Below are 221358 nucleotides of genomic sequence, written 5' to 3' on the forward strand. Positions count from 1 at the left end.
GCCTACTTCGCCTACTTCGCCCTGCGGAACAGCAGGCTGACGATGAACAGGATCGTCTTCGCGTCGAGCAGCTTCAGCGCCGCGCGTGCTTCTTCCGGCGTCACTTTCGCGACCATCGGCATGGCGCCGAAGATCTTGCCGCGAATGACCAGATTCTCCCCGTCACGCTCGATCCGGCGCACCGCCATCAGTTCCTTGTCCTGCGCGTCGAGGATACGCATCACGCCTGCTTTTTTCTGGGGCGCTTTCTTCTTCGCATCGGCCATCACACACGCTCCCCGCAGACTTTGTCGAATTCGATGTCGAGGTCGTCCATCATCTGGATAGCCGTCGCCCGGCCCGCGCCGAACACGCCGCCGCCCGGGTGCATGAACGGCCCGACGAGGTAGAGCCCGTCGATCTGCGGCACCCGGAACGAGCCCAAGTCCGGCGTCGGCCGGTGGCCCACCGACTGGTAGAAGAACGGCGCGCAGCCGTGGATATCGCCCTTCAGGAAGCTGGCCGGACTGTCCCGTTCATGATCGAGCGGGGACCGGATCAGGCGGCCGGTGATGTTGTCGTCATCCAGGTTCGCGTAGAACTTGCGGTACTGCGCCAGCGCCTTGTCGGCGATCTCTTCCTTGCGCTCATCCCACGAGGCCGGGCCGCCGGGCCAAAGGTCGTAGGGCGCGAAGTTTACGCCATAGAACACGCCCGCGCCTTCGGGGGCACGGCTGGGATCGAAGATGGTGTTGTCACCGCCCGCGATCAGCCGTTCGGACACTTCGCCGCGGCGCAGCTTGTCGTACTCCAGCAGCATGTCGCGCATGGTGTAGAAGTCCATCAGCTCGGTCATCATGGCATTGGTTTCATTGCCGACCTTGAGCCGCAGGCGGTCCTTCAGCGTCAGGTGCGTGAGGTTGATCGAAAAGGTGGACTGGGTGACCCGCTCGGCCCGCTCCAGCACCGGCTCGGGCGTTTCGGCCACGAACTTGCGTAGGACATGCGGGTGAATCGCACCGATCACGCCGTCCTTCGCCATAAAGGTCTCGCCGTCCGTCAGCTCCAACCCGGTGGCCTTTCCGCCCGAGACGATCACCCGCCGCACTTCGGCATTGCAACGCACTTCGCCGCCGAAATGCTCGATCGCGCGGACCAGAGAATGGGAAAGCTGGCCGGAGCCGCCCTTGGGCATCGAACACCCATAGGCGTGGATGATCCCGGGCATCAGGAAGGCGCCCATGCCGGTGCCCAGTTCATCGGGCATCTGCAGGTTCTCGGTGACCATGCGCACGATGTGGAGGCGCAGCAGGTCGCTTTCGAAATACTGGTTCACCACGTCCAGCGCGGAACGCTGCATGACGTCCAGCAGGAAGCGCCCTTCGTCCGACTGATCCATCATCGCCACGAAAGCGCCCATCGGGAACGGCGGCGCATAGAGGCCGGACATGAACATCGGCAGCGCCGCCATCGAGGCGCTGGCGAACTTGCGATAGGCCTCGGCATCGCGAGGTGAGAAGGCGGCGATTTCCTCGCAGGTGCGGTCCAGATCGCGCCAGGATCGCACCATCGTCCCGTCTTCCCAGATCGAGGCGTGGGGCAGTTCGGGATAGATGTATTCCAGCCCGAACTTTCCGAACAGGCCCAGCTCATCCTCGCGCAGCATCGGATTGCCCTGGATCATGATGTGCACGTTGGAATGCTCGTCATGCCAGAAGCCGGGCTGGATCAGCTCGCGCGTGGAAACGCCGCCGCCGTAGTGAGGCTTGCGTTCCAGCACGATCACCTTCTTGCCCGCCTTGGCCATGTAGGCGGCGGCGACGAGGCCGTTGTGCCCCCCGCCCATGACGACCACGTCGTACTGGCTCATCAATGTTCTCCCGAAAAGAAAGCCCGGAACTGCGCGATTCCGGGAACGTGGCTGGCGCAGCCGCCATCGGCGACGAGCACTTGGCCGGTGATATTGCGCGCCGCGTCGGAGGCGAGGAAGGCCACCGCCTCGGCAATGTCTTCCGGCGCGCCAAGTCGGTCGCGCAGGGTTTCGTCCTCCACCGCCTGGCGCAGCACCGGCGGGAAGGCTTCGCGCAAGGCCGGGGTCATGGTCATGCCGGGGGCGACAGCGTTGCAGCGCACGCCGTGCAGGCCGTGGCTGGCGGCGATGGCCCGGGTCATCTGGATCACCGCCGCCTTGGACGAGGAATAGGCCGCCTGAATCATGTGGCCCTGCAGCGCCAGGTTGCTGACGGTGTTGACGATGTTTCCGCGCGTCTCGCGCAAGCGCGGCAGGGCGGCGCGGCAGGCGATCATCGTGCCGCGCACGTTGACCGCGTAAGTCCGGTCCCACAGCGCGGTGGCCATGTGCTCCACATCGCCGTCGTTCCGGGCGATATCGGGGCCGAGCAGCGCCGCATTGTTGTGCAGCACGTCCAGCCGGCCGAAGTGGGCGAGGGTCTGGGCGATCATCGCCTCGATCGAGGCTTCCTGTTCCAGATCGAGGTGCAGGGCGATCGCATCGGGCAGCGTGGCCGCCAGTTGCTCGGCCGGGGCAAGGGCGATGTCCGCCACCACGATCCGGGCTCCGCGCGACGCCAGCAGCCGGGCCGTGGCCCCGCCGATTCCGCCGGCGCCGCCGGTGACGACCACGACTTTGCCGTCCATTCGCGTCGCGTCGTTCGCCGCATGTGCGACCATTGTTCTCTCCCGGAATTGACCTTGTTTGATCCCGGCATAAAGTGGCCGCAGATGGATGGAAGACGGCACTTTTTTGTGCCCATTGCGGGGTAGATCGTGGATCCGCTGGAACTGCCCGGGCTGCGCGCGCTGGGCGCGGAAATGGCCCGTTACGGCCATGAGCGAGAGGCGCCGGCGCGTGCCGTGATGGGCATGCTGGGCGACCGCTGGACCACGCTGATCCTGCTGGTGCTGGGTGAGGGTGAATTGCGCCACGCTGACCTGAAGCGCGTGATCGCCCAGCTATCGTCCGAGCAGGCGATCTCGCAGCGGGTGCTGACCCTGAAGCTGCGGGCGCTGGAGCGCGACGGCTTCGTGCTGCGCAGCGTCAGCGCGGATGTGCCGCCGAAAGTGGCCTATCGCCTGTCGGCGCTGGGCGAGGACCTGTTCGCGCGGGCGCGCGGAATGATCGACTGGATCAATGCGCGGTCGGACGCGATTCATGAGGCGCGGGAGCGCTATGATCGGGAGAATGGGGCGGATTGAGCCGCCCGGCCACACCGAACTCGCGGCCACACCGAACTCCGTCACACCAATCACTCCGTCGCCCCCGCGAAGGCGGGGGTCCCGCTTTCCTGTTTCCTCACGCGACGTCGCAAAGAAAAGCGGGATCCCCGCCTTCGCGGGGATGACGGGATTGGGTTGTGCGGATGTGGAGGGTTGAAGGACCGAAGGAGTCCGCCCTCCCCTCAGAGATTCTTGTTGTTCATCCGGAACGCGTATTCGATCCGCTCGCGCTCGTTATCCTCGCGCTGGCCTTCGCCGATCGGCACGACATTGCCCGCCGTCCCCGTGCGCCGGGCGACGGCGTCCAGCTTCTCCACCACCCAGCGCAGCCCGGCGTCGTTGGTGTTGGAGATGTGCCACTGGATCGCCTCGCGGATCGGCGGAAAGCTGAAGGGCATCTCGCGCATGACCAGCGGCAGGTCGCGCACGAAGATTTCGGCCATGCGGCGGTGGACGGTGGCGATGCGGTTGCCGTTCATCACCAGCCCGACGATCGAGAGGAAGCTGGGCGCCACCACTTCCACCCGGCGCTGCTGCTTTTGCCGGCGCATGAACCAGTCGTCGAACGCGGGCACCTGCGCCTTGCCGAAGCGCGCGGTGACGTGGCCGAGTTCGAAGTACAGCTCCCGCGTCATCGGCCCGGCCAGCGCCGGATTACCCTCCCAGCCGAGCACCACGTAGTCGTCCTCGAACAGGATCTGGCTGGGGTGATCGGTGGAGATGGCGTAGTCGATGGTCAGCAGCAGATCGATGTAGCCGCGCTCCAGCGCCTCGACCGGGGTTTCGTGCATCGGCTGGATTTCGAAGCGGATGCCCGGCGCCTCGCGCGCGATCTCGGAAATCGCATCGGCCAGCAGCACTTGCGTCGAATAGTCGGAGGCCATGATGCGGATCTGGCGTTCCGCCGTGGCGGGATCGAACGGCGGGGCGACGGTGATGGTCGCGCGGATCTGCTCCAGCACCGCACGCACCGGCTCGATCAGTTCCTCCGCCCGGGCGGTGAGGATCATGTTGCGCCCCTTCACCACCAGCAGTTCATCGCCGAAGTATTCGCGCAGGCGGCCCAGCGCGCTGGAAGTGGCCGATTGCGAAAGGCACAGCTTGTCGGCGGCGAGCGACACGCTGCGTTCCGTCAGCAGCGCGTCCAGCGCCACCAGCAGGTTGAGATCGAGCCGACCGAAGCGCATTGCCATCTCCCGCGCGCTCCTTACGAGAGGGTTCGCAGGGCGCTTGCGACAAGCATAGCAAGATCGCCGTCGTGCGCAAAACCCGCCTTTCCGGCGGCGGGCGTGGAAAGCGGCGGCTGGGCGGCAAAGGCCGCTTCCAGCGCGGCATCGGGTTCGTATGTCACCAGATCGGCGGAAACGCCGCACTGGCGCGCGATTTCCGCCGCAAGGTCGCCCATCGTCACCCGCAGCGCCGGCAAGGTCACCGCCCGCGTGGGTGGCAGCAGCGCGGTGTCGAGCGACAGGGCATGGATAAAGTTCCGCGCCACGCATTCCAGCGATTCCGCCCAGATCGTACCTTCGGCCGAGACCGGGCAGGTGAACGCCTCCCCCGCCTTCAGCGCGTGGAACAGGTTGGACATGAAGGCGGACTTCATGCCCGAAGGCCCCTTGGGCCGCGCAAGGATGCCGGGCAGCCGCACCGTCACCCCGTCGATCAGCCCGCGGTTGGAAAACATGGCCACGGCATGTTCCATCATCGCCTTGTGCCCGCCGTAGATCATCTTGGGCGAAAGCGGCGTCTGATCGTCGACATGCGCGGGCAGCGGATCGCCGTAGACCGCGATCGAGCTGGCATAGGCCACCCGCAGGCCGGGCGAGAGCGCGCTGGCTTCCAGCAGCAGATCGTACATCGCATCCAGGTTGATCCGGCGCGAGGCGACGGGATCGGCCTCCGCCGCACCGCCGGGCACCGTGGCGAGGTGGACGAGCGCATCGCAACCCTGCCCCAGCGCCTCCGCCCGGACGGCAGCATCGCCCAGATCGCCTTCCACCGCCCGCGCGCCGGCAGGAATGCCGCCGGCATGGCTGTCGATCCCGACCACGTCATGCCCGGCTTCCAGCAGGCCACGGACGAGTTGCCGGCCGACGAATCCGCCGGCGCCGGTGACGAGCACTTTCACATCGATCTCCTTAATAGCGGTCTGCGTAGGCCTTGCGCACGTCCTCGGAATATCCGTCGACGCGGTAGGGCAGCATCTGGGCGTTCCAGCCGTCCCACAGGCCTTTCAGTTCGGCCAGCTTGGCGGGTTCGGCGGCGGCGCGTTCGGCCCGTTCGTGCTCATCCTCGGCCAGGTTGTAGAGATGCTCCTTCCCGCCGATCTTCACGTATTTCCAGTCGCCCTGACGGACCGCGGCCTGCTCGTTCGCCTTGAAACGCCAGAACAGCGTGCGCGGCACCGATGCAGCCTTGCCGGTCAGTTGGGCCGAGAGATCGGCGCCATCGAACTTGCCCGCCTTGGCGACGTTGCCGCCCACCATGGTCAGGAACGTCGGCAGGAAATCCATCGAAGCCATGACCTGATCGGACAGCGTGCCCGGCGCGATATGGCCCGGCCAGCGCATCAGGATCGGCACGCGGATGCCGCCTTCCAGCACTTCGCCTTTGTGGCCGATGAAAGGCCATGTCTCTGAAAACCGTTCGCCGCCGTTGTCGCTGGTGAAGACGACGATGGTATTGTCCGCCTTGCCGGTGCGTTCCAGCGCGGCGAGGACCTTGGCGACGTTCTGGTCCATCGCCTCCACCATTTCCTTGTACTTGGCGAGGTTGCCGCCTTCGTAGTGGAAGGAGTTGGGCAGAGTCTTGGCTGCCGCCGCATCCTCACGCCCTTCCCAGGGCCAGTGCGGGGCGTTGAAGTGGAGCGAGAGGAAGAAGGGCTTGTCGCCAGCACTCTCGATGGTCCTGACCGCCTCGTCCCCGAACAGGTCGGTGAGATAGCCCTCGCGTTGTTCGGGCGCGTTGTTCTGGGCCAGGCCGATGCCAACGTCCTTGCCGCCCATCACCATGTGATGCCGGAAATAGTCCGCCGCGCCTTCGACCACGCCGAGGAACTCGTCGTAGCCGTGCTGCAGCGGGCCGTGTTCGGGCGGCTCGCCCAGATGCCACTTGCCGATCAGCTTGGTGTGATAGCCCTGATCGCGCAGGACGGAGGCGATGGTCGGCCGGTTCAGCGGCACGCCGATGTGCGGCGGCGCGCCGGGGCCCAGCGGTTCCTCGATCCCGATGGCGAAGCGCTGGGCATAGCACCCGGTCAGCAGCGCCGTGCGCGTGGGCGAACAGATCGGCGTGCTGGCATAGCCCTGCGTCAGCCGGATGCCGTCGCGGCCCAGACTGTCGATGGCGGGCGTGCGGATCGCATGCGATCCGGTGGCGGAAAGGTCCGCATAGCCGAGATCGTCGGCCATGATGTAGACGATGTTTGGCCGGGCTGGAGGGGGAGCCGGGCGGGCAAGCGCCCTGCCCGGCCCCGAAAGCGCGACGAGTGCGGTCGTCGCGCCCAGCCACCCCAGCACTCTGCGACGGTCTGTCGACACCCCCATGTCTTCAGAATTCCGCCGAGAGACGCAAGCCATAGGTACGCGGCGCGGTATAACGCGCCACCGCGAAGCCGATCGGCGACGATTGCGGCGTCGCTACGCGGCGCTTGTTCTCGATGTTCTGGATATAGGCGCCCAGCGAGAGGCCGCCGTCGGACAGGCGCACCGCCAGATTGGCGTCGGTCAGCCAGTACGAACGGATCTTCTCGAAATCGAGATACTCGAACGCGCCGTACTGCGAGGACCGCCACGAGGTGTTGACGCCGCCCACCAGTTCGTACTTGTCGCTGAGCGGGACGATCTGCTCCACGCCCAGGTTCACCGTCCACTTCGGCGAATAGAGCAGCGGCCGGCCCGAACAGTCGAACGCCAGGATCGGCGTGGTGCCGTCGCTCAGGTAGCTGCCGGTGGGGCTGGATGGGCAGTTGATGTTGTTGCGCGGCGATGCGGTGGTGAGTGTCAGTTCCTTGTACTCGGTATCCAGGTACTGGACTTTGGCCGACAGCGTGGTGTTGTGCATCGGCTTGGCCATGAAATCGACGTCGAAGCCCTTGATGTCGGCCCGGCCCGCATTGTCGATCGTGTTGATCAGCACCGAATCGGGAGAGACGGTGAAGTAGTTGATCTGCTGGTCCTTGTACTTCCAGTAGAACGCCTCGACGTTGAGCTGGATCTTGTTGTTCCAGAAGCGGTTCTTCGATCCGATGGTGTAGGCGGTGATGAATTCCGGCTTGTAGCTGGGATTGCCTTCCGAAAGCTGGAAGCCACCGGCGCGGTAGCCGCTTTCGACCGAGGCATAGAGCAGCGAATCCGGCGCCACGTCGTATTCGGCGCCCGCCTTCCACGTCACGCGGCTGTAACTGCCCGAGGCGACCACCGGGTAATAGGTCTTCTGGATGATCCCCGCGCCGCTGAGCAGCGGATAGAACTGCTGGTTCGCCTCGTCCGTGCTGCCCGGCGCGATGTAGCCGTTGGCGATCAGCCAGTTCACCGTGTCGCCGGTGGTGGTGAAGTTGGGGTAGTTGGGCAGGTTGCCCGGCGTCGCGCAGCCCTGCGCGAACGAGGCCGGCGGCGTCACCGGCGGCAGGCCGCCGCAGTACGTGATGAAGTTGTTGATGATGCCGTCGATCGACTTGTGGTCGTGCGTGTAGCGCAGGCCGCCGATCAGGCGGAATTCGTCGGTGATGTGCGCGGTGAGCTGGCCGAAGCCGGCGTAGGATTCGGTCTTGTGGCTATAGCGCTGGATCGGCAGCACGAATTCCTGGTTGTATTCGCCGACGTTCCGGATCTTCTCGTTGAAGTAGAAGCCGCCCACCACGTAATCGAACATGCTGACCTTGCCCGCCAGGCGCGCTTCCAGGCTGGCCTGGCGGTCCTGCTCGTCATTGTAGGCGGTGTTGAAGGCGGGGCCGTAGAAGAACGTGGTGAAGTCGGATTTGCGATAGGCGGGCAGCACGGTCAGCGTGCCGATGCCGGTATCCAGCGTGACTTCGGCGTTCACGCCCCAATAGGTGGCGTCGATCATCTGCTGCTCGTTCATCGCCGTCAGGAAGCCGAAGCCCGGCGCGCCCAGCTGGGTCTGGCGATAGGCGTTGGCGGCGGCGGTGTTGAAGCCTTCCGACGAATCGAGGCCCGAAGCCGCGAAAGTGAAGCCGTTCGGACCCGGCGTGAAGGCACCGATGTAGCTGGAGCCCGCGCCCACGCCGCCGACATGGGTATAGTCGCCGCCGACGCGCACGCTCAGCTTGTCGGTCGGTTCGAACAGCAATTGGGCGCGCAATCCGCTGCGGTTGAGATCGTCGCTGCCGTCGCGGTTGTAGCCATCGTGATACTGGTGCGTACCGGCCACGCGCAGCGCGGCATTCTCACCGATTGCCAGGTTGGCGAAGCCTTCGACGCTGACGGCATCGTAATTGCCGACCGAAAGCGTGAAGCCGCCCTTGTTGCGGCCCAGTTCGGGGCGGTTGGGAATGATGTTGACCGCGCCGCCGGTGGCGTTGCGGCCATAGAGGATGCCCTGCGGCCCCTTCAGCACTTCGACGCGGGCCAGATCGTAGAACGCGGCGCCGAAGGCACCGGCCGCGCGGCCCAGGACGACGCCGTCGTAGCTCGGCGTGACCGCGGGGTCGTTATAGCTGTTGTTGGTGATGTTGCCGACACCGCGCAGGAAGATGGAGGTGTTGGAACCGCCGCCGTTGGTAACGGTCAGCGCCGGCACCAGCTTGTTCAGCGCATCGGCCTGGGTGACACCGCGCTGGATCAGGTTGTCTCCACCCACCGCGTCGATGGCGATGCCCGCGCTCTGCAGCGTTTCCGAACGGCGCTGGGCGGTAACGATAATGTCGCCGATGCCGTTGTTGTCGGCGGCGGCGTTGGTGGAGGTGGCCTGCGGGGCCTGCGAATTGTCTTGCGCGAACGCCGGTACGGCACTGGCCCCCGCCAGTACCACGGCAGAAATGCAGACGGATTCCAGAAGCCTGTTGCGCACGATGTTCCTCCCAAATGTGCTGTGTTCTTGTCTTTGGGCTACTCAAGCCGGTGCCCTGCGTCACACCGATTGTATCGATAGGCACGCATCCACAGTTCGGATTTGTCTGCCGCCGCCGCCTCGCTAGTCCTCATCACATGACACGGGAGAGCATCAGCAGCATCGCCACGGCACTTGTCGTGGGCGGAGGGATTGGCGGCATGGCGACGGCCATCAGCCTTGCGGAGCGCGGCGTCAGGGTGGACCTGATCGACCTCGATCCGGAATGGCGGGTCTACGGCGCCGGCATAACCATCACCGGGCCGACCTTGCGCGCCTATCGGCGGCTCGGCCTATTGGACGAAATCAAGCAGGCGGGCGCGATCACCAACAAGACCCGCCTCTATCGCTATGACGGCACGCTGATGCATGTGCTGGACGAACCGGTGATCGAGGAAGGCCTGCCGGCCACCGGCGGCATCATGCGCCCGGTGCTGCACAAGATCATGCAGACGCGGGTGAAGGCGCTGGATATTCCGGTGCGCCTGGGCCTGACGGTTACCGCGCTTGATGGCGATCAGGATGGCGTGGACGTCACCTTCTCCGACGGTTCGACCGGCCGCTACGATCTGGTGATCGGCGCCGACAGCGTCAATTCCAGCGTGCGCGAAATCGCCTTCGCGCACATGGGCCCCACCCAGCCGACCGGGCAGGGCTGCTGGCGCATCTCCATCCGCAAGCCGCCGGGACTTACCGAAAGCGAATTCTTCCTGGGCCATGACAACCCTTGCGGCATCACCGCGTGCAGCCCGGACAGCGTCTACATGTGGATGCTGACCCCGCACGTGGAGCGCGAGAGCTTCATGGACGAGGAGGAGCTGTTCACCACGCTGAAGGAATTGCTGGCCCCGTTCGGCGGCAATGCCGGCTGGATCCGCGACACCATGACGCGCGAGGACTGGATCAACTACCGCCCGCTGTCCGCCGCGCTGCAGCCGCGCCCGTGGTCGAACGGGCGGGTGGTGCTGCTGGGCGACGCGGTTCATGCGACGACGCCGCACCTTGCCTCCGGTGCCGGGATGGCGGTGGAAAGCGCGATCGTGCTGGCGGAGGAACTGGCCCGGGCCGATACGGTGAGTGAAGGTCTGGCCGCTTATGAGGAGCGCCGCTTCGACCGCTGCCGCGACGTCATCGAAAGCAGTATCGGCATCGGCCGCCTGCAAATGGAGCATCGCCCGCCGCAGGAACATGCCGCGCTGCTGGAAGGCGCGCTGGCCCGCCTGAACGAGCCGTTCTGACGAAAGCGGGGATGACGCCGGAAGCCGGCCGTCATCCCCCTATCGATCAGGCGCCATGAATCAGGCGCCATGAATCAGGCGCCATGAATCAGGCTGGCGTCGCCTCCAGTGCCGCCATCGCCAGTTCCAGCGAACGCACTTGCGCATCAGGATCGAAAATCGCGCCTGAGACGATCAGCTCGTCCGCCTGCGTGCGTTGCTGGAACGCCAGAATCTCGTCCCGCACCCGCGCCGGCGTGCCGATGGCGCTGACCGAGCGGACTTCCTCCAGCATCGCCCGCGCCGCGCCCGGCAGCGAATCGCGATAGTCGCGGATCGGCGGCGGCAGGCGGCCGGGCGTGCCGGTGCGCAGGGCAACGAAGCTCTGATCGATCGACGAGCCCAGATAGCGCGCTTCCTCGTCGGTATCGGCGGCCACCACGTTGATCGCCGCCATGAAGTACGGCTTGTCGAGGAACTTGCCGGGCTGGAACCGATCGCGATAGATCTGCGCCGCCTGATTCAGCATGGCCGGCGCGAAGTGTGAGGCGAAGGCATAGGGCATACCCAGCGTCGCGGCGAGGTGCGCGCCGAACAGGCTGGAACCCAGCACCCACATCTCGACTTCCGCGCCCTCCGCCTGCGGCGCGGAAACCCCGCCCACCGCGTGCCCGGCAAAGCGCGCCTGCAGTTCCACCACGTCCTGCGGGAAATGCTCCGCCGCGCCGACGATGTCCTTGCGCAGGGCATTGGCCAGCCGCCCGTCGGCGCCCGCCGCGCGGCCAAGGCCAAGATCGACGCGGCCGGGGAACAGCGCCGCCAGCGTGCCGAACTGCTCGGCGATCACGTAAGGGTTGTGGTTGGGCAGCATGATGCCGCCCGCGCCGATGCGGATGGTGGACGTCGCCGCGCCGACGTGGGCCAACACGACCGAAGTGGCCCCGCCCGCGATCCCGTCCATGCCGTGGTGTTCGGCCACCCAGAAGCGCTTGTAACCGGCCTTTTCGGCGGCCTGCGCGGTGCGGGCGGTGATCGCCAGCGCTTCGGCAACGGTGCCGCCCTGACGGACGGGGACGAGATCGAGAACGGAGAGTGGGAACATCATTTGGCCTTTGTGGGGGGAGCCTTGGATTCGGAGCCGAGCTGGGCGATGTAGCCCTTGGCCGTGGCGGCCTGCGGCGTGTCCGGACTGGTGGCCAGAACCGAGTTCCAGCTGCGCCGCGCCGCCTCGTCACGGCCCGAAAGCACGGCGATCACGCCCGCTTCCAGCCCGACGTCGGGATCCTGCGGCGCCAGTTCGGCAGCCTTTTCGATCTGTGCCTGCGCCTCGATCAACTTGTTCTGGCGGCGCGAGAGCGTGGCCGAAAGCAGCCAAGCCTGCGGATTGGTGGCATCGGCGTTGCGTGCCTCGGCCAGCGCGTTGGCCGCCTCGTCCGGCTGGCCCAGCGACACAAGCGCCCGCGCGCGGTCCAGCGCGATCGAGGCCTGCAGCGCGGTATCTTCCGCCTGCTTGGCATCGGCGCTGGCCGGGCCGAGGATCGACAGCGCCTCGCCCGGCTTGCCGCCGGCCAGCGCGGCATTGCCGGCCATCGCGCCCAGACGGGCACGGCTGGGATGATCCTCACCATCGGCGGCATCGCGCGCCTGCAGGAAGGCGGTGCGCGCCTCGTCCCAACGGTCAAGCTCCGACAGCGCGACGCCCAGGCACAGCCCGGCGCGCACGCGGGTGCGGCCCTGTGCCTCAACCATCGCCTGGCGGGCGATGTCGGCCGAGTGTTCGGGATCGGATTCGACCGCCAGCATGCACCCAGTGTTCGATTGCGGAATGGCCGGCCCGGCCGCTTCCGCCGCCTGCTCGGCCCGGCGCTTGCGCTCCTCGTCCGCCTTCTTCTCGACGATTTCGCGCGGCAGGGCAGAGGCATAGGGACTGGCGATGCCGGCCGCATCGACATTGGCTTGCATCAGCATCAGGGAAAGCAGGACGGGCATCGGGGAAGGGTCTCCGGGTCAGGCCGCCGGTGCGCGGGAGAGGACCAGTTCGGCCACGCTGCGCAACAGCTGGTGGACGTCGGACTCGCGCGAAAGGCGGTGATCGCCGTCCTTGATCAGAGTCACCTGCACCTCGGATGAACGCAGCTTTTCCGCCAGCCGCACCGAGATTTCCCAGGGCACATCATCGTCACGCTGGCCGTGCAGCAGGCGCACCGGGCCGTCGAACGCGATTTGCTTTTCCAGCATGAGGTTGGCCTGCCCATCCGCCCAGAAACCGGGGTGCGTGGGGGTAGGCTCGGGGCCGTAGGGATTGTCTTCCCAGATCGTTTCGCCATCGGCCAGGACGTTCTTGTCCATCTGGGCGATGCCCCATTCGGTGAAGTCCGGCGCGGCGGCCACGCCGACCATGCCCTTCACCCGATCTCCCAGCGTGTCCGCCACCAGCAGCATCAGCCAGCCGCCCATCGACGATCCGACCAGCACCACGTCGCGCAGGTTCGCCGCTTCCACCAGCGCCACCACTTCGTCGCGCCAGCGGCTGAGCGTGCCGTCCGCGAACTGGCCGGAGCTTTCGCCGCAGCCCGAATAGTCCAGCAACATGCAGGCCCGGCCGCTGGCCGCCGCCATGTCGAACAGTGCGGTGGCCTTGCTGCCCGCCATGTCGGACATGTAGCCGGGCAGGAAGACGATGGTGGGCCCCATTCCGGGCGTGAAGCGGTGGGCGATCTGGCGCCCGTCGGGCATTGCGTGGAAACGGATTTCGGTCATGCCCGCGATTGTGGGGGCGCCGCCCGGGCACGGCAAGGGGTGGGGGTGGAAAGATGGGCGAATGTGGGTCCGCGGATCACGTTGCCGAACGCGCTTCGGGCATCATTCTCGCCATGGATCGGCCCCACAGCACCTCGTCGCCCCCACCAACGGTTGCCCCTCATGCGATTAACCGCGTAAGGCAATCTTAAACCGCCAGCCTCAGGATCCCGTCGCACTATGTCCGCGCAGATTCTCGATTTTCCAACCCGGCCCAGCCGGCTGGCCTTGCGGCTGGAATGGTTCGCCACCGAACGGTCGGTGCTGCTGGCCATCTGGGCGCTCTATTTCGCGCTGCGCGTGGCCGTGCTGTTGATCGAGGTGGCGCCCACCGCCGATGCCGAATGGCACTACTTGCGCGCAGCCAGCCTTGCCGCGGGCAAGGGCCATCTGGACGGCGCGGATGCGGGTGCAGGTGCGGCATTCTGGTCGCCGGGCTGGCCGGCCGCACTGGGCTTCGCCTTCGCGCAGTTCGGCACCTCACCCGTCACGCTGGGGATCTTCAACCTGATCTCCGCGCTGCTGGTCGGCCTGCTGACGCTGGTGCTGGGCCGCCGGCTGTTCGGCAGCGAGGGCGCCGCGCGGCTGGGGCTGCTGCTGCTGGCGATCTATCCCAATGCCATCGGCTATGTGCCGCTGGCATTGGCCGAAGTGTTCTACACCCTGCTGCTGATGGCCGGCTGCTGGGCAGTGGTGGCGCGCGAGAATCGCTGGCAGCTGGTGGGCGCCGGGCTGATCTTCGGCTTCGCGACGCTGGTGAAGGCGCAGACGCTGGCCCTGCTGCCGCTGCTGTTCGCGATCGACTGGCTGCGGATGAAGCCGATGGGCAAACGCCTGCCGAAGCTGCTGGTCGATGGGCTGCTGGTCATGGCGGTGGCCATGCTGGTGGCGTTGCCGTGGGCGGTGCGCAACCGGGCGGAACTGGGGCATTGGGTCGCCGTCTCCACCAACGACGCCCATTCGCCCGAGGCTCCCGTGGTGACGACACCGATTGCCGCCACCCCGGACAGGGCCCTCCCCCTCACCCCCGCGAAGGTCATGCCGTTGTGGCTATCCGATGGCGAGGCGGAGCAGGCCTATCGGGCGGGCGCGCCCGGCTATGCGCGCTTCGAAAGCCTCTACCGCGCGGTGCGCTGGGGGAATCAGGTCTACTACGGGCTGTTGATGGCGGGCTTTGCACTGGCCTTCGCGGTCATGACCGCGCGGCGGCTGCATGACCGGATTCGTTGGGCAGGCTGGTGGCTGTTGCCTTACGCCGTGGCGCTCTATCCGACGATCATCTGTCTGGCGTTCCCCGGCCAGTCCCGCTTCCACTATCCGGTCATGCCGTTCGTCTGCATGGCCGCCGGCTGGGTGCTGGTGGCGGCGCTGGAACGGTTGGCATGGCGCCGACGCCGCGTGACGATTCACTAAATCTGGATCCCTGAAGCTAAAACAGGGCCGGCGCGATCACCCGGATGAGGATGGTGCCGGCAGGGCGTCCTCCCTCGGCAACCCCACGGCGTCCGCCACCGCTGGCATGCAGCGCCGCCAGCACGATCGCCAGGACCACCGCAACCGCCAAACCCACCTTCGCCCGCATCGCCCTCAATCCTTCTGGAAAATGCCCTCGATCGCCAGACCGAAAACCTCCGCAATGCGGAAGGCCAGCGGCAGGGAGGGATCGTAGCGGCCCGTTTCGATCGCATTGACGCTCTGACGGCTGACCTCCAGCCGTTCGGCGAGGTCCTGCTGGCTCCAGCCGCGCTCGGCACGCAGGACCTTGAGGCGGTTCTTCATCGCTTCCCCGCACTCATCCGGAACTGACCGATCCCCATGCCGATGGCCCAGACCGGCACCACCGCCCATCCGGGCACGTGCGGTACCAGCCGAAACGTCTCCAGAAAACCCCAGAGCGAGCCCAGCGCCAGCACCGCGCCAAGCCCGTAGAGCGAGGCGATCGCCGCCCGCTGCCGCAGATACTCGTCGGTCTCCTCGTGAAGATAGCGCGCGGTGGCCCAGATCATGCCGAAGATCGGCACCACCACCGCCAGCGCGAGGGCCACGGTCACCACCGTTCCAGGGTGGAACTGCTGCCAGCACCAGATGCCCAGCCCCAGCGCCACCACATAGCCAGCGGAACTGACGCCCATGCGCGTGTTGAAGCGCCGCACCGCCGGGCTGCCGCAGCCGCTCTCTCGAGCAAGGCGATTGGCGGAGCGCATCATTGGCACAATCATCGCCGGCCCCGCCACCAGCATCAGCGCCAGACTGCCGGAAGCGCCGATCACGCCGGCGATCTGCAGCCCGGCGATGACCGCCATGACCGCGAAGAAGGCCAGCCCCCAGAAAACCGGGCTTGCGGTGATGCCACGGCGCCCCGTGAGGTTTCCGGATGCGTTCATCGTCATTCCCCCCGATTGCGCAGGCGCTGGATCGTGCCGCAGGTGCTTTGCGCCACCACCCAGACCACCGCGATCCAGTAATTGGCGATCGGCTGCATACCGCCCAGTTCGCTGAGAAAGCCCCATACCACCGCGCAGCACATCGCCACCGTGGTTGCCACCAGGATCTGCCGCACCACCATCATGCGCACATATTCGTCGCCCTCTTCGGTCAGATAGCGCGCGAAATTGGCGAAGATCGCGATCAGCGGCAGTGCCGGCACCAGCGCAAGCAGCGCCACCCAGGGCTGCTGCAGCGGATAGATGTCCGCATGAGCGTGCAGCCAGACGATCGGCGGCAGCACCAGCGCATAGACGCCCAGCGCGATCAGCGAGCGGCGATTGTGGACGCGCTGGGCGGGCGTGAAACCGGCCGAATGCTTCGATGCAGGCCTTGTCATGGAACGACTCCGTTCGACTCGCCATCCGCGTGATGACAAGCATGCTTTACTTCCCTCGCGTGACGATGACAAGTTTACTTTACAAAAAGACGCGCTCGCTTTCCAAACTTGCGGCGCCGATGCGGGGTGACATTTGCCCCCGGGATCGCTACATCGGCGGGCGATGACGCAACTGCGCACCGTCCTGGCCACTGGCGCCACTACTACCACCCGGCGCTCCCGGGGGCGGTTGGTCGCGGCCTGAACAGGCAGCCACCGTCGCCCGGGGTTCGGGCGAGCGGCGTCACTCTTCCGAATCGAGCGAATTTCTAAGGCGCAAAAGCTTCACCCGCGCGCGTGGGTGTGCCATTGGGGCCGAAATCCCGCTGGTCCAGAACCCGCGACGCTGGAAACCGGAAAGACAAGTTCGATGTCCGAGATGTTCAAGATCAGCCTGCCCGACGGTTCGGTCCGCGAAATGCCCGAAGGCTCCACGCCCGCCGACGTCGCCGCCGCCATCGGCCCCGGCCTTGCCAAGGCCGCGCTCGCCGCGAAGATCGATGGCGAGCTGGTGGACCTCAGCCGCCCCTTCACCGGCGACGCCAACCTTGCCCTCGTCACCAGCCGGGACGAGGAAGAGGCGCTGGACCTGGCCCGGCACGACTATGCGCACGTGCTGGCCGAAGCGGTGCAGGCGCTGTTCCCCGGCACGCAGATCACCTTCGGCCCATCCACGGGCGACGGTTTCTACTACGACTTCGCGCCCAATCCCGAGCGTGGGCCGTTCACCGATGAAGACCTGCCGGCGATCGAGGCGGAGATGCGCAAGATCATCGCCGCCGACAAGCCGCTGCGTCGTGAGGTCTGGGATCGTGAACAGCTGATCAGCCGCTGGAAGCAGCAGGGTGAGAACTTCAAGGCCGAATGGGCCGCCGAGCTTCCGGGCGACGAGCCGCTGACCGTCTACTGGTCGGGCGAGGACTGGCTGGACATGTGCCGCGGCCCTCACCTGCCCTCCACCGGCAAGCTGGACCCTGCGGCCTTCAAGCTGACGCGCGTTTCGGGCGCCTATTGGCGCGGCGATCAGAAGAACGCGATGCTTTCCCGCATCTACGGCACCGGCTGGCTGAACAAGAAGCAGCTTGCCGCCCACCTGACGCGCCTTGAAGAGGCCGCCAAGCGCGACCACCGCAAGCTGGGCAACGAGATGGACCTGTTCCACCTCCAGGCCGAAGCGCACGGTTCGGTGTTCTGGCACCCCAAGGGCTACGTGATCTATCGCGCCCTTGAAGACTACATGCGCCGCGCGATCAGCCAGGCGGACTGCAAGGAAGTGAAGACGCCGCAGGTCATGGACGCGCGGCAGTGGGAAGCCTCGGGCCACTGGGGCAAGTACCGCGAGAACATGTTCGTCATCCCCGACGAGGTGCCCAACACCGAGGACGACGGCCCGATCATCTCGGACGAGGCCCAGTGGATGGCCTTGAAGCCGATGAACTGCCCGGCGCACGTGCTGATCTTCAAGCAGGGCATCAAGTCCTACCGCGATCTGCCACTGCGCATCGTCGAGAATGGCTGCTGCCACCGCAACGAGCCGCACGGCGCGCTGCACGGCCTGATGCGCGTGCGCCAGTTCACGCAGGACGATGGCCACATCTTCTGCCGCGAAGACCAGATCGTCGGCGAAGTGCAGGCGTTCTGCGAGATGGCCGATCGCGTCTACAAGGACTTCGGCTTCACTTATTCGATCAAGCTGGCCCTGCGCCCGGACAACCGCATCGGCACCGAAGAGCAGTGGGACAAGGCCGAGGCCGAACTGCGCGACGCCGTCGTGCGCGCCGGCCTTGCCACCGAGGAATACGGCTGGGAAGAACTGCCGGGCGAAGGCGCGTTCTATGCGCCCAAGCTGGAATGGCACCTGACCGACGCGATCGGCCGTACCTGGCAGGTGGGCACGATCCAGTCCGACCGCATGCTGCCCGAACGCCTCGACGCCCATTACATTGGCGAGGATGGCGAGAAGCACCGCCCGGTCATGCTGCACCGCGCGATCTTCGGTTCGTACGAGCGCTTCATCGGCATCCTGATCGAGCACTTCGCCGGCAAGCTGCCGGTCTGGCTCGCCCCGGTCCAGGCCGTGGTCACCACGATCGTCTCCGACGCCGACAGCTATGCGCAGGAAGTGTCGCAAAAGCTGAAGGCCGCCGGCGTGCGCGTCGAAACCGACCTGCGCAACGAGAAGATCAACTACAAGGTGCGCGACCACTCGCTGAAGAAGGTTCCGCATCTGGTGGTGGTCGGCAAGCGTGAGGCCGAGGAAGGCACCGTTGCCATCCGCACGCTGGGTGCCGAGCACCAGAAGGTCATGACGCTCGACGAAGCGATCGCCATGCTCAAGGCCGAATCCACCGCGCCGGATCTGCGCTGATGGTCAGACCGCGATGATCAGACCTGGTTCTGCCGACGACGCCCCGCGCGCCTTTGCCATCTGGCGCGCGGCGGTGGACGCCACTCACGGCTTCCTGTCGGCGGAGCACAAGGCCGAAATCGCGGATCAGGTCGAAGCCATGCTTCCGGCCGTCCCGCTGTGGATCGCCGAGGATGCGGACGGCATCGCGCAGGGCTTCATGGTCTTCGTCGACGGATCCATCGAAGCCCTGTTCGTCGATCCAGCGGTCCATGGGCGGGGTTTCGGCTCCGCGCTGGTCGCCCATGCGCTGGCGCTGGAGCCGCAGGCCCGCGTCGATGCCAACGAACAGGCGGACAACGCCCTGCCCTTCTACGAAGCGCGTGGTTTCCTGCGCACCGGCCGGTCCGAACGCGACGCCGACGGCCGCGCCTATCCCATCATTCACTTGCGTCATCCCGGAAAGACATCAGCATGATCAAGCGCGAGCTTATCGACACCGCGTGGATCCCTGACGGGGAGAAGCTTGAGCTTTACAAGCACGATCAGGATTACATGATCGTGCTGGGCCACAACGAGCTGATGTCCACGCGCAAGTGGGGCAGCGAGGAAGCCCTCGCCACCATGGCCTATGAGCGCATCAAGGGCATCACCAAGCGCCCCCACTTCCTGATCGGCGGCTACGGCATGGGCTTCACCCTGCGCGCCGCGCTGCGCACGCTGCCCGAGGATTCGAAGATCACGGTCGTCGAACTGGTGCCCGAGATCATCGAATGGGCGCGCGGGCCGATGGCCGAACTGGCGCAGGGCTGCCTCGACAATCCGCGCGTCGATCTGGTGATGGGCGACGTGGCGCACGTGATCGACGGATCGCGCGCCGCCTACGACGCGATCCTGCTCGACGTCGACAACGGCCCGGATGGGCTGGTGCGCGAGGATAACAACCAGATCTATTCGAAAACCGGCCTGCGCGCGGCGCGCAATGCGCTGACGCCGGACGGCGTGCTGGCGGTCTGGTCCGCCGGTGCCGATCCCGCCTTCACCCGCCGGCTGGAGCGCGCGGGATTCAAGGTGGACGAAGTGAAGGTCTCCTCCCGCAGCAATGGCAAGGGGCCCAAGCACGTGATCTGGTTCGCCACGCCGGAGTGAACGGCCGTACCGCTTCCGGAGCGCGGTCGACCCGCCGCGCCCGGCATCGGCGCACAACATCCGCCATCCAAAAGCTCGTCGCCCCCGCGAAGGCGGGGGCCCCGCTTCCTTCGCGCACCGCCTAAAGAACAAGCGGGATCCCCGCCTTCGCGGGGATGACGGAGGTGTTTGCCTAGGCCGATCCGGGATGAACTGTCCGCATCGTCAGCGCGGCAGGCTGCGATCCCTGCGCGCCTCAATCCGCCGTGCCTTGGCCCGTCCGGCCGCGGCCACCAGAACGCTGGTGCTCAGCAGAATGCCCGAGACGAGTACGCCCACGGCCACCAGCCCCGCCGGGCTGAAATCGGTGCGGGCATCCAGTTCCACCCACTGGCCCAGCCGCACACTGGCGCGGGCCGTCTGGCGATCCTTGGAAAGACGTTTGGACAGACTCATGGGGGGAGGCTCCTTACCGTTAATGCCGCCCCTGAGGCCTAGCCTTCCTGTGTCGGCCGATCCAGCGCCAGACGATCCAGCCACGCCTGCGCCTGCTTGGGTTCGCCCACCGCATGCGACTGCACCGGGCCGCGCGCGGCAAGGAATTCGGCGTGGAGTTCGAACGGCTCCATATCGAGCTGATCGCGCAAGTCGTCGATCGCATCGGCGAGTTCGGTAAGGCCATCGACCATGGGCGCGGCCTTGGCGCGGGCCTGCTTGTCCTTGTTGTGGCCGAACAGGCCCCACTGCCCCGCCGCCGTCACCCGCAGCGCCTCGATCAACGCGGCGCGGTATTCGCTTTCGAGTTCGGTGCGGCGCGTGTCCATGCGCTCAAGACGGTCTATTTTGGCCATGGACTGCTCCTGGAACGGCCGTGGCCGGCAGTCAATGAATCACCACAGAATACCGTGGCTGTCCGGCACGATCGGCGGCGGTGCTTCCTCACCGATCGACTGGAGCAGATCGATCTCGATGGTGCGGCACATGGCGTTCAGCGGCAGGTCGTGGACGGTGTTGGCGAAGGGATCGACCAGATCGTCGCCGATGGCCAGCACCGCCAGGAACATGATCCCCGCCAGCGTCGACCCCAGCGGCGTGGCCACGCCCAGCGTCTCCACCAGCCCGATCGGCAGCAGGATGCAGAACATGTGCGTGAACACGGTGGGGAAGAAGCGGTACTGATAGGGCAGCGGCGTGTTCTTCAGCCGCTCCATGCCGCCCTGCGCATTGGCGATGTCCACCAGCACGGCTTCCATCTGCGTCTGCTGGATGGTGTCGATCCAGCCCTTGCGTCGCGCTTCGTCGATGCGGCGGCCGGTGTCGTCGAGGATGCCGTTGGCGATGTTCACCCGTTCCAGCGATTCATCCGCATCTCCGCGCGAAAGCATGCGGCGCACTTCCGCGTCGGGCTTGATGCGGCGCAGCTGGCAGCGCAGCGCGTTGACGTAGGCGATCTGGCGCAGCACCACGCGGCGCTTCAGCTCGGTCGCTTCCGGATCGGGCATGAAGTTGCGCGCGGCACGGGCGATGTTGCGGCTGGCATTGATCATCAACCCCCACAGCCCGCGCCCTTCCCACCAGCGCTGGTAGGCAGAGTTGCTGCGAAAGCCGAGGAACAGCGCCAATGCCGAACCGAACAGCGTCACCGGCAGGTTGGGCGCGTGGAACGGCAGCATGAAGTACGTCACCGTGACGATGACGTCCCACACGAACAGCACGGTAATCGGCTTCCAGATCTCTCGCAGGATCTGGACGGGATGCAGCGAAGGGGCAACGATCATCGCTTGGCGGTTTCCTCCACGATGGCCGCCTTACCATCGGTCCGGACGGTGGCGGCTTTGGACAGCGCGACCGAGGTTCCCGAAACCGGCCGCAGGGTGAACCATTCGGCCCTGTCGACGGCAACGAGGAAGCCCAGCACGCCCAGGCCGAACAGCAATAACAGAAAATTCCCGACGAGCGATTGGCGAAGACGGGCCCGCTCGGCATCGTTCATGGGTTGCATGGCGTATCTCCAGATCAAAATCGCATGAGCGCCTAACCTGGGAGACGATGATTTCGTTTGCATCGATCCATCGTGACATAGTTTTGCTGCATCGCAGCAGACACGATGTGCAGTGCAACAGAAACGATAAGACGCAAACGCGTGCGCCAAAACGTTTTGAAACGGAATGGAAAATCGATGGACTTGTGTGCCTGCGGCACACTTCCGTCCCCTCAGAAGGGCAGCGGAGCCTTGGCGAGGATCAGCGCCACTGCGCAACCGCACACGATGGTGACGCGCAGGATCTCTACCTGAACGGCGGTGCGGGCAACGGGCGTGAGTGCGATGATGCGGGCCATGACGGCGATCATGCGCCCACCCGGTTGCCAATCGGTTAAAGCGGTTCGGGGCCGATCCACTCCTCCACCCGCCCCGACCTCCTACGACAGGATTCCGCGGGAGGTCGGGTGGACGAGTGGGCCGATGCCGAACGATCCGAAACACAGTTTCGGATCACATGCTCAACGCGCGGGCATCTGCTGGCTGGAGCAGTGGAACGAACCGCCACCCGCCAGCACGGCATCGGCCATGACGCCGACGGTATCCCGATCGGGGAACAGTTCGGCGATGGCGGCAATGCCGTCCGCGTCGTGCTGCGTGCCGTAGATCGGCACCACCACCAGCTTCGAAGTGATCGCGAAGTTCATGTAGCTGGCCGGCTCGATCCGGCCGTCGGATTCCACGCGCCCCGGCGAGGGCACTTCGCGCACGGTCACGCCCATCGCCTCGGCCCGGGCCTTGGCATCGGCGTAGATCGCGGCATTGGGATCGTTCGGTCCGGTCGCGCGCGGCAGGGCCAGCACGTTCGGCGCCACGAAGCGGGCAAGGTTGTCCACGTGACCATCGGTGTGGTCGTTGATCAGGCCATCGCCCAGCCACAGCACGCGGTCGTAACCCAGATCGCGCTTCAGGCGCATTTCCAGATCGCCGCGCGTCAGGTGCGGGTTGCGATTGGGATTGAGCAGGCACTGTTCGGTGGTGGCGACCAGCCCGGTGCCATCGCCATCCAGCGCGCCGCCTTCCAGAATCCAGTCCGAAGTCTCGACATCCAGCCCGGCATCGCGCGCCAGTTCCGCGCCGATCTCCTGATCACCGTCCATCAGGTACTTGCCGCCCCAGCCGTTGAAGCCGAAGCGCATCGCCTTCAGCGCGCCAGACCCGCCATCGGCGCAGACCAGCGGCCCGGTGTCGCGCAGCCAGACGTCGCCATAGCGGCGCACTTCCAGCTTTACCTTGGAGGAGACGAGCGAGGCCGCACGCGCACGGTTGGCCTCGTCCCGCACGATCAGGCGCACTTCCTGCCCCGATTCGGCCACGGCCGAGGCGAACTCGGCCATCTGCACCTGCGCGGCCTCCAGAAAGCCCGGCCATTCCACCGGGTCATGCGGGAAGCCGATCCAGATCCAGTCCTGCGGATGCCATTCGGGGGGAAGGGCGAAAGTCACTTGTGGCAGCCTCCTTGCGCCGCCGCGCAAGCCTTGTCGCGGATCGCGCGGAATTCGTCGGTTTCATGCCAGTTCGGCCAGAAGTCCGAATCGGCAAGCGTGCGGCCGAGCCGATAGTAGAGCCCCGCGGTCTGGGCAATGCCGTCCCAGTTCCAGCTTTCCGAGTACTCGTCCTTGGGGCCGTGATAGCGGTTGGAGTTATAGTCCTCGCTGGCCGCGTCGCCCGCTGCTTTGCCGCCCTCTACCCAGTCGGTGCTGGCGGCCAGATCGAACATCGGCACGCCGCGCTTGGCCATCGAGAAGTGGTCGGAACGGTAGTAATAGCCGCGCTCGGTATGCTCCTCCGGCACTTCGGTCAGCCCCTCGTCCGCCAGCTCGTCGCGGAAGATCGAGGTGAGGTCGGACTTGTCGCCGCCGGTCATCGCGTAGGAGCGGGTGCGGCTGCCCGGCAGCAGCGCATCCATGTTGACGCCGCCGACCGTGTGATCGAGCGGGTAGATCGGGTTAGCGGCGTAGAATTCGGAGCCGAGCAGGCCCGATTCCTCCAGAGTCACCGCCACGAAGACCTGGCTGCGCGCGGCGGGGCCGGCCTTGCTGTTGGCTTCGGCAATGGCGGCCAGCGCGGCGACGCCGGTGGCGTTGTCCACCGCGCCATTGCAGATGCCGTCGCCGGTCTTATCCGGCGTGCAGTGGCCCAGGTGATCCCAGTGCGCCGAATAGAGCACGTATTCATCCGGGCGCACCTTGCCCGGCAGCACGCCGACGACATTGTGCGAGGTGGAGCGACGGATCGCGTTGTCGAAGCCCAAGTTGACCTTCAGGCCCAGCGGCACCGGCTTGAAACCCTTGTTCTTGGCCGCGGCGGACAGCGCGGCAAGGTCCTTGCCCGAAGCCTTCAGGATCGCTTCGGCGACCGACTTCTGGATCCAGCCGTTGGCGGCGGTCTGGTCCATGTCGTCGTTCGGCGTCGCCACGCGGTACTGCGCGCCCGTCCAGCTGGAATTGACGACGTTCCAGCCATAGGCGGCGGGGAAGGTGTCATGCACGATCAGCGCGGCGGTCGCGCCCTGGCGCGCGGCTTCCTCGAACTTGTAGGTCCAACGGCCGTAATAGGTCATGCGGCGGCCCTTGAATGGGCCTTCTTCGGTGGCGGCGTCATAATCGGCGTCGTTGACCAGGATGACCGCCGTCTTCCCGTGCATGTCGATCCCGGCATAGTCGTTCCAGCCCAGTTCCGGCGCGTTGATGCCGTAACCGACGAAGACCAGTTCGCTGTCTTTCACCTGAGTCTTGGGCGTGACGCGGTAGCTGGCGGCCACATAGTCGTCCCCAAACTTGAACGAGAGCGGGGTCTTGCTGCCCGTCACCGTCAGCGCGGAATGATTGCTGCCGGTGATCTCCACCGTCGGCACGTCCTGCAGCCACTGGCCCTTGTTGCCCGGCTGGAGTCCGGCCTTCTTGAACGCGGCGATGATGGTGTCGAGCACCTTGGGCTCGGCACTGGTGCTGGGCGCGCGGCCTTCGAAATCGTCGGAAGACAGCGTCTTCACCAGCGTCTTCATGTTGTCGATCGAAAGCTGCGGCGCCGGCTGCGCGGTCATCGGCGGCGGCGGCAGCGCGGTGCCCTTGGGCAGCTTGGGCGCGGCAATGGTTGCGGTGCCGACGCACAGGGCCAGCACGGGCGCGGCGGTGGCAAGCAGGGAAGCAATGCGTTTCATCTTATGGGCGATCCTGGCTGTCAGGCCCTGATTGCTGCGGGCCCGTTGTACTTTCGGATGACCCGCCTCGTGCCAGAGCGGGCCGGAACGCACAAGGCGGCGCGGTGCGAACGGGGCGGGCGGGTGAGCACTCCCTTCCCCTAAGGCCACCTCGTCATCCCCGCGAAGGCGGGGATCCCGCTTTTCTTCCAACGCCCACGCCGTGGCGCAAGGAAGCGGGGCCCCCGCCTGCGCGGGGGCGACGAAGGGTTTTGATGAAGCGGAAGCTCCACGAACAAGTTCACATGCCTGCCCTTCTCCCCCGCCTGTTCAGGGACGACGGAATGTTTTGATAAAGCCTCCCCACCCGCAACAATCATTCCGCCGCACCCTTGCCCTCCCGCCCCCGCTTGGGCAGGAACGCCCGCATGGATGCCCAAAAGCCAGCCGACTGGACCGGCGCGATCGAACGCGCGCGCGCCCATGCTCCCCATCTCGCCTCGCTGCTGGACCGGCATGCCGACCTTGCCGACCTGCTCGCCCAAGGCAGGGGTGAGGACGCGCTGACGTTCGCCCGCAATGCCGGCGTAGGAATCGAGGATGTCGGCATCGCCCTCCGGCGCGAGAAGCAGGCCATGGCACTGGCGCTCGCCATCGGCGATCTGGCCGGCGCCTTCCCGCTGCTGCGCGTCACCGGCGAACTGTCCTCCCTGGCCGACCGCGCGCTGGACGCCGCCATCGCCGAGGGCATCCGCCGCCGCGTGCCCGATGCCGAGCCGGCCGGCTTCCTGGCCCTCGCGCTCGGCAAGCATGGCGCCTGCGAACTCAACTACAGTTCGGACATCGATCCGATCCTGCTGTTCGACCCCGAACTGCTCCCCCGGCGTGAGCGGGACGAACCCGGCGAGGCCGCGCAGCGCGTGGCCCGCGCGGTGGTGGAAACGCTGGGCAAGGTTACCGACCACGGCTACGTCTTCCGCATCGACTTGCGCCTGCGCCCGGCTTCCGAAGTCAGCCCGCTGGCGATCTCCATCAACGGCGCGCTGACTCACTATGAATCGTCCGCCCTGGCGTGGGAACGCGCCGCCTTCATCCGCGCCCGCGCCTGTTCGGGCGACGTGGCGGCGGGCGAAAGCTTCCTGGCCGCGATCCGCTCCTTCGTCTGGCGCAAGAGCCTGGACTTCGGCGCCATTGCCGAGATCGGCCGCCTCACCGCCCAGATCCGCGCCAATACGCGCGGCAGCGCCACCGTCGGGCCCGGTTTCGACCTGAAGAAAGGGCGCGGTGGCATTCGCGAGGTGGAGTTCTATGCCCAGACCCACCAGCTGATCCACGGCGGCCGCAACCCGGCGCTGCGCCTGCGCGGCACCCGCGCCACGCTGGACGCCCTGGCCGATGCCGGGCTGGTCCCGGCCGAGGACGCACGCCTGCTGGGTGAAAGCTACGATCGCCTGCGCACGATCGAACACCGCCTGCAGATGATGCAGGACCAGCAGACCCATGCCCTGCCGATGCGCCCCGAAGCGTTGGAAGCCGTGGCTCAGCTGGACGGGCTGCCCGATGGCGAAACCCTGCTGGAAGAGTTGCGCGCGATCACCGATGCCGTGGGCGAACGCTACGACGCGCTGGTGATGGCCAACACGCCGCTCGGCCCCACCACCCAGGTCGCCATGCCCGCGCAGGACGATTTGCGCGACGAACTGGCCGGCCTTGGCATTGCCGAGGCCGAAGCCATGGCGCACCGCGTCGAAGGCTGGCTTTCCGGCGGGATGCGGGCGCTGCGTTCGGATGCGGCGCGCGCCGCTTTCGCCGGGGTGCGCGCCGATCTGTTCGCCGCGCTGGCCGCTGCCCCGGAACCGGAACGCGCCTTCGCCCGCTTCGAGAAACTGCTGAACAACCTGCCTTCCGCCATCAATCTGTTCCGCCTGTTGGAGGCGCGCCCCGCGCTGCTGGAACGGCTGGCGCGCATCCTCAGCCTCGCGCCCACTCTGGCCGATGCCTTGGCCCGGCGGGCCGATCTGCTGGATCCGCTGATCGATGCCAGCGCCTTCGACCTGCCCGGATCGGTGGACGAACTCGTCGCCGAATTCACCCAATTCGAACCGGATGCCGACTACGAGCAGAAGCTGGGCACCGTCCGCCGCAAGGTGGGCGATCGCCGCTTTGCGCTGGGCGTGCAACTGATCGAAGGCGCCAACGATCCGCTCGACATCGGCCACGCCCTCGCCCGCATCGCCGAAGCTGCGCTGGTGGTGCTGACCGACGCCGCGCTGGAGGAATTCCGCGCGGTTCACGGCGTGGTGCCGGGCAGCGAACTGGTGGTGCTCGGCCTTGGCCGGATGGGCGGCGGCGTGCTCACCCATGCCTCCGACCTCGACCTGATCCACCTGTTCACCGGCGATTTCGCGGGCGAATCGGATGGGCGGCGGCCGCTGGGGGCGACGCTCTATTACAACCGAGTCTCGCAGCGGGTGACCGCCGCGCTCTCGGTGCCGACCGCCGAAGGCGCACTCTACGAAGTCGATACCCGCCTGCGTCCCTCAGGCGAACAGGGCCCACCCGCCGCCAGCCTGGACAGTTTCGCGCGCTATCAGCAGGAGCAGGCCTGGACCTGGGAGCACATGGCGCTGTGCCGCGCGCGCGCGCTCTACGGATCGGCCAAGGCGCGCGAGGAACTGTGCGAAGTGATCCGCAGCGTGCTCGCCGCCCCGCGCGATACCGACAAGCTGCGCGCGGACGTGCTGGAAATGCGTGCCAAGATGGCCGGGCACAAACCCGCCAAGGGCCCGCTGGACGTCAAGCTGATGCGCGGCGGGCTGGTGGACCTGGAATTCCTGGTCCACTTCACCCAGCTGCGCTCCGGCCTCGGCCTCGATCCCGATCTGGGTGCGGCGCTGCAACTGCTGGTGGCGGACGGACTGCTGCCGGCCACGCTGGTGGAGGCGCATGACGTCATGACGCGCCTGCTGGTGGCGGGCCGTCTGTTCGCGCCGGATACACAGGTTCCCGGCAAACCCTCCTGCATGGCGCTGGAACGCGCCTGCGGCTATGGCGCGTGGCAAGACCTTGAATCCGCCCTCGCCCGGGCCCGCGCGCATGTCGCCGCGAGCTGGAGTGAGACTTTCGGCGAAACACTGGAGACGAACCGATGACCACCCGCCCTGCCGCTGGCGACCAGTTCCCCGATATCGCGATGGAAACGCCCGAGGGCGGCAGCGTGAAGGCTTCGGACTTTGCGGGCCGGAAGCTGGTCGTGTTCTTCTATCCCAAGGACAACACCCCCGGCTGCACGACCGAGAATATCGACTTCTCGGGCCTGAAGAGTGAATTCGACGCGGCCGGCGTCGCCCTGCTGGGCGTCAGCAAGGATTCGGCGAAGAAGCACCAGAACTTCATCGCCAAGCACGACCTCAAGGCCCCGCTCGCCAGCGATGCGGAAGAGAACGGCCTTTCGGACGCGCTGGGCATCTGGACCGAAAAGCAGAACTACGGCCGCACTTACATGGGCATGGTCCGCACCACCTACCTGATCGGCCCCGACGGCAAGATTGCCCGCGTGTGGGACAAGGTGAAGGTCAAGGATCACGCCGCGCAGGTGCTGGAGGCTGCAAAAGCACTCTGACCATGCAAGCCCCGATACCCAGTGTTGCCGCCGCCATTCGCGAGGTGCTGCTCGAATCCGATCCGCGCGCCAAGGCGATGGCCACCCGCAAGGTGGCGCGCGACTGGCGGCTGGGCCGGCTTGCCTATGCCTTCGATGTCGCAATGCCCGACGAGCCGGGCCGCCCTGCCGCGCCCGAACTGCTGCCGCCCAACCGCATGCCCAAGCGCGGCAAGGGCGGGTCCGAGCGTGGGCGGCAGGCGCTGTGGCATGCCATCGCCCACATCGAATTCGTGGCCATCGACCTGGCGCTGGACATGGCGGGGCGATTCGGGGCGGAGATGAACCGGCAGTTCGTCAGCGATTTCCTGTGGGTCGCGGCGGATGAGGCGATGCACTTCGCGCTGATCAACCGGCATATGCGCAAGCTGGGTTGCCATTACGGCGCGCTTCCGGCCCACAGTGGTTTGTGGGATGCCGCGCATGAAACCCGGCACGATGTGGCTGCGCGCCTTGCGGTGGTGCCGATGGTGCTGGAAGCGCGCGGGCTGGACGTGACGCCGGCGATGCTGGAGCGGGTGCGAAGCACGGGTGACGAGGCCGGTGCGCGCATCCTCGAACGAATCCTTGACGATGAAATCCGTCACGTCCGTTTCGGCTCAACGCATTTCGCCGCATGCGCCGAAGCGATGAACGGTGAACCGTCTGAGCTTTGGAAAACCCTGGTTTCCCGCCATTTTCGCGGGGCCGTTAAGCCACCGTTCAACGACTCGGCGCGCCTCGCTGCCGGTTTATCGCGGGATTTCTACCTTGGGGTTGTCTGTTAGGAACTGATCGGCATAACTCCACCTCGCGAGACGGCGGGGGGTTCCGACCATCTCACATAACTAGGGTTAACGGTGTGCCGCCTGGCGCGCCGGTCGCTAATGACAAGCGTCGAATCTCTCGGGATTCCGGCGGATAACAAGGTATTGCGAGTGGTCGTAACGAAACTCATTGCCAAGTTCCGCACGGTGTCGGCTACGGTCGCAGTCGCGGGTCTTTCGCTGGCAGCCCACCCCGCCATGGCCAACAGCGCCGCAGCCGCCGCCGACATCTCGGCCCCGCTGCGCAGCGCCCAGGCCGCCAACCAGTCGGCCAGCGGTGGCGAGGACGAACAGTTCCGCACCCTGTTCAGCTCCTGGCAGAATTTCGAGGAAACCGGCCTTGCCGCGGCCAAGGCGAAGCCCGCCATCCCCGGCACCGCCCGTCTTTCCGGCGTCAACATCCCTTCGCGCACCCCGCTGGAAGGCCTGAAGCTGACCAGCAGCTTCGGTATGCGCGAACACCCGATCTTCGGCGGCCGCCGCGCCCACAAGGGCATCGACCTGGCCGCCCCCGTCGGCACCCCGATCTATGCCACTGCTGACGGCGTCGTCGGCAAGGCTTCGTGGTTTGGCGGTTACGGCCTGTTCGTCGAACTCGAACATGGCGGCGATCTCGAAACCCGTTACGGCCACATGTCGCGCCTGAACGTTGCCGAGGGCCAGATGGTCCACAAGGGCGACGTGATCGGTTACGTCGGCACTACCGGCAATTCGACCGGCCCGCACCTCCACTACGAAGTCCGCGTCGATGGCGAGGCCGTGAACCCGATCCCCTACATGCAGGGCGATCGCATGGCTGCTGCCGACAAGGACGCCATCGGCGGCTGATAGAGTTTCAAACCGGTCAGGAACCGCGAAAAGACGGTCCGGCCTTGATGGTTTGGAGAGGAGGGAAGAGGCGGCTTCAGGGCCGCCTTTTCTTGTATGGAGCAACCGCATCCGATCGCGGCTTCGCACTTCGCCCCGCTGCCCGGGATTTTGGCCAGCATTTTGGCCAGCATTTTGCTTTGCCGCGTTTTCCGGGTCATCAGGTGATTCCGCCTGATTGCAAAACGCTCTACGCTGGCGGCATGACGTCGCCCTATCATCCGCCGGTCAAGCGCTCGGTCGAAATCGCCGGCCACAAGACATCGATCAGCCTTGAGCCGGTGTTCTGGGACATGCTGCGCGCCGCCGCCAGCGAAGCCGGCGTGCCGGTCAACGCCCTGGTCGCCCGAATCGATGCGGAACGGCTGGAGGCGGACGTACCGCCCGGACTTGCCGGCGCCGTTCGCGTGTGGCTGGCGACCGCCTGGCTGGCAACCGCGCGAAAGGCTTGAGCGCCATTCTTTTTCCCGGCTTGCCAGTGCCGCAAGCGCCGCTAGGCTGGGGCAAACGATCCTGAATATCCGCGCTTCAGGCCCGGTTCAGCGCGAGAGGTTCCAACAGCCGTCATGTCCTTCGCGCGTTTCGCCGCCCTGGTCCTGAGCATCCTCGCCCTCTTCGGCTGGTCTGCCACCCCCGCTGCCGCCCAATCGATCCTGCGCGATGCGGAGACCGAGGCCCTGCTGAAGGACATGGCGCGCCCGCTGATCGTCGCCGCCGGACTCGACCCTTCGCATGTCGATATCGTTCTGGTGAACGATTCTTCGGTCAATGCCTTCGTCGCCGGTGGGCAGGCGGTCTACGTCAATTCGGGCCTGATCAATGAAGCCGATACCGCCGCGCAGGTGCAGGGCGTGATCGCGCACGAACTGGGCCACGTCACCGGCGGCCACGCCGTGCTGAACCAGGGCGCGCAGAGCGCCACCAACATTTCGATTCTTTCGCTGCTGCTTGGCGCGGCCGCCGCCGCAGCGGGCGGCGGCGAGGCGGCGATGGGCGTGATCATGGCCGGCCAGCAGGCCGCCATGGGCAAGTTCCTGGCCTATACCCGCACGCAGGAAGCCTCTGCCGACGCTGCCGGCGCGCAGTATCTGTCGGCCGCCGGGATCAGCGGCCGCGGTTCGCTGGAATTCTTCCAGAAGCTGCAGAACCTGGAATTCCGCTACGGCTATCGCCCGCAGGACGGCGACCAGTTCTATTCCACCCACCCGCTGACCGGCGATCGCATCCAGACCTTGCAGGATACCTATGAAAAGGATCCGGCCTGGCTGAAGCCCGACGATCCCAAGATCCAGGCCCGCTACGTGCGGATGAAGGCCAAGCTGTTCGGCTATCTGGCCGAGCCGCGCGACGTGTTCCGCGTCTATCCGCAGACGGACAATTCGGTGCCCGCGCACTATGCCCGTGCCTATGCCTGGCATCGCCAGTCGGAAATGGACCGCGCCACGGCAGAGGCCGACGCGCTGTTGATGACCGATCCCGACGATCCCTATTTCCTGGAACTGAAGGGACAGATCCTGCTCGAATCGGGCCAGCCCAACGAAGCGCTCGTCCCCTTGCGCAAGGCCACCGAGCTTACCGGATACCAGCCGCTGATCGCCACGCTGTTCGGCCACGCGCTGATCGCGACCGAAGACCCGCAGCACTTCAAGGAAGCCGAGACGGTGCTGAAGAACGCCGCCGCGCGCGACCGGGAGAATCCGTTCACCTGGTATCAGTTGGGCACGATCTACGCCGCCAACGGCGACATGCCCCGCGCACGGCTTGCCAGTGCCGAGCAGCAGTCGCTGTCCGGCCAGATGGACGCCGCGCTGATGAATGCGCAGGCGGCCGAGGCCGGGTTGAAACAGGGCACGCCCGACTGGCTGCGCGCGCAGGACATCGAGATGGAAGCGCGCGCCACACTGGAACGGAACAAGAAGCGCCGCTAGAGCCGGCATCTGACAAGACTTACGGGAATGACGACAACGATGGGAATTGGAACGAAGATCGCGGCAACCGTGGCAGGCATCGCACTGGTGGGGGCGGGCGCCTGGTTCGGTGGGCCAGTGATCGCCGGCCGCGTGATTCACGACTATCTCGTCACCAATCCCGAAGTGCTGACCGAGGCGATGGACGCCCTGCAGCGCAAGCAGTCCAAGGCGCAACTGGCCGGCGTGAAGCAGAGCGTGGAAACGCCCTTCCCCGGCGCCGTGCTGGGCAATCCCAACGGATCGGTCACCTTGGTCGAATTCACCGACTATGCCTGCGGCTACTGCCGCCGCAGCCTGCCCGACGTGGCGCAACTGCTGGCCAAGAACCCGAACTTGCGCATCGTCGTGCGCGAACTGCCGATCATCAGCCCGCACAGCCCGGACGCCGCGCGCATGGCGCTGGCCGCTGCCGAACAGGGCAAGTACGCGCAGTTCCACGATGCCATGTTCGCCGCCGGGCAGGTCGATCCCGAAGCGATCGAGGCGGCCGGCAAGCAGGCCGGGCTGGACATGGATCGCGCCCGCAAGGTGGCCGCCAGCCAGGTGGTGGCGCAGGAACTGTCGCGCAATCTCGATGTGGCGGGCAGGCTCGGCTTCAGTGGAACGCCCAGCTGGATCGCCGGCGATCGCCTGATTTCGGGCGCCGTGGGCTTCGACCAGCTTTCGCAGGCGGTCTCCGAAGCCAGCGGCGGCTGATCGGATACGGGACCGCCGGTGCCGCAATCCAAGACCTTGCCGCCGATCGGAAAATCCGATGCTTCCGCGCCGAAGCCGGGCGACCGGGGGCCCGGATTTGCCGCTTCCGGCGATTTTCGTCTAGATAGCCCCATGCGCGTTCTGCCGATCCAACCGATCCCCTTCTTCGCCGACAAGGACAAGGCCTTCTGGCGCCTGCAGTTCGCGGGCTGGGGCGGTGCGATGCTGCTGCGCACGATGTCGGCCCTCGCCAACGACCAGCCGCTGTCGAACCTGGTGCTGGTGCTGATCGCCACGATCACCGGCTTCTCGATCTCGCTGGTGCTTTCGGTGGTCTACCGGCTGCTGATCACCAAGCGCCCGATCGTCACCTGGGGCATGACCGCGCTGATCCTGCCGATCGCAGTGGCCCTGCATGCCTTCATCGATGCCTGGGTGATCTCGCTTTACCGCGCGGACAGCGATACCAGCTTTACCCAGCTGTTCATCGGCGTGTTCTATTACGACGCCACGCTGCTGGGCGCATGGTCGGCGCTCTATTACGCGATCAACTTCTACCTGCAGGTGGAAGAACAGAACGACCAGATGATCCGGCTGGAGAACCAGGCGACGCAGGCGCAACTGGCCATGCTGCGCTATCAGCTGAACCCGCATTTCCTGTTCAACACGCTGAACTCGATCTCCACGCTGGTGCTGCTGAAGCAGACCGAACCGGCCAATGCGATGCTCAGCCGCCTGTCCTCGTTCCTGCGCTACACCTTGATCAACAAGCCTTCCGCGCGCGTGACGGTGGCGACCGAGGTGGATACGCTGAAGCTCTACCTCGACATCGAACTGATGCGATTCGAGGAACGGCTGCGCACCACGTTCGCCATCGATCCGGCCACCGAAACCTGCCTGCTGCCCTCGCTGCTGCTGCAGCCGCTGGTCGAAAACTCCATCAAATACGCCGTCACCCCGCAAGAAACGGGGGCCGAGATCACCGTTGCCACGCAACTCGTCGGGCCGATGCTTCGCATCACCGTCTCGGACACCGGACCGGGGTTGCAAACTCCGACTACCGACAACAGGTTGTCGGGCATGACCTATGATGGAGGGGAGCCGGTATCCACCGGCGTCGGCCTTTCGAACATCCGCGACCGCCTCAGCCAGGCCTACGGCGAGCATCACCGCTTCGAAACGGTGGAGCCTGTCGAGGGCGGCTTTGCCGTGCTGATCGAGCTTCCCGCGGAGCGCCAACCCTCCCCCGAGGACATGGAAGAACTACAGCGGCAGCCCGTTCTTGCCGGGCGATGAAACAATTTTGGCCCCCGCGCGTTTGCGGGGCCGGAGACAATTGACACATGACCATTCGCACCATCCTCGTCGATGACGAGAAACTCGCGATCCAGGGCCTTCAGATTCGCCTGGAGAAGTACCCGGACGTCGAAATCATCGACACCTGCTCGAACGGGCGCGAAGCGATCCGCAAGATCAAGACCGAGAAGCCGGATCTCGTCTTCCTCGACATCCAGATGCCCGGGTTCGACGGCTTCTCGGTGGTGAAGGGCGTGATGGAGATCGAACCGCCGCTGTTCGTCTTCGTCACCGCCTATCAGGAACACGCCGTGCGCGCGTTCGAGGCCAATGCCGTGAACTACCTGATGAAGCCGGTGGACGAGGCGAAGCTGGACGATACCCTGGCCCGCGTGCGCCAGCGCATCGCCGAAAAGCGCTCTGCGGACGAGGCGGAAAAGCTCAAGACCGTGCTGGCCGAAGTCGCGCCCGACGCGGTGGACGCGATGCCGGAAGAGACCGATCCCAACGCGGACCGCTACGAAAAGCTCATCAACATCAAGGATCGCGGCCAGATCTTCCGGATCGACGTCGATTCGATCGAGCATATCGAGGCTGCCGGCGATTACATGTGCATCCGCACCGCCGACAATTCGCTGATCCTGCGCGAAACGATGAAGGATCTGGAGCGCCGGCTTGACCCGCGCGTGTTCCAGCGCGTGCACCGCTCCACCATCGTCAACCTCAACCAGGTGCGCCAGGTGAAGCCGCATACCAACGGCGAATGCTTCCTGGTGCTCGATTCGGGCGCGCAAGTGAAGGTCAGCCGTTCGTACCGCGACGTGATCGCGCGCTTCGTGCACTGACGCTTCGCACAGACACGATTTCTTACAAACGACTTCGAGGCCCTCGCTCTGGCGGGGGCCTCGCTGCTTTCTACGACTTTGGCCAGGAAAAGCAGGATCCCCTGCCTACGCGGGAATGACGAAGTAGAATAGGCGCGGCCCGGGATATCCATCGGCGTGCGATGCGCCGCTCAATCCTTCGAACCGACCGAGAACCGCGCGGCCCTGTCCGCCAACCGCTCCACCGCCGCGCCGTGAATCGCGCGCGATGTGCACAACACCCCGAACGCACGGGGATCGTGCTTGTTGTAATTGAGCGGCTTGCCGAAGGCGTCGGTCACTTCCGCCCCTGCCTCGCGCGCGATCAAGCCGGCAGCGGCAATGTCCCACTCGTAACCCCAGCGCAGGGTGGCGACGATGTCCGCCTCATCGGCGCCGACCATCGCCATGCGCAGCGCGATCGAATTGGGCTGGTCGACCAGAACAAGATCCGCGTCTTCCTCCGCCAGCTTTTTCGCCGGAACGCGCGCACCGGACAGCGCCTCGCGGTGGCTGGCGTTGAGCGGCGTGCCGTTGCGCCAGGCGCCCTTGCCTGCCTCCGCATGCCAGAACTCGCCGCCCGCCGCGCGCGCCCGTGCCGGGGCATAGAGATAGCCCAACAGCGGCCGCCGGGTGTTCACCAGCGCGACCGAGATCGCCCAGCCCGGCCGTCCGGCGATGAAATCGCGCGTCCCGTCGATCGGATCGACCAGCCAGACCAGCTCATGCGCGGTGCGATGGTGCGAATCGGCGGTTTCCTCGGAAAGCCAGCCGGCGGAAGGCAGCAGCGCGGAAAGTTCGCGGCGCAGGAATTCGTCCACCGCCAGGTCCAGCGTGCAGACCGGGCTGCCCGGCACTTTTTCCCAATGATCAAGGACATGGCCATCCCCCGGCCACCCGGCCAGGGCGATACGTCCTGCCTCGCGGACGATAGCTTCAAGTCTGTCGCGGTCGATCATGAGCAAGCCCGGGGCTTCGATGCGGATGGTTGGTAGGGGCATCGTGCGGGAATGCACGTGCCGCGTGCGCGTCCTTGCGCGAGGGAACGGGACTTTTCAAGCGCGCAGGGATGTGCTTATGCGGCCCGGATCAAGTTCGGGGCCCCCCGTGCTTTTGGACGAGCCTTTCCACGGACACTCCAGCAGAAAGCGATTTCAGCGATGAACATTCACGAATACCAGGCGAAGGAACTGCTTGCGAAGTTCGGCGTCGGCATCCCCGCCGGCATTCCCGCCCTCACCGTCGAGGAAGCGGTTGCCGCCGCGAAGCAGCTCCCCGGGCCGCTCTACGTCGTGAAGGCCCAGATCCACGCCGGTGGCCGTGGCAAGGGCAAGTTCAAGGAACTCCCGGCCGACGCCAAGGGCGGCGTGCGCCTTGCCAAGTCGGTTGAGGAAGTCGAAGCTTTCGCCAAGGAAATGCTCGGCAACACCCTCGTCACCGTGCAGACCGGTGAAGCCGGCAAGCAGGTGAACCGCCTCTACGTGACCGACGGCGTCGACATCGCCGAGGAATACTACCTGTCGATGGTCGTCGACCGCGCCACCAGCCGCGTCGCCATGATCGTGTCGACCGAAGGCGGCATGGACATCGAGGATGTTGCCCACAACACCCCCGAGAAGATCACCACCGTCACCATCGACACTGCCGCGGGCTTCCAGCCGCACCACGGCCGCGCCGTTGCCTACGCCCTGAAGCTCTCGGGCGAACTCAACAAGCAGGCGCAGAAGATCGCCAAGCAGCTGTACGAAGCCTTCGTCGCGCTTGATTGCGACATGCTCGAAATCAACCCGCTCGTCGAAACCAAAGACGGCAACCTGCTCGTCCTCGACACCAAGATGAGCTTCGATTCGAACGCGCTCTACCGTCACCCCGACGTGCAGGCCCTGCGCGACGAGACCGAAGAAGATCCGGCAGAAGTCGAAGCCTCGAAGTACGACCTGGCCTACATCAAGCTCGATGGCGACATCGGCTGCATGGTCAACGGCGCCGGCCTGGCCATGGCGACGATGGACATCATCAAGCTGAACGGTTCGTTCCCGGCCAACTTCCTTGACGTTGGCGGCGGCGCCACCAAGGAAAAGGTGACCGCGGCGTTCAAGATCATTCTGCGCGATCCGAACGTGAAGGGCATCCTGGTCAACATCTTCGGCGGCATCATGAAGTGCGACGTCATCGCCGACGGCATCGTCGCCGCCGCGAAGGAAGTGAACCTCTCGGTTCCCCTCGTCGTTCGTCTCGAAGGCACCAACGTCCAGCAGGGCAAGGACATCCTGGCCAACTCCGGCCTGCCGATCGTCCCCGCCAACGACCTGGGCGATGCCGCCAAGAAGATCGTGGCCGAGGTCAAGAACGTCGCCGCCTGATAGGGGGCCGTCTCTTGGATCCTACACGATCCCGTAACGGATAATGCAGCGGCGGGGGCTTTCGGGCTCCCGCCGTTTGCGTATCAAGTTCGCATGAAGCCGGCCTTTCCGGCGTCATAGTAATTCTGGCCCGCCGGTTTCTGCCGGGGCGATGCGCATTTCGGCGGATTTGGGATATGGCACTCGCTGTGATCCCACCGCGGGCTCATCTCGCCGCCAGCGGGGCTTGACGTATACGTCAATTGCCTATTAGGCGGGCCTTGAGTGGATTTAATCGAGCGGCTAAACACGCCGCGCCTGAAACTGAGAGGACCCGATCAGATGAAGATCCTCGTGCCCGTAAAGCGGGTGATCGACTATAACGTAAAGCCGCGCGTGAAGGCGGATGGCACGGGTGTTGACCTGGCCAACGTCAAGATGAGCATGAACCCGTTCGACGAGATCGCGGTGGAAGAAGCCATCCGCATCAAGGAAGCGGGCAAGGCTGAAGAGATCGTCGCCGTCTCGGTCGGCCCGGCCAAGGCGCAGGATACGCTGCGCACCGCACTCGCGATGGGCGCCGACCGTGCGATCCTGATCGAAACCGATGCCGAGGTTGAGCCGCTGGCCGTCGCCAAGATCCTCAAGGCGATCGTCGCCGAAGAGAATCCGGGCCTCGTGATCCTGGGCAAGCAGGCGATCGACGACGATTCGAACCAGACCGGCCAGATGCTCGCTGCCCTCACCGGCCGCCCCCAGGGCACCTTCGCCAGCAAGGTCGAGATCGACGGTGACCACGTTGCCGTGACCCGCGAAGTCGATGGCGGTCTGGAGACCGTGAAGCTGGCGCTGCCCGCAATCGTCACCACCGACCTGCGCCTCAACGAGCCGCGCTACGCTTCGCTGCCGAACATCATGAAGGCGAAGAAGAAGCCGCTCGATGTGAAGACCGCCGCCGATTACGGCGTCGACATCGCCCCGCGTCTCAAGACCCTGAAGGTCTCGGAGCCGCCGGTTCGTGTCGCAGGCGTCAAGGTTGCCGACGTCGATGCGCTTGTCGCCAAGCTCAAGGAACTGGGAGTAGCCTGATGAAGACGCTCGTTTGGGTCGAACACGACAACGCGTCGGTCAAGGACGCAACGCTCCACACCGTCACCGCCGCCGCCAAGCTGGGTGAAGTTCACCTGCTGGTCGCCGGATCGGGTTGCCGCGCCGCTGCCGAAGCCGCCGCGAAGATCGCCGGCGTCGCCAAGGTCCACGTGGCCGACAACGCCGCCTACGCACATGCGCTGGCCGAAAACGTCGCGCCGCTGATCGTGGACCTCATGGGCCACCACGACGCGTTCCTGGCGCCCGCCACCACCACGGGCAAGAACGTCGCCCCGCGCGTCGCCGCGCTGCTCGACGTGATGCAGCTGTCGGACATCCTCTCGGTCGAAGGCGAGAAGACCTTCACCCGTCCGATCTACGCCGGCAACGCCATCGCCACCGTCGAATCGAGCGATGCCAAGCTGGTGATCACCGTGCGCGGCACCGCCTTCGAGAAGGCTGCTGCCGAGGGCGGTTCGGCTGCCATCGAAGACGTTACCGGTGCCGGTGACGCGGGCCTCTCCAGCTTCGTGGGTGCCGAACTCGCGAAGTCGGAACGTCCGGAACTGACCAGCGCCAAGGTGATCGTCTCGGGCGGTCGCGCGCTGAAGGACTCGGAAACCTTCGAACAGGTGATCATGCCGCTCGCCGACAAGCTCGGCGCTGCCGTCGGCGCCTCGCGCGCCGCGGTCGATGCGGGCTATGTGCCGAACGACTACCAGGTCGGCCAGACCGGCAAGATCGTGGCTCCCGAAGTCTACATCGCGGTCGGCATCTCGGGCGCGATCCAGCACCTTGCGGGCATGAAGGATTCCAAGACCATCATCGCCATCAACAAGGACGAAGACGCCCCGATCTTCCAGGTCGCCGACGTCGGCCTGGTGGCAGACCTGTTCACCGCCGTGCCGGAACTCACCGGCAAGCTCTGAACGGCGTTAAACAGTTGAAATAAGGGAACCCCGGTCGGAAACGGCCGGGGTTTTCGTTTGTCATGGCGGCGTTATAGGCCATCCGCGGACATCAGGCGCTTCGACGATGATCTGTGTCGAGCGTGGAGTAGCACGCCTGGGGGTGCGCCTGGGGCGCCAAAAGGGGGAACTTCGTGAGGAATATCGCGTTCACTGCGATCACATTGTCATGCTTGGGCGCCCAGGTAGCGACAGCTGCCGAACTCAAGCTGGAACTGCGCCCGGTCACGCCGTGGACCGTCGATTGGGCGGACAACAGCTGTTCGCTGGCCCGCGGCTTCGGGAACAGCGAATCGCCTTTCATCATGCGGTTCGAGAAGTTTGCACCGGGCGATTCCTATCAGCTCGTGCTGATCGGCAAGGAACTGCGCGGCAGCGTCCACGGTACCGGCCTGGAGCTTGCCTATGGCGACCGGCAACCGGAATCGATCGACGATTACGCCCGACACGGCGAATATGGCAAAGGCATCCCCGCGCTGTTCGTCACGTCCAGCCTCGCCGGTCGAGAGGCGGGAGGCGATGAGGCGCCGAAAGTCACTGCGGAAACCGAGAGAAAGATCGGCAAGATCACGGTATTCTGGGGCGTGCGCAAGCTTACCCTGAACACCGGCCCTCTAGACCAGCCCTTCGCCGCGCTGCGCAAGTGTACCGATGATATGGTGCAAAAGTGGGGATTGGATCCGGCAGAGCAGGCCGCGCTTTCTCGCAAGGCCAAGCCGTCGACGGCGACCGTCAGCTATCTGCAGAACCGATATCCGCAGGATCTGGCGTTCATGGGCAAACAGGGCCTGATCAATATGCGCGTGCTGGTGGATGCCGAAGGCCGGCCGAATGACTGCGCCATCCAGCGCTCCTACAGCAGCCCCAAGTTCGAGCAGATCGCCTGCAAGGTCTTCATCGAACATGCCGCCTTCACACCCGCGCTGGATGCGCAGGGTCGCCCAGTGGCATCATACTTCGTCACGACAATTCACTGGGTGCTCTAGCTGGCGCGGCATCTCCCCTGCCCACCACATGCACGTGGGTTGGTGACCCAGCCTGCCACGGCGCGCTGTTGCCTCGGGTGCAATCAGACGGGCATTCAGCGCCCGCTGGCGGGCAGCCGCTCGAAAAGGTTGATCGCGCTGCCGCGGCCGTCCTCTGGCTCATGGCGGCCATAGCGCACGAAGCCCAATGCATTGGCCACACGTTCCGACGCCGCGTTGCCTTCATCGATCATGCAGGCCACGCGGCGCGGGCCGTGGGTCTCGTCGAACCAGGCGAGCACGGTGCGCATCACCTCTTGCGCCAGCCCCTGCCCCCAGCAATCCTGGCGGACGATCCAGCCGCCCTCGGGCGTATCGTCCATGCCCTTGCCGAAGCCGCGCCAGCTATGGAACACGCCGCAGTTGGCCAGCAGATCGGTTTCGCCCGGCCGGCGGACGTAGAGCGTGCCGTAACCGTACAGCGACCAGCTGCCGGCGTTGCGCCCAAGCCGGTTGAACTGTTCCATCGGGTCTGCCGAGGCGGCGCCCAGGAAGCGGCGCGTATCCTCGTCCGCGATCAGGCGGCACAGGCCTTCCAGATCGTCCGCGGCGGGCTTCCAGAGTTCGAAGCGTTCGGTCTTGAGGAAAGGGCCTTCGATCACAGCAACTGGTCCACGCCGTGGATGCAAAGGCCGAACAACCCGCCGACCAGGGTGCCGTTGATGCGGATGAACTGCAGGTCACGCCCCACCGCGCCTTCGATGCGATCGGTCACGGTGCGGGCATCCCAGCGTTTCACGGTTTCCGACACCAGCCGCACGATCTCTCCCCCATAACGCGATGCCACGCCGACAAGCGTGCGGCGGGCGAAGCGATTGACCATGTACTGCAACCGGCGATCTTCGCCAAGTGACTGGCCCAGCTGGGAAAGGCTTTCCCCCAAGGCCCCGGAAAGCGCCTTGTCGGGATTGCGCACGGCCTTCAGCAGCCCGGCACGGGTGCGTTCCCACATGCCGTCTATCCAGGCGCCCATGGCCGGATTGGCAAGGAGGTCGGCCTTGATCCGCTCCACCCGCGCCTGAGTTTCAGGGCTGTGCCGCAGATCCTGCGCCAGCTTGGCCAGCGCCTCGTCCACCTTGGTGCGCAAAGGGTGATCGGGCTGGACGATCACTTCGGCCAACAGGCGATAGGCCCCATCGAGCACGCCGTTTGCCAGACGCTCGTCCAGCCCCGTCCAGCGCATGATCGTGTTGGCCCGCTGGTGGATCATCTCGCGGATCATCGGCTCGTTCGCTTCGATCGCCTCTCCCACCTTGCGCAGCACGCTTTCCAGCAATGGCCGGTGCCGCCCTTCGGCAATCGCGTTTTCCAGCATCTGACCCAGCAGCGGGGCAGCGTCGATCTTCTCGATCTGGCGGCGCAGGCCGGCCTTGACCATGCCGCCCATCTCTTCGGGATCGAGCGATTCAAGGATGTCGCCCACCAGTTGCGCGGCGCCGGCGCGAATGCGCGATTGTTCCTCGCGCCGGGGATCGGCAAGGAACCCACCAAGACTGGCGGCGATGTTGAAGCCGTTGAGCCGCCGAGCGACGACTTGCGGCGTCAGGAAATTGTCCCTCAGGAACAGCGCCATCGAATCGGCGATGCGATCCTTGTTTTCCGGGATGATCGCAGTGTGCGGGATCGGCAGGCCCAGCGGGTGGCGGAATAGCGCGGTTACCGCGAACCAGTCCGCCAGTCCGCCGACCATCGCCGCCTCGGTAAAGGAAATGGCATAGCCCAGCGGCAGGCTCCATTCGGGATGAAGCACCAGCAGACGCTTCAGCACGACGAAGGCTGCCGCCATGAACAGCAGCAGCCCCGTCGCGAACAGGCGCATCTGCCGCGCCTTGTCCGCCTTGAGCCCAACGGGCCTTAGCACACCTTGCCTTACCACCTGGATGTTACGCATGGGTGGCGGCAAGGTTCCTTACGCACCTTATTCCGCCGCGATCGGCTGCGGCAGCGCTTCCGGCCCGTGCTCATGCACAAGTCCCGCGTCATGGGCATGGTGCGGCTCATAAGTAAGCAGCTTGCGGCGCAGCCAGGGGCCAAGGCGCTTTTCGAAGCCATCGGCAAGGCTGAAGGCCGCCGGCACGATCACCAGCGTCAGCATCGTCGACAGCAGCAGGCCACCAATCACGGTGATGCCCATCGGCGCGCGCCACGCGGCGTCACCCGAGAGTGACAGCGCCGTCGGCACCATGCCTGCGGTCATCGCAACCGTGGTCATGACGATCGGCTGCGCGCGCTTGTGCCCGGCGTCCATGATCGCGGTCAGCTTGTCGACGCCCTTCTCCATCTCCTCGATCGCGAAGTCGATCAGCAGGATGGAGTTCTTGGCGACGATGCCCAGCAACATCAGGATGCCGATATAGACCGGCATCGAGACCGGCTGGCCGACGACCACCAGCGCCAGCAGGCCGCCCAAGGGCGCCAGCAGCAGCGAGGCCATGTTGACCAGCGGCGAGACGAAGCGGCGATAGAGCAGCACCAGCACCGCGAAGACCAGGAAGATGCCGCTGATAACGGCGACGATGAAGCTGCTCACCATCTCCGCCTGCCACTTGTCCTCACCCACGGCCTCGTTCGAGACGCCGGTGGGCAGGTTCTTCATGATCGGCAGCTGCTGGATCTGCTCCATGATCGGGCCCTTGATCTGGTTGGCGCCAAGGTCGGCGCCTACGAAGATGCGGCGCGACTGGTTGTAGCGCTGGATCTGCGTGGGGCCGGCGCCGAAACGGATTTCGGCGACGCGCTTCAGGGGCACCGAACCACCGCTGGCGGTGGTGACGGGCAGGTTCTCGATCGTGGAAAAATCGCGACGCGAGGTGCGGGCAAGGATCACGCGGATCGGCACCTGACGGTCCGACAGCGAGAACTTGGCCGCGTTCTGGTCGATCTCTCCCAGCGTGGCGATGCGGATCGTCTGGCTGAGCGCCTGCGTGGTGACGCCAAGCTGGGCAGCCAGGTCGACGCGCGGAACGATGACCAGTTCGGGCCGCTGGAGATCGGCCGCGATGCGCGGGGCGACGACGCCGGGAATCGTGCGCATCTGGTCCGCCAGCGTCTGCGCGGTCCTCTTCAGCAATTCGGAATCGCTGCCGGAGAGCATGACCGAAATGTCGCGTCCGCTGCCGGTGCCGCCCGACTGGGTGGCGAAAGTCACGCGCGCATCGGGAATATCCTGAAGCTGCGGGGCCAGCCGGCGTTCGAACTCGATACTGGTGGTCGTCCGCTCCTTCGCGGGCTTGAGCGCGAGGTAGAGCGAACCCTTGCCCTCTCGCGAGGCGACGAGAACGCGTTCCACTTCGGGCTGGCTTTCGATCAGCCTCGCCACCTTGCCCGCCACCTGCTCGGTCTGCTCGATCGTGGTGCCCGGCACCATTTCGATATTGACCTGGCTGGTGTCGTTATTGGTGTTGGGCTGGAACTGCGCCGGCAGGCCTGCCAGCAGCGCGAACGTGACGACCAGCGCATAGATACCCGCGCAGAACGCGAAGAAGCGGTGATCATGCATGCGCGCGATGATTCGGTCGGTGAAATAGCGATACCAGACGCCGAAGCTGCCAACGGCATAGGCGACGGTGCGCAGGAGCCAGCCGAGCAGGAACACGGCAACGGGAACTCCAAGCGGAGCCACGACCGCGGCCAGCACCAGCGCGGCCTTGTCCAGCCCGACCTTCTCGAAGCCCATCTTGGCACCCATGAAGATCGCGATCGCCAAGCCGATTCCCGCAGCGAACAGAAGCGCGAGAGCAATGGCAGCGAACGGATAGTACCACCAATGTCCCCGCGCCTTGACCAGCGCCGCCTTGCGGCGATGCGCCTCGGTGCTGTCGAGCGTCCAGGCGAGGACCTTCATGTAGAGGTCCATGGCCTTGCCGCCGCCGTGTTCCGCATGGCCGTGGGCCTTGAGGAAATAGGCCGCGACCATCGGCGTGATGAGACGTGCAACCGCAAGGCTCATCAGCACTGCCGCCACGACGGTAAGGCCGAACGCCTTGAAGAACTGCCCCGGAATGCCCGGCATCATGCCCACCGGCAGGAACACCGCAACGATCGAGAACGTGGTGGCGACGACCGCCAGGCCGATCTCGTCCGCAGCGTCGATCGACGCCTGATAGGCCGATTTGCCCATGCGCATGTGGCGCACGATATTCTCGATCTCGACGATGGCGTCATCGACCAGCACACCCGCCACAAGGCTGAGCGCCAGCAGCGAGAGGAAGTTGAGCGTGAAGCCCAGCAGGTCCATGAACCAGAAGGTCGGGATCGCCGAAAGCGGGATCGCGATCGCGGAGATCAGCGTCGCGCGCCAGTCGCGCAGGAACAGGTAGACGATGACGATGGCCAGCACCGCACCTTCGACCAGCGCCTCCATCGAGCTGGTGTACTGGCCCTTGGTGTAGTCCACGTCCGAGAACAGGCGCGTGATGTGGACATGCGGGTTGTCCTTGCGGATCTTGTCCAGCGCCTTCATCGCCGCGTCGTAGACGGCCACGTCCGACGCGCCGAGCGCGCGCTGGAAACCGAAGGTCACCACTTCGCGGCCATGCAGCTTGGCGATGCGCGTCCGTTCGGAAAAGCCGTCATAGACATGCGCGATGTCGGACAGCTTGACCTGCCGGCCGCCGCCCAGATTGATGCGCGTCTGCGAAAGATCGTAGGCGGTCTCGGCATTGCCCAGCACGCGGACCGACTGGCGCGAACCTGCGATTTCCGCTTGGCCGCCCGCCGCATCGGTATTGACCTGGCGCAGCACGTTGTTGACGGCGCTGGCGCTGACGCCCAGCGCGATCATGCGTTCCGGATCGACGACCACGCGGATTTCGCGATCGACGCCGCCGTTGCGTTCGACCGAGGCCATGCCCTCGATCGCCAGAAGCTGCTTGGAAATCGTATCGTCGACGAACCAGCTGAGCTGTTCGATCGTCATGTCATCGGCGCTAACCGCGAAGTAGCCGAGCGAATCGCCGCCCGCCTCCACCTTGATCACCTGCGGTTCCAGAATGCCGTCGGGCAGATCGCTGCGGATCTGGTCGACCGCGTTCTTCACCTGGTTGGTCGCAACGTCCGGATTGGTGCCGATGGTGAACAGCACGAAGGTCGACGAATTGCCTTCGGATGCGGTGGACTGGATTTCCTCCACACCGGGCACCGAACGCGCGGCGGCCTCGACCTTCTGGGTAATCTGCGTCTCGATCTCGGTCGGCGCCGCACCTGGCTGCGAGACCGAGATATGGACGCCCGGAAATTCGATATCCGGCATGTTGTTCACGTCCATGCGCATGAACGAGACCACGCCGGCGACCATCACGCCGATGAAGAAGACAATTGGAATGATCGGATTGCGGATCGACCAGGCCGAGATGTTGCGAAGGCTCATCGGGCGTCCCGTCAGTCGGCCTTGGCGGCGTTGACAAGCCGGGGCTTGACCGCGTCACCATCGTTGAGGAAGCCGCCGGCGCGCAGCACGATCTTCTCGTTACCCTGCAGGCCCGACTTCACGACGATGCCCTGCGCGGTGACAAGGCCGGTCTGCACCGCGCGGCGATGGACCTTGTTCTTGCCGTCGACGACATAGACGAATGCGCCCTTGTCATCGTTCTGGATCGCCGATTCCGGCAGGACCGGGGCATCGACCACGCCGCTGCCGATCGTCGTGCTGGCAAAGCCACCCGGACGCAATGCCGGGTTGTAGGCCAGCAGGATGCGCGCCACGCCCTGGCGGTTGGTGGCATCGATCATCGGCGAAACCTGCCAGACGTGGCCGATGAAGGTCTGGTTCGAACCGACCGGCACCACCTTGGCTTCCGCGCCGACGCCGACGCGGGCGAGATCGTCCTCGCTCAACTGGGCGAGCAGTTCCATCTCGCCGTCCTTGGCCAGGCGGAACAGCACGGAGCTGCCGCCGCCGACGACCTGACCCATCTCGACATTGCGCTGGAGCACCAGGCCAGAGGCCGGGGCAAGGATGTTCAGCCGCGCGGCCTGTGCCTGAAGTTGGCCAAGCTGCGCGCGCGCCACTTTGACTTGCGCCACGGCGGCATCGCGCGTGGCGGTCAGGCGATCGATATCCGCCGCGGAGATGAATCCGCGATCGACCAGCTTGAGCGCGCGGTCCAGATTGGCCTGCGCCAACCGGGCATCCGCCTGCGCGACGGAGATCTGCGCGGACTGGCTGGCCTGCTGCTGGTTCTGCACCGAACGATCGACCACAGCCAGGACCTGGCCCTGCGACACCCAGTCGCCCGGTTCGACCATGACGGCGCGCACCTGCCCGCCCTCACCCACCGAACCCACCGGCATGTCGCGGCGCGCGGCCAGCGAACCGGTGGCGGAGATTTCACCCTGCACCGATGTGCGGCCAGGCACCACCACGGTCACCGCCGGGGTCTGGACATCGGCATCCTTGGCCTTGTCGTCCGCACCGCCACGATGAACGAGGAACCAGATAACCACCACCACGATGGCGGCAGCGGCAATCATCCATAGCCACCTGAGCGACTTGCGTTCCTGATCGACGTCACCCTCCAGCGGGCTGCCGGACATGGTCACGTGATCGTTCTCCCTGGCGTCAATTCTGCTGTCGTAATTCATCTTCACCGCAAATCCTGCGATCGCCCCCTGGTCATGACCCTGCCAGCCCCCATGGCCGCACCGGTTCATGCCGCCAGTTGCAGCGCGCGCACAAAGCAACACGCCGCCCTACGGCGGTAAAAAACACGCGGATCGACATATACCTGCGGTAGATCGGTGGCAATCTACTGTCGGCCTGCAGCAATCTTTGATCGACCAGCGTCGAGCGCGGTGTTGCCGCGCCGCCGGACAGATGAATTTATTGAAACCCGGGAATAAAACGCAAAACGGCGGCGAACCCGGGGGTCGCCGCCGTCTGACGGGCTCTTGCAAGCCCGGTTAAATTCCCGATCAGTACTTCTGCTGACGCTCGTAAAGATCGCGGTAGTGCTGGATGCGGGTCACCCGCAGGCCCTGCATACCCGAACGATCCACGGCGCGCTGCCATGATGCGAATTCCTCAAGCGTCAGCTTGTAGCGTTCGCACACTTCGTCGATCGACAGCAGTCCACCATTCACGGCAGCCACGACTTCGGCCTTGCGGCGCACCACCCAACGCGTGGTCGACGGTGGCGGCAGGCTGTCCAGCGTCAAGGGCTCGCCAAGTGGCCCGATTACCTGCGCGGGACGAATCTTCTGGTTTTCGATCATCATCACCCTCGTGCGCCGGTGTTGCGTCCGCCGGCGACGGAAGCGAAATTGACTGTCGTAGACTTGCGAATGATTAAATCGTTTGGGTTAACACTTCGTGCCTCCCCGTCATACGCGTGAAGCACATCGGCCGCAGGGCCAGCGAAACTGCCACGTCGATGCAGGCGCACAGGTGGTGAATTCTCCGCAAGAGTTACACCTAGGTCATGCGCGGCAAAGAATCGCGAGCGCAAGGCAAACCAGTCGATCGGTGCGAACTCCGGGATGAACTCCTCGCCGTCGCGACCTGACGCATGCCCCGCTTTGCAGGTTTCATGTTCAAAAGCGATGTTCATGCCCCGTCTTTACGACAGGGTTGGTCAAAGGACGGTAAAGGCCGCGTTTACCTGTCCTTCACCTTGATTAACCGTCGTGAGGATTCTCGATGGGAGAAACCGGGGGGCATTTTGAATGCGGCACCGGCCCACTCCCCCATCCGCCCCCATCAGGATGCACTCGCGGGAGAGTGGGCCGGTGCCGCCAAAATTCGCCGTCAGCGAATTTTCAGACGGAGTCCAAGGATTCCAATGCCCGCGAACCCGATCTACGAGGAAGCTAGGATTTTTGCGCCTTTCCCTGTATGGGCGCGCGCATGACCGCCCTTTCCGACCTTTCCGGACTGGTGGCCGGCCTCGACCCCGCCGCCCTGTTCCAGCTCCCCGCGCCCGTTAATGCCCGGCGCATCGTCGTCGCCATGTCCGGCGGCGTCGACAGTTCCGTCGTCGCCGCGCTGGCCGCCGCGACGGGTGCCGAGACCATCGGCGTCACGCTCCAGCTCTATGATTATGGTGCCGCCACCGGCCGCAAGGGCGCGTGCTGCGCCGGCGACGATATTCGCGACGCGCGCGCCGTGGCCGACAGCCTGGGCATCGCCCATTACGTCTTCGATCACGAGAGCCAGTTCCGCGAGGAAGTGGTGGACCGCTTTGCCGACGACTACATGGCCGGGCGCACGCCGATCCCATGCATCCGCTGCAACATGGGGCCGAAGTTCACCGACCTGCTGACGATGGCCCGTGATCTGGGCGCGGACTGCCTGGCCACCGGCCACTACGTGCGCCGCGTCATGGGTCCGGCCGGCGTGGAACTGCACCGCGCCACCGATCCGGCGCGCGACCAGAGCTATTTTCTTTACGGGACCACCGAAGCCCAGCTCGATTTCCTGCGCTTCCCGCTGGGGGGCCTGCCCAAGACCGAGACGCGCCGCCTGGCCGAAGCCGCCGGCCTGCGCAATGCCGCCAAGCCGGATAGCCAGGACATCTGCTTCGTGCCCGATGGCGACTATGCCAAGGTCGTCACCAAGGTTCGCCCCGAAGGCAATGCGCCGGGCCCGATCGTCCACGCGCTGACGGGCGAGGAACTGGGCACCCATCGCGGCATCATCCACTACACCGTCGGCCAGCGCCGCGGGATCGAGATCGGCGGCCAGCCCGAACCGCTCTATGTCACGCGGATCGAGGCGGAAGGCCGCCGCGTCATGGTCGGCCCGCGCCGCCTGCTGGGCGTTTCCGCCGCGCGCGTGATCGAGACCAACCGCATCGGCCCGCTGCCCGCCGGTCCGCTGACGGCCAAGGTCCGCTCGCTGGCGAAGCCGGTGCCGATCGTGCTGGACGGGCCGTTCGGCGAAGGCGCCGCAACCACGATCCGCTTTGCCGAGCCCGAATACGGCGTCGCGCCGGGTCAGGCGGCGGTGATCTACGCGGGCGACCGCGTGGTCGGTGGCGGCTGGATCGACGGGACTACGCCGGCGATCGAGGGCGACGCGTAGAGGCGTTCTGCCGAGGTAGATCTATCAAAATCCGTCATCCCGCGCAGGCGGGGATGACGGATTTTGTGAATAGAGAGGTTGAAGGAGGGTTGATCTCTCCGACCGGCTTCAGACGCCCAGCTTGCCCCGCACGTCGCGGCCGTCTTTCCAGCCTTCCAGGCGCTTCAGCAGATCGGCGTCGTTTTCCGGAAGCGTGATTTCCAGGCTGATCAGCAGATCGCCGCGCGTGGCGTCCTTGCGGGTCATGCCACGGCCCTTCAGCCGCATGACCTTGCCCGAACTGGCACCGGCGGGAATCGACAGCATCACCGCGCCCGAGGGCGTCGGCGTTTTCACCTTGGTGCCGTGCAGCGCCTCGTCCAGCGTCACTGGCAGATCGAGGCGAAGATCGTCCCCGTCGCGACGGAAGAAGGCATGGGGCTGGATCTGGATGGTGATGATGGCATCGCCGGAACCGCCCGGCCCCTGTTCGCCCTTGCCGGAAAGGCGCATCTGGGTGCCGTCTTCCAGCCCGGTGGGCAGCTTGAGGTCGATCGTCTTGCCGTCCGACAGGGTGATACGCTGCGGGTTGAGTTCCGCCGCATCCAGCAACGGCACCGAAAGCCGATAGGAAACGTTGGCGCCGCGCGCCGCTGCCCGCGAATGACCGCCGCCGCCGCCCATTCCGCCCATGCCACCCATCCCGCCGAAGCCGCCGGTACGCTGGCCGGCACCGCCGAAGATGCCGCCGAACAGATCTTCCAGGTCGATTCCGTCATTGCCGCCGAAACCGCCAGAGAAGCCGCGCTGGCCGGCGCCGCCAAAGCCACCGCCGAAACCGCCCGCTCCGCCGCCGCCGCCGCCGTGGCCGAAACCGCCGAAACCCATCGGGTTGCCTTCGGCGTCGATTTCACCGCGGTCGAACTTGGCCCGCTTGTCCTTGTCGGAAAGCAGGTCGTAAGCGGCGGTCACTTCGGAAAACCGGTCCGCCGCCTTCGGATTGTCCTTGTTCGTATCGGGGTGAAGTTCCTTCGCCAGCTTGCGATAGGCGGATTTGATATCCTTCTCGCTTGCCGTGCGCGATACGCCAAGGGTGGAATAGGGGTCTGCTGCCATGTGCTCCTAGCTAGGATCGTGCGCGCCGCTCGGCAAGCGGTGCTTTCCACCTTCCCCCGACATGGGTATGGGCCATCCATGCTCTTCCCCGCAAAGGGGATTTGCCGAATATCAAGGCATGTCCCGCCGCAAGCCGGTATCGAGGGGGCATGAAGCATGGCTGCCGGGGCGATTTTCGCGGCGGGAGCGTGTAAACGGTGCTGCCGCCGATCCCTCAGGCGAAGGCACGATTTTTCAGGATATGAGCATGGAAGCTGAACAGGCCCGCGAAGTCATTCCCCACGGCGATCCCTTCGCGCTGTTCCAGACCTGGTACGACGAGGCGCGTGAGAGCGAGCCCAACGATTCGAACGCCATGGCGCTGGCCACGGCGACGGCGGACGGCGTGCCTTCGGTGCGCATGGTGCTGCTGAAGGACTATGGGCCGGACGGCTTCGTGTTCTACACCAATGGCCACAGTCGCAAGGGGCGCGAGATCGCGGAAAACCGCCATGTCGCGCTGCTGTTCCACTGGAAGAGCCTGCGCCGCCAGATCCGCATCGAGGGCGTGCTTTCGCCCGTCACCGATGCCGAGGCCGACGCCTATTTCCATTCACGCGCCCGCGATTCGCAGTTGGGCGCGGTCGCATCCGACCAGTCCGCCCCGCTCGACAGCCGCGAGACCTTCCTGGCGCGCTACGAAGAGGTGAAGGACCGTTTCGAGGGCGGAGAGGTCGAACGGCCGAAGCACTGGACCGGATATCGCGTCGTCCCGTCCGCCATCGAATTCTGGCAGGACCGGCCCTATCGCCTGCATGAACGCCGCCGCTTCGTGCGCGACGAAACCATGACGGGCGGTTGGACCAGCTCGCTGCTTTACCCGTGACGGTTCCGGCATGAGCGACCACGCCTTCCTCACCCGCAGCGCCGCCGTGGCCAGCATCGGCACTGCCGTATTCCTGCTGGTGCTGAAGGGCTGGGCGGCCTGGACCACCGGCTCCACCGCCATGCTGGGCAGCCTGGCCGATACCGCGCTGGACCTTGTGGCCAGCCTGGCCACGCTGCTGGGCGTGTGGATCGCGGCGCAGCCGGCGGACGACAAGCACCGGTTCGGCCACGGCAAGGCAGAGGCGATCGCCGCGCTGTTCCAGATCGTGCTGATCTCGATCTCCGCGATCGGCATCGCCAGCCGCGCGATCGAACAGTTCTTCACTGCCAGCCGCGTGCAGGGGGCAGAAGGCGGCATCGTCGTCTCGGCCATCGCCATCGTGGTCACTCTCGCGCTGGTCGGATGGCAGCGCCACGTGATCCGCCGCACCGGCAGCCTGGCGATTCACACCGACAGCGTTCACTACCAGTCGGACCTGCTGCTGAACGTCGCGGTGATCGTTGCGCTGGCGCTGGAACTCTATGCCGGCTTCAAGGGGGCGGATGCGCTGTTCGGCTTGCTGATCGCGGGCTGGTTGGCGTGGGGCGCCTGGGGTGCTTCGCAAGCCGTGCTGGACCAGTTGATGGACCACGAATGGCCCGCCGAAAAGAAGCAGCGATTCCTGGAAGTGCTGGCCCAGAACCCGGACATCACCGGTGTCCACGATCTGCGCACGCGCACCTCGGGCAACAAGGATTTCGTGCAGTTCCACGTCTGGGTCGATGCCAGGATGACGGTGCGCGAAGCGCACAAGGTGATGGATGCGATCGAGGATCGGCTTCACGCCGTGTTCCCGGATCTGGAAATCCTGATCCATCCCGATCCGGAAGGGCTGGTCGACGAGGTGGGCCCGGCCGGCAAGGATATCCTACCGCCGATTCGCGTCACGCTGGACTGATTCAGACCCCGCCGGGGAACAGCGCCAGCAGCTTGCCGATCCGGTCGTGCAAAGCGCCTTCCTGCGCGTGGCTGCTTTCGCCCAGGCGCACCACGGTCAGCAACTGATCGGGCGACCCGATCACGTACTGCCCCTGTTCGCCTAGGCAGGCGAAGGCATTGGTCGGCGCCTGCCCGGGGAACAGGATCGCCTGGTCGCTCGCCTTCGCGCGGTTGAGCCAGACGCCGGCGCCATAGGCGGCATTGCGGGGGGAGGGGGCCAGCATGAACTGCACCCAGCGGCGCGGCAGCACTTGCGCGCCGCCAACCGTGCCGGTGTGCCGCAGGAATTCGCCCAGCAGCGCCCAGTCGCGCGCCGAAGCGTGGACCATGGCCGATCCGATCATCGTCCCCTTGCCATCATAGCCGACAAGCGTGGACGTCATCCCCAGCGGCAGCAGCACGCGGTTCTTCAGGTATTCGCCCACCGCCATGCGGCGGCGATCCGGGCTCATGTCGGGCGAAAGCACGCGGGCGGCAAGGTCGGCCAGAATCACCGGCGTCGCCGCGCTGTTCTCGAACACCGCGCCGGCCGGGGCCTCCAGCGGCTGCGCTTCGGCATAGGCGGCCATGTCGTCGCGGCCATCCAGGAACAGCATCCGCATCCGGTCGGACTGGCCCGAAACCCCGTCCGCCGGCACGCCGCCGGCTTCGGAATGGCGCAGGCCCGATCGCATCTGGAGCAGCTGGCGCAGCGTGATCTCGCCGCGCGGGTCGCCCGGGCGCTGCCATTCGGGAACCGGCGCCGATTCGTCCAGCCGCAGCCGTCCGTCGCTGACCAGCTGGCCGATCATCAATGCGGTGACGCACTGACCCATGCCCCAGCCCTGCAAGCGGGTTTCGGGCTTGATGCCCTCTCCATAGCGCTCGGCAATGATCGAGCCGCGCTTCATGACCACCAATGCCTCGGTACGGCCCACTTCGGCGTCTTCGAACAGCCCGTCGATCGCCCGGCCGAAAGCATCGTGCGCGGCGCCGCCATTGTCCTTGATCGCCGCCTGCGCCTCCGCGCTGGGCGGCGGCGGACCGTCCGGTGCGGACTTTCCACAGGCCCACAAGGGTAGCACCAGGGCTGGCACCGCAAGGAGGGCAAGGATATGGGGAGGGCGGCGCACCGGCATGACGCGGGTGTGATGTGCGAGGCGCGAACGGATGGCAACAGCGGGTACCGAAAGGATGGGGGACAGCAGGCCGAGAGACCGGCAGCCGACTCCCTGGGTGCGAAACATCGCCTTGCTGGCCGCCCTTGGCATGGCGATCGCGCTGGCTTTCGCCTGGCCGGGCTTGCGCCAGCAGGCGCTGATCGGCACCTCCTATGCCGCGCAGTCGGGCTGCACCTGCCGGTTCGTCTCCGGCCGGGACATGGGATCGTGCAAGGCCGACCTCAAGGTGGCGGACCTTGGCCGCACCACCGGCCTGCTCATGCTTTCGGAGGATGCGCAAACCCGCACCGTGAATGCCAGCGTGCCATTGCTCGCCAGCCAGACCGCAACCTTCTCGCCAGACCGTGGCTGCCAGCTGGAACCTTGGCCGCGTTAACGCTGCGCACACTTCCAACAGCCGCGCATTTGCTCTAGTGCGCAGCGCATATGACCGAACAGCGCGATTATAGAGCGACCGTCTTCCTGCCGAAGACCGATTTCCCCATGAAGGCCGGGCTCCCCCAGAAGGAGCCGGGTATTCTTGCGCGCTGGCAGGATGAGGACATTTACGCCAAGACGCGCGAAGCCCGCGCCGGTCGCGAAAAGTTCGTGCTGCATGACGGCCCGCCCTACGCGAATGGCGACATGCACATCGGCCACGCGCTGAACCACATCCTGAAGGACATGGTCGTCCGCACCCAGACCCTGCTGGGCAAGAACGCACCTTACGTTCCCGGCTGGGACTGCCACGGCCTGCCCATCGAGTGGAAGGTCGAGGAAGAGTACCGCAAGAAGAAGAAGAACAAGGACGAGGTTCCCGCCGAGGAATTCCGCGCCGAATGCCGCGCCTATGCCCAGAACTGGGTGAACGTGCAGCGCGAGCAGTTGAAGCGCCTTGGCGTCAACGGCGACTGGGACAAGCCCTACCTGACGATGGACTTCCAGGCGGAAGCCACCATCGTCACCGAACTGCTGAAGTTCGCGGAACACGACATGCTCTATCGCGGCGCCAAGCCGGTGATGTGGAGCCCGGTCGAAAAGACCGCGCTGGCCGAGGCCGAGGTCGAGTACGAGGACATCGTCTCGACCCAGATCGACGTGGCTTTCGAGATCACCGAATCCGCGATCCCGGAACTCGTCGGCGCCTATGCGGTGATCTGGACGACCACGCCTTGGACGATCCCGACCAATCAGGCGCTCGCTTATGGGCCTGAGATCGAATATTTTGCATTCCGCGACAAGACGTCGGGCAAAACCCTCTTGGTCGCGCATGTCCTCGAACTTGAGGACGCAATTTTTCAACGCTTACTCGTTGAACGAGCCCCGGACGGCGTGGAAGTTGTGTGGTCCGGCAAGGGCTCCGAACTCGCCGGCACCCTCGCCCGCCACCCGATGCACGCGCTCGGCGGCTTCTTCGCCGAGCCGCGTCCGCTGCTCGCGGGCGATTTCGTCACCACCGAGAGCGGCACCGGCCTCGTCCACATGGCGCCTGACCATGGCGAGGACGACTTCCTGCTCTGCAAGGCCAACGGCATCGGCCCCAAGTTCGTGGTCGAAGCCGATGGCAAGTATCGTGAGGACTGGGGCTGGCTCGGTGGTCAGGGTTCGGTCATCAACCCGAAGTTCAACGCGCCGGACGGCCCGATCTGCTCGGACCTTCGTGAAGCGGGCGCGCTGCTGGCGGCTTCGGCGGACTACAAGCACTCCTACCCACATTCGTGGCGTTCCAAGGCCAAGGTAATCTTCCGCTGCACGCCGCAGTGGTTCGTGCCGATGGACAAGGTTCTCGGCCACCTGCCCTCCAAGACCCGCGCCGAGCGCCGCTGGGAAGGCGAAGGCGGCGCCATCGATCCGCAGGACGAGACCGCCGAAGCCTCGCCCACCCTGCGCGAAGCCGCGCTGGACGCCATCGCCGAAACGCGCTTCGTCCCCGAAAAGGGCCGCAACCGCATCGGCGCCATGGTCGAAGGCCGCCCGGACTGGGTGCTTTCGCGCCAACGCGCCTGGGGCGTGCCGATCACGCTGTTCGTCGATCGCAAAAGCGGCGAATACCTCGTCGATGCCGAAGTGAACGCCCGCATCATCCACGCCATCCGCGAGATCGGCGTCGATGCCTGGTCGGACGCCCGCGCGCAGGAATACCTCGGCACCAAGTACAGCGCCGATGACTACGAGCGCGTCGTCGACATTCTCGATGTCTGGTTCGATTCCGGCTCCACCCACGCCTTCGTGCTCGAATCCGGCCGCTGGCCCGAACTGGTGCCGGCAGAGGATCACACCGGCCCCACCGCCGACCTTTACCTAGAAGGCAGCGACCAGCATCGCGGCTGGTTCCAGTCCTCGCTGCTCGAGAGCTGCGCCACGCGCGGCCATGCGCCCTACAAGGCAGTGCTGACCCACGGCTTCACGATGGATGCCAAGGGCTTCAAGATGTCCAAATCGCTGGGCAACACCATCAGCCCGATCAAGGTGATGGAAACCAACGGCGCTGACATCATCCGCCTCTGGGCGCTTTCGGTCGACTATACCGAGGATCACCGCATCGGTGACGAGATCCTGAAGGGCGTGGCCGACCAGTACCGCAAGCTGCGCAATACCCTGCGCTACCTGCTGGGCGCGCTGGACGGGTTCTCGGACGAAGAGAAGCTGCCGGTTGACGAGATGCCCGAGCTGGAACGCTACGTGCTCTCGCTGCTGGGCGGCGTGGACGCCACGCTACGCAAGGCGGTCGCGGACTTCGACTTCAACACTTACGTCCGCACCCTGCTGGATTTCTGCAACGAAGACCTCTCGGCCTTCTTCTTCGATATCCGCAAGGACTGCCTCTACTGCGACAGCCCTGCCGATCCGAAGCGCCGCGCCTATCGCACCGTGCTGGACACGCTGTTCCACGCGCTGGTGCGCTATGCCGCGCCGGTCACCGTCTTCACCGCCGAGGAAGTCTGGCAGAGCCGCTTCCCCGGCAGCCAGAGCGTGCACCTGCTCGAATGGCCGGAAGTCCCCACCGTGGAAGCTGACGCCGCCCGTTGGGCAGAGCTTCGCGCGCTGCGTGTGAAGGTGACCGAAGCGATCGAGCCGCTGCGCCGCGAAAAGATCGTCGGCTCCAGCCTCGCCGCCGAAGTCACGGTTCCCGCCTCCGCGCCTGCCAGTGCCTCCGAAGCAGATCTGGCGGAACTGTTCATTACCGCGAAAGTCGCGCGTGGGCAGGGAGACGACGTGACTGTCACCCCGTCCACCGACCACAAGTGCGGCCGTTGCTGGCGCCACCTTCCGGAAGTTTCGGAAGACGGCGCGCTGTGCGACCGCTGCGACGATGTCGTGGGTGAACTGGAGCAGCCGGCATGAACGGCGCCGTGAATCCCTGGCGCAACCGCCTGATCGGCCTGCTGATCGCGGCTGCGGTCTTCGTGGTGGACCAGGCGGTGAAGCTGTGGATGGTCGCCAATCTCAAGACCCTGCCCACCGTGGAGCGGGTGATCGAGATCCTGCCGATCTTCAATTTCCGCTGGACGGAAAACTACGGCGTTTCGCTGGGCCTGTTCACGGCGGGCTCGCCCGAAGGTCGCTGGGCGCTGGTCGCCATGACCGGCGCCATCGCGATTTTCGTGCTGGTCTGGCTGCTGCGCGAACGCAAGCTGCCGGAAATCGCCGCGCTTTCGCTGGTTCTCGGCGGCGCGCTGGGCAATATCCGCGATCGTGCGGGCAACGGCTATGTCATCGATTATGCCGACCTGCACTTCGGCGAATTCCGCCCCTTCCTCGTTTTCAACATCGCCGATGCCGCCATCACCATCGGCGTCCTGATTATCCTTGCCCGTTCACTGCTTTCGCGCGACAAGCCCGACACGAACGGCGGACACGACACGGCTGATGCCGCCCCGGAGATTTGAGTTGATGCCCATGAAGAAGACCGGAGCCCTGATCCTCGTCGCCGCCGGTGCGGCGCTCGTCTCCGGCTGCGGAAGCACTGGCCTGTTCAATCACGCCCGTCCCGACGAATTCGCCGTCCAGCGCCAGACGCCGCTGGTGGTGCCGCCCGACTTCGCGCTCACCCCGCCGAAGCAGGGCCAGCCGCGCCCCAGCGACGATTCGGTGCAGCAGCAGACGCTGGACGCGCTATTCGGTGGCCCGCAGGCCCGCAGCGACATCGAGAAGTCGACGCTGAACCTGGCCGGTCCCGCCGATCCGGCGATCCGCTCGACGGTCGGCGATCCCGGCACCTACACGGTCGCCAAGGGTCAGGTGACCCGCGCTATCCTCGCCGCGCCCGAAGGCGACGGCCAGAGCGCACAGACCGCCATCGGCGGCTGAAGCCTCTCACACCCAGATACGAAAAGAGCCGGGGCGGGATGACCGCTTCCGGCTCTTTTCGTTTGGAGCGAGGCTGACACCCAAGCGTGGCGTGTTAAACTCCGTCGCCCGCGCGAAGGCGGGGGCCCCGCTGTTCTTTGCGGCCCGGCGCACTCTCTCAAAGAAGGAAGCGGGATCCCCGCCTGCGCGGGGATGACGAGGTGTTGTATTGTTGGGGAGGCTCCCGTGATCTCAGGCAGCAGGGAGCCGCTCAACCCTCGCCCGAAACCCCATCGTCGCTCGCATCGTCCTCGATCCGCGAAACGAGCAGCTTGTCGATCTTCAGGCCATCCATGTCGACCACTTCGAATCGCCAGCCCTGATCGGCAAAGTATTCGCCTTCGCGCGGCACCTTCTTCAGCACCGCCAGCACGTAACCGGCAACGGTGGCGAATTCGCGATCGTCGTTGAGCGTCAGGCCCAGCTTGTCCGCCAGCGCATCCGCCGGCATCGAACCCGAAACCAGCAACGAGCCATCCTCGCGCTCGGTCACGTAAGGCGCATCGCCTTCGTCCTGATGGCTGACGAAATTGCCCGCCAGCGCCGCCAGCATGTCCGACGTGGTGACGATGCCTTCCAGGTGGCCATATTCGTCATGCACCACCGCCATCGGCACTTCGGCCTGCTGCAGCTTGCGCAACGCATCCATGGCATCAAGCTGGTCGGGAATGACCTCCGCCTTCTTCATCAGCGCGGCGATCTCCACCGGACGCCCGGCGACGAATGCAGCCAGCACTTCGCGCAGCTTCAGGATGCCCAGCACGGTATCGGGAGAGCTTTCGCGTGCCACCGGCAGCAGCGAGTGGGGCGAAGCCTCGATCTTGGCCCGCAGCGTTTCCACATCGGCGTCGATGTCGATCCAGTCGATCTGGTTGCGCGGGGTCATCAGTTCCCGCACCGGCCGATCCGCCAGGCGCATCACGCCCGCCATGATCGCGCGCTCTTCCTCCTCGATCACGCCCGAACGCGTGGCCTCGGCGAAGATCATCTGCAGTTCCTCTGCGGTGATCTGCTCCTCGCCGCCACGGCGCACGCCGATCAGGCGCAGGATCAGGCCCGAGGACCGGTCCAGCACCCAGACGATCGGCGCCATCGCCTTCGACAGCCAGACCATCGGCTGCGCCATGACCAGCGCCACCAATTCGGCAGCGCGCAGCGCCAGTTGCTTGGGCACCAGTTCGCCCACCACCAGGCTGGCGTAAGTCGTCACGATGATCACCAGCGTGAACGCGCTCTCATGCGAGAAGCGGGCCGAGACGCCCCAGGCTTCCAGTCGTTCCGAAACCGGCTGTTCAAGGCTTGCGCCCGAATAGGCACCCGCGATGATTCCGATCAGGGTAATGCCGATCTGCACGGTGGAGAGGAACTTGCCGGGGTCTGCCGCCAGGTCCAGCGCGGTCTGCGCCGCCTTGCTGCCCTTGTCGGCAGAGATCTTCAGCCGTGCAGCACGCGCTGACACGATGGCCAGCTCGGACATGGAGAACAGGCCATTGATCAGGATCAGGCCGGCGATGATGAGGAGGTCGGTCCAGGGAAAGGGCGTCACAATGAACCCGCGCTAGCAGAATTAGCGGCGCCTGCGAAGCGGATGTTGCGAATGCAGCATTCGATCACACTTGCGAAACATTGGCGCGCCCTATCCGCCCGGGTTACTCCAAGTCCCTGAATGGAGGGGAACACCTGAGCTTTGCGTTCGTTCCTCCCGCAGCGTCCATATGCTATTCATGGTCACGACTGCACACAGTCGCCGGTAGTAATTCGCAGAGGAAGGGCAAACTCATGATGAAATCACGCCTGCTGGTATCCGTAGCCGCCGCCGTTTCGCTGGTCGCGGTTTCGGGATGCGTCACCGATCCCAACACCGGCCAGAAGAAGGCTTCCCGCACGGCCATCGGTGCTGCCGGCGGCGCCGGTCTTGGCTATCTGCTGGGCAGCGTGATCGGCGGCAGCACCGCGCGTATCGTCGGTGCCGGGATCGGCGGCGTGGCTGGCACCGTGGTCGGCAGCCAGATGGACAAGCAGATTCGCGAATTGAAGGAAACCACCGCCGGTTCGGGTATCGACGTCACTCAGGAAGGCGACGGCATCCTGGTCAACCTGCCGGATGTGACTTTCGCCTTCAATTCCACCGAGATCAGCCCCTCGTTCCAGCAGTCGCTGAACAAGGTGGCCGATTCGATGAAGCAATATCCCAACAGCCTGATCGATGTGTACGGCCACACCGATTCGGTCGGCTCCGACGCCTTCAACCTCGACCTGTCGAAGCGCCGCGCGGATTCGGTGGCCCGTTACCTGATGATGCAGGGCGTATCCTCGGCCCGCATCCAGACGCAGGGCATGGGCAAGAACTACCCGGTGGCCGACAATGGGACCGAAGAAGGCCGCGCCAAGAACCGCCGCGTGGAAATCAAGATCACCCCGGTCACTACCGAGCAGGTTCAGGCCGCGCACTGATCGCGCCGATATGCGAACAGGAAGGGGCCGGCGGTGCGTCCGGCCCCTTTTTCGTGCTGAAAAGGAGTTCACGACCATGCGAATCGCGATCCTGTGCATGCCGGTCATGCTGGCAGCCTGCGCTTCCACCACGCCACCGCCCCCGGCGGCGACCCCCTCGGTCGGGATGGCCAATCCGGCCTCGAAATACTGCGTCGAACAGGGCGGCCGCAGCGAGATCCGCCGCGAACCGCAGGGCGAGACCGGTTACTGCCACTTGCCCGACGGTCGCGTGGTCGAGGAATGGCAATTCTATCGCGCGGCGCATCCCGCCAGCGATTGAGCGGGCGGAGCAACCTCGACAATCCGCTTCGAACGCGCGAAAGACCCGGGTCATGAGCACATTCGCGATCCCCGGTTTCGACCTTTCCGCCTTTGTCGATGCAACCCTGGCCGAAGACCTCGGCGTGGGCCTTCCCGGGGGCGGGCGTGACGTCACCTCCGAAAGCGTGATCGACGCCGATGCGCGGTTTTCCGGCGTAATGGATTCCCGCGACGCGATCACCGTCGCCGGCCTGCCGATCGCCGCCGCCTTCTTCCGCACGCTCGACCCTGCCATGGAAATAGAGATTCTGGTGCAGGAGGGCGCCCGCGTCGACCCCGGCGCCAAGCTGATGCGCCTCACCGGCAATGCTCGCGCCATGCTGACGGGCGAGCGTTCGGCGCTGAACACCGTGCAGCACTTGTCCGGCATCGCGACGATGACGCGCGATTACGTCGACGCCATGGACGGTCACGCCACCCTGCTGGACACGCGCAAGACCATTCCCGGCCTGCGTCACCTGGAAAAGTACGCCACCCGCATGGGCGGCGCGCAGAACCACCGCATGGGCCTGTGGGACGCAGCGATGATCAAGGACAACCACGTCCTCGTCGCCGGCGGTGTCGGCCCGGCCGTCGCCCGTGCGAAGGCCGCAGGCGTCGCCCAGATCATCTGCGAAGTCGATCACCTCGACCAGATCGAACCGGCCATCGCGGCGGGCGCGCATCACCTGCTGCTCGACAACATGGGGCCGGACAGGCTGCGCGAGGCCGTGGCCCTCGTCGCCGGGCGCGTGCCGACCGAGGCTTCGGGCGGTGTGAACCTCTCCACCATCGGCGCGATCGCGGCTTCGGGCGTGACCTACGTTTCGGTCGGCCGCCTGACCCAAAGCGCGCCGGCGGCGGATATCGGGCTGGATTTCACGCCACTTTGACAGGGAAACGGGATTCAGTTCCCGGGTTAGCCGCCCGCCTGCCCCTCCGAATCCCAACCTCAGTTCCCCGTCATCCCCGCGAAGGCGGGGATCCCGCTTGTTCTTGAGACCTGGAAACAGAAAGCGGGGCCCCCGTCTTCACGGGGGCGACGGAGTGCAGGCTGCGAGGTTTCCCTGTCGCCGCGCCTACCGTCGCTCCCGGAAGAAGCTGCGCAGCATCTCGGCCGCTTCGCTCTCCCCGATTCCCGAATAGACCTCAGGACGGTGCAGGCACTGGTCGTGCTCGAACACGCGGGCGCCGTGCTCCACCGCGCCGCCCTTGGGATCCCCCGCCCCGTAATAGAGCCGCGCGATGCGGGCGTGGGAGATGGCGCCCGCGCACATCGCGCATGGTTCCAGCGTCACCCAAAGCTCGCAGCCTTCGAGTCGCTCGTTGCCCAGAATCAGCGCCGCAGCGCGAATCGCTTCGATCTCGGCATGGCTGGTGGGGTCGTGACGTTCTCGCGGGCCATTGCGGCCAGTGGCGATGACGGCACCGTCCTTCACCACCACCGCGCCGATGGGCACTTCGCCCGACTCGGCGGCTTCCCGCGCTTGCGCGAGGGCGAGTTGCATGTATGGGGGGAGCGGCCATCGGGTCATTCCCAAGCGCTAGCGGCTGAAAAAGCTGTGTGCAACTTGACCATCGCGGGGGGAATCGCTAAGGGCGCGCCTTCCCGTATTAACGGCAACAGATTTTTTCGAGCGAGAGTTAGACATGTCCCGCATCTGCGAACTGACCGGCAAGGGCCGCCAGGTCGGCTGCAACGTCAGCCACGCCAACAACAAGACCAAGCGCGTCTTCCTTCCCAACCTGCAGAACGTTACGCTTCTGTCGGACGGCCTGGAGCGTAGCTTCAAGTTCCGCGTTTCGACCCACGGTCTGCGTTCGGTTGAACACAACGGTGGCCTCGACAACTGGCTGCTGAAGTCCTCGGACACGGCACTCTCCACGCGCGCGCTCAAGGTGAAGCGCGAGCTGAAGAAGAAGCTGGCCGCCTGATTTTCGCACGCTTCCTTCGGGAAGCGTGATCTTTCAGGACATGCGACAAGGGCGTGCGGGCATATGCCTTGCGCGCCTTTTCGCATGTCTATGGTCCGCAGATTGTTACGGCAAAGGCCGGAACCGACCAGCCGCGACCTGAAATTCAGGCCCGAATCTCAGGCCCGAATCTCAGGGAAGTTCGCGGGGATCGACGCTCATCTTCCACAGCAGCGTGCGCTGGAGCGGGGAATAGTTGTCGTCCGATATCAGCCAGACCGTCAGCCGCCCATCTTCGCGCGGGACGATGGCCAGGCCTTCGAAGTTGTCGATCGGCAGGTCGGAAGACAGCCGCGCCACTTCGCTAACGCGCCAGGGCTGGCCGGGCCGAATCGTCGCCGGGTCGCCGATCGCGATGCGTCCGGCGAAACGCTGGGGCATCGGCCAGATCAGGCGGCGCATCAGAATCAGCAGCCGGCCGTCGGGCATTTGCGCCATGTCGGTGGGGCTGAACCCGGCAGGGCCATCGAAGACGAAACGCTGGCCATCGGGATTCTCGGTAGGGTCGCCGGCGAAGGTAACCGCCGGATGGAGATGATCGCTCCAGCCCGCGAAGCCTTCGCGCAACAGCACGAATCGACCATCGGCCAGCCGCGTCATCGCCTCGGGCCCGGTGTTCACCCCCCAATCGCGCATCGATTCGGGCTGCACGCGGCGTTCCACGTGAAACGCCGGGTTCAGCCGGAAGATCGCGTTCTTCCCCTCCAGCCCCAGCCAGATCGTGCCGCTGCCGTCTTCGGTCGCCGATTCGACGTCTCGGTCTTCCTTCGCATCACCATCGGATAGCGGCAGCCTGCCAAGCTTGCTGTGCGCCTGCGATTCGCCGGGTGCCCGGAAGCGGAGGAAATTGCCCGAATCGCTGAGGGCCAGCATCTCGCCACCCGGGCGCATCAGCAGCGCGGAGAAGCTGCCGAAGCGGTGGGTACGGCTGCGCAGATGCCAGGCCTGTTCAAGATGGAAAGCGCCCAGTTGGGCCGTCAGCCGGTCGGCCGAGGGCAGGGGCAGCGTTTCGAACGTGAGTTCCAGCCGCTTCAGCTTGGGCGGCGGGGTCGAGCGCGCCCAGGTCAGCGGCAACAGCGCCAGCACGGCGAGGAGGGCGATGGTGCGGCGCACAAGCAGCGGGATAGGCCATCTTGCGCGCGCCGCAAGCCGCTTGAAGCGGTTTATCCCGAAAGAGTCCGCTTGGGGGTCAGTTCATCGGCCCGGTGAACAGGATCGGGTCCAATCGGGCATCGTTCCACTTGATCGACCAGTGCAGGTGCGGGCCGGTCGCGCGCCCGGTCATGCCGATGCGGCCGATCACCTGGCCCTGCTTCACGTGATCGCCTTCCTTCACCAGCAATTGCGAACAGTGCAGGAACGCGCTGTTCAGGCCCATGCCGTGATCGATCATCAGCAGGTTCCCTTCCAGCGAGAAGGGCTTTTCCGCTGCCAGAATCACCACCCCATCGGCCGGCGCCACGAACGGCGTGCCGCTGGTGCCGGTAGCGATGTCCAGACCCGAATGATAGGCCGCCGGCTCGCCCTGATAGACGCGCTGCGATCCGAACCGGCCGGAGATGCGCCCCTTGGCCGGCCACACGAAGTGCTGGCGCCAGCCCTGTGCATCGGTCTGGAGGTTACGGGCGGCATTGATCCGGTCCAGTTCCGGCTGGCGAATCTTCATGAATTCCGCCGTCGGCCCACCCGGCTTGCGCGGAATATTGATGTTCTCGATCTGCCACGCGCGCGGTGCGATGGCGACCGTCTGGGAAACCTTGCGGCCATCGGCCAGCGTGGCGATCAGCGTCTCGCCCGGCTTGGCATCGCGATCGAAGGCGGCGAACCAGGCACCGTCCGCCGCGATCTTCACCGGCTCTCCATCAAGGGTCAGCGCGCGGGTGCCTTGCGGGACCTTGCCGCGAATCCAGCCGCCCTGCGTCACTTCGCCAGCATAGGTAATGCCGGAAGGGCTGGCGGTGACCGTCGTTGCAGCGGGGGATGCGCCCACCAGAACAACCAAGCCGGCAACCGCAAGCGCGCCGCCGGCGATGAGCGAAACTTTCAGGCGAGTCATGCCTTCCCGAGCAGGCGCCGGGTGGCGATCTCTGCGGAGGCGTAGGGCTCCTGAAGCTCCACGCTCCAGTACCGCAGTTCCTCCAGCGGAATCTTCTCGCCCGAAACGGCGCAGAGCACGAAATGGCCGCCACTAAGGACGCGGAATCCATTCGGGCCATATTGAAGCTTGGCGGGACGATCGGCGGAAGACATCAGCATGGGCAAATCCTAGCAGGTCGCGCTGGTCAAAACAAATCACCCTGCCGTGGTTCTTCAGACTTTGCTGCTTCGGCCTTGGGGCGCACCGGGCGCTTGGGGGCCGCAAGCTCAACCGGGGCCGAAGCCGTAACCGGCGGGGTCGGATCAATAGAACCCGCGCTGCCTGAACCGGGGGTGACCGCACCGGTCGCCACCTGCAGCGCGCCATCTCGGAAACGCAGCAGCAGGGCCGCTTCCTGCGCCGCCGTATCGCACGTGGTCAGCGTGCGCCCATCCAGCGCGGTGACGCGGGCAAAGCCGCGCTCCAGCGGCTTGTCGGGATTCAGCTGCGGCAGCACGCGCGCGGTCGGCGCCAAAGCATCCCGCGCCATCGCCCAGCGGCGCTGGAGCAGGCGCGGATGCAGGCCGGCGCGCTCCACCCGTTCGCCGGACACCTGCACGCGGTGGCGCAGCAGCGGCAGCGAAAGCTTTCCGGCAACGCGATTCAATTGCTCGCGCTTGGCCCCGGCTTCATCACGCAAACCGCGCCGCAGCCGTTCGGACAGTTCGTCCAGCTTCTGCGCCTTGGCGGCGAGAATCGCCTCCGGCTTGGGCAGGCGCTGCACGCGCGCTTCCAGCCGTTCACGCCCCAGCGTGACCGGGCGCAGCGCGCAGCGGCGCTTGCGATAGGCGAGTTCGTCCAGCGTCGCGGCCAGTTCCGCACGCACCGGCACGGCCATCTCGGCGGCAGCAGTCGGCGTCGGCGCGCGGCGGTCGGCGGCATAGTCGCAGAGCGTGGTGTCGGTCTCATGCCCCACGGCAGAGATCACCGGAATCGACGATTCGGCCACGGCGCGGACGACAATTTCCTCGTTGAACGACCACAAGTCCTCGATCGAACCACCGCCACGCGCCACGATCACCAGATCCGGCCGCGGCACTGGGCCGCCGGGCTGGATGGCCGAAAAGCCGCGCACGGCATTGGCGACCTGCTGGGCAGCCCCTTCGCCCTGCACCAGCACCGGCCAGACCAGCACGCGGCTGGGAAAGCGGTCCGCCAGCCGGTGCAGAATGTCGCGAATCACCGCGCCGGTGGGTGACGTCACGACGCCGATCACCTGCGGCAGGAAGGGCAGGGCTCGCTTGCGCTCCGCCGCGAACAGGCCCTCTGCGTCCAGACGCGCGCGCAGCTTTTCCAGCAGCGCCAGCAGGGCGCCTTCGCCGGCGATCTCCATCGTTTCGATGACGATCTGGTATTTGGAACGTCCGGGATAGGTCGTCAGCTTGCCGGTGACGATCACTTCCACGCCGTCTTCCGGGCGGAACGCCAGCCGCTGGGCGCCGCCGCGCCACATCACGCCGTCGATCACCGCCTTGTCATCCTTCAGCGCGCAATAGAGGTGGCCGGATGCCGCCCGCTTCACGCCGGAAAGCTCACCCCGCAGGCGCACGAAGCCGAAGCGATCCTCCACCGTGCGCTTCAGCAGATTCGAAATCTCGCTGATCGAGAGCGGCGCGGCGTTGTCCCCGGGCGCTTGCTTCGCTACCAGCCCACCGGAACGACCATCATCGAATTCGTCGTCATCGAAAGGCACGGGCAATGAATATCCTTCTTCTGGGCTCTGGCGGCCGCGAACATGCGCTGGCCTGGAAGCTGGCGCAATCCCCGCTTTGCGAGACCCTTTGGGCTGCCCCCGGTAATCCCGGCATCGCCGAAGTGGCAAGCTGCATCGACCTGGATGTCACCGATCATGCGGCGGTCATCGCCTTCTGCGAGGCGAACGTGATCGGCCTGATCGTGATCGGGCCCGAGGCGCCGCTGGTCGACGGCCTGGGCGATTCGCTGCGCGCAGAGGGCTTTTCCGTGTTCGGGCCCAACCAGAAGCCGGCCCAGCTGGAAGGTTCCAAGGGCTTCACCAAGGACCTGTGCGAGCGCGCGGGCATTCCCACCGCCGGCTACGAGCGCGTCTCCACCGAGGCGACCGCCATGGCCGCGCTGGCCAGGTTCGGCGCACCGGTGGTCATCAAGGCGGACGGTCTTGCCGCCGGCAAGGGCGTGACCGTGGCGATGACCATGGACGAGGCCGAGGAAGCCGTGCGTGAAATCTTCTCGGGCCGCTTCGGCGAAGCGGGCGCGGAAGCGGTGATCGAGGAATTCATGGAGGGTGAGGAAGCCAGCTTCTTCGCGCTGACCGACGGTTCCACCATCGTCCCCTTCGCCACCGCGCAGGACCACAAGCGCGTGGGCGACGGCGACACCGGCCCCAACACCGGCGGCATGGGCGCCTACAGCCCCGCACCGGTGCTGACGCCTGCCCTCGAGGCCGAAGTGATCGAACGGATCATCGCGCCCACCGTGCGCACGCTGGAGAACGAGGGCATTCCCTATTCGGGCGTGCTGTTCCTGGGCGTGATGCTCACCGCGCAGGGGCCGAAGCTGATCGAATACAACTGCCGCTTCGGTGATCCGGAGTGCCAAGTGATGATGATGCGCCTTGAATCGGACTTGGTCGAACTGCTCCATGCCTGTGCCGACAATCGCCTTGCCGCGATCCAGCCGCCGAAGTTCAGCGACGATACCGCGCTGACCGTGGTGATGGCAGCAGACGGCTATCCAGGCACGCCCGCCAAGGGCGGCGCGATCACCGGGATCGACAAGGCCGATGCGCTGGGCGCCAAGGTCTTCCACGCCGGCACAACGCTGAAGGACGGCGCGCTCGTTTCCAGCGGCGGCCGCGTGCTCAACGTGACCGCGCGCGGCGCTTCGGTGACGGAAGCGCAGGCGAAGACTTATGCCGCTGTTGACGCCATCGACTTCCCCACCGGGTTCTGCCGCCGCGACATCGGCTGGCGCGAAGTTGCGCGCGAGAAGGCTGCGGGCGAGTAAGCGCATGGCCAGCCGGGTCGATACCGCTCTCAAGCTTTCGCTGGCCGTCGCCGCGCTGATCGCGGGATCGGGCATTGGCTGGTACTACGGCGTGGTCCTGCCCCGGCAGGCCGCGCGCGAAGAAGCCCGCCAAGCCGTGGAACGCGATGCCGAACAGTCGCGCCAGAAGGCGGCCGAGCGGGCTGAGGCCGAAGCGAAGAAGCGGCAGGAATCGGCCCAGCTGGAATATCAGGACTGCCTGAATTTCGCCGAACTCTCCTACAAGGAGCGCTGGACCGCGAGCTGCCACGCACAGCACGATGCCGACGTCGCCGCGTTCGAGGATTGTGCCGACGATCTCTTCGCCACCGAGGAAGGTTGCCGCGCCAAGCACCCGATCCGGCCCGAGCGGGATTGCGCCCTGCCTGCGCAGACCGCACAGAGCTATTCGGACGCGCGTGAGCAGCGCAAGAACGAGTGTCTTGCGCGTTTGCAGTCGGCACAAGGGGGCGGGATGTCGGTGCCGCAGCAGCCGATTCAGCAGCAGCAGATGCAGCCGACAGCTCCCCTACCGCAGCCAACCTATCAATGATGAGCGTATCTGCGTGCGATCAGCCTGATTGCACGTATCGACCTCTCCACACCTGATCCCGTCATCCCCGCGAAGGCGGGGATCCCGCTTATCTTTGAGTATGCCGCAAGGAAGCGGGGCCCCCGCCTTCGCGGGGGCGACGAAGTGCGGTTTGAAAAGGTTTGGAGGGAAACTGCCGTTAGCGGTGACTACCGCACTGCTAGCCTTACCGATGAAATCTCCATCACCGGAACTTCCCATGGATGGATTGCCATGATCCGCTCCAATGCGGCCGCGAAGGCCGGGTCTTCCGGCGGGCAGGGGGCATGGACCGAGACGATCACCGTCGGCGAAAGCGTCATGCATCCCGCTTCCCCCAGAGTCGGTTGCGCATCGGGGCCAGGCTGGAAACCTTCCCAACCGGGGCTCAATTCGAAAACCCCTTTGTAGAGCCCGAAATCCCCCAGCGGGTTATCCTCGCGAATGACGGCGAGAATTGGCGCCAGCACTGGATCGCGCTCGGCCGCCGCGCCAATGCCATTCAGCATCGCCACCAAAGTCTCGGCCGCAACCGGCACGTGAATCCGCACCAGAGTCGCATCGCGCGTGTTCATGCCGCTTCGGTTTCCATCAGCAGGCGCACCACCATGGCCAGCCGCTTGGCATCCTCCCGCGCCAGGTGTTCCTTGGGCAGCAGGGTCTTGGCCTGTTCCAGCGCCGCGACGACTTGCGGGCGTGTGTAGCCGCGCGACATCATCCATTCGCCCAGATAGCGGATCGGGAAGGGCAGCGATGCGTGCAGGCCCTGGCAGAGGACTTCCAGCCAGTATTCGTCCAGCTCGGCATCGGAATAGACCGCGCAACCGCCAACGAATTCGGTCATTTCGGCAAGGACTTGTGCAGCAGGCAGGCCATCGCATTCCAGCATGGCGCGGCTGATGCCGTGCAGCGCTTCGGCCTCTTCCGACCAGTCCCAGTGTTTCCACGCCTCCAGCGGGCGGATCATCCAGGCCCGGCTTTCGCCGTCGGTGCGGGCGATGGCCACTTCGATGGGATAGGACTGGCCATGCTCAGGCAGGCAGCTTGCCTCGAAGTCGATCAGAGCCGGTATCGTGTGCGCCATGCGGCCTCGCGGGAGAGGGGGGACGAAATCCCAGCCTCTCCCGGAGAATGCGCCGCGTCAAGAACGCGGGCGATGTCGTGACGTCAGCCGACGACTTCGGCGGTCAGCGCCTTGAGGTCCGCCTCGGGGCGAGCGCCGTAGTGCGAGATCACTTCGCAGGCGCAGATTGCGCCCATCTTCAGGCACTGTTCCAGGCTCTTGCCGCGCACGTGGCCGAACAGGAAGCCGGCGGCGAACAGATCGCCCGCGCCGGTGGTGTCCACCACGCGGTCGATCGGCTCCGCACCGATTTCCACGCGCTGGCCTTCCGACAGCGCAACGGCGCCAGCGGAACCGCGGGTGACGACCAGTACCGGGATCTTCGGCGCGAGTTCGGCAACGCCCTTTTCGAAATCGTCATGGCCGACGAGGGCCGCCATCTCGTGCTCGTTGCAGAACAGCACGTCGATCATGCCGTTGTCGATCAGGTCGCGGAAGTCCGCGCCATGGCGGTCGATCACGAAGCATTCCGAAGGGGTGAAGGCGATCTTGCGGCCGGCGGCGCGGGCCGCCTCGATCGCCTTGCGCATCGCGGCGCGCGGTTCCTCGGGATCCCAGAGGTAGCCTTCGAGGTAGAGCACGGCGGCGCTGGCAATCGCGCTTTCGTCCAGCGCTTCGGCCGGCAGGTGCTGCGATGCGCCGAGGAAGGTGTTCATCGTGCGCTGGCCGTCCGGCGTCACGAAGATCAGGCAGCGCGCGGTGGGCACGCCGGTGCGGGCAGGCACGTCGAAATCGATGCCGCCGGCGCGGATGTCATGGGTGAAGACTTCGCCCAGCTGGTCATCGGCCACCTGGCCGATGAACGCGCACTTGGCGCCCAGCGCGGCCAGGCCGGCCAGCGTGTTAGCGGCTGAACCGCCGGAGATTTCGCGCGCTGGGCCCATCGCTTCATAGAGGCTCGTGGCCTGATCCGCGTCGATCAGCATCATGCCGCCGCGCGACAGGCCAAGCTCGTCGATCAGCGCATCCTGGCAGTTGGCAATAACGTCGATGATGGCATTGCCGATGGCAATCACATCGAGAGTAGGCGGCACGGTGGGCTGGGCCATGCGGTCGTGTTCCTTGATGATCTGAAAATGTATGGGAGTTGATATCGCGCCTAGCGTGCAGCCGGCCGCTTCGCAAGCGCCACGGCGGTTGACAGGGCGAACCGTGCGGGCGATGCCCGGCGCAATCATGATCCAGACGCGTCCGACCCCGACCACCCTTCGTCTCGTTTCCGTCCGCCGCCTGAAAGGCCCGCTTGCGGCCTCGGCGCTGGCGCTGCTGCTGGCGGCGTGCGGTGGCGGCGGCGGCACCGTCAGCAGCACGCCGACGCCCAGCCGGGCGCCGCACCGGCCGGGCAAGCTTTCCGACGTCCGCCAACCCAGCCACGTCGCGCGCGCACCCACGCTTCAGGCGATCCCGGGTGTTGCCGGCGTGATCGGCGCGGACCGCACGCAACTGGTGCGCGCCTTCGGCGAACCGCGCCTGGACGTGTGGGAAGGCGATGCGCGCAAGCTGCAGTTCACCGGCACTGCCTGCCTCCTGGACGTCTATCTTTACCCCACCACCGGATCGAAGGAGCCGGTGGCGACCTACGTCGATGCCCGTCGCGCTTCGGACGGACAGGATGTTGACCGCGCCGCCTGCATCGCGGCATTGCGCAAGCCCTGATCGAAGCCTGAGCGAGCGCGCCTCCCCACGGGCGCGCAACTTTCGACGAAGGTCGATTCCGGTCCGATTTGCGAACTGGCGCAAAAGGCAATTTTCGCGCTATCCCGGCAGACCATGTCGGATGTCGCCACTCAGCCGCGCGTGCCTGCGCGGGTCGTTCTGCTTTCGCTAGCCGCCCTGTGGGCCTGCTATTTCCTGGTTGCCACCTTGCGCGGCGCGGTGATGGGGTATGACTTCATCTGGCCGATCTTCTCGCGCCGGCTGACGATCTGTATCCTGTCCATGCTGGTGATGGCCGCCGTCTGGCCGCTGCTGCAGATGCTGGAGCGCAAGTCCGGCGGCGTGCGGCTGACGATCGTGTTGATCGGCGCCTTGCCGCTGGCCCTGCTGCTCAGCGTGATCAACGAGACCGTGTTCTCCGACATGGAGATGACCCAGGCCTACGGCAACGAGGACGAGGCGGAAGCGGTCAAATCGGGCAAAGTGAAGATCACCCGTGACGAGGCGGGGAACATCATGGTGGACCTGCCCACCGCCGTCACCCAGCCACCGCCGCCGCCCGCGCCGCCTCCACCCGGAACGCCTTCCGACGATGCTTCGGCGCCGTCGGCACCCGCCCCCACCGTCACCAGCGACAACAGCGCCCATTCGATCACCATCCACACCAACAAGGCGCTGGGCGAGCAATATGCGCGCTGGACCTCGGTGGTGGACTATGCCTTCACCCGCTACTTCCTGGTGCTGGCCTGGGCGGCGCTCTACTTCGCGCTGGCCAAGGCGGAGGAAGCGCGCGCGGCCGAACGGCGCGAAGGCGAATACCGCCGTGCCGCGGCTGCCGCCGAACTGCGTTCGCTGCGCTATCAGGTCAATCCGCACTTCCTGTTCAATACGCTCAACTCGCTTTCGGCGCTGGTGATGACGGGCAAGCAGGACGATGCCGAAACGATGATTCAAACGCTGTCGACTTTCTATCGACGTACACTCTCCGGAGATCCCACAAGTGACCTGAAGCTTGTCGATGAGATCGAACTTCAGAAACTCTATTTCGAGATCGAGGCGGTTCGTTTCCCAAATCGCCTGATGACGACGATTGATATTGACGATGCCGTTTCCGATGCGATGGTGCCCGGCATGATCCTGCAGCCCCTCGTCGAGAATTCGGTGAAGTACGCCGTGGCCGCCACCCAGCGGCCCGTGACGATCGCCATCCGCGCGCACGCGGTGGGCGACAAGCTGGAAATTTCCGTCAGCGACGACGGCCCCGGCGGCAAGGTCAAGGGCGTGCAGGGCTTCGGCATCGGCCTGGGCAATGTGCGCGACCGGCTGCGGGCCCGCTATGGCTCGGCGGCGGAAATCACCTTCGGCCGGCGCGAGGAGGGCGGTTTCGCCACGGTCCTGCGCCTTCCCCTGAACTTTGGGTCCCACCAAGGGCCATCGGCCGCGGGGCCGCTGGAGTTTTCTCGTGCCTGAACTCGTGCAGACTTTGGAAACCGCGCCTTTGCGCGCACTGATCGTCGACGACGAACCGTTGGCGGTGGAGCGTATGCAGGTGATCTGCGCCCGGATCGCATCGATCTCGGTAATCGGCACCGCCAGCGACGGTGAGGCGGCCCTGCGCCTGATCGAGGCACTGACGCCCGATCTCGTGCTGCTGGACCTGACGATGCCCGAAACCGACGGCCTGACCGTCGCCCGCCGCCTGGGCGGCCTGCCCGAAGCGCCGGCGGTGATCTTCGTCACCGCACACGACGAATTCGCCGTGGAGGCGTTCGACCTGGACGCGGTGGACTATGTTCTGAAGCCCGTGGCACCGGAACGGCTGGAACGGGCGATCTCGCGCGTCGGCGCCCGGCGCGGCGAACGCACCCTGCCGTCCGGCAAGTGGCTGGAGGAATTCTGGGTGCCGCACCGTTCCGAACTGGTGCGCGTGCCGGCCGCCGATGTGGAGCGGATCGATGCGGAGCGGGACTATGTCCGGCTGCACGTGCGCGGGGCCAGCTATCTGTTGCTGCAGACCATCACCAGCCTGGAACAGCGCCTGGATCCGGAGAACTTCATCCGCATCCATCGCAGTTGCATCCTGCGCCGCGATCACGTGGCGGGCCTGCGGCATGAAGGGCTGGGCGTCTGGTCGGTGGAAACCGCCGATGGCGAAGCACTGCGGATCGGGCGGACGTATCTGCCGTCGGTCAAAAAAATGGCGGGCCGCTAGGGGACCCGCCAGTCTTTCTTCCGATTATTTTTTAGGGACCTCTTGGGCGCTACCGAGAGCACGGGGCGCTCAGTTGGTGGCAACGCGGGAGCGGGCATTGGCGCTGTCGACGGCGGCGGCGACATGGGCGCTGAACTGGGCCCGGGCCTTGTCGTAGCATGCGACCGCGTCGGAGTTGCGCAGACGCGAACCGGTATTGACGTCGTTGTAACCGCAGACTTCGCGGGCGGCGGCATCAAGCCGGTGGTCGAGCTTCTTCTGGCCTTCGGCGCTGGTCAGGTCGAGATCGGCGTAAGTGACCGTGACGTCCTTGGCATTGGCGGGCGCGGCTACCGAGAAGCTCAGGCCGGTGAAAACGAGGGCGGCAGCAGCGGCTGCAATCGAAGTGGTCTTGATCATCGTACTTCCTCCTTGATGGGCCGGCGGCGGGGGGTCCTGCATCGGCCCGGTGAGTTTCTTGTGCACTGCACCCGGAAGCGATTCACGCGGACCTCGACCGCAGCGCCCCCCATGTCGACGAAAGGGCAGGCGGACGGACGAACGACATTCCGGTTCGACGAATGACTTGCTGGTTTGCGACCACCGACGAATCACCCAAGACTTTGATTCGGCACGCACTGGCAAGAACCGGCCCGGCCATGTACAATCGATCCCGGCTATGGGACTTGTCTTCGTCTTCTTCCTTGGCGTCCTTAACTTTGCAGCGCACAAGGCAGTGCTCGAATCCGGGCACCCGATGCTTGGAAGCGTGCCCTGGCTGGTGCAGCCGCTGGGTGGTCGCCTCAGCCTGATCGTGGAATTCGCCATGCTGGTGGGCGCGATGATCATGGCAGCCGCGGGATCGACCGGCTGGGCCTTGATCTACGCCTGTTATTCGGGGCTCAACGCCCTGGCCGCCTGGCTGATCTTCTCGGGCCGGGCATGATCGGCCGGCGCAGGGAACCGCCGCCCGGATCGCCAGTTCTGGGGGCATGACTGGTAATCTCTCCTCCCGCCGCAGCTGGCTTGTCTGCAACGCGGCCAGCGGCAGCAACGACGATGCCGCCGTCGCCGAAGTGCTTTCCGCGCTGACTGAGGTCGGCTTCAAGCCCGACCGGACGATCCGCTTTCCCGATGAACCTGCCCCCGATCCTGAAACGCTGACGGTGTCCGGCATCGGCCTGCTGGTCGTGTTCGGCGGCGACGGCACGATTCATTCGGTGATCGAAAACGTCAGCGGATGGGACGGGCCGGTGCTGGTGCTGCCCGGCGGCACCATGAACATGCTGGCCAAGCGGATGCACGGCGATATTCCCGCGCCTGAGGTGATTGCCCGGCTTGCGCCCGATCGGCTGCGAACCACGCGGCCGGAAGTGATCGCCACGCGCCACGGCATCGCGCTGACCGGCATTCTGGCCGGCCCCGGCACGATCTGGAACGAAGTGCGCGAGGCGATGCGCGCCGCCAACGTGCTGGAATTCGTCACATCCGCCAAGGAAGCCATCGCCTGGTCCATGAACGGTCCGAAAGTCACCTGTGCCGAGGTCGACTGCGGGCGCGAGGACGGCTATGCCGCCATCACCGTGACCCCGAACGCAACCGGTCTTGAAGCGAGAGGCTATTATGCTGAAACGCTGGGCGATTTCGCCGGACAGGGCATTGCCCTGCTCAATCGCGATTTCCGCGATGGACCGCACGATCGGCTGGGCGAACATGCCCGCTTGCGGCTGGTCTGCCCGGAAGGTGAGCCGATGGGCCTGCTGATCGATGGCGAGCCCTTCGAAGGGGGCACCGAAGAACTTTTCCATCCCGCGACCCTGGAGGTCGATCTGGTGACCACGATTGATGAATCCTGAGGCTTCCGCCAATTCCCGCCCACTGCGGCTGTTCCACCTGAGCGATGTGCATTTCGGGCTGGAAGACCCGAAGGCGATCGCCTGGGCCAAGGACTGCATCGCCCGCGAAAAGCCCGATGCCGTCGCCATCACCGGCGACCTGACGATGCGCGCGCGCCATCCCGAATTCGACGCCGCCTGTGCGTGGATCAAGGGGTTGAACGTGCCCGTCACGGTCGAGGTGGGCAACCACGACATTCCCTATTTCAACCTCTACCAGCGGTTTTTCGATCCCTATCGCCGGTTCAAGGCGATCGAACGCCAGGTGGAAGCGCAGCTGGATCTGCCGGGTCTGGCCATCGTGCCGCTGCGCACCACCACCCGCGCGCAGTGGCAGCGGTTTCCCTGGTCGAACGGCTGGGTGACCGATCATGCGCTGCGCGAGACTCTCGCCGCGATCGATGCCCTGCCGCAGGGGACGCGCGTACTGATAGCCGCACACCACCCGCTGATCGAGCGCCGCGCGCGCGACAACAAGCTGCTGACCATCAACGGCACGCGGACGATGGAGATTCTGGCCGGCCGCAAGGTGATGGCCGTACTGTCCGGCCACATTCACGATGCTTTCGACCTGACGAGCGAGACTCCGGCCGGCCCACTGCGGATGATCGGCGCCGGCACGCTGTCGAAGCGGATCCGATCCACCCCGCCCAGCTTCAACGAGATCACCATCACCGGCGATCAGATTCGCGTGGTCGCGCGCAATCTGGAACATGTGCCGACCGCCGCGATGCAGATCGACGAAGTGCCCGAAAACGCCCTGCCGCCGCGCGAACCGGGAGAGCCCGTGGCCCCGGTCGGCGCGGTACCGCCGGTCGATCCACCGGTGCATTGAACACCTGCGCGGAAGCGCACCTGAACGGCACCTAACCATACATGAAAGGGCCGCAGCATCCGGTGGAGATGCTGCGGCCCTTTTCGTATCGACCGTCGCAGGCGGGGGGATTTTCGCGACGGCCTTTCCCTGAACCTTGCGGGCGTCTCGGCCCCTTACTGGTAGTCGTGGTCGATCTTGCCCAGCCCGTTGATCTCCTGAGTCAGGTGGGCGGGCTTGCGGACCAGCTTGACCGAGCCGATGCCGTCGATGCTGACCGAGACGTCGCCGGTGGCGCCGATCGTCACGCTGCCCACGCCTTCGACGTTCACCTTGGCATCCTGCGCTTCCAGCTTGCCGAGGTTGAGGTTGCTGGCGCCTTCGGTGTGCACGTCCAGCTTGCGGACCTTGCCCGATGCGTCGAGGTTGATCGCGCCATCGGCCTTCAGCAACAGGCTGTCCTGGTCGAGGCCGGTCAGCGTCACGTCGCCCGGCGCGTCGAAGTCGAAGCTTTCGATCTGCGGCGCGGTGATGTTCACCTTCAGCCCCTTGTGCATCTTGAGGTCGCCGTCGACGCTGAGGCGGCCATTCTGCCAGGTCAGCCGGTCGATCACCTGCTGCGGGCCGGTGACCACCATCTCGGACTTGTCGCCCCTGGTGAAGACCAGCTGGACCGGGATGTCCATCGCCAGGCGGGTGCCGGGTTCGATGGCGAAGCTGCGGGTCTTGTCCGGACCTTGCGCCTGATCGTCATCGTCGAAGGAGAAGTTCCAGCCGTCGTGCGCTTCCACGTCCTTGCGGAATTGGTCGCCGCCGATCACCCAGGCGGCCCCGATAGCGACGATCGAGAGGATCACGCCGCTGGCGAATACGATGAGCAGTTTCCTGAACATCACTTGGTTCCTTTCTTTCGTGCTTCAGTCTTCGGGGTGGATGGCGGGTTCGATCACGCGATAGTGCAGGCGACCGAACCACATGAGGGCATTGATGATCCAGATGCTCACCAACGTCAGCAGCGCACCGATCGCGACCGAGGCGCTCATCAGTCCAAGCCCGCCCAGGATCGCAACCAGCCAGCCGCCGGGGAAGCCGCTGAACGGCCCGGCGATCATCACGAAGCCGCCCACGAAGAACATCACGATGGTGGCGACGAACAGGCCGAACATCACGCCCAGAACCGGCAGCACGATCGGCAGCAGGATCAGGATGTCGATGGTGGCCAGACCCATGAAGGCCAGGATCGCGCCCCATGCGGAAGAGGGCGACCGGCCGCTCTCCCAGTTCTTGAAGCCGGCTTCGAAGCGCAGTTCGCGCGCCAGCCTTGCGGGGTTTCCAAGGGCCGCGGCCACTTCCTCCTCGCTGCGGCCTTCGGCGGCACCGGCATCGAAGTGCTCTTCGTAGTCGGCGACGATTTCGGCGATCACGTCCTGCGGCACGCCGGAAAGGCCTGCCTTCAGCCGCCGGATGAATTCGTTACGCTTCATGGCTCGGCTCCCCTTCTTCCTGCGGCGCCGCAGCGGGCGCGCCAGCCTCTACCTCTGCCTCCACGTGGCCCTGGATCAGGCCATCGACGGCAGCGGTGAAGCCGCGCCATTCGGCGACCTGTTCGGCCAGCCGCGAGCGGCCGGTTTCGGTAATGCGGTAATACTTGCGCGGCGGACCGGAGGGCGATTCCTCAAGGTAGGTGACTACCAGGCCATCGCTCTGCATCCGGCGCATCAGCGGGTAGATCGTGCCTTCGCCCATATCGACCGCGTCGGCCATGCGGCTGGCGATCTCGTAAGCGTAGCTGTCACCCCGCGAAAGCAGCGCCAGAACGCAAAGCCCCAGCACCCCTTTCTTCAATTGGATTTCGATTTCGGACATCGAATCACCTCCTGCGGATGAGAACTGTATATAACCAGCTACTGTGTGACGCAAGATACCTTGCATGAGAAAATACATGCCATGGCAAGATACCTTGTTATGGCGAGGTATCCGGCATCGAACGATGCCGCCGAATTGGCAGAAATTCCGCCAGTTCCCGCGATTTGCGCCGATTGGAGGAAACCATGCGGCGGGCCGGGAATTGTCGTGGGTGGCAAAGGAGAAACACTTTGACACTTTCCCCCCCCCCATTTCGGCGCCCGCCGTCGCCGCCCCTGGTTCACCGGCATTGCCCTGCTGGTGATCGGCGCGGTCTTCGCGGTGGGCGGCGCAAGGCTCGCGCTGCTCGCCGGCTCGCTCTACTACCTCGTTGCCGGACTGGCGCTGATCGCCACCGGCGTGCTGGCCTTGCGACGAAGGCCGGAGGCGCTGTGGCTCTATGCCGCGGTGCTGACCGGCACGGTGATCTGGGCGATCTACGAAGTGGGATTCACCGGTTGGGGGCTGGAACCCCGGCTGGTGGCGCCCACGGTGCTGGGGCTCTGGCTGCTGCTGCCCTGGGTGCGGCGCGGAATCGTTCCGGAGGAAGACCGCCGCCCGCTGGCGCGCCGCGCCGCGCTGGGCCCGGCGCTGGCCTGCGCGCTTTCGATCGTGGTCCTCGTCATCGGCTTTGCCCGTCCGGTGGGCGTTTCCGGCGATGCCGGCAAACGCGTCTTCGCCGGGCAGGTGGACGGTTCGGTCCCGGCCGAGGACTGGTGGTATTACGGCCGCACCGCCAAGGGCGATCGCTTCTCCCCGCTCGCCCAGATCAACACCGGCAATGTCCAGAACCTGAAGGTGGCGTGGACGGCCGAGACCGGCGATCACATGCGCCCGGGCGAGGATGTGGGCGGCACCGATGCCGGCCATGAATTCAACTTCGAAGTCACCCCGATCAAGGTGGGGGATACGCTCTACGTCTGCACCGGCCATTCCTGGGTGGAGGCGCTGGACGCGCGCACCGGCAAGGTGAAGTGGAAGTTCGATCCCAAGGCCAACACCGATGCCGACGTCTACCTCGCCTGTCGCGGTGTCGCCTATTACAAGGCGCCCGAGGGCAAGAGCAGCGTCTGCCCCACCCGCATCCTTGCCCCCGTACTGGACGCCCGGATCATGGCGCTCAATGCCGAGACGGGTAAGCCTTGCGAGGATTTCGGCGATCATGGCTTCATCAGCCTGGCCAAGTATCTTGGCCATGTGCCCGCCGGATTCCACTTCGTGACTTCCCCCCCGCTGGTGATTCACGATCGCATGATCCTGGGCGGCTGGGTCTACGACAATCAGGCCCGCAACGAGCCTTCGGGCGCCGTTCGCGCCTTCGATCCGGTGACCGGCCAGATCATCTGGGCCTGGGACGTCGGCCATCCAGATCAGGTGGTCCATCCCGACGACAAGACCGAACTGACGCGCGGCACCCCCAATGCGTGGGGCGTCTATACCGCCGATCCGGACCTCAACATGGTCTACCTGCCGCTGGGCAACGCCACGCCGGACTATTTCGGTGGCGGGCGCCGTCCGTTCGACGATGCCTATTCCAGCTCGGTGGTCGCGCTGGACATCACCACCGGGCAGCCGCGCTGGCACTTCCAGACCGTGCATCATGACGTGTGGGACATGGACCTGCCCGTTGGCCCATCGATGGTGGACCTGCCGGTGAACGGCAAGCTGGTGCCCGCCCTCGTCCAGTCCACCAAGCGCGGCGAGTTCTTCGTGCTGGACCGGCGGACCGGCCAGCCGATCGTCAAGACGATCGAGAAGGCAGTGCCGCAGGACGGGGTTCCGGGTGAAACGCTGGCGAAGACCCAGCCCTATCCGGTGGGCATGCCCTCGCTGACGCCGGCCGATCTGGTGGAAAACCACCTCTGGGGCGCAACCCCGATCGACCAGATGATGTGCCGCATCGAATTCCGCAAGGCGCATTACGAAGGGCAGTTCACGCCGCCGCAGCTGAAGCCGACGATCGTCTATCCCGCTTTCGACGGCGTGATCGACTGGCACGGCGCCACCATCGACCCGCAGCGCAAGCTGTTGATCGCCAATTCGAACTACATCCCCTTCATGATCACCATGAAGCCGCGTGGACCCTACGAGAAGTCGGGCGCGGTGCCGCCGTGGAACGGTTCGGGTAACGAACCGAAGATCGGCCCGGGACTCGCGCCGCAATATGGCACGCCCTATGTCGGCATGGTCCATCCGTGGCTCAACGCGCTGGGCGTGCCGTGCAACCCGCCGCCATGGGGCACGCTGACCGCCATCGATCTGGTGACGCACAAGATCGTCTGGCAGCGCCCGATCGGCGACACCCGCGCCACCGGGCTGGGCGGCACCCATACGAACCTGCCGCTGCCGACCGGCATCTTCAACATCGGCGGCAACATGATGACGGCCGGCGGGCTCGACTTCATCGGCGCCACGGCGGACCAGATGTTCCGCGCGGTGGATGTGCGCACGGGCAAGACGCTGTGGCAGGTCGGCCTGCCGGCCGGCGGCAATGCCACGCCGATGAGCTATGCGGTGGACGGCAGGCAATACGTGCTGATCGCCGCCGGCGGCCATGGCGGGCTGGGCACCAAGACGGGCGACTATCTGGTCGCCTATGCCCTGCCGCAAGGCTGAGCGGACTTCGGAAATGGGAAGGGGCGTCGCTTTAGGGCGGCGCCCTTTTTCATGCCACCGGGTTCTTGGCTGCGGGGCCTTCGACAGGCTCAGGCTGAGCGGGTGGGAAGGGCGGTGCTGGATGCCATGGGTGGAACGATCTCAGATCCCCACCACCTCAGATATCGACCACCTCAAATCCCCACGCCCGCTCATCCTGAGCTTGTCGAAGGATGGGAGGCCCAGCACTTCGCCAACGCCACGCAACAAAAAAGGGCCGCGGTTTCCCGCGACCCCTTTTCGTAAAGCGGCAAGCTCTCGGTAGCGATTAACGCTTCGAGAACTGGAAGCTACGACGTGCCTTGGCACGGCCGTACTTCTTACGCTCGACGACGCGCGGGTCGCGGGTAAGGAAGCCGGCAGCCTTGACGGCAGCGCGCAGGGCGGGCTCGTACTTCGACAGAGCCTGGGCGATGCCGTGCTTCACAGCACCGGCCTGGCCCGAGAGACCGCCGCCCTTGACGGTGGCGATCACGTCGTACTGGCCGTCGCGACCAGCAACCTGGAAGGTCTGGTTGATGACGAGGCGCAGGGTCGGACGTGCGAAGTACACTTCCTGGTCGCGACCGTTGATGATCACCTTGCCGGTGCCGGGCTTGACCCACACGCGGGCCACGGCGTCCTTACGACGGCCGGTGGCATAGGCGCGGCCCTGGGCGTCGATTTCCTGGGCGCGGAGCGGCGCGTTGGAAACGACGGGAGCGATCGTCTCAGCCGAATCGACAACGGCGACTTCGCCGAGGTCCTTCAGGTCGGACAGGCTCTGAACGGTATCGGTATCAGACATTACGCGCCAACCTTGTTCTTGCGGTTCATGGAAGCGACGTCGAGCGCTTCGGGCTGGGTGCCACCGTGCGGGTGCTCGGTGCCGGCGTAGAGGTGCAGGGCACGCATCTGGTCGCGGCCGAGCGGGCCACGGGGGATCATGCGCTCAACAGCCTTTTCAAGCACGCGCTCGGGGAAACGACCGGCGAGAACCTTGTCCGCGGTCACTTCCTTGATGCCGCCGGCATAGCCGGTGTGCTTGTAGTAGGTCTGCTGCTTCAGCTTGTTGCCGGTGAACTTCACCTTCTCGGCGTTGATCACGACGACGTGGTCGCCGCAATCGACGTGCGGGGTGAAGCTCGGCTTGTGCTTGCCGCGCAGGAGGTCTGCGATGACGACCGCGAGACGGCCAACCACCAGACCCTCGGCATCGATCAGATGCCACTTCTTTTCCACCTCGGCCGGCTTGATCGACCGGGTGACCTTCGTAAGCGCCTTCATGGCTGGTCTATCCCTAATGTTCAGGTCGCGCAGGGCAGGGAATCGCTTTCGGCGAATCTCCGGCTACGCGGGAAGGCGGCCAAATCGTCGAAAAGGGCGTGCAAGTCAAGCAGACCGCGGCATTCCAGAGAGGTAAAATAATACCGTCGTGAGTTTGGGTACAATGGCGGGGCTACCAAAACGAGGATCCGCCTCTCCACTTCGTCGCCCCCGCGAAGGCGGGGGCCCCGCTTGTTCTTCGTCGCGAGGTTGCAGAAGGAAGCGGGATCCCCGCCTTCGCGGGGATGACGGGAAGGGATGGCATGGTGTTGCCTATATAGAGCCCGTCCCCGTCCCAATGCCGGCCAGCCATGCCAGCGTGCCCGGCGCGCCGGTATCGCAGCGCCAGCCCAGCACGGCCGGCTCATCATAAGGATGCAGTTCGGCCAGCCGGGCGACCGCGGCATCGAGCAGGGCGGCGTTGGTCTTCACCAGCAGGCCCAGTTCCTGCGCACTGTCCTTCTGGCCGTTCCAGACGAACACGGAAGTCATGCCCGGCATCAGGTTACCGCAGGCGGCCAAGCCCTCGTCCAGCAGCGCGTTGATTGCCGCCAGCGCGCTGTCCTGATCGGGAAACGGGCTCCAGATCAGTGCGGCGACGGAGGCGGCCGCTTCGCTCACATTCCCAGCCCCACCTGATCGCGGCGGCCGAGGCCGTGAGCGCCCCAGGCGGTCGCCGCCACCAGCAGCGCACCGCAAAGCTGGTGGGCCACCGCCAGCCACAGCGCCACGCCGGACCAGACGGTGCAGATGCCGAGGATCACCTGAATCCCGAAGGCGCAGTGGATCGCGATGGAGATCTTGCGCAGACGCATCGCCTTCAACCGGCGCGCCATGACGATCAGCACTGCGACGACCGCCCAGGCCCACCAGCGATGGACGAAATGGGTCAGGTAGGGATCGTTGACCAGCGCATGGAGCGCGCCGCCGGCCCACTCGACGCCATCGGGGAAGAACGTGCCCTGCATCAGCGGCCAGGCGTCCAGACTGAACCAGCCGGCACCGGCGACATAGCCCGCGCGCAGGCCCGCCACCATCGCGCCCATGAACAGCTGGAAGAACAGCATCGCCAGCGCCAGCGCCCCGAACCGCGTCAGCCGCGCCCGCGCCTGCCCGCGCGCCAGTTCGCGCAGATCGAGCGCAGTCCAGACCAGCCCGCCCAAAGTCGTCAGCGCCACCAGCAGGTGCGCGGCGAGGCGGAAGTGGCTCACCCGGTCGGCCGCTTCGGCGGTGAGGCCGGAGGAGACCATCCACCAGCCGACCACGCCCTGCAGTCCGCCCAGCGCCAGCAGCGCCAGCAGGCGCGGCTTGTAGCCCAGCGGGATCGTGCGCTTGAACCAGAACCACGCCAGCGGCAGCGCGAAGGCCAGCCCGATCAGGCGGGCGAGCAGGCGGTGGACCCATTCCCAGAAGTAGATGAACTTGTACTGCCCCAGCGTCATGCCCGCCGGGCCGTTCACGTCGATATATTGCGGGATCTGCTTGTAATGGTCGAACTCCGCCTGCCACTGCGCCTGCGTCAGCGGGGGAAGGGCGCCGGTGATCGGCTTCCACTCGGTGATCGACAGGCCGGATTCGGTCAGGCGGGTGATTCCACCCACCGCCACGATCATCACCACCAGCGCGGCCACGAAGAAGAGCCAGCGCACCATGGGAACGATATCGTCGGAAGTTCCGAGCAGCGGGCGACCGTCAGCATTTCTCATGGCCCATGTCCCTGCGATCTTGCGACGAATTGCGCAAGAGGCACGTCGTCTGGACGAAAGATTGTGAAGACCGGCTCTTGCATGATGATACAACATCACATAGATGATGCCCCATGCGGAGCACCCTGACAGCGATTCGAAACCGGATGGACCGGGCAGGCATCGTCCTGAGCGGCCTGTGCGCCGTGCATTGCGTCCTGGGTGTGGTGCTGGTCGGCTTCCTGGGCCTGGGCGGCGACTTCCTGGGTGGCAAGGTGCTGCTCTCTCCCGAGATTCACCGCGTCGGCCTGATGCTGGCAGTGATCGTCGGGGTGATCTCGCTGGGCTTCGGCGTTGCCCGCCATGGCCGCGTCGCGCCGCTGGTCATCGGCGGCCTGGGCCTTGCGCTGATGGCTACCGCCATTCTGGTGGGCCATGGAACGGCCGAGTCGGTGCTGACCATCATCGGCGTCTCCTTCGTCGCCTTCGCCCACATCCGGAACATGCGCCACACGCATTGAGAGTCGCCAATCGGCACTTTCCAAATCCGTTCCCGGCGCTATCTGCGGCGCATGGCTGCAGACATCTCCCTCACCGTCAACGGCGAGCCGCGCCGCATCGCGTCCGGCTCCAGCATTGCCGACCTTGTCGCCGATATCGGGCTGGACCCCAAGAAGGTCGCGGTCGAACACAATGGCGAGATCGCCCCGCGTTCGACGCTGGGCGATGTCCTGTTGTCGGACGGCGACGTGCTGGAGATCGTCCACTTCGTCGGCGGCGGCTGACACCCGGCATCTCTTTCCGAAACTCCTGACTCCCGCTCGCCCGAAAGGACGCGAACCTTGACCGATACTGCTTCCGCTTCGAACGACACCTGGACTGTCGCCGGCCGCACTTTCACCTCACGCCTGATCGTGGGCACCGGCAAGTACAAGGATTTCGAACAGAACGCGGCGGCGGTTGCGGCTTCGGGCGCGGAAATCGTCACCGTGGCGGTGCGCCGCGTCAATGTGTCGGACCCCAAGGCGCCGATGCTGACGGACTTCATCGATCCGAAGAAGATCACCTACCTGCCCAACACCGCCGGCTGCTTCACCGCCGACGACGCGATCCGCACGCTGCGCCTGGCGCGCGAGGCGGGCGGCTGGGATCTGGTGAAGCTGGAAGTGCTGGGCGAGGCGCGCACGCTCTATCCCGACATGCGCGAGACGCTGAAGGCCACCGAGATCCTGGCCAAGGAAGGCTTCCTGCCGATGGTCTACTGCGTGGACGATCCGATCGCCGCCAAGCAGCTTGAGGAATGCGGCGCCGTGGCGGTAATGCCGCTGGGCGCCCCGATCGGTTCGGGGCTGGGCATCCAGAACAAGGTGACCGTGCGCCTGATCGTCGAAGGCGCCAAGGTGCCGGTGCTGGTCGACGCCGGCGTCGGCACTGCCTCCGAAGCGGCGGTGGCGATGGAGCTGGGCTGCGACGGCGTGCTGATGAATACCGCCATCGCCGAGGCGAAAGATCCGATTCGCATGGCCCGCGCGATGAAGCTGGCGGTGATGGCCGGACGCGACGCATATCTTGCCGGACGCATGGGCCAAAGGCGCTATGCGGACCCTTCAAGCCCGCTTGCCGGCCTGATCTGATGGTTAACGAATTCGTTTCGAAATGCTTCCGCTAACGGCCGTAAGCAAACGATTGCGCGGTTAAGCGCATGGAAAGCTGAAAGGCGTGAAAATGATTCTCGTGGGAAGGGGATGACCTTCCCCGTCACGGGAGTCATGAGCATGACCTACACCGGCGCCGCCACAGTCACGATCAGCGAGCTGCGGGAATTCGCCAGCTTCACCGGGTGCGAACAGCGCTACATCCGGCGCAGTCTGGACGTGGGGCTGGGCCGGCAGGATGCCTTCAAGCTGTGGGGCCGCAACGCCACCGAGCTGGCCTCCATCCGCAAGCAATATGCCGCCTATGACGAGATCAAGGCGCTGCGCGCGATACGCCCCGACGAAACGGATTTCGATGATGTGGCGGCCTTCATGGGCAAGCTGTTGCGGATGGCCGCTTTCGACCTTTCGCAGGAGCGCATCTCGTCCTTCCCGGCGTTCAGGTTCCTCTACGAGCGGCTGCTGGGCGGCTGGGTGCGTCCGTGGCTGCCCGCCGCGTTCTGCGGCGCATCGGCATTGCCGCAGATCCACCCCGATCGCCGCAAGCTGCTGCTTCATTCGATCAGCGAAGCCGCCGCCACCGCGCCCGGCTGGTCCAACCGCGAGCCCAGCTTCTTTCCCGAATGGATCGAGAAGGAAGCCGCTTGATTTCGAATTCCTCCCAGAAGCCCGCCGGGTCGCAATAGACGTCACCAAGAAAAGAATACCTGGTTTCCTTTGCTGGGGGGCGCGCCGGATGGAAACATCCGGCGCGTTTCGTTTTCACGGATGGGGAAGAGCGCCGGTGCCGCGAAATCCGTCTGCAGCCGATTTCCAAAACGCCCCCTACAGCTTCACAAACCGGAAACGCCATCCAACTGGCCGCGAAGGCAATTTCGCCTATACTGCCGGACCATGAGCGAACCCGCCCCCCGCACCGCCAGGGCCCCCGCCCGTTTTCCCACCTTTGGCCTGGCGCCATGGTCGCTGGCGGTGCCGCTGATCGCACTGGCGGCGGTGGCGCTGGGCAAGCCTTCCAGCATCGCGATCGCCGTGCTGGTGGCGGTGGCGATGGGCGGGGCGGTGATGGCCGCGGTCTATCACGCCGAAGTGATCGCCCACCGCGTGGGGGAACCGTTCGGCACGCTGATCCTGGCGTTCGCGGTGACGGTGATCGAAACCTCGCTGATCGTCTCGATCATGTTGAGCGAGGGCCACGGTGCACAGTCGCTAGCGCGCGATACCGTGATCGCGGCGGTGATGATCACCATCAACGGCATCGTCGGCGTCTGCCTGCTGCTCGGCGGCGGGCGGCATCACGAGCAGGGCTATACCCAGTCCGGCGTCAATCACGGCCTGGCGATTCTCGCCACCCTCTCGGTGCTGACGCTGGTCATGCCCAACTACACGACCAGCAGCGTCGGTCCGTTCTACAACGACAACCAGCTGATCTTCATCGCCTTCGACGCACTGATGCTCTACGGTGTTTTCGTTGTCGCCCAGACCATCTGGCACCGCGACCACTTCCTCTATCCCGAAGAGAACGAGGGCGCCCACGATAGCGTGCCCGATGCCAAGGCGGCGGCTGCAGGAGCGATGCTGCCGCTGACGCTGATCGCAGTGGTGCTGCTGGCCAAGGCGCTTTCGCCCTCCATCGAAGCAGGCGTGGCTGCAATGGGCGCGCCGCCCGCGCTGGTAGGCATCATCATCGCCGCGCTGGTGCTGGCGCCGGAGAGCCTTGCCGCGCTCTCCGCCGCGCGCGCCAACCGGGTGCAGACGAGCCTCAACCTTGCCATCGGCTCGGCGCTCGCCACGATCGGGCTCACGATTCCGGCGGTGGCCATCGCCTCGATGTCGATGGGGCTCGACCTCGAACTGGGCCTGTCCGCCAAGTCGACCGTGCTGCTGGGCCTGACCCTGCTGGTGGCGACGATGACATTGAGCACCGGGCGCACCACGCTGGTGCAGGGCATGGTGCATCTGGTGATCTTCGCGACCTATCTGTTCACGACGCTGGTGCCGTGAGGGAGAGCAGCCACTTCAACCGGTAAGCGACCAACCTATCGCCAAAACACCTCGTCGCCCCCGCGAAGGCGGAGGCGCCCCGCTGGCCTTGCGTCATGCGCCAAAGGAAGCGGGATTCCCGCCTTCGCGGGGATGACGAAGTTTGGTGTCGTGGATGTTGTGTCGCGCTCGTCCAACAGGACTCCACACTCAGTTCCGGTACAGCGCGTCCAGCCGATCGACGTAGCGTTCCTTCAGCTTGTGCCGACGGATCTTCAGGCTGGGGGTCATCTCCTCGTTCTCGATCGAGAACGGCTCGTCGGCGAAGGCGTACTGGCGCACCTTTTCGATCACGGAGAGGTCCGCGTTGACGCGATCGATCGCGCCGCGGATTTCCGCCCGGAAGACGGGCAGGCGCTGCAGCGCCTTGAAATCGAACTTCTCGTCGTTCGCCTTGGCCCATTCCAGCGCCCAGTCGGCATCGGGCACGATCAGGCCGACGATGTAGGGGCGGCGATCGCCATAGACCATGGCCTGCGCGATCTCCGGCTGGAGCGTCAGCATCGATTCCACCTTCTGCGGTGAGACATTGTCGCCCTTGTCGTTGACGATCATGTCCTTCTTGCGGTCGGTGATCTGGATGCGGCCCTGCGCATCGATATGGCCGATGTCGCCGGTATGCAGCCAGGGGCCCGATCCGGAATCGACCAGCACCGCACGGCTGGCGGCATCGTTCTGCCAATAGCCCTGCATGACCAGTTCGCCGCGCACCAGAATCTCGCCATCGTCGGCAATCCGCAGGTCCACTCCGCGCAGCGGCGGGCCAACGGTGGCGTGGTTGATGCCGGCAGCGGGGCGGTTGCAGCTGATGATCGGCCCCGCCTCGGTCTGGCCATAGCCCTGCAGCAGGGTCAGCCCCATCGAATCGAAGAATACCCCGATCTCGGGATTGAGCGGCGCACCGCCGGAAACCAGCGCCTTGATCCGGCCGCCGAACTTCGCGCGCACCTTGGGGCGCAGCGTGTGTTCCAGCAGCAGATTCATCGCCTTGTCGCCGAACCGCCAGCGGCCGCGCTGGCGGCGTTCGCCAAGGCCGGTCGCCATGTCCATCAGCCGCGAGGCGACGGCGCCCTGCTTCTCGATCTGCTTCATGATGCGCGTGCGCAGCACTTCGAACAGGCGCGGCACCACGACCATGATGGTCGGCCGCACTTCCTCGATATTGGCGGCCAGCTTGTCCAGGCCCTCGGAATAGTAGATTTGCCCCCCCACGCCGATCGGCAGGAACTGGCCGCCGGTATGCTCGTACGCGTGGCTGAGCGGCAGGAACGAGAGGAACGTCTCGCTCTGGTCCAGGCCGAAATCGTCCATCACGATCTGCGCCGCGCCGGCCACGTTGGTCAGCAACATGCCGTGGTGCTGGCGCACCCCGCGCGGGGCGCCGCCGGTGCCGCTGGTATAGATGATGCAGGCCAGGTCTTCACGGGTGAAGTTGACGAGCCGGGCTTCCACCTCTGCCCGCGCGAGGACCGGATCGCCTTCGAACAGGCCGTCCCAGTCGTGCAGCTCGAACGATCCGCCCTGCAGCGGCGGCATCCGCTCCATGCCGATCACGTGGCGGCACAGGTCGGTCTGGACGATCGCCGGCAGCAGCGTCTTGCCCAGCTTGGCCGAGGAGACGATGGCGGCATTCGCGCCCGAATTTTCCAGGATGTGGATGTGATCGCGCGTGGTGTTGGTGGTGTAGGTGGGCACCGTCACGCAGCCGGCGGCCATGATCGCCAGATCGGCGATGCACCATTCGGGGCGGTTTTCGGAGACGATCAGCACCCGGTCGCCATCGTGCAGGCCCATGCGACGCAGGGCGGAGGCCATCAGGCAGACCCGCCGCGCCACTTCGGCCCAGGTGATCGGCCGCCAGGCGCCATCGCGCTTGGCCCAGAGCATCGGGGTTTCGCCGAGGGCATCGGCACGCTTCAGGAACAGCGAAACGAAGTTCGTGCTGTTGTCGAAGTCAACAAGATCCATGTTGACCGGGGTCCTCTCAATGAAATGTCGGAATTTGTCGTTTGGTCAACGTCTAGGCGCGCGCGGCGGTTGCGACAAGCGCGGCCAGTGACCAGATCGGGCAGGGAAAAACCGCGAATGCGGCTTTATTCTGTACCCACGGCATCGGCGATGGTGGCAAAACCATCGCGCTTCATCAGCGATTCAAGGCCCTTGCAGATAGCCTTGGCAATGCCCGGGCCTTCATAGACCATCGCGCTGTAGACCTGCACCAGGCTGGCCCCGGCGCGAATGCGCGCCCAGGCGTCTTCCGCCTTGGCGATGCCCCCCACGCCGACGAGCGGAATCGCCCCGCCGGTGGCACTGCGGAAATCGCGCAGGCGCTGCAGTGCCAGATCCTTCAGCGGCGCGCCCGAAAGCCCGCCGGTCTCCCCACCGTGGCGCGAGGCAAGCGCCGGGCGGGAGATCGTGGTGTTGGAAACGATCAGCGCGCCCAGCCGCCGGTCGATGGCGATGCGGGCGATGGCATCGATATCGGCCGGCTCCAGATCGGGCGCGACCTTCAGGAACACCGGCGGACGGCGCCCCCCGCCGCCAACATCGTCGCCGCAAGCCTCGTCCCGCGCGGCGATCACCGCGTCCAGCAGGCCGGTCAGCGCCGATTCGTCCTGCAGGGCGCGCAGGCCGGGGGTGTTGGGGCTGGAGATATTGACCGCCAGGTACGTCGCCAGCGGCGCCATCATCCGCGCCATCGTGGCATAATCGGCCACGCGGTCGGTCGAATCCTTGTTCGCACCGATATTGATGCCCAGCACGCCCGGGCGATCACGCCGCGCCGACAGGCACGCAAACGCGACTTCCGCGCCCTTGTTGTTGAATCCCATGCGGTTGATCACCGCGCGATCCTCCACCAGCCGGAACAGGCGCGGCTTGGGATTGCCGGACTGGGGCAGGGGGGTGATCGAGCCCACTTCCGCAAAGCCGAAGCCCAGCCCCAGCAGCGCATCGGGCACTTCGCCATCCTTGTCGAAGCCCGCGGCCATGCCCACCGGATTGGGGAAGGCGATTCCCGCCACTTGCGTGGCAAGGCTGGCCGGAAACACCGGCGCGCGGGTGGAACCGGCCAGCTTGAGACCAGTGAGGGCAAGGCCGTGCGCCGATTCGGCGTCGAGTCGGAACAGGGCGGGGCGGAGTAACGAATAAATCACACCCGCGCGCATAAACGGGTACGGCGCGTCGCTCAAATGCTTCTTTGCCCGCCCGGAATGGCGGGCCGGATCGCCATGAAGCGACGGAATCGCCGCCTCGCGTGCGATCTGCGACACGCCGTGTCGCAATTATACAATAAATCGCCCGGCCCCTTCCCTACACGGGATTTGCGACCCGAAGGGCTCGTAGCGGGATGCGCACGAGTTCTTTATTACCTTAAGGGCGGTTCCCAGTTCGCTGGGGGCCGCCTTTTTTTGGTTTATTTCGGGTTATTTTTCCCCGGATGTGGAGAGGGTTGCAACAGCGTTAACCGTTGCACGCCGCAAATCCTGTTGAAACTCCATTGAAACCGCAGCCTTCCTGCACTAGGTGGCAAATCGGAAGAAATTGATCCACTTTAGCTGCGGGTCCCGAAAGCCTCTACCGATGCGTCTATCGAGCATGGCGGATTATGCCGTCGTCATCATGTCTGCTGCCGCCCGGCACTGCGGCGGATGCCCGCTCGTCGCGGGTGATTCGAAGCATGGGCGAGTCTCGGCGGCGCAGCTGGCCGAGGAAACCCGGCTTCCCGCGCCCACCGTGCAGAAGCTGGTGAGCAAGCTGACCGCCGCCGGCCTGCTGCGTTCATCGCGCGGCGTGGGCGGCGGGCTGAAGCTGGCCCGTTCGCCGGACACGATTTCGGTTGCGGATATCGTCGAGGCAGTCGAAGGGCCCATCGCGCTCACCGCCTGCCTAGAAAAGGGCAAGTCTCCGGACAAACCCGAATGCCAGATCGAGGGGGGCTGCCAGGTGCGCCCGCACTGGCCGCAGGTGAACGCGGCGCTGCGTGGCGCTCTGGCGCAAGTGGCCCTGACCCAGCTCGTCGAGGAAGTTTGAATGACTGAAGAAACCGCTCCGGCACTGAGCTCGGCCTTGGGCCAGGACGATGCGCCCGAACTGCGCGATCAGGCCGCGCGCGATGCCGCCGCCCGCGTGGCGGAGTACGAGCACGGCTGGGTTGCCGATATCGAGCAGGAATACGGGCCCAAGGGCCTGTCCGAAGACACCGTGCGCTTCATCTCGGCCAAGAAGGACGAGCCGGAATGGATGCTGGAATGGCGCCTGAAGGCCTATCGCCGCTGGCTGGACATGCCGATGCCGGACTGGGCGAAGCTGAACGTGCCGCCGATCGACTATCAGGAAGCCTACTATTGGGCCGCGCCCAAGAAGAAGCCTTCGCTGTCCAGCCTGGACGAAGTCGATCCCGAAATCCTGAAGGTCTACGAAAAGCTGGGCATTCCGCTGGAGGAGCAGAAAGTGCTCGCCGGCGTCGAAGGCGCGCGCAAGGTGGCCGTGGACGCGGTGTTCGATTCGGTTTCCGTCGCCACCACCTTCCGCAAGGAGCTGGAGCAGGCGGGCGTGATCTTCCGCTCGATCTCCGAAGCGATCCGCGAATATCCGGAACTGGTGAAGAAGTGGCTGGGCAAGGTCGTGCCCGTGCAGGACAACTACTTCGCGGCGCTGAACTGCGCGGTCTTTTCCGACGGCACCTTCGTCTACATTCCCGAAGGCGTGCGCTGCCCGATGGAGCTGAGCACCTATTTCCGCATCAATGCGGAGAATACCGGCCAGTTCGAGCGCACCCTGATCATCGCGGAAAAGGGCAGCTACGTCTCGTACCTGGAAGGCTGCACCGCGCCGATGCGCGATGAAAACCAGCTTCACGCCGCCGTGGTCGAACTCGTCGCGCTGGAAGATGCCGAGATCAAGTACTCCACCGTGCAGAACTGGTACCCCGGCGACGCCAACGGCAAGGGCGGCATCTACAACTTCGTGACCAAGCGCGGGTTGTGCCAGGGCGCCCGCTCCAAGATCTCGTGGACGCAGGTGGAAACCGGCTCCGCCATCACCTGGAAGTACCCCAGCTGCGTCCTCAACGGCGAGGATTCGGTGGGCGAGTTCTACTCGGTGGCCGTCACCAACAATTTCCAGCAGGCCGATACCGGCACCAAGATGATCCACAACGGCAAGGGCAGCCGTTCGACGATCATCTCCAAGGGCATCTCGGCCGGCAAGAGCAACAACACCTATCGCGGCCTTGTCCGCGTGGCCGCCAATGCCGAAGGCGTGCGCAACTTCACCCAGTGCGATTCGCTGCTGCTGGGCAAGGAATGCGGCGCCCATACCGTGCCCTATATCGAGGTGCGAAATCCCAGCGCCCAGATCGAGCACGAGGCGACCACCAGCAAGATCAGCGACGACCAGCTGTTCTACGCCATGCAACGCGGGCTCGACACCGAGCAGGCGGTGGCGCTGATCGTCAACGGTTTCGCCAAGGAAGTGCTTCAGCAGCTGCCGATGGAGTTCGCCGTGGAGGCGCAGAAGCTGCTGGGCATCAGCCTTGAAGGAAGTGTGGGCTGACGATGACCCGCTTCCCCATTTGCAAGACATTCAAAGGAATCCCCGCATGACCGCCGCCCGTAAGACCCTCGGCATCAGCAAGGACGCCGCGCCGAAGGCCGACGCCAAGGCCAGCTTCAACGTCACCGGCGCCCGCCTGGAAACGCTGAAAGAGCGCGCCAAGGAAATGCGCCGCAATCCCAGCGATGCGCAGAAGGCGCTCTGGGCGGAAATCTCCGGTTCGAAGCTGGGCGGCGTGAAGTTCACCCGCCAGTCGGTGGTCGGATCGACCATCGTGGACTTCGCCTGCCCTTCGCGCTGGATCGTCGTGCAGCTCAGCCCCGAGGATTCCAACCCGGACGTGAACGAGCTGCAGGACCGCAAGCTGATCGAAGTGGGCATTCGCGTGCTGCGCTTCTCCGAAGACGAAGTGCTCGATCGCATCGACAGCGTCGTGCGCGAGATCACCACCGAACTCAACGTGCCTTTCGACAAGCGCTCCGCGCGCCGGAAGGCCGGTGCCACTGCCGCGCCTCGCTTCGATGAGGGCGCCGAAGGATGACCATGCTCAAGATCGATAACCTTCAGGCCAATGTTGCCGACAAGCCCATCCTCAAGGGTCTCTCGCTGACGATCAATCCGGGCGAGATTCACGCGATCATGGGTCCCAACGGCGCCGGCAAGTCGACGCTGGGCTACACCCTCGGCGGTCGTCCCGGTTATGAAGTGACCGGCGGCTCGGTCGATTTCAACGGTCAGGACCTGCTGGAACTGGAACCGCACGAGCGCGCCGCCGCCGGCCTGTTCCTGGGCTTCCAGTACCCGGTCGAGATTCCCGGCGTCTCCTTCGTGCAGTTCCTGCGCGAAGCGGCCAATGCCCAGCGCAAGGGCCGGGGCGAGGAACCGCTGTCGGGCGGCGAATTCCTGAAGCTGGCGCGCGAGAAGGCGGGCCTGCTGCGCATGGACATGGACATGCTGAAGCGCCCCGTGAACGTCGGCTTTTCGGGCGGTGAGAAGAAGCGCGCCGAGATGGTGCAGATGGGCATCCTCGATCCCAAGCTGGCGATCCTGGACGAGACCGACTCCGGCCTCGACATCGATGCGCTGCGCATATGCGGCGAAGGGATCAATTCGATCATGCGCGCGCCGGACAAGGCGGTGCTGCTGATCACCCACTACCAGCGCCTGCTGGACTATGTGAAGCCGGACTTCGTGCACGTTCTGGCCGCCGGCCGGATCGTCAAGTCGGGCGGCCCCGAACTCGCGCTCCAGCTGGAGGAAGAGGGCTACGAGGCCGTCGTCGCATGACCATGGTCTACCTTCTCTGGCACGAGGACGATGCCGAGACCAAGGACGGCGAACTGGTCGGCGTCTATGGATCCGAGGCGGAAGCCGCTTCGGCCATCGCCCGGTCTGCCAAGCATCCGCAGGGATTCTCGGTCGATGCCCATTCGCTGAACGGTGAGCGCTGGCTGGCCGGCGTGCCCGGCGCCTTCCTGGGGAGAGCGGCCAATGACTGACACTCTTCTCCTGCCCACCCGCAAGGATGAGGACTTCCGCTATTCCGATCTCGACGCGCTGGCGGGCCTCTGGCCGGTCGCCCGCGAAGAGATCGTTGTCGCCGCCGATGCCGAGGAAACGCTGCAGATCGTCGAGGATGGCGCCTCTGCAGTCGCTCGCCATCTGGTGATCACGCTGGGCGCGCGCGCGAAGTTCGACTTGCGCGTGCTGTCTTCCGGCCCGGTCTATGGCCGCGTGGCGGTGGATGTGCGGCTGGGCGAGGGCGCCGACTTCACGCTGGGCGCGGCACAGCTGGCCACCGGCAGCGAGACTCTGGAAGTGGTCACCAAGGTGGTCCATGCCGAGAAGAACGCCACCTCCAGCCAGATCGTGCGCACGGTGCTGGCCGGCCATTCGGTCGGCTCCTACCTCGGCTGCATCGGCGTCGAGCGCGGGGCGGACGGTACCGATGCCGAACAGTCGGTCCGCGCCATGCTGCTGGACCGTACGGCCACCGCCAATGCCCGGCCGGAGCTGGAAATCTACGCCGATGACGTCAAGGCGGCACATGGCTGCGCGGTGGGCGAACTGGACGCCCACGGCCTGTTCTACCTGATGAGCCGCGGCCTCACTCCGCCCGAAGCCAAGCGTCTGATGCTGCAGGCCTTCGTTGCCGAAGCCTTCACCGGCGCACCGGGCGAAGACGCGCTGAACGAGGCTGCGATTGCCCGTCTGGAGGCGATCCTGTGAGTACCGATACACTCGTCCTCAAGGATCAGTTCCCCGGTCTGGCCGGGAACTGGCACTACCTCGACACCGGCGCGACCGCGCAGAAGCCGCAGGCAGTGATCGACGCCACCGTCAATGCACTCGGCCGCGACTATGCGACCGTGCATCGCGGCGTCTATGCCCGCTCTGCCGAGATGACGCTGGCGTTCGAGGCGGCACGCCGCAAGGTCGCCGCGTTCCTGGGCGGGCATGAGGATGAGATCGTCTTCACCCGTGGCGCGACCGAGGCGATCAACCTCGTCGCGCAGACCTGGGGCGTGCAGAACCTCAAGGCGGGCGACCGCATCCTGCTCTCGACGCTGGAGCATCACTCCAACATCGTGCCGTGGCAGTTGCTGCGTGACCGCACCGGCGTCGAAATCGACGTCTGCCCGCTGACCGAGGACGGTCAAATCGATCTGGAAGCGGCCGAGCGCATCCTCACCCCCGCGCACAAGCTGGTGGCGCTGGCGCATGTTTCCAACGTGCTGGGCTCAGTGCTCCACGTGGAACATGCCGCGAAGCTGGCCCATGCGGTGGGCGCGAAGCTGCTGATCGACGGTTGCCAGGCGGCGCCGCGCATCGCCCTCGATGTGACGGCGATGCAATGCGATTTTTACGTCTTCTCCGCACACAAGCTCTACGGCCCCACCGGGATCGGCGCGCTCTGGGCGAAGAAGGCACTGCTCGATGCCATGCCCCCGTGGCAGGGCGGCGGGTCGATGATCGACCGCGTCACCTTCGAGAAAACCACGTACGCCCCGGCGCCACAGCGTTTCGAGGCAGGCACGCCGATGATCGTCGAGGCCCTGGGCCTTGGCGCCGCGATCGACTGGCTGACTGCGCAGGGTCTCGACCGCGCAGAGCGCCACGAACGCGATCTGGCCGCCCGGCTGCGCGCCGAACTGGGCAAGCGCAACGACATTACCCTGTTCGGCCCGGCAGATTCGGTCGGAATCGTTTCTTTCGCGATGGATGGGGTGCATCCGCACGACCTCGGCACCATATTGGATGAAGAGGGCGTCGCGATCCGTGCCGGCCACCACTGTGCGCAGCCGCTGATGGACCACCTTGGCGTTCCCGCCACGGCCCGCGCCAGCTTCGGCCTCTACAGCGATGACAGCGATATCGAGGCGCTCATGAAGGGTATCGAGCGCACCCGGAGAATTTTTGGATGAGTGACCAGAAGCCCAGTTTCACTGTCGAGGAAGTCGATTCGGTAACGCCTGCGCCCCGTGCGCGCGTCGAGGACGTGCCCGTTCCCCCGGTTGAGCGCAAGCGTGACTACCTTGACGGATTCCTCGCCGAAAAGCCGCAAGGTATCGACCCCGGCCAGCCCGGCGGATCGATCTACGACGGCGTGATCGACGCATTGAAGGAAATCTTCGACCCCGAGATTCCCGTCAACATCTACGACCTTGGCCTGATCTACGGCGTCGAAGTCTCGCCCGAGGCTTCGGTCGCGGTAACGATGACGCTGACCACGCCGCATTGCCCGGTGGCGGAATCGATGCCCGGTGAAGTGGAGATGCGCGTCTCGGCCGTGCCGGGCGTGCGCGATGCCGAGGTCAACCTCGTCTGGGATCCGCCATGGGACATGGCCAAGATGTCCGACGAGGCGAAGCTCGAACTGGGCATGCTCTGATGGCGACGCTTGCCTCTACCATTACGGTGCGCCTGGCCGACTATGCCGACGCGGCCGATGCCGCGCGCGTGGTCGCGTTGCTCGACAGCTATGCGCGCGATCCGATGGGTGGGGGCAAGGCGCTTTCCGATGATGTGCGCGAACGCCTGGTGCCCGGCCTTGCCGCGCATCAAGGCGCGTTCTCGCTGCTGGCCTTTGATGGCGACGAAGCCCTCGGCCTGGCAAACTGCATCACCGGATTCTCGACTTTCGCGGCGCGTCCGCTGGTGAACATCCACGACATGGCCGTGCTGCCTGAGGCACGTGGGCGCGGCGTGGGCCGGGCGCTGATGCTGGCGGTAGAGGCGGAGGCCCGCACGCGCGGCGCCTGCAAGATCACGCTCGAAGTGCTGAGCGGCAATGCGACGGCCAAGGGCCTCTACGCCGCGCTCGGCTACGGCGATTACGCGCTGGACCCGCAGGCGGGCACCGCGCTGTTCTGGGAAAAGAAGCTATGACCACTACCACTGAAGCCAAGCCTGCACGCCAGCGTCCGGCCGCGGTGCTCCTCACCGCCAATGCCGAAGCGCGCATCGCCAAGCTGATGGGCGAAGCGCCCGAAGGCACGATCGGCGTGCGCCTCTCCACCCCGCGTCGGGGCTGCTCGGGCCTTGCCTATTCGGTGGACTACGTCAGCGAGGAAAAGGCTTTCGACGAGAAGATCGAGACTCCCGGCGGTCTGTTCTACATCGACGGCGCCTCTGTGCTCTATCTGATCGGCAGCACCATGGATTGGGTGGAAGACGATTTCACCGCCGGATTCGTGTTCGCCAACCCGAATGCCAAGGGTTCGTGCGGCTGTGGCGAAAGCTTTACGGTTTAAGTTCCCTGTCCTCCCCGGAACGGGGAGGGGGACCGCCCGAAGGGTGGTGGAGGGGGGTCTCAGCGCCACGCAACCTCGCGTTAGGCCGCGTATCCCCTCCGTCAGTCGCTTCGCGACTGCCACCTCCCCGGTACGGGGAGGACAATTTCCCTCTTAGGCAAAACAAAGGGGCCGATCCCGCCTTGGGATCGGCCCCTTCGTCATTTCCAATCCCGCGAAAGGATCACGCCGGCAGCAAATGCTCCTTGGCGATCTTTTCCTTCCACACCAGCGGGGCAAGCTGGTGGACGTTCTTGCCCTCGGAATCGACCGCCACGGTCACCGGCATGTCCTTGACGGTGAATTCGTAGATCGCTTCCATGCCCAGATCCGCAAAGCCGACGACCTTGGCTTCCTTGATCGCGCGGGCGACGAGGTAAGCGGCGCCGCCGACGGCCATCAGGTAGGCCGACTTGTGCTTGGCGATGGACTCGGTGGCGGCGGGGCCGCGTTCCGATTTGCCGATGCTGGCCAGCAGGCCAAGGTCGAGCATGGTGTCGGAGAACTTGTCCATGCGGGTCGCGGTGGTCGGGCCGGCCGGGCCAACGACTTCCTCGCGCACCGGATCGACCGGGCCGACGTAGTAGATCACGCGGCCCTTGAAATCGACCGGCAGTTCCTCACCCTTGGCCAGCATGTCGGCAATGCGCTTGTGCGCGGCATCGCGGCCGGTGAGCATCTTGCCGTTCAGCAGCAGGCGATCGCCCTGCTTCCAGCTCTGCACGATTTCGGGGGTAAGGGTGTCGAGATCGACGCGGATGGCGCCGGCATCGGGCGCCCATTCCACCTTCGGCCATTCGTCGAGATTCGGCGTTTCCAGGAAGCTGGGGCCCGAACCGTCCAGCGTGAAGTGCGCGTGGCGGGTGGCGGCGCAGTTGGGGATCATGGCGACGGGCTTGCCGGCGGCGTGGCACGGCCAGTCCATGATCTTCACGTCCAGGATGGTGGCAAGGCCGCCAAGGCCCTGCGCGCCGATGCCGAGGGCGTTCACCTTGTCGAAGATCTCGATGCGCAGCGCCTCGATATCGTTCTGCGGGCCGCGCTGCTTCAGCTGGGCCATGTCGATCGGCTCCATCAGGCTCTGCTTGGCAAGCTTGACGCAGTGCTCGGCCGTGCCGCCGATGCCGATGCCCAACATGCCCGGCGGGCACCAGCCGGCGCCCATCTGGGGCAGCATCTCGATCACCCAGTCGACGATGGAATCGCTGGGATTCATCATCTTGAACTTCGACTTGTTTTCCGAGCCGCCGCCCTTGGCCGCAACGTCGACCGAGACCTTGGAGCCCGGAACCATGCTGACCGAAAGCACCGAAGGCGTGTTGTCCTTGGTGTTGCGACGGGTGAAGGCGGGATCGGCCAGAACCGAAGCGCGCAGCTTGTTCTCGGCATTGTTGTAGGCGCGGCGCACGCCTTCATCGACCACTTCCTGCAGCGACTTCTCGGATTCGAGGCGGCAGTTCTGGCCCCATTCGATGAAGACGTTGACGATGCCGGTGTCCTGGCAGATCGGGCGATGCCCTTCCGCGCACATGCGGCTGTTGGTCAGAATCTGGGCGATGGCATCCTTGGCGGCGGGGCCTTGCTCCGCCTCATAGGCGTCGCCCAGCGCGCGGATATAGTCCATCGGGTGGAAGTAGCTGATGTACTGGAGGGCGTCGGCAACACTCTCGATGAGGTCGTCTTCGCGGATCGTCACCATTTCGGCCATGGAAAGAGCGCTCCCGGTTTCCTGTCGGTTCACGTGATTTTTGCAGGCCCCTTAGACCGAGTTTGGATTTTGCGCAAAAGCGCATTTTCGGCGCAATTGCCGTCAAAAATCGCAAGTGCTCTTTGCAAGTGCCTGTGCCATCGTCCAAACGTCGCGATAGATCGACCAAGGTATTGCAAATGGCTTGGCCTCATTCGCGGCTTGGCCTAGTAAGGCCGCCATCAAGTCCGTCTTTGCGGGGGCTGGAGGCGCGCGTCGCCCCATTCATGCCCGCAACAGCATGAGGAATGGGACCCAAATGACCTTGACCGAGGATCGGTCCGCTGCCGCGGTTGCCCGCCAAGCCATGATCGTCAGCCAGCTGCGCACCAGCGGCGTCAACGAGCCGTGGGTGCTCGAAGCCATGGCCGGCGTCGCGCGTGAGGATTTCGTGCCCGCCGGTATGCGCGATGCCGCCTATATCGACCGCGCGATCGCGCTGGACAACGGCCGTCAGCTCGCCGCTCCGCTGTTCTACGGCCGCCTGCTGGCAGAAGCTGCCCCGACCAGGGACGACAAGGTCCTGCTGGTGGGTGAGGCCAACGGCTATCTCGCCACGCTGCTGCGGCCGCTGGTCGGCTCGCTCGACGTGGTCGATCCGGCTGCCGCCAAGGACGTTGCCAACGGTGGGCACACGCTGCTCGTCATCGACGGCGCGATCGAGGAACTGCCCGCCGCGCTGACCGCGACGCTGGCCGAAGGTGGCCGCGTGGTCACCGGCCTTGTCGTGCGCAACGTTCCGCGTCTGGCCACCGGCCGCAAGACCGCCGGCACGCTGGCGCTGCTGCCGCTGGCCGAAATGGGGATTCCGGTTCTGCCGGAGCTTGCTGCTCCCAAACGCTGGAGCTTCTGAGCATGGCCCGGTTCGCGCTGCGTGCCGGGCTACTCACGGGGGGATGTCTGATTTTTGCGACGGCCAGCGCTCCGGCACTGGCCGACACCCTCCGCGACGCGCTTGTCCTGGCTTATCAGACCAACCCCACGCTTGAGGCGGCGCGTGCCCAGCAGCGCGCCACCGACGAGGGCGTTCCCATCGCCCGGTCCTCCGGCCTGCCCAATCTGGCGGCCAGCAGTTCCATTACCAAGTATGTGGACGCCGGCGTCAACCGGGACGTCCAGCCCACCAAGATTCTCTCGGCCGGTGTCGATCTGGGCGTGCCGATCTATTCGGGCGGTGCGGTGCGCAACAGCGTGGCCGCCGCCAAGATCCGCGTCGAGGCGGGGCAAGCCTCGCTGCGCGGTTCGGAAAGCTCGCTGTTCTCGCAAGTGGTCGGCGCCTACATGGACGTGATCCGGGCAGAGGCGATCGTCGGGCTCAATCGCAAGAACGTGGACGTGCTGAAGGTCAACCTTCAGGCCACCAGCGACCGTTTCCAGATCGGCGAACTGACCCGCACCGACGTGGCCCAGTCGCAGTCGCGCCTGGCAGTGGCTACCGGCGATCTGCGCAGCGCGGAGGCGAACCTTGCCGCCGCACGCGAAACCTATATCCGCTTCGTCGGCAAGGCGCCCGAAAGCCTGGAAACGCCGCCGCCGCTGCCGAACCTTCCGGCCAACCCGGAAGAGGCGACCACCGTCGCGCTCGATGCCAATCCCGATGTGCTGGCGGCGCGCCAGCGCAGCAAGGCCTCGGAAAAGGACATCGACGTGGCCGGCGCCGGCCGCCTGCCGCGCGTCAGCCTGTTCTCGAACGGCGGTTATACCGATTACCTCGGCTCCGCAGATCGGCAGATCACCGGCTACGAACACAACCACACGGTGACCGCAGGGGCCTCGATCTCGATCCCGCTGTTCCAGGGCGGCCTGCCCGCCGCGCAGCGCCGGCAGGCGCAGGCAACCGCCTCCGCCACGCTGGAACAGGAAATCGCCACCGAACGCAGCGTGATCGCGCAAGTGCGTTCGGCCTATACCGCCTGGGTCGCCTCCAACGACCTGATCGTGTCTTCCAAGACCGCGGTCGATGCCGCCTCGCTCAGCCTTGAGGGCGTGCGCGCGGAAAACTCGGTGGGCAACCGCACGATTCTGGATATCCTGAACGCCGAGCAGGAACTGCTGAACGCGCAAGTCGATCTGGTGACGGCGCAGCGCAACGCCTATGTCGCCGGCTTCACCCTGCTGGCCGCGATGGGCCGTGCCGAAGCGCGCGACCTCAATCTGGACGGCGGCGTGCTCTACGATCCGCAGGTCAATTACGACCGCGTGAAGGGCAAGATCTTCGACTGGGACAGCGATCCGGATCCTGTGGCGAAATCGACCCGCACCGTTGACACGCCGGTGCAGGATGGCGAAATTCGCGGGGAGTAACCATCTCTTAACCGTGATTCGGAGAAAGATGGAGGGCGCGCGTCACTACCGGATTCCTCTATAGGATTCGGGGACGGATTATGGGGCAGTTGCAATGCGGCAGAACGGCGAACCTTCGGTCGAGGAGATCCTCCAGTCGATCAAGCAGGTTATCGCGCGTGACAACCGCGCGGCTGCCCGCTCCGAACGCCAGCGCCGCGCCGGAGAACCCGTGCATGAGCCGGTGCGCACCTCGGTGTTCGAGGACGACGTGCTGGAACTGCCCGAAGCCGCCGAACTGGACGACGATATTGCCCTGATCGGGGACGAGCCGGCCCTGCTGGATGATGGCGCCCGCGATTCGATGCGCGAATCGCTGGCCGCGCTTGCCATGCTGTCCGAACCGGGCGTGCCGCCGCAGATCGTCCGCTCGGGCGAAACCTCGCTGGAAGGGCTGACCCGCGAACTGCTGCGCCCGGCACTGGCCGAATGGCTGGACAAGAACCTGCCGCCGATGGTGGAACGCCTTGTCGCGGCCGAGATTGCCCGCATCGTCGGCAAGAAGATCTGAACGGCCCGCCAAATCCGGAATTCGCGCCGGAGTTCCTACTGGACCTCTGACGCCCGGCTTCCTAACTCTGGGCCATGCCAAGACCCGATCCCGCGCTGCTCGATCCCGCGCGTTACCCATTTTCCTGTGACATCGAACCGCGTTTCAGCGACCTCGATCTCAACCACCACATCAACAACGTCGCCATCGCCGGCATGTTGGAAGATGCGCGCGTGCGCTTCTACCGCGCCGCCAGCGCGCCGGACGAGTTTCGCGGCCTGGCGACGATGGTGGCCAGCATCTCGATCGAATATCTGGGCGAGACGCACTACCCCGATACCCTGACTCTACACGGCGCCGTCGAGCATCTCGGCCGCAGCAGCCAGCAACTGGTGCAAGTGGTGACGCAGAACGGCCAGCCGGTGGTGTTCGCGCGCACGGTGATCGTCATGGTCGGCCCAGAAGGCCCCGCGGTACTGCCGGAAAGCTATCGCGCCCGCGCTGCCCAATGGACACTGCGCGCATGACCGCATCCGCCCGCGAGATCGAACAAGCGGCCGAAGCGCTCGCCAAGGCGGGCGGCGATGCCATCCAGCGCCACATCTTCATCTGCGCGGAACCGCAGAAGGGCGAATGCTGCTCTCCCGAAAAGGGCGCGGCGGCATGGAAATACCTGAAGAAGCGGCTGAAGCAGTTGGGGCTGGATGGCCCCAAGCGCGAAAATGGCGGCGGTGTTGCCCGCAGCAAGGCCGATTGCCTGCGCATCTGCTTCGCCGGGCCGGTGGCGGTCGTCTGGCCGGACGGCGTCTGGTATCATTCCTGCACCGAGGACGTGCTGGAAAAGATCATCCAGCAGCATCTGATCGGCGGCCAGCCGGTGGAGGAGTTCCGCCTCCGCCCGAAAGCGGACTGAACCCTACTTTCGCTTTCGCTCATCCTCGGCAGGCCAATCGCCTTCGAACGGATCGACGATCGATTCGTCGTGCCCGGTGCCGCTGGACAGGAAGGCCAGCCCCATCAGGGCGGAAGTCAGCAACATCGTGAAGCCGACTCCCAGGGCGGTGGCGATGTAGAAATGGATCGAAACCATCCCGTTCGACCGATAGAGCAGGATGATCGAGGCCAGCACGAGGCCCACCGTCACCGTCATCATATAGGCCATGATCCGGCGATAGCGCGCCCAGGCATGGGCGGCCTTTTCCGGATCTTCGAGGGGTGAACGCGGGAACATGCGCCCCATTTGGGCCTTTGCGGCCCGCCCCGCAAGCGAATCCCGAAAGCCGCCTATCCGGATGCGATCGAGTGGCGAGGGCGGCCGCGCTATGGTATTCTCTCCTTCCAAGCCAAACGGGAAAACGCCGGGCAGAGGGGCCGAAGAGGGGAGAGAGCGACGATGACGATTGCGCGCATTATCGAGGGCCGTGGCCCCGTTCAGACCTGCCAGATCGATACCGCCGTGGGCGACGCGGCCGGGATTCTGGCCGAGCGCCGGATCGGTGCCCTGCCGATCATGGATGGCGACGAACTGGTCGGCATCTTTTCCGAACGCGATGTGATCTACCGCCTGCATGAGCACGGGCCGGAGATGCTGCGAAAATCGGTGGGCGATGTGATGACGTCCCCCGCGGTGACGGTGGAGCCTTCCACCCCGGTGCTCAGCGCGCTGGCGCTGATGACCCGCCGCCGCATCCGCCATCTGCCGGTGGTGGAACAAGGCCGGATGGTCGGCTTCGTGTCGATCGGCGATCTGGTGAAGTACCGCATCGACAAGGTGGAATCCGAAGCCGCCGCGATGCGCGACTATATCCAGATGGCGTGACGCTGGGCGGGATCGGCGGCCGGAATCGATAGGCGGATCGATAGGCGGATCGGTGGGCTGGGTGACATCCGGCCGCACCGATACGCCTGACGGCAGTCTCGCCACCTTGCCGCAAGGGGCGGCGAAGCCTACATCGCATCCATGGACCAAACCGTTACACTCAGCCCCTCGGCCGCGGCGCGCGTCGCCGCGATTGCCGACAAGCAGGGCAAGCCCGCGATCCTTCGCCTATCGGTGGAAGGCGGCGGCTGCTCGGGCTTTCAGTACAAGTTCGGCCTGGCCGACGCCCCTGAATCCGACGATGCCGTGGCCGAGACCGACGGCGTTCGCCTGGTGGTCGATTCGGTCAGCCTCGATCTCGTCAGCGGCTGCGTGGTCGATTACGTCGAATCGCTGGGAGGCGCCGCCTTCCGGGTCGAAAATCCCAATGCCGCTGCCGGCTGCGGGTGCGGATCCAGCTTCTCCGTATGAAAAAGATCGCCACGTTCAACATCAACGGGGTCAAGGCACGCCTGCCCCGCCTGCTCGAATGGCTGGAGGAAACCCGCCCAGCGGTCGCCTGCCTGCAGGAGATCAAGAGCCAAGATGAAGGCTTCCCGATCGAGGAATTCGAGAAGATCGGATACCAGGGCATCTGGCACGGCCAGAAGGGCTTCAACGGCGTGGCCATCCTGGCCGATGGCGTGAAGCCGGTGGAGATCCAGCGCGGGCTGGAGGGTGAGCCGGAGGACGAGCATTCGCGCTATCTCGAAGCCGATGTCTTCGGAATGCGCGTGGTCTGCATCTACCTGCCCAACGGCAATCCGGTGCCCGGCCCCAAGTTCGATTACAAGCTGCGCTGGATGAACCGTCTGCGCCAGCGCATGGCCGCGATCCGGGCCGAGGAAGTGCCGGCGATCGTCACGGGCGACTACAACGTGATTCCCACCGACCAGGATGTCTGGTCACCGTCCGCAATGGCCGCCGATGCGCTGATGCAGCCGGAATCGCGCGATGCCTATTTCCGCCTGCTGGGCGATGGCTGGACCGACGCGATCGCCACACACAACCCGCGCGGCGGCGTGTGGACCTTCTGGGACTATCAGGCCGGCGCCTGGCAGCGCGATCATGGCTTCCGCATCGACCATGCGCTGCTTTCACCCGAACTGGCAGACCGGCTGGAGACGTGCGGCGTCGACAAGGCCTATCGCGGGCGCGAGAAGGCCAGCGACCATACCCCGGTCTGGGTGCAACTGCGCGACTGACCGCCGGAATCAAGGTGGCACAAAAAGAACGGGGTCCGGAGCCTATCGCTCCGGACCCCGTTCTTTTTTGTCGAAGCAGACGCGGGCAGCCGGCCCGATCCCATCCTCAACGATAGAAGATGTGATCGTCGACCTGGGCGATCTTGGTCAGGCGCCACTTGGGCGACACGCGCTTGGCGTGGAAGTAGAGGGCATCCTGCGCCGCGCTCTTCCAGGTTTCCTCCACCGCGATACGGGCGATGGCAAGCGCTTCATGCCAATCGGCCGAGGCTTCGCGGATACTGGGCATGTGCTTGCCCTGCACGAACGAGAACTGGCCCGGCTGGTAGACCACACCGCAATAGCTGGCGGGGAAGCGGCCGGATTCGGAACGATTGATGATCACGCGGCCAACGGCAAGCTGGCCTTCCTGCGTTTCGCCGCGGGCTTCGAAATAGATCGCACCGGCAAGGCAGCGCATCTCGCGGTCAACCGAGCCGCCGCTGGGCTGCATGGCAACCAGCTCGGCAAGGGAATCGGCGTCCTGCGGATCGCGTTGCGTGGCATCGTCAGCCTGATTGTCCGTCGCATCGTCCCCATCGGTGGGGAGGGACTGGACGACCGGCGTGGAAACGAATGCCGTCGCGTTGTTCATGTTTGCCGAAACCAGAACCGGCTGGTTAGCGGCGGCGCCCGAACCCTGCGCGCTGAAAAGGGCGGTCATAACCGTTGCAGCAAGCGCGACCACGCTTGCCCACTGCATTTTGCTTCGCATTTATTCTTGTTCAAAGGCGGTGAACCGGTCCGACGCAGATGGGAACGTACGCCCATGAAGGACGTTACATTCACACGATCTGCCGACGATCCCCCGTCTGCGTGCTAGCCGGACATGCCTTATTGCTGCCCGACCGCCTGCGCGTGTGTGAAGGGGCCATTAACTTGCAGGGCGTGCAAGTCAACCGCGTTTATGCCCCAATGCCGATGAGCCGTTCGGGTCTTGCGGTGTCCAGTTCGATCACCCACAAATCCGGGTCCTGCCCGGCGCGTCTCTGCACGTACTCGGAAAAGGCACGCGAATCGGCCATTTCCTCGCGCTTGGAACAAGTCCAGGCGCGGGTTCCGTCCATCTGCGGCATACGTTCGTAAGCCCGGCCATCGCGCCCGTTTTCGAGCAGGACGACAAGGATCGTGCCGGCGTCGCGTTCACCTTTTTGTATAACCATCCCAAACCCGCCCGCAGCTTCGGCGGCGCGGATCAGGGCGCTGACCTCCAGATGCGCGGGCAGGCGCGCGTCCATCTCAAGCGGTTCCGGCGTAGCCGGGCAGGCCGGACAGGGCGATGCGCGATCGCATGAAGGTGCCGGTGCCGCGGCCCACTTCATCGCCATCTTCGTCCACCAACCGCGATTCCGCCACCAGCACGCGGCGACGGCCGCTGACCCAGCGGCCTTCGGCAACGATGGTCCCGCCCTTGATCGGCTTGCTGAGCAGCAGGTTGAACGAGGTGGTCAGCAGGAAGCGATCGGTGACGAGGGTGTTGGCCGCGTAGAAGGCGGCGTCGTCCAGCATCTTGAAATAGATCGTGCCATGCGCCGCGCCGGCGGCGTGGAAGCAGGCGGGATCGACGTCGAACGTGATCCGCGCCAGCCCCTCGCCCGGGATTTCCAGGCGCGAGGCGAACAGCCCGTTGATCGGTGCGGAAGCGTAGAGACTTTCGAGCGCGCGCCAGTGCAGGGCGGCGCCGCTGGTATCGGCGCCACCGGCACCGGGTGCGTCAGGCTGCATCGCGATCGATGACGTTGCTGAGCAGGCTGTAGAGCGCCTCGACGCCGGGAGCGTCGATCAGGGCCTCATGCATGCGTTCCTCGCGCATCATGCGCGAGATCGCCGCCAGGGCGTGGAGATGGGTGGCGCCGGCGCCTTCGGGCGAGAGCAGGCCGAACACGATATCGATCGGCTGGCCATCGGCAGCGTCGAATTCGACCGGCGAATCGAGCCGGATGAAGGCGGCGACGGGCCTCGAAAGGCCGGAAAGGCGGGCATGGGGAATCGCGATGCGTCGGCCGAATCCCGTGCTGCCCAGCGCTTCCCGGTCGAGCACGCGCGCAAGCACGACGTCCCGGTCGAGCCCGTAGACTTCGGAGAATATACCGGCCAGGCGTTCCAGAATGGATGCCTTGGTATCCGCGCTGGCTGTCGTGACAGCATCCGGCAGAAGATTGAAAAGACTGCTCATTTCGTTTTCTGGTTCTGGTCTCAGATCGGTTGCCAATGCCTAAACGCTCGCAACCCCCGGTAGGTCCGGGGGCTGCTTACTCTCCTCCGATCAGAAGTGCAGGCGCCGCAAGACGCTGCTGTCGGCGTCAGTGCGGTTCGACCCAGCCAATCGAACCGTCGCCGCGGCGGTAAACCATATTATGCCGGCCAGTGCCAGCATTTTTGAACAGAAGCGCAGCGGTATTGCGCAAGTCCAGCATCATCACGGCGTCCGAAACTGTGGCTTCGGGAACGTCCACGCGGGTCTCGGCAATGACGACGGGCGCATCGGCGTCCAGTTCCTCATCCGCCTCCGCCTGCGGCTCTTCGAAGATGATGTAGGCGGCTTCCTCGACAGCGGCGGCATGGGCGGTCTGTTCGTGCCGATCCTTCAGCCGTCGCTTGTATCGCCGCAACTGCTTGTCGATCTTCTCCGACGCCTGGTCGAGCGCGAGATGCGCGTCCTGCGCCATCCCGGTGGCCTTGAGCACGAGGTTCTGCATCACGTGCATGATGATATCGCAGCGGAAAGCCCCAGCCGGCGCGCGTCCGAACGTGACATGTGACGACAACGCGCGGTTGAAGTACTTGTCTATGATCGTCGTCAGTCGCTCGCTGGCGTGAACCTGCAGGGCCTCACCGGTTTCGACCTGGTGACCGGAGACGCGGATGTCCATGAGCGAATACTCCTCTGCTATTGTATCAGTCACCCCAGAGCGGGGTATCGACCGACTTCAGAAACTCGGCATGAATGACGAGTTCCTCCTCGGTAGCCGCGTGGGGACGCGGCTGGCGGAACGGTCGGTCCTTGCGGGCAAGGACTTTGGTTTCCACCACGATCTCGGTTGCTTCGGCCATCAGTTCGAGACCGATCTGGCGGCCGCCGCGCAGTTCCACGTAGACCTGCGCCAGCAATTCGGCGTCTAGAAGCGCGCCGTGCTTGGTACGATGACTTCGATCAATTCCGTAACGCGTGCAAAGCGCATCGAGCGAAAGCTTGGCGCCCGGATGGCGCACTTTCGCCAGCGCCACGGTATCGACCATGCGCGACTTGTCGACCACGGCCAGACCCAGCAGGCCCAGTTCGTGATTGATGAAGTTAAAGTCGAACCCGGCATTGTGCGCGACCATCGGGCTGTCCTCGATGAAATCGAGGAAATCCTGCGCGCCGGCGGCGAACAGCGGCTTGTCGGCCAGGAAGGCGTCGGACAGGCCGTGCACGGCTTCCGCCTCTGCGGGCATCGTGCGTTCGGGGTTGAAATAGGCGTGATAGCTGCGGCCGGTGAGCACCCGGTTGACCATTTCGATGCAGCCGATTTCGACCAGTCGGTCCCCGGTCTTAGGGTCGAATCCCGTGGTTTCGGTATCGAATATGATCTCTCGCATCTAGACTCATATCTGCCTGCCGAAGCGGGTTCGCAAGGCCCCGGCGCGGATTATTCCTGCTGGCCCAACGCAGCCACGATGCGCTCCACCTCTTCCCGGGTCTCTGCGAGCGACGTTCCGGTATCGATCACGAAGTCCGCCCGGCGCCGCTTTTCCGCGTCCGGAACCTGAAGCGCCAGAATCTGTTCGAATTTTTCCGTGGTCATCCCGGGTCTCGCCAGCACCCGCTGGCGCTGCACCTCCGCCGGGGCGGAGACCACGGCCACTCCGTAGAGACCTTCGTGTCCCCCTTTTTCGTAGAGCAGGGGAATATCGAAGACGACCAGCGGCGCATCGGCATTATCGCGTAGAAAAGCGCGCCGCATGGCGCCGACCGCCGGGTGGACGATCGATTCGAGTCGGCCCAGCGCCTCGCGATTCCCGAAAACCGCCGCGCCCAGTTTCGCCCGGTCGACGCCGTTCGCTCCGGTGGTGCCGGGGAAAGCCGCCTCGATCGCGCCCAGCAGCGCACCGCCCGGACCTTGCAGTTCATGGACGGCGGCATCGGCATCGAACACCGGCACGCCCAGATCGCGCAGCATCGCTGCCACGGTGGACTTGCCCATGCCGATCGAGCCGGTAAGGCCCAGGATTTTCGGGCCGATGCCAGCGCCGTTCATGCCTCCAGCCGCGCGCGCAGTTCGGCGTCGTCCGCCGCGGCGCGCGGGGGCTCTGCATCGAAGAAGCGGCGGAACGCATGGTCGGCCTGGCCGATCAGCATTGCGAGCCCGTCCACCGTCTCGAACCCGGCGGCGCGGGCCGCTTGCAGGAATGCGGTGTCACGCGGGCTGGTGACGATGTCATAGACCACGCTCTTCGGCGGGGCGTGGCTGAAATCGAACGCCAGCGCGTCCTGCCCGGTCATGCCCAGCGGGCTGGCGTTGACGATCACGTCGAAGCACTGCTCGCGATCGTCGAAAGCGAAATCGGTCGGCGCTTCGAAGTGGCCGAGATGAATCGCATGGTGATCGTTCTGCGCGGTCAGCTCGCCCAGCATCGCCTGGGCCTTGGCGGGATCGCGGCCTGCGAGCACGATTACGAAGCCCCGTTCGGCCAGCGCCGCAACGATCGCCCGCGCGGCACCGCCGGTGCCCAGCACACGCGCCATGCGGAACAGGTGAGTCTCGGCCAGCCGCGATTCCAACGGTTCCAGGAAACCCGGTGCATCGGTGTTGTAGCCGGTCAGCGTGCCATCCGCTTCGCGCACAACGGTGTTCACCGCGCCGATCTTCTCCGCCAGCGGGTCCAGCCGATCGAGCAGTGGCAGGATCGCCAGCTTGTGCGGCATCGTCACGTTGCAACCGCGCCAATCCGGATCGGCGCGCCGCATGGCGAGATAGTCGGCCAGCCCTTCTACGGTGACCTGATGGCGATCATACCGGCCCTCGATCCCCAGCTTCTCCAGCCAGAACCCGTGAATCACCGGCGACTTGGACTGGGCGATGGGGTCGCCGATCACTTCAGCGTAAGGCACCGAGGCGCAAGCCTGACTCATTGTTCGATCTCTCCCAGACGGCGCAGCGCCGCCTGCACTTTCAGCAGCGGCATGCCGAGGATGGTGAAATAGTCGCCTTCGATCACGTCGAAAAGCTGCACGCCGCGCGCCTCGATCCGGAATACGCCGACGCAGCCGGCCACTTCGGGCCATTCGGCATCGAGGTAGTGATCGATGAAGGCGTCCGACATGGTGATCACGTGCAGTGACGCCACGGCGTCTTCGGCCCAGACGATCTCGCCATCGCGCGCCAGCGCCGCGGCGCTGTGAAGATTCATCACTTTGCCCGAGAAGAAGCGCAGATGCTCGGCGGCGGCTTCCCGGCTTCCCGGCTTGTCGAACCGGCGGCCGCCGCATTCGACCAGCGAGTCACTGCCCAACACCAGTTCACCGGGCGTTTCGGCCGAAACCGCTAGAGCCTTGGCCTTGGCCAGTTCCAGCGCGATCGCGGCCGGTGCGGCGCCGGCAAGCCCGGCCTCGATCGCACGCTCGTCGACATGCGCGGGCTGGGCACGGAACGGAATCGCGGCGGCTTCGAGCATGGCGCGGCGCGACGCGCTTTGGGATGCGAGTACGATCATCGGAAATTCCTGAGATTCAAACGGGCCCGCCGATATCCGGGTCCTGCGGACCGGCGGCCTTGCGCTCGTTGTAGAGATTGATGATGGCGGCAGCGGTTTCCTCGATCGAGCGGCGCGTCACGTCGATCACCGGCCAGGAATTGTCCGCGAACATGCGGCGTGCATATTTCAGCTCGTTTTCGACCCTTTCGGTCTTCACATAGTCGGTATCGGGCGACTGGCTGAGCGACAGCAGGCGGTTCCGGCGGATCTGGATCAGCCGGTCCGGCGCGGTGGTCAGGCCCACGACCATCGGCCGCTTCAACCCGAACAGGATCAAGGGCGGCGGGCTTTCCACGACGATCGGGATATTCGCCACCTTGTAACCGCGATTGGCGAGATAGATCGAAGTCGGTGTCTTGCTGGTGCGCGACACGCCCGCCAGCACGATATCGGCCTCTTCCCAATCCTCCCAGGCGATGCCGTCGTCATGGGCGATGGTGAACTGAATCGCGTCGACGCGCGCGAAGTAGGCATCGTCCAGCCGATGCTGGCGGCCGGGACGGCCCTTGGCTTCCTGCCCCAGCAGTGCTTCCAGCGCGTCGGTCACCCCATCCAGCACCGCGATCGCCGGCAGGCCCAGCTGCTGGCAGCGTTCTTCCAATCGCCCGCGCGTTTCCTCGTTCACCAGAGTGAAGAACACGAGGCCGGGATTGGCGGCGATCTCACCCATGATCCGGTCGAGATGCTGTTGCGAACGCACCATTGGCCAGAAGTGGCGCAGAACGTCGGAATCGTCGAACTGGGCCAGCGCAGCCTTGGCGATCATCTCCAGCGTTTCGCCGGTTGAATCGGAGAGAAGATGCAGGTGAAATCGCGCCATATCGGCCTTTTCCGGGGTTTTCAGGGGGTTCCACAGGGGTGCTGTGGATATGTCCCGGCATAAACCACGGGATGGATACGGTGACAACTCGGCAGGCCGTTTTCCTCCCCGTTGAACCGATTCAATCGGATGAGTCTTAAACAAGATTCAAATCCCGCCCACACCCTGTGGGTAACCGGGATAAAGAGTCTTTGACTCAGACTCTTCGGAGAGTCGCAGCTGACTCTTGAACCTGTTCAGCCCGGGATAAATCGGGCAGGGTTCAATCGTCCCCGATATCCACAGGGCCAACAGACTCTATCATCCTTTTAAGAATCTTATTTTTTTGGACTGGACCTGAATCTCGATGCCTGGCCTTCTTTTCGACACCCTGCGCAAAACGAACCCGAGCAAGCGCCCGATCTGGCTCATGCGCCAGGCGGGACGGTACCTTCCCGAATATCGCGCCTTGCGCGCCGAAAAGGGCGGATTCCTTGCGTTGGTCTACGATACCGACGCCGCGGCCGAGATTACGATTCAGCCGATCCGTCGTTTCGGATTCGACGGTGCAATCCTGTTTTCCGATATCCTGATCGTGCCTTACGCGATGGGGCAGGACTTGCAGTTCCTGGCCGGGGAAGGCCCGAAACTGACTCCGCGCCTGGTCGACAGCGCGCTGAGCGGACTCACCGCCGTGCCCGAACGGCTGACTCCGATCTACGAGACGGTGCGCAAGGTTCGTGCTGCCCTTGATGCGGACAAGACCATGCTCGGCTTCGCAGGAAGCCCCTGGACGGTCGCCACGTACATGTGCGCGGGCGAGGGCAGCCGGGACCAGCATGAGACTCGCGCCATGGCCTATCGCGACCCTGCGGCGTTTCAGGAGATCATTCAGGCTATCGTGGGGGTGACTGTCGAATATCTCAGTGGCCAGATTCAGGCCGGGGCTGAGGCCGTGCAGTTGTTCGATTCATGGGCGGGATCGCTTTCGCCAGCCCAGTTCGAGCAATGGGTGATCGCGCCCAATGCCGCCATCGTCGACGCGGTGAAGGCGCGCCATCCGGAGACTCCGATCATCGGCTTCCCCAAGGGATCGGGCGAAAAATTGCCCGCTTATGCCCGCGAGACCGGGGTGGACGCGGTCGGAATCGATGAAACGATAGACCCCATCTGGGCCGCGCGCGAATTGCCGCAGGGCCTGCCGGTGCAAGGGAATCTCGATCCGCTGCTACTGCTTTCGGGCGGTGCGGAGCTGGAATCGGGGGCGCGGCGCGTGCTCGATGCCTTTGCCGATCGGCCGCACGTATTCAACCTGGGCCACGGAATCGGCCAGTTCACCCCGATCGAGCATGTCGAGGCCCTGCTGCGCATCGTCCAGGGCTGGTCGCGGTAAACCCGTCCTCCCCGATACGGGGAGGGGGACCGCCCGAAGGGTGGTGGAGGGGACTCGCGGTTTACGCAAAGGCGGCATGAGGACGCCAATCCCCTCCGTCAGACGCTTCGCGTCTGCCACCTCCTCGTACCGGGGAGGACAAAATGTCCCTTGGAATCACCTTGAACCGGGCGGACCAAGCGTGCAGGAGGGCCTCTCCGCTTCACCGAGACTCCGTGCGCCGATGCAGGAAACGCTTTCCATGCTCTATCTCTGGCTCAAGGCCGGACATGTCATTTTCGTGATCTTCTGGATGGCCGGCCTGTTCATGCTGCCGCGCTATTTCGTCTATCATCAGGAAGCGGAACCCGGCTCGGCGGAAGCGGCGCGCTGGATCGATCGCGAGGCGAAGCTGCGCAAGATCATCCTGACGCCTTCGCTGATCATGGTGTGGATCTTCGGAATCGCCACGGCCTTCTCGATCGACGCCTGGAGCCAGGGCTGGCTGCACGCCAAGCTGTTGTTCGTGCTGGGTCTTTCCGGATACCACGGCTGGCTGGTGGGCTATGCGAAGAAGCTGGCCAAGGGCGAACGCACGCTGACCGGCAAGCAGCTTCGCCTGCTGAACGAGATTCCCGGGCTTGCCGCCGCGGTCATCGTCGTGCTGGTGGTCGTCAAGCCGTTCTGATCGCGAGTCGTCGGCTTCAGCCGTCACAAAGTATCGTTTGGGCGCAGGCCGCGTCCGGCTTGTGGATCGCGCGTTGACCGAACGCGGCGGAATCCCTATCTGAGCCTTGTCCCGGCACAGGGCGGCGAGCCCATTTCTCCTGCCCGGATCCGCTTTCCCCAAGCCCATCCGATCCGCCGGCCGACTCCCAAGAAATTTCCATTCGGAAACCAGAAAAGATGCATCTCAAGGAACTTAAAAAGAAATCGTCGGCCGATCTGGTCGAAATGGCGGAGGAACTCGGCGTAGAAGGCGCATCGACGCTCCGCCGACAGGACCTGATGTTCGCCATTCTCAAGGAAGTGGCCGAAGACGGTGAGGAAATCATCGGACAGGGCACGATCGAAGTGCTGCCGGACGGCTTCGGCTTCCTGCGCAGCCCCGAGGCGAACTACCTGGCCGGTCCGGACGACATCTACGTTTCGCCCAACCAGGTCCGCAAATGGGGCCTGCGCACGGGTGACACCGTGGAAGGCGAAATCCGCGCGCCCAAGGACGGCGAGCGCTACTTCGCCATCACCAAGCTCATCAGCGTCAACTTCGACGATCCGGACGTGGTGCGCCACCGCGTCAACTTCGACAACCTGACGCCGCTCTATCCCGATCAGCGCCTGAAGCTCGACAGCCTGGACCCCACGGTCAAGGACAAGTCGGCCCGCGTGATCGACCTGATCTCGCCGCAGGGCAAGGGCCAGCGCGCCCTGATCGTGGCGCCGCCGCGCACAGGTAAGACCGTGCTGCTGCAGAACATGGCCAAGGCCATCACCGACAACCATCCGGAAGTCTTCCTTCTCGTGCTGCTCGTCGACGAGCGTCCGGAAGAAGTCACCGACATGCAGCGTTCGGTGAAGGGCGAGGTCATCTCCTCCACCTTCGACGAACCCGCCCAGCGCCACGTTCAGGTCGCGGAAATGGTGATCGAGAAGGCGAAGCGCCTGGTCGAGCACAAGCGCGACGTGGTCATCCTGCTGGACTCGATCACCCGCCTTGGCCGCGCCTACAACACCGTGGTGCCCAGCTCGGGCAAGGTGTTGACCGGCGGCGTCGACGCGAACGCCCTGCAGCGCCCCAAGCGCTTCTTCGGCGCCGCGCGTAACATCGAGGAGGGCGGTTCGCTCTCCATCATCGCCACGGCCCTGATCGACACCGGCAGCCGCATGGACGAAGTCATCTTCGAAGAGTTCAAGGGCACCGGTAACTCGGAAATCGTCCTGGATCGCAAGGTGGCAGACAAGCGCATCTTCCCGGCACTGGACGTCGGCAAGTCCGGCACCCGCAAGGAAGAACTGCTGGTTCCGAAGGACCAGCTCACCAAGATGTGGGTGCTGCGCCGCATCCTCATGCAGATGGGCACCGTCGACGCGATGGAATTCCTGCTCGACAAGATGAAGGACTCCAAGACCAACGAGGACTTCTTCGCTACGATGAACCAGTAAGAGGGGCTCGGGGGCTTGAGCATTCTCGATACGCTTGTTGCCACCTCTTCCATGGGTGGCCCGGCGGAAATCTGGCAGCACATCGTCAACGATTTCTCGAACCTGGGGACGCCGGCAGCGATGTCGGCGTTCCTCCAGGTCCTGATGATCGACGTGGTGCTGGCGGGCGACAACGCCATCGTCGTCGGTGCACTGGCCGCGGGGCTGCCGGCGGACCAGCGCAAGAAGGTCATCGCCATCGGTGTGATCGCGGCGCTGGTGCTGCGCATCGCCTTCGCCTTGGTGGTGACCTGGCTGCTGGGCCTTGTCGGCCTGATCTTCGCGGGTGGCCTGCTGCTGCTGTGGGTGGCGTGGAAGATGTACCGCGAGATTCGGGGCGGTGACCACTTGGGTTCCCCGGAGATCGAGGGGGACGACCATTCGGGCGTCCGTCCGGCCAAGAGCTTCGCCGGCGCGGCGCTCTCGGTGGCGGTGGCGGACATCTCGATGTCGATCGACAATGTCCTCGGCGTCGCCGGTGCGGCACGCGACCATCCGGGGATTCTGATCGTCGGACTGATCTTCGCGGTGGCGCTGATGGGCGTGGCGGCAAACTTCATCGCCCGCTACATCGAACGCTATCGCTGGATCGCCTGGATCGGGCTTGCCGTGATCCTCTATGTGGCCGCAAAGATGATCTACGAAGGCTGGACCGACCCGCAGCTGGGTATCATCACCCTGATGTGATTGGGCGGTGCGTGAAACAGAAAAAGGGCCCGGAGGCTTCGGCTTCCGGGCCCTTTTTCTGTTGTGAGGAACTAGATTCGCACACTGTGCTTGCTGTTATATTCGTCGTCGCCCCTGCGAAGGCGGGGCCCCGGCTTTCTTCGCGCCCCGATAGCAAGAACAAGCGGGATCCCCGCCTTCGCGGGGATGACGGGTTAGTGCAGGTGATGGGGCACGGAAAACTGGCCGTAAACGGGTCTTACGGCACCAGGACCGTGGAACCGGTGGTCGCCCTCGATTCCAGCGCTCGATGCGCTTCAGTGGCGTCCTGAAGGGCGAATGTCTGGCCGATCGTGGGTTTGAGCACGCCATGGGCGATCCGGTCGAACAGCTTCTTCGCGCTGATCGCCAGTTCTTCCGGTGTGGCGACATAATCCGCCAGAGTCGGACGGGTGAGATAGAGCGAGCCGGCCCGCATCAGATCGAGCGGGGGCAGCGCAGGCACCGGGCCGGAGGCATTGCCATAGGTCACCATCAGCCCACGCCGACGCAGCGAGGCCAGCGAGGCGGACCATGAATTGGCGCCGACCCCGTCGTAGACGACATGGCACATCGCGCCCCCGGTGATTTCCCGAATCTTCTTCGGCAAGTCACTGAAATCGCAATAGAGCGAATGCTCGCCGGGAACTCGCGCGGCCTTCTCGGCCGATCCGGAATGGGCGATCACCGTCACCCCCTTGTCGAGCAGCCAGGGCACCAGCAGCGAGCCGACTCCGCCGGCTGCCGAATGGACCAGCGCGACATGACCGGCAGTAGCCGGGAAGGTGTCCTCTGCCAGATAGCAAGCGGTCAGGCCCTTCAGCATGACGGCGGCGGCGATTTCGGGCGCGATGCCATCGGGGATGCGCATGGCCTTGTCCGCCTTGAGCAAGCGATGCGTGGCATAGGCCCCGCCGGCGCTGGTGGTGCCGACGCGCTCTCCCACCACGAAATCGGATACGCCATCGCCCAGCGCGACGATCCGGCCGACGCTTTCGGAGCCGAGGCTGATCGGCAGCGGATCGGGATAGAGGCCCTTGCGATAGTAAGTGTCGATGAAGTTGAGGCCGACAGCCTCGGTCTCGATCACCATTTCGCCGGGACCGGGGACGGGGACGGTGAAGTCTTCCCGCTCGATCACTTCGGGGCCGCCGTGGCGGCGGGCGATCATCCGATATCCGGTGGTCATGGCATCAGGTCCTTCAGAACACGCGGCGGAAGGTATCCGCCCGCGCAACCTTCCACGCGCGCACATAGGGCGTGGAGTCGGGATCGGCGAGCAGTTCGCCGGGTTTCAGGAAACGATAGACTTCGTCCAGCGGGCCGGCCTTGGCGCTGTCTATCCGCTGGTACATGTCGTGCTGGTTGAGATCCCAGGGACTGTCATAACCCATGGAGACGACGATCTCGCGCAGGGCCTTCAGCGTTTCCTTCTGGAAGCGGGCAACGCGTTCGGCCTTGTCTTCCACCACCAGGCCGCGCTGGCGCCAGAACGACTGGGTGGCCACGCCGGTCGGGCATTCGCCGGTGTGGCACTTCATCGATTGCACGCAACCGAGCGAGAACATGAAGGCGCGCGCGGCATTGCACCAGTCGGCCCCCAGTGCGAAAGCGCGCGCCATGCCGGCACCCGAATGAACCTTGCCCGATGCGCCGATGCGTACCCGATCCTTCAGGTTCGCGCCGACCAGAGCATTGCGGACCAGCATCAGCCCTTCGCGCAGCGGCATGCCGACATTGTCGGTCAATTCCTGCGGCGCCGCGCCGGTGCCACCCTCGGCGCCATCGACGACGATGAAGTCTGGGGTGATTCCGGTTTCGATCATGGCCTTCACGATGGCCATGACCTCATGCGGCTGGCCGACGCAGAGCTTCATGCCGGCCGGCTTCCCGCCCGACAGTTCGCGCAGTTGGACGATCCATTCGAGCAGTTCGATCGGCGTGGAGAAGGCCGAATGCGCGGCGGGGGAGAGGCAGTCCTTGCCCGCTTCCACCTTGCGCGTTTCGGCAATCTCCTTCGTCACCTTGGGGCCGGGCAGAACGCCACCGTGGCCGGGCTTGGCGCCCTGGCTCAGCTTGATCTCCACCATCTTGACCTGATCGCTCTGCGCTTGTTCGGCAAAGAGGTCGGGGTCGAAGGTGCCGTCCTGATGGCGGCAGCCGAAATAGCCGCTGCCCAGTTCCCAGATCAGGTCGCCGCCATAAGTGCGGTGGTAGGGGCTGATCGATCCTTCGCCGGTATCATGCGCGAAGCCGCCCATCGCCGCGCCCTTGTTCAGCGCCTCGATCGCGTTGGCGGACAGCGAGCCGAAGCTCATGGCGGAGATATTGAGCAAGGCGCTTTCGTAAGGCTTGCTGCATTCGCGGCCACCGATCTTCACGCGCCAGTCTTTCGGCGCCTTCTCGTTCGGGGCGATCGAGTGGCCCAGCCATTCGTACTCGTCCGAATAGACGTCCAGTTCGGTACCCATCGGATGGGAATCGATCTCGCCCTTGGCGCGGGCATAGACCAGGCTGCGCTCCTCCACCGTGAAGGGCCGACCTTCGCGATCGCCCTCGACGATATAGGCGCGCAGGTAAGGGCGCAGGTCTTCGAACAACCAGCGGACGCGCGCGATGAGGGGGTAGTTGCGTCTCAGCGCGTGGCGGCCCTGCACGAAGTCCCAGAGGGTCAGCAGCAGGACCGGCACCATGAGCCACAAGGCCCAGCGCCACGAGGGGGTGAACCAGCAGGCAGCCGTCAGAGCGACGACTGCCAGCGGCACGGCGTAGCGCGGGGCTATGGTCATCGGAACTTAGCCGATGTGCTCCGCGAAGAACGCCTGGGTTCGACCATCGGCCAGTTCGGCGCCGGCTTCGTCGCGACGTTCGCCGATCTCTGCCGCGAAACCGTGGTCCAGCCCCTCGTAGTCCCAGAGGGTGACGCGCGGGTGATCGTCCAGCCCTTCGTGAATCGCCTTCTGCGCGGCAGCGTCGACGAAGTGGTCGGCGGTGGGAATGTGCAGCATTAGCGGACGGGCGATCGCGTGCTTCTCGTTGAGCATCTGGTCGATCATCACGCCGTAGTAACCGACCGAAGCATCGATGTCGGTGCGCGCGGCCACCATGTAGGCAATGCGCCCGCCCATGCAGAATCCGACGAGGCCAACCTTGGCTACGCCTTGCTCGCGGCGGATCCAGTGAATCACCGCCTCAAGATCGCGCATGCCCAGATCGAAGTCGTGCGCCATCATGTGGCCGACGGCTTCCTTGAATTCCGCCTCGACATAGGGGCTCAGTTCGATGCCCGGCTTCTGGCGCCAGAAGGTGTCGGGCGCGACGGCAAGGTAACCGCGCGCCGCCCAGCTATCTGCCTTCTGGCGGATGCCGGCATCGACGCCGAAGATTTCCTGCTGGACGATGATCGCGCCGCGCGGGGTGCCTTCCGGGCGGGCGACATAAGCGGGAATCGTGCCATCGTGATCGAGCGTGGGGATTTCGGTGTTGGTGTTCGTCGTCATGGGGGACTCTCCTGCAGGCCGTTTGGCCGAGTTAGGCACGGGTGATGGACTTTGCCAACGCCCTGTGTCAGCTATGATGCAGAAATTCCAAGAGGGAGGCCGTCATGAAGGTCAATGTCGAGGTCGAATGCTCGCCCGAAGAGGCCCGACGCTTCCTGGGTCTGCCCGATGTGACCAAGGCCAACGAAGTCTACGTCGATGCGCTCAGCAAGGCGATGCAGGGCGTGGGCAGCGTGGACCAGCTTCAGGAACTGACCAAGCAGGTCGCGCCGATGGGCGAATTCGGGCTGAAGCTGTTCCAGCAGCTGATGGAAAGCGGTGCGGCCATGGCGCTGAGCGGCGTGCTCAATCCGCAGGGCGGCAAGCCCAAGAAGGACAACTGAGCCTTCACGCGCTGATCCGGTCAGGCTAGGCGAGGGGCCATGTCTGATCCGATCTCTTCTGGCCCGATATCTTCCGATACGATCTTCGCCCTGTCCAGCGGGGCGCCCCCGGCAGCCATCGCCATCGTTCGCGTGAGTGGACCGCAGGCGCGCGATGCGCTCGTCGCGCTGACCGGCTCGCTGCCCGCGCCGCGTCACGCCCGCTATCGGGTTCTGCGCGATGGCGCCGGTGCAGTGCTCGATCAGGCGCTGGTCCTGTGGTTCCCGGGACCGGCGACGGCGACGGGAGAGGATCTGGCTGAGTTCCATCTCCATGGCGGACGTGCGGTGGTGGCTGCGGTCGAGACCGAATTGGCCCGACTGCCAAAGTTGCGCCGCGCAACTCCGGGCGAATTCACCCGCCGCGCCTTCGCCAATGGCCAGATCGATCTGGCCGAGGCCGAGGGGCTGGCGGACCTGCTTTCGGCCGAGACTGAATTGCAGCGTCGTTCTGCCCTGGCCATGGCGGGCGGGGCCTTTTCGCGTCAGGTGGAGCAGTGGCGCGATCGGGTGCTGGCGGCCTCGGCCTCGGTTGAGGCGGTCCTGGACTTCGGTGATGAAGATGACGTGGCGGACCTTCCGACCGACTTTCATCTGCGCCTGTCCGAGTTGCGCGAGGGGCTTGGTGAATGGCTTTCGCGGCCTCGCGCCGAAGCGCTGCGCGAAGGCTATCGCGTGGTCTTGGCCGGTCCGCCCAACGCCGGGAAAAGCACGCTGTTCAATGCACTGGTCGAGGATGAGGCGGCGATCACGTCGCCGCTCGCCGGGACAACCCGCGATGTGTTGACGCGCGCGGTCGCCATTGGCGGGGTGCCGTTCCTGTTCGGTGACACTGCCGGGCTGCGCGATGAGACTGGCGACGTGATCGAGGCGATCGGCATCGCCCGTGCCCGCGACGCGCTCGATCGGGCGGACCTTGTACTCTGGCTGGGGCCGGAAGGAGAGGGGCCGGATGGGGCCTGGGAGATCGCACCCCAAGCCGATGTGTTCCACGTGGAACAGAAGGATGACCCTCGCCATCGGGTGTCGGCAGTGACGGGCGAGGGGGTGGACGCGCTCCGCCGCGATCTTGTGGAGACCGCGCGCGATACCATGCCGCGCCCGGGCGAGGCGGCTCTCAATGCGCGTCAACATGCGCTCGTTGCGGAGGCCGAACGGGCCATCGCCGCCGCCGGTCGAGAGCGAGATCCCTTGCTCGTTGCCGAGGCCTTGCGACTGGCACGGGTGGCCTTCGACGCGCTGATAGGAAGGGCCACGACCGAGGACATGCTCGACGCGCTGTTCGGGCGGTTCTGTATCGGCAAGTGACTTGTGCGGGAAAGGGTGTTCCACGTGGAACACACCTTTGACGCGATTCACAGTTTCGAGTAAGCGCGGCGAATGCATTCCTTCGACGTGATCGTGATCGGCGGCGGCCATGCCGGCTGCGAGGCGGCTTCCGTTGCCGCCCGCATGGGCGCGCGGGTCGCGCTTGTCAGCTTCGACCTTGATGCCGTGGGCGCCATGAGCTGCAATCCCGCCATCGGCGGATTGGGCAAGGGGCACCTCGTGCGAGAGGTGGATGCCTTTGACGGCCTCATTGCCCGTGCGGCCGATGCTGCGGCGATTCACTATCGCATGCTCAACCGATCGAAGGGCAGCGCCGTACAGGGCCCGCGCGTCCAGGCGGACCGCAAGCTGTTCAAGGCGGCGATTCACCGGCTGCTGAAAGAGCAGGGCGACCTGACTCTGGTGGCGGGTGAAGCCTCGGCACTGGTCATCGATCAGGGCAGGGTGGTCGGCCTGGATCTGGCCGATGGCACCCGTCTCGATGGGCAAGCCGTCGTGCTCTGCACCGGAACATTCCTTGGCGGTACGCTGTTCCGTGGCGAAGAGCGCATGGTCGGCGGCCGTATCGGCGAAAGCTCTGCCCAGAAGCTCGCCGCGCAATTGCGTGAGGCCAATCTGCCGATGGCACGCCTCAAGACCGGCACGCCGCCGCGTCTGGATGGTCGCACCATCGACTGGGCGCGCCTGCGCGAGCAGCCGACCGACAACGAACCCTGGACGATATCGGCGATGGGCCAGCGTCGTCAGGTGCCGCAAGTGTTCTGCGCGATCACGCGCACCAACCCGCGCACGCACGATGTGATTCGCGAGAACCTCCACCGCTCGCCGCTGTTTACCGGCGCCATCGGTGCGCAAGGGCCGCGCTATTGCCCGTCGATCGAGGACAAGATTCACCGCTTCGCCGATCGCGATGGGCACCAGATCTTCCTTGAGCCGGAAGGACTCAACAATCCCCTGGTCTATCCCAACGGGGTGAGCACCTCGCTGCCGGCTGACGTTCAGCTGGCGATGCTACGGACGATGGAAGGTCTGGAGCGGGTAGAGATGGCCGTGCCGGGCTATGCCGTCGAATACGACCACATCGATCCGCGTGCCTTGCGGACGAGTCTGGAACTGCGGGATATCGCGGGCCTCTATTGTGCCGGGCAGATCAACGGCACCACCGGTTACGAAGAAGCCGCGGCGCAGGGGCTGGTCGCGGGTATGCATGCGGCGGCGGCCGTGCTGGGTCGGGAGCCTGCGGCACTCGACCGGGCCAACAGCTACATGGCGGTGATGATTGACGACCTTACGCTGCACGGCGTGAGCGAGCCCTATCGCATGCTGACCGCGCGTGCCGAATACCGTCTGCGCCTGAGGGCCAACAATGCCTCCACCCGACTCACGCCGCTCGCGCTGGAAGTGGGTGCGGTGGGTGCGGCGCGGCGCGAATGGTTCGCGCGGCGTCTGGAAGCACGTGCCGAGCTTGAGGCCGCGTTCGATGTGCCGGTGGCTTCGGTCGAAATGGCACAAGCCGGATTGCCGGTTCGCGCCGATGCCGGTCGCCTGCCGATCCGCGAATGGTTGCGTTTCGGGGGTGTGGACCTTGCCGGCCTCTCGCCCTGGATCGCCAGCGCGCATCTGGCCGATGCCGATCTGGCCGAGGAACTGGCCGAGGATGCCGCCTACGCGCCCTATCTTGATCGGCAGGAGCGGGAGCTGCGCGAGCTGCGCGCCAGCGAGGCGCTGCCTTTGCCCGAAGATTTCCCTTATGCCGAAACGCCCGGCCTCTCGCGTGAGATGGTCGAGCGACTGACCAAGGCCCGGCCAGAGACTCTGGCGGCGGCGGGTCGCATTCCCGGCATCACCCCTGCGGCGCTGGCGGCGCTGCTTGTCCATGCCCGCAAGGAAGCAGCGTGATTTCCACTGAAGACGAAGCGCGCGACTGGCTGCGCGCTCTGCCCGAGTGCGACCAGGCTGCCGAGGAGCGGCTGGAGATTCTGGTCCGCATGTTGGCGGAGGAGAACACCCGGCAGAATCTGGTTTCGGCGGCCAGCCTGGACCAGGTCTGGTTGCGCCACATCGTCGATAGCGCCCAATTGCTGCCCCATGTTCCACGTGGAACATCCTCACCATGGATCGACCTTGGCACCGGCGCGGGCTTCCCCGGTCTGGTGATCGCGGCGCTTCGACCCGAGTGCGAAGTGTTGATGGTCGAATCGCGCGCGCGCCGAATCGAATGGCTTGACCGCGCGCGCATGGCGATGGGGCTGGACCAGGCGCGGGTGCTTGGGCAGCGTCTGGAGCTGGTAGAAACACGTGAGGCGCGGGTGATTTCCGCACGCGCTTTTGCGCCGCTGGAAAAACTCCTCACCTTATCCTCGCGTTTTTCCACAAGCGACACGGTCTGGCTGTTGCCCAAAGGGCGGTCTGCACAGCAAGAATTGGATGACCTTCGCAAGTGGCGGCATGTGTTCCACGTGGAACAGTCCCTAACGGATCCGCAAGCGGGCATCATTGTCGGCACGCTGGCCGGCGGGAAGGGTAAGACCAAGTGATCCGTATCGCGATTGCCAACCAGAAGGGCGGTGTCGGAAAGACCACGACCGCGATCAATATCGCGACCGCGCTTGCCGCCACCGGCTGGAAAACGCTGCTGATCGACCTGGACCCGCAGGGCAATGCATCGACCGGGATCGGTGTGGCCGCCACCGAGCGCGACAGTTCGTCCTACGACGTGCTGGTCGATCGCGTACCGGTGGTCGATTGCGTGATGCCAACGCGGATTCCCGGCCTCGATCTGCTGCCGGCCACTGTCGACCTGTCCGGTGCCGAAGTCGAGCTGGTCAGCGTCGACGATCGCGCTCATCGTCTGCGCAGCGCGTTGCGGGGCGATTTCGGTTATGATGTCTGCCTGATCGATTGCCCGCCTTCGCTGGGCCTGCTGACGCTGAACGCGTTGACCGCTGCCGACACCCTGCTGGTGCCGTTGCAGTGCGAATTCTTCGCGCTGGAAGGGTTGAGCCAGCTGCTTCAGACGGTGGAGCGGGTGCAGCAGCGCTTCAACCCGGATCTGGGCATCATCGGCATCGCACTGACCATGTTCGATCGCCGCAACCGCCTGACCGATCAGGTTTCCGAAGACGTTCGATCGTGCCTGGGCCAGCTGGTCTTCGAAACCACCATTCCGCGCAACGTGCGCCTTTCCGAAGCGCCCAGCCATGGCGTGCCGGCGCTGATCTACGATCACGCCTGTGCCGGTAGCCGTGCCTACATGGCATTGGCGCGCGAACTTATCACCCGACTGCCCGAGAAGAGGAAAGCGGCATGAACGACGATTCGATTGTCCGCATCAGCGTACCCCAGCCTGAGAAGCCCGCTGCCGCCAAGCAGAAGCCCAAGGGCCTCGGCCGTGGATTGGGCGCATTGCTGGGTGAGACCCGCCGCGAGGAACCGCTGCCGGCCGGTGGCGAGGGCAATGTCACCCCGCTGCGTGGCGGTGGCGGCTTGGCCGTGCTGGCCATCTCCGACATCACGCCGCACCCGGATCAGCCGCGCCGCATCTTCGATGAGGAAGCGCTGGAGGAACTGGCTGCCTCGATCGCGCATCGTGGGGTGATCCAGCCCATCATCGTTCGCCCGATGAGCAGTGGCGGCTATCAGCTGGTGGCTGGCGAACGCCGCTGGCGTGCGGCGCAGAAGGCGCAGCTGCATGAAATTCCGGCGCTGGTGCGCGACCTTACCGAGCGTGAGGTCATGGCGCTGGCGTTGATCGAGAACCTCCAGCGCGAAGATCTCAACCCGATCGAAGAGGCCCGCGCCTACAATCGTCTCGCCGAGTTCGAGGGCATGACCCAGGCCGAGATCGCCCGCATGGTCGACAAGAGCCGCAGCCATATCGCCAACTTCCAGCGCCTGCTGGCGCTGCCCGATGGCGTGATCGCGAAGGTGGAGAACGGCAGCCTGTCGATGGGCCACGCCCGTGCGCTGATCGGTTGCGACGACGCCGAGGAAATCGCAGAAGCCGCCATCGGCAAGCAGATGTCGGTTCGCGATGTCGAGAAGCTGGTGCGCAAGAAGCTGCGCGGCGATGTCGTTCCACGCCGCGCCCGTGCCGCGCGCAGCACGTCGGACGATGCCGATATCGCGGCGGTGCAGAATCACCTTGAAGAGTTTCTGGGGATGCCGGTGAAGATCAGCGCCGATGCCGATCCGAAGTCGGGCACGGTGACGATCCGCTACGCCACGCTGGATCAGCTCGATCTGGTCTGCCAGCGGCTTACCGGCGGCGCGATTTAACGGATTCTGCCGTCACCGCGACGGGGTTCGGTTTCATCAACTCTTCGTCATCCCCGCGCATGCGGGGATCCCGCTTCCTTGTAGGCCGGACGAGGGCTTGAAAGAAGGAAGCGGGGCCCCCGCGTTCGCGACGGGCTTAATTGCGGGGATGCCTGCCTCCCCGCATGGCATTTCAATCCCGATGGACGGGCGTCAGATCGATCTGGCGACGGCGGTGGCGAAGCGCTCGATTCCCGCGGCGTCCTCATCGTCGAAACGGCCGGGCAGGGGGCTGTCGAGGTCGATCACCGCGATCACCTTACCATCGCGCAGCACCGGCACCACCAGTTCCGAACGGCTCGCCGCGTCGCACGCGATGTGACCGGGGAAGGCGTGGACGTCGGGCACGACCTGAGTCTCGCCGCTTTGCGCGGCCGTGCCGCAGACGCCCTGGCCGAAGGGGATGCGGATGCAGGCCGGCTTGCCGATGAAGGGGCCAAGCACCAGTTCGCCTTCGATGGTGCGATAGAAGCCGGACCAGTTGAGCTCGGGCAGATACTGCCACAGCAGCGCCGCCAGGTTGGACATGTTGGCGACCGGATCGGGCTCGCCGGCGATCAGTGCCTGCGCCGCCTCGACAAGCTCACCATAGAGTTCGGGCTTGGGCGTATCGCCCTTGGGTGCGAAGTCGTACATGCCAAAGCCGTTACTCCAAGTCGCTGTTGCCGCCTAGCCGCCTCGGGCTTATCCATTGCGCCATGCGCTCGATACTCATCAAAGTCGCCGTCGTCCTGCTGCTGATCATCCTGGCCATTGTCGGGGTGATTGCCTGGGCGCAGTATTCCAACACGTCCGACCTGCCGCTCGATGCGACGACGGGCAAGGACCCCAAGCTGGTCGAAGCCGATCCGCAGACCATTCCCAGCGTGAAGCTGGTGAAGACGGTGGGCTGGGCCCCGGGCGAGGCGCCCACGGCGGCGCAGGGCTTTGCCGTCAATCGCTTCGCCGAAAGGCTGGATCACCCGCGCACGATGCTGACGCTGCCCAATGGCGACGTGCTGGTGGCGGAAACCAATGCCCCGGCCGGCAACAAGCCCAGCGGCGTCACCGGCATGGTGATGGGCTGGATGTTCAGCCGCGTCGGCGCCGATGTGCCTTCGCCGAACAAGATCGTGCTGCTGCGCGATGCCGACGGTGACGGCAAGGCCGAAGTTCGCTCGGACTTCCGTAGCGAAGACATGCATTCGCCTTCGGGCATGGCCTATCGTGACGGCAAGCTCTACATCGCCAATCATGACGCGGTGCTGGAATTCGCGTTCCAGCCCGGTGAGACCAAGCTGCAGGGCAAGCCGCTGCGCAAGATGATGGACCTGCCCGCGGGCGGGAATCACTGGATGCGCAACCTGCTGATGAGCGACGACGGCCAGCACCTCTATGTTGCGGTCGGTTCCTCGTCGAATATCGCCGACAACGGCATGGAGGCCGAAGCCGGCCGCGCGGCGATCTGGGAAATCGACGTTGCCACCGCGCGCCACCGCCAGTTCGCGGCGGGCATGCGCAACCCGAATGGCATGGGCTGGAATCCCTCCACCGGCGAACTTTGGGCGACCGTGCAGGAGCGTGACATGCTGGGCCCGGACCTGGTGCCGGACTACCTGACCAACGTGCCCGTAGGCGCCCAGTATGGCTGGCCGTGGATCTACTGGAAGACGACCTTCGACGATCGCGTCCAGTGGCCCATGGAAACGTACATGCTGGAATATACCCGCAAGCCCGAATACGCGATGGGTGCCCATGCCTCGGTGCTGGGCATGGTGTTCGCGCATGGTGGAATCGTCATGGGTGACAAGTTCGCCAATGGTGCCTTCGTCGCGCGTCACGGCTCGTGGAACCGCCGCCCGGCGGTGGGCTACGACGTCGTATTCGTGCCCTTCGACGAGCATGGCAATCCGAAGAATGTGAAGCCGGTGCCGGTGCTCTCGGGCTTCCTCAAGGATGCCTCGCACACCCGTGGCCGTCCGACCTGGCTGGCGTTCGACAAGACCGGCAGCCTGCTGGTCAGCGACGATACGAGCGGGATGATCTGGCGCGTCAACGCGCCGGGCGCGAAGCCGGCGGCGGAGATCAAGCCGGTGGTGGCAGAGCACATGAAGCCGCTGACGGAGCTGAAGGATCCCACGGCCCCTACCGCAGATACCGTTGCGGGCTTCAAGAAGGGTCCGGACACACTGCTGCCCTGACGGCGGCATCACGCAGAACGAAAACGGGGGGCGAAAGCCCCCCGTTTCACTTTCAGAGCACTTTGCCGGCGCGTCCCGCCAGTTCGGTGACATATTGCCAGGCCACCCGGCCCGAGCGGGCGCCACGGCGGCGCGACCATTCCAGCGCGTCGCTTTCCTCGAACTCCAGCCCGTACTGCTCGGCATAGCCGTGGATGATCGTCAGATACGAAGGCTGGTCGCAGTTGTGATAGCCGATCGAGAGGCCGAAGCGGTCGGCCAGGGCCAGACGATCGTCGATCACGTCGCGCGGGTTGATGGGATCGTCCTGCTCGCTCATGGTGCGGCCGACGATGGCGCGGCGGTTGGACGTCACCGCCAGACGCACATTGGCAGGGCGCGCCTCCACGCCGCCTTCCAGCCAGGATCGCAGCAGGCGGGGGCCAGTGCCATCGCCTTCCTCGAAGCCCAGATCGTCGATGTAGACCAGGAACTGGCGATCTACCTTGCCCAGCAGCGTGAACAGCGCAGTGACGCCGTGGAGTGCCTCCTGCGCCACCTGAACCAGCGCGATGCGACCCGGATGCAGGTCCTGCGCAGCGCGGATCGAGGCACGGATCACGGCGGACTTGCCCATGCCGCGCGATCCCCACAGCAGCATGTCATGCGCCGCATGGCCGGCGGCCAGGCGCTCGACATTGGTGACCACGCGTTCCTTCTGCGTGTCGATGCCGCGCAGCATGTCGAGCTTGGGCGCCTCCAGCGTGGCTACCGCGCGCGCTTCCGTCCCGGTCCAGACATAGGCCGGGTGCGCCAGCCAATCGACTTGCGCGGCGGGGGGAGGGGCCAGTCGTTCGAGGGCGGAAGCGATACGGGTAAGGACTTCGATCTTTTCGGTCACGCGGTCAGTTCCTCGCTGGTGAGGTCGTAGAGCAGGGCGGCGCCTTTGCCGGCCTGCGTGAGGGCGCCCATGGCTTCGGGCACGATGTGGTCGGCAAAATAGCGCGCCACCACCGCCTTGCGCTTGGCAAAGGCCTGAGGGACGTCGAGAGAGGGCAGGGCAGAGACTTGCCGCTCAAGCTGCCATCCGGCGACCGCGACGGCGCAGGCATCGAGGAAAGGCACGCTGGCGGCCAGTCGGTCATCGAGCGATCCGGCCAGGAAGCGTTCTCCCATGGCCTTGCAGCCCAGCGCGAGGTCGCGCAGCGCCGGGGAGCCGGCCCCGGCGATCTCGTCCATCAGCGCGAAGAGCACGCCGCCCTGTTCCAGACCCAGCTTGCGAGTCACGAGGTCGGCGGCCTGAATGCCGTTGGTGCCTTCGTAGATCGGGGCGATGCGCGCGTCGCGATAATGCTGCGCGGCGCCGGTCTCCTCGATGAAGCCCATGCCGCCGTGGACCTGAATGCCCAGGCTGGCCACTTCCACGCCGCTGTCGGTGCACCAGGCCTTCACCAGCGGCACCAGCAGTTCGGCGCGCTGCTGCGCTTCGGCATTGCCGATGTGGCCACGGTCGAGCTGGCCGGTGGCGTAGTAGAGCAGGGCGCGGCCGCCCTCGGTCAGCGCACGCATGCGCAGCAGGGTGCGGCGCACGTCGGGATGCTCAACGATGGCGACGGGGCTCTTGTCGGGCGATCCCGCGCGGGCGGACTGCACACGGTCGTTGGCGTAGGCCATGGCCTGCTGCATCGCCCGCTCGGCGATCTGGACGCCCTGCGCGCCGACATTGATGCGGGCATTGTTCATCATCGTGAACATGCAGCGCAGGCCTTCATTCTCCGCGCCGACGAGTTCGCCGATACATTCGCCATTGTCGCCATAGCTCATCACGCAAGTGGGCGAAGCGTGGATGCCCAGCTTGTGTTCGAGGCTGACGACCTTCAGATCGTTGTGCGCGCCGAGCGAGCCATCTGGTTCCACGTGGAACTTCGGGACGAGGAACAGCGAGATCCCGCGCGATCCGGCCGGTGCCCCCGGCGTGCGGGCGAGGACGAGGTGGACGATGTTCTCCGCCAGATCGTGCTCACCCCAGGTGATGAAGATCTTCTGCCCGGCGACGCGGTACTTGCCGGCGTGCGGGCCCTCGGCGATCGGCGTCGCGGTGCTGCGCAGCGCGCCGACATCGGATCCGGCCTGCGGCTCGGTCAGGTTCATCGTGCCTGACCATTCGCCGCTGACGATCTTGGCGAGGTACATTGCCTGCTGCGCCGCGCTGCCATGATAAATCAGCGCCTCGATCGCGCCCACCGTCAGCATCGGCAGCAGGGAGAAGGCCATGTTGGCGGTGCCCATGCATTCCAGCACGGCAACTGCCAGCGATTGCGGCAGGCCCTGTCCGCCAAACGCCTCCGGCGCGGAAATCGAATTCCACCCGGCCTCGACGAAATCGGCATAGGCCTGCGCAAAACCATCGGGCAGCACGACCTTGCCGTCGATCAGGCGCGCGCCTTCGCTATCCCCCTTTCGGTTGAGCGGCGCCCATTCGCCGGCGGCGAACTGCCCGGCGCCCTCGACCACAGCTTCCACCACATCGGGGCTGGCTGCAGCGAAGCGCTCAGTCTGCGCAAGCGCGTCCAGCCCGGCGTTCACGCGCAGGGCCAGGACCTGGTCGATGCTGGGGGGATTGAAAGTCATTTTCGCGGTTTTCCTTGGCTTTCCTCGCGGTGCGCTATAGCGGCAGGGCATGGAGCGCACCAGTCGACCCGAACGCCTTGCTGCCGATTCCGCCGGCCTTGCCCGCGCTGCTGAGCTGCTGCGCGAAAACGGCCTCGTCGCGATTCCGACCGAGACGGTCTATGGTCTTTCGGCAAGGGCGGACCGGGACGAATCCGTCGCCGCGATCTACCGCGCCAAAGGACGGCCCAGCTTCAATCCGCTGATCGTGCACGTTGCCGATCTGGAATCGGGCCGCCGCATTGCCCACTTTGACGATCGCGCGCTGGCGCTGGCCGAGGCATTCTGGCCGGGCGCGCTGACGATGGTGCTTCCCTTGGCCGACGGGGCCGATATCGCGCCGGCCGTCACCGCCGGGCTGCCGACGGTGGCGTTACGCTGCCCGGCGCATCCGGTGATGCGCGAGGTGATCGCGCGTGCAGGCTTGCCGCTGGCCGCGCCTTCCGCGAATCGCAGCGGCGGCGTCAGCCCGACCACGGCGGAGCATGTCGTGGCTTCGCTGGGCGATGGGATCGACGCCGTGGTCGATGGCGGTGCCTGCGAAGCCGGTCTGGAATCGACGATCGTGGCGCTGCGACAGGACGGCCGCTGGCAGGTGCTGCGACCCGGCCCGATTCCCGAGGCGGCGATTCGCGCCGTCCTTGGCACGGATGCCGATGCTGTGACGTCGCAAGCGATCGAGGCGCCAGGCCAGTTGGCCAGCCACTATGCGCCCGGAAAGCCGGTGCGTCTGAATGCGGCAGAGGCGGAGGCGGACGAGTTCCACATCGGTTTCGGCACGGTTGCAGGCCATGCATCGCTGTCGTCGTCCGGAGACTTGGCGGAGGCCGCCTCGCGACTCTACGCCTTGCTTCATGAGAGTGCGGCGGCGCAATTCCCCCGTGTTGCGGTGGCGCCGGTTCCGGATGAAGGCATTGGCGCGGCGATCAACGATCGCCTGCGGCGTGCTGCAGCGTAGGGATCGGAAAAGTTACGCCGGGCCCAGATTCTGGATATCGGCGTAATCGTCCCGCGCCTTGGTGCAGGCATCGCGATCGCCGCGATCGCATTCCTTGAGGTGGCGCTGATACTGGCGCTGCAACTTGCCCAGCTTCTCATCGTGTTCGCGCATCTTCCGGCCGCGCTTCTCGTCGGCTTCGGACTGGCTGGTGGTGGCCATGTCCACTGCCGAGCTGGCAACGCGCACGGGTGCGGTCACCACCTTGCCAACGGTGCTGATGCAGCCGCCCAGTGCAAGAAAGCCAAGCGGCAGGGCAATGTGAAGGGCGGAGCGAAGGGCGGGGCGGATCATGGCGATGCCGAAACTGTCACGCCGCATCTGTCGAAACAATGAATGGAGATCAACGGGCTGGGGATAGGCAAAAGGAAAGGGCCGCACCCTTGCGGGAGCGGCCCTTTGCCTTTCGCGAAAGCGTGGCCGATCAGACGGCTTCGGCGCTTTCGTAGTACTTCGGCGCATATTCGTTGAGGATCGCGAGGATCTTCTTGAGGGCGCCTTGTTCGTCGGTCTTTTCCATCGCCGCCAGCTCGCGGGCGAGGCGCGACGAAGCGGCCTCGAAGATCTGGCGTTCGGAATAGCTCTGTTCGGGCTGGTCATCGGCCCGGAATAGATCGCGCGTCACTTCGGCGATCGACACGAGGTCGCCCGAATTGATCTTCGCTTCGTATTCCTGGGCACGGCGCGACCACATGGTGCGCTTGACCTTGGGCTTACCCTTGAGCGTGTCGAGTGCTTCGCGCAGAGTCTTGTCCGAAGACAGTTTGCGCATCCCGATGGCTTCCACTTTGTTCATCGGAACGCGCAAAGTCATGCGTTCCTTCTCAAAACGGAGCACGTAGAGTTCGAGCTGCATCCCGGCAATTTCCTGCTTCTGGAGCTCGATTACACGGCCCACGCCGTGCTTGGGATAAACGACGTAATCTCCAACATCGAAGGCATCGGCCTTGGTTGCCATTTATCGTCCTTTCACCTGCAGGTTCGTTGCCTTACCTACGGCATGGGAGAAACCCGGGAGGTGCGACAATGGAGACAAACGCCTCCGCCGCCCGGTCAGATAACTCTCCCAACCGTCTGCTTTCGAACCCTGCCTCGCAATGAAAATGCCTGCCAAAACGGGCGGGGAGCCCGGGCAGTCGCGGGATTATATAGCACCGATGTGATAAAATTACCAGAGGCGTGCGTATAATTAACGGGTACCACGCGCGACGATCGCGGCGCGGCGCCCGTTTGCACTCCAAGTCCCTCAGCCTAGGGGGAAACCGCTTCCCCCTTCGGCGCCTTCAAAAAAGGCTCAGTCGCCTTCGCCGGGCTCGGGCGAGAAATATTTTTCGAACTTGCCTTCTTCGCCGCGCATCTCGTCGGCGTCGGCAGGCGCGTCCTTCTTGGTGGTGAGGTTCGGCCATTCGGCGGAGTACTTGGCGTTGAGTTCCAGCCACTGCTCAAGACCGCTTTCGGTGTCGGGCAGAATCGCTTCCGCCGGGCACTCGGGCTCGCAGACGCCGCAGTCGATGCACTCGCTGGGATTGATCACCAGCATGTTCTCGCCTTCGTAGAAGCAGTCCACCGGACAGACTTCGACGCAATCCATGTACTTGCACCGGATGCAATTGTCGGTGACGACATAGGTCATGGCTGCGTATTCCTCTTAGACGGCGTCATTGCGGTTGGCCGCTGCTATGGGATCAGCGGGGGCGGCGTCAAGCACTCTATAGCATGCCTGCGCCTCCGGGGCCGGTCCCCTGCGGGTTGGAAGGGAAAGGATTTCTATCACCCTTGCACCCTCCGCTGTGGGCAGAGTCAGGATGTCCCCTGGCGATACTTTCTGGTGCGCGCGCTCCACACGCCGGCCGTTGAGGCGCATATGCCCGGATTCAGCCACCGATTGGGCGACCGGGCGCGTCTTGGAGAGGCGCAGAAACCAGAGCAGCTTGTCCACTCTCATTCCCTGCATCCCCCCATCGCCATCAGCGTCCCCTGTCGGCGCCGATCAGCTCGCCCAGTGCGGCGAAGGCGCCGTCCGTACGAACCGGCTGCGGACGCGCCTCTTCCACCTGGCGGCGGGGCGGGCGCCAGCGCCAGCGTACCGGGGCGGGCGGGCCATGCGCTTCTTCGGCAAGCGGGCGTGGCATCACCGGCTGGAAGCCGGCAAGGCGCAGCAGCCGGGCGTAGCTGGAGGTGGTCAGCCCCATCGACACGGCGCGGGCGGGATCGAGCGCGAAATCGCGTGAGGCGGGGCCGGTGCCGCGCGCCTCGTGCGCCTCGCGCAGCAGTTTTTCGGCCATGTCCAGCCGGATCAGTTGCTTGCCCAGATTGCGATAGCCGGGCGCGCGGTGGCGCTTGCCGGCGTCCATCGCCGGCGGCATCGCCGGATCGGGCTCACCGCCCTGCGCCTGCCTGCCGGCGATCTTCGCCAGCTGGCGCCATAGCGCGATCGGGCCGGGGCGCAGCATTCCCGGCACGAAGAGATCGAGCGCGCCCACGCGCACGCCGAGGCGGGCGAGCATGGTGCGGCGATTCTTGTCCAGCCGGTCCACGGCGGTGTCTTCGCGCGCGGACATGCCGCCGCGATCGACCAGCGTGATCAGCAGGGCGCGCAAGTCCGGCCCGGCATCCTCGGAGCGGCTGGCCTCGTCCAGCTTGCCCAACGGCGCCAGCGGTTCCAGCGCGGCGATCAGCCAGGCCTCCAGCGCGGCGACCAGCGCCTTGCGCGACGGGGCGGGAATGGCATCGAGCACGCGATCGGGCACCAGCACCGGCGAAAGCAGCGAGCGACCGGCGGAGAGCGTGGCGATCTTCTCGCCCTCCCATTTCAGGTCGCCGGCTTCCAGCGTGATGGCGGCGGTGCCTTCGTGAATCGCGGCCGCCAGCGCATCGGCGCGCTTTTGCAGCAGCGCGGGCAGGTGGCGTTCGGCGGCGGCCAGCAGCAGCTTGCGATCGGTCAGGCGGGCGCCGGGATCGACCTGAAAGCCGAAGCCGCGCAGCGAGCCGATGTGCTCGCCCTCCACCAGCACTTCCTCGTCTTCGAGACGGACCGAGAGCAGTCCGGCGTCGGGGCCGAGTTTCTTCATGAGCACGGCAGTCCTGCGGTTGATGAAACGTTCGGTAAGCTTGCCATGAAGCGCATCGGAAAGCCGCGCCTCTACCGCCCGGGCACGCGCCGCCATTTCGTCGCGGGCGAGCACCCAGTCGGGGCGCTGGGCGATATAGGCCCATGAACGGATTGCGGCAATCCGCCCTTGCAGCGTGTCGATATCGCCGCCGGTGCGGTCCAGCTGGGCGATCTGCTGTGCCATGTAATCGGCACCGAGTTCGCCATTGCGCAAGTCCTGCCACAGCCGCGCGACGAAGCGGGCGTGTGTTTCCGAACCCTGCTGGCGGAAATCGGGGAGGCGGCAGACGTCCCAGAACCGGGCGACCTGGGCAAGGCCGCGCACGGTGCCGCCCACGTCGGGATCGTCGGCCAGGCGCTTCAGCACGGCCAGATCGATGGCTTCGGGGGCGGGGGCCAGTTCGGGCCGTTCGGGCGGGGCTTCCAGATCGGCGATCAGCGTGGCCAGATCGTCGAAGCGCGGTTCGGGCTCGCGCCAGAACAGCTTGGTCAGCGGCGGGAAACGATGTTCCTCGATCGCGTAGACTTCTTCCGGTTCGAATTCGGAATCGTGCCCACCCGACCCGGTGAGGGTGCCGAATGTGCCGTCGGTCTGGTGGCGGCCGGCGCGTCCGGCGATCTGTGCCATTTCCGCCGTGGTCAGGCGGCGATGGCGGCGACCGTCGTATTTCGAGAGCCCGGCGAAGGCGACATGCTGGACGTCGAGATTGAGGCCCATGCCGATGGCGTCGGTGGCGACGAGATAGTCGACCTCTCCCGACTGGTAGAGTTCCACCTGGGCATTGCGCGTCTGCGGGCTGAGCGCGCCCATGACCACGGCGGCACCGCCACGGAAACGGCGCAGCATTTCGGCGATCGCGTAGACCTGCTCGGTAGAGAAGGCGACGATCGCACTGCGCGGCGGAATCCGGCTCAGCTTCTTGGCACCAACGTGGGAGAGCGTGGAAAAGCGCGGGCGCGAGATCACTTCGACCCCGGGCACCAGCGCTTTCACCAGCGGTTCGATGGTGGAGGAGCCGAGGATCATCGTCTCTTCCCGGCCGCGCGCGTGGAGCAGGCGGTCGGTGAAGACATGGCCGCGTTCGCGATCGGCGGCCAGTTGCGCCTCGTCGATGGCGACGAAGGCCAGGCTGCGGTCGGTAACCGGCATCGCCTCCGCCGTGCAGAGCAGGTAGCGGGCGTTCTTCGGCTCGATCCGTTCCTCACCCGTGATCAGCGCGACGCTGGCTTCGCCCTTGATCTTGCAGACGCGGTCATAGACCTCGCGCGCCAGCAGGCGGAGCGGAAAGCCGATGGCGCCGCTGGAATGGGCGCAGAGCCGCTCTATGGCGAGGTGGGTCTTGCCGGTGTTCGTCGGGCCGAGCACCGCCTTTACCCCACTGGGAGCGTCGTTTCGCGACGAGGCATGCGGCTTGTGAAACATTACGCCCTAGATTTGGCATCCCACCCGGACGCCCGCAAGACTCGGCTCGCCGAAAAACGGGTCAGAAATCCACAGCGTTAGGCAGCAATTAACCTTAAGCGGGCAGGACATGTGCCCGAGGGCCCGTGTGTGGGCCGCTGGAATGCCCTTGATTCTGCCGCGATCGGAACCGTTCCGGTCGTTGGTGGCGTAGGGCAAGGCGCATGGCTGCGGCCGCGTAAAAGGGACGGGCATCTGTTCAAGGCACTTGAACACGGCGGGGAGATCGCGGCGGGCGAGGGGGGCGGACACGCCGCCGCGCTTTCGCACGCGCAAGTCGTTCCCGAGCCGGCAGCGCCGGAATCGGTCGTTCCGCAAAAGCCGCGCCTGCAGGATCGGATCGCGGGCTGGAAGCGCGATGTCGAGCATTGGTGCGATCGCGTGGAGATCGCGCCGGACCTTGCCTGCGATATCGGCAGCCGCCGTTGGCTGCGCGGCATGGCGACTCTGCTGGGGCTTTCCGTGGCGGCCTGCGCGTTCTGGCCCGATTTCGCGATGGTGGAGGCGGCCACGACGCCGCTGGTCACCCGTGAGCGCGACGAATTCCGCAGCCAGACGATTGCTCCACTGGGGCTGGGGGCCGATGCCGGCCGCCACATGGGTGCCAGCCCGCTGGTTCGGCCGCTGGGCAGCGTGCCCGAACGGCCGAGCGTGGAACTGGTGGCGACGCTGGGGCAGGGCGACAGCTTTGCCCGAATGCTGGAACGCGTCGGCGTCGGGGATGACGATGCCACGCGCATCGGCGCGCTGGTCGGTCAGGCGGTTCCGCTTGACCAGATCGAACCGGGAACCCAGTTCGACGTGACGCTAGGCGGCCGCCCGGTGCCGGGGGCGCCGCGCGCGCTTACCGCCATGAACTTCCGTGCGCGTTTCGACATGGACCTGTCGATCCAGCGTGGCGGCGCCGGACTCTCGCTGGTGCGCCACCCGATTCACGTCGACGAAACGCCGCTGCGCATTCGTGGCACGGTCGGCTCCAGCCTCTATCGATCGGCTCGCAACGCCGGCGCGCCGATCGCGGCGATTCAGGCCTATCTCCAGGCCATCGACAAGTACGTGAGTCTGGAAAGCGATATTCGCGCCAATGACGCGTTCGATATCGTGGTTGCCTACAAGCGATCCGCCAAGGGCGAGCGGCAGGTGGGCAACCTGCTCTATGCCGGCCTTGAGCATGAGGGCAAACCGCGCCTTCAACTGCTGCGCTGGGGTCAGGACGGGGACATGGTCGCCGCCGGTAGCCTTGCCGAATCGACCAGCACGGCCGCCGGGATGCCGGTGGCGGGGCACATGACTTCGCCCTACGGAATGCGCCGCCATCCGATCCTGGGATATGTGCGCATGCACGCCGGCATCGATTTCGGCGCGGCCTATGGCTCGCCGATCTATGCGGTGGCCGATGGCGTGGTCAGCTTTTCCGGCCGGCATGGCGGCCATGGTAACTATGTCCGGATCGAGCATGGCGGCGGGCTGGGCACCGGCTATGGCCACATGAGTCGCATTGCCGTTTCGGCCGGCACCCGTGTCCGCGCCGGGCAGGTGATCGGCTACGTCGGCTCCTCCGGCCTGTCGACCGGGCCGCATCTCCATTTCGAGGCCTATCGCGGCGGGCAGACGATCAACCCGGCGGGCCTGCGCTTTGTTTCGGCGCCGCGGATCGACGGCAAGGAAAAGAACGCCTTCGATGCACGGCTGAAGGCGCTACTGACCGTGCAACCGGGAGAGGCGCTGGGCTCGGTCGCGCCGGTCACCGCCACGCCGATGGGCGCGGAGCGCGAGATCGACCGACTGGAGCCGAAGACGCTCTGAATCCCGGCGACGCTTCGCCGGTGGGCGCACCGCGCAAGCGGTCTTGCTGCCTTGGACAGTCCGTCACATTGAATGCCCTGCGCTTTTCCGGCAATCACACCAGCCATGACCGGAGCATATCCCCACACCCGCCTGCGCCGCGCGCGCGCCACGGCCTGGAGCCGCGCCATGCACCGCGAAACGGTGCTCACCCCCGCCGACCTGATCTGGCCGGTCTTCGTGACCGAGGGAGAGGGCGTGGAGCAGCCGATATCCTCGCTGCCCGGCGTGTCGCGCTGGTCGGTGGACCTGCTGGTCGAACGCGCGCGTGAAGCGGCGGACCTTGGCATCCCGTGCCTGGCGCTGTTCCCCGATACCCAGCCCGAACGCCGCAGCGACAATGGCGCCGAAGCGCTCAATCCCGACAACCTGATGTGCCGCGCCTTGCGTGCCATCCGCGCCGAACTGGGTGACCGTATCGGCCTGCTGACCGACGTGGCGCTCGATCCCTATACCAGCCATGGCCAGGACGGGCTGGTCGATGAAAACGGCTATGTGCTGAATGACGAGACGGTGGAAGTGCTGGTCGGCCAGGCGCTGAATCAGGCGCGGGCCGGGGCGGACATCATCGCCCCGTCGGACATGATGGACGGCCGCATCGGCGCGATCCGCGATGCGCTGGAGGATGAGGGCTTCGTCAACGTCCAGATCATGAGCTACGCCGCCAAGTACGCGTTGGCCTTCTATGGCCCGTTCCGCGATGCGGTGAACACGCGCGGCCTGCTGAAGGGCGACAAGAAGACCTACCAGATGGACCCGGCCAATGCCGAGGAAGCGCTGCGCGAGGTGGAGATGGATCTGGCGGAGGGTGCGGACAGCGTAATGGTGAAGCCGGGCCTGCCCTATCTGGATATTGCGCGCCGGGTCAAGGAAACTTTCGAGGTTCCCGTCTTCGCCTATCAGGTCTCCGGCGAATACGCGATGATCGAGGCGGCGGTGGCGGCCGGCGCGGCGGATCGCGATGCGATGGTGCTGGAAACGCTTCTGGCCTTCAAGCGCGCGGGTTGTTCGGGCGTGCTGACCTATCACGCCGTGCATGCCGCACGCCTGCTGCAGAAGTGACGTCATGACGGATTTCAGGCTGGAAACCGATCGGCTGGTACTGCGCAACTGGCAGCCGGGCGATATCGCGCGCTTCGCGGCGGTGACCAACAATCCGGACGTCATGCGCTGGCTGGGCGGGGTGATGGACGCGGAGCGGCTGGCCCAGTCCGAAGCGCGCATGATCGGCTTTCACGAAAGCTACGGCCACACTTTCTGGATCGTTGAGCGCAAGGCTGATGGCGGCCATCTCTCGGGCGAGATGCTCGGCTTCTGTGGGCTCAAGAAGATCGACGCGCCGGGGGCCTCGTTCCCAGGCGAGTTCGAGATCGGCTGGCGTATGCGCACCGATGCCCATGGCAAGGGCTATGCCAAGGAAGCGGCGATCGCCTCGCTCGATGCCGGGTTCGATCGGTTCGGCGCGGAGGAGATTTTCGCGATCACCGTCATCGAGAACGAGCCGAGCTGGGGCCTGATGCGCCGGCTGGACATGCGGCGGCGAGAGGATCTGGATTACGACGATCCGCGCTTCGAACCACCGTTGCGGCACACGATCGCCTATTCGATCACCCGCGACGAATGGGCCGCGCAGCCGCGCTGAGGGCGCCGGCAGGGAGAGGGATATGAATCGCACCGACATCACCGTGGCCGCCTTCAAGGGCAAGGCGCCACGGATTCACTCCAGCGCCTTCATCGCGCCGGGCTGCCGGATCATCGGCGATGTGGAGATCGGGCCGGACGTCAGCATCTGGTACAACTGCGTGATCCGCGCCGATGTAAATCGGGTGGTGATCGGCGCGCGGACCAATGTGCAGGACGGCACGGTGATTCACTGCGACAGCCCCAAGCCCTCGCGCCCCGAAGGCTATCCGACGCTGATCGGAGAGGATGTGCTGATCGGGCATATGGCGATGGTGCACGGCTGCACGCTGGAGGATCGCGCCTTCGTCGGCCTTGGCGCGATCGTCATGGATGGCAGCTATATCGAATCGGACGGCATGCTGGCGGCCGGCGCGCAACTGACCGGCAAGCGCATCGGCGCGTGCCAGCTCTGGATGGGACGTCCCGCGAAGTATTTGCGCGATCTGGACGAGGCGACGATGGCCGGTAACCAAGCGGGCGTGCAGGCCTATGTCGAGCGTGGCCGCGAACATGCCGAGGCGCTGGGCTTGACGGGCTGATGGCCAAGCCGAAAGCCGCGCTGCCATCCGCAGATGAATTGCGGGCCTTGATCGATGCCGAACAGCGCCTCTCCGTGCGCGTCACTCCCGGTGCGAAAGTGGAGGCGATGGAGATCGTTGAAGGCCGGATTCTGGTGAAAGTTCGCGCCAAGCCTGAAGATGGCAAGGCGAACGAGGCGGTGCGGACGCTCTTGGCCGCAGCGCTGGAACTGGCACCATCGCGAGTGACATTGTTGCGCGGCGCAACTTCGCGCGAGAAGCAGTTTCAAGTCGATAAGTAAGTCCTCCCCGGTGCGCGGAGGGACCGCCCCCATCAGCGGCAGATACCCCTCCCCCTCAGGGACGCGTCATTCCCCGTGCCATGCGGGACAGCACCTCAGTCATGGCCTGCGCGATATGGGCCGGTTCCGGCGCGACATCGGCAATCGCGCGAGTCATCGCATCGGCCCATTGCGCGGCGGTCTGGCGGTCGATGGCAAAGTCCTTGTGCAGACTCATCATGCACTTTCCCGGATTCGCCTCGAACCAGTCGCGCGGGCCGCCGGCCCAGCCGGCGAGGAAGCGGGGCAGGCTCTTACGCATCGGTCCAAGGTCTTCGGCATGCATGGCGCGCAGCTCGGCATAGGCCGCGTCCTGCTCCATCAGATCGTAGAAGCGGTTGGCGATCGCCTCGAACACGGGGGCGCCGCCGATCAGGTCGTGCGGAGTCTGGGCGGTTTCGGTCGTCACGGGGCGAATCTCTCCGGCGCGCAAGGGGTCATGCTGAGGCGATAGCCCATCGGTTCCACGTGGAACTTGATGCGTATCAATCGCGGACCATCGCGCGCAAGGTTTCGATGCGATCGGCTTCGTGCGCGGGCTTGTCGGCGCGGATTCGGTGGATGCGCGGGAATCGCATGGCCAGCCCGGACTTGTGCCGCTTGCTCAAATGAACCGAATCGAAGGCCACTTCCAACACCAGCGACCTGTCGGTCTCGCGCACCGGGCCGAAGCGATTCACCGTGTGGTTGCGGACATGGCGATCCAGCCACTTCAGCTCTTCGTCAGTGAATCCGAAGTAGGCCTTGCCCACGGGCAGCAGTTCGGCGCCCGCATCGGGATCACCGTCCCAGCAGCCGAACGTGAAGTCCGAATAGAACGAGGATCGCTTGCCGCTGCCACGCTGGGCATACATCAGCACGCAATCGATCAGCAGCGGATCACGCTTCCACTTGTACCACAGCCCGGTCTTGCGCCCGGCGACATAGGGACTGTCGCGCCGTTTGAGCATCACGCCTTCGATCGCATCCTCGCGCGCCCTTTCGCGGATCGCGGTCAGTTCGGCGAAATCGGCGGCGGGAATCACGGCGCTGAGGTCGAAGTGGCCTGGATCGAGCCGCCCGATCAAGGCTTCCAGCCGGGCGCGGCGTTCGCTCCAGGGTAGCAGGCGCAAGTCCGCGCCTTCCAGGATCAGCACGTCGTAGAGCCGCACGAACGCCGGATAGTCGGCCAGCATCTTCTTCGAGACGGTCTTGCGGCCCAGCCGCTGTTGCAGCGCATTGAAGCTGGCCGCGCCGCCTTCCTCACGCCCCTGATGGGCGCCGCGCACCAGCAGTTCGCCATCCAGCACGGCATCGACGTGAAGCGCCTCCGCAATTTCGGGAAAGCTGCCCGAGATGTCGTCGCCGGATCGGGAATAGACGCGCGTTTCGCCCTGCACGCGTACCACTTGCACGCGAATCCCGTCCCACTTCCACTCGGCCGCGAACTCGCTGAGATCGAGTTCGACCGCTTCCAGCGGATGGGCGAGCATGAACGGGCGGAACAGCGGCAAGTGCTCGGAAGTGGGGGCCTCCGCCCCGTGCGCGGCCCAGTCGAACAGCGCGAGATAGGGCGGGGACTGGCCGTGCCAATGCTCCTCCACATCCTCGACGGCCACGTCGAAAGCCTGCCCGAAGGCGGTCTTGGCGAGGCGCGCGGAAATGCCGATACGCATGGCACCGGTCGCCAGCTTGAGCAGGGCATAGCGTTCCTCGGCATCGAGCAGGTCTAGCAGGCGCGGCAGTTCCACCATGACATTGGCGCGAGTCATGCGGGCCAGCGCGTCGACGGCTTCGGCCACGCTGGGCGGATTCTCGGCGATGTCCGGGCCGGGCCAGAGCAGGCTGGCGGTTTCTGCCGTATCGCCCACATAGTCGCGGCTAAGGGACCAGAGCACCGGATCGACCCGCTCGGTCATCAGGTTGCGGATCGTGGAGCTTTTGACTGCCGGGAAGTCGAGTCCGTCGGTCAGCGCGGAGAGTGCCCAGCCGCGATCGGGATCGGGCGTCTCGCGCAAGTAGTCTGCCAGCAGCTTCAGCTTCGCATTGCGGCTGCGGGTATAGACCAGCGCGTCGAGGAGGGCGGCGAAGCGTCTCATGAGTGGCTTGCTGAGCGAGGTTTCCCAACAAAACCCCGTCGTCCCCGCGAAGGCGGGGATCCCGCTTTTCTTTTTCTGGGGGAGGCAGAAGGAAGCGGGGCCCCCGCCTTCGCGGGGGCGACGGGATTTATGAGGCGTGGGCTGGGTAAGGAACGGACAGCCGCCATCTCAATCATCCTCGTCCTCGTAGCCAACCAGGGCCAGCGCGCGGGCTTTGCGCTGGTTCAACTCGCACCAGCGCAGCATCGCATCCTCGCGGCCATGGGTGATCCAGGTCTCGCCGGGATTCACGTCGGTGATGGTCTGGGTCAGCTCATCCCAGTCGGCGTGGTCGGAGATGATCAGCGGCAGTTCCACCATCCGCTGCCGCGCCCGCTGGCGCACGCGCATCCAGCCGGAGGCCATGGCGGTGATCGGATCGGGCAAGCGGCGGCTCCAGCGGTCGTTCAGCGCGGAGGGCGGAGCCACCACGATCCGGCCGGCAAGCTCTGGCGTCTTGACGTCACTCACCAGTCGCAAGTCACCCAGATCCACGCCAAAGCGTTCATAAAGCCGGCACATCGCCTCCATCGCGCCGTGGAGGTAGATCGGCTCCACATGCCCCGCGCGGCGCAGTTCGGCGATCACGCGCTGCGCCTTGCCAAGCGCATAGGCGCCGACCAGCACGCAGCGTTCGGGATTGGCGGACAGGGCGGAGAGCAGCTTGGCGATTTCGTGCTCCACGGGCGGATGGCGGAACACCGGCAAGGCGAAGGTCGCCTCGGTGACGAGCACGTCGCAGGGCACGACCTTGAAGGGCGGGCAGGTGGGATCCGGCCGACGCTTGAAATCGCCCGTCACCACCACGCGTTCGCCCGCATGTTCGAGAACGATCTGCGCCGATCCCAGCACGTGCCCGGCGGGGATGAAAGTGGCGGAGACGCTGCCGGGCAGCTGCACAGTCTCGCCATAGGCAACCGGCACCGCGCCGTCGCTGGTGGCGTAGCGCAGCTCCATGATCGCCAGCGTCTCGGGCGTGGCGATCGTCTCGCCATGGCCGCCGCGGGCATGGTCGGAATGGCCGTGAGTCACCAATGCGCGGGGAACAGGGCGCGAAGGATCGATCCAGCAGTCGGCGGGGACGACGTGGATCCCATGCGGTTCGGGTCTGATCCAGGCGAAATCGCGGGCCATGAAAAGAAAATGGGGCGGAAACCGCGCGGTTCCCACCCCATTTCTTCTTGAGTCGGTTCAGAACGGCTCAGTCGTCGGCATTGGTTTCCGGCTGCGTGCCGGGCTTCTTGGCCGACTTCTTCGCAGGCACTTTCTTCTTGGCCTTCACCACCTTCGGCGCGGCGGGCGTCAGTTCGAAGCTGAGCGCGTCCTCCTTGACCGAAACGTGGACCTCGCCGCCGTGCGCCAGTTTGCCGAACAGCAGTTCTTCCGCCAGCGGCTGCTTGACCTTCTCCTGGATGACGCGGGCCATCGGCCGCGCACCGTAAAGCTTGTCGTAACCGCGATGGCCCAGCCACTCGCGCGCGTCGGAGTCGAACTGGATGTGGACGTTCTGGTCCGCCAGCTGGAGTTCCAGCTGCAGGATGAACTTGTCCACCACCCGGCTGATCGTTTCCTTGGCCAGATAGGCGAAGGGCACGATGGCATCGAGACGGTTGCGGAATTCGGGGCTGAACATCTGCTTCACCGCTTCGTCGCCGGCATCCGCCTTGGACGTGTCACCGAAACCGATGCCCTGCTTGGCCATGTCCGACGCACCCGCGTTGGTGGTCATGATCAGGACCACGTTGCGGAAGTCCACGGTCTTGCCGTGGTGATCGGTCAGCTTGCCGTTGTCCATCACCTGCAGAAGGATGTTGAACAGATCGGGGTGCGCCTTTTCGATTTCGTCGAGAAGGAGCACGCAGTGCGGCTGCTGGTCCACCGCGTCGGTGAGCAAGCCGCCCTGGTCGAAGCCGACATAGCCCGGAGGGGCGCCGATCAGACGGCTGACCGAGTGACGCTCCATATATTCGGACATGTCGAAGCGTTGGATCGGGATGCCCATGATCTGGGCCAGCTGCTTGGCGACTTCGGTCTTGCCGACGCCGGTGGGGCCGGAGAACAGGAACGAGCCGATCGGCTTGTCCGGATCGCGCAGGCCCGCGCGGCTGAGCTTCATCGCGGTCGAGAGCACCTCGATCGCCTTGTCTTGGCCGAAGACCACGCGCTTCAGATCGCGTTCGAGATTCTCCAGCGCCTTCTTGTCGTCCGAACTGACCGACTTGGGCGGGATGCGCGCCATCGTCGCGATCACCTGCTCGATCTCGCGCGCAGTGATCGTCTTCTTGCGGCGGCTGGGGGGCACCAGCATCTGCATCGCGCCCACTTCGTCGATCACGTCGATCGCCTTGTCGGGCAGCTTGCGGTCATTGATGTAGCGTGCCGAAAGCTCGACCGCGGTCTTGATCGCGTCCGGCGTGTACTTGACCTTGTGGTGTTCCTCGAACGCGGTGCGCAGGCCACGCAGGATCTTGATCGTGTCTTCCACCGTGGGTTCGTTCACGTCGATCTTCTGGAACCGGCGCAGCAGGGCGCGGTCCTTCTCGAAGTGGTTGCGGAACTCCTTGTAGGTGGTCGAACCGATGCAGCGGATCGTGCCGCCCGACAGTGCGGGCTTCAGCAGGTTCGATGCATCCATCGCGCCGCCGCTGGTGGCACCGGCGCCGATCACCGTGTGGATCTCGTCGATGAACAGGATCGCGTGCGGCATCTTCTCCAGTTCGGAGACGACCTGCTTCAGGCGTTCCTCGAAATCGCCGCGATAGCGGGTGCCGGCCAGCAGGCTGCCCATGTCGAGCGAATAGATCACCGCTTCGGCCAGCACCTCAGGCACTTCGCCTTCGACGATCTTGCGGGCCAGGCCCTCGGCAATGGCGGTCTTGCCCACGCCGGGATCGCCCACGTAGAGCGGGTTGTTCTTCGAACGGCGGCAGAGGATCTGGATCGTGCGGTCCACTTCGGGGCCACGGCCGATCAGCGGGTCAACTTTGCCCAGCAGCGCCTTCTCGTTGAGATTGACGGTGAACTGGTCGAGCGCCGAATCCTTCTTGTTGGCGTTCTTGGTCTCGGCCTTCTCCTCGGGGGCGGGGGCCTGTTCCTCGCTGCCCTTGGGGCTGCGTTCGTCCACGCGTTTGCCGCCCTTGCCGATGCCGTGGCTGATGAAGCTGACGGCGTCCAGGCGGCTCATGTCCTGCTGCTGCAGGAAGTAGACGGCGTAGGAATCGCGTTCGGAAAACAGGGCGACCAGCACGTTGGCGCCGGTCACGGTGTCCTTGCCCGAGGACTGGACGTGCAGGATCGCGCGCTGGATGACGCGCTGGAAGCCGGCGGTGGGGGCGGGATCGCCCTTTTCCTCGGTCTTCAGCGACTGGTATTCCTGATCGAGATACTGGCGCACCACGTCACCGAGGTCGCCAAGATCCACGCCACATGCCTGCATCACCTGTGCCGCGTCCGGATCGTCGATCAGGGCGAGCAGCAGGTGCTCTAGCGTGGCGTACTCGTGGCTGCGCTCCGAAGCGTGCGAGAGCGCGGCATGTAAGGTCTTTTCTAGGCTTTGCGCGAAGCTGGGCATCTAGGAAACTTTCATGTGGGAGTGGGACTCTCCTTGAGGGGGAGCTTTGGAGGAAAACGGGTTTCGGGATTCATATAGGCACGTTCAGGACGGTTGCGAGGTGCGTGCCGCAAGATCGGGTGCAACCTCGCGCCGGTCATGACGTGGGCCCCGGGTTTCGGGGCTTGAACAGGGCATCTGCGGCCAGCATGTGGGCCTGCGAAGCGCGGCGATGCGCGCGGATGCGTTCGATTTCGGTTTCCAGAAGCGCGACGCGTGCGTCGAGTTCGTCCAGCGAATAGCGCTCCAGGCTTTCGCTGGCGAGAAGGCTGGCGGCTCCGAGTTCCACCTCGGGCGACCGCCGCCGCGGTCGATCATCATCGTCCATTGCATTGCAGCATCGGACGGTAGATGCGTGCTGTCAATGGCCTGAAATTATGTTCCCATCCATGGTGGGTCTGTGGCAACAGGATACGTATGTTAGTTAACTCAGTTAAGCGGATGACCGCGATCGGCTTTGAAGCGCCGGGCGGTCCCGATGTGCTCAAGCCCGTCACGCTGCCGATTCCGGAGCCGGGCCCGGGTGAAGTTCTGGTGAAAGTCGCTTTCGCCGGGGTTAACCGTCCCGATGTGGTGCAGCGGCAGGGCAAGTACCCGCCGCCGCCGGGCGCATCGCCGATTCCCGGGCTGGAAATTTCCGGCAAGGTCGCGGCGCTGGGGCAGGGGGTGACCGAATTCCTTCCCGGGCAGGCGATCTGCGCGCTGGTCAGCGGCGGCGGCTATGCCGAATACTGTCTGGCCAAGGCCGCGCACTGCTTGCCGGTGCCCGAAGGGTTGGGCTTGGACGAGGCGGCGGCACTGCCCGAAACGCTGTTCACCGTCTGGCACAACGTGTTCGAGCGTGGCTACGCGCGCGATGGCGAGACGATACTGGTCCATGGCGGCACCAGCGGCATCGGCACGATGGCGGCCATGCTGGGCCGGCATTTCGGATTGACCGTGATCGTCACTTGCGGCTCCCCCGAAAAATGCGCCCGGGCGCTGGAGATCGGGGCGGCCTACGCGATCGACTACAAGGCCAGCGATTTCGTGGAGGAAGTCGCCCGGATCACCGATGGCAAGGGTGTCGACATCGTGCTCGACATGGTGGGCGGCGATTACGTGGCGCGCAACCTCAAGTGCATGGCGCCCGATGGCCGCCACGTGACCATCGCCGTGCAGGGCGGCGCCAAGGCGGAGGTCAACATGGCGGTGGTCATGAGCCGGCGCTACACGCTCACCGGATCGACGCTGCGGCCGCGTTCGGACGCGTTCAAGGGGCTGCTGGCGCAGGAGATCCTCGCCAATGCCTGGCCCTTGGTCGAGGATGGCGAACTGCGGCCGGTCATGGATGCCCGGTTCCCCCTTGCCGAAGCCTCCGCAGCCCATGCGCGGATGGAAGCGGGCGACCATGTCGGCAAGATCGTGCTGGAGATCTGAAGCGGGATTTCGGTGACCGAATAGAGGTGCGAAAATGCGTGGCGGCGCATTTTCGTCGGCGGATCGTGTAAATCCCGAGTCGTCCCTTCGGATGGTTTTGCCAAGTCGTTTCAGATTCGCGCGCGATCGAATTGCGAAAATCGAGGCTTGTGCTTGCCGAATCCGCAAAGTTTCCCTAAATCGGGTCAGAACGGCCGCTCCGCAAAGGGGCGGCCATTATTGTTTCCGCCGGAGATAGAGACATGAGCCAGCCCACTCCGCTGATGCCGCACGCGACCGCCTCGTGGCTGGTCGACACTACCGCGCTGACGTTCGAGCAGATCGCAGAGTTCTGCGGTCTGCACATGCTCGAAGTGCAGGCGATGGCCGACGATCTGGCATCCAGCAAGTATACCGGACGCGATCCCGTGCGTTCGGGCGAACTGACCATGGAAGAGATCGAGAAGGGTCAGGCAAACCCGGAGTACAAGCTCCGCATGCACAAGATCCCGATCACCTCCAGCCGCACCAAGGGCCCGCGCTACACGCCGGTGTCGAAGCGTCAGGACAAGCCGGACGGCATCGCCTGGATCCTGCGCAACCACCCCGAGGTTTCGGACGCGCAGATCGGCAAGCTGATCGGCACCACGCGCAACACCATCGCGGCGATCCGCGACCGTTCGCACTGGAACATCGCCAACATCACGCCGAAGGATCCGGTTACCCTGGGTCTCTGCTCGCAGCGTGAGCTGGACTTCATCGTCTTCAAGGCCGCCAAGAAGGCCGGTATCGAGGACGACGGTCAGAACGACGAGCGTCTGGTCGACGATCGCGAAGCGCTGATCGAGGAACTGCGTGCCGAGCGTGAGGCCGCTTCGCGTGCCGCTTCGGAAGCCGCGCAGGAAGCCGAAGTCGCCGCCTGGCTCCAGGCCAAGCGCGCTGCCGAAGCCGCGGAAGAGCAGGGCGAGTAATCGCCCAACCTTCCCGGCTCAGGGATTGCAAAGCCCCGCGACGATTGGTTCGTCGCGGGGCTTTTTGTTTGTGTGCCGAGCACGGTTGCGCATGAGCGGCGGAGCGGCATCAAGACCTGCAGTTCATTGCAGCAAATCAAGTCCGTCGTCCCCGCGAAGGCGGAGACCCCGCGTCTTTTTTGTTGCTCACGCAGTGGTGCAAACGAGGACCTGCCCACAGGTCAGCCCCACGCGCGTTGTCACCGCTCCCGATGTCGGAAAGGCCCTCGACCATCGCCAATGTGCGATCGGGCCATAAAAAAGAGCAGGGGGCACGCGGCCCCCTGCTCGATTCATCATCAAACGCTGAAAATTACTCGGCCGGTTCCAGCGTGCTTTCATCGGTGAGCTGGGCGATCGCCGGCGGGGTGTGGCCACCGTTCGGATTCAGGCGGCCTTCAAGGCGGGCACCCTGTTCGATGGTGAGTGCGTCGTAGGATACGTCGCCCTCGATCCGCGCGGTGCGCAGGATCACCACCTCGCGGGCGGAGATCGTGCCGCGCACGGTGCCGGCGATACGCACGGATTCGGCACTGATGCCGCCGGCGATCTCGCTGGCGTCACCCTGGATCAGCGACTTGCAGGCGATGTCCCCGGTTACGCGGCCCTCGACGTGAAGGTCGACGGAGGCTTCGATGTTGCCGGTAACGGCAGTGTCTGCACCCAGCACCGAAAAGCTGCTGGCGCCGGTACGGGCGGTGGAGGTCGAAAAGGTCTTGGCCATGGCGTTATCGGGCTTCTTGCTGAACATTATGGGCGGCCTCGAGGAATGTGCGCGGGTTCATGGGCCGGTTGTTGATGCGCACCTCGAAATGGAGATGCGGGCCAGTCGACCGGCCGGTCGAGCCCATTGCGGCGATACGGGTTCCGCCGTCGACGAGTTGGCCGGGGCGGACGTTGAAGCCGGAAAGATGGCCGTAACGGGTCATCAAACCATTGCCGTGGCTGATCTCCACGCAGTTGCCGTAACCCTGGCGCTGGCCGACGAACGTGACGCGGCCCTTGGCGGCGGCATAGATCGGCGAGCCCATCGGGCCGGGGAAGTCGAGCCCGGCATGGAACGCGGCGCCACCGGTGAAGGGGTCGGCGCGATAACCGAAGCTGGACGAGACGTAGGCGACGTGCGCGGGCTTGACCTGCGGGATCGAGGCAAGCCCGTTTTCCAGTGCGTCCATGCGGGCCAGGCTCTGGCCCAGGCGCTGAAAGCGCGGATCGATCGAACCGTCGGCAGCGGTGGAAAGCTTTTCGAGCGGACCACCCTCGGCACCGCGACCGTTGGCCATGGCGTTGGGGTTGAGGCCCAGCTTGCGAATGGTGTCGGCGGTGGCGGCCGCGCGGCGATCGGCGTAGCGGGTCAGGCGTTCGACGAAGGCCAGCTGCTCGGCCTCGACGCCGGCCAGCTTGCCGGCTTCGGGGACGGCCAGGCTGACCTTCTTCACCGTCTCTGCGGATTCGGTGGAGCTGTCGCTCACCGTCTCGCCGGCCTGCTTGTCCTCGGGCAGTTCGCCGATGTGCGCTTCGACCATCGTTTCGATGAACTTCTGGCGGCGTGCCAGATCGTCGACGGTGCCGTTCAGATTGTTGCGATATTGCTGCACGCGGCTTTCGGCCGTGGCTACCTTGGCTTCGCGCAGGCGCAGCAGGACGTGTTCGCTGGTCGCGCTGAATTGCGACACGGCAACAGCGCCCATCGATACGCACCATGCACCCAGCAGCGCGGCGCAAGTGCCGGCAGCCACTTTCTGCATTCGCGACGAAATGCGGATGAAGCGGACTTGCCCCTGCGAGCGCATGATGAACTCGCGTTCAGGAAAGGCCGCCTGGAGACGCGATTTAAGCGTCCCGGCAGATATGAACTTCAAAACGACCCCGCTTGGAAATCTTATGTCCTAACCCCGGCGGCCGGGTAGCAGGGGAGGGGGGCAAAGGCGAATCGACTCGGCCCGGATGGTTGCAAAAACGGGATGAGTCGGACCTCGGTTGCGATGAACCGAGGGAACGGTTTCGTATTTGCGGTGAACCGTTTCCTCGAAATCGACTCGATTCGCCGCCGCAAGGCCTTGAATCATTGTGAAAGTCTGGCTGAATCCGGGCTTAACGTCATTCCCCAGGCTTGCGCAGCAGTTGCATTGCTTGCATCGAACACCGGCTTCGGGATCGTTTCGCCGCATCGGTGACAGCATCGCGCAACAATGCTAGGCGGCGCCTATGACCGAGCAGACTATTCTTGCCCCCGAGGCGGCTGTCGAGACACTCGAGGCGTTGGTGGCGCGCCTTGCGCAGGCGGGCCGTGCCGCGCAGCGCACACTCGCGAAGATGAGCGATGCGCAGAAGGCCGAGGCCCTGCGCGCCGCTGCTGCCGAACTGCGCAAGGCGGAGCCGGAAATTCTGGCGGCCAATGCAAAGGACATCGCCGCCGGCGAGGCCAAGGGGCTGAGCGGCGCGATGCTCGATCGCCTGCGGCTCGATTCCGCGCGGCTGGCCGGGATCGCCGATGCGGTGGAGCAGGTGGCGGGTCTGGCCGATCCGGTCGGAGAGGTCATTTCCACCAGCGAACGGCCCAATGGCCTGCAGCTTTCGCGCGTGCGCATTCCGATCGGTCTGATCGGCATCATTTACGAAAGCCGCCCCAATGTGACGGCCGACGCGGCCGCGCTTTGCCTGCGTTCGGGCAATGCCGCACTGCTGCGCGGCGGCAGCGAGGCACTGCATTCCAACCGTGCGATCATGGCGGCGATGGTCGCGGGTCTGACCCGGGCGGGCGTGCCCGCAGCGGCGATACAACTGATGCCGACGCAGGACCGCGCGGCGGTGGGCGCCATGCTGACGGCGGCGGGCCTGATCGACATGATCGTGCCGCGCGGCGGCAAGAGCCTTGTCGCCCGGGTTCAGGCCGATGCCCGGGTGCCGGTGCTCGCGCACCTTGATGGCATCTGCCACACCTATGTCCACGCCCAGGCGGATCCGGACATGGCGGTGCGCCTTGCCCTCAATGCCAAGATGCGCCGCACGGGGATCTGCGGTTCGATGGAGACATTGCTGCTCGATACGCAGTTTCCGGCGTCGGAAGCCGTGGTGAGCGCGTTGCTCGATGCCGGGTGCGAGGTACGTGGCGATGCCCGCGCCCAGGCGCTCGATCCGCGCATCCTGCCCGCCACCGCAGAGGATTGGGATACCGAATATCTCGACGCGGTGCTGTCGGTGGCAGTGGTCGACGGGCTCGATGCCGCGCTCGATCATATTGCGGCGCATTCCTCGCACCATACCGACGTGATCGTCAGCGAGGACGCGGTGGCGGTCGAACGGTTCCTGAGCGAAGTCGACAGCGCCATCGTCATGGTCAATGCCTCCAGCCAGTTTGCCGATGGCGGCGAATTCGGGCTGGGCGCGGAGATCGGCATCGCCACCGGGCGCCTGCACGCGCGCGGCCCGGTCGCGCTGGAGGGGCTGACCACGTACAAGTGGCTGGTGCGCGGAACCGGGCAGGCCCGCCCCTGACAAGCTCGCCCCTGACCAGATCATCCCTGACGAACCTGTCGATGCGATGCGCCAGCGGACGTACCGGGCCGGTCACCGGGCTGCTGGGCGGCAGCTTCAATCCGGCCCATGGCGGCCATCGGCGCATCACCCTGTTCGCGGCCGATGCACTGGCGCTGGACGAGGTGTGGTGGCTGGTGTCCCCCGGCAACCCGCTCAAGCCAAGAGCGGGCATGGCGCCACTGGCCGCGCGGGTGGAATCGGCGAAGCGACAGGCCCGGCGGGCGCGAATCCGGGTGACCGCGATCGAGCGTGAGCTGGGCACGCGCTACACCGTGGAGACGCTGCGCGCGCTGCTGCGGCGCTATCCGAAAAGACGCTTCGTATGGCTGATGGGGGCCGATAATCTGGCCCAATTCCACCGGTGGAAGGACTGGCGCGACATCGCGCGACTCATGCCGATTGCGGTAATTGCCCGTCCGGGGTATGATGGCGCCGCCTTCGCGAGCCCCGCGATGGCCTGGCTGGGGAGATTCCGGAGGTCCCAGTCCAGTCTTCGCAGTCCGGAAAGGTGGAGCGCACCTGCGCTGGTGACATTGCGATTCGACCCCGATGCGCGGTCGGCCACGGCGATCCGCCAGGCCGATCCGGAGTGGGCCCGGAAGTCGATGGATCGACTTTCGCGTGCAGACTCCATTCGAGATGGTGTCACGTACCACCGCATCCCCGGACATGCAGCGTGAGCGGGCAATCGCCTTTCTCTCGCACGTCCGCATATCAAAAAGTGAGATTGCAACTGGCAGGGTGTTCCACACCCGGCCTGACGCGATCGTGAGAAAGGAGCAGTAACCCTCTAGATGCCACAGGCACAGATACAGCCGGATCAAACCGGCGCCACACCCCCGGCCATGGTCGAGTCCGACGACCCGCAATTGGCCCTCGTCCTGCAAAGCCTCGACGACGATCAGGCGCAGGACATTGTCACCATCGACCTCGAAGGCAAATCGAGCATCGCCGAATACATGGTGATCGCGTCGGGCCGTTCGACCCGCCAGGTGGCGGCGATGGCACAGAAACTTGGCGAACGACTGAAACAGGGTGGTTTCGGCCACGCGCGTGTCGAAGGTCTGCCGGCGGCCGACTGGGTGCTGGTTGATGCCGGCGGCGTAGTCGTGCACCTCTTCCGCCCGGAAGTGCGCAGCTTCTACAACCTCGAGCGTATGTGGGGCTTCGACGGTCCCTCGGGCGCGGCCTGACGCTGCTCGATCGCTGATGGGATGACCCGGCCGCGACGGTGGCCGGGACTCTGAACCGGAAACGGCGCGCCTGCTCCGCGCCACCGGGGCCTGCGCCCCGGTTTCTGCGACTCTAGGGGCCCGCGCCCCGCTTTCTGTGACTCTTGGGGCCCGCGCCCCGGTTTCTGTAACTCTTGGGGCTTGCACCCCGGTCTCCACGACTCCGGGGCTTGCGCGCCCCGCGCCGGGGGGCGATGGAGAATGATGCTTCTCCACGTTATCGCCCGCGGCAAGATCGCCCGCTCGCCAGAGGCCGAGCTGCTCGATCGCTATGCCAAGCGCATCACCTGGCCATTCCGGCATACTGAACTGCCCGACGTCGGCGGCAAGGTGCCGCCGCCCAGCCAGACCCCGTTTCGCGAAGTGCTGCTGGACGAACGCGGCAAGCTGATGAGTTCGGAGGAATTCGCCGAATTGCTCGGCCGCTGGCGCGACGAGGGCGTACGCGAATGTCGTTTCCTGATCGGCGCGGCGGACGGGCACGGCGGTGAGGCGCGTGCGCGGGCCGATCACCTGCTCTGCTTTGGCCGCATGACCTGGCCGCACCTGATGGTGCGGGCGATGCTGGCCGAGCAGCTCTGGCGCGCCACTGCGATTCTGGCGGGGCATCCGTATCATCGATCGGGGTGAGGGCTAGCGCTGGTCTTGGAAGAATCCCGAGAGCATCGTGCGGGTCCGGCAGCAAACCAAGAGATTTCAAAACAAAACCTCATCGTCCCCGCGTAGGCGGGGACCCCGCTTTTCTGGATGGGCAGCGAGAAGGAGGCGGGGCCCCCCGCCTACGCGGGGGCGACGAAGGGATGTTGGATGCTTTGAGTTTTCGATGCCAATTGTGTGTACGATGCCGAAGACCGATTGACCTTTCGCCACATTCCGTCCCTTCGTTGCGCTCCCCTCTGGCCACGACCCCATCCGGCGCGCATAACGCCGCTTGATGCCAGCGATTTCCGGTCCCGGTCTTTGGGCGCTTGTCCTGTCCGCCGTCGTCATGACGGCGATCGTCGGGCTGCGCTATCTTGCCACCTCCGGCCTGTTCGCGTGGATCACCGCGCGGGTTCGGCCCGGACTCTACAAGGGGCTGGATCGGCAGATCCGTGCGGAGATCGGCTGGTCGCTGGCCTCCAGCGCGATCTATGGCATTCCTGCCGGCGTCGTCGCATGGGGCTGGCAGGCGCATCACTGGACGCGGATCTACACGAATCCATCGGCCTACCCGCTCTGGTGGATGCCGCTATCCCTGCTCCTCTACCTGTTCCTGCACGATACTTGGTTCTATTGGACCCACCGCTGGATGCATCGGCCCAGGGTGTTCCGGCTGATGCATGGCGTCCACCACGCCAGCCGCCCGCCAACCGCGTGGGCGGCGATGAGCTTTCATCCGCTGGAGGCGGTGACCGGGGCCGTGGTCGTTCCCGTGCTGGTCTTCGTGGTCCCGATTCACGTCGCCATGCTGGGGCTGGTGCTGACGATCATGACGGTGATGGGGATCGCCAACCATATGGGCTGGGAGATGTTTCCGCGCCGCCTTGTCGAATCGCGGTTGGGCCACTGGCTGATCACCGCCAGCCACCACCATCGCCATCACGAGTTCTATCGATGCAACTACGGCCTCTACTTCCGCTTCTGGGATCACCTGTGCGGCACCGATCGCGGCATCTCGCAGCCCTGACTGCCTGTGCGGTTCTGCTGTGTGGCGCCTCGGCGCCGCCGCCGCCATCCGGCGTGACCGCCACCGTCACCGGCCTGCGTTCGCAAAAGGGCAACGTGCTGGCTTGCCTGACTGCCAACCCCCGTGCCTTTCCCGATTGCAAGGACGATCCGCAGGCCCGCAAGCTGACGGTGCCGGCGGCCGGGCTCAGTCGGCTCGATTTCGGGGCAATGCCCGAAGGTCGGTATGCCATTTCCCTGATTCATGACGAGAACGGCAATGGCCGGCTGGATACCGCGCTGGCGATCCCGCGCGAGGGATTCGGCTTTTCGCGCGATGCACCAGTGCGTTTCGGGCCGCCAAGCTTCGACAAGGCGGCCTTCGTTGTGGGAGCGGACCCGGTTCGCCTGGAAATCCGGATGCGATATCTGCTCTAGCGCTGCCTCGACCCTTGCTGCGCCTGTTCGGCGCGCCTACCCCTGAAGGGGTGACCAAGCAGCACGATATCGTAGAGGAACTGGTCGAAGAGGCCGTCGAAGTCGCAACCGCCGGGCTGGTGCCGCCGCCCGCGACTGGGACGTTCTCCCCCTTCCGCTATCCGGTGTTTCGCGCGATCTGGATCGCCAACCTGTTCTCGAACCTCGGCTCGACGCTGCAGAGCGTGGGGGCGGCCTGGCTGATGACGGAACTGACACCGTCGCACCAACTGGTCGCGCTGGTGCAGGCCTCCGCCACCGTGCCGATTATGTTGCTGGGCGTGTTTGCCGGGGCGATTGCAGACAATTACGACCGGCGGCTGGTCATGCTTGTCTCGCAAGTGGCGATGCTGACCGTTTCTGCGGCGCTGGCCGTCATGGCTTATGCGGGGTGGTTGACGCCGTTCCTGCTGCTGGCCTTCACGCTGGGGGTGGGCACCGGAACCGCGCTCAATTCGCCGGCGTGGCAGGCTTCGGTGCGCCAGCAGGTCGATCCCGAGCAGTTGCCGCAGGCGATCGCGCTCAATTCGATCTCGTTCAACATCGCGCGGTCGATCGGGCCAGCGCTGGGCGGGCTGCTGATCTCGATCTGGAATCCGGCTTTCGCCTTTGCCATCAATGCGATCAGCTACATCGGCCTGATCGGCGTGCTGCTCTGGTGGAGACCGGAAGCGCGAACCATCAATGCGCGCCCGATCCTGCCGGCGGTCGGCGCGGGAATCGCCTTCTGCGCGCGATCCGTGCCCCTGCGGCGCATCCTGATTCGCGGCTTCGCGCTGGGTTTCTGCCTGGCGACGTTCCAGTCGCTGCTGCCCGGGTTGGTGCACGATTCGATTCACGGGGAAGAACTCGATTACGGAATCATGCTGGGCCTGTTCGGGATCGGATCGATTCTGGCGGCGCCGTTGATCGGCCCGATTCGCCGCCGACTGGGGCTGGAAGGCATTCTGATCCTGGGATCGTCGCTCTACATCGCGGCGCTGCTGATCGCGGCGGTCGGCCACAGCCTGCCCGCCGTCATGCCCGCCGCCTTCCTTGCGGGGGTGAGTTGGGTGCTGATTCTGACCACGATCAATACCGCCGTGCAGATGCGCTCGCCCGATGAAGTGCTGGGCCGATGCCTGTCGATCTATCAGGCGGTGACCTTCGGGGGCATGGCAATGGGCGCGTGGACCTGGGGTTCGGTGGCGGATTGGAAGGGCATTCCCTTCGCATTGCACGGCGGCGCGTTGGCGCTGTTCGTCTCGTTCGTGGTGCTGCGTTTCCTGGCACCGATGCCGCGACCGGGCGAGGGCGTGCTGCGGCCGCGCTAGGCGTCGTCGGCCTGACGAACTGCGTAGAGACCCGTAGCGCGGCAATTCCTGCCGGGCCTTAAACATTGATTCACCACGATGGCGCACAATCGGACTCACTGGAAATGGGGTATTCCGACGATGGATGCGTTGCGTGGCGAGTTCACCACCTCGGGCGGGCCGGACAGCGGCTATGATCCGGAGGAGGCAGGCAGCGGATACGAGCGCCGCTCTGCCATGGTCATGGGGGACGAGCGGCGCATGCAGGTGCGCGCCTACAACTTCTGGGCCAGCCTGCTGGGCGATCGCCAGTTCCCGCTGATCGCGGACCTTCGCCCCGATGATTATCCCGACTTCGGGCCCTACAGCGTGCTGCTCGATTTCTCGGACGGGCTGGACGATCCCAAGATCGCCTGGCTGGGTGCCGCGCTCGCCACCGAATGCGGAACGCAGGGGGAGATCGGCAGCCTGGGGCAAGTGCCCAGCCGTTCGCTGCTGTCGCGCATCACCGACCATTACATGCAGATTCTGGCCAACGAGGCACCGATCGGGTTCGAGGCCGAATTCGTCAACGTGCGGGGCGCGACCGTGCTCTATCGCGGCATCCTGCTGCCGTTTTCGCACGATGGATCGCGAATCGACTGGATCTACGGCGTGATCAACTGGAAGGAGCTGGCCGATCAGGCCAGTACCGATGCGCTGATGCGCCAGTTGGACGCGTCGTTGGATGCGACGCTGGACGATAGGCTGGAAGACGCGCTGGCCGTGCGCTCGCCTTTGCAGCGCGACTTGCCGCCCCTGGGCGGCTGGGCCGATGGCCCGGTGGAAACGCCGCTGGATCTGCCGATCGAGGATGCCCTCGCGCTCGACGCGTTCATGGCGCTTGAGCCCGATGCGGTGCGTTTCGACGAATCGGATATTCTCGAACTTACCGCCGACATGGAATTGGCCGATTGGCTGGCCTCTGCCCGTGAACTGGCGCAGGCGGCGATGGGGTGCGAGGATCGTTCGCGCCAGGCGCTCTATGCGGCGATCGGGCGCGCCTACGACTTCGTTCTGGCGGCGGCGGAGGCCCCGGCCGAACTAGCCGAGCTGTTGGAAGATGCCGGCCTGAAAGTGCAGGAGCGTGCACCGCTGGTGCCGCTGGTGAAGCTGGTTTTCGGAACCGAATACGACAAGACGCGGCTGACCGAGTTTGCCGGCGTCATAGCCCATGGCCAGCGGCTTCGCCTCGATCGTGGCGGCTTGACGTCGTTCCTTGCCGCGCAGCCCGGCGGCATCAAGGCCGTGGTGCGGGAGGAACGCCGCCTGAAGCGCGAGGAAAGCGAAGGTACCGCCAAAGCCGAAACCCGGCACGATCGCATCGTGCGCGGCTTGCGCGGTCTGGCGCCGAAGACTCTGGGCGATCTGGGCAAGGACAGCGAATTCACCCTGCTGGTCGCCCGGCGGGAAGAGGATGGCAGCGTGGTGCTGCTGGGCGCGGTCGACGACGACGAGACGCTGCTGGATCGCGCCGCCCGCCGATTGCTGGGCTGAAGCGGCCATGCGAAAGGGCGACAACCGCCGGGTTGCCGCCCCTGAAGTTTCGCCGTTTCCGGGTTCAGTAGGTTGCCGGGGGATCGCTCGCCGGGAAGCTTTCGTCGATCGCCTCATCGGTCTTCGACCAGCGCTTGGGCTTGGATTGCATGTTTTCCGGCCCCGCGTCGCGCACCGGCGGGCAAGCGGTGCCGTTGGTGGCGGTCAGCGGTTCTTCCTGATCGCGCGTCGCATATTTGTAGAGTGCGTAGCCGGCGGCACCGGCAACGGCCAACTTGATCAGTCCCATCGGTCCTGCTCCTCTTGGTGGCAGCTACCCCGCCCGGGTGGGCGGGGCGCAGTGTTCCACGTGAAGCAACGCAGGACGTCTGGCTCGGTTGCCTCAGTCGCCGCCGACGCGTTCGATCTGTGCGCCGACCAGAGCCAGCTTTTCCTCAAGCCGTTCGTACCCACGGTCGAGATGGTAAAGACGGTGGACCTGGGTTTCGCCTTCGGCCGCAAGGCCGGCGATCACCAGGCTCATCGACGCGCGCAGGTCGGTTGCCATGACTTCCGCCCCGGTCAGCTTGGGAACGCCGTGGACGATCGCGGTGCGGCCCTTGGTCTCGATATGCGCGCCCATGCGGTTGAGTTCGGGAACGTGCATGTAGCGGTTCTCGAAGATCGTCTCGGTCAGCACGCTGGACCCTTCGGCGCGGCAGAGCAGGGCCATCAGCTGGGCCTGCATGTCGGTCGCGAAGCCGGGGTAGGGCGCGGTGGAGAGGGTCACGGGCTTCAGCGGGCCATCGGCGGCGACGTGAAGGCCATCGGCAGTGGGCTCCACATGGACGCCGGCATCGCGCAGGGCCTGCACGGTAGCTTCCATATCTTCGATCTTGGCGCCCTTCAGCGTGACTTCGCCGCCGGTGATCGCCGCCGCACAGGCATAGGATCCCGCCTCGATACGGTCGGGCATGACCATGTAGGTGGCGCCGTGCAGGCGGGGCACGCCATGGATCGTCAGGTCCGAACTGCCGATACCCTCGATCTGCGCGCCCATGGCGACCAGCAGGTTGCAGAGGTCGACGATTTCCGGTTCGCGCGCGGCGTTGTGCAGCGTCGACGTGCCGGTGCAGAGCACGGCGGCCATCAGCGCATTCTCGGTCGCGCCGACCGAGACCACCGGGAACGAATAGCGGCCGCCGGAAAGGCCGCCGTCGGGCGCGATGGCGCGAACATAGCCGGCCGCCATCTCGATCTGCGCGCCCAAGGCTTCCAGCGCCTTCAGGTGCAGGTCGATCGGGCGGTTGCCGATGGCGCAGCCGCCGGGCAGCGAGACGGTCGCCTCGCCCATGCGGGCCAGCATCGGGCCCAGCACCAGGATCGAGGCGCGCATCTTGCGCACCAGATCATAGGGCGCCACCGAACTGGTGATGCGCGTGGCCTGCAGCGTCATCACGCGGCCGAAATCTTCCGGACGGCTGCCGGCGATCATCGTCGAGATGCCGAACTGGTTCATCAGATGCTGGAACCCGTCGATATCCGCCAGACGCGGCAGATTGCGCAGCGTCACCGGCTCTTCGGTGAGCATGGCGCAAGGCAGCAGCGTCAGCGCCGCATTCTTCGCGCCGGAAACGGGAATGGTGCCGGAAAGGCGCTTGCCGCCCTCGATAATGATCTTGTCCATTGCCCGCTCTTTAACGGGATTTGGCCGCGCAGCAAGCACGGCTCGGAGAAAGACGGATGGACTGTTGCGCTGCACCTGCGAAGCGGCTTTAACTGCCCTGTAACCAAATGGAGTCAGACCATTAACCATGTCTGCGCCTCAGTTTAAAAAACCCGTTCGCAAGGCCGTCTTCCCCGTTGCGGGACTCGGAACGCGCTTTCTTCCCGCCACTAAGGCGATTCCCAAGGAGCTATTGCCGGTCGTTGACCGCCCGCTGATTCAGTATGCGGTGGACGAGGCGCGCGAGGCGGGGATCGAGGAATTCGTCTTCGTGACCGGGCGCGGCAAGACTGCGATCGTCGAACATTTCGATACCGCCTACGAACTGGAAGCGACGATGTGCGCGCGCGGCAAGTCGCTCGACGCGCTGGAGCCCACGCGTATTCAGCCGGGCAATCTGGTGACCGTGCGCCAGCAGGTGCCGCTGGGCCTAGGCCATGCCGTCTGGTGCGCGCGCGCGGTGATCGGTGATGAGCCTTTCGCGATCTTCCTGCCCGATGAGCTGATGTATGGCTCGCCCGGCTGCATGGCGCAGATGGTCGAGGCCTACAACGAAGTGGGCGGCAACCTGGTCTCGGTGCTGGAAGTGCCGCGCGAGGAAGTGTCCAGCTATGGCGTGATCGCCCCGGGCGAGAGCAAGGGCGCGCTGACCGAGGTGAAGGGCCTGGTCGAAAAGCCCAAGGTGGAGGACGCGCCGTCCAACAAGATCGTTTCGGGCCGCTACATCCTGCAACCGGAAGTGATGGATCTGCTCGCCAACCAGGGCAAGGGTGCGGGCGGTGAGATTCAGCTGACCGATTCGATGGCCAAGCTGATTGGCATCCAGCCGTTCCACGCCGTCACTTTCGCCGGCCAGCGCTTCGACTGCGGTTCGAAAGTGGGCTTCGTGGAAGCGACGCTCGCCATCGCGCTCGATCGACCCGACATGGGCGACGAAGTGCGCAAGATTGCGGCCAAGCTGCTGGGCTGAAGCGAAAAGAGGCGTCCCGCTGCGGGGCGCCTCCGTCTACTGGCGGACCGGATCCGTCAGCCGTGCCATGATCGCGGCGACATAGGCCTGTGTTTCGCGGATGTTTGGAACCCCGCCGGCCCGAGTCACGCGGCCGGGTCCGGCGTTGTAGGCGGCCAGCGCCTTTTCGATATCGCCGCCGAACGCATCCAGCTGCATCCGCAGGTAACGCGCGCCACCTTCCAGATTGGCCATCGGATCGCCGGGATTCACGCCCATCTGCGCGGCGGTGCCCGGCATGAGCTGGGCAAGGCCGCGCGCGCCGACTGGCGAGACGGCGAGTTCGTTCCACCGGCTTTCCTGCCACACCACCGCTTCGAGCAGGGTGGGGCTGATGTCGTACTTGGCGGCCAGTTCGGCAACGCGGATGCGCCAGCGAGTGGGACCGGCTGCGTCCAGCGCGTCGGTGATCGACTGCGGTGCCAGTTGGTCCGCGCCCACGTCCGCAGGCGGCGTGGCGTCGGTTGCACTGTTGAGCGCTGCGGGATCGACGGTCTGATGGGCCGGTCCACCGGAAACCCAGCGATAGTCTCCATTACCGATTTCCAGCACGTCCGCCTGCGCGGCAGAGGGCAGGGCGAACAGCGCCAGCGCCGCAAGTGCGGGGACGGTAGCCCGATTCACGCGATTCGCTTCCCTCACCATGCTCGCCATTTACATCGAACCGGCAGCCGCGTCACGATCCCGACGCGGCTGCCGGTTGCGATCAGTCGATCCCCAGTGCGCTGCGAATCGCACCCCACGAAACCAGCTTGAAGTTCTGCGCATGGGGGGCGTTGTCGCCATCCTGAGCAACCATCAGGCCTTCGGGGTAAGCCGGGCCGAAATCGCCCAGCGCGATCTCGATACCGTCGGTCTCGCTGGTGCCGCCGATCGCGCCGCCGTTGATGCGGAAGCGTCCGGCCGGCTTGCCGCTGCCGAGATCGAACACCGCATAGGCGCTGTCGCCCTGGCTCGATGCGACCAGCCAGGCGCGGCCGCCGTCTGCGCGCGCGATGGCAAGGCCCTCCACATCGGCGACGAGGCCGTCCTGCTCGCCCACGCGGGCGAACGGTTCGGCAACCAGCTTGTCGCCGGCCAGCGGCACTTTCCAGATGCCGACGTCTTCCTCGGCCACGAACAGCACTTTGCCGGCATCGTCGACCACGCAGCCTTCCGACTGGGTGGCGAACTTCACGAGGCGCACATAGTCGGGCACGATTCGGCCGTCGCGTTCGACCAGTCGGCTTTCGGCCACCGATCCGTCTTTCAGCACGACATAGGCGCGGGCCAGTTCGCCCTGCGCCAAGGCGGCGCCCATGCAGAAGCCATAGGCCTCTGCCGGGGCATGGCCGGCGGGGAGGAACGTGTCCGCACCCAGCGCGGTCAGCTTGCCGGTGGTGCCGTCCAGCGTGAACAGCGCGATGCGCGGCTCTGCCCGGTCGGTCCGGTCGCTGGCGCCGACCAGAATCGCCGTCCCGCCCGCGCGGCGCACTTCGCGCAAGTCCGCGTTGTTGAGCGCGCCGGCCGCGGCGAAGTCACGCACCTTGCCGTCGAGGCCGTAGACGTAGAGCCCGGCCTTCTTGTCGGTGCCCAGCACCAGGCTGGCGGCCGGATTGGCGGCGTTGCGCCAGATCGCCGGATCGTCGGCGGCATCGGCGTTGGCGGTGCCGACCGGCGCGGTCTCGCCCGCAGCGGGGACGTCGATGGCGGGAAGGTGCACGGCAGGCGCCGTGGCGGTGGTGGCGCAGCCGCCCAGAAGCGTGGAGAGCAGCAGGGCCGGGAGCAAAGCTCCCGACCCCAGCTTCACGACATCGGCGACGTTCGTGAAAGCCGCCTTCATCAGAAGGTCATCCGCGCGCCGAACTTCACGGTCGAGCCGTATTCTTCGTACTGCAGCACGCGCTTGGCGCCGGCCAGGTTCTGATAGGCGAAGTACTTGGCGTTGTTGACGTTCACCCAGTCCGCAAAGAGGCGGATGTTGTCGGTCAGCTTGTACTTGGCCGAAAGGTCCAGCTGGAAGTGCTGGTTGACGGTGCGGTCGGTCTCGAACGAATCGCCCACTTCGTCGAGGTACTTGTCGCGGAAAGTGCCGGCAGCGCGCAGGCTGATCGGGCCCTTCTCGTACCCGAGCACGGCGTTGAAGGTGTTCCTCGAAGCGTTCGGCAGCGAGATGCGACGGGCGATCTGCACACCGCCATCGTCCGTGAATACCGAGCCGCGGGCATAAGTGTAGGTATAGTTCAGCTGGGTCAGCAGGCCGTCGAAAGGTGCGGGCAGCATCGAGAACACCTGGCTGAAGCTGACTTCCACGCCGGCGATTTCGGCCTTGTCGCCGTTCATCGGGATGGTGATCTCTTCATAGGCGATGCCGTTGTAGGTGCCGGCTTCCTTCGAGTTGAGCGAGTAGGTGTAGTCCTTGATCGACTTGTAGAACCCGCCGACCGAGAGGGCGCCGTTGTTCGAGAAGTAGTATTCCATGCCGGCGTCGAAGTTCCACGCCTGATAGGGCTTGAGCTGGGGGTTGCCGACTACCAGTTCGAGATCGTCGTTGATCGTGTTGCGCGGCGCCATCTGCGAAAGCTTGGGGCGCACCACGGTCTTGTACCCGGCCAGACGGGCGACCAGATTCTGCTGCGGGCTGTAGCGCAGGGTCAGGCTGGGCAGCCAGTTGGTGTAGTTGCGCTTGTAGCTCTGCGGATCGACCGTGAAAGTGTCGTCGCCGTTGTCGGTGACGAGGCTGCCGTTGAGGTCGTTATGGGTGTGCTCCATGCGCACGCCGCCGATCACGCGCAGGGTCGCGCTGTCCCAGCGGGCCAGGGCATAGCCGGCCACGATGTCTTCGCGCACCGAATAGTCGCTGATCGCCGAGTTGTAGCCGCTCTCGAAGTCGTTGACGACGAAATCGCCAGGGTTCGCCAGCAGGAAGTCCTTCGGGCCCGTCTTGCTGGAGACCGGACCCATGTCGACCAGGCGGTAGGTCTGCTTGCCCAGCACGTCGGCCAGCGTGTAATCGGCGCCGTCGGCCAGCTCGTAGTAGGTCATGTTGAAGTCGTAGGACTTCTTGCGCCAACGGGCCTTGCCACCGGCCTGAATGGTGAAGTCGCCCTTGTCGCCGGCAAAAGTGCGGGCAAGGTCGGCCTTGACCGCCCATTCCTCGTCCTGGCTGTTGGAGAGGGTGGTCAGTTCGGTCTTGTTGAACTCGTACTCAGAGGCGTCATTGAAGCTGTCGGCGCCTTCGGTGACCGAGTAGGTCGGGTAGTACTTGTTGGCGTAGTCCATATCGACCACGGTACCGCTCTTGAAGCGGGCACGGAAACGGGTCGGGTCGATCGAGAAGTCTTCCTTCTCGGTGGACTTGGCGTAGCTGGCCATCCAGTTGAACTTCCAGACGCCGGTGTCGGTGTCGCTGCCGATCGAGACGGAGCGGATACGCTGGCGTTCGAAGCGATCCTTCAGATCGCGCTCGACGGTGATGCGCTCGTCCGAACCGTCGAACGTCGCGCCACTGTCGGTGCTTTCGCTCGGCCCGTCGAAGTCGCCGAAGTCCAGCGTGGTGCGGCGGCGATATTCATGATCGTCGAACTGGGCCCAATTGCCGCGGATATAGGCCTTGGTCGTGTCCGAAACGCGCCAGTCGGCCGAAAGCGCGGCGTTGATGCGGGTGCGTTCCACGTCATAGTCGCGGTATTCCACCGATTCAGCCCAGGCGTTGCCGCTGTCGTCGACGTTCCAGCCGCCGGTCTCGACGTTGTCGGTCTCGAACTTGCGCTTGTAGTAGCTGACCGAGCCGGCGATGCCGAAGTTGTCGCCCAGCTTCTGGGTGAAGTCGAACGCGCCCTTGGGGGTGACCTTGCCCGAATAGTCGTTCCAGCTGCCCTCGGCGCTCAGCGAGTAGCGATTCTTCTTCGAATCGAAGGCACTGGTGGTGTTCACCTCGATCGAGGCGCCGATGAAATCGCCGTCCATGTCGGGGGTGAAGCTCTTCTTCACTTCGATCGACTGGATCGTGTCGGACGAGATAACGTCGAGCGCGACCGAGCGGACGTCCGATTCGGGGGCGGGCAGGCGGACGCCGTTGACCGAAGTGCCATTGAGTTCGGGGTCGAGGCCGCGGACGGAGACGTAACGTCCCTCGCCCTGGTCGTTGAGGATGTTCACGCCGGGCAGGCGGCGCAGCGATTCGGCGACGTTCTGGTCGGGGAACTGGCCGATAGCGTCGCGGGTGAGGACGGAGACCACGCCGTCAGCAGCCTTCTGGCGCGACAGGGCGCTGGTCATGTTCGCGGTCTGGCCGGTGACGAGAATGTCGCCGCCGCCGATCGCGGCAAGATCGAAATTGCCGGAGACGCGGCCGGTGGTCGGCACGGTGACCGATTGAGTGGTCACTTCGGCACCGACGTAGCGCGCTTCCAGCGTGTACGTGCCGGCGGGCACGTCACCGAAGATGTACTGGCCCGAACGATCGGTTTCGACGCTGCGGTCGAGTTCGACGATGCGCACGCTGGCCGACTGCAGAGCGCGGACGCCGGCGGCGTCATGAACGTTACCGGAAACTTCGCCGGCGTGGGCGATCGTGGCGAAAGAGGCAGAGGCGAGCAGCCCCGCGAGGAGGCGCATGGAGGACGTCATTTGAGGCAAACCCCTGTTGCTTCGAGGAATTGGGGCCGCCTCTAAGTACGTTCGATGACACTTTTGTGCTGTCGGAATGGCAGTTTTGTGACCCCGTTGCAGTGCAGCAAATTGGCCACAGTATACGGTAGACACAGGCCGAAACCCGCGGCGAATCGCCTGCGAGGCACCGATTCCGAAGTTCCAGGGGGAAGGGGAATGGTGCTGCTGGGGAGGATTGAACTCCCGACCTCGTCATTACCAATGACGCGCTCTACCACTGAGCTACAGCAGCGCCTGATCCGAAGGCCTTTCGGCCAGCGCTTCAGCGCTTGCCCACGGCGACCCGGGGCAGGGGCGCGCTAATGTCCGTGGCCGAAGCAATTGTCAAGCGGTGCTTGCGCATTCTTTTTCAGAAGGCCATTCCGCAGCGGACGGAACGGCCCCTGAAAGACCCATTTGCCATGACGCAGCCCCAGCAATCCCGCGAGGAACGGCTTGCCGCCAAGCTTCGTGAAAATCTTCGCCGTCGCAAGGCGCAGGCACGCGCCTTCGATGCCGCGACGCATGATGCGGAAGGCGCGGCAGACGAATCATGTCGGCTGGATGGTCCGATGGACGAAAAAGACACCGCGAACGGCATCGAAAACGAATCGGGCGCTCTTTCCAAATCGCCCCCGGAAAGCTAGGGGCTGCGCCCAGACATAGAGTCAGTCTGCCAAAAGGCGTTCCCCGCCGGAGCGCCGATGAGACCCGGGAGTAAGCCTTGCCTCGCCTGATCCTCGTCCGCCACGGCCAGAGCCAATGGAATCTTGAAAACCGTTTCACCGGCTGGTGGGATGTCGACCTGACCCCGCTGGGTGAGGAAGAGGCCCGCGCGGCTGGTACGCTTCTCAAGGAAAAGGGCATCGCGCCCGACGTTGCCTTCACCTCGCTGCAGACGCGCGCGATCCGCACGCTGCATCTGGCGCTGGAAGCCGCCGGCCTGCTGTGGATCCCCGAGACCAAGGACTGGCGCCTGAACGAGCGTCACTATGGCGGCCTGACCGGCCTGAACAAGGCGGAAACCGCCGCCAAGCACGGCGAGGATCAGGTGAAGATCTGGCGCCGCAGCTTCGACACGCCGCCGCCGGTGCTGGAAAAGGGCAGCGAGTTCGATCTGTCCGCCGATCCGCGTTATGCCGGGATCGACGTGCCGCAGACCGAAAGCCTGAAGGACACCATCGCGCGCGTGCTGCCCTACTATCAGGGTTCGATCGTACCGCACCTGAAGGCGGGCGCCGACGTGCTCGTCTCCGCGCACGGCAATTCGTTGCGTGCACTGGTGAAGCACCTGTCGCACATTTCTGACGACGAGATCACCGGCCTCGAAATCCCGACCGGCCAGCCGATCGTCTACGAACTGGGCGCCGATCTCGCGGTGCTCGACCGCTACTATCTCTCGGAGCGTTGAGATGACCGCGACTGTTCCGGTGGCGATCATCATGGGCAGCCAGTCCGACTGGCCGACCATGGGCAAGGCGGCCGAGATGCTGGACAAGCTGGGCGTGGCCTATGACGCGCGCATCGTCTCCGCCCACCGCACGCCGGAACGCATGGTGGACTTCGCTAAGGGCGCGGCGGACGAAGGCTTCAAGGTGGTGATCGCCGGCGCCGGCGGCGCCGCGCACCTGCCGGGCATGGTTGCCGCGCTCACGCACTTGCCGGTGCTGGGCGTGCCGGTGCAGTCCAAGGCGCTTTCGGGTCAGGACAGCCTGCTGTCGATCGTGCAGATGCCGGCGGGCATTCCGGTCGGCACGCTGGCCATCGGTGAGGCGGGGGCGGCCAATGCCGGCCTGCTCGCCGCCGCGATCCTGGCCACCACCGATGAGGCTCTGGCCGAACGGCTCAAGGCTTTCCGTGCCGCGCAGACCGAAAGCGTGGCAGTCCGTCCTTCCTGATATATCGAGTAACGGTGCAATGATTCCCCCCGGCGAAACCATCGGCATTCTTGGTGGCGGCCAGCTTGGCCGGATGATCGCGATGGCCGCCGCGCAGCTTGGCTACCGCTGCCACATCTATGCGCCGGAGGCCGATTCGATCGCCGCGGAAGTCAGCGCCGCCTTCACCTGCGCCGCCTGGGACGATGCCGCGGCGATGGCCAAGTTCGCCGCCGACTGCGCCGTTGTCACCTATGAGTTCGAGAACGTGCCCGTGGGCCCGTTGGCGGCGCTCGGCGATGTGCCGCTGCTCGCCCACGCCCGCGCGCTGGAAACCGCGCAGGATCGGCTGAACGAGAAGCGCTTCGTTACCGAGTTGGGCGGCAAGCCCGCACCGTTCTTCCCGGTCGACACGGCCGAGGATCTGGCGGCGGCGATTGCCGAGATCGGCACGCCCGGCATCCTCAAGACCCGGCGCGACGGTTACGACGGCAAGGGCCAGTGGCGCATCATGACGCCGCAGGATGCCGAGGGGCTGGACCTTCCGGCGCAGGCACTGATCTACGAAGGCTTCGTCACTTTCTTCGCAGAGTTCTCCGTGATCCTGTGCCGCGGGGCCGATGGCAACATTCGCTATTTCGATTCGGCTGAGAACGTGCATGAGAGCGGCATTCTTTCGCTCAGCACCGTGCCGGCGCCGGCGGCGATTCTGGAGCAGGTTCCCGCTGCGCGCGCACTGGCCGCGAAAGTGGCCGAGGCGCTCGACTACGTCGGCGTGCTGACGCTGGAATTCTTTGCGACCGAAAACGGCCCCGTGTTCAACGAAATGGCGCCGCGCGTGCACAATTCGGGGCACTGGACGATCGAGGGTGCGGTCACCTCTCAATTCGAGAATCACGTGCGCGCGATCTGCGGGCTGCCGTTGGGCGGCACCGGACTTGCGGCGGAATCGGTGGAAATGCGCAACCTGATCGGGGACGAGGCGCATGACTGGGCCACGATCCTTGCCGATCCGGCCAACCACCTGCACCTCTACGGCAAGGCCGCGGCGCGCCCCGGCCGCAAGATGGGGCACGTGACGCGCCTCTCCTTCGGGCAGGACTGACCGGCGACTTGGCGCAGGATATCTTCCTTATCTACGCCCGCGCCGAAAACGGCACGATCGGGCGTGACGGGGCTCTACCCTGGCGCCTGCCGGCCGACCTCAAGCGCTTCAAGGCGCTGACCATGGGCAAGCCCATGATCATGGGCCGCAAGACGTTCGACAGCTTCCCGGCCCCGCTGCCGGGCCGCCGCCATATCGTCCTCACCCGCGACGAAGCCTGGCAGGCCGAGGGCGCCGAAGTGGCCCACACGGTCGAGCAGGCGCTGGAGCTTGCCGGTGACGGTGAGATCGCGGTGATCGGCGGCGCGGAAATCTACGGCCTCTTCGGAGGCATTGCGAACCGCATCGAACTGACCGAGATTCACGGGGACTATGAAGGCGATACCTTCATGCCCCGCCCCGGCAGCGAATGGTATGAGACCGATCGCGAAGACCATGCGGTGGATGGCGAGCGCCCCGCCTATGCTTTCGTGACGCTCGTGCGCGACTTATAGGCCCGAACCGACATGATTCGCCTCGACAACCGTGAGCCCTTTCCCGAAGACATGCGCGGCGCCGTGCTGGCGCTGGGTAATTTCGACGGATTCCACCTCGGCCATCAGGCCGTCGTCGGCGAGGCGATCGACTGGGCGCGCGCCGAAGGGCGCAAGGCGATCGTCGCCACGTTCGATCCGCACCCGGTCCGCCACTTCCAGCCCGATGCGGAACCGTTTCGGCTGACCACGCTGGACCAGCGCCAGGAACTGTTCGCCGAAGCCGGCGCGGACGCCATGCTGGTGTTCCATTTCGATGGTGCGATGGCCGGGATGCATGCCGATCAGTGGATCGAGCGGATTCTGGCCGGGCAACTGGGCGTCGCCGGCGTCGTCACCGGCGATGATTTCACCTTCGGCAAGGCGCGCAGCGGCAACCCCTGCGTGCTGAAGGACGTGGGCGGCCGCTTCGGCATCGAATCGCGCGCGGTCGGCGCGGTGCTGGACGATGGCCTGCCGGTCAGTTCCAGCCGCATTCGCGAAGCGCTGCAGGCCGGCGATTGCCAGACTGCCGCCCGCCTGTTGACGCGGCCCTTCGCCATTCGCGGTCACGTCCAGCATGGCGACAAGCGTGGCCGCGTGATCGGCTTCCCCACCGCCAACCTCGACATGGCGAACTACCTGCGCCCGCGTTACGGTATCTATGCGGTGACCGGCCATCTGCCCGACGGCCGCACGCTGATGGGCGCAGCGAACATGGGCATCCGCCCGACGTTCGATCCGCCCAAAGAATTGCTGGAGCCGCACTTCTTCGATTTTTCCGGCGATCTCTATGACCAGGAGATCGAGGTGGCCTTCCACCACTATCTGCGCGGCGAAGCGAAGTTCGATTCGATCGATGCGCTGAAGGTACAGATGGCGCTCGACTGCGATCGCGCGCGGGAATTGCTCGCCAATCTGGTTTGAGGTTTCGCGACTGAGACCTGACGCAAATCCTTACCGGATTTGAACAAGTCGCCCGCACACCCTATGTCGGCCGGGTGCAAGTCGAACCGCCGAACCAGCCCCCGATGACGCCTGAGGCGCGCCGGCGGGCAGCCTTGCTCTGGCGCGAAGGGCGTGGGCCGCGAATCCCGCGTCCCAACCTGACCGCGCGACCGTTCGTGATCGCCCGCCGCGTGATCGAGGGAACCTGGGAAGACGGGTTCATCCACGCCGGCAATCTGGCCTACATGACGATCGTGGCGCTGTTCCCGTTCTGCATCGCGGTGGCCGCGATCTATTCGGCGGTGGGCGAGCAGGGGCAACTGGACCAGTCGATCGCGGCGCTGCTGCAGGCGCTGCCGCTGCGCGTGCGTGAGGCGCTGGCCCCGGTCGCGCACGATGCCGTACGTGCGCGACATGGCTGGCTGCTCTGGGCTGGTGGCATGTTGGGGGTGTGGACCGCGACCAGCCTGATCGAGACGATCCGCGATATCCTCTATCGGTCCTACGGCATCACCAAGAAGCGCGCGTTCTGGCGTAACCGGTTGGTATCGGGCGGGTTGATCTTCGGCGCGGTGCTGCTGATGTTGCTGTCGCTGTCCTCGCAAGTGTTCCTCTCGCTGATCGAGGACGTGCTGCTGGACCTGTTCCCGCGACTGGGCCGGTTCGATTACCAGCTCGCGATCTCGCGGCTGGTGACGGCGGGCACGCTGTTCGGCTCGCTTTATACGCTGTTTTACATGCTCACGCCGTCGCGATACCAAGGGAAGGGCTTCCCCAAATGGCCCGGGGCTGTATGGGTGACGACGTGGTGGCTTGCCACCGCATGGGCCCTGCCCAGAGTGTTGCGCAATTTCATCGCTTACGATCTCACTTACGGAAGCCTTGCCGGGGTGATGATCGCGCTTTTCTTTTTCTGGTTTGTCGGACTAGGGATGGTTGCGGGCGCGGAACTCAACGCGGCGCTCACCGTCAGTCCCGAGGAGCAGGAGATGCTCGCGGGGCAACAGGGCGGCAACGGCGGATTCCCGAAAGGGGCTGCCGAGAACAACGAAGCACAGGAAGAACACGAATGACCGGTCTGATGCAGGGTAAACGCGGCCTGATCATGGGCCTTGCCAATGACAAGTCCCTGGCCTGGGGCATCGCGAAGAAACTGCACGAACATGGCGCCGAACTGGCCTTCTCCTACCAGGGCGAAGCATTGGCCAAGCGCGTCAAGCCGCTGGCGGAAAGCCTGGGCAGCGATTTCCTCATCGATTGCGACGTTTCCGACATGGCGGCGCTGGACGCGGCCTTCGAAACGCTGAAGGCGCGCTGGGAAACCATCGACTTCGTCGTCCACGCCATCGGCTTCTCGGACAAGAACGAGCTGCGCGGCAAGTATGTCGACACTAGCCTCGAAAACTTCCTGATGACGATGAACATTTCGGCCTACAGCCTGGTCGCCGTGGCCAAGCGCGCGGAACCGATGATGCGCGAAGGCGGATCGATCCTGACGCTGACCTACTACGGCGCAGAGAAGGTGGTGCCGCACTACAATGTGATGGGCGTGGCCAAGGCGGCGCTCGAAACCTCGGTGAAGTACCTTGCCAACGATCTTGGGCCGCAGAACATCCGCGTGAACGCGATCTCGGCCGGCCCGATCAAGACGCTGGCCGCCAGCGGCATCGGCGATTTCCGCTACATCCTGAAGTGGAACGAGCTGAACTCGCCGCTGCGCCGCAACACCACGATCGAGGATGTGGGCGGTTCGGGCCTCTATTTCCTGTCAGACCTCTCCTCGGGCGTTACCGGCGAAGTCCATCACGTCGATTCGGGCTATCACCTTGTCGGCATGAAGCAGGAAGACGCGCCGGATATCGCGCTGAGCTGATCTGCGCTTTTCTGGCAGCCAACCCATGAAAAAGGGCCTGAGGATCGCTCCTCAGGCCCTTTTTCGTGTCTTTCGGGATTGGCGCCTTACTTCGGCTGCGGCAGCGGCGCGTCGGTCTTCCCGGCGGTGCCTTCGGCGGCGTCCGCGTCGGCGGCCTGCCGCTTCTGCTGTTCGAAGTAGGCCTGTTCCGCCTGCTCGACACGCTTCTGCTGCGCGGCGGCATCGGCGTCGATGGTGGAGAGGCGCTTTTCGCGCTCGGCCGCGATCAGTTCGCCGAAGCGCACTTCCGAACCGTTGGCGCGTTCCGAATAGGCGCGGTCGATCAGCTTCTGGGTGCAGCCCGATGCACCGCCGGGGCCGATGGGCGAACAGCTCATGTTGCCGAACGCGCCCACCGTCTCATAGGCCTGGACCTTGTTGGTCCATGCCTGGGACGTGGGGGAATCGATGCCGCGCAGCGGTTCGGGAATGCGGTAGCGTTCCGATTCGGCCTTGCGCGCGCAGACGGTGATCTCGTTGTCGCCGGACTTCGGGCAGGGATCGTCGCCGTAGATGATCAGCTGATTGACCTTTTCACCGCTGCTGTCGGCAGGCTGCGCCTGGGCCCCGTTCTGGGCCCCGTTGTCCTGGGCTGCGGCAGGCAGCGCGCCTCCCGCCAGCCCCAATCCGAACATGGCAATCGCGGCGGCAGTGGTCTTGAGGGGCGTCATCGGAATTGCTCCAGTCGATAAAACGTCGCACGGCCGAATATACGGCGCGCGCCCCTTGAATGGTAGCTTAAGCGTGCCCCCAATCGGGGGGATCCGTCAATATAACGCCCGAAATTCAGATTCTTTCCGAAAGCTTGATGGCCACGCGGCAACCCAGGCGGATGGCGTTGAACAGCAGCGGATAGGCGGGTGCGCGCTCTGCCCCGGCGGCCAGCGCGGCGTCGCGGTGTTCGCGTTCCTCGTCCCGGAACTTGCGGATCACGTCGCCCAGTTCGGGATCCTCGTCACCCAGTTCCTCCAGCTGTTCGGTATAGTGGCGATCGATCTCGGTCTCGATCGCGGCCGTGCAGGCCATCGCCGCTTCCGGCCCGATCAGCGCGGTGGCGGCGCCCAGCGCATAGCCGGCGACCGACCAGACGGGCTGGAGCAGGGTGGGGCGCACCCCGCGTTCCGCGATCATGCGGTCGAACCGCGCCTTATGCTCGGCCTCCTGCTCGGCCATTCCGGCGATCTCGGTCGAATGCGGCGCGCGCGCGCCCATCACCGCCATCTGCCCGGAATAGATCTGCACCGCGCCGTATTCGCCGGCCTGATCGACCCGGATCATGCGCTCGGCCCTGGAGGAAGTCATGACGTCAGGCCCCTGATGGCGGAAGCGGAAGGATTGCTGCGGGCGATCAGGCCGAAGGTGGCCAGCGCGCCGAACGTGGAAAGCAGGAAGTTGAACCCGGCCAGCGAAATGCCGCCCAGCGTCCACGGCGCCACGTCGCAGCGGATCAGCGGGGCGGCCATGATTGCCGCCATCGGATCGGTGCCTGCGGCGAAGGGGCTGGCGGTGCAGGCGGTGAAGCCCTCCCACCAGCCATATTCCACGCCGGCATGGTAACCGCCGATCAGGCCGGAACTGAGGATGCCCAGTGCGGCCACCGCCACCAGCGGCCGCACCGGCCGCCAGAAGAAGGCCAGCACCGCAAAAGGCAGCGCGAACATCTGGCCGTAACGCTGCCACCAGCACATCTCGCAAGGATGCAGGCCAAAGCCGTACTGGCTGATATAGGCGCCTGCCAGCGCGATCACGGGGATCGCCAGCGCAAGCAGGCGGGCGGCGCGCAGCGGTGCGGCAACGGGTACGGTCATCGCGGAAGCCTTCAGTTCTTGCCCGGGACGGCCGGCGTGGCGGCAGTGGCGAGCGCGGGCTTGCCGGCGGTGCGGCGCAGCGTGTCGATCGCGTAGCTCAACTGGAAGTCGGTGATGCCGCGCTTCTTCAGCTCATCCGCGCTTACCTTGAAGCGCGGATCGTCGGCCTTGTCCTTTTCCAGTTCCTTGTCGTCGAGCGCCGCCTCGTTGATCAGGTGGCTGCGCAGATCGGATTCGCGCACGGCCCGCTCGGACCGGGCGCGGGCGTCGGGATCGGAAAGCTGCGGCACCTTGATGTCCGGCACGATGCCGCCTTCCTGCACCGAATGGCCGGACGGCGTGTAGTAGCGCGCGGTGGTGATCTTGATCGCGCTATCCTTGTCGAGCGGGATGTACGACTGGACGGAGCCCTTGCCGAACGTGCGATCGCCCATGATCACCGCGCGGTGCAGGTCCTGCAGCGCGCCGGCCACGATTTCGGAGGCAGACGCGGAGCCGGCGTCGACCAGCACGACCAGCGGCATGCCCTTGACGACATCGCCCTTGAACACGGTTTCGGCGCGGTAATACTGGTTCTCGCTGGCGATGCGGCCGCGTTGCGAGACGATCGTGCCGTGATCGACGAACAGGTCGGACAGCGCCACCGCCTCATCCAGTGAACCGCCCGGATTCGAACGCAGGTCCAGCACCAGCCCGTCCAGCTTGGTGCCCTTCTTGGCGGCCTGCACCTTCAGATCGGCAATGCCCTTGTTGACGAAGTTGCCGACGTCCCGCGAAAATTCGTTGACCGAGATGACGCCCACGTCGTCCTTCAGTTCCCAGGTCACCGGCTCCAGCTCGATCACGCCGCGGGTGACGGTGACGTCGAACGGTGCGTCGCGACCCTGGCGGAAGATCGTTAGCCGGATCGACGTGCCGGCGGGGCCGCGCATCTTGTCCACCGCCTCGTCCAGGTCGCGTTCGTAATAGAGCGTGCCATCCAGATGGGTGATGTAGTCGCCGGCCTTGATGCCCGCCTTTTCGGCCGGGCTGCCCTTAAACGGAGAGACCACCTTCACGGCGCCATCGTCTTCCACCACCGACAGGCCAAGGCCGGTGTAGTTGCCGTCGATCATCGTTTCCAGCCGCTGCTTGGCCGGGCCGTCCAGATAGTTGGAATGCGGGTCCAGGCTGGCCAGCATCCCGTCGATCGCGCCCTTCAGCAGCTTGTCGTCATCCACCGGATCGACGTAGTTGGCCTTGACTAGCTGGTAGATGGTGAAAAGCTTCTGGAATTCGCGGCCCGCATCGCTGTCGACGGCGGCAAGGCCGGAGGTAGCGGCGGGCAATACGGCGACGGCGGAAACCAGCAGAGTCGCGCGGATAATCGAAACGAACTTGGTAGAGCCAAACTTCATCGGGCTGGGTCGCCTCTCGTGTATCGCATCCGGCACAAGCCGGGGGTATTCTTGACTGTGATGCCGCGAAGGCCAGTCACGCCGGCATATTACCGAGGGGTGACGGCAATTGCCAGCGCGTCATGCTCACAGCGAGCGGACATATTGCAACGGATTGACCGGGACGCCGGCGTGGCGAAGCTCCACCTGCACGCGCGGATCGCCCGGCCCGGTCTCGCCCAGCGGCGATCCGGCGACGATCGTGTCGCCCACCGCAACGTCCAGCAGCGAAAGCCCGGTCACCAGCGACGTCCAGCCGCCGTCATGTTCGATGATCACGATGCGGCCGAAGCCGCTGTAGGAACCGGCATAGGCCACCCGGCCCGAGGCGGGGGCGACGACCTGGGCATGGGCGCGCGTCGCCAGCGACAGCCCGCGCGAGGGCGACTGGCCCGGCAGCACTTCGCCGAAGCCGGTGACGACGCGGCCGGTTACCGGCAGCATGTAGCTGGGAAGTCCTTCGGGTGGCGCATCGAACCGGGAAGCCTCGATAATGCGGGCATCTTCGGGCCGGTCGGGCCGCATTATCGGGCCGGGCAGGGCGGAAAGCTGTTCGCGCAGCGCGCCCTGGCGGCCCATTTCGTCCACCAGATCGCCAAGATCGCGCGCGGTTTCGGCCAAGGCCAGCGCGTGTTCCGCCTCGCGGGCGGCAATGCCGCTGGCCTGGCGGCTGGCGAGCCGTTGGCGGGTTTCCAGCACGGCAAGCTGGCTGCGCCGTTCGCGCATCTGGCTTTCGGTCGCGGCCAGATCGGCACGGGCGGCCAGCGCCTGAATCTCCAGCGCCCGGCCGCGTTCGATTTCCGCCCGCAGCCCGGCGGTGCGCCGCTGGACCTGCGGCAGCATCGTATCGAGCAGAGCGCGCAGATAGACGGCATCCTGCACCGATCCGGGCCGCAGCATTGCCAGAATCGGCGGGCGGCGGCTCAGCAACTGCAGCGATCCGGTCAGCCGCGCCAGCGGGGCCTGGCGCACCGCCAGCCGCTGGCGCAACGCGGTGCGCTGGGAAGCGATCAGGCGCAATCTGGCCTGCTGCGTGGCGATGCCCGCCTCGGTTTCCTGGATGCGCGCGGCGACGGCGGCAGCTTCGCGCGCGGTCTTCTCCGTCTGCTCGCTGGCGCTGCGGGCCTTTTTCTCCAGCGCTTCGGCGCGGAGGCGGGTCATCTCGCCCTCGCGCCGCGCGGCGATCATGTCCTGCTGGGCCTGTGTGGCGTCGACGGCGGGATCGAGCATGGCCAGCGCGCCGATGCGGCCGATGCCCTGGCCTGAAAACACGAATGCCCCTGCCGCCAGGGCGGCAGGGGCAATCAGGATCGTGCGGTTGCGCGGGCTCACGAGGGCGTGCCTAAAGCACTGCGAGTCCCGCGCAAAGAGGGAAACCGGAGGAATGCTCCGGCATTCGACTCAGCCGGTGCGACGGACGGCGCCCTTGTGTGCGCCCACGCCCTTGGGGCCGCGCGGACGGAAGCGGCGCTTCTCACCCTGCTGTTCGCCACCCGCTTCGCGGCGATCGCCGCGCGGGGCGTCCTGACGCGGACGATCGTCGCGGCGACGGTCGTCACGGCGCTGGCCATCACGCTGCCCGTCTTGGCGCTGACCGTCGCTGCGCTGGCGGTCACGGCGATCGCCGCGCGGTTGCTGGCTGCGATTGCCGCCGCCATTGCCACCGCGACGGCCCTGTTCCCCACCGCGACCATTGCCACGGCCATTGCCCTGCGGCGCGGCCGGCGCGCTGCGCGAAGGCGCGGGAAGGCGCGAAGCCTGCTTCTGGAAGTCTTCCGGCAGACCGATCGCCGCCAGCTTCACGCGAGTCAGCTTCTCGATGTCGCGGATGTAGGGCTTTTCGTCCGGGGCGACGTAGCTGACCGCCACGCCGTCCGCGCCGGCGCGCGCGGTGCGGCCGATGCGGTGGACGTACTGTTCGGCCACGTTCGGAATTTCGAAGTTGTAGACGTGGCTCACGCCCGAAACGTCGATACCGCGCGCGGCGATGTCGGTGGCGACCAGGATGCGGATCGTGCCCTGACGGAACCCGCCAAGCGCAGCGGTGCGCTGGGCCTGGCTCTTGTTGCCGTGAATCGCGGCGGCCGGGATGCCGGCGGCGACGAGGTGACGGACCACGCGGTCAGCCCCGTGCTTGGTGCGGGTGAACACCAGTGCGCGGTCGATGGCACCATGTTCGGCCTTCTCGGCGGCGTCTTCGGCCAGGCCGGCGCGCAGGCTGAGCGTCAGCAGCGCCTGCTTTTCGGCCTGGTTGATGAAGGTGGCGTACTGTTCGACGCGCTCCGCCGTGGTCGACTGCGGGGCCACTTCGACGCGGACCGGATCGTTGATGAACTGGCGACCCAGCTCGGCGATCGCCTGCGGCATCGTGGCGGAGAAGAACAGGCTCTGGCGCGTCTTCGGCAGCAGCGCGGCCACGCGCTTCAGCGGCTGGATGAAGCCCAGGTCCATCATCTGGTCGGCTTCGTCGAGCACAAAGATCTCGACATGGCGCAGCGTCAGCGCGCGGCTGTCGATCAGGTCGAGCAGGCGGCCGGGGGTGGCGACCAGGATGTCGGTGCCACGCTCAAGCGCGCGGGCCTGCTTGCCGGCGGGCACGCCGCCGAACACGCACTGGACGGTGAGATTGAGGAACTTGGCATAGCCGCGCATGTTCTCGGCGATCTGGGCAGCCAGTTCGCGGGTGGGAGAGAGCACGAGCATGCGGCAGCCGGCGTTCTGGCGCGCCTTCGGGTTCTGCGCCAGGCGGTGCAGCGAAGGCAGCGAGAATGCGGCGGTCTTGCCGGTGCCGGTCTGCGCAATGCCCAGAAGGTCACGGCCTTCGAGCAGAGCCGGGATCGACTGGCGCTGGATCGGCGAGGGATCGGTATAGCCCTTGGCGGTCAGCGCACGGAGAATCGGCTCGGCCAGACCAAGTTCGGAGAAATAGGACATAAGTCACTTTCACAAGCAGCCCGGGCGCGCGGATAGGAAAAGGCGCGCGGAGCTAGGTGTCGTTTCGGGCGACCCTGCGTGAAGAAGGAAGCTGGTTCAGGTGCAACCGCTCGTCCGGGCCGGTTCAGGCGTTGACGCCGGAAACCTCACGCTGCTCTCGGATTGCGGCGGGAAAATGGACCCCACGCGCCGGTTGCTTGGCGCGCATTTAGGGTGTGGCGGGGGAAAACGCAAGAAAATTGCGTTTTGGGGTAATTGGGAGGGAGTATCGGCCATTGGCTATCGGCGAGAGGGCTGCGCTGGGCCGCGGATGTTGGGTGTCAGATATTTTATCGTGTTCCAGGCGCACCAACCTTCATCCCGCTCCGGTGAAACAGAGGATGAATCCAAAACTCCCGTCATCCCCGCGTAGGCGGGGACAAAGAAAGCAGGGCCCCCGCCTTCGCGGGGGCGACGAAGCTTGCTTAGGTTAGATCGGGCTACACAGACGGCTCAGAGCTGTTCTTCATCCCTCGCCACCCCATTGCAGTGTCTGCGGATCGCCCAGCGTCACCAGTCGGCGCAGGGCGGCGCGGGCCAGGCGTTCCGTCTCCACCTTGCGACGCGCGGCGGCAAGCTGGTGAAGCGGGGCAGGGCGCAGGATTTCCGCATCGTAGCCATCGGCCACGATCACGCCGCAGCGTTCAGGCAGGAACAGTTCGGTCTCCAGCGGCGCGCGATCCAGCGAGGGGGGGAGGGCCCAATAGAACCGGTCGCAATAGTCCAGATAGTCGGTCCACTTGCCGTCGCCCAGCAGATCGGCGCGGCTCACCTTGATCTCGACGATGATGACGTGGCCCTTGGCGTCCACGCCCATCAGGTCTGCCCGGCGGCCGCAGCGCAAAGGCATCTCGGACAGGCACCATATGTCGTTGCGCGCGAACAGTCGCCCGACGCCGCGCGTAACGTCTGATGCAGTGATGGGCGAAAGGGGAGAATCGACGTCGGCCATGCCCCATCATAGGAACATAGCAAGAACTTTCAAGTCGACTGCTGCGCCGGCGGAATCGCGAGGTTCAGCGCATCGGGCGGGGCGAGTGCGACCATGGCATCGCGCGCGGCCACGAATTCATCCCAGAGCGAGCGTGCGGCAGCGCGGGGATCGGCGCCGCGATCGAGCGCGGAAAGCAAAGCGCAAAGGCCCGGCTCCATGATGGCGGTCAGGTCGTCGATGCCCTGTTCGGCCAGCCGGCAGCGCCATCCGCCCGCTTCGCGCATGATCGCGGGAAAAGCACGGGCTTCCAGGCTGGGGTTATCGTCATCGGCACCGGCGATGGCGGCAACGACCTGCCCGGCCTGATGGAGGGCGGCCCACTTCATGGCGATCGTGCCCAAGGCGGCGGGCGGGGGAGGGCTGTCGGCCGGTTGCGGCCAGGACGCCACATAATCGTGCGTGCCATGGTCGTAAGCCGGCGCATCGGCGCCTGCGTCCCCAGTGTCGGCCCATTGTCCGTCCGAGATGATACCCGTCGCGTCCATGAGGGATTCGTTAGCGGAAAGGCTATTGCGAATTTACTAACTCGCCATCCGCTGCATATTTTCCCGTGGACTGTAGTGGGATGACGACATTTGTGGCTGGAAACACCCGCGATGCTCTGCTAGTCGCCCCGGCACTGCACCCGTAGCTCAGCTGGATAGAGCGCTGCCCTCCGAAGGCAGAGGCCACAGGTTCGAATCCTGTCGGGTGCGCCATTCCCATTCGGAAATGGCCATCCTCATTCAAAAATCCGTTCGAACTGTGTTCGAACGGGTGCGCCATTTCTCCTCAAATCCTGGGTTCGATCACGCAGCGACGGCCAGATCGGCGCCGCTGTGGACGCGTGGGCGGTAGTGGCCCGGTGTCAGACTGGCGATCCGATCGATCAAGCAGGCTACGGGGCAGGGCGGCCGCGACATATGCGGTGACGGCCAGCGTCGCGCTCTATCTCAACCTTCCTGGAAATCCCGCCGCTGCACGCGCTGGCACAAGGGCCGAGCCGCCGTTCCTGGTCGCGCAAATGGTGACATTGGCGGCGATGATCGCCGTTGGCGCCCTGTCGTTCCGCGCCGCCCGCCGCGTCTGAAACGCAACCGCAATCCATTGAAATCCTGCCTGCGCGGATCGACCGATCCGCGCAGGCAAAATGTTTCCACCGAATTCCCAACCGCAATGGCTGACAAAGTGCGAATCGCCGCTTTCGCCCGCTTGCAACGGACTCGCGCGTTGGGGCATGACAGTCACGTGCTTTCGCAGAAAACCCGCTATGCCATCCGCGCCATGCAGCACCTTGCCGATAATTACGGACAAGGGCCCATCCAGCTGGCGCAGATCGCGGAAGCGCAGAACATCCCCGCCAAGTTCCTGACGACGATCCTGTCCGAGCTGACCCGCTTCGGCATCGTCGATTCCCAACGCGGCAAGGATGGTGGATACTGGCTGGCGGTGGCCCCGGTCGATATCACGTATGGCGACCTGATCCGCATCATGCGCGGCTCATTGGCGCTGGTGCCCTGCGCCAGCCGGTTCGCGCACGAGAAGTGCAAGAATTGCCTTGAGGAAGGCGATTGCCGCACCCGCGCGCTGATGCTGGAAGTGCGTGATCGCACCGCCGATCTGTTGGACGGCATCCGCCTCTCGGACCGGATCGATCCGGTTCCTGCACAGGAAGAAGACGAAGCTGCCTGACGCGCCATTGCGGCGGATTTCAGCGCTTTCCGTTACATTTCAGCGCATGACGGCAGGGCGTTCCGTCCGCCTCTACCCCTTTCGGATCATACCGCACGCCAAGGCATCGCTTCGGCGTAAATAGATTTTGTTTGGGCGCGAATGCGAGAAACTTTCGGCTAGGGGTATTGTCAACTTTTTAGGTTGAGAATATCAACGGCGATGGCGGTGCAACGCGCCGCACTCGGAGGAAGATTCGCAATGGCTCAACCGTCAACGGATACCCAGCGATCGGGACTTCACCTTTCCAGGGACTCCGAGGGCTCGAACTCCAAGGCGGCCCCGCTTCAGGTCGTCGCCGATGCTCTCGACAGGATGCGCTATGGCGTCATCCAGATGACAGTCCACGATGGAAAGCTGGTCCAGCTCGACATCACCGAACGAAAGCGCTTCGCTTCCTAAGCGCGCGCGACGACACCGGATTCCAAGCAAAATACTCAATAACCGACTGCCGCCAAGCAGACCGGACCACCGGATGTGAGGCCCTCGAATAGCGACATTCGAACCGCGACATATTCAAGGGGGACTTCATGAGAAGACACATCCGCGGGCCGCTTCCGGCTCCGCTTCCGCTCGCCTGCCTTTCGTTCACGCTGCTGCTGGCCGCGACGCCGGCACTGGCCAGCGAAGCATCCGCACCTGTTGCCGCGGCCGCGACTGCAGCGGCTTCCGGGACGGACGCCGAACAGGAATCGCCCACTTCGGTCGGCACCGGCGCCCACGATCGCGGCGGCGAGATTCTCGTCACCGCGCGCCGCCGCCAGGAATCGAGCCAGGAAGTGCCGCTGGCGATCTCGGTCGTGGGTGGCGAACACCTTGATTCGACGGGCGCGTTCAACGTCGGCCGGCTTCAGCAGCTGACGCCGACGCTGCAGTTCTATTCGTCGAACCCGCGTAACACCGCCGTGAACATCCGCGGCATCGGCGTGCCGTTCGGCCTGACCAACGACGGCATCGAGCAGGGCGTCGGCATCTACATCGACGACGTCTACAACTCGCGCGTGGCATCGGCCACGTTCGACTTCCTCGACGTTGCCCAGATCGAAGTGCTGCGCGGGCCGCAGGGCACGCTCTACGGCAAGAACACCACGGCCGGCGCGATCAACATCACCACCAACCAGCCCACCTTCGATTTCCAGGGCAAGGCGGAAGTGTCGGTCGGCAACTACAACTTCAAGCAGGCCAAGGTCGCCGTTTCCGGCCCGCTGACCGATAATCTGGCGGTCCGCATCGCGGCCTCCACCACCGACCGGCGCGGCACGATCTACAACGTGACCTCCAACCAGTGGATCCAGAGCCAGGACAACATCGGCCTGCGCGGGCAGGTGCTCTGGAAGCCCACGGACTCGCTGGCGATCACCTTCGCCGGTGACTATTCCACGCAGGACGCCAATTGCTGCGGCTCGGTCTATGTCGGCTATGGCCCCACCCAGCGTGCCGCCAATCGCCAGTATCCGGCGTTGGCTGCCGCGCTTGGCTATGCGCCGCCCAGCACCAATCCCTATGACCGCCTGACCGACCTCGACACGCCGCTGCAGGCGAAGAACAAGATCGGCGGTGCCTCGGTGCGTGTGAAGTGGGACGTGGGCCCCGGCACGCTGACCTCGGTCACCGCCTGGCGCTTCTGGGATTGGGATCCGTCGAACGACCGTGATTTTACCGGCCTGCCGATCGTCACCCTGTCGCAGAACCCGTCGCAGCAGGATCAGTACACGCAGGAACTGCGCTACAACTACAGCGGCAAGCATTTCGACTTCGTGGTCGGCGCCTTCGGCTTCTACCAGCGGATCGACACGCAGGGCACCGAGGCGCAGGGCTCGGCCGCCAGTCGCTGGAACATCAATCCGGGCACCGTCGCGCAAGTACCCCCGGGCTCAGCGGGCTGCGGCCCCAGCGCGGCGAACCAGCTGGCCTGCGATCCCTCGGTGCTCAATGGGTTGACCGCCTACAACACGCAGTACCTCAAGAACACCAGCGCGGCGCTGTTCGGCCAGCTCAGCTGGCACATCACGCCCGAACTGACCGTTCAGCCCGGCGTGCGCCTCAACTACGACAAGAAGGAAGGCTACTACCAGCGCCGGGTGTTCGACGGGCAGGGCAACGAACTGCTGTTGGGGCAGGCGTCCTACACGGCACGGCAGAGCGCACAGCTGGCCATCTATACCCCGCAGGAAATCTCGCCCGAGTTCAGTGACTGGAACTTCAGCTACGATTTCAACGTCAGCTACAAGGTCACGCCGGACATCCTCGTCTATGCGACTTACGCGAAGAGCTTCAAGTCGGGCGGCATCAACCTGAACGGCGTGCCGGTGGACGCGCAGAACAACCCGATCCTGGCCGCGCAGACGGTGAAGCCGGAATCGGTCCACAACTACGAAGCCGGCATCAAGACCCAGTTCTGGGATCGCCGCGCGACCTTCAACCTGTCGATCTTCCGTTCCGACATCGGCAACTACCAGGCCAATGTCACCAACGGCCAGTACGGCGTGCTGCGCGGCTACCTCGCCAATGCGCAGGAGGTGCGCTCGCAGGGTGTGGAATGGGACTTCTCGGTCCGTCCGAGCGAACGCTTCAACGCTTACGTCAACGGCGCCTACACCGATTCGACCTATCGCAAGTTCACCGATGCACCGTGCCCGCCCGAACTTTCGGGTGGCACTGTCGTCTCCGGCACGCAGGTGCCCGGTGCCGCCGGAACGCCTGGCGCACTCAGCCCCGCGAACTGCGATATCTCCGGCCAGCGCCTGCCGGGCGTTTCCAAGTGGACCTTCTCGTTCGGGTTCGAGGCGAATACGCCGGTCACCCTGCTGAAGCAGGAGGGAGAGGTCTACTTCGGTTACGACGGCAGCTACCGTTCGAACTTCTCGTCCAACCCGTCGCCTTCGGCCTATACCTGGATCGACGGCTACAGCCTGTCGAATTTCCGCCTGGGCTTCCGGACGGAGAATGGGTTCGACATCTATGGCTGGGTACGCAATGCCTTTGACCAGAACTATATGGACCAGCTCTTCGTCGGCCCGGGCAACACCGGCCTGATCGCAGGGCTGCCGGGCGATCCGCGCACTTGGGGCGGAACGATCCGGTACAACTTCTGATAGCCATCATCCGCGTCGGTGAGGGCCTGCCCAGACGGCAGGTTTCCACCGGCGCGGTTGGCGGTCTTTCCGCCCCGGAAAGTCCCTTACCCGGGTTCTAAGGGATAAAATCGGCGGAAATCTGCCAAAGTTTAGAAAAATGTCGTTTTTTTGAAAAAGGCGTTTGACCGAATCAGAAAGGGGTCCTAGAGGGCCTCTCACCGCAGCGGACCACACGGTTTGCTAAGGTCGCCAACATAGACGGGCAACATGCTCCTCGAGATCAAAATCGAGGATGGCTGGTTGTCCGGGTTTTTCGTCGGCGGAACCTTCGGGTTCGGATCTTTGACATTGTAGGTTTTTGATGAAGGGACATGTGGGCGACGGCGCCTGGTCCTGCGGATCTTCGGGTCGCGGGTACCAGTTTAAAGCAAGCCGACGCTTGTAACATGTCCTTACGTAACCATACGTTTTACATGTGCAGGTATCGGCTCCCGAAGTTCGGTGTTTGTGGTTGGTTGGCTTAGGCTGGCGCTGCGAACATTGTGACACAAACTTGAGAGTTTGATCCTGGCTCAGAACGAACGCTGGCGGCATGCCTAACACATGCAAGTCGAACGAGACCTTCGGGTCTAGTGGCGCACGGGTGCGTAACGCGTGGGAATCTGCCCTTGGGTTCGGAATAACAGTGAGAAATTACTGCTAATACCGGATGATGTCTTCGGACCAAAGATTTATTGCCCAAGGATGAGCCCGCGTAGGATTAGCTAGTTGGTGGGGTAATGGCCTACCAAGGCGACGATCCTTAGCTGGTCTGAGAGGATGATCAGCCACACTGGGACTGAGACACGGCCCAGACTCCTACGGGAGGCAGCAGTGGGGAATATTGGACAATGGGCGAAAGCCTGATCCAGCAATGCCGCGTGAGTGATGAAGGCCTTAGGGTTGTAAAGCTCTTTTACCAGGGATGATAATGACAGTACCTGGAGAATAAGCTCCGGCTAACTCCGTGCCAGCAGCCGCGGTAATACGGAGGGAGCTAGCGTTGTTCGGAATTACTGGGCGTAAAGCGCGCGTAGGCGGTTACTCAAGTCAGAGGTGAAAGCCCGGGGCTCAACCCCGGAACTGCCTTTGAAACTAGGTGACTAGAATCTTGGAGAGGTCAGTGGAATTCCGAGTGTAGAGGTGAAATTCGTAGATATTCGGAAGAACACCAGTGGCGAAGGCGACTGACTGGACAAGTATTGACGCTGAGGTGCGAAAGCGTGGGGAGCAAACAGGATTAGATACCCTGGTAGTCCACGCCGTAAACGATGATAACTAGCTGTCCGGGGACTTGGTCTTTGGGTGGCGCAGCTAACGCATTAAGTTATCCGCCTGGGGAGTACGGTCGCAAGATTAAAACTCAAAGGAATTGACGGGGGCCTGCACAAGCGGTGGAGCATGTGGTTTAATTCGAAGCAACGCGCAGAACCTTACCAGCGTTTGACATCCTCATCGCGGATTAGAGAGATCTTTTCCTTCAGTTCGGCTGGATGAGTGACAGGTGCTGCATGGCTGTCGTCAGCTCGTGTCGTGAGATGTTGGGTTAAGTCCCGCAACGAGCGCAACCCTCGTCCTTAGTTGCCAGCATTTAGTTGGGCACTCTAAGGAAACTGCCGGTGATAAGCCGGAGGAAGGTGGGGATGACGTCAAGTCCTCATGGCCCTTACACGCTGGGCTACACACGTGCTACAATGGCGGTGACAGTGGGCAGCAAGCGCGCGAGCGCAAGCTAATCTCCAAAAGCCGTCTCAGTTCGGATTGTTCTCTGCAACTCGAGAGCATGAAGGCGGAATCGCTAGTAATCGCGGATCAGCATGCCGCGGTGAATACGTTCCCAGGCCTTGTACACACCGCCCGTCACACCATGGGAGTTGGATTCACTCGAAGGCGTTGAGCTAACCCGCAAGGGAGGCAGGCGACCACAGTGGGTTTAGCGACTGGGGTGAAGTCGTAACAAGGTAGCCGTAGGGGAACCTGCGGCTGGATCACCTCCTTTCTAAGGATTTGGCAGAAAGCGCCTGTGCTAGACACGGGAAGAGCTTCTCCCATTCCAAAGAACATGCCGTCGTCCTCATGTCCCTTCATCCTGGAGATATACAGCGCTTGTTGCTGTATGTTCTGCCTGAGCAGGCTTATCTGCCGCCCGCGGCCAATTGGCTTGCTTTGGCGCGAGGATGGGCCGGTAGCTCAGGTGGTTAGAGCGCACGCCTGATAAGCGTGAGGTCGCAAGTTCAACTCTTGCTCGGCCCACCATCCTTATCTTGGGGCCTTAGCTCAGCTGGGAGAGCGGTTGCTTTGCAAGCATCAGGTCATCGGTTCGATCCCGATAGGCTCCACCACCTTTTTTAAGGTGGCTTTTCCAAGATACTCCAGAGATGAAGCGAAACAGTTCCGATCCTAACGGATCGGTCGCGGGATTTGCCCGCAGATCTTTGACATTGTGAATGGGTTTTTTAATCGATGCCGTGGCGCGTCGTATTTGCCGGACGTCGGCAAATACATACGACGTGTCATTATATCTGGCTGAGATAATCGTCCGCACCTGTAACAATGCAGTCTTTATGCAGGGCTGTCATTGATGGTGTGGATTCTCAAGCGTGAGGTAAGAGCATTTGGTGGATGCCTTGGCATGTACAGGCGAAGAAGGACGTGGCACGCTGCGATAAGCGTCGGGGAGTTGTGAGCAAACTTTGATCCGACGATTTCCGAATGGGGAAACCCACCTTCACCATTTCTCTCGATGGTTGCTTCGGCAGCTTTTGAGTGAGGTGGATAAGGTATCACCTTAGTGAATATATAGCTTTGGTGAAGCGAACCCGGGGAACTGAAACATCTAAGTACCCGGAGGAAAAGACATCAACCGAGATTCCGTTAGTAGTGGCGAGCGAACGCGGACCAGGCCAGTGCCTCATCTTCAGTTAGCAGAACACTTTGGAAAGAGTGGCCATAGCGGGTGACAGCCCCGTATGCGAAAACGATGGATGAGGACTCGAGTAGGGCGGGACACGTGAAATCCTGTCTGAACATGGGGGGACCACCCTCCAAGCCTAAATACTCGTACATGACCGATAGCGAACACAGTACCGTGAGGGAAAGGTGAAAAGCACCCCGATGAGGGGAGTGAAACAGTACCTGAAACCGAATGCTTACAAGCAGTAGGAGCCTCTTTAGGGGGTGACTGCGTACCTCTTGCATAATGGGTCAGTGACTTAATGTACCATGCGAGCTTAAGCCGTTAGGTGTAGGCGCAGCGAAAGCGAGTCTGAATAGGGCGACAGAGTATGGTGTATTAGACCCGAAACCCGGCGATCTAGGCATGACCAGGTTGAAGGTGCGGTAACACGCACTGGAGGACCGAACCGGTGAATGTTGAAAAATTCTCGGATGAGTTGTGTTTAGGGGTGAAAGGCCAATCAAGCCGGGAAATAGCTGGTTCTCCGCGAAATCTATTGAGGTAGAGCGTCGGATATTTGCCGTTGGGGGTAGAGCACTGGATGGTTGCGGGGGTCGCGAGATCTACCAATACTAACCAAACTCCGAATACCAACGAGTCTAGTCCGGCAGACAGACGGCGGGTGCTAAGGTCCGTCGTCAAAAGGGAAACAGCCCTAACCTACAGCTAAGGTCCCCAAGTCATCACTAAGTGGGAAAGCATGTGGGAATCCCAAAACAACCAGGAGGTTGGCTTAGAAGCAGCCATCCTTTAAAGAAAGCGTAACAGCTCACTGGTCTAAATAAGGGTTCCTGCGGCGAAAATGTAACGGGGCTAAAGTGATGCACCGAAGCTTAGGGTTCAGATCTTTGATCTGAGCGGTAGCGGAGCGTTCCGTAAGCGAGTGAAGCGGGAGGGTAACCGACCGTGGACGTATCGGAAGTGCGAATGCTGACATGAGTAGCGATAAAGAGGGTGAGATGCCCTCTCGCCGAAAGACCAAGGGTTCCTGCTTAAAGCTAATCTGAGCAGGGTGAGCCGGCCCCTAAGACGAGCCCGAAGGGGGTAGTCGATGGGAACCACGTTAATATTCGTGGGCCTGGTGGTGTGTGACGGATCTCGTGTATTGTACAACCTTATTGGATTGGTTGTGCTTTGAAGAGGTTCCAGGAAATAGCCCCACCGTATAGACCGTACCCGAAACCGACACAGGTGGTCAGGTAGAGTATACCAAGGCGCTTGAGAGAAGTATCCTGAAGGAACTCGGCAAATTGCCTCCGTACCTTCGGAAGAAGGAGGCCCCGTCTATGCGCAAGCACTGGCGGGGGGCACAGGCCAGGGGGTAGCGACTGTTTAGCAAAAACACAGGACTCTGCTAAGTCGGCTTCAAGACGACGTATAGGGTCTGACGCCTGCCCGGTGCCGGAAGGTTAAGAGGAGGAGTGCAAGCTCCGAATTGAAGCCCCGGTAAACGGCGGCCGTAACTATAACGGTCCTAAGGTAGCGAAATTCCTTGTCGGGTAAGTTCCGACCTGCACGAATGGCGTAACGACTTCCCCACTGTCTCCAGGATATGCTCAGCGAAATTGAATTCTCCGTGAAGATGCGGAGTACCCGCGGTTAGACGGAAAGACCCCGTGCACCTTTACTGCAGCTTCAGAGTGGCATTAGGATAGAATTGTGTAGCATAGGTGGGAGGCTTTGAAGCACCGGCGCCAGCTGGTGTGGAGCCATAGGTGAAATACCACCCTGTTATGTTCTGATGTCTAACCTCGCACCGTTATCCGGTGCAGGGACCCTCTGTGGCGGGTAGTTTGACTGGGGCGGTCGCCTCCTAAAGAGTAACGGAGGCGCGCGATGGTAGGCTCAGGCCGGTTGGAAACCGGCTGCAAGAGTGCAATGGCATAAGCCTGCCTGACTGCGAGATTGACGAATTGAGCAGAGACGAAAGTCGGTCATAGTGATCCGGTGGTCCCTCGTGGAAGGGCCATCGCTCAACGGATAAAAGGTACGCCGGGGATAACAGGCTGATGATTCCCAAGAGCTCATATCGACGGAATCGTTTGGCACCTCGATGTCGGCTCATCACATCCTGGGGCTGGAGCAGGTCCCAAGGGTTTGGCTGTTCGCCAATTAAAGTGGTACGTGAGCTGGGTTCAGAACGTCGCGAGACAGTTTGGTCCCTATCTGCCGTGGGCGTCGATACTTGAGAGGAGTTGACCCTAGTACGAGAGGACCGGGTTGAACATGCCTCTGGTGTACCTGTCGTTCCGCCAGGAGCGCAGCAGGGTAGCTATGCATGGACGGGATAACCGCTGAAAGCATCTAAGCGGGAAGCCTCCCTCAAGATTAGGTATCTTCGAGTCGTGATAGACCATCACGTTGATAGGCCGGGTGTGGAAGTGCGGTAACGCATGGAGCTAACCGGTCCTAATAACTCTGTTCATGCTTGATGAATCCCGCCATCAATGACAACCCTGCCCAAAAGCAGCGCTCGTCAAAGATGATCGGACGGTCATCCAGCCAGATATTCAGCTCTAACTTAGAGCAGCACGGGTACCATCGATTAAAAAACAGCACGCCGTCTCCATTGCTTGGTGACCATAGCGTCAGTGACCCACCCGATCCCATCTCGAACTCGGCCGTGAAACCTGTCAGCGCCAATGGTACTGTGGCTCAAGCCCCGGAAGAGTAGGACGTCGCCAGGCATTGTAGCCGGCGTGCTTAAAAACCCATCACAATGACAAAGGGCTAACGCCCTCAAGCAGGGCCCCAAAAGGGCCCTGTTCGCGTTCCATAAGAACGCAATACAACGGTGACGCGGGGTGGAGCAGCCCGCCGTTCACGCCGACAACGTCGGAATGAACAATCAAAAAAGCTTCCGGGCTGACACAATCAGCCCTCCATGGTGACGCGGGGTGGAGCAGCCCGCCGTTCACGCCGACAACGTCGGAATGAACAATCAAAAAAGCTTCCGGGCTGACACAATCAGCCCTCCATGGTGACGCGGGGTGGAGCAGCCCGGTAGCTCGTCAGGCTCATAACCTGAAGGTCGTAGGTTCAAATCCTACCCCCGCAACCAATACCAAACAGCATCAGCCATCGGAACGGGCCCTGAAGGCTGGGCGTTCCCATTGGCATGCAACCCTTTCCAGTATGGCGACTTTGCGGTATCGGCGGGACTTTCCAGCCAGTTCAGGTCGCAGGTGTTCCCAGATCATGTCCAATTGTGACCTTTGCGTCGTCCGAAACCGCGCGATCTGCTCGGCGCTCGACGCGAAGGAGCTTGAAGCGCTGAACGCCATCGGGCGCACGCGCATGATCGAGCCCGGTGAATCGCTGATCTGGGAAGGCGAGGACTCGGTCCTTGTCGCCAATGTCATCGAGGGCGTGCTCAAACTTTCCACCAACACCGAGGATGGGCGCGAGCAGATCGTTGGGGTGGTCTACCCATCGGACTTCATCGGGCGGCCGTTTGGCGGCACCACCGGCCATGGCGTCACCGCACTGACGGAAGCCAAGGTCTGCGTCTTTTCGCGCCGGGATTTCGATGCCTTCGCCCGTGAGCATCCCGCGCTGGAACACAAGCTGCTGGAACGTACCCTGGGCGAGCTGGACCGCACCCGCCGCTGGATGTTGTTGCTGGGGCGCAAGTCCGCCTCTGAAAAGCTGGCGAGCTTCCTGCTGGAGATGGCGGAGCGGCTTGGCGGACCTGGTTGCGCCATCCAGTTCGAGATGCCCGGCCAGCAGCGCATTTCGCTGCCGTTCTCGCGTCAGCAGATTGCAGACGTATTGGGCCTGACGATCGAGACGGTGAGCCGCCAATTCACGCGCTTCAAGAATGAAGGCCTGATCGATCTGCCGTCGCGACGCGATGTGACGATCCTGGACTTTGCGGCTCTGACCGCAGAGGCCGGCTGAAACCGAAACGAAAAAGGGGAGCCGATGGCTCCCCTTTTTGCGTTTGGACCTGCCGCGCTTAGAAACGGTAGGAAACGCCCGCGCTCAGCACCCAGGGATCGAGGTCATGCCTGGTCTTCAGTGCGAGCACGCCGTCGTCGTAGAACGAGGCCGTCGGCTTCACCCAATACTTCTTGGCATCGAACGAAAGACCCAGGCCCTTGTCGTTCAGGGCCACGTCGAAGCCGCCTTGCAGCGCGAAGCCCAATGCATTCGACATCTTCACCTTGTCCACGCCCAGCGCCCTGGCCGTGTCGCCCGGCTTTTCATCGATCACGAAGAAGATCGACGGACCGGCACCGACATAGGGCTTGATCGGCGTGCCGGTGTCGAGGTGCGCCTTCAGCGTGACGGTGGCCGGCAGGATCAGCACGTGATCGACAAGGCCAGCGCCGGCAATGTCGCCGGTACCGCTGACGTGATGCTGGGTGAGGCAGCAGATCGTTTCCACCGAGAAGGTCTTGTTGAAAAAGTATTCGACCGCGACGGTCGGCACCACGTTGTCGTTGGCCTTGGTGCCGACGTTGTCCAGCGTCGCCAGCGTGGCGCCCAGCGTGGTGTCGGTGTCGATCGCCTTGATCTTGTCGATCTTGCCGTCGGGGAGCACGGCGGTGCCGAGCACCTTGACCTGCCACTTGCCGTCAGGGCTGCCGGCCAGTGCCGGCGTGGTGATCGCGGCAGCGGCGGCGAGTGCTGCGAGCATGGTCAGTTTGCGCATGTCTTGCTTCTTTCCATCGCCGCCGGGGCCGCACCGTGCGATCCCCCCTCTTGAGCGGCTGTGGCCAAGTCCTTGCGCCCGATCGTCGAGCAAGGATTTGATTGCGCGCAAATTCGGCGAAAATCGGCGATTGCGCGAAGTGCTGCACGGCTTGATCGAGCGCAATGACGCGGGGACGAAGCGTGGCGATGTACGGCCCATGTGGACCTATCATCCCGAACTGCTGGCGGTGCCCGTGCCGCGCTACACCAGCTTTCCCACGGCGGCCGAGTTCGGCGAGCGGGTTGGCCCAGCGGACTTCGCGAATGCGCTGCAAAGCACGCAGGGCGAGGTCTCGCTCTATGTCCACATTCCGTTCTGCGAAAAGATCTGCTGGTACTGCGGGTGCAACACCAGCGTCGCCAATCGGACCGAGCGGGTGGCGCACTATCTGGATGCCCTCCACCGCGAGATTGTCCTGGTGGCGGAGAACTTGCCCAAGACCGCGCGGATCGCCCGTATCGCCTTCGGTGGCGGCAGCCCCAACGGCATTTCCCCGGTGGCTTTCGTGCGACTGGTGGATGCGCTGACGCTGCACTTTGCCGCGTCCAGCCCGATCCTGTCGATCGAGCTTGATCCGCGAACGTTCGGGGCGGAATGGGCGGCGGTGATCGGGTCTGTGGGCATCACGCGTGCCAGCTTCGGAGTCCAGACCTTTGCGCCGCACTTGCAGCAGGCGATCGGCCGCGTCCAGCCCACCCGCATGATCGAGGATGGCACGCGGATGTTGCGCGGCGCCGGAATCTCCTCCCTCAATTTTGACCTGATGTGCGGCCTCCCCGGACAGAGCCTTGCCGACTTGCGCGATTCGCTGGAGCGGTCGGTGGCGCTGGGCGCCGATCGCATCGCGCTATTCGGCTATGCCCATGTGCCACACCTGATTGCGCGGCAGCGCAAGATCGATGCTTCGGCGCTGCCCGATGCGGAAATGCGTTTTGCGATGGCTGCCTTCGGATATGAGTTGCTCGTTTCCGAAGGCTATGTGCCGATCGGGTTCGACCACTTTGCCCGGCCGGGCGACAGTCTGGCGCAAGCGGCACTGTCGGGCCGGCTGCACCGCAATTTTCAGGGTTTTACCGAGGATCACGCGCCGGTGCTGGTCGGCTTTGGCGCCTCTTCGATCAGCAGCTTTCCCGCGCTGCTGGCGCAGAACGAGAAGAATGCGGGCCGTTATCGCACGATGCTGTCGCAGGAACGGCTGACCACCAGCCGGGGGATTGTGCGCAGCATCGAGGACCGCCGTCGCGCCGCGGTGATCGAGAATCTGCTGTGCCGCGATCGCGCGCCTATCGACGCCGATCTGCGCGAGCAGGCCTGGCCGATGCTGCAGCCCTATTTTGCGGCGGGATTGTGCGAAGGCGATGGCCAGGATCTGGTGATCCGGCCGGAAGGGCTGCCCTATGCCCGCTCGATCGCGGCGCGGTTCGATCCGTACCGGAAGGATTCGCTGCGTCGGTTCAGTTCGGCGGTGTGACGCCGGAAGGGCTGGAGGACGCTCTGGAGCAGTTTCCGATCCGATTGCATCGGATCAACTGCTCTAGGATTTTGGTTTATCGCCCGCTTCGAACTCCACGCCGAACAGGTTGCCGTCCGCCCAGCGCACCAGGCCCCATACCTCGCGCCCGTCATCCAGTACGGCCCGGATAACTTCGTTGATCGCCGGTGCCGCGCCGACCGCAGCAGCGCTGAAGCCGCGCGAGGAAACATCGCGGATCATCACTTCGACGGCTTGGCCCCGGGAATCGGTGAGGACGTAGGGTGTCAACTGCCCACGGCGGCGTTCGCGCGGGATCGGGGTGGGCTTGAAGCGGGAGGAGTCCATCATCGCGACAGAACGGCGGGGCGCGCCGTAAATTAAGATACCGCTTCGAATTTGACCGCGATCAATGGCGCGGCAGCGCATTTCTGCAAGGAAGGGCCTGCCGGTCTTGCACTGCCGCCCGATCGCGGCCGGTGTGAACCGCTTCTCCCCAACTCGAAGGGCGGTCCCTTGGGACCGCCCATTTTTCGATCGGGATGGACGCGCGATTACACCCAGGTGTCGGTCAGCTTCGTGGCGATCTCGATATCGTTGAGGAAGTCGACTTCGGCCCAGTTCATGCCTTCGATCGAATTGGTGCCGACCTTGCCGGTGGGCGCGATCGAATCGATCACCTTCAGGTACCAGTGCTGCACGCCCTCCGGGGTGCGCATGGCCTGCCGCACGGTTTCGCGGAACAGGTCCGCCCCTTCGCCCCGGAAGGCCAGGAAGCCGATCGATTCCGAATTCGACTGCGCGGCGGTCAGCGTCTTGCCGATATGGACCAGTCGGCCGTCATCGGTCCGCTCCACCTTCATGTCGTCGCTGTCGTAGCCATCCTGCTTCACATCGACGGTGACGGCGATCGGCCAGAGCTTGCCGTCCTTGTCGGTCGCGCCCTGCTGCACCTTGTGGACGATCTCTTCCGAAACCAGCGTGTCGCCGTTGAGGATCAGGAAGTCGCCGCGCATCGCCTCACGCGCGATCCAGCAGGAGCCCAGATTGTCCGCCACCTTGAAGAAGGGATTGAACCGCACCGTGATCTCTACGCGCGGATCCTTGATCGATTGCAGGTGCTCTTCCAGCATGTCGGTCATGAAGCCGGTGACCACATCGATCCGCTTCACGCCGCCGCGAGCCAGCATCTCGATCTGCCATTGGATCAGCGATCGGCCGGAAAAGTCGATCAGGCACTTGGGGCGCTCTGCCGTGAGCGGGAGCAGGCGCGAGCCCTGGCCGGCGCTGAGAAGAATGGCGTGTTCGATCATGGGGTTCACATTCATGTTCGCGGGGGAGATGCCCTGCATTTAGGGATTGCCGGGCAAAAGGGAAAGATGCAGCGCGATAGGCGGGCCGTGCGCAGGGGCCCAAATCGGCGCTCTTTCGGAAGCTCCGTTCATGCTTCGGCAAGCGCGATTTCGCGACTGGCTTGCAACTCGCCTCCCCCTCGTTCAATGCAGGCTCAATGTCTCCCAAACGCCACCGCCAAGAGAGCAGCACTCCGCTGGGCCGGATCCTTCAGAACACCGCCTGGCTGCTGGGCGGCAAGGGGTTCGGTGCGGTCTGCGGGATCGGTTATCTCGCCATCCTCACGCGCACGCTGGGGCTGAAGGATTTCGGCCACTTTTCGCTGATTTTCGGCACCGCGCAGGCGCTGATCGCGATTGCCGGATTCCAGACCTGGCGGGTGGTCGTGCGCTACGGCAGCGAGCATGTCCACAATCTGGACTGGAGCAAGTTCGGCCGCCTCGGCATGCTGTGCGGCGTGCTGGATGCGCTGGGCGCGGTGATGGGCTGCGGGCTGGCGGCGATCCTGATCTACGGGTTCGCGCATATGCTGGACCTGAACCCGCTCTACATGAACACGGCGTTCTGGTTCTGCTGCGCCTCGCTCTGGGCGCTGGTTTCGGCGCCGACCGGGATCGTGCGCGCGCTGCACCGCTTCGACATGGCCGTCTATGTGGAGGCCGTGGTGCCGACCGGGCGCCTGATCGCCGCCGTGGTGATCTGGCTGACCGGGCCCACGGTGGGCCGCTTCCTGTTCGCATGGGCCGCGATCGACCTGCTGGAAGCGCTGCTCTACTGGATCATGGCGCGCCGGCTTGCCCCGGCGGCGGTGAACGTCCGCAACTTCCTGCAATGGCGGCAGGCCCTGGCCGAAAATCCCGGCATCGGCCGTTTCTTCATGGTCACTTACGTCGGCTCCACGCTCGATGCCGCGGTGAAGAACGGGCCGTTGCTGGTGGTCGGCGCATGGGTCGGCACCAAGGCGGCGGGCCTCTACCGGCTTGCTTCGCAGCTATCGCAGGCGCTGACCAAGCTGTCCTCACTGCTCACGCGTTCGGTCTATGCCGAAGTGGCGCGGGCGCGCGTATCCTCGCAGGCGGGCGAGTTCCGCAAGCTGGCCCTGCAGACCAGCAAGATCGCCGGGCTTGGCGGCGTGGTGGTGGTGGCCGTGGCGATCCTGCTGGGCAAGGAACTGCTGGCGCTGATCGGCGGCGACGCGTTCGAGCGGGGCGAGGCGATTCTCGTGCCGCTGACCCTGGCTGCCTGTTTCGATTTCGCCAGCGTCGCGTTCGAACCGGTGCTGCATTCCACCGGCCGCGCGCAGGCATCGCTGGTGGCGCGTCTGATCTCGGTGGTGGCACTGGTGCTGGGCATGGTGTTCTTCATCCCGATCGGCCCCAGCGGCGCGGCCTGGGCCGTGGCGCTGGCCGGTGCGGTGTCCTACCTGGCGATGGGGGCGATGGCCTGGCACACGCTCAAGCAGATCGAGCGGGACGAGATTCGCGTGATCGACGCCGAACCGGAACCCGACGAACCCGGCTCGACAGTGGAGTGACCGTGGCTATCATGGGGGCATGTCCACAGACCTGCTGACCCGTGAGGCCTCGCGCCTTTCCGACCGCATCGTGGCCCTGCGCCGCGCGATCCATGCCGAGCCCGAGATCGGGCTGCACAACCCGAAAACGCGCGACAAGATTCGTGAGGCGCTGGCCCACCTGCCGCTGGAATGGCGTGAGGGGCCTTCGACCACCGGCCTTGTCGCCACGCTGAAAGGCGGCGGGGGCCAAGGCAGTGGGGGTGAAGGCGGAACGGTACTGCTGCGCGGCGATACCGATGCCCTGCCGATGCCCGAGGAGACCGGGCTGCCGTTCGCCTCCGCCATTCCCGGCGTCATGCACGCCTGCGGCCACGACACCCATGTCGCCATGCTGGCCGGCGCGGCGGAGATTCTGGCGGGGCAGGCGGCCAGCCTGAAGGGCGAAGTGCGCTTCATGTTCCAACCGGGCGAGGAAGGGCACCACGGCGCGCGCTTCATGCTGAACGACGGCCTGCTGGGCGGGGAGGGCTTCGATCGCGCGTTGCCCGATGCCGCTTTCGCGCTGCACATCATGCCGAATGCCCCGCACGGGCTGATCGGTGGGCGCGCCGGGCCGCTGATGGCGGCGGCGGACGAACTGCGCATCACCGTCACCGGGCGCGGTGGCCATGCCTCGATGCCGCATGACACCGTCGATCCGGTGCCGGTCGCCTGCGAGATCGTGATGGCCATCCAGACGATGGTCGCGCGCCGCTACAGCGTGTTTGATCCGGTGGTGGTCACCATCGCCAAGGTCGAGGCGGGCAGCGCGCACAACGTGATTCCGGATACGGCGAAGTTGACCGGGACGATGCGGACGCTCTCGGCCGCCAATCGCGCGCGGCTGAAGGACGAACTGCCACGCCTCGTCGCCGGGATCGCCGGCGCGCACGGGCTGACCGGGGAGGTGAATATCCTCGAAGGGTTCCCGGTAACCGTCTGCGATCCGCGCGCCGTCGCGTTCGGCGAAGGCGTGGCACAGGCCCTGTTCGGGGAGGAGGCCTTCCGCCGCCTGCCCGATCCGATCATGGGCGCGGAAGACTTCGCCTATGTGCTGGAAAAGGTGCCCGGCGCGATGTTCTTCCTGGGCGTGGCGCAGGAAGGGGCGGACTGGCAGCACTGCTGCGGCATCCACTCGACCAAGATGATGGTGGATGAAACGGTGCTGCCGCGCGGCTCCGCCTTCCTGGCCGGGCTGGCGCAGAACTGGCTGGAGCGCGGCTTCGGCTAGGCGGGATTGCCGCTGCGGTCATTGCCATAAGGGGCCTGCCTTGCTGCCTTGGCGGCAAGGAGAGGTTCCGCATGAACGATCTGGCATTCGCCGATTTCTTCGGCGTCGAGCGTGACGACAACCCGTACTGGAACGAGAGCGCGTGGTTCTCGATCACGATTCCGGAACGGCGCATCCACGGGCTGATCCAGCACTATTTCCGGCCCAACATGGGCATGCTCAACGGCGGGCCGGTGCTGTGGGACCAGACCGGGCGCTTCCAGTGGAACTGTCTGCACTACGATTGGGCGCACCTTCAGGCCATGCCCAAGGGTGCCACCAAGTTCGACATGCGGGCGCGCAATTCGCTGTCCGTGCGGATGGTGGAGCCGCTCTCGCAATATAAGCTGGACTACGACAAGGACGGCCTGTTCTTCGACCTGACCTGGACCGCCATCGGCCCCGCGCACCAGTTGAAGACCGGCGACGCGGGCCAGACGGCGACCGCGAATTTCCACCTCGAACAGCCGGGGCGCATGACCGGCACGCTGCACTGCGACGGCGCGGAGTTCGCGGTCGATTGCCTGTCGATGCGCGATTGCTCTTACGGCGCGCGGGATTACGAATCGCTGGCTTGCGGCGGCTACTTCTGGGGCATCTCGGAGACCCGCGCCTTTCACGCCATCACCATGGGGGAGGGCACGGAGGCCCGCTCGATCGGCGGCTTCATCTGGCAGGACGGCGAACTGTCCAGCCTCGTCTCGGGAAGGCGCGAGGTGCTGGAATGGGGCGAACACGGCCCCGCGCGCGTGCTGTTCGAGGCGACCGACCAACGCGGCCGATCGCTGCGCGCCACCGCCGAGATCGATCCCGGGCTGATCTTCACCGGCTACACCGATCACACCGTCGTCTGGTCGCTGATGCGCTGGGATTGGGACGGCACGGAGCTGTGGGGCGACAATCAGGAGTTTTGCCCCGCCGAACGCTTCCGCCGCATCGCCCGTGGCGAAATCGCGCCGGGATCGCCGGCGTGACGTTGGGGCAGATCGTCGTCGTCAACGGCACCTCGGGCTCCGGCAAGTCGACCGCCTGCGAACTTTTCCAGAAGCGCCAGCAGGATTACTGGCTGCTCTACGGCATCGACCATTTCATGGCGCAGACCCTGCCGGCGCAGTTCGGCCACCACGGCCCGCGCGCGGCCGAAGGAATCGAGGCGGTGCCCTGCGATCCCGCCGATCCGCAAGGCCCGCTGCGCTGGCGCTTCGCGCCGCCGGCGATGGCGGCGTTTTCGGCAATGCACGAGTGGATGGCGGCCACCGCGCGGCAGGGAATCAATGTGATCTTCGACCACCTGCTGATGAGCGATCCGCCGATCCTGCAGGATCTCGTCCGCCGCACCGAGGGGGTGCCAGTGCTGCTGGTCACGCTGAAGCCGCCGTTCGAGGTGCTGGAACGCCGCGTGGCCGAACGGGCGATGACCAAGCGGATGCCCACCGACCTGCTGGGCGGGGATGCCGTGAACAAGATCGTCGACCGGCTGACCCGCTTGCGCCCGTGGTTCTTCGAGGAAGTCTACCGCAATCCGGTGTCCGACCTTGTGATCGATACCGCGATCCATGCGCCGGAGGAGGTCTGCGCGCAGATCGAGGCGCGATTGGCGGCAGGTCCCGGCACTGCCTTTGATGAACTGCGGGCCAGCCTTTAGAGTCCCTGACTTGCCAGCCAGCCCACCACGGCGTCCTGCGCCTCTGCCTCGTACTGAAGCTGGTGCCCGTGCCGGTCGAACGGCAGGAAGCGCCCGTTCCGCGCGGCCCCGGCCAGCGCCTCTGCCTGCGCGAACGGGATCAAGCGGTCGTCGCGGGCATGCAGCACCAGGACCGGCGCGGAAACGCGCGGCATCGCGTCCAGACTGTCGAACCGGTCGAGCATCAGCGCCCGTACCGGCGCCCACGGCATCGCTACCGCGCCAACGTCGGGCAGTGAGGTGAACGGCGACACCAGCACCAGCGCGGCAGGCCGATGGCGGCTCGCCAGCTGCGTTGCCACCCCGGTTCCCAGCGAAGCGCCCATCAGCACCAGTGATTCCGGTTCGATGCCTTTCGCCTTGAGGAAGCCCAGCGCCGCCTCCCCGTCCAGGATCAGGCCCTGTTCGGAAGGCTTGCCGGGATTGCCCGAATAACCGCGATAGTCGGCCAGCAGCATTCCATATCCGGCGTCCACCAATTGCCGCGTGGCGAAGGCGGCGCCGGACAGGCTGTCGCCATTGCCATGGAAGAACAGCACCGTCCGCTTGCCCGGCACGGCCGGTCGCCAGGCGGCGGCAAGGGAAAGGCCGTCCGTGGTGCGAAGCATCACCTGCTCGAACCCCGGCGGAACCGCCGTGGGCCCCTTGGGCGCCGGATAGATCATCGTCCGCTGGGCCAGGAACAACAACAGCACGGCGGCGACATAGAGCTCGCCGACAGTGGGAAGGACGAAAAGCAATCGCTTTCTCCATCACGCGGCGGGGGCTACCGCCGCGAAGCTGCTCACACCGCCAGCCGGTCCAGCACGTTGTCCTTGCGGCTGTCTTTCAGCATCAGTGCTGCAATCAGCGAGACGGCACAAAGAACGGAAACGTACCAGTAGAAGCCGCTCTCATGCCCTGCCGACTTGAAGGCAAACGCCACATTCTCCGCCGTGCCGCCGAACAGCGCATTGCCCACGCCATAGGCAAGGCCGACGCCCAGCGCGCGGACATGGGTGGGGAACATCTCGGCTTTGAACAGGCCGCTGACCGATGTGTAGAAGCTGTTGATCACAAGGCCGGCCAGCACCAGCAGGAACGCCGGGCCGATCGCCTTGGCGCCCGCCAGCGCGGTGAAGATCGGCACGGTGCAGACCGTGGCCAGCGCGGCGAACAGGATGATGTTGTTGCGCCGCCCGATCCGGTCGGACAGCAGGCCCATCACCGGCTGCAGCACCATGAACAGCGCCAGTTCGCCCAGCATCAGGCTGGTCGCCGTCTCCTTGGAGAGGCCCACGGTCAGCACCAGATACTTCTGCATGTACGTGGTGAAGGCATAGAACGAGAGGCTGCCGCCCGCCGTCAGCGCGACCACGATCAGGAAGGGCCGGGTGGCGACGCGGAACAGCTCGGCCAGGCTGCCGGCCTTTTCCCCGGCGCGATCCTCGGCGCTGGAAGTCTCATGCATGTGGTGGCGGAACAGCACGATGGCGAGGGCGCCCACCGCACCGATCACGAAGCCCACGCGCCAGCCCCAGGCGGCCATTTCCGCCTCGGTCAGCACCTGTTGCAGCAGCACGATCACCAGAGTGGCGCACAGCTGCCCGCCGACCAGGGTGACGTACTGGAACGAGGACCAGAACCCGCGCCGCCGTCGTCCGGCGATTTCGCTGAGGTAGGTGGCGGCGGTGCCGTATTGACCGCCGGTGGAGAAACCCTGCACCATGCGGCCGATCAGCAGCAGGATCGGGGCCAGGATGCCCACTTGCGCGAATGTCGGCAGCACCGCGATCAGCAGCGCGCCGCCGCCCATCATCATCACCGAGAGCACCATGGCGCTCTGGCGACCGTGGCGATCGGCATAGCGGCCGAAGAACCAGCCGCCGATCGGGCGCAACAGAAAGCCGACCGCGAAGATCGCGCTGGTGGCCATCAACTGCACCAGCTGATCGCTCTTGGGAAAGAAGGCGGGCGAGAAGTAAAGCGCGGTGAAGGCGTAGATGTAGAAATCGTACCATTCTATGAGGTTGCCCGCAGATCCCGCAAGGATGGCGCGCAGCCGCGTCGCGTCGCTGATTCCGCCCGGCTCTACCGGGGAGATCCCAGCGACGCTGTTCACCGTCAGGCGCGCGCTTCGTTCACGCCGGCGCTGTTGTGCCGCAGCGCCTTCAGCACGGTATCGACGATCTGCGGCGCGTTCAGCCCCGCCTCGTCATACTGCGCCTCGGGCTTGTCCTGATCCTGGAAAACGTCGGGCAGGCGCATGGTGCGGATCTTCAGGCCGGCATCGGTCAGCCCTTCGTCGCTCGCCATCGTCAGCACATGCGCGCCCAGACCGCCGACCGAACCTTCCTCTACCGTGACCACCACTTCGTGGCTGAGCATCAGCTTGCGGATCAGATCGGTGTCCAGCGGCTTGGCGAACCGCAGGTCGGCCACGGTGGTGGAAAGGCCCTTGGCCTCCAGCACGTCTGCCGCCTTCAGCGCTTCGCCCAGGCGGGTGCCGAGCGAGAGCAGGGCGACCTTGCTGCCTTCACGGACCACGCGGCCCTTGCCGATTTCCAGCTGCTGCGGAACTTCGGGCAGGGCCACGCCTTCGCCATTGCCGCGCGGATAGCGGAAGGCGATCGGGCCCGAATCGTGCAGCGCGGCGGTGTGCGTCATGTGCACCAGCTCCGCCTCGTCGGCGGCGGCCATCACCACCATGTTCGGCAGCGTTGCCAGATAGGTGATGTCGAACGAGCCGGCATGGGTGGCGCCGTCGGCACCGACCAGTCCGGCACGGTCGATCGCGAAGCGCACCGGCAGGTTCTGGATCGCCACGTCATGCACCACCTGATCGAAGGCGCGCTGCAGGAACGTGGAATAGATCGCGCAGAACGGGCGCATACCTTCGGCGGCAAGCCCGGCGGCGAAAGTCACCGCGTGCTGTTCGGCAATGCCCACATCGAAGCTGCGGGTGGGGAACTGCTGCACGAACTTGTCCAGCCCGGTGCCCGAAGGCATGGCGGCGGTGATCGCGCAGATCGTGGGATCGCGCTCCGCCTCGGCCACCAGGGCCTTGGCGAAGACGCCGGTATAGCTGGGCGGGCCGGCGGGCGCCTTGGCCTGTTCGCCGGTGACGACGTTGAACTTCTGCACGCCGTGGTACTTGTCGGCCGCTTCCTCGGCGGGGGCATAGCCCTTGCCCTTCTGGGTGACGACATGGACCAGGATCGGGCCCTCACCGGCATCGCGCACGTTTTCCAGCACCGGGATCAGCGCGTCGAGGTCATGCCCGTCGATCGGGCCGACGTAGTAGAAGCCCAGTTCCTCGAACAGGGTGCCGCCCATGGCCATGCCGCGGGCGAATTCGTCGGTCTTCTTCGCGGCCAGATGCAGCGGGCGCGGCAGGCGGCGGGCGAACTTGCGCGCCAGTTCGCGCAGGCCCAGGAACCGGCCGGAGGAGACCAGGCGTGCCAGATAGGCCGAAAGCCCGCCGACCGGCGGCGCGATCGACATGTCGTTGTCGTTCAGGATCACGACCAGGCGGTTTCCGGCCTGTTCGGCGTTGTTCATCGCCTCATAGGCCATGCCCGCGCTCATCGCGCCATCGCCGATCACGGCGATGCCGCGGCCCGGCGTGCCCTTGATCTTGTTGGCGACGGCAAAGCCCAGCGCGGCCGAGATCGAGGTGGAGCTGTGCGCGGTGCCGAACGGATCGTATTCGCTTTCGGAACGCTTGGTGAAGCCCGAAAGGCCGCCACCCTGGCGCAAGGTGCGGATACGGTCGCGGCGGCCGGTCAGGATCTTGTGCGGGTAGGCCTGATGGCCCACGTCCCAGATCAGGCGGTCCACCGGCGTGTCGAACACGTAGTGGATGGCGACGGTCAGTTCGACCACGCCCAGGCCCGAGCCAAGGTGGCCGCCGGTCTGGCCGACGGCGGAGATCATTTCGGCGCGGAGTTCGTCGGCCAACTGGCGAAGTTGCGTGGGCTTGAGCTTGCGCAGGTCGTCAGGAGTATCGACGGTGTCGAGAAGCGGAGTTGCCGGATTGGCTGTCATGGGCATCGGTTTACACGCGAGTTTGGCTGGTGTCGAATTTTCCGCTGCCATTAGGCGGCTAATAGGCCAAGATACAGGAATTCTCGTCGGAGGTGCCGATGATTCCCCCTGCATTTGCGTTGAGCCGAGCCAATCCGATCGCCTTCGTTCTCACCGCCGATCGCGATCGCGCGCGGGCGTTCTACGCACAAACCCTTGGTTTGCCGGTGCTTGCCGAGGATGATTTCGCAGTGACCTTCCGCTTGAGCGACGGGACGACGATGCGCCTGAGCGGGGTTCCGGGTTTTCAGCCGCATCCGCATACCGTGCTCGGCTGGGCGGTGGCGGACATTCGCGCGACGCTGGCGGAACTGCGCGAGAAGGGGATCAGCCCCAATATCTACGAAGGGTTCGGGCAGGACGGGGACGGAATCTGGTCCTCTCCCGCCAGCGGCGCGCAAGTCTGCTGGTTCCCGGATCCCGATGGCAACGTGCTGAGCCTCACGCAGTTCTGACAGGCTGGCCTGCCTGCGCCGATCGTGACATGGAATGGCTCCCCCCAGCCCGAGGAGCTTTACCTTGTCGTCTCCGATGTCGCTTTCGATCCGTGTCGCCACCCGCGAAGACCTGCCGCACTTGTCCACCGTGATGGATGCCGCCATCGGCGAATTGCAGAAGGGCTTCCTCGATGCCGACCAGATCGCGTCGAGCCGCGCGGTGATGGGGCTGGACCGGCAGCTGGTGGATGACGGCACCTACTTCGTGGCGGAGATCGACGGCGCCATCGCCGGTTGCGGCGGCTGGAGCCGGCGGGCGACGATGTATGGCGGCGATCACAGCACCGGCCTGCGCGAACCGCGTCTGCTCGATCCCGCCAGCGAGGCGGCGCGGGTGCGGGCGATGTACACGCATCCCGACTTCGCCCGGCGCGGCGTCGGCCGTGCGCTGCTGGCGCATTGCGAGGGGCAGGCCCGGGCCGAGGGTTTCGCCTCTTGCGAGTTGATGGGCACGCGTTCGGGCGAGCCGCTCTACCAGGTGGCGGGCTACGAAGTGATCGAGCGGATCGAGGATTCGACCGGCGGCGCACCCGTGCCGCTGGCGCGGATGCGCAAAAGCCTCTGAAGGATCAGGCGCTGCAGGCCGCGCAGGTTCCGCGCAGTTCCACCACCGGGCGCACATCGGCGAACCCGGCGCTCTTCGCGGCGGCGATCAGTGCGCCGGTGAGCTTGTCGTCGTCGATGTGCACGGCCTGGCCGCAGACGTCGCAGATCAGGAAGATGCAATCGTGCTGGCAGCCGGGGTGGCTGTTGGCGAGGTAGGCGTTGGCGCTTTCCACGCGGCGGGCGAGGTTGGTGCGCACGAACAGGTCGAGAATGCGGTAGACGCTGTTGGGCGCCACGCGCTTGCCGCGCAGGGCGGAGACGCTTTCGGCCAGATCGTAGGCGGAGGCGGGGCGTTCGCGTTCGGCCAGCGCGCCGAACACGTCGGCCCGCATTTCGGTCCATTGCTCGCCCGATTCGAGCAGCGCGGCACGCGCGGCCTCGATCAGTCCTTCGCCCGAATGTTCGTGATGATGATGTGCACCTGACATGGCCTTCATATGGAGGCTGACCCGTCAGCGTGCAATGCAAAGGTCCGGCTTAACGCCCGCCCGTTACCAAGCCCGTTACCTGGGGCGGCTCAACGCCGGGCCGCTCAATCCTGAATCGAGGCAGCGTGGGCCGGGGGCGCCATCGTTTCGGACAGCGAGTGGCTGCCGATGCCCAAAGCACCGAACACCAGCAGCGCGCCGCCGGCGAAGCCGAGAGCGAAGAAGCGGTAGAAGTCGGCCTTGAAGAGTCCCATGATCGGTGCAGCTATCCAGTGGTTCACGAAATTGCGTGGCGCCCACTTGGCCCGATTCGCCTTGCAGTCCAGTGAACGTGCCCCATTTTCGCCGTATTATGCGATGAGCGGTTGGTGTGGGGCGGTGAATGGCGGGAACAGTCGTTTCGCTGTCACCAAAATGCCCGATTTGGCCGAGTCGTTTTTTGGATGCGCCATCGATATCCGTTGAGGGCGTGGGCCGGTGCCGCAAATCCGGCCTCGCCGGATTTCAAATCAGGGCCAAATCGGCGCCAGCGCCGCGTGGCCGATCGAGGCAAGGACCAGCAGCGCCAGCGGGATGATCGCGCAGCCGAAGGGCAGGGCCAGCGCAACGGCGACGCGGGCCGGGCTGCTTACGCGGCCCAGCCGCACCAGCACTGCCGATGCGGCCATGCCGACAAGGAAGGCAAGGGCAACCAGCGGTCCTAGCCAGTCTACCCCCATACGCGCCTTCCTTCCGTCTATCAGTGCTTGAAGTGGCGCATGCCGGTGAAGACCATCGCCAGGCCCGCCTCGTCGGCAGCGGCGATGACTTCCTCGTCACGGATCGAGCCGCCCGGCTGGATCACGGCCGTGGCCCCCGCTTCGGCGGCGGCCAGCAGGCCGTCCGCGAAGGGGAAGAACGCGTCGGACGCGACGGCCGAGCCGACCGTGCGCGGCTGCGCCCAGCCGAACTTCTCGGCCGCTTCGGCCGCCTTCATCGCGGCGATGCGCGAGGAATCGCGGCGGTTCATCTGGCCCGCGCCGATGCCGGCGGTGACGCCGTCCTTGGCATAGACGATCGCGTTGGACTTGACGTGGCGGGCCACGGTCCAGGCGAACAGGCAGTCCTTCAGTTCCTGCGCGGTCGGCGCGCGCTTGGTCACGACCTTCAGATCGTCCAGCCCGATGGCGCCGGCATCGCGGCCCTGCACCAGCAGGCCGCCGGTGATCGGCTTCACGGTCAGGCCGGGGCGGCGCGGATCGGGCAGACCGCCGGTCAGCAGCAGGCGCAGGTTCTTCTTCTTGGCGAAGAAGGCGCGCGCTTCCTCGTCGGCGTCGGGGGCGACCACGACTTCGGTGAAGATCTGGCAGATCGCCTCGGCGGTCGGGCCGTCGAGCGTGGTGTTCACCGCAACGATGCCGCCGAAGGCGGACACGTCGTCACAGGCCAGCGCGCCCTGCCAGGCTTCCAGCAGGCTGAAGCCCTGCGCCACGCCGCACGGGTTGGCGTGCTTGACGATGACGACCGCCGGATCCTGGCCCTTGAACTCGGCCGCGAGTTCGAAAGCGGCGTCGGCGTCGTTGTAGTTGTTGTAGGACAGTTCCTTGCCCTGCACTTGCTCGCCCTGGGCCAGGCCCTTGGTGAACGGACCGACCGGCGTGTAGAGCGCGGCCTTCTGGTGCGGGTTCTCGCCATAGCGCAGCGTGGTGGCCAGGTGGCCGTTGACGCTCAGCATCTCGGGGAACTCAAGGCCCTGATCGGCGAAGGCGAACCACTGCGAGATCATCGAATCGTAAGCGGCGGTCTGCGCATAGGCACGGGCGGCCAGCAGCTTGCGGAAGGCCAGCGTGGTGCCGCCCTCGGTGGTTTCCAGCTCGGTCAGCAGGCCGGCATAGTCCTTGGGATCGGTGACGATGGCGACGAAGGCGTGGTTCTTCGCGGCCGAACGCACCATCGACGGGCCGCCGATGTCGATGTTCTCGATGATCTCGTCCCGGTCGGCGCCCTTGGCGACGGTCGCTTCGAAGGGATAGAGATTGACGACGACCAGGTCGATCGCGCCGATCTCGTGATCGGCCATCGCCTTGGCGTGTTCCGGATTGTCACGCACCGCCAGCAGGCCGCCGTGCACCTTGGGGTGCAGCGTCTTGACGCGGCCGTCCATCATTTCGGGGAAGTTGGTGAGGTCCGAAATGTCCTTCACCGTGAGGCCCGCGTCGCGCAGCGCCTTGGCAGTGCCGCCGGTCGAAACCAGCTCCACGCCGCGGGCGGCAAGCGCCTTGCCGAGATCGGCGAGGCCGGTCTTGTCGGAAACCGAAAGCAATGCGCGGCGGATCGGGACGATATCGGTCATCTGGGGCCTCTTGCGAATGGAGCGGGCAAAGATTTGCGCGCCCTCTAGGTCGAGAGGGGCAAGGCCGCAAGGTGGGTAAGCCACAACCGGTGGCGTATCCCGGCCGAAACTACCGCATTTTCTTGAGAAGCCAACCGAAGTTTCCGCCGCCGCGCGAAACCATGCCCTGAATCACCAACTGCTGCGTGGCCTGCGGGCGGCCCATGCCATCCACCCAGAGCGAATCCTCGATCGTCACCTCGCCGGCGGTGCTGCGGAATTGCCAGTAGCTGCCATCGGGCAGCGACAGCGCCGCGCCCTGCCCATCGACGGTGGGGGACACTTCGACTTCGGCGCCGAGGTGGAAGCGGATGGCAAAGCCCACCTTGCCGCGCTTGCCCTTGCGGCCGGCGGGCAGCAGCACGTCTTCGCCGCGCAGTTCGGTGCCGTCGTCACGCAGGATCAGGATGCGGCGGTGGGTCAGCCCGTGGCGCGCGCCATAGCCGTTGTGGCTGGCTTCCAGCCGGGTGGCATTGCCGCCGTTTTCCTGCGGCAGCGTCTTGCGGTCGAGATCGACTTCGCTGACGCCCGAACCGATCGCCCCATTGATGAGGACGGCGGTGGAATTGGCATCGTCCAAGGTCAGCGTCGAATGCGCGGCAGTGGCGCGCAGCGCCTGTTCCAGCCGCACCGGCACCAGCCCGCCACCACTGGCGGCGCCGCCGCAGTTGACGATCAGACGGTGCTTGCCGTGCGAAAGCTCGAACGCCAGAGTGGAGGCGCAGCCATAGCGCGCATGAGTGGGCAGTGGCGGCGGCGCGGTGTCGAACTGCAGGATAGCCTTCTGCGCGACCACGCGCTGGTATCCCCACTGGCGCACCTCGCGCAGCGGGCGCGTGCGCACGCCGCTGGCCTTGACCAGATCGTCGATATCCCCGGCGCTGACCGCCCAGCTGCCCTGCCACGAACCCAGCGAGCCATCGCCATGGGTCAGCGCCAGCAGCGGCGGCACCAGCAGTTCCACCACGCGCTCCACCGTCTGCGGGGCATCGCGGCGGGTGGCCTGATAGCAATTGCGCAGGCGCACCAGCAGGGTGATCGCCTCCATCTGCGCCAGCGGGCTGCGGGACAGCAATCCGCCGTCATCGCCCATCAGGTCGCCCAGCGCCTTGACCAGCCCGGCTTCCCCATAAAGGCGGCGCGGGCGGCCATCGGGTAGCAGCAGCCCGGCGGCAACGATCGCGCACCAGCCCGCCACTTCGGCCAGACCGTCCTCGGCGCGGTTCACATGGCGGTCCAGCCAGCGCGCGGTGGCGGAAATATGTGCCAGCGTGCGGTTGCGCAGCGCCTTGTCGCCCGAAAGAATCAGCGGTGCATGCGCCAGCCAGTTCATCAGGCGCATGCCGGTGTTGCCCACCGCCCAGGCCGGGCCCTTGCCGGGCTTGGCGGGCGGCATCGGGTTGGCTTGCAGCCATGACGTCAGAATGCGTTCGGCCACCGGCACGCACTGTTCGCGCGGGGCACAGGCTTCCAGATCGGTCAGCCAGGAGAAGCTATGGACCACCCGTTCCAGCGGCGGGGTGACGCGCGCGGCGCCGGCATAGTCCACTTGCGCGATCGGGGTCTTCGCGCCGTGGACCAGGAAATGCCCGGCGCGCAGCGCGGTGCCGGCAGTGGCATTGCCGGGCAGGGTGTTGCTGACCGTGGCCAGCAGCCGCGTGCGCGGCTTGCGGCCCAGCGGCGAGGTCAGCATCGTGGCCGGCACGCCCAGCCGATAGGCGAAACGGATGAACCGGTCCGCCGCGCCGGTGGAGGGCGGCGAGAAATCGGCCAGCGCGATGTCGCGGCCGGTGTCGATGCGGGGATCCAGTCTTGCTTCCGGCCGTGCGTCCGGTCGGGCATCGGCGGGGAGGGCAGGGTCTTCGGGAATGGCGCCGATGCTATCGGCTTCGGCCGCCATGTCCTGCTTCAATGCACCGCGCAACGCATCCTCCTCGGCTTCCGCCGCCTGCGGAACGGCCCGATCCGCGCCCGGGTTCCCGGTTTGCCTGCGCGGAGGGGCCGTCGTGGCCAAGGGCTCAGTCCAGTCCCTTGAGCGCCCGGATATTGGCGGCATAGTGCGACGGGCCGCCGCGGAAAGTGGCGGAACCCGCCACCAGCACGTCGGCACCGGCGGAAACGCAGAGCGGCGCGGTCTTGGCATCGACGCCGCCGTCGACTTCGAGATGAATCTCGCGGCCGGACTTGTCGATCATCTTGCGCACCGCCTCGATCTTGCGAAGCTGGCTGGAAATGAAGCTCTGCCCGCCGAAGCCGGGGTTCACGCTCATGATCAGGACCAGGTCGATCTCGTCGATCAGATAGTCCAGCATCTTGGCGGGGGTGGCCGGGTTCAGCGAGATGCCCGCCTTCTTGCCCAGCGACTTGATCTTCTGGACGGTGCGGTGGACGTGCGGGCCGGCTTCGGGGTGCACGGTGATGATGTCGGCCCCGGCAGCGGCGAAATCCTCAAGGAAGGAATCGACGGGGGAGATCATCAGATGCACGTCGAACACTTTGGCCGAATGCGGGCGCAGCGCCTTCACCACGGCCGGGCCGATGGTGATGTTGGGCACGAAGTGGCCGTCCATCACGTCGACATGGATCCAGTCGGCCCCGGCTTCGTCGACCGCGCGCACTTCTTCGCCAAGACGCGCGAAGTCGGCGGAAAGGATCGACGGAGAGATCAGCGGAACGGTCATGGAAAATCTGTACTCCTGCGGGTAACAAATAAGACACCATATGTAGTGGGGACAAGCAGTGCTCCACGCTTTTCCACCACGCGATATGGAACAGCACGGCCCTTGGCGGCTGGATCTTCCTTGCGCAATCGCGAATTGCCAATTCAGTGCGCATTCACGGCCCGGCTGCCAATTCGCTGGCGTGAAACGACGGCCTGCGGCAGACGATGCCTGCGGCGGGTGCGATCGGCCAGATGGACAAGGTCACAGGACCGGACATGAATATGAAGCAACTGCATTTTTCCCGCACTGCCACCCGCGCCGCGATGGCGGGCGTGGTGGCGCTCGGGCTGGCGGTTTCCGCCGGTGCGGCGGTGCGCCCGCATGAGGAAATCCGCAACGACATGAGCCTGTGCCGGGCCGACAAGGGGCCGGCATTGCTGGTCACCGTCGATGGCATCAAGGCATCGAGCGGATCGATCCGCGTGCAGAGCTACCGCGCCACCGCGGACGACTGGCTGCAATCCGGCAGATGGATATCGCGCATGGAAGTGCCGGCGAAGGCGGGCACGATGACGTTCTGCGTGCCGCTGCCCGCCAGCGGCACCTACGGTATCGCCGTGCGTCATGACGTTAACGGCAACGGCAAGACCGACATCAGCAGCGACGGCGGGGCGATGTCGAACAATCCGCCGATCAGCATCTTCAACCTCGGCAAGCCCAGCTACACCAAGGTGGGCGTGCCGGTGGGCAACGAAGTGAAGTCGATCCGGGTGCAGATGCGCTACATGTGATCGGGTGCCCGCAAGGGCGCCCCATGTGCGGTTCAGTGCCGTTAAGGTCGCGCTGAAAGAATCGCGCGGGCGTCGGCCAGATCGGATGGCTTGTCGACGTCCACCGCCGCCAGGCCATCCCTTGCGGCGACAAGGCGGGCGGAGACGCCGATCTTGTCGCCCAGCCGCGCCAGTGCACCGGCCAGCGTCAATCGGCCCAGCGCATAGCCGATCAGGATGCCGACACCCAGCCGCGCGGCGATCCGCCAGGGGCGCTTGCGGTCGGCCTCCACCAGTTTCCAGGTATCGATGGCGGTTTCGGCGCGCGGCGTGTTCAGCAGGAACAGGTTGCAGCCGGACCAGTCGCCATCGGCAAAGCGCAGATAGGTGCGCTTCGATCCGGGCATGGCCGCTTCGATCGCCTCGCGTCGGGCCAGCAGCACGGCAACATCGGCATCGGCTGGCGTATCGGCAATGAAATCGTCGACCCAGGCGCTGCGCAGCAGGGCGTGATCCGAAGTCGTGACCAGCATCGGCGCGCCAAGGCGCTCCAGCCCCGCCGCGACACTGGCGCTGGGGCCGGCTTCGGCGGGGATCACCTCGCAGCCGAGGTCTTGCGCCAGCGCGATCACCGCCGGATCGTTGGCGACCACGGCGATCCGCTCGACACGGCTTTGCCGGAGCGCGCCGACGACATGGGCCAGCATCGGCTTGCCGGCGATGTCCACCAGCGCCTTGTGGCTGGTGCCTTCGCTGGCGGCGACCGGATCGGGCGCGCCGGGGCGCGAGCCGGCAAGGACCAGCGCGGCGTGGGGGCGATCCATCATGCGGCGATACTTGTCATGCCAGGCGTTCCCGCGCTTTCTTCGCGCGCCAGACCTGCCAGAGCACGCCCGGCGCGGCCAGCACCGGATGGCGTTCGCGCCACGGCGTCAGCCTGACGGGAATGCCGGTGTGCCGCTCGATCTTCCATGCGGCATAGCGCGCTGCGCCCTCGAATGTGGTCGATGCCTTCAGCAGGCGCAGCACGTTGTAGGGTTTGCCCAGCCGGCGACGATGCGCCCACCAGCCAAGGGTCTTCTGGCGGGCCGCGGAAGGTACCTGCGGTCGTATCGTGCCATCGGCTTCGCGAATAAAGGTGATACCGTCGGCCGTCAGCGCCAGCGGTAGCAGGCCGTCGAAATGCTCCCGGTTCACCGAGAGGATCGAATCCTCGCGCCCGGCCTTCTCGACCCGGAACTCCGCAGCATACGTCGCGCGGAACAGGGCGCGCCAGTAATCCTCGGGCGTGCCGCGTTCTGGCCCCAGCGCCACGGCAAGGCGGCTGGCGGTGCGGGCCGCGCCGGAAACGGCCTGGGCCACGCGGTCGGCCGCAGCCGCATTGCGCTGCCAGGCAAGCCCGCTCGGCTGGACGAAGCGGGCCCAGATCGTGGTGTCGACCAGTTCGCCGGCGGCGGCGGCGCGGAAGGTTTCCAGCGCCATCGTCGCGACTTTGGCGCGCAAGGTCACGCCTTCGCGTTCCCATTCGTGATAGCTCACGCGCGGCCAGATCTTCTCCACCTGCGGGCCATCGGTCAGCACGTAGAAGTCCAGCACGCCGTCCAGCGATCCGGTCCGCAAGTTGGAGCCGTAGAACAGCACGGCCGCGGTGCCGGGCGTGGCATGGGCCAGCCGTTCGGCAAAGGCGCGCACCTCGACCACCACGGGGCGATCGAGGGCCTTGCGCACGCGCGTTTCCAGGGTTTCGCCGGAAAGTTCGGTCATGCCGTCATGCTCGGGCAAGCCCGTCCCGAAATCAAGGGTTCGGGATATGGCTCAGGGCACCACGAAGGTGATCGCGGGCCCTTCTTCGAGCACGTAGTCGCCGGCCGGGAACGCCTCTCCATCCAGGATGAACGGCCCGTCGATGTCGAGGTCGATCGCGCTGGTGGCGAAGCGGTGCGCGCCGCTGCGGTCGAGGAAACGGCCCATGATGCCGAACATCATGATCAGCGGCATCAGTGCGATGACCCAGCGTACCGGCCAGTCGATCACCGCCAGCTTCATGCCCGAAGGGACATTGCGGCCGAACGGGCGTGCGCCCAGCGGGAACTTCTCGAACGTGGTGGCCACCGCCATGAAGCGCTCGTTCGGGTTGCCCCGGCCGTCGTAAGGCAGGTCGCGTCCGGTCTCGTGATCGATCAACCGCGTCGGCGTGTTGGAACGCCACGGATTGCCGGCACGGCCGAACAGCGTCTGGATGATGCCCCAGAGAACGGTCAGCCCCACCGCGAAGCTGTTGAAGGCGCCGCGACGGTGCGCTTCCTGGCCCGCCTCGGTCGCCAGCGCGAAAGCGCCGGTGCCAAGGATGAAGCCCTGGATGCAGCCGGCGCTGCCGTCCTTCGACGAGACGCGCAGCGGCGAACGGACGATCGAGTTGCCGCGATGCGCAGCCGCCAGCGCTTCCGCCAGCGACCAGTGGTTCGGCAGGCCAAGGTCGATCGCCAGCGCATTGGTCTTGCCCTTGGGCAGGACGATGAACGTGGGCCAATGGTTGCCGAACACGTCGGCACCGCAGGTCAGCACGTCACGCACGGTACCGTCGCCGCCGTCGACCACCAGATAGTCGATGCCGCGCTGGGCAAAGCTTTCGAGCACGCGATAGAGATCGGTGCGCGTGCGCGGCGTTTCCGTCAGGATGTTGGAGCAATCTTCCATCTCGGGCGCGTGGCCCTTGTTGCGATGGCTGCGGGGATTGCGGATGATGCCGACGAGCGGCACTGCCCGTCCGCGACGCGCCTGGCGCGCGGGACGTGCAGCCCTTCGCGGGCCCTGCTCGCCGACGGTGGTCGGCAGCGTCTCGAATTCGTAAATTGTTCCGTACACGGGCACCTATGTAGTGTCGCCCGCCCCGGAAATCACCAAGAAACATTGTCTGACACATTCAAGTTACAGTTCTATGGCGGTTTTTCATGGGTTGAAAATCCGGCAACAAATTGCGCGTTTCCTGCAAGCCTGTGGTGGTCCGCCCGACTGGGCGGGCCGGGGTAAAACGCTTTGCCGCATTTCCAAATCGGTCGGGACAGATTACGGCCGGTGACATGGCCGATACGGAAAACTCCCCCCAGTCCCGTCCGATCGTCGTCACGATCGGAAATAACCCTCTGAAACTCTGGGGTCTTACAATGACCCAGCGCACCGCCCGAATTGCGCGTGCGAACGGTTGCGAGAGCAGCGACTCCCTGCCGGCCGGTTCCGCGATCCTGGCCAACGCCGCTTTCGCATGGGACCCGGCATGGTTTCGCCATGTTGCAGAGCGGCCGGGAATGGTGCTGACGCTCAATGGCGTTCCGGCGCTGGCCCACGCGGCCGATTCCGACCAGTCGGCGCGAATCGCGCAGGCCATGAGCGCGGGTTCCGCACTCTCCGATTCGTCCGGAATGGATGTGGTTGCCTTCGAAAGCGGCCCGACCATCGAAAACAAGCAATTGCGCAAGCGCGAGACGCCGTTCCTGATGGCCTTGACGCGAGAGAGCGTGCGCCCGATCGAGCGGGCAAGCTATTTCGGCGCCTACAAGGGCGTGACCGACCTCTTGACCAAGTACCTCTGGCCCGAATGGGCGCTGGTGCTGACGCGCATCTGTGCAAAGCTGCACATCACTCCGAACATGGTCACGACGGTGGGCGCGGTGTTCTGCGTGATCGCGACGGTGCTGTTCGCCTATGGCCACTATTGGCTGGGCATGGCGCTGGGGCTGGTGTTCATGGTGCTGGACACGGTGGACGGAAAGCTGGCGCGTTGCACGATCACATCCTCGGCCTGGGGCAACGTGTTCGATCATGGCATGGATCTGGTCCATCCGCCGTTCTGGTGGTGGTTCTGGGCGACCGGCCTGGCCTATTGGGGGCTGGGCTATGACAGCACGACCTTCTGGCTGGTGCAGGCCGCGATTCAAGGCGGCTATCTGGTGCAGCGCCTGATCGAAGGCGTGTTCATGCGCCAGAACGGCATGATGCACATCCATGTCTGGCGCCGGTTCGACAGCCAGTTCCGCCTGATCACCGCGCGCCGCAACCCGAACATGGTGATCCTGTTCGTCTCGATGCTGTTCGCGCGGCCCGATCTGGGTCTGATTGCGGTGGCATGGTGGACGGTGATTTCCTGCCTGGTCCACGCGGTGCGGCTGGTGCAGGCGTGGATGGTGCGCGCACAAGGCGGCAGGATCACGTCCTGGCTGTCCGACGCCTGAGGGGCCGTGTGGATCCGCTCCATGCGGGCCTGCTAACGGCAAATTTCTGCGCTTCCGGTGCTCACGTACTGAAAGTACGCTGCGCGCAGGTTGTCGAAGTTCGCCATTCTCGGCTCTGCTTTGACCAAATCCACGCAGCCCCTGAGGGAGAGTATCGATGAACGCGACGATGGAGAAATTCGGCTTCCCGGCGAGCCTCGTCGCGGAATTTGATCACTGGGTGGTGCTGGCGCGCCCCGCGCAGCCGACGCTGGGATCGCTGGTACTGGCGGCCAAGAGCGCGGCCACGGCCTTCGGCGATCTACCGGCGCAAGCCCATGCCGAGCTGAAACAGGCCACCGCCGCGATCGAGCGGGCGCTGGCCGAAGCGGTCGGCTACGCGAAGCTCAATTACCTGATGCTGATGATGGTGGACCCGCACGCCCACTTCCATGTCATCCCGCGCTACGAAGGCGTGCGCGAGTGGCGGGGGCGTGAATTCGTTGATTGCGGCTGGCCGAAAGTGCCGGACCTTGGCCATGCGGTCGCGCTGGAAGGCGAAGAGCTGGCCGCGCTGGTCGCCTGGCTGAAGCCGCTGTTCGCCGCCGGGGCGTAACGCCCGGAGACGATGGCGCAGGCAGCGGATGCTCCCTGCGCCATTCGCATCAGTACATGTGCTGGCCGCCGTTGATCGACAGGGTCGATCCGGTCACGAAGGCCGCATTCTCGGAACACAGGAACGCGCAGCCGCGTGCGATCTCGTAAGCGCTGCCAAGGCGGCCGACGGGAATCTTGGCGACGATCTTTTCCAGCACCGGGGGCGGCACGGCGGCCACCATGTCGGTATCGATATAGCCCGGGGCGATGGCGTTGACGGTGACGCCGAACTTGGCGCCTTCCTGCGCCAATGCCTTGGTGAAGCCGTGGATGCCGGACTTGGCAGCGGCATAGTTGACCTGGCCATACTGCCCGGCCTGGCCGTTGATCGAACCGATGTTGACGATGCGGCCCCAGCCGCGATCGCGCATGCCCTGGAAGGTGGCCTTGGCCATGTTGAAGCAGCCGCCCAGGTTGATGCGCATGACGTCGTTCCAGTCGTCGAACGTCATCTTGTGCAGCACGCCATCGCGCGTGATGCCGGCATTGTTGATGACGATATCGACCGGACCATGCTTCTCGGCGACTTCGGCCACGCCGGCCAGCACCGCCTCATGATCGCCCACGTCCCACTTGTAGGCGGGGATGCCGGTTCTTTCGGTGAAGGCGCGGGCCTTCTCCTCATTGCCTGCGTAATTCGCAACTACGGTGTGACCACGCTCTTTGAGGGCGAGCGAGATAGCCTCGCCGATGCCTCTGGTCCCGCCGGTAACGATAGCAACACGCGCCATTCTCAAGCCTTTCGCTTCAGTGCATCCACCGGGAGGCAGGCTAGGAAAAGCGCGGGGTCAGGGCAAGCGCAAGGCCATCGCAGGGGAGGCTTATTTGCGCCGAAATGATTGAGACAAACGCAATGGCAATTGCGTGACAGGAAACTGCAACAAACCGCTTCTAAGCCTGTCAGAACCGGAATTGCGTGCCCAGATAGATGGCCTGCGAATCCTGCTTGCCGTCGGTCAATGGCACCAGACGCTCGCGATCTTGCGAATAGCGCACGCCGGCCGTGACATCGAGGTTCTTGGTCAGGCGATAGGATCCGCCCAGATCAACCTCTCCCGCTTCACCCGCAAAAGTATGGGGCGCGCGGCCCGGCGGGCGCTTCTCGTCGATCGAGATGCGGGGGGAGAAGCGCGATTCGGCCGGTTCGGCGGTGCCGGAGGCCAGGCTGAACTTGCGCAGTTCGGGCGCGTCAGCTAGTCCGTGGGCGGGCGCCGGCGCCTGGGTCTGCGCCAGGTCGGGCGAGAAATTCTGGTACCCACGCGAAACGCCCAGGTTGAACGCCGCCGGCGAGATGCGCAGGCCGCCCACGTCGGCATCCGTCCGCGCGACCTGAACGCGGTTGTGCACGACGATGATCGACTGCGCGGCCTCTTCATCCACGCGCACCGCCACGGTCACCGCGCGGTCGGGGCGATTGGGGGTGCCGGCCGGCGTGAACGGGAATGGCTGCCCCTTGGCCAGCGAACGCATGGCGATCACGCGCGACAGATTCTCGTTCGCGGTGGCCGGGTCGAGCGAATCGATCGCCTTGTCCTGTACCCGCGCTTCGCGGAAGCTGGTGGAGAACGCCAGAACCGCGCTGGGCAGCGCCAGCACGCAGACGCACCCGGCCAGCATGACGCTCGCCTTCATGCCGCCTCTCGACGGGCGTGTGCGTTGCGGTTCCATCGTAACGTCCTTGAAGGCCCTTCACCCTGTTCGTGCCGTGCGCCCGTCGCGGGGCGTGCAATTCCTGTGGAGGCGGTCGGCATGCCGGCAATCCTCTCCCCGCCACCTTAACACAGGATGATCGCCAGGGGGAGGGGCGGGATTCGCGCGGGATTCATGCGACGGGGAGTGGGGGCGATGGGCCGAACGTTCAGGTGGCGTTTAGCGCAAGTGCCGTTTAGCCGACGTGCCGATGCTGCCGCACTTGCCGCCCGGGCAACGGCGGTTATAGAGGCGGTGGATGGCTGCGCCGGGTGTTTCGGCGGATCGATGCCAAGACAGGAACTGGAAACGACATGACAGGCAGCACCGACAAGGGCCTCTTCACCGCTCGATCGCTGGCAACTGCGAGCTTTTGTGCCGTTGCGGCGCTTGCTCTGGCCGGCTGCGGCGGCGGTCGGAAAGAAAAGCAGGTGAAGTCTGCGGCGATGGCCCCTTCGATGGTCACCACCATCGGCGTCAACAGCTACCTCTGGCGCGCCAGCCTCGATTCGCTGTCGTTCATGCCGCTGCTCCAGTCCGACAGCGCCGGCGGCGTGCTCGTGACCGACTGGTACACCAACCCCAAGAACCCGGGCGAGCGCGTCAAGGTCACCGTGATGATCCTGGACAAGGACCTGCGCGCCGATGCCCTGCGCGTCACCGCGCAGCGCGAAGTTTCGGCCGGCGGCGGCTGGACCGCGGCGCCGGTTCAGGCGGCCACCGTGCAGAAGCTTGAGGACATCATCCTCACCCGCGCTCGCGACCTGCGTCGCGATTCGATCGGCGGCTGACAGTTTTAGCGCGGCACCGGCCCGCGCCCCCACCCGACCTCCCAACAATAGTACCCTGTGGGAGGTCGGGTGGGGCGTGGGCCGGTGCCGCAAAATCCGGGGCTAAGAAACCCCGCAGGAGACTTGACTGAGATGACCGAGCGGTTCGATCCGGCTCAGGCGGACACGCGCTGGCAGGCTGCGTGGGACGATGCGCAGTGCTTCAAGGCGGACGACACTTCGTCGAAGCCGCGCAGCTTCGTGCTGGAGATGTTCCCCTATCCTTCGGGGCGCATCCATATCGGCCACGTCCGCAACTACACGATGGGCGACGTGCTGGCGCGCTACAAGCGCATGACCGGACACGAAGTGCTCCATCCGATGGGTTGGGACGCCTTCGGTATGCCGGCCGAGAACGCGGCCATGGAAAAGGGCGTCCACCCCGGCGGCTGGACGCGCGAGAACATCGCCAACATGAAGGCGCAGCTGAAGCGCCTGGGCTTCGCGCTCGACTGGAGCCGCGAGATCGCCACCTGCGAGCCGGAATACTACGGCCACGAGCAGGCGCTGTTCATCGATCTCTATGAGAACGGCCTGGTCTACCGCAAGGAATCGGCGGTCAACTGGGACCCGGTCGACCAGACCGTGCTTGCCAACGAGCAGGTGATCGACGGGCGCGGCTGGCGCTCGGGCGCGCTGGTGGAGAAGCGCAAGCTCTCCCAGTGGTTCCTCAAGATCACCGACTTTGCCGACGAACTGCTGGACGGCCTCTCCACGCTCGACAAGTGGCCCGAGAAGGTCCGCACGATGCAGGAGAACTGGATCGGCAAGTCGCAGGGCCTGCAATTCAAGTTCGACCTCTCGGCTGAAATCGGCGGCATCGGCTCGGTCGAAGTCTATTCGACGCGCCCGGACACGATCTTCGGCGCCAGCTTCGTGGCCGTCGCAGCCGATCACCCGATCGCGCAGGCGGTGGCCCAGGGCCGTCCCGAGGTCGAGGACTTCATCGCGCTGTGCAAGCAGGGCGGGACGACTGCGGCCGAGCTGGAAACCGCGGAGAAGCTGGGCTTCGACACTGGCGTCAAGGCGAAGCACCCGTTCACGGGCGCGGAACTGCCGGTGTTCATCGCCAACTTCGTGCTGATGGATTACGGCACCGGCGCGGTGATGGCCGTTCCCGGCCATGACCAGCGCGACTTCGAATTCGCCACCAAGTACCAGCTGCCGATCCTGCGCGTCGTCGCAGCCAACGAAGCCGATGCCGACAAGCCGTTCGACGGCGAGTCCGAGGCGGGAGACGGCGTCTGCGTCCATTCCGACTTCCTCAACGGCATGGCCGTGAAGGACGCCAAGGCCGCCGTGATCGCGCGTGCCGAGGCCGAAGGCTGGGGCGAGGGCAAGACCGTGTGGCGCCTGCGCGACTGGGGCGTTTCGCGCCAGCGCTACTGGGGCACGCCGATCCCGTTCATCCATTGCGAGGTTTGCGGCGTTGTGCCGGTGCCCAAGAAGCACCTGCCGGTCACGCTGCCCGAGGACGTCGATTTCTCGACCCCCGGCAACCCGCTGGTGCGCCACCCGACCTGGAAGCATGTCGATTGTCCGCAGTGCGGCCACGCCGCGCGTCGCGAGACCGACACCCTCGATACTTTCGTCGATTCCTCTTGGTACTTCCTGCGCTTCGCCAGCCAGCCGGAGGATCGCCCGTTCGATCCGGCCAAGATCGCCGAATGGCTGCCCGTTGAGCAGTACATCGGCGGTATCGAGCATGCGATCCTGCACTTGCTCTATGCCCGCTTCTGGACGCGCGCGCTGGCCCGCATCGGCAAGATCGAGGTGAAGGAGCCCTTCGCCAGCCTGTTCACGCAGGGCATGGTCACGCACGAGACCTATTTCCGCATCAACGATGCCAATGGCCAGCCGGTCTACTTCTCGCCCGGCGAGATCGATCGCGGGGCTGAAACGGCAACGCTCAAGGTCGATGGCGCCCCGGTCGAGATCGGCCGCGTCATCAAGATGTCGAAGTCGAAGAAGAACGTTGTCGACCCTGACGAGATCGTCGCGACTTATGGTGCCGACGCGATCCGCTGGTTCATGCTGTCGGATAGCCCGCCGGAGCGCGATCTGCCGTGGTCGGAAGCCGGTATCGAAGGTTGCGGCCGCTTCGTGCAGCGCCTGTGGCGCCTGTTCGCGCAGTACGACGCTTCTGCAACGGGCGAGGACAAGGCGATCGACCGCAAGGCTCACCAGACGGTGGCTGCGGTCGCTGCGGACATCGAATCGCTGGGCTTCAACAAGGCCGTGGCGCGCATCTACGAACTGACCGGCGCGGTCGAGAAGGCGGCGCCTTCGGCCAGCCGTTCGAACGCGATCCGCACGGTTCTGCTGCTCGTCTCGCCGATGATGCCGCACCTGGCCGAAGAAGCTTTCGCCACCTTCGGCGAAGGTCTGGTCGCCCAGGCGGCATGGCCCGAAGTCGATCCGGCGCTGCTGGTGGAAGACGAAGTGACCGTGGCCGTCCAGGTGAAGGGCAAGCTGCGCGATACGCTGACCGTGGCCAAGGGCACGTCGAAGGAAGAGCTTGAAGCGCTTGCCCTTGCCAGCGAGAAAGTGCAGCGTGCACTGGATGGCGCCGAGGTGAGGAAAGTGATCGTCGTACCCGACCGTCTGGTAAATCTCGTCGCGTGAAGCGCCTCAGCGTCCTTCTCGGAGCCGTGCTGCTGTCCGGCTGCGGCCTCACCCCGATGTACGCCGGGGGAGGCAGCGGCGCGGTGGCGCGCGGGCTTGCCGATGTGCAGGTCGCCGCGATCGAGGGACGCGCGGGCTGGCTGGTGCGCAATGCGCTGGTCGATCAGTTGGGCGCGGGCAAGGCGGGCGTTTCGCCGAAATACCGGCTCGACGTTCGCCTGGACGACAAGCTGGAAGGCCTGGCGCTGCTGTCCGACGATACGATCAGCCGCGAACGCCGCACCTTGCGCGCGCGCTATCAGCTGGTGGACGTGACCAGCGGCGAGATCGTGCTGGATGCCACGGCGCAATCGGATGCCGGTATCGACGTGGTTTCGTCCGACTATGCGACGATCGCGGCCGAACAGACTGCGCTCGAAAATCTCTCCAAGGATGTCGCCTCGCGCATCGTCACCGGGGTCGCGTTGCGGCTGCGGGGCGATACGCATCAGTGACGCCCGGCTGATGGTTCCCCATTCGTGAAGGCGACCCGCAAGGACTTCGGCGGCATGGCCGCGCGCGCGGCGCAGCAGGCGCGGGTCTTCTTCTTCTGCGGCCCGGATGAGGCCGGCTGCACCGATGCGGCGGAAAAGATCGTCTCGCTGCTCGATGTGCCCGGGGAACGGGTGGAGATGGCCGGCGCGGACTTGCGCAAGGACCCCGTCCGGCTGGGGGACGAGGCGCGGTCGAACTCGCTGTTCGGCGGCACGTCCCGGCACATCTGGGTGCGCGCGCAGGGTGACGAGGCGCATGACGCCGTGCAGATCCTGATCGAGAACCCGGTCGATTCTTGCCCGGTGCTGATCGTCACCACCGGCGCCACCGACAAGTCGCGCACCGCCAAGCTGCTGGCCGCGCGCA

The 221358-nt window shown here is 65.2% G+C and carries 227 protein-coding genes, 5 tRNA genes and 3 rRNA genes (1 of these 235 running past the window's edge); 125 read left to right on the forward strand and 110 right to left on the reverse strand.

Translation table 11 applies throughout. The features are described from left to right. Positions 1-11 precede the first annotated feature (11 nt). Genes WBP06_RS15240 through WBP06_RS15250 form a run of 3 tightly spaced genes read right to left on the reverse strand, consistent with a single transcriptional unit; the run spans position 12 to position 2670 of the window. Entirely contained in the window at positions 12-266 is a 255-nt protein-coding gene (locus WBP06_RS15240; RefSeq protein ID WP_395329470.1) for a hypothetical protein, read from the reverse strand. Then, positions 266-1849 (reverse strand): phytoene desaturase family protein, encoded by a 1584-nt coding sequence (locus WBP06_RS15245; protein WP_395329472.1) that lies wholly within the window; start codon positions 1847-1849, stop codon positions 266-268. The genes WBP06_RS15240 and WBP06_RS15245 overlap by 1 nt, the downstream gene beginning before the upstream one ends. Then, positions 1849-2670, reverse strand: a complete 822-nt coding sequence (locus WBP06_RS15250; RefSeq protein ID WP_395329474.1) for an SDR family NAD(P)-dependent oxidoreductase — start codon at positions 2668-2670, stop codon at positions 1849-1851. The genes WBP06_RS15245 and WBP06_RS15250 overlap by 1 nt, the downstream gene beginning before the upstream one ends. Positions 2671-2766: 96 nt before the next feature. Here WBP06_RS15250 and WBP06_RS15255 point away from each other — a divergent pair, with 96 nt between their 5' ends. After that, positions 2767-3195: a winged helix-turn-helix transcriptional regulator gene (locus WBP06_RS15255; protein ID WP_395329476.1), complete on the forward strand. Its 429-nt coding sequence runs from the start codon at positions 2767-2769 to the stop codon at positions 3193-3195. 203 nt (positions 3196-3398) lie between these two features. Here WBP06_RS15255 and WBP06_RS15260 read toward each other — a convergent pair whose 3' ends face one another. The 4 genes from WBP06_RS15260 to WBP06_RS15275 are packed head-to-tail and all read right to left on the reverse strand — an operon-like array spanning position 3399 to position 9246. After that, positions 3399-4403 (reverse strand): LysR family transcriptional regulator, encoded by a 1005-nt coding sequence (locus tag WBP06_RS15260; protein WP_395329478.1) that lies wholly within the window; start codon positions 4401-4403, stop codon positions 3399-3401. A gap of 20 nt (positions 4404-4423) precedes the next feature. Further along, the gene (locus WBP06_RS15265; protein ID WP_395329480.1) at positions 4424-5344 is read right to left on the reverse strand and encodes an NAD-dependent epimerase/dehydratase family protein; all 921 of its coding nucleotides are present in this window, start codon (positions 5342-5344) and stop codon (positions 4424-4426) included. Positions 5345-5354: 10 nt separating this feature from the next. Next, positions 5355-6755: a sulfatase-like hydrolase/transferase gene (locus WBP06_RS15270; protein WP_395329482.1), complete on the reverse strand. Its 1401-nt coding sequence runs from the start codon at positions 6753-6755 to the stop codon at positions 5355-5357. A gap of 10 nt (positions 6756-6765) precedes the next feature. Further along, positions 6766-9246 (reverse strand): TonB-dependent receptor, encoded by a 2481-nt coding sequence (locus tag WBP06_RS15275; protein ID WP_395329484.1) that lies wholly within the window; start codon positions 9244-9246, stop codon positions 6766-6768. Between the two features lie 137 nt (positions 9247-9383). Between WBP06_RS15275 and WBP06_RS15280 the strand changes: the two genes are divergently transcribed. Next, a complete protein-coding gene (locus tag WBP06_RS15280; protein ID WP_395329486.1) occupies positions 9384-10523 on the forward strand; it encodes an FAD-dependent monooxygenase in 1140 nt (379 codons plus the stop codon). A gap of 88 nt (positions 10524-10611) precedes the next feature. Here WBP06_RS15280 and WBP06_RS15285 read toward each other — a convergent pair whose 3' ends face one another. The 3 genes from WBP06_RS15285 to WBP06_RS15295 are packed head-to-tail and all read right to left on the reverse strand — an operon-like array spanning position 10612 to position 13262. Further along, entirely contained in the window at positions 10612-11604 is a 993-nt protein-coding gene (locus WBP06_RS15285) for an LLM class flavin-dependent oxidoreductase (RefSeq protein WP_395329488.1), read from the reverse strand. Then, positions 11604-12491, reverse strand: a complete 888-nt coding sequence (locus tag WBP06_RS15290) for a tetratricopeptide repeat protein (protein WP_395329490.1) — start codon at positions 12489-12491, stop codon at positions 11604-11606. The genes WBP06_RS15285 and WBP06_RS15290 overlap by 1 nt, the downstream gene beginning before the upstream one ends. Before the next feature lie 18 nt (positions 12492-12509). Further along, complete coding sequence (locus tag WBP06_RS15295; RefSeq protein WP_395329492.1) at positions 12510-13262, reverse strand: alpha/beta fold hydrolase; 753 nt, start codon at positions 13260-13262, stop codon at positions 12510-12512. 219 nt (positions 13263-13481) lie between these two features. On the opposite strand from WBP06_RS15295, the gene WBP06_RS15300 reads away from it, so the two are divergent. Then, a complete protein-coding gene (locus WBP06_RS15300; RefSeq protein ID WP_395329494.1) occupies positions 13482-14714 on the forward strand; it encodes a glycosyl transferase in 1233 nt (410 codons plus the stop codon). Positions 14715-14730: 16 nt separating this feature from the next. Here WBP06_RS15300 and WBP06_RS15305 read toward each other — a convergent pair whose 3' ends face one another. Genes WBP06_RS15305 through WBP06_RS15320 form a run of 4 tightly spaced genes read right to left on the reverse strand, consistent with a single transcriptional unit; the run spans position 14731 to position 16125 of the window. Further along, the gene (locus WBP06_RS15305; RefSeq protein WP_395329496.1) at positions 14731-14883 is read right to left on the reverse strand and encodes a hypothetical protein; all 153 of its coding nucleotides are present in this window, start codon (positions 14881-14883) and stop codon (positions 14731-14733) included. 5 nt (positions 14884-14888) lie between these two features. Further along, positions 14889-15080, reverse strand: a complete 192-nt coding sequence (locus WBP06_RS15310) for a helix-turn-helix transcriptional regulator (RefSeq protein ID WP_395329498.1) — start codon at positions 15078-15080, stop codon at positions 14889-14891. Further along, positions 15077-15685, reverse strand: a complete 609-nt coding sequence (locus WBP06_RS15315; RefSeq protein ID WP_395329500.1) for a hypothetical protein — start codon at positions 15683-15685, stop codon at positions 15077-15079. The genes WBP06_RS15310 and WBP06_RS15315 overlap by 4 nt, the downstream gene beginning before the upstream one ends. 2 nt (positions 15686-15687) lie before the next feature. After that, positions 15688-16125 (reverse strand): hypothetical protein, encoded by a 438-nt coding sequence (locus WBP06_RS15320; RefSeq protein ID WP_395329502.1) that lies wholly within the window; start codon positions 16123-16125, stop codon positions 15688-15690. Between the two features lie 409 nt (positions 16126-16534). Between WBP06_RS15320 and thrS the strand changes: the two genes are divergently transcribed. From thrS to WBP06_RS15335, 3 genes are read left to right on the forward strand one after another with little or no spacing between them, the layout of a single operon-like run. After that, positions 16535-18532, forward strand: a complete 1998-nt coding sequence (thrS, locus tag WBP06_RS15325) for a threonine--tRNA ligase (protein WP_395329504.1) — start codon at positions 16535-16537, stop codon at positions 18530-18532. A 13-nt stretch (positions 18533-18545) separates the two neighbouring features. Then, positions 18546-18989 (forward strand): acetyltransferase, encoded by a 444-nt coding sequence (locus tag WBP06_RS15330; protein WP_395329506.1) that lies wholly within the window; start codon positions 18546-18548, stop codon positions 18987-18989. Beyond that, positions 18986-19660 carry an MnmC family methyltransferase gene (locus WBP06_RS15335; RefSeq protein WP_395329508.1) on the forward strand — a complete coding sequence of 225 codons (675 nt, stop codon included), beginning with the start codon at positions 18986-18988 and terminating at the stop codon, positions 19658-19660. The genes WBP06_RS15330 and WBP06_RS15335 overlap by 4 nt, the downstream gene beginning before the upstream one ends. A gap of 204 nt (positions 19661-19864) precedes the next feature. Here WBP06_RS15335 and WBP06_RS15340 read toward each other — a convergent pair whose 3' ends face one another. The 7 genes from WBP06_RS15340 to WBP06_RS15370 form a co-directional block, all read right to left on the reverse strand. After that, positions 19865-20095, reverse strand: a complete 231-nt coding sequence (locus tag WBP06_RS15340; RefSeq protein WP_395329510.1) for a hypothetical protein — start codon at positions 20093-20095, stop codon at positions 19865-19867. A 38-nt stretch (positions 20096-20133) separates the two neighbouring features. Then, entirely contained in the window at positions 20134-20490 is a 357-nt protein-coding gene (locus WBP06_RS15345; RefSeq protein WP_395329512.1) for a hypothetical protein, read from the reverse strand. A gap of 39 nt (positions 20491-20529) precedes the next feature. Further along, positions 20530-21417: a bestrophin family protein gene (locus WBP06_RS15350; protein WP_395329514.1), complete on the reverse strand. Its 888-nt coding sequence runs from the start codon at positions 21415-21417 to the stop codon at positions 20530-20532. Continuing rightward, the gene (locus tag WBP06_RS15355; RefSeq protein WP_395329516.1) at positions 21414-21641 is read right to left on the reverse strand and encodes a hypothetical protein; all 228 of its coding nucleotides are present in this window, start codon (positions 21639-21641) and stop codon (positions 21414-21416) included. Before WBP06_RS15355 ends, WBP06_RS15350 begins: the two co-directional genes overlap by 4 nt. Positions 21642-21853: 212 nt before the next feature. After that, positions 21854-21991 carry a hypothetical protein gene (locus tag WBP06_RS15360; protein WP_395329518.1) on the reverse strand — a complete coding sequence of 46 codons (138 nt, stop codon included), beginning with the start codon at positions 21989-21991 and terminating at the stop codon, positions 21854-21856. A 150-nt stretch (positions 21992-22141) separates the two neighbouring features. Further along, positions 22142-23125: an agmatine deiminase family protein gene (locus WBP06_RS15365; protein WP_395329520.1), complete on the reverse strand. Its 984-nt coding sequence runs from the start codon at positions 23123-23125 to the stop codon at positions 22142-22144. Then, positions 23122-24843, reverse strand: a complete 1722-nt coding sequence (locus tag WBP06_RS15370) for a M28 family metallopeptidase (RefSeq protein WP_395329522.1) — start codon at positions 24841-24843, stop codon at positions 23122-23124. Before WBP06_RS15370 ends, WBP06_RS15365 begins: the two co-directional genes overlap by 4 nt. Before the next feature lie 407 nt (positions 24844-25250). On the opposite strand from WBP06_RS15370, the gene glnE reads away from it, so the two are divergent. From glnE to WBP06_RS15415, 9 genes are all read left to right on the forward strand, one after another. Next, positions 25251-27974 carry a bifunctional [glutamate--ammonia ligase]-adenylyl-L-tyrosine phosphorylase/[glutamate--ammonia-ligase] adenylyltransferase gene (glnE, locus tag WBP06_RS15375; protein ID WP_395329524.1) on the forward strand — a complete coding sequence of 908 codons (2724 nt, stop codon included), beginning with the start codon at positions 25251-25253 and terminating at the stop codon, positions 27972-27974. Next, positions 27971-28444 (forward strand): peroxiredoxin, encoded by a 474-nt coding sequence (locus WBP06_RS15380; protein ID WP_395329526.1) that lies wholly within the window; start codon positions 27971-27973, stop codon positions 28442-28444. Before glnE ends, WBP06_RS15380 begins: the two co-directional genes overlap by 4 nt. A gap of 2 nt (positions 28445-28446) precedes the next feature. Further along, a complete protein-coding gene (locus tag WBP06_RS15385) occupies positions 28447-29250 on the forward strand; it encodes a ferritin-like domain-containing protein (RefSeq protein ID WP_395329528.1) in 804 nt (267 codons plus the stop codon). A gap of 150 nt (positions 29251-29400) precedes the next feature. Beyond that, positions 29401-30117, forward strand: coding sequence for a M23 family metallopeptidase (locus WBP06_RS15390; RefSeq protein WP_395329530.1), 717 nt, complete (start codon positions 29401-29403; stop codon positions 30115-30117). Positions 30118-30359: 242 nt separating this feature from the next. Beyond that, complete coding sequence (locus WBP06_RS15395) at positions 30360-30608, forward strand: ribbon-helix-helix domain-containing protein (RefSeq protein WP_395329532.1); 249 nt, start codon at positions 30360-30362, stop codon at positions 30606-30608. Between the two features lie 114 nt (positions 30609-30722). Beyond that, on the forward strand, positions 30723-32084 hold the full coding sequence (locus WBP06_RS15400) for a M48 family metalloprotease (protein WP_395329534.1): 1362 nt from the start codon (positions 30723-30725) through the stop codon (positions 32082-32084). Between the two features lie 39 nt (positions 32085-32123). Beyond that, entirely contained in the window at positions 32124-32822 is a 699-nt protein-coding gene (locus WBP06_RS15405; protein ID WP_395329536.1) for a DsbA family protein, read from the forward strand. Between the two features lie 132 nt (positions 32823-32954). Beyond that, positions 32955-34118, forward strand: coding sequence for a sensor histidine kinase (locus WBP06_RS15410; protein WP_395329538.1), 1164 nt, complete (start codon positions 32955-32957; stop codon positions 34116-34118). A 47-nt stretch (positions 34119-34165) separates the two neighbouring features. Next, positions 34166-34963, forward strand: coding sequence for a LytR/AlgR family response regulator transcription factor (locus WBP06_RS15415; protein ID WP_395329540.1), 798 nt, complete (start codon positions 34166-34168; stop codon positions 34961-34963). Between the two features lie 170 nt (positions 34964-35133). On the opposite strand, the gene WBP06_RS15420 is transcribed toward WBP06_RS15415, so the two are convergent. Further along, positions 35134-35940, reverse strand: coding sequence for a 3'(2'),5'-bisphosphate nucleotidase CysQ (locus WBP06_RS15420; protein WP_395329542.1), 807 nt, complete (start codon positions 35938-35940; stop codon positions 35134-35136). Between the two features lie 201 nt (positions 35941-36141). Between WBP06_RS15420 and sucC the strand changes: the two genes are divergently transcribed. The 4 genes from sucC to WBP06_RS15440 all read left to right on the forward strand — a co-directional run bounded on the left by sucC (position 36142) and on the right by WBP06_RS15440 (position 40366). Next, complete coding sequence (gene sucC / locus WBP06_RS15425; protein WP_395329544.1) at positions 36142-37344, forward strand: ADP-forming succinate--CoA ligase subunit beta; 1203 nt, start codon at positions 36142-36144, stop codon at positions 37342-37344. A gap of 321 nt (positions 37345-37665) precedes the next feature. Continuing rightward, complete coding sequence (locus WBP06_RS15430) at positions 37666-38412, forward strand: electron transfer flavoprotein subunit beta/FixA family protein (RefSeq protein WP_395329546.1); 747 nt, start codon at positions 37666-37668, stop codon at positions 38410-38412. Then, complete coding sequence (locus WBP06_RS15435; RefSeq protein WP_395329548.1) at positions 38412-39341, forward strand: electron transfer flavoprotein subunit alpha/FixB family protein; 930 nt, start codon at positions 38412-38414, stop codon at positions 39339-39341. Before WBP06_RS15430 ends, WBP06_RS15435 begins: the two co-directional genes overlap by 1 nt. A gap of 173 nt (positions 39342-39514) precedes the next feature. Then, complete coding sequence (locus WBP06_RS15440) at positions 39515-40366, forward strand: energy transducer TonB (protein WP_395329550.1); 852 nt, start codon at positions 39515-39517, stop codon at positions 40364-40366. 95 nt (positions 40367-40461) lie between these two features. Here the strand turns inward: WBP06_RS15440 and WBP06_RS15445 are convergent, their stop codons facing one another. The 6 genes from WBP06_RS15445 to WBP06_RS15470 all read right to left on the reverse strand — a co-directional run bounded on the left by WBP06_RS15445 (position 40462) and on the right by WBP06_RS15470 (position 47952). Next, on the reverse strand, positions 40462-41007 hold the full coding sequence (locus WBP06_RS15445; protein ID WP_395329552.1) for a GNAT family N-acetyltransferase: 546 nt from the start codon (positions 41005-41007) through the stop codon (positions 40462-40464). Continuing rightward, positions 41004-42224, reverse strand: a complete 1221-nt coding sequence (locus WBP06_RS15450) for a DUF445 domain-containing protein (RefSeq protein WP_395334194.1) — start codon at positions 42222-42224, stop codon at positions 41004-41006. Before WBP06_RS15450 ends, WBP06_RS15445 begins: the two co-directional genes overlap by 4 nt. Positions 42225-42323: 99 nt before the next feature. Further along, positions 42324-45773 (reverse strand): efflux RND transporter permease subunit, encoded by a 3450-nt coding sequence (locus WBP06_RS15455; RefSeq protein ID WP_395329554.1) that lies wholly within the window; start codon positions 45771-45773, stop codon positions 42324-42326. Between the two features lie 11 nt (positions 45774-45784). Then, on the reverse strand, positions 45785-46987 hold the full coding sequence (locus WBP06_RS15460; RefSeq protein ID WP_395329556.1) for an efflux RND transporter periplasmic adaptor subunit: 1203 nt from the start codon (positions 46985-46987) through the stop codon (positions 45785-45787). Between the two features lie 330 nt (positions 46988-47317). After that, positions 47318-47617 carry a DUF1153 domain-containing protein gene (locus WBP06_RS15465; RefSeq protein ID WP_395334196.1) on the reverse strand — a complete coding sequence of 100 codons (300 nt, stop codon included), beginning with the start codon at positions 47615-47617 and terminating at the stop codon, positions 47318-47320. A 2-nt stretch (positions 47618-47619) separates the two neighbouring features. After that, positions 47620-47952 (reverse strand): hypothetical protein, encoded by a 333-nt coding sequence (locus WBP06_RS15470; RefSeq protein WP_395329558.1) that lies wholly within the window; start codon positions 47950-47952, stop codon positions 47620-47622. Between the two features lie 296 nt (positions 47953-48248). Between WBP06_RS15470 and mnmA the strand changes: the two genes are divergently transcribed. Next, positions 48249-49424 carry a tRNA 2-thiouridine(34) synthase MnmA gene (mnmA, locus tag WBP06_RS15475; protein ID WP_395329560.1) on the forward strand — a complete coding sequence of 392 codons (1176 nt, stop codon included), beginning with the start codon at positions 48249-48251 and terminating at the stop codon, positions 49422-49424. A 108-nt stretch (positions 49425-49532) separates the two neighbouring features. On the opposite strand, the gene WBP06_RS15480 is transcribed toward mnmA, so the two are convergent. Beyond that, positions 49533-50519 carry a DnaJ C-terminal domain-containing protein gene (locus WBP06_RS15480; protein ID WP_395329562.1) on the reverse strand — a complete coding sequence of 329 codons (987 nt, stop codon included), beginning with the start codon at positions 50517-50519 and terminating at the stop codon, positions 49533-49535. Positions 50520-50766: 247 nt separating this feature from the next. Here WBP06_RS15480 and pdxH point away from each other — a divergent pair, with 247 nt between their 5' ends. Next, entirely contained in the window at positions 50767-51384 is a 618-nt protein-coding gene (gene pdxH, locus WBP06_RS15485; protein WP_395329564.1) for a pyridoxamine 5'-phosphate oxidase, read from the forward strand. 10 nt (positions 51385-51394) lie between these two features. Continuing rightward, on the forward strand, positions 51395-52324 hold the full coding sequence (locus WBP06_RS15490) for a cation diffusion facilitator family transporter (protein ID WP_395329566.1): 930 nt from the start codon (positions 51395-51397) through the stop codon (positions 52322-52324). A gap of 1 nt (position 52325) precedes the next feature. On the opposite strand, the gene WBP06_RS15495 is transcribed toward WBP06_RS15490, so the two are convergent. Next, positions 52326-53483: a serine hydrolase domain-containing protein gene (locus WBP06_RS15495; RefSeq protein ID WP_395334199.1), complete on the reverse strand. Its 1158-nt coding sequence runs from the start codon at positions 53481-53483 to the stop codon at positions 52326-52328. Positions 53484-53595: 112 nt separating this feature from the next. Between WBP06_RS15495 and WBP06_RS15500 the strand changes: the two genes are divergently transcribed. From WBP06_RS15500 to WBP06_RS15515, 4 genes are read left to right on the forward strand one after another with little or no spacing between them, the layout of a single operon-like run. Beyond that, positions 53596-53901, forward strand: coding sequence for a hypothetical protein (locus WBP06_RS15500; protein WP_395329568.1), 306 nt, complete (start codon positions 53596-53598; stop codon positions 53899-53901). A gap of 50 nt (positions 53902-53951) precedes the next feature. Continuing rightward, complete coding sequence (ileS, locus tag WBP06_RS15505) at positions 53952-56849, forward strand: isoleucine--tRNA ligase (RefSeq protein ID WP_395329570.1); 2898 nt, start codon at positions 53952-53954, stop codon at positions 56847-56849. Next, a complete protein-coding gene (gene lspA, locus WBP06_RS15510; RefSeq protein ID WP_395329572.1) occupies positions 56846-57394 on the forward strand; it encodes a signal peptidase II in 549 nt (182 codons plus the stop codon). The genes ileS and lspA overlap by 4 nt, the downstream gene beginning before the upstream one ends. A gap of 4 nt (positions 57395-57398) precedes the next feature. Further along, a complete protein-coding gene (locus tag WBP06_RS15515; RefSeq protein ID WP_395329574.1) occupies positions 57399-57815 on the forward strand; it encodes a DUF3035 domain-containing protein in 417 nt (138 codons plus the stop codon). Positions 57816-58065: 250 nt separating this feature from the next. Here WBP06_RS15515 and WBP06_RS15520 read toward each other — a convergent pair whose 3' ends face one another. Continuing rightward, entirely contained in the window at positions 58066-59400 is a 1335-nt protein-coding gene (locus tag WBP06_RS15520; protein WP_395329576.1) for a hemolysin family protein, read from the reverse strand. A gap of 233 nt (positions 59401-59633) precedes the next feature. Here WBP06_RS15520 and WBP06_RS15525 point away from each other — a divergent pair, with 233 nt between their 5' ends. The 3 genes from WBP06_RS15525 to nadC all read left to right on the forward strand — a co-directional run bounded on the left by WBP06_RS15525 (position 59634) and on the right by nadC (position 61543). Then, the gene (locus WBP06_RS15525; protein ID WP_395329578.1) at positions 59634-60308 is read left to right on the forward strand and encodes an OmpA family protein; all 675 of its coding nucleotides are present in this window, start codon (positions 59634-59636) and stop codon (positions 60306-60308) included. 76 nt (positions 60309-60384) lie between these two features. After that, positions 60385-60630 (forward strand): DUF333 domain-containing protein, encoded by a 246-nt coding sequence (locus WBP06_RS15530; protein ID WP_395329580.1) that lies wholly within the window; start codon positions 60385-60387, stop codon positions 60628-60630. 52 nt (positions 60631-60682) lie between these two features. Then, the gene (gene nadC / locus WBP06_RS15535; protein ID WP_395329582.1) at positions 60683-61543 is read left to right on the forward strand and encodes a carboxylating nicotinate-nucleotide diphosphorylase; all 861 of its coding nucleotides are present in this window, start codon (positions 60683-60685) and stop codon (positions 61541-61543) included. A 186-nt stretch (positions 61544-61729) separates the two neighbouring features. On the opposite strand, the gene WBP06_RS15540 is transcribed toward nadC, so the two are convergent. Continuing rightward, positions 61730-62185 carry a nucleoside deaminase gene (locus tag WBP06_RS15540; protein ID WP_395329584.1) on the reverse strand — a complete coding sequence of 152 codons (456 nt, stop codon included), beginning with the start codon at positions 62183-62185 and terminating at the stop codon, positions 61730-61732. Between the two features lie 115 nt (positions 62186-62300). Between WBP06_RS15540 and rpmB the strand changes: the two genes are divergently transcribed. Then, on the forward strand, positions 62301-62585 hold the full coding sequence (rpmB, locus tag WBP06_RS15545; protein ID WP_395329586.1) for a 50S ribosomal protein L28: 285 nt from the start codon (positions 62301-62303) through the stop codon (positions 62583-62585). Between the two features lie 171 nt (positions 62586-62756). On the opposite strand, the gene WBP06_RS15550 is transcribed toward rpmB, so the two are convergent. The 4 genes from WBP06_RS15550 to xseA form a co-directional block, all read right to left on the reverse strand. Further along, positions 62757-63737 (reverse strand): esterase-like activity of phytase family protein, encoded by a 981-nt coding sequence (locus tag WBP06_RS15550; RefSeq protein WP_395329588.1) that lies wholly within the window; start codon positions 63735-63737, stop codon positions 62757-62759. A gap of 76 nt (positions 63738-63813) precedes the next feature. Then, positions 63814-64680, reverse strand: a complete 867-nt coding sequence (locus WBP06_RS15555; protein ID WP_395329590.1) for a M23 family metallopeptidase — start codon at positions 64678-64680, stop codon at positions 63814-63816. Next, the gene (locus WBP06_RS15560; RefSeq protein ID WP_132387764.1) at positions 64677-64880 is read right to left on the reverse strand and encodes a DUF2093 domain-containing protein; all 204 of its coding nucleotides are present in this window, start codon (positions 64878-64880) and stop codon (positions 64677-64679) included. Before WBP06_RS15560 ends, WBP06_RS15555 begins: the two co-directional genes overlap by 4 nt. Positions 64881-64906: 26 nt before the next feature. Further along, positions 64907-66460, reverse strand: a complete 1554-nt coding sequence (xseA, locus tag WBP06_RS15565; protein ID WP_395329592.1) for an exodeoxyribonuclease VII large subunit — start codon at positions 66458-66460, stop codon at positions 64907-64909. Between xseA and purD the strand changes: the two genes are divergently transcribed. Both purD and WBP06_RS15575 read left to right on the forward strand, forming a co-directional pair. Further along, a complete protein-coding gene (gene purD, locus WBP06_RS15570) occupies positions 66460-67746 on the forward strand; it encodes a phosphoribosylamine--glycine ligase (protein ID WP_395329594.1) in 1287 nt (428 codons plus the stop codon). The two genes, xseA and purD, sit on opposite strands and share 1 nt — an antisense overlap. Positions 67747-67750: 4 nt before the next feature. Further along, positions 67751-68317, forward strand: a complete 567-nt coding sequence (locus WBP06_RS15575) for a hypothetical protein (RefSeq protein WP_395329596.1) — start codon at positions 67751-67753, stop codon at positions 68315-68317. A gap of 188 nt (positions 68318-68505) precedes the next feature. Here the strand turns inward: WBP06_RS15575 and WBP06_RS15580 are convergent, their stop codons facing one another. The 3 genes from WBP06_RS15580 to WBP06_RS15590 form a co-directional block, all read right to left on the reverse strand. Next, positions 68506-68910, reverse strand: coding sequence for a hypothetical protein (locus WBP06_RS15580; RefSeq protein ID WP_395329598.1), 405 nt, complete (start codon positions 68908-68910; stop codon positions 68506-68508). Further along, positions 68907-69419, reverse strand: a complete 513-nt coding sequence (locus WBP06_RS15585) for a hypothetical protein (RefSeq protein ID WP_395329600.1) — start codon at positions 69417-69419, stop codon at positions 68907-68909. The genes WBP06_RS15580 and WBP06_RS15585 overlap by 4 nt, the downstream gene beginning before the upstream one ends. Positions 69420-69502: 83 nt before the next feature. Then, on the reverse strand, positions 69503-70507 hold the full coding sequence (locus tag WBP06_RS15590; protein WP_395329602.1) for an adenosine kinase: 1005 nt from the start codon (positions 70505-70507) through the stop codon (positions 69503-69505). 127 nt (positions 70508-70634) lie between these two features. Between WBP06_RS15590 and WBP06_RS15595 the strand changes: the two genes are divergently transcribed. The 3 genes from WBP06_RS15595 to WBP06_RS15605 all read left to right on the forward strand — a co-directional run bounded on the left by WBP06_RS15595 (position 70635) and on the right by WBP06_RS15605 (position 73326). Further along, entirely contained in the window at positions 70635-71114 is a 480-nt protein-coding gene (locus WBP06_RS15595) for a hypothetical protein (RefSeq protein ID WP_395329604.1), read from the forward strand. Between the two features lie 114 nt (positions 71115-71228). After that, entirely contained in the window at positions 71229-72584 is a 1356-nt protein-coding gene (locus WBP06_RS15600) for a sensor histidine kinase (RefSeq protein ID WP_395329606.1), read from the forward strand. Then, a complete protein-coding gene (locus WBP06_RS15605; protein ID WP_395329608.1) occupies positions 72577-73326 on the forward strand; it encodes a LytR/AlgR family response regulator transcription factor in 750 nt (249 codons plus the stop codon). Before WBP06_RS15600 ends, WBP06_RS15605 begins: the two co-directional genes overlap by 8 nt. A 69-nt stretch (positions 73327-73395) precedes the next feature. Here WBP06_RS15605 and WBP06_RS15610 read toward each other — a convergent pair whose 3' ends face one another. Beyond that, on the reverse strand, positions 73396-73725 hold the full coding sequence (locus WBP06_RS15610; RefSeq protein ID WP_395329611.1) for a UrcA family protein: 330 nt from the start codon (positions 73723-73725) through the stop codon (positions 73396-73398). Positions 73726-73984: 259 nt separating this feature from the next. Here WBP06_RS15610 and WBP06_RS15615 point away from each other — a divergent pair, with 259 nt between their 5' ends. From WBP06_RS15615 to WBP06_RS15625, 3 genes are read left to right on the forward strand one after another with little or no spacing between them, the layout of a single operon-like run. Further along, positions 73985-74251, forward strand: a complete 267-nt coding sequence (locus tag WBP06_RS15615) for a hypothetical protein (protein ID WP_395329613.1) — start codon at positions 73985-73987, stop codon at positions 74249-74251. Positions 74252-74297: 46 nt separating this feature from the next. Then, a complete protein-coding gene (locus WBP06_RS15620; RefSeq protein WP_395329615.1) occupies positions 74298-75161 on the forward strand; it encodes a diacylglycerol kinase family protein in 864 nt (287 codons plus the stop codon). Beyond that, positions 75151-76035 (forward strand): metallophosphoesterase family protein, encoded by an 885-nt coding sequence (locus tag WBP06_RS15625; RefSeq protein ID WP_395329617.1) that lies wholly within the window; start codon positions 75151-75153, stop codon positions 76033-76035. The genes WBP06_RS15620 and WBP06_RS15625 overlap by 11 nt, the downstream gene beginning before the upstream one ends. A 155-nt stretch (positions 76036-76190) precedes the next feature. Here the strand turns inward: WBP06_RS15625 and WBP06_RS15630 are convergent, their stop codons facing one another. From WBP06_RS15630 to WBP06_RS15640, 3 genes are read right to left on the reverse strand one after another with little or no spacing between them, the layout of a single operon-like run. Continuing rightward, positions 76191-76907, reverse strand: coding sequence for a GIN domain-containing protein (locus WBP06_RS15630; protein WP_395329619.1), 717 nt, complete (start codon positions 76905-76907; stop codon positions 76191-76193). Positions 76908-76931: 24 nt separating this feature from the next. Beyond that, on the reverse strand, positions 76932-77498 hold the full coding sequence (locus WBP06_RS15635; protein ID WP_395329621.1) for a DUF1700 domain-containing protein: 567 nt from the start codon (positions 77496-77498) through the stop codon (positions 76932-76934). Next, on the reverse strand, positions 77488-77880 hold the full coding sequence (locus tag WBP06_RS15640; protein WP_395329623.1) for a PadR family transcriptional regulator: 393 nt from the start codon (positions 77878-77880) through the stop codon (positions 77488-77490). The genes WBP06_RS15635 and WBP06_RS15640 overlap by 11 nt, the downstream gene beginning before the upstream one ends. A 294-nt stretch (positions 77881-78174) precedes the next feature. Between WBP06_RS15640 and WBP06_RS15645 the strand changes: the two genes are divergently transcribed. After that, a complete protein-coding gene (locus WBP06_RS15645; RefSeq protein ID WP_395334201.1) occupies positions 78175-80535 on the forward strand; it encodes a membrane-bound PQQ-dependent dehydrogenase, glucose/quinate/shikimate family in 2361 nt (786 codons plus the stop codon). Between the two features lie 307 nt (positions 80536-80842). Here the strand turns inward: WBP06_RS15645 and rpsI are convergent, their stop codons facing one another. From rpsI to WBP06_RS15665, 4 genes are all read right to left on the reverse strand, one after another. Then, entirely contained in the window at positions 80843-81361 is a 519-nt protein-coding gene (rpsI, locus tag WBP06_RS15650) for a 30S ribosomal protein S9 (RefSeq protein WP_395329625.1), read from the reverse strand. Further along, entirely contained in the window at positions 81361-81840 is a 480-nt protein-coding gene (rplM, locus tag WBP06_RS15655; protein ID WP_142636519.1) for a 50S ribosomal protein L13, read from the reverse strand. The genes rpsI and rplM overlap by 1 nt, the downstream gene beginning before the upstream one ends. A 312-nt stretch (positions 81841-82152) precedes the next feature. Then, entirely contained in the window at positions 82153-82500 is a 348-nt protein-coding gene (gene cutA / locus WBP06_RS15660) for a divalent-cation tolerance protein CutA (RefSeq protein ID WP_395329628.1), read from the reverse strand. Beyond that, complete coding sequence (locus WBP06_RS15665) at positions 82497-83585, reverse strand: COX15/CtaA family protein (RefSeq protein ID WP_395329630.1); 1089 nt, start codon at positions 83583-83585, stop codon at positions 82497-82499. Before WBP06_RS15665 ends, cutA begins: the two co-directional genes overlap by 4 nt. Before the next feature lie 146 nt (positions 83586-83731). On the opposite strand from WBP06_RS15665, the gene WBP06_RS15670 reads away from it, so the two are divergent. The 5 genes from WBP06_RS15670 to WBP06_RS15690 all read left to right on the forward strand — a co-directional run bounded on the left by WBP06_RS15670 (position 83732) and on the right by WBP06_RS15690 (position 87223). After that, complete coding sequence (locus WBP06_RS15670; protein ID WP_395329632.1) at positions 83732-84085, forward strand: MerC domain-containing protein; 354 nt, start codon at positions 83732-83734, stop codon at positions 84083-84085. 51 nt (positions 84086-84136) lie between these two features. Then, positions 84137-84349 carry a sulfur carrier protein ThiS gene (gene thiS, locus WBP06_RS15675; protein ID WP_395329634.1) on the forward strand — a complete coding sequence of 71 codons (213 nt, stop codon included), beginning with the start codon at positions 84137-84139 and terminating at the stop codon, positions 84347-84349. A 57-nt stretch (positions 84350-84406) separates the two neighbouring features. Beyond that, positions 84407-85198 carry a thiazole synthase gene (locus WBP06_RS15680; protein ID WP_395329636.1) on the forward strand — a complete coding sequence of 264 codons (792 nt, stop codon included), beginning with the start codon at positions 84407-84409 and terminating at the stop codon, positions 85196-85198. 141 nt (positions 85199-85339) lie between these two features. Continuing rightward, positions 85340-85867 carry a hypothetical protein gene (locus tag WBP06_RS15685; protein ID WP_395329638.1) on the forward strand — a complete coding sequence of 176 codons (528 nt, stop codon included), beginning with the start codon at positions 85340-85342 and terminating at the stop codon, positions 85865-85867. Between the two features lie 246 nt (positions 85868-86113). Next, the gene (locus tag WBP06_RS15690) at positions 86114-87223 is read left to right on the forward strand and encodes a calcium:proton antiporter (protein ID WP_395329640.1); all 1110 of its coding nucleotides are present in this window, start codon (positions 86114-86116) and stop codon (positions 87221-87223) included. A 189-nt stretch (positions 87224-87412) separates the two neighbouring features. Here WBP06_RS15690 and WBP06_RS15695 read toward each other — a convergent pair whose 3' ends face one another. Both WBP06_RS15695 and WBP06_RS15700 read right to left on the reverse strand, forming a co-directional pair. After that, positions 87413-89230 carry an AMP-dependent synthetase/ligase gene (locus tag WBP06_RS15695; RefSeq protein ID WP_395329642.1) on the reverse strand — a complete coding sequence of 606 codons (1818 nt, stop codon included), beginning with the start codon at positions 89228-89230 and terminating at the stop codon, positions 87413-87415. Positions 89231-89355: 125 nt separating this feature from the next. Continuing rightward, a complete protein-coding gene (locus WBP06_RS15700) occupies positions 89356-90429 on the reverse strand; it encodes a quinone-dependent dihydroorotate dehydrogenase (protein ID WP_395334203.1) in 1074 nt (357 codons plus the stop codon). A gap of 415 nt (positions 90430-90844) precedes the next feature. On the opposite strand from WBP06_RS15700, the gene WBP06_RS15705 reads away from it, so the two are divergent. Genes WBP06_RS15705 through WBP06_RS15750 form a run of 10 tightly spaced genes read left to right on the forward strand, consistent with a single transcriptional unit; the run spans position 90845 to position 97572 of the window. Next, positions 90845-91294: an RrF2 family transcriptional regulator gene (locus WBP06_RS15705; RefSeq protein ID WP_395329644.1), complete on the forward strand. Its 450-nt coding sequence runs from the start codon at positions 90845-90847 to the stop codon at positions 91292-91294. Further along, complete coding sequence (sufB, locus tag WBP06_RS15710) at positions 91295-92818, forward strand: Fe-S cluster assembly protein SufB (RefSeq protein ID WP_395329646.1); 1524 nt, start codon at positions 91295-91297, stop codon at positions 92816-92818. Between the two features lie 46 nt (positions 92819-92864). Further along, positions 92865-93359: an endonuclease domain-containing protein gene (locus WBP06_RS15715; protein ID WP_395329648.1), complete on the forward strand. Its 495-nt coding sequence runs from the start codon at positions 92865-92867 to the stop codon at positions 93357-93359. 2 nt (positions 93360-93361) lie between these two features. Next, positions 93362-94105, forward strand: coding sequence for a Fe-S cluster assembly ATPase SufC (gene sufC, locus WBP06_RS15720; protein ID WP_395329650.1), 744 nt, complete (start codon positions 93362-93364; stop codon positions 94103-94105). Beyond that, positions 94102-94317: a hypothetical protein gene (locus WBP06_RS15725; protein ID WP_395329652.1), complete on the forward strand. Its 216-nt coding sequence runs from the start codon at positions 94102-94104 to the stop codon at positions 94315-94317. Before sufC ends, WBP06_RS15725 begins: the two co-directional genes overlap by 4 nt. After that, complete coding sequence (locus tag WBP06_RS15730; RefSeq protein ID WP_395329654.1) at positions 94310-95047, forward strand: SufD family Fe-S cluster assembly protein; 738 nt, start codon at positions 94310-94312, stop codon at positions 95045-95047. The genes WBP06_RS15725 and WBP06_RS15730 overlap by 8 nt, the downstream gene beginning before the upstream one ends. Beyond that, on the forward strand, positions 95044-96243 hold the full coding sequence (locus WBP06_RS15735) for an aminotransferase class V-fold PLP-dependent enzyme (protein WP_395329656.1): 1200 nt from the start codon (positions 95044-95046) through the stop codon (positions 96241-96243). Before WBP06_RS15730 ends, WBP06_RS15735 begins: the two co-directional genes overlap by 4 nt. Then, entirely contained in the window at positions 96240-96710 is a 471-nt protein-coding gene (locus tag WBP06_RS15740; RefSeq protein WP_132387668.1) for an SUF system Fe-S cluster assembly protein, read from the forward strand. Before WBP06_RS15735 ends, WBP06_RS15740 begins: the two co-directional genes overlap by 4 nt. Continuing rightward, positions 96710-97207, forward strand: a complete 498-nt coding sequence (locus WBP06_RS15745; protein ID WP_395329659.1) for a GNAT family N-acetyltransferase — start codon at positions 96710-96712, stop codon at positions 97205-97207. Before WBP06_RS15740 ends, WBP06_RS15745 begins: the two co-directional genes overlap by 1 nt. Beyond that, complete coding sequence (locus WBP06_RS15750) at positions 97204-97572, forward strand: HesB/IscA family protein (protein WP_395329661.1); 369 nt, start codon at positions 97204-97206, stop codon at positions 97570-97572. Before WBP06_RS15745 ends, WBP06_RS15750 begins: the two co-directional genes overlap by 4 nt. Positions 97573-97795: 223 nt before the next feature. On the opposite strand, the gene WBP06_RS15755 is transcribed toward WBP06_RS15750, so the two are convergent. Continuing rightward, a complete protein-coding gene (locus WBP06_RS15755) occupies positions 97796-99319 on the reverse strand; it encodes a fumarate hydratase (protein WP_395329663.1) in 1524 nt (507 codons plus the stop codon). Between the two features lie 298 nt (positions 99320-99617). Here WBP06_RS15755 and WBP06_RS15760 point away from each other — a divergent pair, with 298 nt between their 5' ends. From WBP06_RS15760 to WBP06_RS15780, 5 genes are all read left to right on the forward strand, one after another. Then, on the forward strand, positions 99618-100211 hold the full coding sequence (locus WBP06_RS15760) for a protein-L-isoaspartate O-methyltransferase (protein WP_395329665.1): 594 nt from the start codon (positions 99618-99620) through the stop codon (positions 100209-100211). Positions 100212-100213: 2 nt separating this feature from the next. Next, a complete protein-coding gene (locus tag WBP06_RS15765; RefSeq protein WP_395329667.1) occupies positions 100214-101662 on the forward strand; it encodes a TolC family outer membrane protein in 1449 nt (482 codons plus the stop codon). 94 nt (positions 101663-101756) lie between these two features. Beyond that, positions 101757-102212 carry a DUF2497 domain-containing protein gene (locus tag WBP06_RS15770; protein ID WP_395329669.1) on the forward strand — a complete coding sequence of 152 codons (456 nt, stop codon included), beginning with the start codon at positions 101757-101759 and terminating at the stop codon, positions 102210-102212. A 74-nt stretch (positions 102213-102286) separates the two neighbouring features. Further along, positions 102287-102718 (forward strand): acyl-CoA thioesterase, encoded by a 432-nt coding sequence (locus WBP06_RS15775; RefSeq protein WP_395329671.1) that lies wholly within the window; start codon positions 102287-102289, stop codon positions 102716-102718. Further along, a complete protein-coding gene (locus tag WBP06_RS15780; RefSeq protein ID WP_395329673.1) occupies positions 102715-103104 on the forward strand; it encodes a (2Fe-2S) ferredoxin domain-containing protein in 390 nt (129 codons plus the stop codon). Before WBP06_RS15775 ends, WBP06_RS15780 begins: the two co-directional genes overlap by 4 nt. A gap of 3 nt (positions 103105-103107) precedes the next feature. Here the strand turns inward: WBP06_RS15780 and WBP06_RS15785 are convergent, their stop codons facing one another. Next, positions 103108-103422 (reverse strand): hypothetical protein, encoded by a 315-nt coding sequence (locus WBP06_RS15785; RefSeq protein ID WP_395329675.1) that lies wholly within the window; start codon positions 103420-103422, stop codon positions 103108-103110. 162 nt (positions 103423-103584) lie between these two features. Between WBP06_RS15785 and WBP06_RS15790 the strand changes: the two genes are divergently transcribed. From WBP06_RS15790 to xth, 3 genes are all read left to right on the forward strand, one after another. Further along, positions 103585-104010 (forward strand): CBS domain-containing protein, encoded by a 426-nt coding sequence (locus tag WBP06_RS15790; protein WP_395329677.1) that lies wholly within the window; start codon positions 103585-103587, stop codon positions 104008-104010. A gap of 141 nt (positions 104011-104151) precedes the next feature. Next, entirely contained in the window at positions 104152-104481 is a 330-nt protein-coding gene (erpA, locus tag WBP06_RS15795) for an iron-sulfur cluster insertion protein ErpA (RefSeq protein ID WP_395329679.1), read from the forward strand. Continuing rightward, complete coding sequence (gene xth, locus WBP06_RS15800; protein WP_395329681.1) at positions 104478-105254, forward strand: exodeoxyribonuclease III; 777 nt, start codon at positions 104478-104480, stop codon at positions 105252-105254. Before erpA ends, xth begins: the two co-directional genes overlap by 4 nt. A 106-nt stretch (positions 105255-105360) precedes the next feature. On the opposite strand, the gene WBP06_RS15805 is transcribed toward xth, so the two are convergent. From WBP06_RS15805 to WBP06_RS15850, 10 genes are all read right to left on the reverse strand, one after another. After that, positions 105361-105957: a cell wall hydrolase gene (locus WBP06_RS15805; protein ID WP_395329683.1), complete on the reverse strand. Its 597-nt coding sequence runs from the start codon at positions 105955-105957 to the stop codon at positions 105361-105363. A 241-nt stretch (positions 105958-106198) separates the two neighbouring features. Further along, entirely contained in the window at positions 106199-106531 is a 333-nt protein-coding gene (locus WBP06_RS15810) for a DUF1491 family protein (protein ID WP_395329685.1), read from the reverse strand. Position 106532: 1 nt separating this feature from the next. Further along, positions 106533-107018 carry a PaaI family thioesterase gene (locus tag WBP06_RS15815; protein ID WP_395329687.1) on the reverse strand — a complete coding sequence of 162 codons (486 nt, stop codon included), beginning with the start codon at positions 107016-107018 and terminating at the stop codon, positions 106533-106535. Next, the gene (locus tag WBP06_RS15820) at positions 107008-107469 is read right to left on the reverse strand and encodes a PTS sugar transporter subunit IIA (protein WP_395329689.1); all 462 of its coding nucleotides are present in this window, start codon (positions 107467-107469) and stop codon (positions 107008-107010) included. The genes WBP06_RS15815 and WBP06_RS15820 overlap by 11 nt, the downstream gene beginning before the upstream one ends. 127 nt (positions 107470-107596) lie before the next feature. Beyond that, positions 107597-108166: a ribosome hibernation-promoting factor, HPF/YfiA family gene (gene hpf, locus WBP06_RS15825; protein ID WP_395329691.1), complete on the reverse strand. Its 570-nt coding sequence runs from the start codon at positions 108164-108166 to the stop codon at positions 107597-107599. 25 nt (positions 108167-108191) lie between these two features. Further along, positions 108192-108875 carry a DNA polymerase III subunit epsilon gene (dnaQ, locus tag WBP06_RS15830; RefSeq protein ID WP_395329693.1) on the reverse strand — a complete coding sequence of 228 codons (684 nt, stop codon included), beginning with the start codon at positions 108873-108875 and terminating at the stop codon, positions 108192-108194. Between the two features lie 50 nt (positions 108876-108925). Beyond that, entirely contained in the window at positions 108926-109534 is a 609-nt protein-coding gene (coaE, locus tag WBP06_RS15835; protein WP_395329695.1) for a dephospho-CoA kinase, read from the reverse strand. Continuing rightward, entirely contained in the window at positions 109531-110409 is an 879-nt protein-coding gene (locus WBP06_RS15840) for a shikimate dehydrogenase family protein (RefSeq protein WP_395329697.1), read from the reverse strand. The genes coaE and WBP06_RS15840 overlap by 4 nt, the downstream gene beginning before the upstream one ends. After that, a complete protein-coding gene (locus WBP06_RS15845) occupies positions 110406-110990 on the reverse strand; it encodes a Maf family protein (RefSeq protein ID WP_395329699.1) in 585 nt (194 codons plus the stop codon). The genes WBP06_RS15840 and WBP06_RS15845 overlap by 4 nt, the downstream gene beginning before the upstream one ends. A 16-nt stretch (positions 110991-111006) precedes the next feature. Continuing rightward, the gene (locus WBP06_RS15850; RefSeq protein ID WP_395329701.1) at positions 111007-111852 is read right to left on the reverse strand and encodes a pyruvate, water dikinase regulatory protein; all 846 of its coding nucleotides are present in this window, start codon (positions 111850-111852) and stop codon (positions 111007-111009) included. 346 nt (positions 111853-112198) lie between these two features. Here WBP06_RS15850 and hemE point away from each other — a divergent pair, with 346 nt between their 5' ends. From hemE to WBP06_RS15870, 4 genes are all read left to right on the forward strand, one after another. After that, the gene (gene hemE / locus WBP06_RS15855; protein ID WP_395329703.1) at positions 112199-113224 is read left to right on the forward strand and encodes a uroporphyrinogen decarboxylase; all 1026 of its coding nucleotides are present in this window, start codon (positions 112199-112201) and stop codon (positions 113222-113224) included. 241 nt (positions 113225-113465) lie between these two features. Then, positions 113466-113891 (forward strand): CopD family protein, encoded by a 426-nt coding sequence (locus WBP06_RS15860; RefSeq protein WP_395329705.1) that lies wholly within the window; start codon positions 113466-113468, stop codon positions 113889-113891. Positions 113892-114109: 218 nt separating this feature from the next. Further along, positions 114110-115366, forward strand: coding sequence for a transcription termination factor Rho (gene rho / locus WBP06_RS15865; protein ID WP_395329707.1), 1257 nt, complete (start codon positions 114110-114112; stop codon positions 115364-115366). A gap of 51 nt (positions 115367-115417) precedes the next feature. Next, on the forward strand, positions 115418-116092 hold the full coding sequence (locus WBP06_RS15870; RefSeq protein ID WP_395334205.1) for a TerC family protein: 675 nt from the start codon (positions 115418-115420) through the stop codon (positions 116090-116092). A 238-nt stretch (positions 116093-116330) separates the two neighbouring features. Here the strand turns inward: WBP06_RS15870 and WBP06_RS15875 are convergent, their stop codons facing one another. From WBP06_RS15875 to WBP06_RS15885, 3 genes are read right to left on the reverse strand one after another with little or no spacing between them, the layout of a single operon-like run. Beyond that, entirely contained in the window at positions 116331-117299 is a 969-nt protein-coding gene (locus WBP06_RS15875) for a quinone oxidoreductase family protein (protein WP_395329709.1), read from the reverse strand. Between the two features lie 13 nt (positions 117300-117312). Next, positions 117313-118899 carry an FMN-binding glutamate synthase family protein gene (locus tag WBP06_RS15880; protein WP_395329711.1) on the reverse strand — a complete coding sequence of 529 codons (1587 nt, stop codon included), beginning with the start codon at positions 118897-118899 and terminating at the stop codon, positions 117313-117315. A 6-nt stretch (positions 118900-118905) separates the two neighbouring features. Next, the gene (locus tag WBP06_RS15885; protein WP_395329713.1) at positions 118906-119610 is read right to left on the reverse strand and encodes a dienelactone hydrolase family protein; all 705 of its coding nucleotides are present in this window, start codon (positions 119608-119610) and stop codon (positions 118906-118908) included. Positions 119611-119714: 104 nt separating this feature from the next. On the opposite strand from WBP06_RS15885, the gene WBP06_RS15890 reads away from it, so the two are divergent. The 6 genes from WBP06_RS15890 (at position 119715) to WBP06_RS15915 (ending at position 125639) form a co-directional block, all read left to right on the forward strand. Continuing rightward, entirely contained in the window at positions 119715-119993 is a 279-nt protein-coding gene (locus WBP06_RS15890; protein ID WP_142636605.1) for a DUF6489 family protein, read from the forward strand. Between the two features lie 39 nt (positions 119994-120032). Beyond that, complete coding sequence (gene mnmE, locus WBP06_RS15895; RefSeq protein ID WP_395329715.1) at positions 120033-121340, forward strand: tRNA uridine-5-carboxymethylaminomethyl(34) synthesis GTPase MnmE; 1308 nt, start codon at positions 120033-120035, stop codon at positions 121338-121340. Positions 121341-121412: 72 nt separating this feature from the next. Continuing rightward, entirely contained in the window at positions 121413-123260 is a 1848-nt protein-coding gene (gene mnmG, locus WBP06_RS15900; RefSeq protein ID WP_395329717.1) for a tRNA uridine-5-carboxymethylaminomethyl(34) synthesis enzyme MnmG, read from the forward strand. Then, positions 123257-123898 carry a 16S rRNA (guanine(527)-N(7))-methyltransferase RsmG gene (gene rsmG, locus WBP06_RS15905; RefSeq protein WP_395329719.1) on the forward strand — a complete coding sequence of 214 codons (642 nt, stop codon included), beginning with the start codon at positions 123257-123259 and terminating at the stop codon, positions 123896-123898. Before mnmG ends, rsmG begins: the two co-directional genes overlap by 4 nt. Continuing rightward, a complete protein-coding gene (locus WBP06_RS15910) occupies positions 123895-124671 on the forward strand; it encodes a ParA family protein (protein WP_395329721.1) in 777 nt (258 codons plus the stop codon). The genes rsmG and WBP06_RS15910 overlap by 4 nt, the downstream gene beginning before the upstream one ends. Next, complete coding sequence (locus WBP06_RS15915) at positions 124668-125639, forward strand: ParB/RepB/Spo0J family partition protein (protein WP_395329723.1); 972 nt, start codon at positions 124668-124670, stop codon at positions 125637-125639. The genes WBP06_RS15910 and WBP06_RS15915 overlap by 4 nt, the downstream gene beginning before the upstream one ends. 192 nt (positions 125640-125831) lie before the next feature. On the opposite strand, the gene WBP06_RS15920 is transcribed toward WBP06_RS15915, so the two are convergent. Further along, positions 125832-126314: a GAF domain-containing protein gene (locus WBP06_RS15920; protein WP_395329725.1), complete on the reverse strand. Its 483-nt coding sequence runs from the start codon at positions 126312-126314 to the stop codon at positions 125832-125834. 62 nt (positions 126315-126376) lie between these two features. Between WBP06_RS15920 and WBP06_RS15925 the strand changes: the two genes are divergently transcribed. Beyond that, positions 126377-127858, forward strand: coding sequence for a PQQ-dependent sugar dehydrogenase (locus tag WBP06_RS15925; protein ID WP_395329727.1), 1482 nt, complete (start codon positions 126377-126379; stop codon positions 127856-127858). Between the two features lie 52 nt (positions 127859-127910). Here the strand turns inward: WBP06_RS15925 and WBP06_RS15930 are convergent, their stop codons facing one another. Both WBP06_RS15930 and WBP06_RS15935 read right to left on the reverse strand, forming a co-directional pair. Further along, on the reverse strand, positions 127911-128738 hold the full coding sequence (locus WBP06_RS15930; protein ID WP_395329729.1) for a DUF815 domain-containing protein: 828 nt from the start codon (positions 128736-128738) through the stop codon (positions 127911-127913). Further along, entirely contained in the window at positions 128735-130468 is a 1734-nt protein-coding gene (locus WBP06_RS15935) for an acyl-CoA dehydrogenase (protein ID WP_395329731.1), read from the reverse strand. The genes WBP06_RS15930 and WBP06_RS15935 overlap by 4 nt, the downstream gene beginning before the upstream one ends. Before the next feature lie 49 nt (positions 130469-130517). On the opposite strand from WBP06_RS15935, the gene WBP06_RS15940 reads away from it, so the two are divergent. Beyond that, positions 130518-131465, forward strand: a complete 948-nt coding sequence (locus WBP06_RS15940) for an L-threonylcarbamoyladenylate synthase (RefSeq protein ID WP_395329733.1) — start codon at positions 130518-130520, stop codon at positions 131463-131465. 12 nt (positions 131466-131477) lie between these two features. Here WBP06_RS15940 and WBP06_RS15945 read toward each other — a convergent pair whose 3' ends face one another. The 5 genes from WBP06_RS15945 to WBP06_RS15965 all read right to left on the reverse strand — a co-directional run bounded on the left by WBP06_RS15945 (position 131478) and on the right by WBP06_RS15965 (position 136039). Continuing rightward, positions 131478-131798 (reverse strand): hypothetical protein, encoded by a 321-nt coding sequence (locus tag WBP06_RS15945; protein ID WP_395329735.1) that lies wholly within the window; start codon positions 131796-131798, stop codon positions 131478-131480. A gap of 130 nt (positions 131799-131928) precedes the next feature. Then, entirely contained in the window at positions 131929-132462 is a 534-nt protein-coding gene (locus tag WBP06_RS15950) for a CarD family transcriptional regulator (protein WP_142636627.1), read from the reverse strand. Between the two features lie 336 nt (positions 132463-132798). After that, positions 132799-133137: a ferredoxin FdxA gene (gene fdxA / locus WBP06_RS15955; RefSeq protein ID WP_395329738.1), complete on the reverse strand. Its 339-nt coding sequence runs from the start codon at positions 133135-133137 to the stop codon at positions 132799-132801. Between the two features lie 15 nt (positions 133138-133152). Then, positions 133153-133449: an RNA-binding S4 domain-containing protein gene (locus tag WBP06_RS15960; RefSeq protein WP_395329740.1), complete on the reverse strand. Its 297-nt coding sequence runs from the start codon at positions 133447-133449 to the stop codon at positions 133153-133155. A 22-nt stretch (positions 133450-133471) separates the two neighbouring features. Then, positions 133472-136039, reverse strand: a complete 2568-nt coding sequence (locus WBP06_RS15965) for a helicase-related protein (RefSeq protein ID WP_395329742.1) — start codon at positions 136037-136039, stop codon at positions 133472-133474. A gap of 111 nt (positions 136040-136150) precedes the next feature. Here WBP06_RS15965 and WBP06_RS15970 point away from each other — a divergent pair, with 111 nt between their 5' ends. The 5 genes from WBP06_RS15970 (at position 136151) to WBP06_RS15990 (ending at position 140426) form a co-directional block, all read left to right on the forward strand. After that, positions 136151-137884 carry a M23 family metallopeptidase gene (locus WBP06_RS15970; RefSeq protein WP_395329744.1) on the forward strand — a complete coding sequence of 578 codons (1734 nt, stop codon included), beginning with the start codon at positions 136151-136153 and terminating at the stop codon, positions 137882-137884. A 105-nt stretch (positions 137885-137989) separates the two neighbouring features. Continuing rightward, complete coding sequence (hemB, locus tag WBP06_RS15975; RefSeq protein ID WP_395329746.1) at positions 137990-138985, forward strand: porphobilinogen synthase; 996 nt, start codon at positions 137990-137992, stop codon at positions 138983-138985. A gap of 4 nt (positions 138986-138989) precedes the next feature. Continuing rightward, on the forward strand, positions 138990-139565 hold the full coding sequence (locus tag WBP06_RS15980) for a GNAT family N-acetyltransferase (protein ID WP_395329748.1): 576 nt from the start codon (positions 138990-138992) through the stop codon (positions 139563-139565). Positions 139566-139587: 22 nt separating this feature from the next. Further along, a complete protein-coding gene (locus WBP06_RS15985) occupies positions 139588-140145 on the forward strand; it encodes a gamma carbonic anhydrase family protein (protein ID WP_395329750.1) in 558 nt (185 codons plus the stop codon). Further along, positions 140145-140426, forward strand: a complete 282-nt coding sequence (locus WBP06_RS15990) for a DUF167 domain-containing protein (protein ID WP_395329752.1) — start codon at positions 140145-140147, stop codon at positions 140424-140426. Before WBP06_RS15985 ends, WBP06_RS15990 begins: the two co-directional genes overlap by 1 nt. A gap of 55 nt (positions 140427-140481) precedes the next feature. On the opposite strand, the gene WBP06_RS15995 is transcribed toward WBP06_RS15990, so the two are convergent. The 5 genes from WBP06_RS15995 to WBP06_RS16015 form a co-directional block, all read right to left on the reverse strand. Continuing rightward, positions 140482-140883, reverse strand: coding sequence for a group II truncated hemoglobin (locus WBP06_RS15995; protein WP_395334207.1), 402 nt, complete (start codon positions 140881-140883; stop codon positions 140482-140484). 67 nt (positions 140884-140950) lie between these two features. Then, complete coding sequence (locus tag WBP06_RS16000) at positions 140951-142543, reverse strand: cisplatin damage response ATP-dependent DNA ligase (protein WP_395329754.1); 1593 nt, start codon at positions 142541-142543, stop codon at positions 140951-140953. Positions 142544-142711: 168 nt separating this feature from the next. After that, positions 142712-143716 carry a ligase-associated DNA damage response exonuclease gene (locus WBP06_RS16005; RefSeq protein ID WP_395329756.1) on the reverse strand — a complete coding sequence of 335 codons (1005 nt, stop codon included), beginning with the start codon at positions 143714-143716 and terminating at the stop codon, positions 142712-142714. A gap of 67 nt (positions 143717-143783) precedes the next feature. Beyond that, positions 143784-146153 (reverse strand): ATP-dependent Clp protease ATP-binding subunit ClpA, encoded by a 2370-nt coding sequence (clpA, locus tag WBP06_RS16010; protein WP_395329758.1) that lies wholly within the window; start codon positions 146151-146153, stop codon positions 143784-143786. A 136-nt stretch (positions 146154-146289) separates the two neighbouring features. Further along, positions 146290-146520 carry a DUF1192 domain-containing protein gene (locus WBP06_RS16015; RefSeq protein WP_395329760.1) on the reverse strand — a complete coding sequence of 77 codons (231 nt, stop codon included), beginning with the start codon at positions 146518-146520 and terminating at the stop codon, positions 146290-146292. Positions 146521-146633: 113 nt separating this feature from the next. Here WBP06_RS16015 and WBP06_RS16020 point away from each other — a divergent pair, with 113 nt between their 5' ends. Together WBP06_RS16020 and WBP06_RS16025 are read left to right on the forward strand one after the other, a co-directional pair. Then, positions 146634-147611 (forward strand): NAD(P)H-quinone oxidoreductase, encoded by a 978-nt coding sequence (locus WBP06_RS16020; RefSeq protein WP_395329762.1) that lies wholly within the window; start codon positions 146634-146636, stop codon positions 147609-147611. A 242-nt stretch (positions 147612-147853) separates the two neighbouring features. Beyond that, complete coding sequence (locus tag WBP06_RS16025) at positions 147854-148561, forward strand: DUF1013 domain-containing protein (protein WP_395329764.1); 708 nt, start codon at positions 147854-147856, stop codon at positions 148559-148561. 352 nt (positions 148562-148913) lie between these two features. Here WBP06_RS16025 and WBP06_RS16030 read toward each other — a convergent pair whose 3' ends face one another. Next, on the reverse strand, positions 148914-149324 hold the full coding sequence (locus WBP06_RS16030; protein WP_395334209.1) for a polymer-forming cytoskeletal protein: 411 nt from the start codon (positions 149322-149324) through the stop codon (positions 148914-148916). A 4-nt stretch (positions 149325-149328) separates the two neighbouring features. Beyond that, the gene (locus WBP06_RS16035; protein WP_395329766.1) at positions 149329-150393 is read right to left on the reverse strand and encodes a M23 family metallopeptidase; all 1065 of its coding nucleotides are present in this window, start codon (positions 150391-150393) and stop codon (positions 149329-149331) included. A 171-nt stretch (positions 150394-150564) separates the two neighbouring features. Between WBP06_RS16035 and WBP06_RS16040 the strand changes: the two genes are divergently transcribed. The 9 genes from WBP06_RS16040 (at position 150565) to WBP06_RS16080 (ending at position 158324) form a co-directional block, all read left to right on the forward strand. After that, positions 150565-150777, forward strand: a complete 213-nt coding sequence (locus WBP06_RS16040; RefSeq protein ID WP_395329768.1) for a hypothetical protein — start codon at positions 150565-150567, stop codon at positions 150775-150777. A gap of 31 nt (positions 150778-150808) precedes the next feature. Then, positions 150809-152098: a glutamate-5-semialdehyde dehydrogenase gene (locus WBP06_RS16045; protein WP_395329770.1), complete on the forward strand. Its 1290-nt coding sequence runs from the start codon at positions 150809-150811 to the stop codon at positions 152096-152098. 41 nt (positions 152099-152139) lie between these two features. Continuing rightward, complete coding sequence (locus tag WBP06_RS16050) at positions 152140-152820, forward strand: nicotinate-nucleotide adenylyltransferase (protein ID WP_395329772.1); 681 nt, start codon at positions 152140-152142, stop codon at positions 152818-152820. A 165-nt stretch (positions 152821-152985) separates the two neighbouring features. Beyond that, the gene (rsfS, locus tag WBP06_RS16055) at positions 152986-153333 is read left to right on the forward strand and encodes a ribosome silencing factor (protein WP_395334211.1); all 348 of its coding nucleotides are present in this window, start codon (positions 152986-152988) and stop codon (positions 153331-153333) included. Positions 153334-153576: 243 nt separating this feature from the next. Further along, positions 153577-154002, forward strand: a complete 426-nt coding sequence (locus tag WBP06_RS16060) for a 23S rRNA (pseudouridine(1915)-N(3))-methyltransferase RlmH (protein WP_395334213.1) — start codon at positions 153577-153579, stop codon at positions 154000-154002. A gap of 304 nt (positions 154003-154306) precedes the next feature. After that, positions 154307-155041 carry a sterol desaturase family protein gene (locus WBP06_RS16065; RefSeq protein WP_395329774.1) on the forward strand — a complete coding sequence of 245 codons (735 nt, stop codon included), beginning with the start codon at positions 154307-154309 and terminating at the stop codon, positions 155039-155041. A 53-nt stretch (positions 155042-155094) separates the two neighbouring features. Then, positions 155095-155457: a DUF2141 domain-containing protein gene (locus tag WBP06_RS16070; RefSeq protein ID WP_395329776.1), complete on the forward strand. Its 363-nt coding sequence runs from the start codon at positions 155095-155097 to the stop codon at positions 155455-155457. 14 nt (positions 155458-155471) lie between these two features. After that, on the forward strand, positions 155472-156809 hold the full coding sequence (locus tag WBP06_RS16075) for an MFS transporter (protein WP_395329778.1): 1338 nt from the start codon (positions 155472-155474) through the stop codon (positions 156807-156809). 120 nt (positions 156810-156929) lie between these two features. After that, positions 156930-158324 (forward strand): hypothetical protein, encoded by a 1395-nt coding sequence (locus WBP06_RS16080; RefSeq protein ID WP_395329780.1) that lies wholly within the window; start codon positions 156930-156932, stop codon positions 158322-158324. A 64-nt stretch (positions 158325-158388) separates the two neighbouring features. On the opposite strand, the gene WBP06_RS16085 is transcribed toward WBP06_RS16080, so the two are convergent. Both WBP06_RS16085 and murA read right to left on the reverse strand, forming a co-directional pair. Further along, complete coding sequence (locus WBP06_RS16085) at positions 158389-158613, reverse strand: hypothetical protein (protein WP_395329782.1); 225 nt, start codon at positions 158611-158613, stop codon at positions 158389-158391. Positions 158614-158706: 93 nt separating this feature from the next. Continuing rightward, entirely contained in the window at positions 158707-159990 is a 1284-nt protein-coding gene (gene murA, locus WBP06_RS16090; RefSeq protein WP_395329784.1) for a UDP-N-acetylglucosamine 1-carboxyvinyltransferase, read from the reverse strand. Positions 159991-160117: 127 nt separating this feature from the next. Here murA and WBP06_RS16095 point away from each other — a divergent pair, with 127 nt between their 5' ends. Continuing rightward, positions 160118-160999: a UTP--glucose-1-phosphate uridylyltransferase gene (locus WBP06_RS16095; RefSeq protein ID WP_395329786.1), complete on the forward strand. Its 882-nt coding sequence runs from the start codon at positions 160118-160120 to the stop codon at positions 160997-160999. A gap of 36 nt (positions 161000-161035) precedes the next feature. On the opposite strand, the gene WBP06_RS16100 is transcribed toward WBP06_RS16095, so the two are convergent. From WBP06_RS16100 to WBP06_RS16115, 4 genes are all read right to left on the reverse strand, one after another. After that, positions 161036-161683: a lytic transglycosylase domain-containing protein gene (locus tag WBP06_RS16100; protein ID WP_395329788.1), complete on the reverse strand. Its 648-nt coding sequence runs from the start codon at positions 161681-161683 to the stop codon at positions 161036-161038. A 61-nt stretch (positions 161684-161744) separates the two neighbouring features. After that, positions 161745-162860: a phytase gene (locus WBP06_RS16105; protein WP_395329790.1), complete on the reverse strand. Its 1116-nt coding sequence runs from the start codon at positions 162858-162860 to the stop codon at positions 161745-161747. After that, positions 162860-165649 (reverse strand): TonB-dependent receptor, encoded by a 2790-nt coding sequence (locus WBP06_RS16110; protein ID WP_395329792.1) that lies wholly within the window; start codon positions 165647-165649, stop codon positions 162860-162862. Before WBP06_RS16110 ends, WBP06_RS16105 begins: the two co-directional genes overlap by 1 nt. A gap of 199 nt (positions 165650-165848) precedes the next feature. Beyond that, positions 165849-165923: transfer RNA gene (locus WBP06_RS16115), tRNA-Thr, on the reverse strand. Positions 165924-165993: 70 nt separating this feature from the next. Between WBP06_RS16115 and WBP06_RS16120 the strand changes: the two genes are divergently transcribed. The 8 genes from WBP06_RS16120 (at position 165994) to fabI (ending at position 171985) form a co-directional block, all read left to right on the forward strand. After that, complete coding sequence (locus WBP06_RS16120; protein WP_395329794.1) at positions 165994-166317, forward strand: hypothetical protein; 324 nt, start codon at positions 165994-165996, stop codon at positions 166315-166317. A 77-nt stretch (positions 166318-166394) separates the two neighbouring features. Continuing rightward, on the forward strand, positions 166395-167081 hold the full coding sequence (gpmA, locus tag WBP06_RS16125; RefSeq protein WP_395329796.1) for a 2,3-diphosphoglycerate-dependent phosphoglycerate mutase: 687 nt from the start codon (positions 166395-166397) through the stop codon (positions 167079-167081). Position 167082: 1 nt separating this feature from the next. After that, the gene (gene purE / locus WBP06_RS16130) at positions 167083-167568 is read left to right on the forward strand and encodes a 5-(carboxyamino)imidazole ribonucleotide mutase (protein WP_395329798.1); all 486 of its coding nucleotides are present in this window, start codon (positions 167083-167085) and stop codon (positions 167566-167568) included. Positions 167569-167587: 19 nt separating this feature from the next. After that, positions 167588-168652 carry a 5-(carboxyamino)imidazole ribonucleotide synthase gene (locus WBP06_RS16135; protein ID WP_395329800.1) on the forward strand — a complete coding sequence of 355 codons (1065 nt, stop codon included), beginning with the start codon at positions 167588-167590 and terminating at the stop codon, positions 168650-168652. A gap of 8 nt (positions 168653-168660) precedes the next feature. Continuing rightward, the gene (locus tag WBP06_RS16140; protein WP_395329802.1) at positions 168661-169146 is read left to right on the forward strand and encodes a dihydrofolate reductase; all 486 of its coding nucleotides are present in this window, start codon (positions 168661-168663) and stop codon (positions 169144-169146) included. Between the two features lie 12 nt (positions 169147-169158). After that, positions 169159-170091 (forward strand): bifunctional riboflavin kinase/FAD synthetase, encoded by a 933-nt coding sequence (locus WBP06_RS16145; RefSeq protein ID WP_395329804.1) that lies wholly within the window; start codon positions 169159-169161, stop codon positions 170089-170091. Between the two features lie 104 nt (positions 170092-170195). Further along, positions 170196-171185, forward strand: coding sequence for a YihY/virulence factor BrkB family protein (locus WBP06_RS16150; RefSeq protein ID WP_395329806.1), 990 nt, complete (start codon positions 170196-170198; stop codon positions 171183-171185). After that, positions 171182-171985 carry an enoyl-ACP reductase FabI gene (gene fabI / locus WBP06_RS16155; RefSeq protein WP_395329808.1) on the forward strand — a complete coding sequence of 268 codons (804 nt, stop codon included), beginning with the start codon at positions 171182-171184 and terminating at the stop codon, positions 171983-171985. The genes WBP06_RS16150 and fabI overlap by 4 nt, the downstream gene beginning before the upstream one ends. Before the next feature lie 86 nt (positions 171986-172071). On the opposite strand, the gene WBP06_RS16160 is transcribed toward fabI, so the two are convergent. From WBP06_RS16160 to WBP06_RS16195, 8 genes are all read right to left on the reverse strand, one after another. Continuing rightward, complete coding sequence (locus WBP06_RS16160; RefSeq protein WP_395329810.1) at positions 172072-172695, reverse strand: hypothetical protein; 624 nt, start codon at positions 172693-172695, stop codon at positions 172072-172074. 115 nt (positions 172696-172810) lie between these two features. After that, complete coding sequence (locus WBP06_RS16165) at positions 172811-173326, reverse strand: demethoxyubiquinone hydroxylase family protein (protein WP_395329812.1); 516 nt, start codon at positions 173324-173326, stop codon at positions 172811-172813. After that, complete coding sequence (locus tag WBP06_RS16170; RefSeq protein ID WP_395329815.1) at positions 173323-173832, reverse strand: disulfide bond formation protein B; 510 nt, start codon at positions 173830-173832, stop codon at positions 173323-173325. The genes WBP06_RS16165 and WBP06_RS16170 overlap by 4 nt, the downstream gene beginning before the upstream one ends. 11 nt (positions 173833-173843) lie before the next feature. Further along, positions 173844-175229 carry a S41 family peptidase gene (locus WBP06_RS16175; protein WP_395329817.1) on the reverse strand — a complete coding sequence of 462 codons (1386 nt, stop codon included), beginning with the start codon at positions 175227-175229 and terminating at the stop codon, positions 173844-173846. 126 nt (positions 175230-175355) lie between these two features. Further along, entirely contained in the window at positions 175356-176600 is a 1245-nt protein-coding gene (locus WBP06_RS16180; protein WP_395329819.1) for a murein hydrolase activator EnvC family protein, read from the reverse strand. 69 nt (positions 176601-176669) lie between these two features. Beyond that, entirely contained in the window at positions 176670-178202 is a 1533-nt protein-coding gene (locus WBP06_RS16185; RefSeq protein WP_395329821.1) for a DEAD/DEAH box helicase, read from the reverse strand. 505 nt (positions 178203-178707) lie between these two features. Then, positions 178708-179193, reverse strand: coding sequence for an MmcB family DNA repair protein (locus WBP06_RS16190; RefSeq protein ID WP_395329823.1), 486 nt, complete (start codon positions 179191-179193; stop codon positions 178708-178710). Positions 179194-179222: 29 nt separating this feature from the next. Further along, positions 179223-179720: a hypothetical protein gene (locus WBP06_RS16195; protein ID WP_395329825.1), complete on the reverse strand. Its 498-nt coding sequence runs from the start codon at positions 179718-179720 to the stop codon at positions 179223-179225. A gap of 136 nt (positions 179721-179856) precedes the next feature. Between WBP06_RS16195 and WBP06_RS16200 the strand changes: the two genes are divergently transcribed. The 12 genes from WBP06_RS16200 to WBP06_RS16255 all read left to right on the forward strand — a co-directional run bounded on the left by WBP06_RS16200 (position 179857) and on the right by WBP06_RS16255 (position 190917). After that, positions 179857-179933: transfer RNA gene (locus WBP06_RS16200), tRNA-Arg, on the forward strand. 209 nt (positions 179934-180142) lie between these two features. Continuing rightward, positions 180143-180304, forward strand: coding sequence for a hypothetical protein (locus WBP06_RS16205; RefSeq protein ID WP_395329827.1), 162 nt, complete (start codon positions 180143-180145; stop codon positions 180302-180304). A 158-nt stretch (positions 180305-180462) separates the two neighbouring features. Continuing rightward, entirely contained in the window at positions 180463-180906 is a 444-nt protein-coding gene (locus tag WBP06_RS16210) for an RrF2 family transcriptional regulator (protein WP_395329829.1), read from the forward strand. A gap of 240 nt (positions 180907-181146) precedes the next feature. Beyond that, positions 181147-181347: a YezD family protein gene (locus WBP06_RS16215; RefSeq protein ID WP_395329831.1), complete on the forward strand. Its 201-nt coding sequence runs from the start codon at positions 181147-181149 to the stop codon at positions 181345-181347. A 128-nt stretch (positions 181348-181475) separates the two neighbouring features. Beyond that, positions 181476-184040: a TonB-dependent receptor gene (locus WBP06_RS16220; RefSeq protein WP_395329833.1), complete on the forward strand. Its 2565-nt coding sequence runs from the start codon at positions 181476-181478 to the stop codon at positions 184038-184040. A gap of 531 nt (positions 184041-184571) precedes the next feature. Continuing rightward, a 16S ribosomal RNA gene (locus WBP06_RS16225) occupies positions 184572-186060 on the forward strand. A 180-nt stretch (positions 186061-186240) separates the two neighbouring features. Beyond that, positions 186241-186317, forward strand: a tRNA-Ile gene (locus tag WBP06_RS16230). 10 nt (positions 186318-186327) lie between these two features. Further along, positions 186328-186403, forward strand: a tRNA-Ala gene (locus WBP06_RS16235). Between the two features lie 253 nt (positions 186404-186656). After that, positions 186657-189450, forward strand: a 23S ribosomal RNA gene (locus WBP06_RS16240). Between the two features lie 139 nt (positions 189451-189589). Then, positions 189590-189704, forward strand: a 5S ribosomal RNA gene (gene rrf, locus WBP06_RS16245). Together the 16S, 23S and 5S rRNA genes with 3 tRNA genes alongside form the textbook arrangement of a ribosomal RNA operon. Before the next feature lie 297 nt (positions 189705-190001). After that, positions 190002-190078 (forward strand) — tRNA-Met (locus WBP06_RS16250). 137 nt (positions 190079-190215) lie between these two features. Further along, on the forward strand, positions 190216-190917 hold the full coding sequence (locus tag WBP06_RS16255; protein WP_395329835.1) for a Crp/Fnr family transcriptional regulator: 702 nt from the start codon (positions 190216-190218) through the stop codon (positions 190915-190917). Between the two features lie 58 nt (positions 190918-190975). On the opposite strand, the gene WBP06_RS16260 is transcribed toward WBP06_RS16255, so the two are convergent. Continuing rightward, positions 190976-191674, reverse strand: coding sequence for an OmpW family protein (locus WBP06_RS16260; RefSeq protein ID WP_395329837.1), 699 nt, complete (start codon positions 191672-191674; stop codon positions 190976-190978). Positions 191675-191873: 199 nt separating this feature from the next. Between WBP06_RS16260 and hemN the strand changes: the two genes are divergently transcribed. Then, positions 191874-193187 carry an oxygen-independent coproporphyrinogen III oxidase gene (hemN, locus tag WBP06_RS16265; RefSeq protein WP_395334215.1) on the forward strand — a complete coding sequence of 438 codons (1314 nt, stop codon included), beginning with the start codon at positions 191874-191876 and terminating at the stop codon, positions 193185-193187. 63 nt (positions 193188-193250) lie between these two features. Here hemN and WBP06_RS16270 read toward each other — a convergent pair whose 3' ends face one another. Together WBP06_RS16270 and WBP06_RS16275 are read right to left on the reverse strand one after the other, a co-directional pair. After that, positions 193251-193616 carry a histidine kinase gene (locus WBP06_RS16270; protein WP_395329839.1) on the reverse strand — a complete coding sequence of 122 codons (366 nt, stop codon included), beginning with the start codon at positions 193614-193616 and terminating at the stop codon, positions 193251-193253. Between the two features lie 125 nt (positions 193617-193741). Then, positions 193742-194500 carry a sugar phosphate nucleotidyltransferase gene (locus WBP06_RS16275; protein ID WP_395329841.1) on the reverse strand — a complete coding sequence of 253 codons (759 nt, stop codon included), beginning with the start codon at positions 194498-194500 and terminating at the stop codon, positions 193742-193744. Positions 194501-194697: 197 nt separating this feature from the next. Between WBP06_RS16275 and WBP06_RS16280 the strand changes: the two genes are divergently transcribed. From WBP06_RS16280 to WBP06_RS16295, 4 genes are all read left to right on the forward strand, one after another. Then, positions 194698-196074: a lipopolysaccharide biosynthesis protein gene (locus WBP06_RS16280; protein WP_395329843.1), complete on the forward strand. Its 1377-nt coding sequence runs from the start codon at positions 194698-194700 to the stop codon at positions 196072-196074. A 19-nt stretch (positions 196075-196093) separates the two neighbouring features. Continuing rightward, positions 196094-197326 (forward strand): M20 family metallopeptidase, encoded by a 1233-nt coding sequence (locus WBP06_RS16285; protein ID WP_395329845.1) that lies wholly within the window; start codon positions 196094-196096, stop codon positions 197324-197326. Between the two features lie 71 nt (positions 197327-197397). Continuing rightward, positions 197398-198339, forward strand: coding sequence for a hypothetical protein (locus WBP06_RS16290; RefSeq protein ID WP_395329847.1), 942 nt, complete (start codon positions 197398-197400; stop codon positions 198337-198339). After that, positions 198336-199010 (forward strand): AAA family ATPase, encoded by a 675-nt coding sequence (locus WBP06_RS16295; protein WP_395329849.1) that lies wholly within the window; start codon positions 198336-198338, stop codon positions 199008-199010. Before WBP06_RS16290 ends, WBP06_RS16295 begins: the two co-directional genes overlap by 4 nt. On the opposite strand, the gene WBP06_RS16300 is transcribed toward WBP06_RS16295, so the two are convergent. From WBP06_RS16300 to dxs, 3 genes are read right to left on the reverse strand one after another with little or no spacing between them, the layout of a single operon-like run. Next, on the reverse strand, positions 199007-199789 hold the full coding sequence (locus tag WBP06_RS16300; protein WP_395329851.1) for an alpha/beta hydrolase: 783 nt from the start codon (positions 199787-199789) through the stop codon (positions 199007-199009). The two genes, WBP06_RS16295 and WBP06_RS16300, sit on opposite strands and share 4 nt — an antisense overlap. Positions 199790-199833: 44 nt before the next feature. Continuing rightward, positions 199834-201150, reverse strand: coding sequence for an MFS transporter (locus WBP06_RS16305; RefSeq protein WP_395329853.1), 1317 nt, complete (start codon positions 201148-201150; stop codon positions 199834-199836). A 2-nt stretch (positions 201151-201152) separates the two neighbouring features. Then, positions 201153-203075 (reverse strand): 1-deoxy-D-xylulose-5-phosphate synthase, encoded by a 1923-nt coding sequence (gene dxs / locus WBP06_RS16310; RefSeq protein ID WP_395329855.1) that lies wholly within the window; start codon positions 203073-203075, stop codon positions 201153-201155. A 98-nt stretch (positions 203076-203173) separates the two neighbouring features. Between dxs and WBP06_RS16315 the strand changes: the two genes are divergently transcribed. Both WBP06_RS16315 and WBP06_RS16320 read left to right on the forward strand, forming a co-directional pair. After that, entirely contained in the window at positions 203174-203569 is a 396-nt protein-coding gene (locus WBP06_RS16315; protein WP_395329857.1) for a VOC family protein, read from the forward strand. Between the two features lie 76 nt (positions 203570-203645). Then, on the forward strand, positions 203646-204176 hold the full coding sequence (locus WBP06_RS16320) for a GNAT family N-acetyltransferase (RefSeq protein WP_395334217.1): 531 nt from the start codon (positions 203646-203648) through the stop codon (positions 204174-204176). 4 nt (positions 204177-204180) lie between these two features. Here the strand turns inward: WBP06_RS16320 and WBP06_RS16325 are convergent, their stop codons facing one another. From WBP06_RS16325 to rpe, 6 genes are all read right to left on the reverse strand, one after another. Beyond that, positions 204181-204645 (reverse strand): Fur family transcriptional regulator, encoded by a 465-nt coding sequence (locus WBP06_RS16325; RefSeq protein WP_395329859.1) that lies wholly within the window; start codon positions 204643-204645, stop codon positions 204181-204183. 104 nt (positions 204646-204749) lie between these two features. Next, a complete protein-coding gene (locus tag WBP06_RS16330) occupies positions 204750-204899 on the reverse strand; it encodes a hypothetical protein (protein ID WP_395329861.1) in 150 nt (49 codons plus the stop codon). Between the two features lie 255 nt (positions 204900-205154). After that, positions 205155-205364 (reverse strand): hypothetical protein, encoded by a 210-nt coding sequence (locus tag WBP06_RS16335; RefSeq protein WP_395329863.1) that lies wholly within the window; start codon positions 205362-205364, stop codon positions 205155-205157. A 20-nt stretch (positions 205365-205384) separates the two neighbouring features. Further along, complete coding sequence (gene purH, locus WBP06_RS16340) at positions 205385-206977, reverse strand: bifunctional phosphoribosylaminoimidazolecarboxamide formyltransferase/IMP cyclohydrolase (protein ID WP_395329865.1); 1593 nt, start codon at positions 206975-206977, stop codon at positions 205385-205387. Between the two features lie 109 nt (positions 206978-207086). Then, positions 207087-208916 carry a heparinase II/III family protein gene (locus WBP06_RS16345; RefSeq protein ID WP_395334220.1) on the reverse strand — a complete coding sequence of 610 codons (1830 nt, stop codon included), beginning with the start codon at positions 208914-208916 and terminating at the stop codon, positions 207087-207089. 118 nt (positions 208917-209034) lie between these two features. Continuing rightward, on the reverse strand, positions 209035-209697 hold the full coding sequence (gene rpe, locus WBP06_RS16350; RefSeq protein ID WP_395329868.1) for a ribulose-phosphate 3-epimerase: 663 nt from the start codon (positions 209695-209697) through the stop codon (positions 209035-209037). Positions 209698-209960: 263 nt separating this feature from the next. On the opposite strand from rpe, the gene WBP06_RS16355 reads away from it, so the two are divergent. Continuing rightward, a complete protein-coding gene (locus tag WBP06_RS16355; RefSeq protein ID WP_395334223.1) occupies positions 209961-210470 on the forward strand; it encodes a DUF2141 domain-containing protein in 510 nt (169 codons plus the stop codon). Positions 210471-210511: 41 nt separating this feature from the next. On the opposite strand, the gene WBP06_RS16360 is transcribed toward WBP06_RS16355, so the two are convergent. From WBP06_RS16360 to WBP06_RS16370, 3 genes are read right to left on the reverse strand one after another with little or no spacing between them, the layout of a single operon-like run. Further along, complete coding sequence (locus tag WBP06_RS16360) at positions 210512-211276, reverse strand: nucleotidyltransferase family protein (protein WP_395329870.1); 765 nt, start codon at positions 211274-211276, stop codon at positions 210512-210514. Positions 211277-211289: 13 nt separating this feature from the next. Continuing rightward, complete coding sequence (locus tag WBP06_RS16365) at positions 211290-212213, reverse strand: hypothetical protein (RefSeq protein ID WP_395329872.1); 924 nt, start codon at positions 212211-212213, stop codon at positions 211290-211292. Positions 212214-212264: 51 nt separating this feature from the next. After that, positions 212265-213314 (reverse strand): diacylglycerol/lipid kinase family protein, encoded by a 1050-nt coding sequence (locus WBP06_RS16370; RefSeq protein WP_395329873.1) that lies wholly within the window; start codon positions 213312-213314, stop codon positions 212265-212267. A 299-nt stretch (positions 213315-213613) separates the two neighbouring features. Between WBP06_RS16370 and WBP06_RS16375 the strand changes: the two genes are divergently transcribed. Together WBP06_RS16375 and WBP06_RS16380 are read left to right on the forward strand one after the other, a co-directional pair. After that, entirely contained in the window at positions 213614-214678 is a 1065-nt protein-coding gene (locus WBP06_RS16375) for a CDP-alcohol phosphatidyltransferase family protein (protein WP_395329875.1), read from the forward strand. Positions 214679-214835: 157 nt separating this feature from the next. Beyond that, positions 214836-215273, forward strand: a complete 438-nt coding sequence (locus WBP06_RS16380; RefSeq protein WP_395329877.1) for an HIT family protein — start codon at positions 214836-214838, stop codon at positions 215271-215273. 49 nt (positions 215274-215322) lie between these two features. Here WBP06_RS16380 and phbB read toward each other — a convergent pair whose 3' ends face one another. After that, positions 215323-216045, reverse strand: coding sequence for an acetoacetyl-CoA reductase (phbB, locus tag WBP06_RS16385; RefSeq protein WP_395329879.1), 723 nt, complete (start codon positions 216043-216045; stop codon positions 215323-215325). A 169-nt stretch (positions 216046-216214) separates the two neighbouring features. Then, positions 216215-216946, reverse strand: a complete 732-nt coding sequence (locus WBP06_RS16390; RefSeq protein ID WP_395329881.1) for a hypothetical protein — start codon at positions 216944-216946, stop codon at positions 216215-216217. A gap of 371 nt (positions 216947-217317) precedes the next feature. Between WBP06_RS16390 and WBP06_RS16395 the strand changes: the two genes are divergently transcribed. The 4 genes from WBP06_RS16395 to holA all read left to right on the forward strand — a co-directional run. Further along, positions 217318-217794, forward strand: coding sequence for a DUF3576 domain-containing protein (locus tag WBP06_RS16395; protein WP_395329883.1), 477 nt, complete (start codon positions 217318-217320; stop codon positions 217792-217794). 132 nt (positions 217795-217926) lie between these two features. Beyond that, positions 217927-220458 (forward strand): leucine--tRNA ligase, encoded by a 2532-nt coding sequence (gene leuS / locus WBP06_RS16400; protein WP_395334225.1) that lies wholly within the window; start codon positions 217927-217929, stop codon positions 220456-220458. Beyond that, positions 220455-220952, forward strand: a complete 498-nt coding sequence (gene lptE / locus WBP06_RS16405) for an LPS assembly lipoprotein LptE (protein WP_395329885.1) — start codon at positions 220455-220457, stop codon at positions 220950-220952. Before leuS ends, lptE begins: the two co-directional genes overlap by 4 nt. Positions 220953-220976: 24 nt before the next feature. Next, positions 220977-221358, forward strand: partial view of a DNA polymerase III subunit delta gene (gene holA, locus WBP06_RS16410; RefSeq protein WP_395329887.1) — the start only. Its footprint extends 683 nt past the window's final position; only the first 382 of its 1065 coding nucleotides appear in the window; the start codon lies at positions 220977-220979; its stop codon lies beyond the right edge, outside the window.

The sequence above is a fragment of the Novosphingobium mississippiense genome (assembly GCF_044029535.1).
Classification (GTDB): Bacteria; Pseudomonadota; Alphaproteobacteria; order Sphingomonadales; family Sphingomonadaceae; genus Novosphingobium.

What these genes read in the sequence shown, in the direction of transcription:
- WBP06_RS15240 (WP_395329470.1), bottom strand. Translation starts at nt 266, where the DNA reads ATGGCCGATGCGAAGAAGAAAGCGCCCCAGAAAAAAGCAGGCGTGATG.
- WBP06_RS15245 (WP_395329472.1), bottom strand. Translation starts at nt 1,849, where the DNA reads ATGAGCCAGTACGACGTGGTCGTCATGGGCGGGGGGCACAACGGCCTC.
- WBP06_RS15250 (WP_395329474.1), bottom strand. Translation starts at nt 2,670, where the DNA reads ATGGTCGCACATGCGGCGAACGACGCGACGCGAATGGACGGCAAAGTC.
- WBP06_RS15260 (WP_395329478.1), bottom strand. Translation starts at nt 4,403, where the DNA reads ATGCGCTTCGGTCGGCTCGATCTCAACCTGCTGGTGGCGCTGGACGCG.
- WBP06_RS15280 (WP_395329486.1), top strand. Translation starts at nt 9,384, where the DNA reads ATGACACGGGAGAGCATCAGCAGCATCGCCACGGCACTTGTCGTGGGC.
- WBP06_RS15285 (WP_395329488.1), bottom strand. Translation starts at nt 11,604, where the DNA reads ATGTTCCCACTCTCCGTTCTCGATCTCGTCCCCGTCCGTCAGGGCGGC.
- WBP06_RS15290 (WP_395329490.1), bottom strand. Translation starts at nt 12,491, where the DNA reads ATGCCCGTCCTGCTTTCCCTGATGCTGATGCAAGCCAATGTCGATGCG.
- WBP06_RS15295 (WP_395329492.1), bottom strand. Translation starts at nt 13,262, where the DNA reads ATGACCGAAATCCGTTTCCACGCAATGCCCGACGGGCGCCAGATCGCC.
- WBP06_RS15300 (WP_395329494.1), top strand. Translation starts at nt 13,482, where the DNA reads ATGTCCGCGCAGATTCTCGATTTTCCAACCCGGCCCAGCCGGCTGGCC.
- WBP06_RS15305 (WP_395329496.1), bottom strand. Translation starts at nt 14,883, where the DNA reads ATGCGGGCGAAGGTGGGTTTGGCGGTTGCGGTGGTCCTGGCGATCGTG.
- WBP06_RS15310 (WP_395329498.1), bottom strand. Translation starts at nt 15,080, where the DNA reads ATGAAGAACCGCCTCAAGGTCCTGCGTGCCGAGCGCGGCTGGAGCCAG.
- WBP06_RS15315 (WP_395329500.1), bottom strand. Translation starts at nt 15,685, where the DNA reads ATGAACGCATCCGGAAACCTCACGGGGCGCCGTGGCATCACCGCAAGC.
- WBP06_RS15320 (WP_395329502.1), bottom strand. Translation starts at nt 16,125, where the DNA reads ATGACAAGGCCTGCATCGAAGCATTCGGCCGGTTTCACGCCCGCCCAG.
- thrS (WP_395329504.1), top strand. Translation starts at nt 16,535, where the DNA reads ATGTCCGAGATGTTCAAGATCAGCCTGCCCGACGGTTCGGTCCGCGAA.
- WBP06_RS15330 (WP_395329506.1), top strand. Translation starts at nt 18,546, where the DNA reads ATGATCAGACCTGGTTCTGCCGACGACGCCCCGCGCGCCTTTGCCATC.
- WBP06_RS15335 (WP_395329508.1), top strand. Translation starts at nt 18,986, where the DNA reads ATGATCAAGCGCGAGCTTATCGACACCGCGTGGATCCCTGACGGGGAG.
- WBP06_RS15340 (WP_395329510.1), bottom strand. Translation starts at nt 20,095, where the DNA reads ATGAGTCTGTCCAAACGTCTTTCCAAGGATCGCCAGACGGCCCGCGCC.
- WBP06_RS15345 (WP_395329512.1), bottom strand. Translation starts at nt 20,490, where the DNA reads ATGGCCAAAATAGACCGTCTTGAGCGCATGGACACGCGCCGCACCGAA.
- WBP06_RS15350 (WP_395329514.1), bottom strand. Translation starts at nt 21,417, where the DNA reads ATGATCGTTGCCCCTTCGCTGCATCCCGTCCAGATCCTGCGAGAGATC.
- WBP06_RS15355 (WP_395329516.1), bottom strand. Translation starts at nt 21,641, where the DNA reads ATGCAACCCATGAACGATGCCGAGCGGGCCCGTCTTCGCCAATCGCTC.
- WBP06_RS15360 (WP_395329518.1), bottom strand. Translation starts at nt 21,991, where the DNA reads ATGATCGCCGTCATGGCCCGCATCATCGCACTCACGCCCGTTGCCCGC.
- WBP06_RS15370 (WP_395329522.1), bottom strand. Translation starts at nt 24,843, where the DNA reads ATGAAACGCATTGCTTCCCTGCTTGCCACCGCCGCGCCCGTGCTGGCC.
- glnE (WP_395329524.1), top strand. Translation starts at nt 25,251, where the DNA reads ATGGATGCCCAAAAGCCAGCCGACTGGACCGGCGCGATCGAACGCGCG.
- WBP06_RS15380 (WP_395329526.1), top strand. Translation starts at nt 27,971, where the DNA reads ATGACCACCCGCCCTGCCGCTGGCGACCAGTTCCCCGATATCGCGATG.
- WBP06_RS15385 (WP_395329528.1), top strand. Translation starts at nt 28,447, where the DNA reads ATGCAAGCCCCGATACCCAGTGTTGCCGCCGCCATTCGCGAGGTGCTG.
- WBP06_RS15395 (WP_395329532.1), top strand. Translation starts at nt 30,360, where the DNA reads ATGACGTCGCCCTATCATCCGCCGGTCAAGCGCTCGGTCGAAATCGCC.
- WBP06_RS15400 (WP_395329534.1), top strand. Translation starts at nt 30,723, where the DNA reads ATGTCCTTCGCGCGTTTCGCCGCCCTGGTCCTGAGCATCCTCGCCCTC.
- WBP06_RS15405 (WP_395329536.1), top strand. Translation starts at nt 32,124, where the DNA reads ATGGGAATTGGAACGAAGATCGCGGCAACCGTGGCAGGCATCGCACTG.
- WBP06_RS15410 (WP_395329538.1), top strand. Translation starts at nt 32,955, where the DNA reads ATGCGCGTTCTGCCGATCCAACCGATCCCCTTCTTCGCCGACAAGGAC.
- WBP06_RS15415 (WP_395329540.1), top strand. Translation starts at nt 34,166, where the DNA reads ATGACCATTCGCACCATCCTCGTCGATGACGAGAAACTCGCGATCCAG.
- WBP06_RS15420 (WP_395329542.1), bottom strand. Translation starts at nt 35,940, where the DNA reads ATGATCGACCGCGACAGACTTGAAGCTATCGTCCGCGAGGCAGGACGT.
- sucC (WP_395329544.1), top strand. Translation starts at nt 36,142, where the DNA reads ATGAACATTCACGAATACCAGGCGAAGGAACTGCTTGCGAAGTTCGGC.
- WBP06_RS15430 (WP_395329546.1), top strand. Translation starts at nt 37,666, where the DNA reads ATGAAGATCCTCGTGCCCGTAAAGCGGGTGATCGACTATAACGTAAAG.
- WBP06_RS15435 (WP_395329548.1), top strand. Translation starts at nt 38,412, where the DNA reads ATGAAGACGCTCGTTTGGGTCGAACACGACAACGCGTCGGTCAAGGAC.
- WBP06_RS15450 (WP_395334194.1), bottom strand. Translation starts at nt 42,224, where the DNA reads ATGCGCCTGTTCGCGACGGGGCTGCTGCTGTTCATGGCGGCAGCCTTC.
- WBP06_RS15455 (WP_395329554.1), bottom strand. Translation starts at nt 45,773, where the DNA reads ATGAGCCTTCGCAACATCTCGGCCTGGTCGATCCGCAATCCGATCATT.
- WBP06_RS15460 (WP_395329556.1), bottom strand. Translation starts at nt 46,987, where the DNA reads ATGAATTACGACAGCAGAATTGACGCCAGGGAGAACGATCACGTGACC.
- WBP06_RS15465 (WP_395334196.1), bottom strand. Translation starts at nt 47,617, where the DNA reads ATGATCGAAAACCAGAAGATTCGTCCCGCGCAGGTAATCGGGCCACTT.
- WBP06_RS15470 (WP_395329558.1), bottom strand. Translation starts at nt 47,952, where the DNA reads ATGAACATCGCTTTTGAACATGAAACCTGCAAAGCGGGGCATGCGTCA.
- mnmA (WP_395329560.1), top strand. Translation starts at nt 48,249, where the DNA reads ATGACCGCCCTTTCCGACCTTTCCGGACTGGTGGCCGGCCTCGACCCC.
- WBP06_RS15480 (WP_395329562.1), bottom strand. Translation starts at nt 50,519, where the DNA reads ATGGCAGCAGACCCCTATTCCACCCTTGGCGTATCGCGCACGGCAAGC.
- pdxH (WP_395329564.1), top strand. Translation starts at nt 50,767, where the DNA reads ATGGAAGCTGAACAGGCCCGCGAAGTCATTCCCCACGGCGATCCCTTC.
- WBP06_RS15490 (WP_395329566.1), top strand. Translation starts at nt 51,395, where the DNA reads ATGAGCGACCACGCCTTCCTCACCCGCAGCGCCGCCGTGGCCAGCATC.
- WBP06_RS15495 (WP_395334199.1), bottom strand. Translation starts at nt 53,483, where the DNA reads ATGCCGGTGCGCCGCCCTCCCCATATCCTTGCCCTCCTTGCGGTGCCA.
- ileS (WP_395329570.1), top strand. Translation starts at nt 53,952, where the DNA reads ATGACCGAACAGCGCGATTATAGAGCGACCGTCTTCCTGCCGAAGACC.
- lspA (WP_395329572.1), top strand. Translation starts at nt 56,846, where the DNA reads ATGAACGGCGCCGTGAATCCCTGGCGCAACCGCCTGATCGGCCTGCTG.
- WBP06_RS15515 (WP_395329574.1), top strand. Translation starts at nt 57,399, where the DNA reads ATGCCCATGAAGAAGACCGGAGCCCTGATCCTCGTCGCCGCCGGTGCG.
- WBP06_RS15525 (WP_395329578.1), top strand. Translation starts at nt 59,634, where the DNA reads ATGATGAAATCACGCCTGCTGGTATCCGTAGCCGCCGCCGTTTCGCTG.
- WBP06_RS15530 (WP_395329580.1), top strand. Translation starts at nt 60,385, where the DNA reads ATGCGAATCGCGATCCTGTGCATGCCGGTCATGCTGGCAGCCTGCGCT.
- nadC (WP_395329582.1), top strand. Translation starts at nt 60,683, where the DNA reads ATGAGCACATTCGCGATCCCCGGTTTCGACCTTTCCGCCTTTGTCGAT.
- WBP06_RS15540 (WP_395329584.1), bottom strand. Translation starts at nt 62,185, where the DNA reads ATGACCCGATGGCCGCTCCCCCCATACATGCAACTCGCCCTCGCGCAA.
- rpmB (WP_395329586.1), top strand. Translation starts at nt 62,301, where the DNA reads ATGTCCCGCATCTGCGAACTGACCGGCAAGGGCCGCCAGGTCGGCTGC.
- WBP06_RS15555 (WP_395329590.1), bottom strand. Translation starts at nt 64,680, where the DNA reads ATGACTCGCCTGAAAGTTTCGCTCATCGCCGGCGGCGCGCTTGCGGTT.
- WBP06_RS15560 (WP_132387764.1), bottom strand. Translation starts at nt 64,880, where the DNA reads ATGCTGATGTCTTCCGCCGATCGTCCCGCCAAGCTTCAATATGGCCCG.
- purD (WP_395329594.1), top strand. Translation starts at nt 66,460, where the DNA reads ATGAATATCCTTCTTCTGGGCTCTGGCGGCCGCGAACATGCGCTGGCC.
- WBP06_RS15575 (WP_395329596.1), top strand. Translation starts at nt 67,751, where the DNA reads ATGGCCAGCCGGGTCGATACCGCTCTCAAGCTTTCGCTGGCCGTCGCC.
- WBP06_RS15580 (WP_395329598.1), bottom strand. Translation starts at nt 68,910, where the DNA reads ATGAACACGCGCGATGCGACTCTGGTGCGGATTCACGTGCCGGTTGCG.
- WBP06_RS15585 (WP_395329600.1), bottom strand. Translation starts at nt 69,419, where the DNA reads ATGGCGCACACGATACCGGCTCTGATCGACTTCGAGGCAAGCTGCCTG.
- WBP06_RS15590 (WP_395329602.1), bottom strand. Translation starts at nt 70,507, where the DNA reads ATGGCCCAGCCCACCGTGCCGCCTACTCTCGATGTGATTGCCATCGGC.
- WBP06_RS15595 (WP_395329604.1), top strand. Translation starts at nt 70,635, where the DNA reads ATGATCCAGACGCGTCCGACCCCGACCACCCTTCGTCTCGTTTCCGTC.
- WBP06_RS15600 (WP_395329606.1), top strand. Translation starts at nt 71,229, where the DNA reads ATGTCGGATGTCGCCACTCAGCCGCGCGTGCCTGCGCGGGTCGTTCTG.
- WBP06_RS15610 (WP_395329611.1), bottom strand. Translation starts at nt 73,725, where the DNA reads ATGATCAAGACCACTTCGATTGCAGCCGCTGCTGCCGCCCTCGTTTTC.
- WBP06_RS15615 (WP_395329613.1), top strand. Translation starts at nt 73,985, where the DNA reads ATGGGACTTGTCTTCGTCTTCTTCCTTGGCGTCCTTAACTTTGCAGCG.
- WBP06_RS15620 (WP_395329615.1), top strand. Translation starts at nt 74,298, where the DNA reads ATGACTGGTAATCTCTCCTCCCGCCGCAGCTGGCTTGTCTGCAACGCG.
- WBP06_RS15625 (WP_395329617.1), top strand. Translation starts at nt 75,151, where the DNA reads ATGAATCCTGAGGCTTCCGCCAATTCCCGCCCACTGCGGCTGTTCCAC.
- WBP06_RS15630 (WP_395329619.1), bottom strand. Translation starts at nt 76,907, where the DNA reads ATGTTCAGGAAACTGCTCATCGTATTCGCCAGCGGCGTGATCCTCTCG.
- WBP06_RS15635 (WP_395329621.1), bottom strand. Translation starts at nt 77,498, where the DNA reads ATGAAGCGTAACGAATTCATCCGGCGGCTGAAGGCAGGCCTTTCCGGC.
- WBP06_RS15640 (WP_395329623.1), bottom strand. Translation starts at nt 77,880, where the DNA reads ATGTCCGAAATCGAAATCCAATTGAAGAAAGGGGTGCTGGGGCTTTGC.
- rpsI (WP_395329625.1), bottom strand. Translation starts at nt 81,361, where the DNA reads ATGTCTGATACCGATACCGTTCAGAGCCTGTCCGACCTGAAGGACCTC.
- rplM (WP_142636519.1), bottom strand. Translation starts at nt 81,840, where the DNA reads ATGAAGGCGCTTACGAAGGTCACCCGGTCGATCAAGCCGGCCGAGGTG.
- WBP06_RS15665 (WP_395329630.1), bottom strand. Translation starts at nt 83,585, where the DNA reads ATGAGAAATGCTGACGGTCGCCCGCTGCTCGGAACTTCCGACGATATC.
- WBP06_RS15670 (WP_395329632.1), top strand. Translation starts at nt 83,732, where the DNA reads ATGGACCGGGCAGGCATCGTCCTGAGCGGCCTGTGCGCCGTGCATTGC.
- thiS (WP_395329634.1), top strand. Translation starts at nt 84,137, where the DNA reads ATGGCTGCAGACATCTCCCTCACCGTCAACGGCGAGCCGCGCCGCATC.
- WBP06_RS15685 (WP_395329638.1), top strand. Translation starts at nt 85,340, where the DNA reads ATGACCTACACCGGCGCCGCCACAGTCACGATCAGCGAGCTGCGGGAA.
- WBP06_RS15690 (WP_395329640.1), top strand. Translation starts at nt 86,114, where the DNA reads ATGAGCGAACCCGCCCCCCGCACCGCCAGGGCCCCCGCCCGTTTTCCC.
- WBP06_RS15695 (WP_395329642.1), bottom strand. Translation starts at nt 89,230, where the DNA reads ATGGATCTTGTTGACTTCGACAACAGCACGAACTTCGTTTCGCTGTTC.
- WBP06_RS15700 (WP_395334203.1), bottom strand. Translation starts at nt 90,429, where the DNA reads ATGCGCGCGGGTGTGATTTATTCGTTACTCCGCCCCGCCCTGTTCCGA.
- WBP06_RS15705 (WP_395329644.1), top strand. Translation starts at nt 90,845, where the DNA reads ATGCGTCTATCGAGCATGGCGGATTATGCCGTCGTCATCATGTCTGCT.
- sufB (WP_395329646.1), top strand. Translation starts at nt 91,295, where the DNA reads ATGACTGAAGAAACCGCTCCGGCACTGAGCTCGGCCTTGGGCCAGGAC.
- WBP06_RS15715 (WP_395329648.1), top strand. Translation starts at nt 92,865, where the DNA reads ATGACCGCCGCCCGTAAGACCCTCGGCATCAGCAAGGACGCCGCGCCG.
- sufC (WP_395329650.1), top strand. Translation starts at nt 93,362, where the DNA reads ATGCTCAAGATCGATAACCTTCAGGCCAATGTTGCCGACAAGCCCATC.
- WBP06_RS15725 (WP_395329652.1), top strand. Translation starts at nt 94,102, where the DNA reads ATGACCATGGTCTACCTTCTCTGGCACGAGGACGATGCCGAGACCAAG.
- WBP06_RS15730 (WP_395329654.1), top strand. Translation starts at nt 94,310, where the DNA reads ATGACTGACACTCTTCTCCTGCCCACCCGCAAGGATGAGGACTTCCGC.
- WBP06_RS15740 (WP_132387668.1), top strand. Translation starts at nt 96,240, where the DNA reads ATGAGTGACCAGAAGCCCAGTTTCACTGTCGAGGAAGTCGATTCGGTA.
- WBP06_RS15745 (WP_395329659.1), top strand. Translation starts at nt 96,710, where the DNA reads ATGGCGACGCTTGCCTCTACCATTACGGTGCGCCTGGCCGACTATGCC.
- WBP06_RS15750 (WP_395329661.1), top strand. Translation starts at nt 97,204, where the DNA reads ATGACCACTACCACTGAAGCCAAGCCTGCACGCCAGCGTCCGGCCGCG.
- WBP06_RS15755 (WP_395329663.1), bottom strand. Translation starts at nt 99,319, where the DNA reads ATGGCCGAAATGGTGACGATCCGCGAAGACGACCTCATCGAGAGTGTT.
- WBP06_RS15760 (WP_395329665.1), top strand. Translation starts at nt 99,618, where the DNA reads ATGACCTTGACCGAGGATCGGTCCGCTGCCGCGGTTGCCCGCCAAGCC.
- WBP06_RS15765 (WP_395329667.1), top strand. Translation starts at nt 100,214, where the DNA reads ATGGCCCGGTTCGCGCTGCGTGCCGGGCTACTCACGGGGGGATGTCTG.
- WBP06_RS15770 (WP_395329669.1), top strand. Translation starts at nt 101,757, where the DNA reads ATGCGGCAGAACGGCGAACCTTCGGTCGAGGAGATCCTCCAGTCGATC.
- WBP06_RS15775 (WP_395329671.1), top strand. Translation starts at nt 102,287, where the DNA reads ATGCCAAGACCCGATCCCGCGCTGCTCGATCCCGCGCGTTACCCATTT.
- WBP06_RS15780 (WP_395329673.1), top strand. Translation starts at nt 102,715, where the DNA reads ATGACCGCATCCGCCCGCGAGATCGAACAAGCGGCCGAAGCGCTCGCC.
- WBP06_RS15785 (WP_395329675.1), bottom strand. Translation starts at nt 103,422, where the DNA reads ATGTTCCCGCGTTCACCCCTCGAAGATCCGGAAAAGGCCGCCCATGCC.
- WBP06_RS15790 (WP_395329677.1), top strand. Translation starts at nt 103,585, where the DNA reads ATGACGATTGCGCGCATTATCGAGGGCCGTGGCCCCGTTCAGACCTGC.
- erpA (WP_395329679.1), top strand. Translation starts at nt 104,152, where the DNA reads ATGGACCAAACCGTTACACTCAGCCCCTCGGCCGCGGCGCGCGTCGCC.
- xth (WP_395329681.1), top strand. Translation starts at nt 104,478, where the DNA reads ATGAAAAAGATCGCCACGTTCAACATCAACGGGGTCAAGGCACGCCTG.
- WBP06_RS15805 (WP_395329683.1), bottom strand. Translation starts at nt 105,957, where the DNA reads ATGACCGCCCTTTTCAGCGCGCAGGGTTCGGGCGCCGCCGCTAACCAG.
- WBP06_RS15810 (WP_395329685.1), bottom strand. Translation starts at nt 106,531, where the DNA reads ATGGACGCGCGCCTGCCCGCGCATCTGGAGGTCAGCGCCCTGATCCGC.
- WBP06_RS15815 (WP_395329687.1), bottom strand. Translation starts at nt 107,018, where the DNA reads ATGCAGCCTGACGCACCCGGTGCCGGTGGCGCCGATACCAGCGGCGCC.
- WBP06_RS15820 (WP_395329689.1), bottom strand. Translation starts at nt 107,469, where the DNA reads ATGAGCAGTCTTTTCAATCTTCTGCCGGATGCTGTCACGACAGCCAGC.
- hpf (WP_395329691.1), bottom strand. Translation starts at nt 108,166, where the DNA reads ATGGACATCCGCGTCTCCGGTCACCAGGTCGAAACCGGTGAGGCCCTG.
- dnaQ (WP_395329693.1), bottom strand. Translation starts at nt 108,875, where the DNA reads ATGCGAGAGATCATATTCGATACCGAAACCACGGGATTCGACCCTAAG.
- coaE (WP_395329695.1), bottom strand. Translation starts at nt 109,534, where the DNA reads ATGAACGGCGCTGGCATCGGCCCGAAAATCCTGGGCCTTACCGGCTCG.
- WBP06_RS15840 (WP_395329697.1), bottom strand. Translation starts at nt 110,409, where the DNA reads ATGAGTCAGGCTTGCGCCTCGGTGCCTTACGCTGAAGTGATCGGCGAC.
- WBP06_RS15845 (WP_395329699.1), bottom strand. Translation starts at nt 110,990, where the DNA reads ATGATCGTACTCGCATCCCAAAGCGCGTCGCGCCGCGCCATGCTCGAA.
- WBP06_RS15850 (WP_395329701.1), bottom strand. Translation starts at nt 111,852, where the DNA reads ATGGCGCGATTTCACCTGCATCTTCTCTCCGATTCAACCGGCGAAACG.
- hemE (WP_395329703.1), top strand. Translation starts at nt 112,199, where the DNA reads ATGCCTGGCCTTCTTTTCGACACCCTGCGCAAAACGAACCCGAGCAAG.
- WBP06_RS15860 (WP_395329705.1), top strand. Translation starts at nt 113,466, where the DNA reads ATGCTCTATCTCTGGCTCAAGGCCGGACATGTCATTTTCGTGATCTTC.
- rho (WP_395329707.1), top strand. Translation starts at nt 114,110, where the DNA reads ATGCATCTCAAGGAACTTAAAAAGAAATCGTCGGCCGATCTGGTCGAA.
- WBP06_RS15870 (WP_395334205.1), top strand. Translation starts at nt 115,418, where the DNA reads ATGGGTGGCCCGGCGGAAATCTGGCAGCACATCGTCAACGATTTCTCG.
- WBP06_RS15875 (WP_395329709.1), bottom strand. Translation starts at nt 117,299, where the DNA reads ATGACCACCGGATATCGGATGATCGCCCGCCGCCACGGCGGCCCCGAA.
- WBP06_RS15880 (WP_395329711.1), bottom strand. Translation starts at nt 118,899, where the DNA reads ATGACCATAGCCCCGCGCTACGCCGTGCCGCTGGCAGTCGTCGCTCTG.
- WBP06_RS15885 (WP_395329713.1), bottom strand. Translation starts at nt 119,610, where the DNA reads ATGACGACGAACACCAACACCGAAATCCCCACGCTCGATCACGATGGC.
- WBP06_RS15890 (WP_142636605.1), top strand. Translation starts at nt 119,715, where the DNA reads ATGAAGGTCAATGTCGAGGTCGAATGCTCGCCCGAAGAGGCCCGACGC.
- mnmE (WP_395329715.1), top strand. Translation starts at nt 120,033, where the DNA reads ATGTCTGATCCGATCTCTTCTGGCCCGATATCTTCCGATACGATCTTC.
- mnmG (WP_395329717.1), top strand. Translation starts at nt 121,413, where the DNA reads ATGCATTCCTTCGACGTGATCGTGATCGGCGGCGGCCATGCCGGCTGC.
- WBP06_RS15915 (WP_395329723.1), top strand. Translation starts at nt 124,668, where the DNA reads ATGAACGACGATTCGATTGTCCGCATCAGCGTACCCCAGCCTGAGAAG.
- WBP06_RS15920 (WP_395329725.1), bottom strand. Translation starts at nt 126,314, where the DNA reads ATGTACGACTTCGCACCCAAGGGCGATACGCCCAAGCCCGAACTCTAT.
- WBP06_RS15925 (WP_395329727.1), top strand. Translation starts at nt 126,377, where the DNA reads ATGCGCTCGATACTCATCAAAGTCGCCGTCGTCCTGCTGCTGATCATC.
- WBP06_RS15935 (WP_395329731.1), bottom strand. Translation starts at nt 130,468, where the DNA reads ATGACTTTCAATCCCCCCAGCATCGACCAGGTCCTGGCCCTGCGCGTG.
- WBP06_RS15940 (WP_395329733.1), top strand. Translation starts at nt 130,518, where the DNA reads ATGGAGCGCACCAGTCGACCCGAACGCCTTGCTGCCGATTCCGCCGGC.
- WBP06_RS15945 (WP_395329735.1), bottom strand. Translation starts at nt 131,798, where the DNA reads ATGATCCGCCCCGCCCTTCGCTCCGCCCTTCACATTGCCCTGCCGCTT.
- WBP06_RS15950 (WP_142636627.1), bottom strand. Translation starts at nt 132,462, where the DNA reads ATGGCAACCAAGGCCGATGCCTTCGATGTTGGAGATTACGTCGTTTAT.
- fdxA (WP_395329738.1), bottom strand. Translation starts at nt 133,137, where the DNA reads ATGACCTATGTCGTCACCGACAATTGCATCCGGTGCAAGTACATGGAT.
- WBP06_RS15960 (WP_395329740.1), bottom strand. Translation starts at nt 133,449, where the DNA reads ATGAGAGTGGACAAGCTGCTCTGGTTTCTGCGCCTCTCCAAGACGCGC.
- WBP06_RS15965 (WP_395329742.1), bottom strand. Translation starts at nt 136,039, where the DNA reads ATGTTTCACAAGCCGCATGCCTCGTCGCGAAACGACGCTCCCAGTGGG.
- hemB (WP_395329746.1), top strand. Translation starts at nt 137,990, where the DNA reads ATGACCGGAGCATATCCCCACACCCGCCTGCGCCGCGCGCGCGCCACG.
- WBP06_RS15980 (WP_395329748.1), top strand. Translation starts at nt 138,990, where the DNA reads ATGACGGATTTCAGGCTGGAAACCGATCGGCTGGTACTGCGCAACTGG.
- WBP06_RS15985 (WP_395329750.1), top strand. Translation starts at nt 139,588, where the DNA reads ATGAATCGCACCGACATCACCGTGGCCGCCTTCAAGGGCAAGGCGCCA.
- WBP06_RS15990 (WP_395329752.1), top strand. Translation starts at nt 140,145, where the DNA reads ATGGCCAAGCCGAAAGCCGCGCTGCCATCCGCAGATGAATTGCGGGCC.
- WBP06_RS16000 (WP_395329754.1), bottom strand. Translation starts at nt 142,543, where the DNA reads ATGAGACGCTTCGCCGCCCTCCTCGACGCGCTGGTCTATACCCGCAGC.
- WBP06_RS16005 (WP_395329756.1), bottom strand. Translation starts at nt 143,716, where the DNA reads ATGGCCCGCGATTTCGCCTGGATCAGACCCGAACCGCATGGGATCCAC.
- clpA (WP_395329758.1), bottom strand. Translation starts at nt 146,153, where the DNA reads ATGCCCAGCTTCGCGCAAAGCCTAGAAAAGACCTTACATGCCGCGCTC.
- WBP06_RS16015 (WP_395329760.1), bottom strand. Translation starts at nt 146,520, where the DNA reads ATGGACGATGATGATCGACCGCGGCGGCGGTCGCCCGAGGTGGAACTC.
- WBP06_RS16020 (WP_395329762.1), top strand. Translation starts at nt 146,634, where the DNA reads ATGACCGCGATCGGCTTTGAAGCGCCGGGCGGTCCCGATGTGCTCAAG.
- WBP06_RS16025 (WP_395329764.1), top strand. Translation starts at nt 147,854, where the DNA reads ATGAGCCAGCCCACTCCGCTGATGCCGCACGCGACCGCCTCGTGGCTG.
- WBP06_RS16030 (WP_395334209.1), bottom strand. Translation starts at nt 149,324, where the DNA reads ATGGCCAAGACCTTTTCGACCTCCACCGCCCGTACCGGCGCCAGCAGC.
- WBP06_RS16035 (WP_395329766.1), bottom strand. Translation starts at nt 150,393, where the DNA reads ATGCGCTCGCAGGGGCAAGTCCGCTTCATCCGCATTTCGTCGCGAATG.
- WBP06_RS16040 (WP_395329768.1), top strand. Translation starts at nt 150,565, where the DNA reads ATGAGTCGGACCTCGGTTGCGATGAACCGAGGGAACGGTTTCGTATTT.
- WBP06_RS16045 (WP_395329770.1), top strand. Translation starts at nt 150,809, where the DNA reads ATGACCGAGCAGACTATTCTTGCCCCCGAGGCGGCTGTCGAGACACTC.
- WBP06_RS16050 (WP_395329772.1), top strand. Translation starts at nt 152,140, where the DNA reads ATGCGATGCGCCAGCGGACGTACCGGGCCGGTCACCGGGCTGCTGGGC.
- rsfS (WP_395334211.1), top strand. Translation starts at nt 152,986, where the DNA reads ATGGTCGAGTCCGACGACCCGCAATTGGCCCTCGTCCTGCAAAGCCTC.
- WBP06_RS16060 (WP_395334213.1), top strand. Translation starts at nt 153,577, where the DNA reads ATGCTTCTCCACGTTATCGCCCGCGGCAAGATCGCCCGCTCGCCAGAG.
- WBP06_RS16065 (WP_395329774.1), top strand. Translation starts at nt 154,307, where the DNA reads ATGCCAGCGATTTCCGGTCCCGGTCTTTGGGCGCTTGTCCTGTCCGCC.
- WBP06_RS16080 (WP_395329780.1), top strand. Translation starts at nt 156,930, where the DNA reads ATGGATGCGTTGCGTGGCGAGTTCACCACCTCGGGCGGGCCGGACAGC.
- WBP06_RS16085 (WP_395329782.1), bottom strand. Translation starts at nt 158,613, where the DNA reads ATGGGACTGATCAAGTTGGCCGTTGCCGGTGCCGCCGGCTACGCACTC.
- murA (WP_395329784.1), bottom strand. Translation starts at nt 159,990, where the DNA reads ATGGACAAGATCATTATCGAGGGCGGCAAGCGCCTTTCCGGCACCATT.
- WBP06_RS16095 (WP_395329786.1), top strand. Translation starts at nt 160,118, where the DNA reads ATGTCTGCGCCTCAGTTTAAAAAACCCGTTCGCAAGGCCGTCTTCCCC.
- WBP06_RS16100 (WP_395329788.1), bottom strand. Translation starts at nt 161,683, where the DNA reads ATGGTGAGGGAAGCGAATCGCGTGAATCGGGCTACCGTCCCCGCACTT.
- WBP06_RS16105 (WP_395329790.1), bottom strand. Translation starts at nt 162,860, where the DNA reads ATGAAGGCGGCTTTCACGAACGTCGCCGATGTCGTGAAGCTGGGGTCG.
- WBP06_RS16110 (WP_395329792.1), bottom strand. Translation starts at nt 165,649, where the DNA reads ATGACGTCCTCCATGCGCCTCCTCGCGGGGCTGCTCGCCTCTGCCTCT.
- WBP06_RS16120 (WP_395329794.1), top strand. Translation starts at nt 165,994, where the DNA reads ATGTCCGTGGCCGAAGCAATTGTCAAGCGGTGCTTGCGCATTCTTTTT.
- purE (WP_395329798.1), top strand. Translation starts at nt 167,083, where the DNA reads ATGACCGCGACTGTTCCGGTGGCGATCATCATGGGCAGCCAGTCCGAC.
- WBP06_RS16135 (WP_395329800.1), top strand. Translation starts at nt 167,588, where the DNA reads ATGATTCCCCCCGGCGAAACCATCGGCATTCTTGGTGGCGGCCAGCTT.
- WBP06_RS16145 (WP_395329804.1), top strand. Translation starts at nt 169,159, where the DNA reads ATGATTCGCCTCGACAACCGTGAGCCCTTTCCCGAAGACATGCGCGGC.
- WBP06_RS16150 (WP_395329806.1), top strand. Translation starts at nt 170,196, where the DNA reads ATGACGCCTGAGGCGCGCCGGCGGGCAGCCTTGCTCTGGCGCGAAGGG.
- fabI (WP_395329808.1), top strand. Translation starts at nt 171,182, where the DNA reads ATGACCGGTCTGATGCAGGGTAAACGCGGCCTGATCATGGGCCTTGCC.
- WBP06_RS16160 (WP_395329810.1), bottom strand. Translation starts at nt 172,695, where the DNA reads ATGACGCCCCTCAAGACCACTGCCGCCGCGATTGCCATGTTCGGATTG.
- WBP06_RS16165 (WP_395329812.1), bottom strand. Translation starts at nt 173,326, where the DNA reads ATGACTTCCTCCAGGGCCGAGCGCATGATCCGGGTCGATCAGGCCGGC.
- WBP06_RS16170 (WP_395329815.1), bottom strand. Translation starts at nt 173,832, where the DNA reads ATGACCGTACCCGTTGCCGCACCGCTGCGCGCCGCCCGCCTGCTTGCG.
- WBP06_RS16175 (WP_395329817.1), bottom strand. Translation starts at nt 175,229, where the DNA reads ATGAAGTTTGGCTCTACCAAGTTCGTTTCGATTATCCGCGCGACTCTG.
- WBP06_RS16185 (WP_395329821.1), bottom strand. Translation starts at nt 178,202, where the DNA reads ATGTCCTATTTCTCCGAACTTGGTCTGGCCGAGCCGATTCTCCGTGCG.
- WBP06_RS16190 (WP_395329823.1), bottom strand. Translation starts at nt 179,193, where the DNA reads ATGGCCGACGTCGATTCTCCCCTTTCGCCCATCACTGCATCAGACGTT.
- WBP06_RS16195 (WP_395329825.1), bottom strand. Translation starts at nt 179,720, where the DNA reads ATGGACGCGACGGGTATCATCTCGGACGGACAATGGGCCGACACTGGG.
- WBP06_RS16215 (WP_395329831.1), top strand. Translation starts at nt 181,147, where the DNA reads ATGGCTCAACCGTCAACGGATACCCAGCGATCGGGACTTCACCTTTCC.
- WBP06_RS16220 (WP_395329833.1), top strand. Translation starts at nt 181,476, where the DNA reads ATGAGAAGACACATCCGCGGGCCGCTTCCGGCTCCGCTTCCGCTCGCC.
- WBP06_RS16255 (WP_395329835.1), top strand. Translation starts at nt 190,216, where the DNA reads ATGTCCAATTGTGACCTTTGCGTCGTCCGAAACCGCGCGATCTGCTCG.
- WBP06_RS16260 (WP_395329837.1), bottom strand. Translation starts at nt 191,674, where the DNA reads ATGCGCAAACTGACCATGCTCGCAGCACTCGCCGCCGCTGCCGCGATC.
- hemN (WP_395334215.1), top strand. Translation starts at nt 191,874, where the DNA reads ATGTGGACCTATCATCCCGAACTGCTGGCGGTGCCCGTGCCGCGCTAC.
- WBP06_RS16270 (WP_395329839.1), bottom strand. Translation starts at nt 193,616, where the DNA reads ATGCGCTGCCGCGCCATTGATCGCGGTCAAATTCGAAGCGGTATCTTA.
- WBP06_RS16275 (WP_395329841.1), bottom strand. Translation starts at nt 194,500, where the DNA reads ATGATCGAACACGCCATTCTTCTCAGCGCCGGCCAGGGCTCGCGCCTG.
- WBP06_RS16280 (WP_395329843.1), top strand. Translation starts at nt 194,698, where the DNA reads ATGTCTCCCAAACGCCACCGCCAAGAGAGCAGCACTCCGCTGGGCCGG.
- WBP06_RS16285 (WP_395329845.1), top strand. Translation starts at nt 196,094, where the DNA reads ATGTCCACAGACCTGCTGACCCGTGAGGCCTCGCGCCTTTCCGACCGC.
- WBP06_RS16290 (WP_395329847.1), top strand. Translation starts at nt 197,398, where the DNA reads ATGAACGATCTGGCATTCGCCGATTTCTTCGGCGTCGAGCGTGACGAC.
- dxs (WP_395329855.1), bottom strand. Translation starts at nt 203,075, where the DNA reads ATGACAGCCAATCCGGCAACTCCGCTTCTCGACACCGTCGATACTCCT.
- WBP06_RS16315 (WP_395329857.1), top strand. Translation starts at nt 203,174, where the DNA reads ATGATTCCCCCTGCATTTGCGTTGAGCCGAGCCAATCCGATCGCCTTC.
- WBP06_RS16320 (WP_395334217.1), top strand. Translation starts at nt 203,646, where the DNA reads ATGTCGCTTTCGATCCGTGTCGCCACCCGCGAAGACCTGCCGCACTTG.
- WBP06_RS16325 (WP_395329859.1), bottom strand. Translation starts at nt 204,645, where the DNA reads ATGTCAGGTGCACATCATCATCACGAACATTCGGGCGAAGGACTGATC.
- WBP06_RS16330 (WP_395329861.1), bottom strand. Translation starts at nt 204,899, where the DNA reads ATGGGACTCTTCAAGGCCGACTTCTACCGCTTCTTCGCTCTCGGCTTC.
- WBP06_RS16335 (WP_395329863.1), bottom strand. Translation starts at nt 205,364, where the DNA reads ATGGGGGTAGACTGGCTAGGACCGCTGGTTGCCCTTGCCTTCCTTGTC.
- purH (WP_395329865.1), bottom strand. Translation starts at nt 206,977, where the DNA reads ATGACCGATATCGTCCCGATCCGCCGCGCATTGCTTTCGGTTTCCGAC.
- WBP06_RS16345 (WP_395334220.1), bottom strand. Translation starts at nt 208,916, where the DNA reads ATGGCGGCCGAAGCCGATAGCATCGGCGCCATTCCCGAAGACCCTGCC.
- rpe (WP_395329868.1), bottom strand. Translation starts at nt 209,697, where the DNA reads ATGACCGTTCCGCTGATCTCTCCGTCGATCCTTTCCGCCGACTTCGCG.
- WBP06_RS16355 (WP_395334223.1), top strand. Translation starts at nt 209,961, where the DNA reads ATGAAGCAACTGCATTTTTCCCGCACTGCCACCCGCGCCGCGATGGCG.
- WBP06_RS16360 (WP_395329870.1), bottom strand. Translation starts at nt 211,276, where the DNA reads ATGATGGATCGCCCCCACGCCGCGCTGGTCCTTGCCGGCTCGCGCCCC.
- WBP06_RS16365 (WP_395329872.1), bottom strand. Translation starts at nt 212,213, where the DNA reads ATGACCGAACTTTCCGGCGAAACCCTGGAAACGCGCGTGCGCAAGGCC.
- WBP06_RS16375 (WP_395329875.1), top strand. Translation starts at nt 213,614, where the DNA reads ATGACCCAGCGCACCGCCCGAATTGCGCGTGCGAACGGTTGCGAGAGC.
- WBP06_RS16380 (WP_395329877.1), top strand. Translation starts at nt 214,836, where the DNA reads ATGAACGCGACGATGGAGAAATTCGGCTTCCCGGCGAGCCTCGTCGCG.
- phbB (WP_395329879.1), bottom strand. Translation starts at nt 216,045, where the DNA reads ATGGCGCGTGTTGCTATCGTTACCGGCGGGACCAGAGGCATCGGCGAG.
- WBP06_RS16390 (WP_395329881.1), bottom strand. Translation starts at nt 216,946, where the DNA reads ATGAAGGCGAGCGTCATGCTGGCCGGGTGCGTCTGCGTGCTGGCGCTG.
- WBP06_RS16395 (WP_395329883.1), top strand. Translation starts at nt 217,318, where the DNA reads ATGACAGGCAGCACCGACAAGGGCCTCTTCACCGCTCGATCGCTGGCA.
- leuS (WP_395334225.1), top strand. Translation starts at nt 217,927, where the DNA reads ATGACCGAGCGGTTCGATCCGGCTCAGGCGGACACGCGCTGGCAGGCT.